The organism is Paractinoplanes tereljensis (assembly GCF_016862435.1).
Taxonomy (GTDB): Bacteria; Actinomycetota; Actinomycetes; order Mycobacteriales; family Micromonosporaceae; genus Actinoplanes; species Actinoplanes tereljensis.
This window is the reverse complement of sequence record NZ_BOMY01000002.1, coordinates 390620-620211: the sequence shown is the minus strand read 5'-3', so window position 1 is coordinate 620211 and position 229592 is coordinate 390620. Positions and strand designations below refer to the sequence as shown.

Annotated in this window: 204 protein-coding genes, 1 pseudogene and 1 riboswitch (1 of these 206 cut by a window edge); of the genes and pseudogenes, 112 read left to right on the top strand and 93 right to left on the bottom strand. The window is 69.9% G+C overall.

Annotation, left to right across the window (positions count from 1 at the left end; genetic code table 11):
- Window positions 1–267: 267 nt before the first annotated feature.
- The 3 genes from Ate02nite_RS04085 to Ate02nite_RS04075 are packed head-to-tail and all read right to left on the bottom strand — an operon-like array spanning window position 268 to window position 3595.
- A complete protein-coding gene (locus tag Ate02nite_RS04085; RefSeq protein ID WP_203798845.1) occupies window positions 268–1770 on the bottom strand; it encodes a precorrin-2 C(20)-methyltransferase in 1503 nt (500 codons plus the stop codon).
- A 5-nt stretch (window positions 1771–1775) separates the two neighbouring features.
- Window positions 1776–2399, bottom strand: a complete 624-nt coding sequence (locus Ate02nite_RS04080) for a precorrin-8X methylmutase (protein WP_203798843.1) — start codon at window positions 2397–2399, stop codon at window positions 1776–1778.
- Window positions 2400–2401: 2 nt separating this feature from the next.
- The gene (locus tag Ate02nite_RS04075) at window positions 2402–3595 is read right to left on the bottom strand and encodes a ferredoxin-like domain-containing protein (RefSeq protein ID WP_275422776.1); all 1194 of its coding nucleotides are present in this window, start codon (window positions 3593–3595) and stop codon (window positions 2402–2404) included.
- 129 nt (window positions 3596–3724) lie between these two features.
- Window positions 3725–3797: riboswitch (cobalamin riboswitch) on the top strand.
- 50 nt (window positions 3798–3847) lie between these two features.
- On the opposite strand from Ate02nite_RS04075, the gene cobN reads away from it, so the two are divergent.
- On the top strand, window positions 3848–7372 hold the full coding sequence (gene cobN / locus Ate02nite_RS04070) for a cobaltochelatase subunit CobN (protein WP_203798839.1): 3525 nt from the start codon (window positions 3848–3850) through the stop codon (window positions 7370–7372).
- A gap of 7 nt (window positions 7373–7379) precedes the next feature.
- Here cobN and cobF read toward each other — a convergent pair whose 3' ends face one another.
- Window positions 7380–8126: a precorrin-6A synthase (deacetylating) gene (gene cobF, locus Ate02nite_RS04065; RefSeq protein ID WP_203798837.1), complete on the bottom strand. Its 747-nt coding sequence runs from the start codon at window positions 8124–8126 to the stop codon at window positions 7380–7382.
- Window positions 8127–8196: 70 nt separating this feature from the next.
- Here cobF and Ate02nite_RS04060 point away from each other — a divergent pair, with 70 nt between their 5' ends.
- The 9 genes from Ate02nite_RS04060 to Ate02nite_RS04020 all read left to right on the top strand — a co-directional run bounded on the left by Ate02nite_RS04060 (window position 8197) and on the right by Ate02nite_RS04020 (window position 18645).
- On the top strand, window positions 8197–8910 hold the full coding sequence (locus Ate02nite_RS04060; protein WP_203798835.1) for a tetratricopeptide repeat protein: 714 nt from the start codon (window positions 8197–8199) through the stop codon (window positions 8908–8910).
- A gap of 103 nt (window positions 8911–9013) precedes the next feature.
- Window positions 9014–10435 (top strand): Hsp70 family protein, encoded by a 1422-nt coding sequence (locus Ate02nite_RS04055; protein ID WP_203798833.1) that lies wholly within the window; start codon window positions 9014–9016, stop codon window positions 10433–10435.
- A gap of 3 nt (window positions 10436–10438) precedes the next feature.
- Window positions 10439–11353, top strand: coding sequence for a TIGR03619 family F420-dependent LLM class oxidoreductase (locus Ate02nite_RS04050; RefSeq protein WP_203798831.1), 915 nt, complete (start codon window positions 10439–10441; stop codon window positions 11351–11353).
- Between the two features lie 583 nt (window positions 11354–11936).
- Window positions 11937–12959, top strand: coding sequence for an ABC transporter permease (locus tag Ate02nite_RS04045; protein WP_203798829.1), 1023 nt, complete (start codon window positions 11937–11939; stop codon window positions 12957–12959).
- 32 nt (window positions 12960–12991) lie between these two features.
- Complete coding sequence (locus Ate02nite_RS04040; protein ID WP_203798827.1) at window positions 12992–14734, top strand: ABC transporter substrate-binding protein; 1743 nt, start codon at window positions 12992–12994, stop codon at window positions 14732–14734.
- Between the two features lie 117 nt (window positions 14735–14851).
- A complete protein-coding gene (locus Ate02nite_RS04035; RefSeq protein WP_203798825.1) occupies window positions 14852–15829 on the top strand; it encodes an ABC transporter permease in 978 nt (325 codons plus the stop codon).
- A gap of 41 nt (window positions 15830–15870) precedes the next feature.
- Window positions 15871–16959: an ABC transporter ATP-binding protein gene (locus tag Ate02nite_RS04030; RefSeq protein ID WP_203798823.1), complete on the top strand. Its 1089-nt coding sequence runs from the start codon at window positions 15871–15873 to the stop codon at window positions 16957–16959.
- Window positions 16960–16971: 12 nt separating this feature from the next.
- Complete coding sequence (locus Ate02nite_RS04025) at window positions 16972–18024, top strand: ABC transporter ATP-binding protein (RefSeq protein ID WP_203798821.1); 1053 nt, start codon at window positions 16972–16974, stop codon at window positions 18022–18024.
- 3 nt (window positions 18025–18027) lie between these two features.
- On the top strand, window positions 18028–18645 hold the full coding sequence (locus Ate02nite_RS04020) for a carbohydrate-binding protein (RefSeq protein ID WP_203798817.1): 618 nt from the start codon (window positions 18028–18030) through the stop codon (window positions 18643–18645).
- On the opposite strand, the gene Ate02nite_RS04015 is transcribed toward Ate02nite_RS04020, so the two are convergent.
- The gene (locus Ate02nite_RS04015; protein WP_203798816.1) at window positions 18614–18955 is read right to left on the bottom strand and encodes an Hsp20/alpha crystallin family protein; all 342 of its coding nucleotides are present in this window, start codon (window positions 18953–18955) and stop codon (window positions 18614–18616) included. The two genes, Ate02nite_RS04020 and Ate02nite_RS04015, sit on opposite strands and share 32 nt — an antisense overlap.
- 158 nt (window positions 18956–19113) lie before the next feature.
- A complete protein-coding gene (locus tag Ate02nite_RS04010; RefSeq protein ID WP_203798815.1) occupies window positions 19114–21057 on the bottom strand; it encodes a S53 family peptidase in 1944 nt (647 codons plus the stop codon).
- A 141-nt stretch (window positions 21058–21198) separates the two neighbouring features.
- Between Ate02nite_RS04010 and dinB the strand changes: the two genes are divergently transcribed.
- Window positions 21199–22383 (top strand): DNA polymerase IV, encoded by a 1185-nt coding sequence (gene dinB / locus Ate02nite_RS04005; protein ID WP_203798813.1) that lies wholly within the window; start codon window positions 21199–21201, stop codon window positions 22381–22383.
- On the opposite strand, the gene Ate02nite_RS04000 is transcribed toward dinB, so the two are convergent.
- Window positions 22380–22802, bottom strand: coding sequence for a YybH family protein (locus Ate02nite_RS04000; RefSeq protein WP_203798810.1), 423 nt, complete (start codon window positions 22800–22802; stop codon window positions 22380–22382). The genes dinB and Ate02nite_RS04000 overlap by 4 nt on opposite strands.
- Window positions 22803–22890: 88 nt before the next feature.
- Between Ate02nite_RS04000 and Ate02nite_RS03995 the strand changes: the two genes are divergently transcribed.
- Together Ate02nite_RS03995 and Ate02nite_RS03990 are read left to right on the top strand one after the other, a co-directional pair.
- On the top strand, window positions 22891–23262 hold the full coding sequence (locus Ate02nite_RS03995; RefSeq protein ID WP_203798809.1) for a YciI family protein: 372 nt from the start codon (window positions 22891–22893) through the stop codon (window positions 23260–23262).
- Entirely contained in the window at window positions 23250–24440 is a 1191-nt protein-coding gene (locus Ate02nite_RS03990) for an RNA polymerase sigma factor (RefSeq protein ID WP_203798807.1), read from the top strand. The genes Ate02nite_RS03995 and Ate02nite_RS03990 overlap by 13 nt, the downstream gene beginning before the upstream one ends.
- 182 nt (window positions 24441–24622) lie before the next feature.
- Here the strand turns inward: Ate02nite_RS03990 and Ate02nite_RS03985 are convergent, their stop codons facing one another.
- A complete protein-coding gene (locus Ate02nite_RS03985; RefSeq protein WP_203798806.1) occupies window positions 24623–25180 on the bottom strand; it encodes a TetR/AcrR family transcriptional regulator in 558 nt (185 codons plus the stop codon).
- 81 nt (window positions 25181–25261) lie between these two features.
- Between Ate02nite_RS03985 and Ate02nite_RS03980 the strand changes: the two genes are divergently transcribed.
- The gene (locus Ate02nite_RS03980; RefSeq protein ID WP_203798805.1) at window positions 25262–26107 is read left to right on the top strand and encodes an oxidoreductase; all 846 of its coding nucleotides are present in this window, start codon (window positions 25262–25264) and stop codon (window positions 26105–26107) included.
- A 111-nt stretch (window positions 26108–26218) separates the two neighbouring features.
- Here the strand turns inward: Ate02nite_RS03980 and Ate02nite_RS03975 are convergent, their stop codons facing one another.
- The 6 genes from Ate02nite_RS03975 to Ate02nite_RS03950 form a co-directional block, all read right to left on the bottom strand.
- Window positions 26219–27226, bottom strand: a complete 1008-nt coding sequence (locus Ate02nite_RS03975) for a LacI family DNA-binding transcriptional regulator (protein WP_203798795.1) — start codon at window positions 27224–27226, stop codon at window positions 26219–26221.
- A 124-nt stretch (window positions 27227–27350) separates the two neighbouring features.
- Entirely contained in the window at window positions 27351–28592 is a 1242-nt protein-coding gene (locus Ate02nite_RS03970) for a DUF1996 domain-containing protein (protein ID WP_203798793.1), read from the bottom strand.
- Complete coding sequence (locus tag Ate02nite_RS03965; RefSeq protein ID WP_203798790.1) at window positions 28589–30298, bottom strand: galactose-binding domain-containing protein; 1710 nt, start codon at window positions 30296–30298, stop codon at window positions 28589–28591. The genes Ate02nite_RS03970 and Ate02nite_RS03965 overlap by 4 nt, the downstream gene beginning before the upstream one ends.
- A 181-nt stretch (window positions 30299–30479) precedes the next feature.
- Window positions 30480–31682, bottom strand: coding sequence for an MFS transporter (locus tag Ate02nite_RS03960; protein WP_203798788.1), 1203 nt, complete (start codon window positions 31680–31682; stop codon window positions 30480–30482).
- A 130-nt stretch (window positions 31683–31812) separates the two neighbouring features.
- Complete coding sequence (locus Ate02nite_RS03955) at window positions 31813–32955, bottom strand: type III PLP-dependent enzyme (protein ID WP_203798786.1); 1143 nt, start codon at window positions 32953–32955, stop codon at window positions 31813–31815.
- Window positions 32952–35696, bottom strand: coding sequence for a putative bifunctional diguanylate cyclase/phosphodiesterase (locus Ate02nite_RS03950; protein WP_203798784.1), 2745 nt, complete (start codon window positions 35694–35696; stop codon window positions 32952–32954). Before Ate02nite_RS03950 ends, Ate02nite_RS03955 begins: the two co-directional genes overlap by 4 nt.
- Before the next feature lie 201 nt (window positions 35697–35897).
- Here Ate02nite_RS03950 and Ate02nite_RS03945 point away from each other — a divergent pair, with 201 nt between their 5' ends.
- Window positions 35898–39083, top strand: coding sequence for a GH92 family glycosyl hydrolase (locus Ate02nite_RS03945; RefSeq protein ID WP_239147099.1), 3186 nt, complete (start codon window positions 35898–35900; stop codon window positions 39081–39083).
- Here the strand turns inward: Ate02nite_RS03945 and Ate02nite_RS03940 are convergent.
- The 3 genes from Ate02nite_RS03940 to Ate02nite_RS03930 all read right to left on the bottom strand — a co-directional run bounded on the left by Ate02nite_RS03940 (window position 39077) and on the right by Ate02nite_RS03930 (window position 44966).
- Window positions 39077–39499 carry a PPOX class F420-dependent oxidoreductase gene (locus Ate02nite_RS03940; RefSeq protein WP_203798782.1) on the bottom strand — a complete coding sequence of 141 codons (423 nt, stop codon included), beginning with the start codon at window positions 39497–39499 and terminating at the stop codon, window positions 39077–39079. The genes Ate02nite_RS03945 and Ate02nite_RS03940 overlap by 7 nt on opposite strands.
- A 42-nt stretch (window positions 39500–39541) precedes the next feature.
- The gene (locus tag Ate02nite_RS03935) at window positions 39542–40744 is read right to left on the bottom strand and encodes a serine hydrolase domain-containing protein (protein WP_203798780.1); all 1203 of its coding nucleotides are present in this window, start codon (window positions 40742–40744) and stop codon (window positions 39542–39544) included.
- Window positions 40745–40847: 103 nt separating this feature from the next.
- A complete protein-coding gene (locus tag Ate02nite_RS03930) occupies window positions 40848–44966 on the bottom strand; it encodes a GH92 family glycosyl hydrolase (protein WP_239147098.1) in 4119 nt (1372 codons plus the stop codon).
- A gap of 264 nt (window positions 44967–45230) precedes the next feature.
- On the opposite strand from Ate02nite_RS03930, the gene Ate02nite_RS03925 reads away from it, so the two are divergent.
- On the top strand, window positions 45231–46169 hold the full coding sequence (locus Ate02nite_RS03925) for an aminoglycoside phosphotransferase/kinase family protein (RefSeq protein ID WP_239147097.1): 939 nt from the start codon (window positions 45231–45233) through the stop codon (window positions 46167–46169).
- Here Ate02nite_RS03925 and Ate02nite_RS49370 read toward each other — a convergent pair.
- Both Ate02nite_RS49370 and Ate02nite_RS48595 read right to left on the bottom strand, forming a co-directional pair.
- Window positions 46149–46277: a hypothetical protein gene (locus tag Ate02nite_RS49370; RefSeq protein WP_275422767.1), complete on the bottom strand. Its 129-nt coding sequence runs from the start codon at window positions 46275–46277 to the stop codon at window positions 46149–46151. The two genes, Ate02nite_RS03925 and Ate02nite_RS49370, sit on opposite strands and share 21 nt — an antisense overlap.
- The gene (locus Ate02nite_RS48595) at window positions 46274–46498 is read right to left on the bottom strand and encodes an AAA family ATPase (protein ID WP_239147096.1); all 225 of its coding nucleotides are present in this window, start codon (window positions 46496–46498) and stop codon (window positions 46274–46276) included. The genes Ate02nite_RS49370 and Ate02nite_RS48595 overlap by 4 nt, the downstream gene beginning before the upstream one ends.
- A gap of 119 nt (window positions 46499–46617) precedes the next feature.
- Between Ate02nite_RS48595 and Ate02nite_RS03915 the strand changes: the two genes are divergently transcribed.
- Window positions 46618–48597, top strand: coding sequence for a M1 family metallopeptidase (locus Ate02nite_RS03915; RefSeq protein WP_203798769.1), 1980 nt, complete (start codon window positions 46618–46620; stop codon window positions 48595–48597).
- Here Ate02nite_RS03915 and Ate02nite_RS03910 read toward each other — a convergent pair.
- The gene (locus Ate02nite_RS03910; RefSeq protein ID WP_203798767.1) at window positions 48594–49553 is read right to left on the bottom strand and encodes a LacI family DNA-binding transcriptional regulator; all 960 of its coding nucleotides are present in this window, start codon (window positions 49551–49553) and stop codon (window positions 48594–48596) included. The genes Ate02nite_RS03915 and Ate02nite_RS03910 overlap by 4 nt on opposite strands.
- Before the next feature lie 152 nt (window positions 49554–49705).
- On the opposite strand from Ate02nite_RS03910, the gene Ate02nite_RS03905 reads away from it, so the two are divergent.
- Complete coding sequence (locus Ate02nite_RS03905) at window positions 49706–50017, top strand: hypothetical protein (RefSeq protein WP_203798765.1); 312 nt, start codon at window positions 49706–49708, stop codon at window positions 50015–50017.
- Window positions 50018–51010: 993 nt separating this feature from the next.
- On the opposite strand, the gene Ate02nite_RS03900 is transcribed toward Ate02nite_RS03905, so the two are convergent.
- Window positions 51011–51964 (bottom strand): alpha/beta fold hydrolase, encoded by a 954-nt coding sequence (locus Ate02nite_RS03900; RefSeq protein WP_239147094.1) that lies wholly within the window; start codon window positions 51962–51964, stop codon window positions 51011–51013.
- A gap of 81 nt (window positions 51965–52045) precedes the next feature.
- On the opposite strand from Ate02nite_RS03900, the gene Ate02nite_RS48590 reads away from it, so the two are divergent.
- A complete protein-coding gene (locus Ate02nite_RS48590; protein WP_239147093.1) occupies window positions 52046–53851 on the top strand; it encodes a PhzF family phenazine biosynthesis protein in 1806 nt (601 codons plus the stop codon).
- On the opposite strand, the gene Ate02nite_RS03885 is transcribed toward Ate02nite_RS48590, so the two are convergent.
- Both Ate02nite_RS03885 and Ate02nite_RS03880 read right to left on the bottom strand, forming a co-directional pair.
- On the bottom strand, window positions 53841–54494 hold the full coding sequence (locus Ate02nite_RS03885; RefSeq protein ID WP_203798762.1) for a response regulator transcription factor: 654 nt from the start codon (window positions 54492–54494) through the stop codon (window positions 53841–53843). The two genes, Ate02nite_RS48590 and Ate02nite_RS03885, sit on opposite strands and share 11 nt — an antisense overlap.
- Window positions 54491–55570 (bottom strand): sensor histidine kinase, encoded by a 1080-nt coding sequence (locus tag Ate02nite_RS03880; RefSeq protein WP_203798760.1) that lies wholly within the window; start codon window positions 55568–55570, stop codon window positions 54491–54493. Before Ate02nite_RS03880 ends, Ate02nite_RS03885 begins: the two co-directional genes overlap by 4 nt.
- A 112-nt stretch (window positions 55571–55682) precedes the next feature.
- On the opposite strand from Ate02nite_RS03880, the gene Ate02nite_RS03875 reads away from it, so the two are divergent.
- Window positions 55683–56210, top strand: coding sequence for a hypothetical protein (locus tag Ate02nite_RS03875; RefSeq protein WP_203798758.1), 528 nt, complete (start codon window positions 55683–55685; stop codon window positions 56208–56210).
- Between the two features lie 54 nt (window positions 56211–56264).
- Here the strand turns inward: Ate02nite_RS03875 and Ate02nite_RS03870 are convergent, their stop codons facing one another.
- Window positions 56265–57221, bottom strand: coding sequence for a DNA polymerase domain-containing protein (locus Ate02nite_RS03870; protein ID WP_203798756.1), 957 nt, complete (start codon window positions 57219–57221; stop codon window positions 56265–56267).
- 38 nt (window positions 57222–57259) lie between these two features.
- Here Ate02nite_RS03870 and Ate02nite_RS03865 point away from each other — a divergent pair, with 38 nt between their 5' ends.
- Together Ate02nite_RS03865 and Ate02nite_RS03860 are read left to right on the top strand one after the other, a co-directional pair.
- Window positions 57260–57922, top strand: a complete 663-nt coding sequence (locus Ate02nite_RS03865) for an HAD family hydrolase (protein ID WP_203798755.1) — start codon at window positions 57260–57262, stop codon at window positions 57920–57922.
- Between the two features lie 10 nt (window positions 57923–57932).
- Entirely contained in the window at window positions 57933–61736 is a 3804-nt protein-coding gene (locus tag Ate02nite_RS03860; protein WP_203798753.1) for a WD40 domain-containing protein, read from the top strand.
- Here the strand turns inward: Ate02nite_RS03860 and Ate02nite_RS03855 are convergent.
- The 5 genes from Ate02nite_RS03855 to Ate02nite_RS03835 form a co-directional block, all read right to left on the bottom strand.
- Window positions 61723–62064, bottom strand: a complete 342-nt coding sequence (locus Ate02nite_RS03855) for a hypothetical protein (RefSeq protein WP_203798751.1) — start codon at window positions 62062–62064, stop codon at window positions 61723–61725. The two genes, Ate02nite_RS03860 and Ate02nite_RS03855, sit on opposite strands and share 14 nt — an antisense overlap.
- Window positions 62065–62141: 77 nt before the next feature.
- Window positions 62142–63026, bottom strand: coding sequence for a carbohydrate ABC transporter permease (locus Ate02nite_RS03850; RefSeq protein ID WP_438871151.1), 885 nt, complete (start codon window positions 63024–63026; stop codon window positions 62142–62144).
- Window positions 63023–63916, bottom strand: coding sequence for a carbohydrate ABC transporter permease (locus Ate02nite_RS03845; RefSeq protein WP_438871150.1), 894 nt, complete (start codon window positions 63914–63916; stop codon window positions 63023–63025). Before Ate02nite_RS03845 ends, Ate02nite_RS03850 begins: the two co-directional genes overlap by 4 nt.
- A gap of 67 nt (window positions 63917–63983) precedes the next feature.
- The gene (locus tag Ate02nite_RS03840) at window positions 63984–65255 is read right to left on the bottom strand and encodes an ABC transporter substrate-binding protein (RefSeq protein ID WP_203798743.1); all 1272 of its coding nucleotides are present in this window, start codon (window positions 65253–65255) and stop codon (window positions 63984–63986) included.
- 121 nt (window positions 65256–65376) lie between these two features.
- On the bottom strand, window positions 65377–66387 hold the full coding sequence (locus tag Ate02nite_RS03835; protein ID WP_203798741.1) for a LacI family DNA-binding transcriptional regulator: 1011 nt from the start codon (window positions 66385–66387) through the stop codon (window positions 65377–65379).
- Between the two features lie 200 nt (window positions 66388–66587).
- On the opposite strand from Ate02nite_RS03835, the gene Ate02nite_RS03830 reads away from it, so the two are divergent.
- Window positions 66588–67583 (top strand): intradiol ring-cleavage dioxygenase, encoded by a 996-nt coding sequence (locus Ate02nite_RS03830; protein WP_203798739.1) that lies wholly within the window; start codon window positions 66588–66590, stop codon window positions 67581–67583.
- Between the two features lie 238 nt (window positions 67584–67821).
- Here Ate02nite_RS03830 and Ate02nite_RS03825 read toward each other — a convergent pair whose 3' ends face one another.
- Window positions 67822–68070: an SCO4226 family nickel-binding protein gene (locus Ate02nite_RS03825; RefSeq protein WP_203798736.1), complete on the bottom strand. Its 249-nt coding sequence runs from the start codon at window positions 68068–68070 to the stop codon at window positions 67822–67824.
- Window positions 68071–68189: 119 nt separating this feature from the next.
- On the opposite strand from Ate02nite_RS03825, the gene Ate02nite_RS03820 reads away from it, so the two are divergent.
- The 6 genes from Ate02nite_RS03820 (at window position 68190) to Ate02nite_RS03795 (ending at window position 74478) form a co-directional block, all read left to right on the top strand.
- Entirely contained in the window at window positions 68190–70970 is a 2781-nt protein-coding gene (locus Ate02nite_RS03820; protein ID WP_203798729.1) for a helix-turn-helix transcriptional regulator, read from the top strand.
- Between the two features lie 108 nt (window positions 70971–71078).
- The gene (locus Ate02nite_RS03815; protein ID WP_203798727.1) at window positions 71079–72146 is read left to right on the top strand and encodes a hypothetical protein; all 1068 of its coding nucleotides are present in this window, start codon (window positions 71079–71081) and stop codon (window positions 72144–72146) included.
- 31 nt (window positions 72147–72177) lie between these two features.
- A complete protein-coding gene (locus Ate02nite_RS03810) occupies window positions 72178–72525 on the top strand; it encodes an MmcQ/YjbR family DNA-binding protein (RefSeq protein WP_203798724.1) in 348 nt (115 codons plus the stop codon).
- Window positions 72526–72644: 119 nt separating this feature from the next.
- Complete coding sequence (locus Ate02nite_RS03805) at window positions 72645–73205, top strand: DUF3558 family protein (protein WP_203798722.1); 561 nt, start codon at window positions 72645–72647, stop codon at window positions 73203–73205.
- Between the two features lie 90 nt (window positions 73206–73295).
- A complete protein-coding gene (locus Ate02nite_RS03800; protein ID WP_203798720.1) occupies window positions 73296–73553 on the top strand; it encodes a hypothetical protein in 258 nt (85 codons plus the stop codon).
- A 199-nt stretch (window positions 73554–73752) separates the two neighbouring features.
- Window positions 73753–74478: a hypothetical protein gene (locus Ate02nite_RS03795; protein ID WP_203798718.1), complete on the top strand. Its 726-nt coding sequence runs from the start codon at window positions 73753–73755 to the stop codon at window positions 74476–74478.
- A 23-nt stretch (window positions 74479–74501) separates the two neighbouring features.
- Here the strand turns inward: Ate02nite_RS03795 and Ate02nite_RS03790 are convergent, their stop codons facing one another.
- The 7 genes and pseudogenes from Ate02nite_RS03790 to Ate02nite_RS03760 form a co-directional block, all read right to left on the bottom strand.
- Window positions 74502–75278, bottom strand: coding sequence for a hypothetical protein (locus tag Ate02nite_RS03790; RefSeq protein ID WP_203798716.1), 777 nt, complete (start codon window positions 75276–75278; stop codon window positions 74502–74504).
- 254 nt (window positions 75279–75532) lie between these two features.
- Window positions 75533–76186, bottom strand: coding sequence for an alpha/beta hydrolase (locus tag Ate02nite_RS03785; RefSeq protein WP_203798714.1), 654 nt, complete (start codon window positions 76184–76186; stop codon window positions 75533–75535).
- A gap of 101 nt (window positions 76187–76287) precedes the next feature.
- Window positions 76288–76935 carry a hypothetical protein gene (locus tag Ate02nite_RS03780; RefSeq protein WP_203798712.1) on the bottom strand — a complete coding sequence of 216 codons (648 nt, stop codon included), beginning with the start codon at window positions 76933–76935 and terminating at the stop codon, window positions 76288–76290.
- Entirely contained in the window at window positions 76936–77871 is a 936-nt protein-coding gene (locus tag Ate02nite_RS48585) for a hypothetical protein (RefSeq protein WP_239147109.1), read from the bottom strand.
- A gap of 680 nt (window positions 77872–78551) precedes the next feature.
- Window positions 78552–78803: pseudogene (locus Ate02nite_RS48580) on the bottom strand (epoxide hydrolase N-terminal domain-containing protein); the annotation flags it as partial.
- Complete coding sequence (locus Ate02nite_RS03765; RefSeq protein ID WP_203798708.1) at window positions 78800–79582, bottom strand: LLM class flavin-dependent oxidoreductase; 783 nt, start codon at window positions 79580–79582, stop codon at window positions 78800–78802. The pseudogene Ate02nite_RS48580 and the gene Ate02nite_RS03765, both read right to left, overlap by 4 nt.
- 9 nt (window positions 79583–79591) lie before the next feature.
- Complete coding sequence (locus Ate02nite_RS03760; RefSeq protein WP_203798706.1) at window positions 79592–80146, bottom strand: TIGR03086 family metal-binding protein; 555 nt, start codon at window positions 80144–80146, stop codon at window positions 79592–79594.
- 53 nt (window positions 80147–80199) lie between these two features.
- On the opposite strand from Ate02nite_RS03760, the gene Ate02nite_RS03755 reads away from it, so the two are divergent.
- Window positions 80200–80613 (top strand): MarR family winged helix-turn-helix transcriptional regulator, encoded by a 414-nt coding sequence (locus Ate02nite_RS03755; protein WP_239147092.1) that lies wholly within the window; start codon window positions 80200–80202, stop codon window positions 80611–80613.
- Here the strand turns inward: Ate02nite_RS03755 and rnhA are convergent.
- Complete coding sequence (gene rnhA / locus Ate02nite_RS03750; RefSeq protein WP_203798699.1) at window positions 80593–81048, bottom strand: ribonuclease HI; 456 nt, start codon at window positions 81046–81048, stop codon at window positions 80593–80595. The two genes, Ate02nite_RS03755 and rnhA, sit on opposite strands and share 21 nt — an antisense overlap.
- A gap of 103 nt (window positions 81049–81151) precedes the next feature.
- Between rnhA and Ate02nite_RS03745 the strand changes: the two genes are divergently transcribed.
- The 6 genes from Ate02nite_RS03745 (at window position 81152) to Ate02nite_RS03720 (ending at window position 86297) form a co-directional block, all read left to right on the top strand.
- Window positions 81152–82066 carry an ABC transporter ATP-binding protein gene (locus tag Ate02nite_RS03745; protein ID WP_203798693.1) on the top strand — a complete coding sequence of 305 codons (915 nt, stop codon included), beginning with the start codon at window positions 81152–81154 and terminating at the stop codon, window positions 82064–82066.
- Window positions 82063–82812, top strand: a complete 750-nt coding sequence (locus tag Ate02nite_RS03740; RefSeq protein WP_239147091.1) for an ABC transporter permease — start codon at window positions 82063–82065, stop codon at window positions 82810–82812. The genes Ate02nite_RS03745 and Ate02nite_RS03740 overlap by 4 nt, the downstream gene beginning before the upstream one ends.
- An 86-nt stretch (window positions 82813–82898) precedes the next feature.
- Window positions 82899–83735 carry an ABC transporter ATP-binding protein gene (locus tag Ate02nite_RS03735; protein ID WP_203798691.1) on the top strand — a complete coding sequence of 279 codons (837 nt, stop codon included), beginning with the start codon at window positions 82899–82901 and terminating at the stop codon, window positions 83733–83735.
- Window positions 83732–84541: an ABC transporter permease gene (locus tag Ate02nite_RS03730; RefSeq protein ID WP_203798690.1), complete on the top strand. Its 810-nt coding sequence runs from the start codon at window positions 83732–83734 to the stop codon at window positions 84539–84541. Before Ate02nite_RS03735 ends, Ate02nite_RS03730 begins: the two co-directional genes overlap by 4 nt.
- Window positions 84538–85680 (top strand): sensor histidine kinase, encoded by a 1143-nt coding sequence (locus tag Ate02nite_RS03725; RefSeq protein ID WP_239147090.1) that lies wholly within the window; start codon window positions 84538–84540, stop codon window positions 85678–85680. Before Ate02nite_RS03730 ends, Ate02nite_RS03725 begins: the two co-directional genes overlap by 4 nt.
- The gene (locus Ate02nite_RS03720; protein WP_203798684.1) at window positions 85677–86297 is read left to right on the top strand and encodes a response regulator; all 621 of its coding nucleotides are present in this window, start codon (window positions 85677–85679) and stop codon (window positions 86295–86297) included. Before Ate02nite_RS03725 ends, Ate02nite_RS03720 begins: the two co-directional genes overlap by 4 nt.
- Before the next feature lie 26 nt (window positions 86298–86323).
- On the opposite strand, the gene Ate02nite_RS03715 is transcribed toward Ate02nite_RS03720, so the two are convergent.
- Together Ate02nite_RS03715 and Ate02nite_RS03710 are read right to left on the bottom strand one after the other, a co-directional pair.
- Entirely contained in the window at window positions 86324–87172 is an 849-nt protein-coding gene (locus tag Ate02nite_RS03715; RefSeq protein WP_203798682.1) for an alpha/beta hydrolase, read from the bottom strand.
- 155 nt (window positions 87173–87327) lie between these two features.
- The gene (locus Ate02nite_RS03710) at window positions 87328–87603 is read right to left on the bottom strand and encodes a hypothetical protein (protein WP_203798680.1); all 276 of its coding nucleotides are present in this window, start codon (window positions 87601–87603) and stop codon (window positions 87328–87330) included.
- A gap of 17 nt (window positions 87604–87620) precedes the next feature.
- Here Ate02nite_RS03710 and Ate02nite_RS03705 point away from each other — a divergent pair, with 17 nt between their 5' ends.
- From Ate02nite_RS03705 to Ate02nite_RS03685, 5 genes are all read left to right on the top strand, one after another.
- On the top strand, window positions 87621–88535 hold the full coding sequence (locus Ate02nite_RS03705; protein WP_203798678.1) for an FAD:protein FMN transferase: 915 nt from the start codon (window positions 87621–87623) through the stop codon (window positions 88533–88535).
- Window positions 88532–89122, top strand: a complete 591-nt coding sequence (locus tag Ate02nite_RS03700) for a ferric reductase-like transmembrane domain-containing protein (RefSeq protein WP_239147089.1) — start codon at window positions 88532–88534, stop codon at window positions 89120–89122. Before Ate02nite_RS03705 ends, Ate02nite_RS03700 begins: the two co-directional genes overlap by 4 nt.
- On the top strand, window positions 89119–90342 hold the full coding sequence (locus Ate02nite_RS03695; protein ID WP_203798667.1) for an NADH-ubiquinone oxidoreductase-F iron-sulfur binding region domain-containing protein: 1224 nt from the start codon (window positions 89119–89121) through the stop codon (window positions 90340–90342). Before Ate02nite_RS03700 ends, Ate02nite_RS03695 begins: the two co-directional genes overlap by 4 nt.
- Complete coding sequence (locus Ate02nite_RS03690; protein ID WP_203798665.1) at window positions 90339–90545, top strand: ferredoxin; 207 nt, start codon at window positions 90339–90341, stop codon at window positions 90543–90545. The genes Ate02nite_RS03695 and Ate02nite_RS03690 overlap by 4 nt, the downstream gene beginning before the upstream one ends.
- A 253-nt stretch (window positions 90546–90798) precedes the next feature.
- Window positions 90799–94278: a Calx-beta domain-containing protein gene (locus Ate02nite_RS03685; RefSeq protein ID WP_203798663.1), complete on the top strand. Its 3480-nt coding sequence runs from the start codon at window positions 90799–90801 to the stop codon at window positions 94276–94278.
- A 63-nt stretch (window positions 94279–94341) separates the two neighbouring features.
- Here the strand turns inward: Ate02nite_RS03685 and Ate02nite_RS03680 are convergent, their stop codons facing one another.
- Genes Ate02nite_RS03680 through Ate02nite_RS03670 form a run of 3 tightly spaced genes read right to left on the bottom strand, consistent with a single transcriptional unit; the run spans window position 94342 to window position 98638 of the window.
- Window positions 94342–96300 carry an ABC transporter ATP-binding protein gene (locus Ate02nite_RS03680; RefSeq protein ID WP_203798661.1) on the bottom strand — a complete coding sequence of 653 codons (1959 nt, stop codon included), beginning with the start codon at window positions 96298–96300 and terminating at the stop codon, window positions 94342–94344.
- Complete coding sequence (locus tag Ate02nite_RS03675) at window positions 96297–98033, bottom strand: ABC transporter ATP-binding protein (protein ID WP_203798659.1); 1737 nt, start codon at window positions 98031–98033, stop codon at window positions 96297–96299. The genes Ate02nite_RS03680 and Ate02nite_RS03675 overlap by 4 nt, the downstream gene beginning before the upstream one ends.
- Window positions 98034–98035: 2 nt before the next feature.
- Window positions 98036–98638 carry a TetR/AcrR family transcriptional regulator gene (locus Ate02nite_RS03670; RefSeq protein WP_203798657.1) on the bottom strand — a complete coding sequence of 201 codons (603 nt, stop codon included), beginning with the start codon at window positions 98636–98638 and terminating at the stop codon, window positions 98036–98038.
- A 95-nt stretch (window positions 98639–98733) separates the two neighbouring features.
- On the opposite strand from Ate02nite_RS03670, the gene Ate02nite_RS03665 reads away from it, so the two are divergent.
- Together Ate02nite_RS03665 and Ate02nite_RS03660 are read left to right on the top strand one after the other, a co-directional pair.
- Complete coding sequence (locus Ate02nite_RS03665; RefSeq protein ID WP_203798655.1) at window positions 98734–100941, top strand: putative bifunctional diguanylate cyclase/phosphodiesterase; 2208 nt, start codon at window positions 98734–98736, stop codon at window positions 100939–100941.
- 62 nt (window positions 100942–101003) lie between these two features.
- A complete protein-coding gene (locus tag Ate02nite_RS03660) occupies window positions 101004–102662 on the top strand; it encodes a sulfatase-like hydrolase/transferase (RefSeq protein WP_203798653.1) in 1659 nt (552 codons plus the stop codon).
- Here Ate02nite_RS03660 and Ate02nite_RS03655 read toward each other — a convergent pair.
- Window positions 102659–103678 (bottom strand): hypothetical protein, encoded by a 1020-nt coding sequence (locus Ate02nite_RS03655; RefSeq protein ID WP_203798651.1) that lies wholly within the window; start codon window positions 103676–103678, stop codon window positions 102659–102661. The two genes, Ate02nite_RS03660 and Ate02nite_RS03655, sit on opposite strands and share 4 nt — an antisense overlap.
- 112 nt (window positions 103679–103790) lie before the next feature.
- Here Ate02nite_RS03655 and Ate02nite_RS03650 point away from each other — a divergent pair, with 112 nt between their 5' ends.
- From Ate02nite_RS03650 to Ate02nite_RS03640, 3 genes are all read left to right on the top strand, one after another.
- On the top strand, window positions 103791–104330 hold the full coding sequence (locus Ate02nite_RS03650; RefSeq protein ID WP_203798649.1) for a GNAT family N-acetyltransferase: 540 nt from the start codon (window positions 103791–103793) through the stop codon (window positions 104328–104330).
- 84 nt (window positions 104331–104414) lie between these two features.
- Window positions 104415–105620: an MFS transporter gene (locus Ate02nite_RS03645; protein WP_203798647.1), complete on the top strand. Its 1206-nt coding sequence runs from the start codon at window positions 104415–104417 to the stop codon at window positions 105618–105620.
- Between the two features lie 9 nt (window positions 105621–105629).
- Window positions 105630–106310, top strand: a complete 681-nt coding sequence (locus Ate02nite_RS03640; RefSeq protein WP_203798645.1) for an adenosylcobinamide amidohydrolase — start codon at window positions 105630–105632, stop codon at window positions 106308–106310.
- A gap of 71 nt (window positions 106311–106381) precedes the next feature.
- On the opposite strand, the gene Ate02nite_RS03635 is transcribed toward Ate02nite_RS03640, so the two are convergent.
- The 3 genes from Ate02nite_RS03635 to Ate02nite_RS03625 all read right to left on the bottom strand — a co-directional run bounded on the left by Ate02nite_RS03635 (window position 106382) and on the right by Ate02nite_RS03625 (window position 108644).
- Complete coding sequence (locus tag Ate02nite_RS03635) at window positions 106382–107056, bottom strand: Ltp family lipoprotein (RefSeq protein ID WP_203798643.1); 675 nt, start codon at window positions 107054–107056, stop codon at window positions 106382–106384.
- Between the two features lie 200 nt (window positions 107057–107256).
- Complete coding sequence (locus tag Ate02nite_RS03630) at window positions 107257–107883, bottom strand: NAD(P)-dependent oxidoreductase (protein WP_203798641.1); 627 nt, start codon at window positions 107881–107883, stop codon at window positions 107257–107259.
- Complete coding sequence (locus Ate02nite_RS03625; protein ID WP_203798639.1) at window positions 107880–108644, bottom strand: inositol monophosphatase family protein; 765 nt, start codon at window positions 108642–108644, stop codon at window positions 107880–107882. Before Ate02nite_RS03625 ends, Ate02nite_RS03630 begins: the two co-directional genes overlap by 4 nt.
- Window positions 108645–108710: 66 nt before the next feature.
- Between Ate02nite_RS03625 and Ate02nite_RS03620 the strand changes: the two genes are divergently transcribed.
- The 6 genes from Ate02nite_RS03620 (at window position 108711) to Ate02nite_RS03595 (ending at window position 115447) form a co-directional block, all read left to right on the top strand.
- Window positions 108711–109619, top strand: a complete 909-nt coding sequence (locus tag Ate02nite_RS03620) for a LysR family transcriptional regulator (RefSeq protein ID WP_203798637.1) — start codon at window positions 108711–108713, stop codon at window positions 109617–109619.
- A gap of 50 nt (window positions 109620–109669) precedes the next feature.
- Complete coding sequence (locus Ate02nite_RS49365; protein WP_203798635.1) at window positions 109670–110668, top strand: hypothetical protein; 999 nt, start codon at window positions 109670–109672, stop codon at window positions 110666–110668.
- A 61-nt stretch (window positions 110669–110729) separates the two neighbouring features.
- A complete protein-coding gene (locus Ate02nite_RS03610) occupies window positions 110730–112004 on the top strand; it encodes a multidrug effflux MFS transporter (protein ID WP_239147088.1) in 1275 nt (424 codons plus the stop codon).
- A gap of 54 nt (window positions 112005–112058) precedes the next feature.
- The gene (locus tag Ate02nite_RS03605; protein ID WP_203798631.1) at window positions 112059–112868 is read left to right on the top strand and encodes a PrsW family intramembrane metalloprotease; all 810 of its coding nucleotides are present in this window, start codon (window positions 112059–112061) and stop codon (window positions 112866–112868) included.
- A 10-nt stretch (window positions 112869–112878) separates the two neighbouring features.
- Window positions 112879–113796, top strand: coding sequence for a phosphotransferase (locus Ate02nite_RS03600; RefSeq protein WP_203798629.1), 918 nt, complete (start codon window positions 112879–112881; stop codon window positions 113794–113796).
- 82 nt (window positions 113797–113878) lie between these two features.
- The gene (locus tag Ate02nite_RS03595) at window positions 113879–115447 is read left to right on the top strand and encodes a methyl-accepting chemotaxis protein (protein WP_203798627.1); all 1569 of its coding nucleotides are present in this window, start codon (window positions 113879–113881) and stop codon (window positions 115445–115447) included.
- Window position 115448: 1 nt separating this feature from the next.
- Here the strand turns inward: Ate02nite_RS03595 and Ate02nite_RS03590 are convergent, their stop codons facing one another.
- Window positions 115449–116432 (bottom strand): methyltransferase domain-containing protein, encoded by a 984-nt coding sequence (locus tag Ate02nite_RS03590; RefSeq protein WP_239147087.1) that lies wholly within the window; start codon window positions 116430–116432, stop codon window positions 115449–115451.
- A 101-nt stretch (window positions 116433–116533) separates the two neighbouring features.
- Here Ate02nite_RS03590 and Ate02nite_RS03585 point away from each other — a divergent pair, with 101 nt between their 5' ends.
- The 7 genes from Ate02nite_RS03585 (at window position 116534) to Ate02nite_RS03555 (ending at window position 121474) form a co-directional block, all read left to right on the top strand.
- Complete coding sequence (locus Ate02nite_RS03585; protein ID WP_203798623.1) at window positions 116534–116929, top strand: TOBE domain-containing protein; 396 nt, start codon at window positions 116534–116536, stop codon at window positions 116927–116929.
- Complete coding sequence (modA, locus tag Ate02nite_RS03580) at window positions 116930–117712, top strand: molybdate ABC transporter substrate-binding protein (RefSeq protein ID WP_203798621.1); 783 nt, start codon at window positions 116930–116932, stop codon at window positions 117710–117712.
- Entirely contained in the window at window positions 117709–118497 is a 789-nt protein-coding gene (locus tag Ate02nite_RS03575; protein ID WP_203798942.1) for an ABC transporter permease, read from the top strand. Before modA ends, Ate02nite_RS03575 begins: the two co-directional genes overlap by 4 nt.
- Window positions 118498–118558: 61 nt before the next feature.
- On the top strand, window positions 118559–119593 hold the full coding sequence (locus Ate02nite_RS03570; protein WP_203798620.1) for an ABC transporter ATP-binding protein: 1035 nt from the start codon (window positions 118559–118561) through the stop codon (window positions 119591–119593).
- Window positions 119594–119610: 17 nt separating this feature from the next.
- Entirely contained in the window at window positions 119611–120186 is a 576-nt protein-coding gene (locus Ate02nite_RS03565) for a DUF1684 domain-containing protein (RefSeq protein WP_203798618.1), read from the top strand.
- Window positions 120187–120324: 138 nt separating this feature from the next.
- Window positions 120325–121092, top strand: coding sequence for a hypothetical protein (locus Ate02nite_RS03560; protein ID WP_203798616.1), 768 nt, complete (start codon window positions 120325–120327; stop codon window positions 121090–121092).
- Between the two features lie 166 nt (window positions 121093–121258).
- Window positions 121259–121474, top strand: a complete 216-nt coding sequence (locus Ate02nite_RS03555; protein ID WP_203798615.1) for a hypothetical protein — start codon at window positions 121259–121261, stop codon at window positions 121472–121474.
- 18 nt (window positions 121475–121492) lie between these two features.
- On the opposite strand, the gene Ate02nite_RS03550 is transcribed toward Ate02nite_RS03555, so the two are convergent.
- The 3 genes from Ate02nite_RS03550 to Ate02nite_RS03540 form a co-directional block, all read right to left on the bottom strand.
- On the bottom strand, window positions 121493–121915 hold the full coding sequence (locus Ate02nite_RS03550; protein WP_203798613.1) for a hypothetical protein: 423 nt from the start codon (window positions 121913–121915) through the stop codon (window positions 121493–121495).
- Between the two features lie 145 nt (window positions 121916–122060).
- Window positions 122061–123674 carry a beta-1,3-glucanase family protein gene (locus tag Ate02nite_RS03545; RefSeq protein ID WP_203798612.1) on the bottom strand — a complete coding sequence of 538 codons (1614 nt, stop codon included), beginning with the start codon at window positions 123672–123674 and terminating at the stop codon, window positions 122061–122063.
- Window positions 123675–123803: 129 nt separating this feature from the next.
- The gene (locus Ate02nite_RS03540) at window positions 123804–125312 is read right to left on the bottom strand and encodes a S1 family peptidase (protein ID WP_239147086.1); all 1509 of its coding nucleotides are present in this window, start codon (window positions 125310–125312) and stop codon (window positions 123804–123806) included.
- A 204-nt stretch (window positions 125313–125516) separates the two neighbouring features.
- Here Ate02nite_RS03540 and Ate02nite_RS03535 point away from each other — a divergent pair, with 204 nt between their 5' ends.
- The 4 genes from Ate02nite_RS03535 to Ate02nite_RS03520 are packed head-to-tail and all read left to right on the top strand — an operon-like array spanning window position 125517 to window position 130574.
- Window positions 125517–126674 (top strand): NAD(+)/NADH kinase, encoded by a 1158-nt coding sequence (locus Ate02nite_RS03535; RefSeq protein ID WP_239147085.1) that lies wholly within the window; start codon window positions 125517–125519, stop codon window positions 126672–126674.
- Window positions 126675–126678: 4 nt separating this feature from the next.
- Window positions 126679–128337 carry an NAD(P)/FAD-dependent oxidoreductase gene (locus tag Ate02nite_RS03530; protein ID WP_203798603.1) on the top strand — a complete coding sequence of 553 codons (1659 nt, stop codon included), beginning with the start codon at window positions 126679–126681 and terminating at the stop codon, window positions 128335–128337.
- Window positions 128337–129797, top strand: a complete 1461-nt coding sequence (locus Ate02nite_RS03525; protein ID WP_203798601.1) for an ATP-binding protein — start codon at window positions 128337–128339, stop codon at window positions 129795–129797. The genes Ate02nite_RS03530 and Ate02nite_RS03525 overlap by 1 nt, the downstream gene beginning before the upstream one ends.
- 45 nt (window positions 129798–129842) lie before the next feature.
- A complete protein-coding gene (locus Ate02nite_RS03520) occupies window positions 129843–130574 on the top strand; it encodes a class I SAM-dependent methyltransferase (protein WP_203798599.1) in 732 nt (243 codons plus the stop codon).
- Here the strand turns inward: Ate02nite_RS03520 and Ate02nite_RS03515 are convergent.
- From Ate02nite_RS03515 to Ate02nite_RS03505, 3 genes are read right to left on the bottom strand one after another with little or no spacing between them, the layout of a single operon-like run.
- On the bottom strand, window positions 130556–130894 hold the full coding sequence (locus Ate02nite_RS03515) for a hypothetical protein (RefSeq protein WP_203798597.1): 339 nt from the start codon (window positions 130892–130894) through the stop codon (window positions 130556–130558). The genes Ate02nite_RS03520 and Ate02nite_RS03515 overlap by 19 nt on opposite strands.
- 22 nt (window positions 130895–130916) lie before the next feature.
- A complete protein-coding gene (locus tag Ate02nite_RS03510) occupies window positions 130917–131771 on the bottom strand; it encodes a class I SAM-dependent methyltransferase (protein ID WP_203798595.1) in 855 nt (284 codons plus the stop codon).
- On the bottom strand, window positions 131768–132643 hold the full coding sequence (locus Ate02nite_RS03505) for an AraC family transcriptional regulator (RefSeq protein WP_203798587.1): 876 nt from the start codon (window positions 132641–132643) through the stop codon (window positions 131768–131770). The genes Ate02nite_RS03510 and Ate02nite_RS03505 overlap by 4 nt, the downstream gene beginning before the upstream one ends.
- A gap of 87 nt (window positions 132644–132730) precedes the next feature.
- Between Ate02nite_RS03505 and Ate02nite_RS03500 the strand changes: the two genes are divergently transcribed.
- Window positions 132731–134956 (top strand): ATP-binding protein, encoded by a 2226-nt coding sequence (locus Ate02nite_RS03500; protein WP_203798585.1) that lies wholly within the window; start codon window positions 132731–132733, stop codon window positions 134954–134956.
- Here the strand turns inward: Ate02nite_RS03500 and Ate02nite_RS03495 are convergent.
- The gene (locus tag Ate02nite_RS03495) at window positions 134922–135620 is read right to left on the bottom strand and encodes an alpha/beta fold hydrolase (protein WP_203798583.1); all 699 of its coding nucleotides are present in this window, start codon (window positions 135618–135620) and stop codon (window positions 134922–134924) included. The genes Ate02nite_RS03500 and Ate02nite_RS03495 overlap by 35 nt on opposite strands.
- 144 nt (window positions 135621–135764) lie before the next feature.
- Between Ate02nite_RS03495 and Ate02nite_RS03490 the strand changes: the two genes are divergently transcribed.
- The 6 genes from Ate02nite_RS03490 to Ate02nite_RS03465 all read left to right on the top strand — a co-directional run bounded on the left by Ate02nite_RS03490 (window position 135765) and on the right by Ate02nite_RS03465 (window position 140847).
- Window positions 135765–136418 carry a hypothetical protein gene (locus Ate02nite_RS03490; protein ID WP_203798581.1) on the top strand — a complete coding sequence of 218 codons (654 nt, stop codon included), beginning with the start codon at window positions 135765–135767 and terminating at the stop codon, window positions 136416–136418.
- A 105-nt stretch (window positions 136419–136523) separates the two neighbouring features.
- On the top strand, window positions 136524–137876 hold the full coding sequence (locus tag Ate02nite_RS03485; protein ID WP_203798579.1) for an MFS transporter: 1353 nt from the start codon (window positions 136524–136526) through the stop codon (window positions 137874–137876).
- 17 nt (window positions 137877–137893) lie between these two features.
- A complete protein-coding gene (locus Ate02nite_RS03480; protein ID WP_203798577.1) occupies window positions 137894–138640 on the top strand; it encodes a hypothetical protein in 747 nt (248 codons plus the stop codon).
- 5 nt (window positions 138641–138645) lie between these two features.
- Complete coding sequence (locus Ate02nite_RS03475; RefSeq protein ID WP_203798575.1) at window positions 138646–139146, top strand: mycothiol transferase; 501 nt, start codon at window positions 138646–138648, stop codon at window positions 139144–139146.
- A gap of 106 nt (window positions 139147–139252) precedes the next feature.
- Window positions 139253–140134 (top strand): NAD(P)H-binding protein, encoded by an 882-nt coding sequence (locus tag Ate02nite_RS03470; RefSeq protein ID WP_203798573.1) that lies wholly within the window; start codon window positions 139253–139255, stop codon window positions 140132–140134.
- Window positions 140131–140847 (top strand): CPBP family intramembrane glutamic endopeptidase, encoded by a 717-nt coding sequence (locus Ate02nite_RS03465; RefSeq protein WP_203798571.1) that lies wholly within the window; start codon window positions 140131–140133, stop codon window positions 140845–140847. Before Ate02nite_RS03470 ends, Ate02nite_RS03465 begins: the two co-directional genes overlap by 4 nt.
- Before the next feature lie 29 nt (window positions 140848–140876).
- Here the strand turns inward: Ate02nite_RS03465 and Ate02nite_RS03460 are convergent, their stop codons facing one another.
- Complete coding sequence (locus Ate02nite_RS03460; RefSeq protein ID WP_203798569.1) at window positions 140877–141245, bottom strand: PGPGW domain-containing protein; 369 nt, start codon at window positions 141243–141245, stop codon at window positions 140877–140879.
- A gap of 20 nt (window positions 141246–141265) precedes the next feature.
- Complete coding sequence (locus tag Ate02nite_RS03455; RefSeq protein ID WP_203798567.1) at window positions 141266–142135, bottom strand: LysR family transcriptional regulator; 870 nt, start codon at window positions 142133–142135, stop codon at window positions 141266–141268.
- Between the two features lie 68 nt (window positions 142136–142203).
- Between Ate02nite_RS03455 and Ate02nite_RS03450 the strand changes: the two genes are divergently transcribed.
- Window positions 142204–142749, top strand: coding sequence for a hypothetical protein (locus Ate02nite_RS03450; RefSeq protein ID WP_203798565.1), 546 nt, complete (start codon window positions 142204–142206; stop codon window positions 142747–142749).
- A 278-nt stretch (window positions 142750–143027) separates the two neighbouring features.
- Here Ate02nite_RS03450 and Ate02nite_RS03445 read toward each other — a convergent pair whose 3' ends face one another.
- The 5 genes from Ate02nite_RS03445 to Ate02nite_RS03425 form a co-directional block, all read right to left on the bottom strand.
- Window positions 143028–143609 carry a Fic/DOC family protein gene (locus tag Ate02nite_RS03445; protein WP_203798563.1) on the bottom strand — a complete coding sequence of 194 codons (582 nt, stop codon included), beginning with the start codon at window positions 143607–143609 and terminating at the stop codon, window positions 143028–143030.
- Window positions 143602–144132, bottom strand: coding sequence for a Panacea domain-containing protein (locus Ate02nite_RS03440; RefSeq protein ID WP_203798561.1), 531 nt, complete (start codon window positions 144130–144132; stop codon window positions 143602–143604). Before Ate02nite_RS03440 ends, Ate02nite_RS03445 begins: the two co-directional genes overlap by 8 nt.
- A 218-nt stretch (window positions 144133–144350) precedes the next feature.
- Complete coding sequence (locus Ate02nite_RS03435) at window positions 144351–146108, bottom strand: S9 family peptidase (protein ID WP_203798559.1); 1758 nt, start codon at window positions 146106–146108, stop codon at window positions 144351–144353.
- Window positions 146109–146118: 10 nt separating this feature from the next.
- On the bottom strand, window positions 146119–147891 hold the full coding sequence (locus Ate02nite_RS03430; RefSeq protein ID WP_203798557.1) for an N-acetylglutaminylglutamine amidotransferase: 1773 nt from the start codon (window positions 147889–147891) through the stop codon (window positions 146119–146121).
- 35 nt (window positions 147892–147926) lie between these two features.
- Window positions 147927–150506: a carboxylate--amine ligase/circularly permuted type 2 ATP-grasp protein gene (locus Ate02nite_RS03425; RefSeq protein WP_203798555.1), complete on the bottom strand. Its 2580-nt coding sequence runs from the start codon at window positions 150504–150506 to the stop codon at window positions 147927–147929.
- A 194-nt stretch (window positions 150507–150700) separates the two neighbouring features.
- Between Ate02nite_RS03425 and Ate02nite_RS03420 the strand changes: the two genes are divergently transcribed.
- Window positions 150701–151774: an NAD-dependent epimerase/dehydratase family protein gene (locus tag Ate02nite_RS03420; protein WP_203798553.1), complete on the top strand. Its 1074-nt coding sequence runs from the start codon at window positions 150701–150703 to the stop codon at window positions 151772–151774.
- 123 nt (window positions 151775–151897) lie between these two features.
- Window positions 151898–153973: a bifunctional SulP family inorganic anion transporter/carbonic anhydrase gene (locus tag Ate02nite_RS03415; protein ID WP_239147084.1), complete on the top strand. Its 2076-nt coding sequence runs from the start codon at window positions 151898–151900 to the stop codon at window positions 153971–153973.
- Here the strand turns inward: Ate02nite_RS03415 and Ate02nite_RS03410 are convergent.
- The 5 genes from Ate02nite_RS03410 to Ate02nite_RS03390 are packed head-to-tail and all read right to left on the bottom strand — an operon-like array spanning window position 153947 to window position 158277.
- Entirely contained in the window at window positions 153947–154765 is an 819-nt protein-coding gene (locus Ate02nite_RS03410; protein ID WP_203798549.1) for an SDR family oxidoreductase, read from the bottom strand. The two genes, Ate02nite_RS03415 and Ate02nite_RS03410, sit on opposite strands and share 27 nt — an antisense overlap.
- A 9-nt stretch (window positions 154766–154774) precedes the next feature.
- Window positions 154775–155767 (bottom strand): amidohydrolase family protein, encoded by a 993-nt coding sequence (locus Ate02nite_RS03405; protein WP_203798547.1) that lies wholly within the window; start codon window positions 155765–155767, stop codon window positions 154775–154777.
- Window positions 155764–156984: a kynureninase gene (gene kynU / locus Ate02nite_RS03400; RefSeq protein WP_239147082.1), complete on the bottom strand. Its 1221-nt coding sequence runs from the start codon at window positions 156982–156984 to the stop codon at window positions 155764–155766. The genes Ate02nite_RS03405 and kynU overlap by 4 nt, the downstream gene beginning before the upstream one ends.
- Complete coding sequence (gene kynA, locus Ate02nite_RS03395; RefSeq protein WP_203798538.1) at window positions 156981–157835, bottom strand: tryptophan 2,3-dioxygenase; 855 nt, start codon at window positions 157833–157835, stop codon at window positions 156981–156983. The genes kynU and kynA overlap by 4 nt, the downstream gene beginning before the upstream one ends.
- Before the next feature lie 22 nt (window positions 157836–157857).
- Window positions 157858–158277, bottom strand: a complete 420-nt coding sequence (locus tag Ate02nite_RS03390) for a YchJ family protein (RefSeq protein ID WP_203798536.1) — start codon at window positions 158275–158277, stop codon at window positions 157858–157860.
- A 126-nt stretch (window positions 158278–158403) separates the two neighbouring features.
- On the opposite strand from Ate02nite_RS03390, the gene Ate02nite_RS03385 reads away from it, so the two are divergent.
- From Ate02nite_RS03385 to Ate02nite_RS03355, 7 genes are all read left to right on the top strand, one after another.
- The gene (locus tag Ate02nite_RS03385) at window positions 158404–159393 is read left to right on the top strand and encodes a LacI family DNA-binding transcriptional regulator (RefSeq protein ID WP_203798534.1); all 990 of its coding nucleotides are present in this window, start codon (window positions 158404–158406) and stop codon (window positions 159391–159393) included.
- A gap of 220 nt (window positions 159394–159613) precedes the next feature.
- Entirely contained in the window at window positions 159614–160996 is a 1383-nt protein-coding gene (locus Ate02nite_RS03380) for an ABC transporter substrate-binding protein (protein ID WP_203798533.1), read from the top strand.
- Window positions 160997–161050: 54 nt separating this feature from the next.
- Complete coding sequence (locus tag Ate02nite_RS03375) at window positions 161051–161995, top strand: carbohydrate ABC transporter permease (protein WP_438871149.1); 945 nt, start codon at window positions 161051–161053, stop codon at window positions 161993–161995.
- 4 nt (window positions 161996–161999) lie between these two features.
- Window positions 162000–162872 (top strand): carbohydrate ABC transporter permease, encoded by an 873-nt coding sequence (locus Ate02nite_RS03370; RefSeq protein WP_203798526.1) that lies wholly within the window; start codon window positions 162000–162002, stop codon window positions 162870–162872.
- Window positions 162873–162944: 72 nt separating this feature from the next.
- On the top strand, window positions 162945–164522 hold the full coding sequence (locus tag Ate02nite_RS03365) for a glycoside hydrolase family 13 protein (protein ID WP_438871148.1): 1578 nt from the start codon (window positions 162945–162947) through the stop codon (window positions 164520–164522).
- Window positions 164523–164566: 44 nt separating this feature from the next.
- Window positions 164567–168124: a galactose-binding domain-containing protein gene (locus Ate02nite_RS03360; protein WP_203798524.1), complete on the top strand. Its 3558-nt coding sequence runs from the start codon at window positions 164567–164569 to the stop codon at window positions 168122–168124.
- A gap of 75 nt (window positions 168125–168199) precedes the next feature.
- Window positions 168200–169060: an alpha/beta fold hydrolase gene (locus Ate02nite_RS03355; RefSeq protein WP_203798523.1), complete on the top strand. Its 861-nt coding sequence runs from the start codon at window positions 168200–168202 to the stop codon at window positions 169058–169060.
- Window positions 169061–169096: 36 nt separating this feature from the next.
- Here the strand turns inward: Ate02nite_RS03355 and Ate02nite_RS03350 are convergent, their stop codons facing one another.
- On the bottom strand, window positions 169097–169483 hold the full coding sequence (locus Ate02nite_RS03350) for an HPF/RaiA family ribosome-associated protein (protein ID WP_203798521.1): 387 nt from the start codon (window positions 169481–169483) through the stop codon (window positions 169097–169099).
- A gap of 123 nt (window positions 169484–169606) precedes the next feature.
- On the opposite strand from Ate02nite_RS03350, the gene Ate02nite_RS03345 reads away from it, so the two are divergent.
- Complete coding sequence (locus tag Ate02nite_RS03345) at window positions 169607–171931, top strand: glycoside hydrolase family 9 protein (RefSeq protein ID WP_203798519.1); 2325 nt, start codon at window positions 169607–169609, stop codon at window positions 171929–171931.
- Between the two features lie 97 nt (window positions 171932–172028).
- Here the strand turns inward: Ate02nite_RS03345 and Ate02nite_RS03340 are convergent, their stop codons facing one another.
- Entirely contained in the window at window positions 172029–173465 is a 1437-nt protein-coding gene (locus tag Ate02nite_RS03340; protein ID WP_203798517.1) for an MFS transporter, read from the bottom strand.
- 63 nt (window positions 173466–173528) lie between these two features.
- Between Ate02nite_RS03340 and Ate02nite_RS03335 the strand changes: the two genes are divergently transcribed.
- On the top strand, window positions 173529–174071 hold the full coding sequence (locus Ate02nite_RS03335) for a TetR/AcrR family transcriptional regulator (RefSeq protein WP_203798515.1): 543 nt from the start codon (window positions 173529–173531) through the stop codon (window positions 174069–174071).
- A 16-nt stretch (window positions 174072–174087) separates the two neighbouring features.
- On the opposite strand, the gene Ate02nite_RS03330 is transcribed toward Ate02nite_RS03335, so the two are convergent.
- Complete coding sequence (locus tag Ate02nite_RS03330) at window positions 174088–175113, bottom strand: Gfo/Idh/MocA family protein (protein ID WP_203798513.1); 1026 nt, start codon at window positions 175111–175113, stop codon at window positions 174088–174090.
- Between the two features lie 108 nt (window positions 175114–175221).
- Between Ate02nite_RS03330 and Ate02nite_RS03325 the strand changes: the two genes are divergently transcribed.
- Together Ate02nite_RS03325 and Ate02nite_RS03320 are read left to right on the top strand one after the other, a co-directional pair.
- Entirely contained in the window at window positions 175222–175704 is a 483-nt protein-coding gene (locus Ate02nite_RS03325) for a hypothetical protein (RefSeq protein ID WP_203798511.1), read from the top strand.
- 65 nt (window positions 175705–175769) lie between these two features.
- Window positions 175770–180863, top strand: a complete 5094-nt coding sequence (locus tag Ate02nite_RS03320; protein ID WP_203798509.1) for a hypothetical protein — start codon at window positions 175770–175772, stop codon at window positions 180861–180863.
- Here Ate02nite_RS03320 and Ate02nite_RS03315 read toward each other — a convergent pair.
- Window positions 180860–182296: a GGDEF domain-containing protein gene (locus Ate02nite_RS03315; RefSeq protein WP_203798506.1), complete on the bottom strand. Its 1437-nt coding sequence runs from the start codon at window positions 182294–182296 to the stop codon at window positions 180860–180862. The two genes, Ate02nite_RS03320 and Ate02nite_RS03315, sit on opposite strands and share 4 nt — an antisense overlap.
- 113 nt (window positions 182297–182409) lie before the next feature.
- Between Ate02nite_RS03315 and Ate02nite_RS03310 the strand changes: the two genes are divergently transcribed.
- Complete coding sequence (locus Ate02nite_RS03310) at window positions 182410–183234, top strand: methyltransferase domain-containing protein (RefSeq protein ID WP_203798504.1); 825 nt, start codon at window positions 182410–182412, stop codon at window positions 183232–183234.
- Here Ate02nite_RS03310 and Ate02nite_RS03305 read toward each other — a convergent pair.
- Window positions 183231–183893 carry a YqeB family protein gene (locus Ate02nite_RS03305; RefSeq protein WP_203798502.1) on the bottom strand — a complete coding sequence of 221 codons (663 nt, stop codon included), beginning with the start codon at window positions 183891–183893 and terminating at the stop codon, window positions 183231–183233. The two genes, Ate02nite_RS03310 and Ate02nite_RS03305, sit on opposite strands and share 4 nt — an antisense overlap.
- Before the next feature lie 107 nt (window positions 183894–184000).
- On the opposite strand from Ate02nite_RS03305, the gene Ate02nite_RS03300 reads away from it, so the two are divergent.
- Both Ate02nite_RS03300 and Ate02nite_RS03295 read left to right on the top strand, forming a co-directional pair.
- Window positions 184001–185158 (top strand): sensor histidine kinase, encoded by a 1158-nt coding sequence (locus tag Ate02nite_RS03300; protein WP_203798500.1) that lies wholly within the window; start codon window positions 184001–184003, stop codon window positions 185156–185158.
- A complete protein-coding gene (locus Ate02nite_RS03295; protein WP_307873268.1) occupies window positions 185146–185805 on the top strand; it encodes a response regulator transcription factor in 660 nt (219 codons plus the stop codon). The genes Ate02nite_RS03300 and Ate02nite_RS03295 overlap by 13 nt, the downstream gene beginning before the upstream one ends.
- Here Ate02nite_RS03295 and Ate02nite_RS03290 read toward each other — a convergent pair.
- Complete coding sequence (locus Ate02nite_RS03290) at window positions 185744–186529, bottom strand: GbsR/MarR family transcriptional regulator (protein ID WP_203798498.1); 786 nt, start codon at window positions 186527–186529, stop codon at window positions 185744–185746. The genes Ate02nite_RS03295 and Ate02nite_RS03290 overlap by 62 nt on opposite strands.
- Window positions 186530–186721: 192 nt before the next feature.
- Here Ate02nite_RS03290 and Ate02nite_RS03285 point away from each other — a divergent pair, with 192 nt between their 5' ends.
- Genes Ate02nite_RS03285 through Ate02nite_RS03275 form a run of 3 tightly spaced genes read left to right on the top strand, consistent with a single transcriptional unit; the run spans window position 186722 to window position 189101 of the window.
- Window positions 186722–187393: a DUF4097 family beta strand repeat-containing protein gene (locus Ate02nite_RS03285; RefSeq protein ID WP_203798496.1), complete on the top strand. Its 672-nt coding sequence runs from the start codon at window positions 186722–186724 to the stop codon at window positions 187391–187393.
- Window positions 187394–187404: 11 nt separating this feature from the next.
- Window positions 187405–188331, top strand: a complete 927-nt coding sequence (locus tag Ate02nite_RS03280; protein ID WP_203798494.1) for an ATP-binding cassette domain-containing protein — start codon at window positions 187405–187407, stop codon at window positions 188329–188331.
- Window positions 188328–189101: an ABC transporter permease gene (locus tag Ate02nite_RS03275; RefSeq protein WP_203798491.1), complete on the top strand. Its 774-nt coding sequence runs from the start codon at window positions 188328–188330 to the stop codon at window positions 189099–189101. Before Ate02nite_RS03280 ends, Ate02nite_RS03275 begins: the two co-directional genes overlap by 4 nt.
- 64 nt (window positions 189102–189165) lie before the next feature.
- Here the strand turns inward: Ate02nite_RS03275 and Ate02nite_RS03270 are convergent, their stop codons facing one another.
- The 4 genes from Ate02nite_RS03270 to Ate02nite_RS03255 form a co-directional block, all read right to left on the bottom strand.
- Window positions 189166–190644 (bottom strand): glycoside hydrolase family 130 protein, encoded by a 1479-nt coding sequence (locus Ate02nite_RS03270; protein WP_203798490.1) that lies wholly within the window; start codon window positions 190642–190644, stop codon window positions 189166–189168.
- A gap of 8 nt (window positions 190645–190652) precedes the next feature.
- On the bottom strand, window positions 190653–191735 hold the full coding sequence (locus Ate02nite_RS03265; protein ID WP_203798489.1) for a glycosyltransferase: 1083 nt from the start codon (window positions 191733–191735) through the stop codon (window positions 190653–190655).
- Window positions 191732–192886 carry a glycosyltransferase gene (locus tag Ate02nite_RS03260; protein WP_203798487.1) on the bottom strand — a complete coding sequence of 385 codons (1155 nt, stop codon included), beginning with the start codon at window positions 192884–192886 and terminating at the stop codon, window positions 191732–191734. The genes Ate02nite_RS03265 and Ate02nite_RS03260 overlap by 4 nt, the downstream gene beginning before the upstream one ends.
- A gap of 215 nt (window positions 192887–193101) precedes the next feature.
- Window positions 193102–194103, bottom strand: coding sequence for a glycosyltransferase family 4 protein (locus Ate02nite_RS03255; protein WP_203798485.1), 1002 nt, complete (start codon window positions 194101–194103; stop codon window positions 193102–193104).
- An 82-nt stretch (window positions 194104–194185) separates the two neighbouring features.
- On the opposite strand from Ate02nite_RS03255, the gene Ate02nite_RS03250 reads away from it, so the two are divergent.
- On the top strand, window positions 194186–195871 hold the full coding sequence (locus Ate02nite_RS03250; RefSeq protein ID WP_203798483.1) for a glycoside hydrolase family 13 protein: 1686 nt from the start codon (window positions 194186–194188) through the stop codon (window positions 195869–195871).
- Here the strand turns inward: Ate02nite_RS03250 and Ate02nite_RS03245 are convergent.
- Window positions 195850–196728, bottom strand: coding sequence for a TetR/AcrR family transcriptional regulator C-terminal domain-containing protein (locus Ate02nite_RS03245; protein WP_203798482.1), 879 nt, complete (start codon window positions 196726–196728; stop codon window positions 195850–195852). The two genes, Ate02nite_RS03250 and Ate02nite_RS03245, sit on opposite strands and share 22 nt — an antisense overlap.
- 115 nt (window positions 196729–196843) lie before the next feature.
- On the opposite strand from Ate02nite_RS03245, the gene Ate02nite_RS03240 reads away from it, so the two are divergent.
- Window positions 196844–198097, top strand: a complete 1254-nt coding sequence (locus tag Ate02nite_RS03240) for an FAD-dependent monooxygenase (protein ID WP_203798480.1) — start codon at window positions 196844–196846, stop codon at window positions 198095–198097.
- On the opposite strand, the gene Ate02nite_RS03235 is transcribed toward Ate02nite_RS03240, so the two are convergent.
- Window positions 198005–199978 carry an N-acetylmuramoyl-L-alanine amidase gene (locus Ate02nite_RS03235; RefSeq protein ID WP_203798478.1) on the bottom strand — a complete coding sequence of 658 codons (1974 nt, stop codon included), beginning with the start codon at window positions 199976–199978 and terminating at the stop codon, window positions 198005–198007. The genes Ate02nite_RS03240 and Ate02nite_RS03235 overlap by 93 nt on opposite strands.
- A 190-nt stretch (window positions 199979–200168) precedes the next feature.
- Here Ate02nite_RS03235 and Ate02nite_RS03230 point away from each other — a divergent pair, with 190 nt between their 5' ends.
- Window positions 200169–202460, top strand: coding sequence for a putative bifunctional diguanylate cyclase/phosphodiesterase (locus Ate02nite_RS03230; RefSeq protein ID WP_239147079.1), 2292 nt, complete (start codon window positions 200169–200171; stop codon window positions 202458–202460).
- On the opposite strand, the gene Ate02nite_RS03225 is transcribed toward Ate02nite_RS03230, so the two are convergent.
- Complete coding sequence (locus Ate02nite_RS03225) at window positions 202426–203082, bottom strand: TetR/AcrR family transcriptional regulator (RefSeq protein WP_203798469.1); 657 nt, start codon at window positions 203080–203082, stop codon at window positions 202426–202428. The two genes, Ate02nite_RS03230 and Ate02nite_RS03225, sit on opposite strands and share 35 nt — an antisense overlap.
- 49 nt (window positions 203083–203131) lie before the next feature.
- Between Ate02nite_RS03225 and Ate02nite_RS03220 the strand changes: the two genes are divergently transcribed.
- Window positions 203132–204709 carry a CocE/NonD family hydrolase gene (locus tag Ate02nite_RS03220; RefSeq protein ID WP_203798467.1) on the top strand — a complete coding sequence of 526 codons (1578 nt, stop codon included), beginning with the start codon at window positions 203132–203134 and terminating at the stop codon, window positions 204707–204709.
- Window positions 204710–204766: 57 nt separating this feature from the next.
- Window positions 204767–204913, top strand: coding sequence for a hypothetical protein (locus tag Ate02nite_RS03215; RefSeq protein WP_203798465.1), 147 nt, complete (start codon window positions 204767–204769; stop codon window positions 204911–204913).
- A 3-nt stretch (window positions 204914–204916) separates the two neighbouring features.
- On the opposite strand, the gene Ate02nite_RS03210 is transcribed toward Ate02nite_RS03215, so the two are convergent.
- A complete protein-coding gene (locus Ate02nite_RS03210) occupies window positions 204917–205822 on the bottom strand; it encodes an NADP-dependent oxidoreductase (protein WP_203798464.1) in 906 nt (301 codons plus the stop codon).
- Between the two features lie 85 nt (window positions 205823–205907).
- Between Ate02nite_RS03210 and Ate02nite_RS03205 the strand changes: the two genes are divergently transcribed.
- Window positions 205908–206360, top strand: coding sequence for a hypothetical protein (locus tag Ate02nite_RS03205; protein ID WP_203798463.1), 453 nt, complete (start codon window positions 205908–205910; stop codon window positions 206358–206360).
- Here the strand turns inward: Ate02nite_RS03205 and Ate02nite_RS03200 are convergent.
- The gene (locus Ate02nite_RS03200; protein ID WP_203798461.1) at window positions 206341–207495 is read right to left on the bottom strand and encodes an erythromycin esterase family protein; all 1155 of its coding nucleotides are present in this window, start codon (window positions 207493–207495) and stop codon (window positions 206341–206343) included. The two genes, Ate02nite_RS03205 and Ate02nite_RS03200, sit on opposite strands and share 20 nt — an antisense overlap.
- A gap of 58 nt (window positions 207496–207553) precedes the next feature.
- Between Ate02nite_RS03200 and Ate02nite_RS03195 the strand changes: the two genes are divergently transcribed.
- The gene (locus tag Ate02nite_RS03195; RefSeq protein ID WP_239147078.1) at window positions 207554–208258 is read left to right on the top strand and encodes a TioE family transcriptional regulator; all 705 of its coding nucleotides are present in this window, start codon (window positions 207554–207556) and stop codon (window positions 208256–208258) included.
- On the opposite strand, the gene Ate02nite_RS03190 is transcribed toward Ate02nite_RS03195, so the two are convergent.
- Window positions 208225–208500, bottom strand: a complete 276-nt coding sequence (locus Ate02nite_RS03190; RefSeq protein WP_203798458.1) for a hypothetical protein — start codon at window positions 208498–208500, stop codon at window positions 208225–208227. The genes Ate02nite_RS03195 and Ate02nite_RS03190 overlap by 34 nt on opposite strands.
- 191 nt (window positions 208501–208691) lie before the next feature.
- On the opposite strand from Ate02nite_RS03190, the gene Ate02nite_RS03185 reads away from it, so the two are divergent.
- The 5 genes from Ate02nite_RS03185 to Ate02nite_RS03165 all read left to right on the top strand — a co-directional run bounded on the left by Ate02nite_RS03185 (window position 208692) and on the right by Ate02nite_RS03165 (window position 212314).
- On the top strand, window positions 208692–209183 hold the full coding sequence (locus Ate02nite_RS03185) for a GNAT family N-acetyltransferase (RefSeq protein ID WP_203798456.1): 492 nt from the start codon (window positions 208692–208694) through the stop codon (window positions 209181–209183).
- A 491-nt stretch (window positions 209184–209674) separates the two neighbouring features.
- Window positions 209675–210097 carry a VOC family protein gene (locus Ate02nite_RS03180; protein ID WP_203798455.1) on the top strand — a complete coding sequence of 141 codons (423 nt, stop codon included), beginning with the start codon at window positions 209675–209677 and terminating at the stop codon, window positions 210095–210097.
- 48 nt (window positions 210098–210145) lie between these two features.
- On the top strand, window positions 210146–210694 hold the full coding sequence (locus Ate02nite_RS03175) for a hypothetical protein (RefSeq protein ID WP_203798453.1): 549 nt from the start codon (window positions 210146–210148) through the stop codon (window positions 210692–210694).
- A 52-nt stretch (window positions 210695–210746) separates the two neighbouring features.
- Entirely contained in the window at window positions 210747–211388 is a 642-nt protein-coding gene (locus Ate02nite_RS03170) for a bifunctional 4-hydroxy-2-oxoglutarate aldolase/2-dehydro-3-deoxy-phosphogluconate aldolase (protein WP_203798451.1), read from the top strand.
- Window positions 211385–212314, top strand: coding sequence for a sugar kinase (locus Ate02nite_RS03165; protein WP_203798449.1), 930 nt, complete (start codon window positions 211385–211387; stop codon window positions 212312–212314). The genes Ate02nite_RS03170 and Ate02nite_RS03165 overlap by 4 nt, the downstream gene beginning before the upstream one ends.
- A gap of 161 nt (window positions 212315–212475) precedes the next feature.
- Here the strand turns inward: Ate02nite_RS03165 and Ate02nite_RS03160 are convergent, their stop codons facing one another.
- On the bottom strand, window positions 212476–212931 hold the full coding sequence (locus Ate02nite_RS03160; RefSeq protein ID WP_239147077.1) for a MarR family winged helix-turn-helix transcriptional regulator: 456 nt from the start codon (window positions 212929–212931) through the stop codon (window positions 212476–212478).
- A gap of 108 nt (window positions 212932–213039) precedes the next feature.
- Between Ate02nite_RS03160 and Ate02nite_RS03155 the strand changes: the two genes are divergently transcribed.
- Complete coding sequence (locus Ate02nite_RS03155) at window positions 213040–214104, top strand: alkene reductase (RefSeq protein ID WP_203798448.1); 1065 nt, start codon at window positions 213040–213042, stop codon at window positions 214102–214104.
- Window positions 214105–214121: 17 nt separating this feature from the next.
- Here the strand turns inward: Ate02nite_RS03155 and Ate02nite_RS03150 are convergent, their stop codons facing one another.
- Complete coding sequence (locus Ate02nite_RS03150) at window positions 214122–215492, bottom strand: alpha/beta fold hydrolase (RefSeq protein ID WP_203798446.1); 1371 nt, start codon at window positions 215490–215492, stop codon at window positions 214122–214124.
- A gap of 233 nt (window positions 215493–215725) precedes the next feature.
- Here Ate02nite_RS03150 and Ate02nite_RS03145 point away from each other — a divergent pair, with 233 nt between their 5' ends.
- On the top strand, window positions 215726–216310 hold the full coding sequence (locus Ate02nite_RS03145) for a cysteine hydrolase family protein (protein WP_203798444.1): 585 nt from the start codon (window positions 215726–215728) through the stop codon (window positions 216308–216310).
- A gap of 7 nt (window positions 216311–216317) precedes the next feature.
- Entirely contained in the window at window positions 216318–217199 is an 882-nt protein-coding gene (locus tag Ate02nite_RS03140; RefSeq protein ID WP_203798442.1) for a GlxA family transcriptional regulator, read from the top strand.
- On the opposite strand, the gene Ate02nite_RS03135 is transcribed toward Ate02nite_RS03140, so the two are convergent.
- On the bottom strand, window positions 217183–217848 hold the full coding sequence (locus Ate02nite_RS03135; RefSeq protein WP_203798440.1) for a TetR/AcrR family transcriptional regulator: 666 nt from the start codon (window positions 217846–217848) through the stop codon (window positions 217183–217185). The genes Ate02nite_RS03140 and Ate02nite_RS03135 overlap by 17 nt on opposite strands.
- Window positions 217849–217927: 79 nt before the next feature.
- Here Ate02nite_RS03135 and Ate02nite_RS03130 point away from each other — a divergent pair, with 79 nt between their 5' ends.
- On the top strand, window positions 217928–218782 hold the full coding sequence (locus tag Ate02nite_RS03130) for an NmrA family NAD(P)-binding protein (RefSeq protein ID WP_203798438.1): 855 nt from the start codon (window positions 217928–217930) through the stop codon (window positions 218780–218782).
- Window positions 218783–218820: 38 nt separating this feature from the next.
- A complete protein-coding gene (locus Ate02nite_RS03125; RefSeq protein WP_203798436.1) occupies window positions 218821–219948 on the top strand; it encodes a 4-hydroxybenzoate 3-monooxygenase in 1128 nt (375 codons plus the stop codon).
- A gap of 1 nt (window position 219949) precedes the next feature.
- Here Ate02nite_RS03125 and Ate02nite_RS03120 read toward each other — a convergent pair whose 3' ends face one another.
- Complete coding sequence (locus Ate02nite_RS03120) at window positions 219950–220540, bottom strand: HAD family hydrolase (RefSeq protein WP_203798434.1); 591 nt, start codon at window positions 220538–220540, stop codon at window positions 219950–219952.
- Window positions 220541–220544: 4 nt separating this feature from the next.
- Window positions 220545–221423 carry a helix-turn-helix transcriptional regulator gene (locus Ate02nite_RS03115; RefSeq protein WP_203798432.1) on the bottom strand — a complete coding sequence of 293 codons (879 nt, stop codon included), beginning with the start codon at window positions 221421–221423 and terminating at the stop codon, window positions 220545–220547.
- Between the two features lie 105 nt (window positions 221424–221528).
- Here Ate02nite_RS03115 and Ate02nite_RS03110 point away from each other — a divergent pair, with 105 nt between their 5' ends.
- Entirely contained in the window at window positions 221529–222428 is a 900-nt protein-coding gene (locus Ate02nite_RS03110; RefSeq protein WP_203798430.1) for an oxidoreductase, read from the top strand.
- Window positions 222429–222440: 12 nt separating this feature from the next.
- On the opposite strand, the gene Ate02nite_RS03105 is transcribed toward Ate02nite_RS03110, so the two are convergent.
- The 3 genes from Ate02nite_RS03105 to Ate02nite_RS03095 form a co-directional block, all read right to left on the bottom strand.
- A complete protein-coding gene (locus tag Ate02nite_RS03105; protein WP_203798428.1) occupies window positions 222441–223616 on the bottom strand; it encodes an XdhC family protein in 1176 nt (391 codons plus the stop codon).
- Window positions 223609–224181, bottom strand: coding sequence for a nucleotidyltransferase family protein (locus Ate02nite_RS03100; RefSeq protein ID WP_203798425.1), 573 nt, complete (start codon window positions 224179–224181; stop codon window positions 223609–223611). Before Ate02nite_RS03100 ends, Ate02nite_RS03105 begins: the two co-directional genes overlap by 8 nt.
- A 134-nt stretch (window positions 224182–224315) precedes the next feature.
- Window positions 224316–224528, bottom strand: coding sequence for a type II toxin-antitoxin system HicB family antitoxin (locus tag Ate02nite_RS03095; protein ID WP_203798423.1), 213 nt, complete (start codon window positions 224526–224528; stop codon window positions 224316–224318).
- Between the two features lie 204 nt (window positions 224529–224732).
- On the opposite strand from Ate02nite_RS03095, the gene Ate02nite_RS03090 reads away from it, so the two are divergent.
- Genes Ate02nite_RS03090 through Ate02nite_RS03080 form a run of 3 tightly spaced genes read left to right on the top strand, consistent with a single transcriptional unit; the run spans window position 224733 to window position 227409 of the window.
- The gene (locus Ate02nite_RS03090) at window positions 224733–225644 is read left to right on the top strand and encodes a hypothetical protein (RefSeq protein WP_203798421.1); all 912 of its coding nucleotides are present in this window, start codon (window positions 224733–224735) and stop codon (window positions 225642–225644) included.
- A 5-nt stretch (window positions 225645–225649) separates the two neighbouring features.
- Complete coding sequence (locus Ate02nite_RS03085) at window positions 225650–226780, top strand: sensor histidine kinase (protein ID WP_203798419.1); 1131 nt, start codon at window positions 225650–225652, stop codon at window positions 226778–226780.
- Window positions 226777–227409, top strand: a complete 633-nt coding sequence (locus Ate02nite_RS03080) for a response regulator (protein WP_203798417.1) — start codon at window positions 226777–226779, stop codon at window positions 227407–227409. Before Ate02nite_RS03085 ends, Ate02nite_RS03080 begins: the two co-directional genes overlap by 4 nt.
- Before the next feature lie 104 nt (window positions 227410–227513).
- Here Ate02nite_RS03080 and Ate02nite_RS03075 read toward each other — a convergent pair whose 3' ends face one another.
- Window positions 227514–227636: a ribosomal protein bL36 gene (locus Ate02nite_RS03075; RefSeq protein ID WP_203798415.1), complete on the bottom strand. Its 123-nt coding sequence runs from the start codon at window positions 227634–227636 to the stop codon at window positions 227514–227516.
- A gap of 126 nt (window positions 227637–227762) precedes the next feature.
- Here Ate02nite_RS03075 and Ate02nite_RS03070 point away from each other — a divergent pair, with 126 nt between their 5' ends.
- A complete protein-coding gene (locus tag Ate02nite_RS03070) occupies window positions 227763–229388 on the top strand; it encodes a S8 family peptidase (RefSeq protein WP_239147076.1) in 1626 nt (541 codons plus the stop codon).
- Between the two features lie 127 nt (window positions 229389–229515).
- Here Ate02nite_RS03070 and Ate02nite_RS03065 read toward each other — a convergent pair whose 3' ends face one another.
- A protein-coding gene (locus Ate02nite_RS03065) for an NADPH-dependent FMN reductase (protein ID WP_203798411.1) crosses the window boundary here: on the bottom strand, window positions 229516–229592 show its final stretch. It continues 415 nt past the right edge of the window; only the last 77 of its 492 coding nucleotides appear in the window; the start codon falls outside the window, past its right edge — the gene reads right to left on this strand; the stop codon is at window positions 229516–229518.

The following is a 229592-nucleotide window of genomic DNA, read 5'->3' as shown; positions in this document are numbered from 1 at the left end:
AATCGGCGCAGTTGCATTAGGGGTGTCATAGTTCGCTGATTGCTTCGTTGGTGCGCCTCGGTCGCAGCCCGGTTGCCGCAACCGAAACGTCGGACTATTTGCCTCGTGCAGCCGTCCTGAGCTGCGGAAACGCGGTTTTTGGTGATCATTTGCCGGGTTGCCAAACGGATGCCGAACGGTATCGACGCCGCTGGAGAATGCATTCTGTGGCGACGAAAAAGGTGGTTTCCTGCCGGATAAACCCGGGCCCGGGTTGCGAGTTGGTAGTTACGCCTCGGGGTAGTGCCGCGGTGTGTAGACGCGGGTCGTTCCATCGGCGCCCGCGACCGCCCGGGTCTGGCTCGAACCGATCAACAACAGGCAGCGCATGTCGACCGTGGCCGGGTCCAGCTCGGCCAGGGTGGTGACCCGCACCGACTCGGTCGGACCGCCCACGTCCCGCCCGATCACCACCACCGTCTCCGGCGAGCGGTGCTCCAGCAGCGCCGCTCGGGCCCGCACCAACTGCGCGGTGCGTGACTTCGAGGCCGGGTTGTAGATCGCGATCACCAGGTCGGCCCGGGCCGCGGCGACCAGCCGCGACTCGACCACCGACCAGGGCTTGAGCCGGTCACTCAGGGACAGCACGCAGAAGTCGTGGCCGAGCGGCGCGCCGACCCGGGCCGCCACCGCCTGGGCCGCGGTCAGCCCCGGCACCACCCGCACCGGAACGTCCTTCCACTGCGGGTCGTCGGCCACCTCGAGCACGGCGGCGGCCATCGCGAACACCCCCGGGTCACCCGCCGAGATCACCGCGACCCGGTGCCCGCGCCGGGCCAGATCGAGCGCGAACGCGGCCCGTTCGGCCTCGACCCGGTTGTCCGAGGCGTGCTTGCGCTGACCCGGCCGGGCGGCGACCCGGTCGAGGTAGGGGCCGTAGCCGATCAGGTCGTCGGCGGCGGCGATCGCGGCCCGTGCCTCCGGGGTGAGCCAGCGCGGGTCGCCCGGCCCCAGCCCGATCACGGTGACCTCGCCGTCCCCGTCGGTGCTTTCCGCCGGTCGGTTGAACCCGGCCGCGGCCGGGCTCGGGAGCAGGGCCAGCGAGAAGTACGGCACGGTCGACGGGTCGACGTCGGCGAGCGGGGCGGTGCGCTCGCCGGTCGTGGTGGCCCGCTCGACGTACCAGGCGTCGGCGAGCCGGCCCGAGCGCTCCAGGGCCTCCCGGACGTTCGGGAAGGTGCGGCCCAGCTTCATCACGGCGGCCGACTCGGTGGACGCCAGGTGCGCGGCCAGCTCCCCGGCCGGCAGCGTGCCCGGCAGGATGGTGAGCACCTCGTCGCGTTCCATCAGCGGCCGGCCGAGCGCGGCCGACGCGGCGCTCACCGAGGTCACCCCCGGGACGACGGTGGTCTCGTAGCGGTCGGCGAGGCGCTTGTGCATGTGCATGTAGGAGCCGTAGAAGAACGGGTCCCCCTCGGCCAGCACCACCACGTCCCGGCCCGCGTCGAGGTGCGCGGCGAGCCGGGCCGCCGACTCGGCGTAGAAGTCGTCGATCGCGCCCTGATACCCGCCCGGATGGTCGGTGGTCTCGGTGGTCACCGGGTAGATCAGCGCTTCCTCGATCTGCCCGTCCCGCAGGTGTGCCGCCGCGATGGCCCGCGCGTTGCTGCGCCCGTGCCGGGCCGCGTGATAGGCCACCACGTCGGCGTTCTCGATCAGCCGGACGGCCTTCACGGTGATCAGTTCCGGGTCGCCGGGGCCGACGCCCACGCCGTAGAGCTTTCCGGCCATGGCTGTCACTCCGTCTCCGATGCCAGGGCGTTGACCGCGGCGGCGGTGATCGCGCTGCCACCCCGGCGCCCGCGCACGACCAGGTGTTCCAGGTCGGAGGCGGCCAGCGCCTCCTTGGACTCGGCCGCGCCGATGAACCCGACCGGAATGCCCAGCACCGCGGCCGGCCGCGGCGCCCCCGCCGCGATCATCTCCAGCAGCCGGAACAGCGCGGTCGGCGCGTTCCCGATCGCCACCACGCTGCCGCCGAGCCGGTCGCCCCAGAGGTCGAGGGCCGCCGCGCTGCGCGTGGTCCCGAGCTTCGCGGCCAGTTCCGGCACGGCCGGGTCGCGCAGCGTGCAGACCACCTCGTTGCCGGCCGGCAGCCGCTTGCGAGTGATCCCGGAGGCGACCATCTCGGCGTCGCACAGGATCGGCGCCCCGTCGAGCAGCGCCTTGCGCGCGGCCCGCGCCACCAGCGGGCTGAACCCGACGTCGGCCGGCAGGTCGACCATCCCGCAGGCGTGGATCATCCGCACCACGACCCGGCTCACCTCCGCCGGGAACGCCGACAGGTCGGCCTCGGCCCGGATGGTCGCGAACGACCGCCGGTAGATCTCGGCCCCGTCCCGCTCATAGTCGAATTTCATGCTCAGCTCCTGCGTGCCGCGACGACGGCCGCCGCCAGATCCGCGGCGTGGGGGTGGGTGACCGGACCGTCGGGGGTGGTGACGGCGTAGCCATGGGGGGTGGCCTCGACGCGGACGTGTGGGCCGGCGGGGGAACCGCAACCGCGCTCGCAGCCGAGCCAGTGCACAGGGAGGCCGTCGACGAAGCGGGTGGTGGCCAGGGCGTCGGCGCGGATGTCGGCGCGGGACTTGGCGCAGCCGGGGAGGCCGGCGCAGGCGGTCACGCCGGTCCAGCGGGAGTCAGGGGCGGCCGGCAGGCCGGCCTCGGTCAGGCGGCGCTGCCAGTCCGACGCCGCCGCCGGCGGCAGATCAGCCACCACGACCCCACGCCAGGGGGTCACGACCAGCTGATCGGCTTCGGCCAAAACCTTCATCTGTACGCCGGTCAGCCGGCCGAGCGGAACGATCGCCCCCACCGCGAACAGCCCGTCGGGTTGCGGCAGCACACCCACCGGCGACGCGGGGTAGTCGGGAACGAGCGCAGGCTCGTCGCGCAGGGTGACGCCCAGCCGTGCGGCCGTCTGCTCGGCGATCGCGCGAGCTCCGCCGGGCAGTTCGGCGAGGCGCCACGCCGGCCTGCCCTGGTGGCGGGCGCGGGCGTCCAGGAACGCGTGCGCGGCGGCCAGCAGCGCCGGGACCACCCGGTCGGCGGGGACGCGGAGGCCCTCGTCGTGGCCGGCGAACAGCACGGCGAAGTGGTCGCCGTCCGGGACCGCGGCGACGTCGGGGACCAGCGGGACGGTGCCGAGGGCGAACAGGAAGCGGCCGGGCAGGGCGGCCAGCGCCGGGTCGGCGCAGAGGGCGGCGTCCAAGTCGTGGATCAGGGTGCGGGTCGGGCGGTCGGCCAGCGGCGGGGCGGCGATGTTGCGTACGGTCTCGTGGGTTGCCGTGGGAAGTAAGCCGGCGGCCGACAGCCGGGCCGCCAGATCCGTCGGGTTTGTCCGGGTCAGCGCGCGCAGCTGGACGTTGGCCCGCGAGGTCAGTTCCAGGCTGCCGTCGCCGGATGCGGCGGCGATCGCGGCCAGCGCGGTCAGCTGGGTGCCGGTCAGCCGGCCGCCGGGAAGCCGGACGCGTGCGAGCGGGCCGTCGGCTGCCTGATGCAGCTTCAGCGCGCCGGGGCAGGCGTCGGTCTCGGACTGGCGGATCGGGTGGGGCACGTGCCGGATCCTACGGAGGACCACCGACATGAACGCATCCTCGGGTCGGCATCGTCACACACCACACCCCGGCTTGACGGCGGTCGGCGCGGCCCGGAAGGCTGGGAGGTCACGAGCGGCGACGCCGCGGAGGAAGCCGGTGAGAGTCCGGCGCGGTCCCGCCACTGTCACCAGGCCTACCAGGCTCGGGAGCCAGGAACTCCGGTCGCCGTGATCCGACTACCCGGGGCGCGGACCCCGAGGGGAGCGCGCGTGTTTCTGCTGCTGTCGACCTCCGACACCGACCTGCTCAGCGCCCGGGCCAGCGCGGCCGACTGGCGCCTGGCCAACCCGGCCCGCACCGGCGTGGCCGACCTGCCCGGCCTGCTCGACGGGGTCGAGCTCGTCGTGGTCCGGATTCTGGGCGGCCGCCGGGCCTGGGAAGAGGGGCTCGACGCGCTGCTGGCCGGGCCGGTCCCGGTGGTCGTGCTGGGCGGCGAGCAGGCGCCGGACGCCGACCTGATGAAGCTCTCCACCGTGCCGGCCGGGGTGGCCGCCGAGGCGCACTCCTACCTCGCGCAGGGCGGGGCGGAAAACCTGGGCGCCGTTTTCCACTTCCTCTCCGACACCGTGCTGCTCACCGGGCACGGCTTCGCCGCGCCGGTGGCCGCGCCGGACTGGGGACCGCTGCCGCGCGAGACGACGGCGACCGGGCCGGTGGTCGCGGTGCTCTACTACCGGGCCCACCACATGGCCGGGAATACCGCGTTCGTCGAATCGCTGTGCCGCCAGATCGAGGCGAAGGGCGCGCGGCCGCTGCCCATCTTCACCGCTTCTTTGCGTACTGCCTCGGAAGAGCTCCTGGCCGAGTTGCGTACGGCCGACGCCCTGATCGTCACCGTGCTCGCGGCCGGCGGCACCAAGCCGGCGACCGTCGGCGCCGGCGGCGACGACGAGGCCTGGGACGTCGGTGTGCTCGCCGGCCTGGACGTGCCGATCCTGCAGGGGCTGTGCCTGACCAGCAGCCGGGCCGCGTGGGAGGCCAGCGACGACGGGCTGTCGCCGCTGGACGCGGCCACCCAGGTGGCGATCCCCGAGTTCGACGGCCGGATCATCACGGTGCCGTTCTCGTTCAAGGAGATCGACCCGGACGGGCTGTCGGTCTACGTGGCCGACGACGAACGCGCGGCGCGGGTGGCCGGCATCGCGGTCGCGCACGCCCGGCTGCGGCACGTGCCGGCGACCGAGCGGAAGATCGTGCTGATGCTGTCGGCCTACCCGACCAAGCACTCCCGGATCGGCAACGCGGTCGGCCTGGACACCCCGGCCTCGACGGTCGCGCTGCTGGCCGCGATGCGTTCCGCCGGGTACAAAATCGGGTCGTTCGGCGACTACGACGGCGACGGGCTGATCCACACGCTGATCGCGGCGGGCGGGCAGGACCCGGACTGGCTGACCGAGGACCAGCTGGCGGCGAACAAGGTGCGGATCTCGTCGGCGCGGTATTCGGCGTTCTTCGCCACGCTTCCCGATGATCTCCAGGCCCGCATGGTGCAGCACTGGGGGCCGCCGCCCGGCGAGCTCTATGTCGACAACGGCGACATCGTGCTGGCCGCGATCCGCGACGAGAACGTCGTGGTCATGGTGCAGCCGCCGCGTGGCTTCGGCGCCAACCCGGTGGCCATCTACCACGACCCCGACCTGCCGCCGAGCCACCACTACCTGGCCGCCTACCGGTGGCTGGCCGATGAGTTCGGGGCGCACGCGGTGGTGCACGTCGGCAAGCACGGCAACCTGGAGTGGCTGCCGGGCAAGAACGTCGGCATGTCGGCCAGCGACGGCACCGACGCGGCCCTCGGCGACCTGCCGCTGATCTACCCGTTCCTGGTCAACGACCCGGGCGAGGGCACCCAGGCCAAGCGCCGGGCGCACGCCACGCTTGTCGACCACCTGATTCCGCCGATGGCGCGGGCCGAGTCGTACGGCGACATCGCCCGCCTCGAGCAGCTGCTCGACGAGCACGCCAACATCGCCGCTCTCGACCCGGCCAAGCTGCCGGCCATCCGGGCCCAGATCTGGACCCTGATCCAGGCCGCCAAGATGGACCACGACCTCGGCCTGGACAACCGGCCCGGCGACGACGACTTCGACGAGTTCATCCTGCACGTCGACGGTTGGCTGTGCGAGGTCAAGGACGTGCAGATCCGCGACGGCCTGCACATCCTCGGGGCCGCGCCAGTCGGCGAGGCCCGGATCAACCTGGTGCTGGCGATGCTGCGGGCCCGGCAGATGTGGGCCGGCAAGGTGGCCGCGCTGCCCGGCCTGCGCGAGGCGCTCGGGCTTGCGGAGGACGCCTCGACGGCGCGCACCGACGAGGTGGAGGCTCTGGCGCGGGCGCTGGTCACGGCGATGGAGGAAGCGGGCTGGCCGACTGATGCCTCCGACATCTCGGACAATCCCGAAGTGCGGCGCGTGCTGGAGTTCGCCGCGACCGAGGTGGTGCCGCGGCTTGCCCGCACGACCGACGAGCTGACCAACGTGCTGCACGCGCTGGACGGCGGTTACGTGCCGGCCGGGCCGAGCGGCTCACCCCTGCGCGGCCTGATCAACGTGCTGCCGACCGGCCGGAACTTCTACTCGGTCGACCCCAAGGCGATCCCCAGCGCGCTCGCCTGGGAGACCGGCCAGGCGATGGCCGACTCGCTGCTGGCCCGCTACCGCGCCGACTACGGCGACTGGCCCCGGTCGGTCGGCCTCTCCGCGTGGGGCACCAGCGCCATGCGCACGGCCGGCGACGACATCGCCGAGATCCTCGCCCTGATCGGCGTACGCCCGATCTGGGACCCGGCCTCCCGCCGGGTCACCGGGCTCGAGCCGATCGGGAAAGCCGAGCTCGGCCGCCCCCGCATCGACGTCACGGTCCGCATCTCCGGCTTCTTCCGGGACGCGTTCCCGCACGTGGTGGCCATGCTCGACGATGCCTTCCGGCTGGTCGCCGAGATCGACGAGCCGGACAACTACGTGCGTGACCACGCGCTGCGCGACCAGGAGTCGCACGGTGACTGGCGGCGGGCCACCATGCGCATCTTCGGTTCCCGGCCGGGCGCCTACGGCGCCGGCATCCTCCCGCTCATCGACAGCCGAAACTGGCGGGACGACAAAGACCTGGCCGAGGTGTACGCGGTGTGGGGCGGCTTCGCGTACGGGCGTGGCCTGGACGGCGTGCCCGCGCGCCCGGACATGGAGAACGCCTACCGCCGGATCGACGTGGCGGCCAAGAACATCGACACCCGCGAACACGACATCGCCGACTCGGACGACTACTTCCAGTACCACGGCGGCATGATCGCCACGGTGCGCGCGCTGACCGGTAAGGCCCCCGCCGCGTACGTCGGCGACTCCACCAACCCGGACGCCACCCGCACCCGCAGCCTGACCGAGGAGACCGCCCGCATCTTCCGGGCCCGCGTGGTCAACCCACGCTGGATCGCCGCGATGCGCCGGCACGGCTACAAGGGCGCCTTCGAGTTGGCCGCCACGGTCGACTACCTGTTCGGCTTCGACGCCACCGCCGGCGTGGTGACCGACTGGATGTACGAACAGCTGGCCGCCAGCTACGTGCTGGACCCGGAGAACCAGAAGTTCATGCAGGACTCGAACCCGTGGGCCCTGCACGGCATCACCGAGCGCCTGCTGGAGGCGGCCGACCGCAAGCTGTGGGAGGCCCCGTCCCCGGAGACGCTGTCGGCCTTGCAGGAGGTCTTCCTGGCCACCGAGGGCGACCTGGAGGACCACTAGATAAGCCCTAGCGCCGCAGCAGGTAGGTATCCATGATCCAGCCGTGCTTCTCGCGGGCCTCGGCGCGGATGCGGAGGATCTCGTCGGCCACCTCGGACACCGGGCCGGAGGCCAGCAGCTCGTCCTCCGTGCCCAGGTAGGCGCCCCAGTAGATGTGGGCGTCCGGGTGGGCGGTGAAGGCCTGCTGGGCGTCGAGCATGACGATCACGTCGTCGACGCCGGCCGGCCAGCCCTCGTCGGCCAGGCGGCGGCCGGTGGTCACCTGGAACGGGCGGCCGACCCGGTTCAGCGGGATCCGGTGCTTGGCGGCCAGGGTGGAGACGCTGCTGACGGCCGGGATCACCTCGTACTCGAAAAGGGTCTGGCCGCGGGCCAGGATCTCCTCGAGGATCGCGGTGGTCGAGTCGTAGAGGGACGGGTCGCCCCAGACCAGGAAGCCGCCGGTCTCGTCGTCCAGCAGGTGCTCGCTGATCAGCGCCTCGGTCACCTCGGAGCGGCGGTGCCGCCAGTCGGCGACGGTGCCCTGGTAGTCCGTTGGCGTGCGGTCCCGGTCGGGGTCGCGGCCCTCGGCGATCCGGCGGCTGGGCCGGCCGTACGCCTTCATCATCCGGCGCCGGAGCTCGATCATGCTCTCCTTCGCCTCGCCCTTGTCGAGCACGAAGAAGACGTCGGTCCGCCCGATCGCCTTGGCCGCCTGCAACGTCAGGTGGTCCGGGTGACCCGCACCGATCCCGATCACGTAGATCTTCCGCACAAGTCAGGCTATCGCGGCACCCAGGGACGCGAACGCGGCGCCGATCGGACTTTTAGTAGCGTCTATGTCCATGGGGAGCGAGCCGACCGCCGGGGCACTGCTCGCCGCGGGCAACGAGGCGATGCTGGAGGCGGCCTTCCGCACCGGTGACTACCTGCCGGCGCGGCAACTGCTGGAGGCGGCGCGGGACCGCGCCCGGCGCGACCGGGACCGGATCGACGAGGCGGCCGCGCTGACCCGGCTCGGCATGCTGCTGCACTTCGCGGCGATCGGCGAGGACCTGAGCCGGGCCGACTGGCCGGCCGAGGAGCGGCTGTTCCAGGAGGCCCTGGCCATCCAGCGGGAGGCCGACGACCCGGCCGGGGCGGCCGAGTCGCTGTTCGGGCTGGGTCTGGTGCATCAGGTGCTGCGCGGCGACTGGGCCACCGCGATGCCGTTCTACGGCGAGGCGCTCGAGCTCGCCGAGCGGTACGCCGACGAGATGGTGCGCTCCGAGGTGCACCGGCACCTCGGGTTCTTCCACGTCTACGTGGCCGGCGATCCGGAGCAGGGGCTGCGGCACCTGCGCATGTCGCAGGTGCTGCGGGAGCGCTACGGCGACCCGCGCCGGATCGCCACCGGCACGCTCGCGCTCGGCGAGGCCGAGCTGGCCGCCGGCAACCGCGCCGAGGCGATGCGGCTGCTGCAGGAGGCGGTCTACCAGGCCCGTACGGTCGGCCTGAGCGCCCAGCGGATCGGCTGGGCCGAGCGGGCGCTGCAGGACGCCGAGGCCAGAGGAACCTGAGCGTTCCCGATGTCCAGCGTTCGTCGGGATTCCGACGGATCGATCATGATCAGTTAAGTGGTCTGTAAGTTAACTGACAGCGAGCTGGTCATAGGGGGCGGCCTTGACCGAGCACAGTGCTTCGTCTACTCCCTACCACCCGGTCATCGGCATCGACCTCGGCACGTCCTCGTGCACGACGTCGGTCTGGGACGGCGCGAAGCTGATCGTCATCCCGGGCCCGGACGGCTCACCCACGATGCCGGCGGTGGTCGGGCAAAATGCGGCCGGCCGGATCGTGGTCGGCCGGCCCTCGATGAGCGACGCGCTGCCGCAGATCGACGGGATCAAGCGCGACCTGGGCACCGACGAGCGGCTCCGGCTGCGCGGCCGGCACTACCGTCCGCCGGAGATCTGCGCCTTCCTGCTGATCGAGCTGAAACGGCAGGCGGAGGCGTTCCTCGGCGGCTCGGTGCACGACGCGGTGATCACCGTTTCCGGCTCGGCCGGCGAGCCGCAGCGCCGCGCGATCCGGGAGGCGGCCGGGCTGGCCCAGCTCAACCTGCGCCGGCTGCTCGACGACCCGGTGGCGGCCGCGATGGCGCTCGGGGCCGACGACCGCGAGTGGACCTACGCGATCTACGACCTGGGTGGAGGCACCTTCGACACGGCGATCGTGCGGGTCGGGCCGGAGGGGGTGGCCGTGCTGGGTGCGGCCGGTGACCCGCAGCTGGGCGGCGACGACTTCGACGAGCACATCGTCGGGTACGTGTTACGTCAGATCCGCGAACGCCACCACGTCGACCTGAGCCGGGACGAGGACGTTCGCCGGCGGATCCGGCGGGAGGCCGAGCTGCGCAAGCGTGAGCTCTCCACCACCGAGACCACGGTCCTCGAGCTGCCGCTGCTCACCGCCACGGTCAGCGCGACCGTGCCGCTGTCCCGGCGAGCCTTCGAGGCGATGATCGAGGCGGACGTGACCAAGACGCTGGGTTACCTGACGGCCGCCCTGGCCGCCGCCGAGTTGGAGCACCGGATCGTCCGGCGGGGCGTCGACCAGGTGCTGCTGGCCGGTGGCTCGACCCGGATCCCGTCGATCCGGGAGCGGCTCACCGATTACTTCGGCCTCGGCCCGGACGGCATCCGGGCCGACATCGACCCGGCCGAGCTGAACGCGCGGGGGGCCGGACTGATCGCCCGGGAGTACGAGCCGGCATTGACCTTCGAGGGCTCCCGTCCCGGCCTGCTCGGCGCCAACCTGCGCCTGCGTGCCGAGATGGCCGACCCGAACCCGGCCGCGGCCCTGGGCGAGCCGGACCCGCCCGATCTGCTGCCCGGCGTGCCGGCCGAGACCCCGGCCGACTTCCGCCCGGTCACCGTGGCCACCCGCGACCTGCTGGCCACCGCCCGGGACGGCGGGCGCGCCTCGTTGCGGGCCGCCTACCTGGCGTTCGTGGGTGCGATCCAGGCGGCGGCGCCGGACCGCCGGTTGACCGAGTTGGGCGAGGCCTTGTCGGCCGCGTACGACAGCGCTCAGTTACCGTGAAGCATGTTGATCAGCCTGGGGTTGCCGGTGTCCGGGGCGTGGGCGACGCCCGTGGCGCTGGGTCGGTTCGGGAAGTTGGCCGAGGAGCTCGGCTATCACGGGCTGTGGTCGTTTCAGCGGCTCCTCGTCGGTGTTGACCAGGAGTTGGCGCCGGTCTACCGCAGCGTGCTCGATCCGATGGTGGCGCTGAGTTACACGGCCGCGCTCACGTCGCGTATCCGGCTGGGCGTCGCGGTGATCAACCTGCCGTACGTGTCGCCGGCCTACCTCGCGAAGCAGGCGGCCACCCTGGACGTGCTCTCCGGCGGCCGGCACGACCTGGGCCTGGGCACCGGATGGTCGGAGCCGGAGTTCGTGGCGACCGGTTCGGATCCGAACCCGCGGGGCCGGCGCACCGAGGAGTACCTGGCCGCGCTGCGGACCCTCTGGAACGACCCGGTGGCCTCCTTCGACGGCGAGTTCTACACCGTTCCGCCGAGCCGGTCGGCGCCCGCGCCGGTGCAGGCGGGCGGGCCGCCGGTGCTGCTGGGTGGCACCGCCGACGCGGCGCTGCGCCGGGCCGGCCGGATCGCGGCCGGCTGGGTGAGCAGCAGCCGGGCCCGGCTCGAGGACGTCGCGCGGGGCGCGCAGGTGGTGCGCCGGGCCGCCGAGGAATCCGGGCGGGACCCCGACGAAGTGCGCATCGTGGTGCGGGGCTGGGTGAAGGCCGGCGAACGGGACGATGCGCTGCCGCTGTCCGGGGACGCCGAGCAGATCCGGGCCGGCGCCGAGTTGTACGCCCAGGCCGGCGTGACCGAGCTGTTCTACGACCTGAACTGGGATCCGGAGCTGGGCGGCCCGGACGCGGACCCGGAGGCGGCCCTGGAGCGGGCCGAAGCGATCATCACCGATCTGGCGCCGACCGACTTCGCAACGTGAGGGATGACGCCCGTCTAAGTCCGGGGAATGGCGTGAAATGGCGTCCGATTCGTAATCAGAATGGCTCGCGAAACCTTTCGGCCGACTCCGTTCGGTAGCCGAGCCCAGCGCAGAACCGTGCCCGGAAGGGCCGTTGGGCCGTCGATCCGGGGACTTTCGGGCCGATCCGCCGCAGATCTTCCGTGTGGGAGCGCTCACCGCCGCAGGATCCCTGGTTGGCACCCTGCCAAGATCGACATGTCGGTGAAACCCTGACGAAACAGCGGCTGTTGCGGGTCGAAGCGTGACTTCGATAACTTTGCGCAACCGTACGATTGCCCTTTGGGTTGTGATATCCGGCAAATTGGACTCGCACGGTCGCCCAAACGAGTGATTTGTCCGATCAAATGGCTGTTCGTGCCCCAGCGGGGCTGCGCTTGGGATGACCTGGATGGTATGGCGCTTTCAGCTGGCTGTTATTCATTCGATGCGTCAACTCATTTCCTGCGGACGTTTTCCGGGCTACCTTCCCAACCGCAGCATCCGAATACCTCTCGCGCACGGCGCATGTGAGGGTGTGTCGTTCGATGGAGGTGATTGAAGCGTGGAACCACTGATCGAAGAGGCCGCGCTGGAGCCGAAGGGCGCGTCGATCGACGCGATGACGGCTCCGACAGGTCAACCGAAGAAGGTCGTAACTCGGCACAAGTCGCCGACCCAGATCGCCCTCGCGCGTTTGCGCAAGGACCGGCTCGCCATGGTCTGCCTGGGCATCTTCGTCTTCTTCATCCTGATCGCGGTGTTCGCCCCGCTTCTCGCGAAGCTCGAGGGCCAGGACACGACGACGCTGCACCAGGACCTGATCGACGAGTACGGTTTTCCGACCATCTCGTTCACCAGTGAGCACTGGTTCGGCATCGAGCCGCGACTCGGCCGCGACCTGTTCGCCCGCTTCGTCTACGGAGCCCGGCCGTCGCTGATCGTGGCCATCACGGTCACCGCGATCACCGGCGTGGTCGGCGTGGTCATGGGCCTGCTGGCCGGCTTCCTCGGCGGCTGGATCGACCGGGTCATCTCCTGGGTCGTCGACTTCGTCCTGAGCCTGCCCTACCTGCTCTTCGCGATCGCGGCCCCGGCCGTGATCCTCAGCGTGATGGGCGACAACCCGACCGAGGCGGACGTCAGCCAGGTCACCAGGTCGCGGTTCCTCGCGCTGATCCTGGTCCTCTCCTTCTTCGGCTGGGCCAGCCTGGCCCGGCTCATCCGCGGCGAGGTGCTGTCGCTGCGGGAGCGCGAGTTCATCGCCGCCGCCAAGGTGCTGGGTGTGCCCACGCACAAGGTGCTGTTCAAGGAACTGCTGCCGAACCTGGTGGCGCCGATCATTATCTCCACCTCGCTGGCACTGCCGACCTACATCGTCGCCGAGGCGGGTCTGACCTTCCTTGGCGTGGGTCTGGTCGAGCCGACCCCGTCGTGGGGGCTCACGATCAGCAACGCCACGACGTATTACCGGGCCGACCCGCTTTACCTGTGGCTGCCCGTGTTGGCGATCAGCATCCTGGTGCTGGCGCTGAGCCTGCTCGGTGACTCGATCCGAGATGCTTTCGATCCCCGCACACGACGGTGACCCCGTCGACGCATTGTTAAGGAAGAGGAGAAATGGCAAGGCGCTTCAAGGTGGCCGTGGCGGCGACTGCCGCCGTGGCGATAGGACTGTCGGGCTGTGGCAGCCCGTCGTCCAAGAACGACACAGGCAAGGGCGACACCGGCAAGATCTCGGCCCAGCAGGCAGCGACCGACCCGAACGCCAAGGGTCCGGCGGCTGAGGTTGCCGGCGCGAAGAAGGGCGGCACGATCACGATCGTCGCCCAGACCACGCCGTCGACGCTGGACCCCACGGACACGTACTACACCGACTCGAACGAGATCGAGAAGCTTACGTTCCGTACCCCCACCCAGTACGACATCCGCGACGGCCAGCCGGTCCTCGTCCCCGACCTGACCGACCTCGGTACGGTCTCGGCGGACAAGCTGACCTGGACGTTCAAGCTGACGGGCACGTTCAAGTACGAGGACGGCACCGACGTCAAGGTCGAGGACCTGGCGTACGCGATCAAGCGGTCCTTCGCTCACGACGTGTACCCGAACGGCCCGGCGTACCAGCTGTCCTACTTCAAGGACGGCGACAAGTACAAGGGCCCGTACACCGACGGTGACACCTACGCCGGCGTGGAGACCCAGGGCACCGACACCCTGATCATCCACCTGGCGAAGCCGTTCGCCGACCTGCCGTTCTACCTGACCTTCCCGGCCTTCACGCCGATCCCGAAGGCCAAGGACACCAAGCAGGACTACAAGAACCACCCGATCTCGACCGGCCCGTACATGTTCGACGAGTACGTTCCGGGCACCTCGCTGACGCTGAAGAAGAACCCGAACTGGGACGCCAACACCGACCCGGTCCGGCACCAGTACGCCGACGCGTGGAACTTCAAGTGGGGCGGCGAGCTCGTCACCCTGCAGCAGAAGGTGCTGAACTCGGCCGGCGAGGACGCCAACTCCCTCGCCTACGACGAGGTCGACGCCTCGCTGATCCCGCAGCTGACCGGCGACAAGGCCAACCAGCTGATCAAGGGTGAGAGCCCCTGCCTCTACGTGTTCAACATCGACACGCGGAAGATCACGGACATCAACATCCGTAAGGCGATCGCCAAGGCGTACCCGTGGGACGCGCTGTCCAAGGCCAACGGCAACAACGACTACACCGCCGAGCCGGCCAGCACCTTCCTTCCCCCGGGCGTTCCGGGTCACACCAAGTACTCCCCGCTGCCGGACCTGACCGGTACCGGTGCTGGTGACCCCGACGGTGCCAAGAAGCTCCTGACCGACGCCGGCAAGGTCGGCTTCGAGCTGAGCTGGTACTACGACAACACCAAGCCGATCCCGCAGCAGATCTCGAACATCCGGGCCGACGCCCTCACCAAGGCCGGCTTCAAGGTCAAGGCGATCGGTGTGGCCACGGCCGACCTGCGCGCCAAGGTCGGCGACTACGACGCTCCGGTCAACACCGGTCAGGGCCCGCGTGGCTGGTGCTCCGACTGGCCGACCGGTTCCTCGTGGCTGCCGGTCATGTTCGAGTCGAAGGCGATCAGCGAGGGTACGTCCTGGGGCTTCCAGCAGGACGCCGCCCTGGACAAGAAGATCGAGGACGTCGCGAACCTGCCGACCGACGAGGCGACCACCAAGTGGGCCGCCCTCGACGAGGAGATCATGGGCAAGTACGTCGCCCTGCCGTGGTACTACACCAAGATGGCCGTGGTGTCCGGCACCAACATCGGTGGCGCCGTCGGCGACGCGACCGTGGGTATGCCGTTCTTCCCGGACCTGTACCTGAAGAGCTGACCTAGGTCAGTTCGGTCGGTGGCCCGGTCGCTCCGGCGGCCGGGCCACCGATCACGCCTACCCGGCGCTCTCCCAGTCACCCATCTCGATCTATCCCTATCTACATGAGGTGCCGCCGTGCTGTTCTACATCCTGCGACGCGTGATCAGTGCGATCTCGGTCGTGATAGTCACGGTGGTGTGCAGTTTCCTGCTGTTCTTCGCCGCGCCGCATGACCCGGCCGGCGTGATCTGCGGCCCGAAGTGCACGCCCGAACGGCTGAAGGACATCACCAACAGCCTCAATCTTGACCAACCCATGGTCGAGCAGATCGGTCTCTACTTCAAAGGCATCGCGGTCGGTCGTGACTACACCGCCGGCGGGGTAACCCGGCACTGCGACGCGCCCTGCCTCGGTTACTCGTACATCCTCGGCGTCCCCGTCACCGATCTGCTGGCGCGCGCCGTCCCCGTCACGCTGTCGATCGTCATCGGCGGCGCGACCATCTACCTGATTTTCGGCGTACTGATCGGCACCATCGCGGCCCGGGTTCGAGGAACGACCCTGGACAAGGCCGCGGTCGGCACGTCGCTGGTGATCGGCTCGGTGCCGTACTTCATCGTCGCCCTGGTCATCGCGCTGTACGCCACGTTCCTGCCGAGATCGCAGTACACCTCGTTCTTCGAGAATCCGATCCAGTGGGCCGGCGGCCTGCTCGCGGCCTGGCTCTGTCTCGGCCTGACCAACTCGGCCCAGTACACCCGGTACTCGCGCGCCTCGATGATCGAGGCTCTCGGGCAGGACTTCACCCGCACCGCCCGGTCGAAGGGCATCTCGGAGCGGCGCGTGGTCTACCGGCACGGCCTGCGGGCCGCGATGACCCCGGTCATCACGATCTTCGGCGTCGACGTCGCCTATCAGCTGGTCAACACGATCTTCACCGAGCGCATCTTCCAGCTGCCCGGCCTCGGCACCCGCATCATCAACGCGTTCAACCAGTACGACCTGCCGGTGCTGATGGGTGGCGTGATCGTCGGCGCCACGGTCCTGGTAGTGATGAACCTGCTGGTAGACATCCTGTACACGGTCCTTGACCCTCGGGTGCGGCTCGGATGACCTCCGACGCGAACACCCCATCTGTCCCGCAAGGCGGCAACATGACCGACCAGACCGTACGGGCACCGCAGACGGTCACCCGTACCCCCCGCGCCCGCGCCGAGGGGGAAGAGGCGTACCTCGAGGTCACCGACCTGCACGTCCAGTTCCCTACGGCGGACGGCAAGGTGCAGGCGGTGCAGGGCCTGAGCTACGCGCTGCCGCTGCGGCGCACGCTGGCGATCGTCGGCGAGTCCGGCTCCGGCAAGAGCGTCTCCAGCATGGCCATCCTCGGCCTGCACGACCGCAAGTCGACCTGGATCTCCGGGTCGATCAAGGTCGGCGGCAAGGAGGTCGTCGGCATGTCCGAGAAGGACCTGATGAGCTACCGCGGCGCCGATGCCGCGATGATCTTCCAGGACCCGCAGTCGTCGCTGCACCCGTTCTTCACGATCGGTGCCCAGATCACCGAGTCCTACCGGGCGCACCACAACGTCTCGAAGCGGGCGGCCAAGGCACGCGCGGTCGACATGCTCGGCCGGGTCGGCATCCCCAACCCGTCGCGGCGCGTGGACCAATATCCGCACGAGTTCTCCGGCGGCATGCGGCAGCGCGCCATGATCGCGATGGCGCTGGTCAACGACCCGAAGCTGCTGATCGCCGACGAGCCGACCACGGCCCTCGACGTGACCGTGCAGGCCCAGATCCTCGACCTCATCGCCGACCTGCAGCGCGACTTCGGCTCGGCGGTCGTCTTCATCACCCACGACCTGGGTGTGGTGGCCGAGATCGCCGACGACATCCTGGTGATGTACGGCGGCAACGCGGTCGAGCACGGCCCGGTCGAGAAGATCCTCGGCAGCCCGCTGCACCCGTACAGCTGGGGCCTGCTGGAAAGCATCCCGGCGGTGTCCGGCACGCCCGGCCCGCTGCACCCGATCCCGGGCTCCCCGCCCAGCCTGCTCGCGATGCCGAGCGGCTGCGCCTTCCACCCGCGCTGCGAATTCCGCGACCGGGTGGGCGGCGACCTGTGCCGGACTCTGAAGCCGGAACTCATCCCGCGGACTGCGGACCAGGGCCGCACCTCCCGGTGCCACCTGAAGGAACCCGACAAGGTGTTCGAGACCGAAGTCCTGCCCCGGCTGCCGTAAGAGGATCTGACGATGACCACCACCGACAAGTCCGGCATCAAACGCGTCGCGGGTGCTCCGCTGCTGGAGCTCAACGACGTGAAGATGCACTTCCGGACGAAGGGCGAAGGCCTCCTGGCCCGTGGCACCAAGTGGGTGCAGGCCGTCGACGGAGTGAGCCTGACCGTGCAGCCCGGCGAGACGCTGGGCCTGGTCGGCGAGTCCGGCTGTGGCAAGTCCACGACGGCCCGGCTGATCACCCGGCTGCTCGAGCCGACGGCCGGCGAGATCAAGTACGAGGGCGTCGACATCGCGCACATGTCCGAGCGCAAGCTCCGGCCGTACCGGCGCGAGATCCAGCTGATCTTCCAGGACCCGTACTCGTCGCTCAACCCGCGGCACACCGTCGGCACGATCGTCGGCACCGCGCTGCGTACGCACGGCATGGTGCCCAAGGGCGGCGAGCTGAAGCGGGTGCAGGAACTGCTCGAGGTCGTCGGCCTCAACCCGGAGCACTACAACCGCTACCCGCACGAGTTCTCCGGCGGTCAGCGGCAGCGCATCGGCATCGCCCGCGCGCTGGCCGCCCGGCCGAAGATCATCGTGGCCGACGAGCCGGTGTCGGCGCTCGACGTGTCCATCCAGGCCCAGGTGATGAACCTGCTGGAGAACCTCCGCAAGGAGTTGGGCATCGCGTTCGTCTTCATCGCCCACGACCTGGGCGTGGTCCGGCACTTCTGTGACCGGGTCGCGGTGATGTACCTGGGCCGGATGGTCGAGGAGGGCCCGCGGGACGCGCTCTACGAGACGCCTCAGCACCCGTACACCCAGGCCCTGCTCTCCGCCGTGCCGGACATCGGCGTGGTCCGGGGGGTTCCGCCGAAGCACCGGATCCGCCTGGTCGGCGACGTGCCCAGCCCGGTCGACCCGCCGTCCGGCTGCCGGTTCCGCACCCGCTGCTGGAAGGCGGAGGAGATCTGTGCCACCTCCGACCCGGCGCTGGAGCGCAAGCCGGTCGGGGACACCGTGGTGGCCTGTCACTTCGCCGAGCCGCCGGTCGAATCGATCGTCGCCGAAGCGGTCTAAGCGATGGTGACGCCGTCCCCGTCGGTCTACCGCACCCGAGCCCACCGCACCCGGCAGCGCGCACTGTTCGCGCTGGGTGCGGTGGGATTGTTGCTGGTCGGGTACGGGATCGGGCGCTGGCAGGACACGCCGTCCGCGGCAGCTCCGGCGGCTGTTGCGTCGTCCGAACAGCCGTCGTCGGCCGCCGCCGCACCCACCACCTCGGCGCCGCCGACCCCGACCGTCTACCAGACGCTGCAGGCCGAGGCGGCCAGCGGCAATCAGGGCATCCAGTCGCAGGACACCGAGGACGAGGGCGGCGGGCAGAACGTCGGCTGGATCGCGGCCGGTGACTACCTGCGCTTCGACAACATCGTGTTCGGCGAGGTGCCGGCGACGAAGCTGGACGTCCGGGTGGCCAGCGACGCGGACAGCGGCCGGATGGACGTGCGGCTGGACTCACCCACCGGGGACCCGGTCGGCACGCTGCGGGTCACCAAGACCGGTGGGTGGCAGAACTGGCGGACCGACGAGGTGACGCTGACCACGCCGATCACCGGCGCCCACACGGTCTACTTCACGTTCGACCGGGAGGACGACGGCGAGTTCCTCAACGTGAACTGGCTGCTGTTCCAGCACTGACCGCGGCCTTTTCCCGGACCGGGATGCGCAGGGTCAGCACGCCGTCCTCGTAGCGGCAGTCGACCCGGTCACAGTCCAGCGCGTCGGCCACCAGCACCTGGCAGTGGTCGGGGGCGGTGAGCCCCTCGGCGCGCCGGGCCCGGACGGTCAGGGTCTGGTCGTCGGCGCTGATGTCGATGCCGGCCGGGTCGACGCCCGGCAGGTCGATGTCGATGTGAAAAGTATCGTCGATCCGGTAGGCGTCGAAACGGGCGCCTGAGCTACGGCCGGCGGTGTCGAGGACGCGCACGTTCGCGGCACGAAGCAACATGGGTGGTTCCTCCAGCGGGATGCAAACTTGAGCCTTGTGAGCTCACGTCTACTCGATCGAGAATCTCGCTGTGGAATTCCCTCATATAAGTGTGGGGCGGGCAACGTGGCCCGCCCCACATCGATTTCCGACGTGTTAATTGACTACTTGAACGCTGCTTACTTAAAGAAGCCAGGCCCGGGGACACCGACGCCGGTTTCGGCGTCGTAACCGCGGGTGCTGTGGATGGTCGTCGTCTGCACGTCGACCGTCTGCAGCAGGAACTGCTTGCCGTCGGCGGCGTCCTCGCCGTTCACGAAGTTCGTCCGGACCTGCAGGACCGGCGTGCGCGGCGCGGTGATGTCGGTGATCGCCGCGGTACCGGCCTTGCGGTAGTAGGCCGGGTTGGCGAAGCCGACCGGGTGGTGCGCCTTCTGGCTCTGCACCGCCTGGAGACCGGCCAGCAGCGGCGACGCCAGGCTGGTGCCACCGATGCGGTACTCGTCGTAGTACGTGCCGTCGGTGAACTCCTGGGTCTGGCCGACGATGAAGCCGGTGTTCGGGTCACCCGGCATCGAGATGTCCGGGACGGTCCGCATCCGGGTCGCACCGAAGTACTTCGAGATCGAGTCCGGCACGACGCCGCGCTGGTAGAACGGCTGGTCGAACAGGATGCTCGTGCCGCCGCCACCACCGGACGAGTACGCCGGGGTGCCCCAGGTCTTGCCGTCCGTGGAGAGCGGCGAGTACGCGGTCTGCCAGCCGTGCTCCCACACCCGGTTGCCGTGCTTGTCGATGCCGACGCTGGTGCCGCCGACGCCCGTCACGTACGGCAGGTCGGCCGGGAAGTCGACCGTCTTCGCCTCGGGCACGGTGCCGCCCTGGGTCTCGTCGCCGGCGTCACCGCTGGAGAAGTCCACGGTGATGCCGGTCAGCGCGGCCTCCAGTGAGAACTGCTGGTAGAAGTCGATGAACTCCTGACCGAGGTCCTCGACCTTGTCGGTGCCGGTGCCCCACGAGTTGGTGACGATGTCGGCCACGTGGTTGTCGATCGTGGCGGCCCACGCCTCGTCGAGGCCGGTCGAGCAGTCGGCCCCGCCCACGTAGACGATCTTGGCGCCCGGGGCCAGCGAGTGCACGGCCTCGATGTCCAGGGTCTCCTCGCCGTACCAGCCGGCGCCGCCGCACTCGTCGACCAGGTCGTAGCCGTCCGGGCCGGGAGTGATCTGGGAGAACTGCTGCCGGCCGAACGCGGGCAGGCCGTGCTTGCGGTTGTAGGTCTTGAGGTCGGCCGCGATCGTCGGCGAGGCGAACGCGTCGGTGACCGCCACGGTCACGCCACGCCCGTCGATGCCGCGCTTGATCAGGTCACGCACGCCGTACGCCGATTGGTATTGCTTCGGCTGGTAACCGCAGACGACGTAGGGCTGCTTCTTGCCGTTGGCGGCCGGCTGGGCCGACGCGGTCTTCTCGCCGTAGTAGGACGAGCAGGGCGTGCCCGCCCGGAAGCCAGTGTCCGGGCCCGGCAGGGTGTCACCCGGGGTCTTGAGCGCCTGGCCCTGGTCGAGGCCGAGCACGCCGGAGACGACGCCGAGCACCGCCGACGGAGTGTTCTCCGGCAGGGACAGTTCGGTGCTGTTCGCGTGCACGGTCTTGCCCTGGTACGAGTAGTTCTTCACCGTCGTACCGAAACTGTTGTTGATCTGTGCGGTGGTGCCGGACGCCTCGACGTACATCCCGCCGAGGGTGTCCCGCAGGGCGAAGCCCTGCCCCTTGAGCCAGGTGCGAACCGAGTCGACATCGGACTGGGCGGGCGCGTACTGAGCCTTGAAGTCGGCCGTCGTCAGCCACTTGCCGTAGCTGGCGCTCGCCGGGTCGGAGATCTTGGCCAAGGTGGCTTCGGCGGCCGCGTTGTCGCGCAGCTTGAGCAGGATGCCGAAGGAGATGGACTCAGCGGCGGCCGGTGCGCTGCCGGTGGCCTTGGCCCGGGCCAGCCAGCGCGGCTGGCTGCCACTGAGGGCGTGCCGTCCGGGGCGGGATGCGGCGGTGGCCGGGCCCGCTCCGAGGACAGAGGCGGCGGCGGTGCCGAGTGCGACAACCATCGCCAGCGTTCTTGACTTCACTGTGCCTCCAAATGGATGAACCTCCCCACATAACGCCGGTCGATGTTCGCCGGTCAATAGTCACGCGAATAAATTCCTGTTGCATAGATAGATATCTTCCCAGCTCAGAGGGCCTTTGCTCGATCGAACATATGTTCTAAGATGCTCTGCGTGAGCATCCTCCACGCCGACCTCGACGCGTTCTACGCGTCGGTCGAGCAGCGCGACGACCCGGGGCTGCGCGGGCGCCCGGTGCTGGTCGGCATGGGCGTGGTGCTCGCCGCGAGCTACGAGGCCAAAGCCTGCGGCGTCCGCACCCCGATGGGCCTGACCCAGGCCCGGGCGCTTTGCCCGCGCGCCGTCGTGGTCCCGCCGCGCATGCGGGCGTACAGCGCGGCCAGCAAAGCCGTGTTCGAGGTCTTCCGCGACACCACCCCGCTCGTCGAAGGCATCTCGATCGACGAGGCCTTCCTCGACGTCACCGGCCTGCGCAAGATCCGGGGTTCGCCGCGGGAGATCGCCGCCCGTCTCCGGGCCGAGGTGCGGGAGCGGGTCGGCCTGCCGATCACGGTCGGCATCGCCGGCACCAAGTTCCTGGCCAAGGTGGCCAGCGCGGTCGGCAAGCCGGACGGTCTGCTCGAGGTGCCGGCCGGCGCCGAGCTCGACTTCCTGCACCCGCTCCCGGTCGAGCGCCTCTGGGGAGTCGGCCCGGTCACCTCGGCCAAGCTGCGCGAACACCGCATCAACACGGTCGGCCACGTGGCCCGGATCGGCGAGGCCGCCCTGGTCACCATGCTCGGCGCGCACGCCGGCCGGCACCTGCACGCGCTGGCCCACAACCACGACCCGCGCCGGGTCCGGGTCGGCCACCGGCGTGGCTCGATCGGTTCGCAGTGCGCGCTGGGCCGCCGCCCCCGCCCGTTCGCCGAGATCGACGCCACCCTGGCCGCCCTGGTCGACCGGGTGACCCGCCGCATGCGCGGCGCCAACCGGGCCGGCCGCACGGTGACGCTGCGCCTGCGCTTCGACGACTTCGGCCGCGCCACCCGCTCCCGCAGCCTGCTCAAGGCCACCATGCAGACCCGAGCGGTGCTGGACACCGCGCGTTCGCTGCTGTCCGAGGCCCGCCCGCTGATCGAGACCCGGGGCCTGACCCTGGTCGGCGTGGCGGTGAGCAACCTGGACACCGACGGCGCCATCCAGCCGTCCCTGTTCGACGAGCTGTCCGACGACGGCCTGGACGTCGCGATGGACGCGGTCCGGGACCGCTTCGGCTCCAACCTGCTGACCCGGGCCGCCACCCTGGGCCGCGACCTCAACCCGTCGGTCCCGATCCTGCCGGATTAGGGCGTGAGCCCGATCGAGGCGCGGAACGAGCCGTCCATCTCGAAGGGGACCGACTCGTGTTCGTGAGTCACCAGCCAGCGGCCGTCGATGCGGCGCAGGCCCAGCGTCACCCGGAACCACAGGGTGAAGCTCTCGGTCGCGCCGCGGGGCACTGCGGTCAGGCAGTCGAGGCTGGTGGCGAACGCCACGTCGCCGTCGGTGGTGATCTCCAGGCGGGTCACCTCGCGGCTCGGCGGTGCCTCGAAGGTGGCGAACCAGGCCGCCAGCGGGGCCGGGTCGCGGCCGTCGCCGGGCTGCTGCAGCGGCGGTGCGAGGGTGTATTCGACGTAACTGGGCGCGTAGTACGACAGGATGGCCTGGATATCGCCTTTCCGCAGCAGCGCGGCCTTGGTCTCGATGACTTCCCGGATCTCGTCCATGACGGGTCCTACCCTTCTCTCTTTCCCGGGATGTCGAAGCCGGGCCGGGCAGTTTCGACATCCGGGGAAAGAGAGAAGGAGAGAAGCCATGAAATACCTGATCCTGATTCAGTCGAACCCGCAGTCGCTCGCGGTCTGGGAGACGCTTTCCGAGCAGCAGCGCGAGGACTTCGGGCGCGGTCACCTGCGGCTCACCCAGGAGATGTCCGAGGCGGGGGTGCATGTGGCCAGCGAGGGGCTGGGCGATCCGGCGCTGGCCACCCAGGTCTCGGTGCGGGACGGGAAGACGATCACCTCCGACGGGCCGTACGCCGAGGTCAAGGAACACCTGGCCGGCTTCTACCTGATCGACGTCGCGGACCTGGACGAGGCGGTCGCCTGGGCCGCGAAGGCGCCGGACGCCGCCTACACCCGGGTCGAGGTGCGGCCGGTCCTCGATATGAGCACATGGGAGCTGTGACCGGGCTGCCGGACCTGTTGCGGGAGTGCGCGCCGCAGGTCCTGGCGGCCGTGGTGCGGCGCTACGGCGACTTCGAGGCCTGCGAGGACGCGGTGCAGGAGGCGCTGATCGCGGCCGCCCGGCAGTGGCCGGCGGACGGCGTCCCGGAGCAACCCCGGAACTGGCTGATCACCGTGGCCGGCCGGCGACGGGTGGAGCTGCTGCGCAACGAGACCGCCCGGCGCAACCGCGAGGAGGCGGTCCGGCACGAGCCCGCGCCGCCGGTGCGGGGCGACGACGAGCTGGCGTTGCTGCTGCTCTGCTGCCATCCCGCGCTGAGCCTGCCGGCCCAGATCACGCTCACCCTGCGGGCGGTCGGCGGACTCACCACCGCGGAGATCGCCCGGGCGCTGTTGTTGCCGGAGAGCACTGTCGGGCAGCGGATCAGCCGGGCCAAGCAGCGGATCCGGGACACCGGCACCCGGTTCGACCTGCCCGCGACCGGCGACCGGCTGACCGCGGTCCGGCACGTGCTCTACCTGATCTTCAACGAGGGCTACACGGCCAGCTCCGGCGACGCGCTGAACCGGGTGGAGCTGACCCGGGAGGCGATCCGGCTCACCCGGCAGCTGCACCGGCGCCTGCCGGACGACGGCGAGGTGGCCGGCCTGCTCGCCCTGATGCTGCTCACCGACGCGCGCCGGCCGGCCCGCACCGGGCCGGACGGCACCCTGATCCCGCTGGCCGAGCAGGACCGGAGCCGCTGGGACGCGGCCGCGATCGCCGAAGGCGTCGCGATCATCACCGACACCCTGGCCCGGGCGCCGATCGGGCCGCTTCAGCTGCAGGCCGCGATCGCGGCGATCCACGACGAGGCGACGCGGGCCGAGGACACCGATTGGCCGCAAATCCAGGCCCTGTACGGGATGCTGCACGCTCTCGACCCGAGCCCGATGGTCACGCTGAACCGGATCGTGGCGGGCGCCATGGTCGAGGGCCCGGAGGCCGGGCTCGCCGCCCTGGAGGAAATCGCCGACGATCCGGTGCTGGCCCGGCACCACCGGACCGTAGCGGTGCGAGCTCATCTGCTGGAGCTGGCCGGCGACCGAGCCGGGGCGCGCGAGCATTACCGCCGGGCCGCGCGGCTCACGCTGAGCCGCCCCGAGCAGCGCTACCTGGAGTCGAAAGCAGCCGAGTGACCGCCGCTAGGCCACGTCCGGTCCAGGAATCTCTGATCGGGCAGGCGGTCGGTGCGCGCGTCGAAATAGTTGAGGGTGGAGAGGGCGAACCAGTTCTCCCCGGAGAGCAGCACCGGGAGCACCGGTTTGCCGCGGTCCTGGGCGCGGGCCCGGATCGGTCACGGAGTGCTCTTGGACCGGGGTCAGGTGACCAGGCGGCCGACGGCCTCGACGACCGCGCGGCGGCGGGACTGGCGGTCGGAGGTGGCCGCCGCCTCGGCGAATTCCGGGTTCATCGTGCCCCAGGCGCTGGCCATGGCTTGGACCAGCGTCAGCAGTTCGACGGGGGAGAAGTCGGTGGTCAGCGCGGCGGTGGCCAGTGCGTCCAGGCGGGTGCGGTTGGCCTCGACCACTGCGGCCAGGGCGTGGCCGGCTGGGCGCTCCAAGCGGTACCACGTGGTCAGGCGCTGGGCGTCGGGGTGGTCGGTGAAGTAGTCGAACATGCGGCCGGCGTAACCGGGGAGGTCGGTGGCGTCGAAGTGGACCGTGTCGAGGATCTGCCGGATGGTTTCGGTGAAGACGGCGTCGAACAGGGCGTCCTTGTTGCCGTAGTAGGCGTAGATGCGCTCCTTGGCGCTGGCCGCCTCGGCGGCCACCCGGTCCATCCGGGCGCCGGCTATGCCGTGGGCGGCGAACTCGGCGGTGGCGGCGGTCAGGATGCGGCGGCGGGATGCTTCGGCGTCGCGAACTCGGGGAGGCATGTGATCAGCCTAACCAACCAACTGGTTGGTTTCCAACCTATGCTGGAGCGGTAACCAACCAACTAGTAGGTAGGTAGAGGGATGGCTCGCACCTGGTTCATCACCGGCAGCTCCCGTGGCTTCGGCCGGGAGCTGGCCGTTGCGGCACTTGCGGCCGGCGACAACGTCGTGGCCACCGCCCGTCGGGTTTCTCACGTTGACGACCTGGTCGCGGCGTATGGGGATCGGGTCCTCGCGCTGCCGCTCGACGTCACCGATTCGCGCGCCGCGGAGGTGGCCGTGGGGCAGGCGGTGGATCGCTTCGGGGCGATCGACGTGGTTGCCAACAACGCCGGATACGGCAATTCCGGCTCGATCGAGGACACCCCGCTCGATGACTTCCGCGCTCAGGTGGAGGCCAACCTCTACGGGGTGGTCAACGTGACCCGGGCTGCGCTGCCGGTGTTCCGCGGCCGGCGCCGCGGTCACTTCCTGCAGTTCTCCTCTATCGGCGGCCGCGTTGGAGGCACCCCGGGGATGGCTGCCTATCAGGCCGCGAAGTTTGCCGTCGAAGGCTTCTCCGAGGTGCTCAACGCCGAGGTCAAGCCGCTGGGCATCAAGGTCACCATCGTCGAGCCCGGGCCGTTCCGCACCGACTGGGGTGGCGCCTCGATGAGCTTCCACCCGGTGAGCCCGGACTATGAGGAGACGGTCGGCAAGACGAACGCGTTCCGCCGGGAGACCGCCGGCACCTGGCCGGGCGACCCGGCTCGGGCCGCCCGCATCCTGGTCGACCTGGTCGGCCACCCCAACCCGCCGCTGCGCCTGCTGCTCGGCGCGACCGCCGTCGACCTGGCCGAACGCTCCTCGGCCGAGCGCGCCGCCGAGGCAGCTGAGTGGTCCGGGATCAGCCGCGCCGCCGATTTCCCGGCGGAAACCGCGGGGTGACGGGGGTAAGCGCAACCACGACGTTGGGGCCGGAGGTGCCCAACGGCCGGGACCAATCGCCTGGCTCGCCTGCGTGCCAGTGGACTCTTCGTAGGCCGTATTTATATGGGTTTAGGCGGAGTCTCGAATGACCAGCGACGGCTGGAAAGTTACCGACCGGGGCAGGCGGCCGGGGGTGGCTATGTGGGCCATCAGGACCTCGGCCATCTCGGCGGCCATCTCCTCCACCGGCTGGCGGACCGTGGTCAGCAAAGGGCGGCAGTCCAGGGCGGCGCTGCTGTCGTCGAAGCCGACCACCGCGATGTCGTCGGGGACTCGGCGGCCCAGGTCCTGGAAGAGGCGCAGGGCGCCCTCGGCCATCAGGTCGTTCGCCACGAACAGGCCGTCTATGTCGGGGAAATCGGTCAGGAGCCGGCGGGCCGCCGCCTCGCCGCCGGCCCGGGTGAAGTCGCCCTCGACCGAGGGCACGGTCGGGAAACCCCGGCCGGCCAGGAACGAGCGGAAGCCGTCCAGACGGTCCAGGCCGGACGGGATGTCGAGCGGGCCGCTGATTGTTGCCAGCGCGCGGCAACCGCGGTTGAGCAGGTGTTCGGCGGCCAGGCGGGCGCCCAGGCGCTGGTCGACGTCGACGTAGCTGACCGCTATCGGGGACGTCGGGCGGGCCGAGACCACCGCGGGAATACCCAGGTCGTGCACCTGCCGGGGGAGGGTGTCCTGCTCGTGGCTGCTGATCAGCAGGACGCCGTCCACGTGGCCCTGGCGCAGGTAGCGGACCACCTGGTGGTGGTCGGTCGAATCGGTGGGGATCACCACCAGGTGGATGTCGTGCGGGCGCAGGGCGCTTGTCGCACCGGCGGTGATCCGGCCGAAGTACGGGTCGGTGAAGATGCGGTTCAGGAAGCTGTGGTTGTCGGGGCGGTCCGGCTCGCTGATCACCAGGGCCACCGAGTTGGATCGGCGAGTGACCAGGCTGCGGGCGGCGACGTTGGGGACGTAGCCGGTGTCGGCGATCGCGCGCTGGACCATCTCGCGGATCTTGGAGTCGACGCTGGGGGCGCCGTTGATCACGCGGGAGACCGTGGCCCGGGAGACGCCGGCTGCCTCGGCCACCTGGTCCATCGTCGGATGCTGGCCACCGCGAGCCGGCCGGGGATTCATGCGGTCTGTTATAGCAGCAGCGCCGTTGAGAGCGCTCTCAGGCGACCGGCGGGTGCCGCCGGAGCCGGCGGCACCCGCCTTCATCTCAGGGCCTTCCGTCCGCGCCGCACTTGACGATGATGCGGATGCAGTCGTTGACCCGGCGGGCCATCTCGTCGACCGGCCAGGCGTTGAAGAAGTCGCCGTGCATCGTGTAACCGGCGCCGGAGGCCAGGCGGAAGTTCGCCGGGCTGCCGTTCACCGGGTATCGCATGACCTGGCGCAGCTTCGGCACGACCACCGGGTGGCTGGCCGGGCAGGCGTTGCCGACCGGGTACGCCATGTGGCTCTTGTGGTCGGTCGAGTCCAGGTTCACCCCGTCCCAGCAGTGCGGGAAGTCCAGGTAGGACTCCAGCATCGAGCCGGCCGGGCAGGTGACGAAGTCGGACGACGGGTTCACCTGGCCCGCACCCAGACACGACCAGCGCGCGATCGTGTTGTCGGCCGGGCCGGTGGCCTTCGCGTTGCCGGCCACGATCCGCAGGCCGAGCGGGAACGGCTGGGTCTGCGCGATCAGCGCGTCACTGACCCCCTCGCCCAGGTAGTAGAAGACGCCGGTGGTCGGCTCGACCGGGACGTTGTTGTTGTAGAAGGTGGGGATCCAGTACGCCGACTTGTCGATCGACGGGTTGCAGTTGCTGTTCGCGTTGAGCAGGTCGGTGACCGTGGTGCTGGCCTTGGTGGTCTCGCTGCCGAAGAAGCTGTGCATGTGCGAGGCGCCGGGCAGGTTGGGGAAGATGATCGGGTCGTCCGGTAGTCGGTGGCTCGCCGGGCAATCGGCCAGGAACTCGGCCACCCGGACGGCTCCTGGGGGAATCGTGGTCCCGCCGGTCCCAAATACTTGGAACTCGTTCAGCGATACACCCCACTGGGTGGCGCGGGCGGTGCTTTCCAACCGGACATATCGCCCCGAGCCGCTGACGGTGAGTGTCTGCCTGCCGCCGGCGCCGGTCGTGGTGCTGTAGACCGTCGTCCAACTGCTTCCGTTGGCCGAGGTTTTCAAGGAGAAGCTCCGGGCGTACGCCGATTCCCAGTCGATGAGCACCGAGGTGATGGTGGCGCTCGCGCCCAGGTCGACCTGCAGCCATTGCGGGTCGCTGAACGCGCTCGACCAGCGTGTCCCGAAATTTCCGTCCACGGCGTTGGATGCCGGGAATGCGGCGCTCTCGGTCGAGCTTGCCGTGGCGGTCTTTCCCTGGGAGATCAGGCCGTCAGCGGCGTTCGCGCTGCTTGGCAATGCGATCAACCCGGCCAGCAAGATTGCCGCGGCGAACAGGGCCCGCCTCACTGGTACACCCGCACGTAGTCGACAAGCATCTGCGACGGGAACGGAGTGGTCGCGTCGACCGCGCCCGGCCAGTCACCGCCGACCGCCAGGTTGAGGATCAGGTAGAACGGGTGGTCGAAGATCCACGCGCCCCGGGTGTTCTCCACCGTCTCCTTCTCGGCGTAGAAGACCTGGGTGTTGTCCAGGAAGTACTTGATGCCCTTCGAGTCCCACTCGGCCGCCCAGGTGTGGAAGTCGTTGGACAGGTCAGCACCGCCGGCCGCCTTGTACGACCCGCCGTAGCCACCGCCGCCGTTGTACATCGGGGCGTGCAGGGTGGAGTAACTGGTGAAGGTGTCCTTGCCGAGGACCTCCATGATGTCGACCTCGCCGTTGTACGGCCACGGGCGCCCGGTCAGGAAGTCCGCACCCATCATCCAGAACGCCGGCCAGAAGCCCTGCCCCTTCGGCACCTTGACCCGGGCTTCGACCCGGCCGTACTGGAAGGTGAACTTGCCGCCGGTGTTCATCCGGTGCGAGGTGTAGTCGCGGCCGCCGACGGTCTCCTTGCGGGCCGTCATCACCAGGTGGCCCTGGCCGTCCAGGGCGGCGTTGTCGCCGTTGGAGTAGTACTGCTGCTCGCCGTTCTGACCGGTGCCCGGGTCCAGCGTCCACTTCGACTGGTCGACCCGGGTGCCCGAGGTGCCGTTGAACTCGTCGGAGAAGACCAGGCGGGTGGCCGGGAAGGTGGGGTCGGCGGGCTTGGCGGGCGGGGTGGCCGGTGCGCCGCCGGTGCCGTAGATGCTGAACTCCCACAGCGAGTAGCCGTAGGCGCTGCTGCGGGCGGTGCCGTACATCCGGACGTAGCGGCCGGTGCCGGTCGCGTTGATGACGTCCTTGAGGCCGTTACCGGTGGTGGTGCTGTAGATCGAGGTCCAGTTCACGTTGTCCGGCGAGACCTGGATCTGGTAAGCCGTGCCGTACGCCGGGTCCCACTGCAGGACGACCTGGCTGATCTGCGCGGTCGCACCGAGGTCGACCGAGATCCAGCCGGGGTCGACCCAGCCGTTGGTGGAACTGGTCGCCCAGCGGCTGGCCGGGTCGTTGTCGAACGCCTTGTCGGGGCTGCAGGGGTTGCAGTTGACGTCGTTCTGCCAGGTGGAGGCCAGCGCCGGCTTGTTGTAGGAGAGCAGCTGAGCGGTGCCGGATGTCGGAGGCGTCGTAGTTCCACCCGCGAAAACTTGGAACTCCCAGAAGGAGTAGCCATAGGCTTCCAGCGCCCGCGCTGTCAGATTTATCCGGACGTAGCGGGCGGTTCCGCTGACCGTGATGCTCTGCTGGCCGCCGGGGCCGGTCGTGGTGGCATAGGCCTGGGTAAACGAGGAGCCGTCCGAGGAGAACTGGATGGTGAAGCCCTTGGCGTACGCCGCCTCCCAGTTGATCGCGATCCGGCTGACCGCGGTCGGCGTGCCCAGATCGACCTGCCACCACTGGGCCGCGCCGTACGCGCTGGCCCACCGGGTGCCGGTGTTGCCGTCCACCGCCTCGGACGCCAGATAGGCGCCGGCGATCTGAGTGGACGATGCCGTGGCCGGCTTGCCCTGCGACACGACGACCTCGGCGGCGTCGGCGCGAGTCATGGTGACCACGAAGTAGGTGGCGAGCAGGCCGAGAACGGCCAGCGCCAGAGCGAAGGGTCGTCTACGGACCAGGATTGGGGATGTCATGGGGTTGACTCCTGGGTCGGGGATTGTGTCGGAGCGGTTTCGCACCGGGGAAAGTGCTGTGAAAGCGCTCTTTTGATTGACACTGTGAACCGCTGCTCCAACCCCTGTCAATGCCTGGTAGCGGCCTCGGGAAGCGCTTCCCAGGTCGCCGCCGGTTCCGGAACCGGCGGCGACCCGGTGGTCAAGAAGCAGGTTGACGGGCCGAGTGTCGGGCCGCTAGCGCGAAAAGAGCCACCGCCGGCAGCAGGAACAGGCCGGCCATCGAGATGCCGGCGCCGATCGAGCGGCGCTGACCGACCACACCGGCCGGTGGGCCGCCGACGATCTGGCCGAGCGCGTCGGCCTGCGCCTGGATGGAGAAGACCGTCGCCCGGGAGTCCGACAAGGTCGCCGAGACCAGCCAGACCGTCATGATCGGGGTGGCGGTGTCCCGCAGCAGCCGGACCACCAGATAGAGCCCGACCGCGAGCCACCACTGCCCGGCCAGCCCGAAGCCGATCATGCCGACCGCGGTGGCCGCCTGCACGGCCGTCATCAGCTCGCCGATCCGGCGCGGATGTCCGGCGTGGAGATGGCGTCCGAGCAGACCGGTCAGACCGATCGATCCCAGTGCCGCGATCATGGCCAACCCGCCGAAGACGAGCTGGTCGGAGACGGCCGTACCGATGAACGGCAGCAGGAACGGCTGGCTCAGCCGATCGAAACCCTCGCTGCTCAGGCCGGCGAAGAACGTGCCGGCCACGATGCCGGCCAGCAGCGTGCTGCGCCTCACCGCGCGGCCGCCGGCCGCAACCTGGCGGCCCATCGACCGCCATGACCCGCGGGTCTCGGTGGGCGACCAGCCGTCCTCTTTCATGAAGACCACGAGGAGTACGCCGAGCAGCAGCGTGAGCACCCCACCAGCCACGATCGGCACGGCCAGCCCGGCGAAGGCGAGCAGCGTGGCGGCGACGATGCCGAGCAGCGACCCGGCCTGACCGAGCTGCCCGCCGCGCACGAACGCCCGGGTGACCGACGCCGGGTCGATCTCGTCGGCGGCCCACGCCTCCTCAGCACCGTCGACGCAGACCGCGCCGATGGTCCAGACGACGTTGGCGACCAGGATCGCGCCGAACGACGGGAACAGACCCCAGACCAGCAGGCCGGCGCCCATCAGCAGATAACCGATGATCACCGAGAGGCGTCGGCTGTAGAGATCGGCGATGACGCCGGTGGGCACCTGGGCGAGGAAGGCCACCGTCTCCATGACGGTGCCGACCAGCACGAGCTGCAGCGGCGACAAGCCGACGACGGTGGCCTGATAGATCAGATTGAGGGTGAAGGCGGTCGTGCCGGCAAACGAGCCGAGACCGCAGATGAGCAGGTAGAGACGATATGACGACATGCGGAAGCATCCCGGGGCCGAAGTGGTCCCGGTGCCATGGGCGCGCCTAGTAGAGGGTCATCAGCCCGGCGGAATGCGCACGACACCGGAAGCGGCAGCGATGTCGCATGGGGTTGTCATGCCGAGGATCCTAGCCGCCGACGAAGACCGGCGTGGGGGGTGCGAAGCCGTTGAAATTCGACGCGTACGCCAGGGTGTAGGCGCCGGCCGAGCCGAAGTACAGCACGTCGCCGACGGTCAGGCCGGCCGGCAGCGGGATGGCATAGCCGACCACGTCGGTGGCGTGGCCGCTCGGCCCGGCGATGGTGAACGGAAGCGTCGGCTGCGCGTCGTGGTCGGGCAGCGAGCTCGACATCGGGTAGTCCCAGCCGCCCGGCGACTGCAGCGATTCCATCAGCCCGTGGTAGGCGCCGACCTCGAGGTAGAGCCAGTGCTCCTCCCCGCGCAGTTCCCGCCCGATCACCTTGGCCGCCAGCACCGAGGCCTCGGCCACCAGGAACCGGCCCGGCTCGGCGGTGACCAGCGCCGGGCGATAGGGCAGCAGCGCGATCTCCTCGGCGACCACCTGGCCGAGCTGCTCGATCGACGGATCACCGGCTACGTAGTGGGCCGGGAAACCGCCGCCGAGGTCGAGCATCTCCAGTTCGATGCCCTCGTCGCGGAGCCGGTCCATCAACTCGCCGGCCTGCCGGATCGCCGACCGCCAGGCCCCGGTGCTCTGGCACTGGGAGCCGACGTGGAAGGTCACCCCGTACGGCTGCAGGCCCATCCGGCGGGCGAGCAGCATCAGGTCGTACGCCTCGTCGTTGTCTGTCCCGAAGGTATTTCCGGCCGGGAAGACACTTGTGGTGTCGTCGACCCGGAGTCGCACGTAGACGGCCGAGTCGGGGGCGTTCTCGGCGATCTTGGCCAGCTCGCCCGGCGAGTCGAAGCCGAACCGCCGCACCCCGGCCTTCCAGGCCGCCGCGATCATGCCGGGTGCCTTGATCGGGTGGCTGTAGAGCACGTCGGCCGGGTCGACCCCGTGCACCTGCAGCATCCGCAGCTCGGCGATCGAGGAGATCTCGAATGCCGACCCGGCCGCGGCCAGGGTCCGCAGGATCTCCGGCGACGAGTTGCACTTCATCGCGTAGTGGACGCGCACGCCCGGCATCGCGCACAGGAACTGCACGTAGCGGCCGGCCACCACGGTGAGGTCGGTGACCAGGTAGGGGGTGGGCACGTCGATCAGTTGCAGGGCGATCGGGGCGGCCGACGCGAGGGCGGTGGTCATGCGGCTCCTTTGACGGTGGCGGAGAGGAAGAGTTCGCCGGCCTCGGAGGCCGGGACCGGGCGGGAGAAGTAGTAGCCCTGGGCGAAGTGGCAGCCCATCTCGCGGAGGGCGGCCAGCTGGCCGAACTCCTCGATGCCCTCGGCCACGGTGGCCATGCCGAGGCTCTTGCCGAGCTGCACGATGGTGTCGGCCAGCGCGGTGTCGTCGGTGAGGGCGCCGAGCCGCTCCACGAACGACCGGTCGATCTTGAGGGTGTCGACCGGGAAGCGGCGCAGGTAGGCCAGCGACGAGTAACCGGTGCCGAAGTCGTCGATGGCCAGCGTGACGCCGAGCGCCTTGAGCCGCAGCAGCTGCTCCAGGTTGTCGTCGGTGTCGGTCATCAGCACGCTCTCGGTCATCTCGAGGCACAACTGATCGGCCGGCATGCCGGTCTCGGCCAGGATCGAGGCGACCACCTCGACCAGGTCGGCCCGGTCGAACTGACGCACCGAGACGTTGACCGCCATCTTGACCTTGCGGCCGCCGGACTGCGCGGACCACTCGACCGCCTGCCGGCAGGCCTCGCTCAGCACCCAGCGGCCCAGCGGCACGATCAGGCCGGTCGCTTCGGCGATCGGGATGAACTCGGTCGGCGGGATCATGCCGCGGGTCGGGTGCTCCCAGCGGGCGAGGGCCTCGAAGCCGATCACCTCGCTGGTCGCCAGGTCGACCGTGGGCTGGTAGTGCAGGTGCAGCTGACCGCGGTCGAGGGCGGCCCGCAGGTCGGCCTCGAGCTCCAGCCGGGCCACCAGGCCGGCCAGCATCTCCGGGTCGTACGCGGCGAAGCACGCCCCGCCGGCCGACTTGGCCTTGTACATGGCCAGGTCGGCGTTGCGCATGAGCTGCTCGGCGCCGTCGCCCTCCGGTTCGCCCAGCACGCTCGCCGCGGCCAGGCCGATGCTGGCCTGCACGTGGATGTCCCGGCTCTCGCTGCGGAACGGCTGCTCGAGGACCTCGACGATCCGCCGAGCGACCTGTTCGGCGTCGTCTGAACTTAAAACCGCCTGGATCAGCACCGCGAACTCGTCGCCGCCGAACCGGGCGACCACGTCGTCCTCGCGGACCGAGGCGCGCAGCCGGTCGGCCACCTGCACCAGCAACTGGTCGCCGGCCAGGTGCCCGAGGCTGTCGTTGACCTCCTTGAACCCGTCCAGGTCGAGGAAGAGCACGGTCACGTCGTCGTCCGGGCCGCGGCGGCGCAGCGCCTCGGAGACCCGCTCCCGGAACAGCGCCCGGTTGGCGAGCTGGGTGAGCGCGTCGTGGTACGCCTCGTGGACGAGCTGGTCCTGCAGTTCCTTGCGTTCGCTGATGTCCCGGGTGTTGAGCACGAGACCGGCGACGCTCGGGTCGGAGAGCAGGTTGGTGATGGTGACCTCGGCCTGCCGGATCCGGCCGTCGCGGTGCCGCACCGGCAGTTCCAGCATGGTCGTCGCGTACGGCCGGCCGGCCACCTGGCGCAGCGCCTGGGCGAGCCGGATGCCGGACTCCGGGTCGATCATCTTGGTGAGCCGCTTGCCGGTGAACATCCGGGCCGGGAAGCCGAAGACCCGCTGCACCGACTCGCTCTGGTAGAGCACGTCGGCCTCCGGGCTGACCACGGTGACCACGTCCGAGCTGTGCTGCACGAGCGCGTGGAACCGCTGCTCGCTGGCGAACAGCTCGGCGGTCCGGCCGGCGACCCGGGCTTCCAGGTTGCGGGTGAGGTTGCGGTTCTCCCGCAGGGTGAGCAGCTGGCGGCCGACGATCAGCAGGATCAGGGCCGAGCGGGTGTACGCCACGAACAGGTCGCTGTGCCCGACCTTGGCGTACCAGAAGACCGTGGTGAGCAGGGCCGCGAGCACCGCGATGTAGGGCAGCAGCAGGCCGACCGGCTGGTTGCGCTCGGCCTCGGACACCTCGGCGGGCTCGACCGGCAGCGGCTTCATGGCCGCCACCAGGATCAGCGCGAAGCCGGCGAACCACCCGATGTCGGAGACCGAGCCGGGCCGGTACTCGCCGATCAGGTTGAGGTAGGCGTAGCAGATGTCGGACATCGCGAACGCGACGATCCCGGAGCCGACAAGCATCAGCGTGCTGAACGGTCGCCGCCCGCGGTGCTGGGCCAGCATGTACAGCACGATCGTGATGATCATGACGTCGCCGAGCGGGTTGACCAGGCTGAAGTACAGCGACTCGGGGGTGTCCCGGCCGTCGTCGAACCGGGGGGCGACCACGAAGATCCAGGCGATCAGGATCAGCGAGGCGGCCACCATCAGGCCGTCCAGGACGCTGCGCATCCGGTTGGCCAGGGCCTGCGCGGGGCTGGGCAGGGTGAGCAGACCGGCCGAGGTAAGCACGACCATGCCGATGAAGCCGATCGACGACATCGAGGTGAACTGCGGCGGCTCGTCCCCGTGCCGGTCCAGCAGGATCCAGGCGGCCTGGCCGAGCCCCCAGCTGAGCGTGCCCAACCCGATCAGCACCCAGCCGGCCCGGGCCCGGCCGGAGTACCAGGCGGCGCAGACCAGGCTGGCGATCGCGGCCGAGATGGCGGCGTAGCAGAGCCCGAAGCCGGAGACCGCCTCGGACACCTGCGGCCCGCCCATTCCGGTGCTGAGCACCACGGCGAAGACGACGACGGCCGCACCCACGACCAGGCACAGTCGTGACCACAGCAGGCCGTGTGCGACCGGGGCCTTGAGCCGCGGTTCGGTGGCACCCATCAGACGTGTCTCCGGTCCGGTGGTGGCCGTCCCGAGATGGACGGCTGTACCGGGAGATCGGGACCGGGCGCGGCGGCATGAGGGTTTTCCTGGGCAGAGCCTGTGGCGCCGGGTGCAAATCGGGTGCAGACGCATTGACTGTTGTCACTTGCTTGCGACAACGTTGTCAACGGCAGATCACGCTCGTCACGGGAGGTTTCCATGACCGCTATCGCCTCGGCCGTCGCGCTGCTCGCCGCTCTACTGGTGGCGCCGGCCCCGATCGAACAACCGGTAGACCTGGTGAACCCCCTCGTAGGCACCGAGAACTTCGGCAACACCTTTCCCGGCGCGAGTGCGCCCTTCGGCATGGTGCAGGTCAGCCCGGACACCGGTGGCCAGGGCGGCTACGACTACAAGCAGAGCAGCATCTACGGCTTCAGCCAGACGCACCTCTCCGGCGTCGGCTGTGGGGTGGCCGGCGAACTGCCGATGATGCCGACCACCGGGGCGATCACCAGCGTGGACCCGGCCGCCTACCGCTCGGCCTACTCGCACGTCGACGAGGAGGCCACGCCCGGCTACTACCGGGTCGGCCTTTCTCGTTACGGCGTCGACGCAGAACTGACCGCGACCGCGCGCACCGGCTGGCAGCGCTACACGTTCCCGGCCGGAAGCGCCGCGAACGTCCTGTTCAACACCGGTAAGGCCAACCAGTCGGTATTCGACTCGGAGATCCACGTGGTGGGGGACCGGACCGTCGAGGGCCGGGTGCACGCCGGCAACTTCTGCGCCGGCAAGGACGACCACACCGTCTACTTCACCGCCTCCTTCGACCGGCCGTTCGCCTCGTTCGGCACGTGGCGCGGGTCGGCGATCACGGCCGGCTCCCGGGATGCCGCCGGCAGTGGCGGCAACGGCGCGTTCGTGTCGTTTCCGTCGGATTCGGAAAGCGTGGTGGTCAAGGTCGGGCTGTCCTACACCGGCCTGGCCGGGGCGCGGGCCAACCTCGCCGCCGAGACCGGCGACGGCTACGACTTCGACCAGGTTCGTGCGTCGCTGCGGGCTTCGTGGGTGGATGCGCTGGCCAAAATCAACATCGGCGGGGGTACGGCGGACCGGCGCATCGCCTTCTACACCGCGCTCTACCACTCGCTGCTGCACCCGAACCTGGCCGGCGACGTGGACGGGTCCTACGTCGGCTTCGACCGGGCTGTGCACCGGGCCGACGGCTACACGCCGTACCAGAACTTCTCCCTCTGGGACACCTACCGCCCGCAGAACCAGCTGCTCGAACTGCTCACCCCGGGCGTCGCTCGGGACGTCGCGTTGTCGGTGCTGGCGATCGGGCGGGACGGCGGCTGGCTGCCGCGCTGGGCCCTGGCCAACAGCGAAACCAACATCATGACCGGTGACCCGGTCACCCCGTTCCTGGTCGAGGCCTGGTCGAAAGGCCTGCTTCAAGGCCATGAGCAGGAGGCGTACGGGCTACTGCGCGCCAACGCACTCAGCGAGCCGCCGTCGTCGTCGCCCTACAACGGGCGTACCGGGATCAGGTACTACGCGGATCGTGGGTACATCCCGTCGGGCCTGAAGGTCGGCACCGACTGCGTGGCCAAGGGCGGCGACAACGACTGCCAGCACCCGGCCTCGGCGACCCTCGAATACGCGGCGGCCGACGCTTCCCTGGCCCTGATGGCCGCCGGGCTCGGTTTTGCATCGGACGCTCAGGTCTTCGCCGGGCGCGGCCAGTGGTACCGCAACCTGTGGGACTCCTCGATCGGCCAGTTCCGGCCGCGCACGGTGGACGGCACCTGGCTCACCCCGTACGACCCGGTGGCCGCGGCCGAGCAGTTCCACGAGGGCGGCGCCTACCAGTACCAGTGGCTGGTGCCGCAGGACCCGGCCGGGCTGGTCGGGCTGATGGGTGGGCGGCGCGACACCGAGCAGCGGCTCGACGACTTCTTCGCCTATCCCCACCTGCTCACCGACCCGGCCGGCACCGCCCGCACCGACTGGATCGCCAGCCCCTATGAGTACTACTCGAAACACACCTACAACCCGAACAACGAACCGGATTTGCTCGCGCCGTACCTCTATCACTGGGCCGGCGCGCCCGCCAAGACCGCGACGGTGGTGCGGGCGGCGATGACCCTGTTCACCACCGGCCCCGACGGGATGACCGGCAACGACGACCTCGGCACGATGAGCGCCTGGTACGTGTTCTCCTCGCTCGGCCTGTACCCGACCATGAGCGGCGCCAACTTCCTGGCCGTGTCCAGCCCGCAGTTCCCGTCCGCGGTGGTCGACGTGGCCGGGCACCCGCTGACCATCACCGCGCCCGGGGCCTCGGACACCCGCCGCTACATCCAGCGGGTCGCGGTCGGCGGGCGGGCGCTGGCCAAGAACTGGATCCCCTGGTCGGCGATCGGGTCGGGCGGCACGATCGCGCACACCCTCGGCGACAGCCCGTCCCGCTGGGGCACGGCGGCCGCCGACCAGCCGCCCTCGGTCAACCAGGCACCGGCCGACAACCGCACCCACCTCGACGCCGCGATCCGGCCGTCGTCGGCCGCCCTGGCTCCCGGTGGCAGCGTCACGCTGACCGTGGACCTGGTCGGCCAGGCTCCCGGTGTGCTGCGCCCGCGGATCGAGGCCACGGTGCCCGACGGGTGGGGTGTGACAGTACGGCAGCCTCGGCCAATCACGTCACGCCATCATCCGGTTTCCGCCACCGCGGCGGTAACGGTCACGGCCCCGCAGGGGGCGGCGCTCGCCTCGTACCCTCTGATGGTGAGCGTGACCGGCGCCCAGCCGGTGGAAACGACGGCGAGCTTGGTCGTCAGTACGCCGTTGACCTGTGCCTTTGCCTCGGGTTGCGCTGTTGATCTTGGCCCGGCCCTGACCCGCGACGGCACCGCGACGGTGAGCGCGCCCGGCGAGGGCAATTTCGACGGCGGCGGCTGGAGTTTCGACGCTGATCTTCTGCCGGCGGCCGGCCCGGTGACCTGGGCCGGCGTCACGTACAACGCGCCGTCGCCGGCCGGCACCGCGCCGAACTTCGTGCCGTTCGCCGGCCAGCCCCTGCTGCTGCCCGGCGGTTTCGGCGGCGCGCACCTCGTCGTGACCAGCCACAACGGCCCGGTCAGCGGCGGCCTTACGGTCGGTTACACCGACGGAAGCTACGCGTCGGTGCCGCTCACCGTGGCCGACTGGTGTGCCGGCCCGGCGGCCGGCACCACGACGCTGCTGGCCATGGACCACCGGATCAAGGCCGGCCAGGGCGTCGACGGCCCGCCGGTCAGCCTGTTCGGCGTGACCGTCCCCGCGGCCGAGGGAAAGCAGGTGCGTTCACTGACGCTGCCCGCTTTGTCAGGCCTTTATCTGTACGCACTCAGCCTTTACTGAGTCCAGCCGTAGAGGTGCTCGACGTGGATGCGGACGACCAGCCGGCCGTCCGCCACCATGGCCCGCCGATAGTCGTCCCAGTCCGGGTGCTCCTTGCCGGCGATCGCCCGGTAGATCTCGATCAGCTCCTCGACGGTCGCGTCGTCCTCGGCCCAGGAGACCGCACTGAGCTCCGCCGTCCCCTCACCGACCGCGTAACCCCAGCCACCGGCCGCGGTGACCTTGATGCTGACCCGCGGATCCCGGCGCAGGTTGTGCACCTTGGCCAGCGCGGTCCGGGTAGAGAACCGAATGACCCGGTCGTCCCCAGCGGTGTAGCTGACATCGGACAGCTGAGGCCGCCCGTCCTTCTTGATGGTCGCCACCGTGCCAAGATTCCCGCCGGCAATGACGCCCCACAGTTGCTCTTCGGACATACCCCCGAATCTACTGTGTTGCCACCGTCGAGGGCGGGTGGATCAGCCGCCCTCGCTCTCGCCGGGGGCTACTCCGGTGATTGCCTGCACCTCCTGGCCGAGCATCTCCACCAGTGGGAAGTTGTCGTGGTTGCTGAGGATTACGCCGGTCCAGCCGGTGTCCGGATAGATGCTCCAGTTGGCGCCTACGCCGGGGTTGCCGCCGGCTCGCTGGTAGGCCGACTGGCCGCCGACTATGTCGAGTGATAGGCCGTACGCGGCGAAGGACGTCGGTCCGTGCGGGATCTTGGGGGCCAGGAACACGTCGGACCAAGGGCGGTCCAGGAGCGTGCCGTCGGTCAGGGCCTGGGTGAACCGGACCAGATCCGGGGCGGTGGCGAAACCGCCGTCGCCGGGGGCGTCGATGAAGGCGCGGCCTGGGTTCTTGCCCAGGATATACGGGTACGGGCTGCCCTGATCCAGGTGGCGGACGGCGTCCACCCGGCTGCCGTCGGCCACCGTCATGTACGGGTGGGCGAGATGCCGGTCGGTGAGCCACTGCGGCCTTGTGTAGAACGCCGACCCGGTCATCCCGGCGCGCCGGAAGATGTTCTCCTCGACGTAGTCCCAGTACGTCCCGCCGGTGAGGGCCTCCACCAGCAACGCCGGAATGGTGGTCTCGGCCTCCTGGTGGGTGGGGCTGGGGACGCCGGGGATGCCGACCAGGGTCGCCTGCCGGGCCCGCTGCTGGTAGTAACCGCGCACCTCGTCCCGGCTCCGGAAGACGCGCTGCACGTCCTCGGCCGGGGTGTCCGTCCCGGAGAGGCCGGAGAGCAGGTGGTGGATGGTCACCCGCTCGGCGATCGCCGGGTCGAAGCCGGTCAGGTATTTACCCACCGGGTCGGACAGCTGCAGCCGGCCCTGCTGCGCCAGCTGCAGGATGGCCACCGCGTGGAACGGTTTGCCGGCCGAGCTGAGGGCGAACGCGGTGCTCTCCCGGTTGGGGATTCCACGCTCCCGGTCGGCCAGGCCGTAACTGCGGGACAGCACCGTCCGGCCCCGATGGGCGAGCAGCACCACCCCGGAGAACTTGCCTTCGGCGGCCAACTGAGCCACGTACCGGTCGTAGGGCCCGCCCGGCCGGGTGCCCGGTGGAATACCGGCGGCGTGGGCGGGCCCGGCGCCAAGGAGGGGCGCGCCGGCCGCGGCCAGCCCGCCCCATCCGATCAGACGCCGACGGTTGATCTTCCCGATCGATGCGTTCATGCCGTTACTCAAGCCGCCCGGCCGTTGCCATGGCGTATGCGGTTTCCGATATGCCGGCGATATACGCAGGCTGGCCGGGCACAGGGCCCGGCCAGCCTGCTGACTAGAGCTTGCTGCACTGGCCGAGGCGGATGCCCGTCCCGGCGTTGGGCAGGCCGTTGTTCACCGGCGGGGGCTGATTGGCCGTACACGTCAGGGAGCCGTTGATGTTGTTGGCCGCGACCACCGTCGAGCCGTGGCCGGACGTCAGGGTGACGAAACCGCGGATGGTGTTGTGTTCCAGGGCTGTCGGGCCGGAGTTCGTGGCCGTGATCGCGCCGGTCACCGTGGAGTTGAGCAGGGACAGGGTGCCGGCGCCGGTGGCGGTCACCGCCGCCTTCAGGGTGGCGCCGGTGGCGTAGAGCGACGCGCCCTTGACCACCGTGACCAGGCCGGTCACCGTGGCGCCGGGGGCCAGGCAGGTGACGCCCGACTTCACCGTCAGGGCGCCGCTCACCTGGTCGGCGATCGTGGTGGTGCAGGCCGGTGCGGGGTTACCGAGCAACTCCACCTCGGCCAGCGAGCCGGTCAGGTCCAGCGCGTAGTACTTGTAGCGGCCCGGGTTGGCGATTTTGAACGGCCTGGTCTGCAGTCGCCAGTCGAAGGTCTGCGCAGTGCGGCTGTCGATGGTGGCCCAGGTGGTGCCGTCGTAGGAGCCGCGCAGGGTCCACGATGCCGGGTCGGTGCCGGTGGTGTCGGCCGAGGTCAGGGTGTAATAGGTGGCTTCCTCGCCGGCGCTGCCGAAGGTGTAGGTGAACGAGCCGGGCACCGCCGCCCGGGTCGCCGAGGTGTCGTCGACCAGGACCGGAAGGGACGCGGTGCCCTTACCGGGGCCGGTCAGGTCGCGCAGCGGCGACGCCACCGAGGAACCGGTGGTCAGCGACGGCGGCGGGGAGTCGGCACCCCACGACGACGGCTTCGAGCCCATGTCGAAGTCGAGGGTCGCTCCGTCGGCCAGCAACGAGTGCGGCAACGACGTACTCGCATAGGTCTTGCCGTTGATTTTCAAACCCTGGACGTAGACGTTCTTCGCCGAATTGGCCGGGGCATTGATGACGATCTTCTTGCCGTTCTCCAGGTTGACCGTGGCCTTGGTGAAGAGCGGGGAACCGATCGCGTACGCCGGGCTGCCCATCTGCAACGGGTAGAAGCCGAGCGCCGAGAACACCTGCCACCCCGACATCTCGCCGTTGTCCTCGTCGCCGGGGTAACCCTGGCCGATCTCGCTGCCCAGATAGAGCCGGGACAATGCCTCCCGGACCAGCGCCTGCGTTTTCGACGGCTGACCGGCGAAGTTGTACATGTACGGAATGTGGTGCGAGGGCTGGTTGCTGAAGCCCCACTGGCCCATTCGCACGTCGCGGGCCTCGAGCATCTCGTGGATCGTGCCGCCGTAGGAGCCGGGGAAACCGGCCGTCTCCGGGGTCGCGAAGAATTGGTCCAGCTTGTCGGCCAGCCCCTGTTTGCCGCCATAAAGATTGGCCAGGCCCTGCCCGTCCTGCGGCACGTGGAACGCCATGTTCCAGCCATCGGTCTCGGTGTAGTCGTACCCCCAGACCCGCGGGTCGTAGGTGTCGGCGGTGTTCCGGAATCGGCCGCTGGAATCTCTACCCTGGAAGAATCCGACGCTCGGGTCGAACATGTTGACGTAGTTCAGCGCCCGGTTCCGGAAGTACTCGGCCTCCTCGGTCTTGCCGAGCGCCGCCGCCATGTTCGCGATGCCGAAGTCGTTGATGTAACCGTCCATCGCCCACGACATCGCCTCGCCGGTGGCGTCCGACGGCGTGTACCCCTTGAAGATCGAGGTGGCGAGCGCCTTCCGCCCGACGTTCTGGTTGGGCGGGGTGACCGTCGCGTTCTTCAGCGCCGCCTGATAGGCCGCCTCAACATCAAAACCTTTGACCCCCTTGAGGTACGCGTCGGCAAAGGCAACGTCCGAACTGGTCCCGACCATCAGGTTGGCGTACCCGGGGGACGACCAGCGCGAGATCCATCCGCCGTCCTTGTACTGCTGCACGAACCCGTTGACCATCTCGCCGGCGTCACTCGGGGTGAGCAGCGAATAGGCCGGCCACGTAGTGCGATAGGTGTCCCAGAACCCGTTGTTGACGTACACCTTCCCGTCCTTGACCGGCGCTCCGGTCTCGGTCGGGGTGCTGGCCGGCGAGCTGACCGCCGACTGGACGGTGTGCTTGAAGACCGGCTCCGCATTCGTTCCGGTGTTCTCGTAGGCCGAGTTCGGGTAGAGGAACAGCCGGTACAGGTTGGAGTACAGCGTCGTGAGCTGGTCCTCCGAGGCGCCCTCGACCTCGATCGTCTTCATCTTGGCGTCCCACTGCTTCAGCGCGGCATCCCGCACCGATTCGAGCGTCGCGTCCGGCGCGATCTCCAGGTCGAGGTTGTGCTTGGCCTGGGCCACGCTGATCAGTGAGGTGGCGATCCGCAGGTTGGCGGTGCGCGCGCCGAACTTCAGGTAGCCGGTCGACGGCCGGTTTCCGCTGGTCAGCATGCCGCTGGCGGTGATCGGAGCGTCCACCGTGGCGTAGACGAACAGGCGGGTCCAGCCGGCCGAGAGGCTGCCGCTGTTGACGTCGGACCAGCCGGAGAAGGACTGGTTGGCGGCGTCGATGGTGAGGCCGGAGTTGCCGTTGACGTTGTCCAGGATCAGGTTGGCGTTGTCGCCGGGGAAGGTGAACCGGAACAGTGCCGCGTGGTCGGTCGGTGCGAGCTCGGTCTTGAGCCCGTTGTCGAAGGTCACGCCGTAGTAGTAGGGCTTGGCGATCTCGTTGTCGTGGCTGAAGCTGAGCGCGCGGTTTGTCCGGTTGGCGTCGGTCGCCAGCGACGGCATGACCTGGAACGTCTGCCGGTCGCCCATCCACGGCGACGGCTCGTGGCTGGCCGAGAACGCCTGGATCGTCGGCCGGTTCGCCGCGTTGTTCTGCCGCGACCACTGGTAGAGCCAGCTCGTCGAGCCGGCGTCGGTCACCGGCGTCCAGAAGTTGAAGCCGTGCGGAACCGCGGTGGCCGGGAAGTTGTTGCCCCGCGAGAAGTCGCCGGACGACTGGGTGCCGCGCCGCGTGTCGGCGTACTCCGCCAGGTGCGTCTTGGGCGTCGCGACCGCGACGTCGCCGATCGAGATGTCGTCGAACCAGGCCCGGAAGGTCGTCGGCCCGCTCGGCTTGTCGTACCCGACCAGGATCCGGTCGATGGTCTTGCCGGCCGCGACCGCGCCGATCCGTGCGGTCCGTTGATTCCACTGCGCGGTGTAGAGGGTCTTGGACGCACCCTGCGTAGCCGGGCTGAGCACTACGCCGTGTTGATCGGTCGCCTTCAGATCGGACAGGTAACTACCGTCGGTGAAGGCCAGATCCACCGCGGTCCAGGTGGCCGGATTGCTGAGGTCGGTCCGGTTGAACTCGGGAAAGACGAGATACGACAGTTCGGTGTCCGCGCTCACGCTCAGATCAACATCAAAGACTTTGCTGTACGCGTACCCGCGCCCGTCCGTGGTGTGCCGTCCCGCCAGCTGGAACGCCTGGAGTCCGGTGTAACCGGCGTTGGCCTTCGCGGTCGGCGCGCTGGCCGGCCCGTTGCCGACCCGGCTCTGCGGCGGCCCCTGAGCCGGCGGTGTGGTGTTGGCGTCGGCCAGTTCCAGATCGGCGAGCTGGGTGAGGTTGCCGGACGGGTGCCCGGTGATGGTGAGCCGGTAGATGGGGTAGGACGCAGGCGTCGCCACGTCGTAAGTGTTCGTGGTGAACCGGTCGGCGAACGACTCACCCGATCGGGTGTCGACCGTGGTCCAGGTTGACCCGTCGGCCGAGCCCTGCAGCGTCCAGTCCCGCGGATCCCGCTCCGGCGCGTCGTTGGCGCTGGTCAGCGCGTACTTCACGACCGCCGCCGGGGCATCCAGGGTGTACTGCGCCCAGCTCGGCGAGGTGTCCACCAGCCACTTGGTGGCCGGGTCGCCGTCGTTGAGGTTGTTGCCGTTCTCGTTCGCGTTGGGCTGCGCGTTCACCGCGATCGCGCTGACGTGCGCGCGCAGGCTGCCCGGCATGCCGGCGTTGAGGGCGCCGTCCACGCCGTCGGCGCGCTCGACCGTGTCGGTCCAGGCCGGTTGCGGATCGCCGGTTTCGAACGACGACGCGAACGCCGGCGCCGCCGCGTGGGCGGGACTGCCGATCATGATCGCTCCCATTAGGCTGCTTGCGGTCACTGTCGCCACTATCCAGTGTGGTCGTCGCATCCGGGCTCCTCAGGTCGTCCGCGTAACCTCCGCGACACATCGTTACTGGTAGATCTATCAATGGGCAAGAGTCTTTCAAACAGATTCGCGCACCGGCTGACATCGATGTCATGTCCCGCCTTGCACGGGTTGCACGCTTGGCATATGGTTCGGGACGGACGGATCGGGCTTTCCCCGGCCATGTTGGATTGTGTGCGTTTATCGATGCTGCCTGAGTGGCTTTCCGGGTGGTGCCGGGAGCATCTCGGTGCCGCGCCGGCCGCGGTGCTGCACTCGTCCGTGCACATGTCCGAGGTGTTCGGCCTGCGCCTGATCGACGGCCGCGACGTCGCCGTCAAGGCCCGCCCCGACCAGAACGGCCGCGAGGCCACCTGCGTCGAGGTGCAGCGTTTCCTCGCCGCCAACGGCTACCCGTGCGCGGCCCCACTCACCGGCGTCACCATCCGTGACGGCTGGGCCGTGCACGCGGAGGAGTGGCGCCCCGGCGGCACCATGCTGCGCGACACCGACGAGAGCACCGCCCGGCTGTTCGCCGCCCCGCTCGCCCGGATGGTCGCCCTGGCCGCCGACATCGAGGTGGGCGGCGTCGCGCCGGGCGCCGTCGAGCCGCCGCTGCCCAACCCCGAGTGGACCAGGTGGGACCACCAGGACGAGCCCGGCCCGTGGCCGCGCATCGCCTACCTGGAGGGCCACGACCACGTCGAGGTGCCGGTCTTCGTCACCGAGGCGGCCCGCCGCATCCGCGAGCGGCTGTCCACGGTCTACCTGCCCCGGGTGCTCGGCCACGCCGACTGGGAGAGCCAAAACCTGCGCTGGCACGACGGCCGCCCCTGGGCCGTGCACGATTGGGACAGCCTGGCCTGGCTGCCCGAGGCTGCCATCGCCGGCGCCGGCAGCGGCGCCTTCGCCAGCGCCGAATCACCCACGCTGGCGCCGGTGGCCAGCTCGGCGGCCTTCCTGGAGGCCTACGCCGAAGCCCGCGGCCGCCCCTTCGACGACCAGGAGATCGAGGTCGCGTGGGCGGCCAGCCTGTGGCTGGCCCTGCACAACGCCCGCTCCGAGGCCCTGCACGGCAGCCGCCCGGTGGCCCTGACCGCAGTGGCCCAGCAGGCCGAGGAACGGTTACGCCTGGCCGGCGCTTGACAGCCAGCGCTCCACCTCGGCCGGCGTGCGCAACAGCACGACCTCCGGGAAGTCCGGGTCGGCCTGCCAGGCTCGCATCCGGCGCTGCTTGCGCTTGAACGACTTCACGTGCCAGACCAGCAGCGGTACGCCGAATCGATCACCCAGCCGTCGCCCGCACAGACCGCTCGCACCCGGTCCCGCTGCACCTCATCGCTGACCGGCACCCAGCCCGGCTCCCAGGTGAGATCGTCGATCGAGTGGTAGGGCAGGCCGAGCCGTTCCCCGAGCCGGCGGGCCAGAGTGGACTTCCCCGACCCGGTCACCCCGTAGACCAGAATTCGCCGCATCTCGTCACCATACGGCCGGTCCGCTGCAGGTCACGGCCATGTGGCCACCAGCCTCGACAAACTTCCAGGCATTACTTTGTCGGGTACGCGGCCGGCCGGCTGCCTAGCGTCGTCCATCGATGAAACACCTACTTGTGAGTTCCGTCCTCACGGTCGCGATGGCCGGTGCCCCCGGTGTCGGCGACCCGTATTTCCCGCTGGACGGCAACGGAGGCTACGACGTCCGCCACTACGACCTGGCCGTCGGCTACGACCCGGCGTCCGGGGCGCTCACCGGGCACGCCACCGTCGAGGCGGTGGCCACCCAGGACCTGTCCGCGTTCGACCTCGACCTGACCGGTCTCACGGTGAGCCGGGTGACCGTCGACGGTGCTGCGGCCGGGTGGCGCCGCGACGGCGGCGAGCTGGTCATCACCCCGGCCGCCGGGCCGGCCCGCAAGGCCGCGTTCACCGTGGTCGTCGACTACTCCGGCGTGCCGGCCGCGATCGACGACCCGGAGATCGGCACGTCGGGCTTCGTCCGCACCGACGACGGGTTCGTCATCGCGGGGGAGCCGCACGGCGCGGCCACCTGGTTCCCGGTCAACGACCATCCGAGCGACAAGGCGACCTACGCGTTCCACGTCACCGTGCCGAACGGCCTGACCGCGATCGCCAACGGCACTCTCACCCGCAAAACGGCCGCCGCCGGCGGCCGGACCACCTGGCACTACGCCGAGACCGCACCGATGGCGTCCTATCTGGCCACGATCAGCGCCGGGAAGTACGACGTCCGCTCGTACACGGTGAACGGCGTGCGCTACACCGACGCCGTCGACCCGCAGCTGAACGCACCGGAGTACCGGCCGCGCACCGGCTCCCGGCTGCTGTACTCGCAGGGCGGAGTCCCGGCCTACCGGCGGCTCAGCCACGTCGTCGACGTGCCGGCCGAAGGCGGTTCGCTGAGCTTCTGGGGCAACCTCAACACGGCCGACGCCGCGTACCTGTTCGTCGAGGCGCACACCGTCGGCGCCGACGACTGGACCACGCTGCCCGATCGGGACGGCTTCATGCGCGACTGGGCCGGGTCGATGTGCGACGGCGCGCTGCCGTTCCTGGCCCACTACATGACCCGGGAGGCCGACGGCACCTGCAGCTCGACCGGCACCACCGGGGCCTGGCACGGCAACAGCTCGTTCAACTACGGCCCCGGCGACGAGAACGAGTTCGCGTTCGACCTGGCCGCCTTCGCCGGAAAGCAGATCGAGCTGTCGATCACCTACGCGGCCAAGCCGCCCGGCCCCGGCGAGGACACCACCGAGCGCCTCGGCGTGTTCCTCGACGACGTGACCGTCTCGACCGGCCAGGGCACGACGTCGTTCGAGGACGACGGCGACACGATGGACGGCTGGACCGTCGCCGACGACAGCGGCTGGAAGTCGATCCCCGTCGACCAGGTGCCCGGCGCCGGTTACGTGATCACCCGCGTGCTGTCCCGGCAGCCGGCCATCATGACGTTCCTGACCCGCAACTTCGGGCCGTATCCCTTCACCGAGGCCGGTGCCGTCGTCGACAAGGCGCCGATCGGCTTCGCCCTCGAGACGCAGACCCGCCCCACCTATTCGCCGGACTTCTTCGGGTACGAGGAACAGGCGGTCAGCGTGGTCGTGCACGAGATGGCGCACCAGTGGTTCGGCGACGCGGTCAGCCTCGAACGGTGGCGCGACATCTGGCTGAACGAGGGCTTCGCCACCTACGCCCAGTGGCTCTGGCAGGAGCAGAACGGCGGCTCCTCGGCCCAGCACAACTTCGACGGCAACTACGCCGATCTGGACGCCGACTCGGAGTTCTGGGCCAAGCCGCTCGACGACCCCGGCGCCGACAGCGTCACCGAGTTCCCGGTCTACCTGCGCGGCGCGATGGCCCTGCAGGTGCTGCGCAACCGGGTCGGCGACCGCACGTTCTTCCGCATCCTGCGCACCTGGACGGCAAGCCACAACGGCGGCAACGCCACCAGCGCCGACTTCCAGGCCACCGCCGAACACGTCGCCGGCCGCCAGCTGGACGACATCTTCCAGGCCTGGGTCTTCACCTCCGGCAAGCCGACCCTGGTGGACTAGCTGGAACCGCGGACGGTGAGGGTGGTGGGCAACCGGCCGGGTGCCGGCAGTCCCGGATCGAACAGGTGGTGCAGGGCCGAGGCCGCCTCGTCCTCGACCGGCATGTAGACCGACGACAGGTCGGCCGCCTCGGCCAGGGCGCTGCCGTCGAAGCCGACCACGGCGACGTCGTGCGGCACCCGCCGTCCCGCCTCCCGCAACGCTTGCAGCACGCCCATCGCGGTGACGTCGCAGGCCGCGAACACGGCATCCAGCCCTGGGTCGCGGGCCAGCAGTTCCTTGGTAGCGGTGTAGGCCCGGGCCCGGGTGAAGTCCCCGTCGACGGACACCACGGCCCGGGCCGCACCGCCCATCACCCGCAGGAACCCGGCCTTGCGTTCCTGCGCACACGGCGTAGGTGGTCCGAAGACCGCGCCGATCCGCTGGCGCCCGGTGGTCACCAGATGAAGCGCGGCCTGATAGCCACCACCGTCGTTGTCGGGCGCGACGAACGCGACCCCGGGAGCCGACCGCCCCAGCGAGACCGCCCGCCCGCGCCGCGCGTAGGCCGCGCCGGCGTCCCCGGAAATGTTGATCAGCAGCCGCCCGAACGGCGGATCGGCGTCGCTCACCGGCGGCGAGTCAACCCGGCGAACCTCCAGCGAGATGTCCCGGTCCCCGACCGCCCGCAGCGCACCGGTAACCACCCGCGCATAGAACGGCTTGACACTGAGCGCGTCCGGATCAGGGTCAACAATCAGAATCTCGACGCGTTCGCGCCGGTTGGCGCTGATCCGCCCGGTGGCCAGCGCACGAGCGACCGCGTGCGGCTCAAAGCCAAGCTCAGCCGCAACGGCCCGCACCCGCTCCCGCACGGCCTCCGAGGAGCCATAGGCCCCGTTGATAGCCCGAGAAGCGGTAGCCCGCGACACCCCAGCCACCCGCGCAACGTCAGCAAGAGTCGGCCGTTGAGTCATACCCCCGACGATATCGCCGATCGACGACCGTGACCGCCCGGCCCAGCGGCGGGCTGCCGCCTGGCCGACCCGGGCTGCACCGGGTCCGACCGGCGGGCCAACCTCGGCGGCAAGATCGACACCATGATCACCCGACCGGCGTCGTGCTCTTCGTGGCCGCTGTCCTGGTGCTGGCCGCGGCGATGAAACGTGCGCCGGGCTGGTCGTGGCCGTTCCGCGGCGTCGGCGTGTTCGCCTACGTCAACGCCCCCGCGAGCCTGACCGGGCTGTTCGAGCGCCTGCTAGCCGCCTTCGGCGCGGCCGCGATCGCCGCCCTGGCCTTAGGCATTTGCCCGCCGACCGTCGACGTGATCAGGTACGCGTTGCGTAAAGAGACCCGTCAACCCGTCGGTGGTTTCCCATCCAGTATCCGAGTGCGCCGCGTCTCGTACTCCCGGCCGGAGATGACGCCCAGCCCGGGGTAGTAGCCGTGGTCGTCGCAACCGAATCCGATCGCGAAACTGACGACCGCTTCCTCGAGCCCGACCCAGGTGACGAGGACATGCTGTGGCATAGGTTCGGAGATCACGCCGGGGTGTCCGCGCCAGAGACGATCGCAATGCGGTTCGGCATATCCGATGCCGACCATCGTGACATCGGGCCCGCTCTCCGTGGGACCGAGGTGCTCCACGAAGAGCCCAGCCGCCAGCCGGGAAATGCCCAGGACGTCAGGCTCAGCCATCACCAGAGGCTACTTGACGTGATTTGCAGGCGACGCCCACCGCGCGGACAGCGGATGCGGATGGTGTCTCGGCGCCACCGGCGGAGGTCTCATGCCGATTTGAGCTCGTCTTCTGTTATGACGCGTACGACACACCGCCGTGCCTTGCCTCAGAACCAGGTCCAAGGTCGGACGAGACGCCGTATACGCCACAACCAGCGTGCTCGCCGCGGGTGCAAGTAGTACTTGATGTCCTCGAGAGCATCCTCCGCGGTTCCCCGGACGTGGGGCAGCGACCGCGCCTTGCGTAGCGCAGCGACAACTCGATCTTCGTCCAACCGACCATAGACCCGTGCTAGATGCCCAAGGCAGGTAGCAGCGAGGCTCTGAACCTGCCGGTCCGCGTGATCAAGCAGTCCTAGATAGAGATCTTGCGCCTCCTGCCAGTCGCCGTGACCATACAGAGCGCACCCCACCATGGCGTTCAGCGCACCGCTGACATCTTGGTTACCAAGAGCAACCTCGACATCGGCTGGCGTCGCCGGCGGTGGGTTATAGAATGTGCGGTGCTCGTGACTCATCGACGGTAGCTTTCATGATCACGCCCGTCGCCGCCATCCGCCGGTCGGCACAAGATGGCGGAGAGCGGATCAAGCCAACCTCACGCTGCGTCACTTCTCTCCAACGGTCGCCGCGCGGTCGGCGGCATGTAGCTGGTGCTACGTCCGCTGCGGCAGTGGAGGAGTTGGACATCGGCTTAACCGCGGCAATGCTGGGCGGCATCCAGCTGGGCCAGCCACTTCAGAATCGCCTCGGTCGTTTCCGCCGGCCTCTCCTGCTGGATCCAATGACCGCAGTCCAGACTGACCACTTCCACATTCGGCACAAATTCCGGCAGTCTTTCCGCCCTCGCGACCGTGTCGCGGTCGCCGTAGATCATGAGGGTGGGCTGTCGGATGATCGGGTCCACGTCTGCCAGCAGGCGCCAGTTGCGGTCCAGGTTTCGGTACCAGTTGATTCCGCCCGTGAAACCGGTTGATTCGAAGGCGGAGACGAAGACGGCCAGTTCGCTGTCAGTCATGACGGGCTCGCCGAGTGGGGTCTCCGCTCTGGCGAGGTTGATCAACGCGTTGCCCGGCTGCGGCTTGGCGAGGGGCACGTTCTTCCGGTACAGGTTCCGAAGGAATGGAAACGTATTCTCCGCGAACACCGCGTCCGCGACGCCCGGCTGCCGGTTGAAGTGGACGAAGTAGAAGTCGGCGCCGAGCACGGCCTCCATGAACTCGATCCAGGGCATCTCTCCGCGCTCCTGGTAGGGCACGCTCAGCGCCACCACGCCGTTGACCCGGTTCGGGTGCAGCAGGGCCAGGCCCCAGACGACGAAGGCACCCCAGTCATGTCCGACGAAGGTGGCATCCTCGTAGCCGTAGTGATCGAGCAGTGCGACAAGGTCACCCGACAGGTGTGCGATGTCGTAGTCCGTCACTGCGGCGGGACGGGACGAGTTGCCGTAGCCCCGCTGGTTCGGGACGATGACGTGGTAGCCCGCTGCGACCAGGGCCGGCACCTGATAGCGCCAGGAAAAGGCGTGCTCCGGCCAGCCGTGACAGAGCACGATGGGGTTCCCCGCGTTCTGCCGGCCGGCCTCGAAGACTTCGAGTTGCACACCGTTGACCGAAATGCGGGTGGGCTCGGGAAAATCTGTTGTCATGCCGGCATCATGCCGACCGATACCGGTCATCCCCTGACCGGTTTTGCGGGAAGTGTTGTCCGGGTGCGAGCCGACCGGTTGATGGCCCTTCTCCTACTGCTGCAACATCGCGAGCAGGTGACCGCCGCGGAGGTTGCCCGGGAACTGGAGATCTCCGAGCGCACCGCCCGCCGCGACCTCGACGCCCTGGGCATGGCCGGCGTGCCGGTGTACTCCGTGCAAGGCCGAGGCGGCGGCTGGCGCCTCGTGGGCGGCGCCCGCACCGACCTGTCCGGGTTGACCGCGAGTGAGGCCCGCGCCCTGTTCCTGGTCGCCGGACCGGCCTCGGCTGTCACGCCGGCCGTGAAGGCGGCGCTACGCAAGCTCGTCCATGCCCTGCCGGAGCCGTTCCGGGCGCAGGCCGAGGCGGCGGCGTCGTCGCTCGTCATGGACCCGCAACGATGGGGGTCGAGCCGCATCGAGCCCCGACCGCCTCGCTTACTCAGTGAGCTGCAGGACGCGGTGATCCGCGGCGTACAGGTCCGGCTCGGCTATGTCGACCGCGAACGCAGCGAAACCGAGCGAACGGTCCACCCGCTGGGCATCGTCGCCAAAGGCCCGTCGTGGTACCTCGTCGCCAACACCGAGGCCGGCCGGCGGACCTTCCGGATCGACCGGGTGTCGTCCGTCGACCCGACCGGCGATCCGGTGCACCGGCCCGATGACTTCGACCTTGCCGAGAGCTGGCGCGCGATCGCCGACGAGGTCGAACGCAAGCGAACACCCCACGAGGCCCGGGCGATGTGCGCGCCCCACGGGATGGGCGTGCTCCGGATGGCATTCGGCGATCGGCTCGAGGTGGGAGGTTCCACGACCGACGGCCGCATCGAGGTGGTGATCTGCGGCAACGACGAATACATACTCGCCGGCGAGCTTGCCGGGCTTGTCGAATACCTCCAGGTGACCGGCCCTCCGGGTGTGCGAGAGCACCTGGCCTCGATCGGCAATGTGCTCGTCGAGCGATACGGCTCAGAAGAACGCGTCGGTCTCCAGGGACACGCCACCCGGTCAGGTCCGGCTGCCGGCCGAACCGTGAGGCCAGCTCGGCGCCGCTCGCTCTACGATCGTCGGGTGCGAGCGGTCGCCGCGTTTTCCGTTGTCGATGCCTGCCGGCGCGACGGCTCCGGCGGCAGCCCCACGGTCGTGCTGGATGACGGGCCGTTCTCCGACGACGAGCGGCGGGCGACGCCGGTCCGGATCGGTGTCTCGCACGCGGCCTTCGTGTCGCCGTCCGGTGCCGTGCGTTTCTTCACGTCCGAGGGCGAACTCCCGGCTTGCGGACACGGAACCGTGGCGGTTCTCGCGGTGCGGGCCCAGCGAACCGGCCGCGCCGACCATGTCCTGCAGATCTCCGGCCACACCATTCGCGGCCGGGCGGTCCGGGTCGGCGATGGCTGCTTCGATGCCGCGTTCGAGCCCGGGCCGATCACTCTCTCGCCGGCCACCTCGGACCTATCCGAAATATGCGCATCGCTCGGCGTGCCAGCGGGACCACCGATGTTTGTCGCCACCCTCGGTCGTCCGCGCCTGCTGGTCCCGGTCGCTGATCGGCGGATCCTGGCCGCCCTCCGCCCCGACCTCGACCGGTTGCGGGCCGCCACCCTGGCGGCCGGTCTGCTCGGCTGTTACGTCCACACGCTTCCGGACGACGGCGGCCGCTGCGCGGCTCGGATGTTCGCGCCGGCCATCGGCGTTCCCGAGGACATCGCCAACGCCAACAGCACCGCCTGCCTGGCCGCCCACCTCGCTCGGCCGATCAGCGTCGACATGGGCGACTCCCTCGGCCACCCGGCCACCATCACGGCCCGCCCCGGCCTAGTCGGCGGCATCGCGGCGATCAGGAGCTGACCAGGCCGTCCTCGAAGGCGATGATCACCAGCTGGACCCGGTCGCGGACGCCCAGCTTAGTGATCGCGCGGGTGATGTGGGTCTTCGCGGTCAGCGGGCTGATCACCAGTTCGCGGGCGATCTCGTCGTTGGACAGGCCGGTCGCGACCAGGCGCACCACCTCGCGCTCGCGGTCGGTCAGCACCGTCAGCCGGTTGCCGCCGGTTGTGGCCGCCGGCACCGGGCGGTGAGCGAACTGGCTCACCACCCGGCGGGTCACACTCGGCGACAGCAGGGCGTCGCCGCCCGCGACCACCCGCACCGCCTGGCGCAGGCCGTCGGGGCTGATCTCCTTGGTCAGGAAGCCGCTGGCCCCGGCGGCCAGGGCGGCGAAGACGTACTCGTCGGTCTCGAAGGTGGTCAGGATGATCACTCGGGTGTCCATCTCGGACAGGATCTGGCGGGTTGCGGCGATGCCGTCCAGGCCGGGCATCCGGATGTCCATCAGGATCACGTCGGGGCGCAGCTGCCGGGCGGTGCGGACCACCTCGTCGCCGGTCGACGCCTCGCCGACGACCACGAGGTCCTTGTCCCGGCGCAGCAGGCTGCGGAAACCGGCGCGGACCAGGTGCTGGTCGTCGGCGAGGAGGACCGAGATGGTCACAGAAGGCCCCCGAACGGGATCGTCGCCCGTACGGTGAAACCGCCCTTGGTCGGACCGGCCGTGAGCGCGCCGCCCAGCGCGGCCACCCGCTCCCGCATGCCGGAAATGCCGTGGCCGTCGGCCGGCGCCTCGGCGCCCTGGCCGTTGTCCTGCACGTCGACCACCACGCTGGCCGGCGCGTAGCGCAGCGTCACCGCAACCCGTGACGCTCCGGAATGCCGCACGATGTTGGTCAGTGACTCCTGCACCACCCGGAAGACCGCGGTGGCGACCGGCGCCGGCACGTCGGTCCGGTCGCCGAACTCGTTGAGCGACACCTCGAGCCCGGCCGACCGCACCTGCTCGACCAGCCGGTCCAGGCCACCGAGGTCGGACAGCGGGTCGCGCAGCACGCCGACCAGCGACTTCAGGTCGGTCATCGCCCGGCCGCGGACCTCCTGCGCCAGCCGCAGCGACTCCTTGGCCTCGGTCGGGTCGGCGTCGAACGCGTCCAGCGCCACGTTCAGGTGCACGCCCACCACGGCCAGCGTGTGCGAGACGACATCGTGCAGGTCACGGGCGATTTCCACACGCTCCTCGGCCCGCCGCCGGCGGGATTCCAGCTCGCGCTCGTGCTCGTCCTGTTCGAGCCGGCGGGCCACCTCGGACCGCCAGCGCAGGGTGTTGCGGTAGGCGGTCGCGGCGGCCAGCACCGCCGCCACCCACAGAACCTCGCCGCCGACGTGACCGAGTGCCCAGTCGACCCCCCGGTCGGTATCGACGAAAGTGTCCCAGGTGAATCCGTACAGCAGCCCGCACGTGGCCGTGATGATCGCGGCCCGCAGCCTTCCGCTCAGCGCGAGGGCCGCCAGGGCGGCCGTGGCCGGCCAGACCCAGCCCGACGTGACAAGTGACGCGGTGCGGAACGCGATCACGGAGAGCATCGACAGGATCAGCACGGTGAGTGGCCACCGGCGCAGGAACAGGGTGCCGATCGCGAGCCAGCAGGCCAGCGTGGCGGTCATGACGGTTTGCGCGTTGCCGCCGGTGATCGCAAGCCCGGCCGGCACCCCGATCAGGGTAAGGAGGAAGTTCATGCCCGGCACGCTATTTTCGGCGGCCGCCCGCACGCGTCGTCCCCAAGATGTCACCTCGGTATACACCAATCGGTGTATCGGCCGCCGTCACTCATCCCGATAAGGTAACCGGGTGACTGCCGCGGAACTACTCGCCGCGTCCGGCCGATTCCCCATCGCCGCCGGACTCTCCGACCAGGAACTCTCCGCCATCGAGCACGAGTTCGGCTTCACCTTCGCCCCCGATCATCGCGATTTCCTGGCCGCCGGCCTGCCGTCCGGCCGCGGCTGGCCGGATTGGCGCAGCCCCGACCGCTCCGCGCTGCGCGAACGCCTGGCCGCACCGGTGGAGGGTGTCCTCTTCGACGTCGTCGAGAACAGTTTCTGGTACGAGGGATGGGGCTTTCGGCCCGGCGATCCGGGCGCCGCGCTGGCCGCCGCGAAGACCTTTCTGCTGACCGCGCCGCGATTGATCCCGCTCTATTCGCATCGCTACCTGCCGGCCGTCATGCCGACCCATCCGGTGCTGTCGGTCTACCAGACCGACGTCGTCCACTACGGCAACGACCTGCCCGACTGGCTCAACCGCGAATTCAACCTGGGAAAACCCGCGGACCATCCGGTCCGCGCGACGGCGACATTCTGGCGGGACCTTTTATAGGTACGCGTGACGGCTCCCAACCCCATTTACGCCGTCCCCGGAAGCTCGGCTCCGTCAGTCCGCCTCGCGACGCGCCTTGGCCCGCCTTTTCCCCTCATGCATGGCCTGCACGCGAGCCACCGGAATGGTGTGTCCTTCCGAGACCAGGCCGGGGTCCAGGGTTTGCGGCGCCGGCATGGCTTCGGCCCACCGGTCGTGCTCGCCGAGCAGCTCCGGCACCGTACGGATGGTGAAGTCTTCGGGTTTGACGTTGTCGGCCTCGTCCCAGGCGATCGGGAAGGAGACCCGCACTCCCGGCCGAATCCGCGGGCTGTAGGCCGCGGCGACGGTAGCGCCGCCGGACCGGGTCGCGTCCAGGAAGACCTTCCCGTGCCGGTCGTCCCGGATGAAGGCCGTGGTCGCCAGCTCCGGGTCGAGGCGTTCGGCCCGGGCCGCGACCGCCCGGGTGGCCGCGGCCACCTCGTCGGCCGGCGCCTTCCCGTCGAGCGGCACGAACACGTGCACGCCCTTGGACCCGCTGGTCTTCAACGCCCCCGCCAAGCCGATGTCGGCCAGCACCTGCCGCACAAGCTTCGCGGCGGCCACCGCCGCCCCGAATCCACCCCCATCGGGTGGGTCAAGATCCATGATCAGGTGGGTCGGGTGGTGATCACCGGCCAGCATCAACCCCGGGTGATATTCGATGGCCCGCTGGTTGCCGAACCACAGCAGCGTCCGCCGGTCGTTGCACAGCCCGTAGGTCACCTTCCGATGCGAGGCCTCCGCCCACACCTCGGTGCGCGGCACCCACTCCGGCGTGTATTTCGGCAGGTTCTTCTGCATGAACTGGTCCTGCCCGCGAAGCAGCCGAATCACCGACAGCGGCCGGTCCGCGAGCACCGCGATGAACCGCTCGCCGACCGCGTCGAGGTAGTCGACGAGGTCACGCTTGGTAGCGCCGGCCCCCTCGAACAGCTCCTGGTCGAGGTTGGTCAGCTTGACCCCGTCGCGTTCCTCACCCGTGTCCGCCACCCCGCCATCCTCTCGCGTCCGGGTCGTATTGTCGGCCCATGTCGCTGCCCCAAGACGTGGAATCGGTCGTTTTCGACTGCGACGGCCTGCTGGTAGACACCGAAACCTGCTGGACCAGAGCCGAGACGAAGATCTTCGCCGAGCACGGCCACGCCTTCGGCCTGGAACAGAAGAAACTCCTGATCGGAAAGACCCTGGAGGACGGCGCGGCCGCGATGGCGGCTTACTTCGGCCGCCCCGACGAGGTGGGGGCGGTGGCCAAGCGCCTGCATAGCTTGGTGGCTGAGGAGCTGGCGGCCGGCGCGGACGCCCTGCCCGGCGCCCGCGACTTGGTGGTGAAGCTGCACGACCGGGTCCCGCTAGCGGTGGCAAGTAACAGCCCACGCTCGTTCGTCGATGCCGCCCTGCTGTCCGCCGGCCTGAACGACCTGTTCGACCACATCTACTCGGCCGACGATGTCGAGAATCCGAAGCCGGCTCCCGACCTCTACCTCGTCGCCTGTGCCGGGCTGGGGGCCGACCCGGCGCGAAGCGTTGCCTTCGAGGACTCACGAACGGGTGTTTGTTCGGCGCGGGCGGCCGGCATGTTCGTGGTCGGAGTGCCGTCGCTGCCCGGCGTGGATCTTGAGACCGACGCGGTTTATACCTCGTTGGCGGATCTCGCGTTGATCGGGTGGGCCGCCGAGGTGGTTGGTCCTTGACGGAGTGCCCATGAACGGCGGCGGATCGGGCCCTTCCGCCCACGACCTGATCTTCATCAGCTACAGCCACAAGGATCGTCCCTGGCTGGACCGGCTGATGGTGTTGTTGACGCCGTTGACGCGCAAGCGGGGTATCGAGATCTGGGCGGACCCGTACCTCCCGATCGGCGCCGATTGGCGGCGTGACCTGACCGATGTCATTGACCGGACCGCGCTGGCCGTGCTGCTGGTCAGCGGAGACTTCCTCGCATCACGGTTCATCATCGAGGAGGAACTGCCACAGCTCGCTGCCGGTGGTGCCCGGCTGGCCCCGGTCCTGGTGCGGGATTGCCTGTGGGAGCTCGAACCACGGCTCGAGCGACTCCAGTGGGCGCACGATCCGGGGCAGGATGGCCCGCTCGACGCCGGCGTCGGCACGCCCGGCGAGCGGGACGCCCGACTCGTCCGGATCTGCCGTCGGCTGGTCGGTCTGCTGGATCCCGCGTCCGGAGCGGCGGGCAACAATCTTGTTCCGGAGCCGGAGATAGTCGTGTTCCCACCGGTCGTGGAGTCCTTGGTCGGCACGCTCCGCCTCGGCTCGATCAGTGGGGTTCCGCCGCTTCCACCGGGCTACCAGCACCGGACCGAGCTGGAGCGGCTGCGCACGGTGATTCTGCGATCCGCCAGCGCGGTTGTCGGCGTCACCGGGAATGCCGCCGCCCTGGGTCTCTACGGCCAGGGTGGCATCGGGAAATCCGTCCTCGCCGCGGCCCTGGCCCGCGACGAACAGGTCCGGACCTACTTCCCGGACGGCGTCTACTGGGTGACACTCGGTGAGCGGTCCGACCCGACCGCCGCCCAAGCCGAGCTCCTGGCCCGGCTAGGCCGACCGGCCGGCGATGTCCGTGCGGCCGAGGACGGCTTGCGCCTGCTGAGCGAGGCCCTGGCCGACCAACAGGTGCTGCTGGTCGTCGACGACGTGTGGAGCGAGGACGCGGCCGCCGCGTTCCGAGTGACCGGGCCACGGGGCCGCATCCTGTTCACGAGCCGGGACGACGGCGTGCTGGCCGCCGTGCAGGCCGACGTCACGCAGCTCGGGCTCCTGCCGGAAGGAGCGGCACGACAGCTCCTCGCGGCGATCAGTGGCACTCCGATAGGCGAGCTGCCGGACGATGTCAATCAGGTGGTGGTCGCGACCGGACGGGTGGCGCTGGCGCTGGCGCTGGCCGCCGCGGCCGTACGCGGTGGGATGAGCTGGACTCAGGTCGCCGCCGGCCTCAAGATCGGCACGGATACCTTCCTCGACCATCCATACGCCAACACCTTCAAAGCCATGCAGGTGGCCACGGCCGCACTATCGCCGCTTCTGCGGGACGCCTACGTCAGCTTGGCGGTTTATCCGCCGGACACCGGGATACCGGTCGAGGTGATTGCCCGCTTCTGGAGTCATCGGCGGGGCGTGACCGCGGAGACCGCGCGGAGTGAGCTGGCCGTGCTGGCTGACGCCGAGTTGCTGCGGGTGGTGGACGAGCACGTCACTTTCCACGATCTGCAGCACGACTATCTCGTACTGCAGACCGACGACCTGCGAGCTCTGCACGCCGATCTGCTTGCCACCTACCGGCTGCTGCTGCCCGCTGGGGGCGAGGACGGGTGGTGGGGGCTGCCGCTGGCCGAGCCGTACATCTGGGATCATCTTGTTGATCATCTGCGGCTGGCCGAGGACGTGGCCGGGGTCCGTGCGACCGCGACGGACATCGCCTATCTGGCTCGTCGCATCGCCCTCGGCGGCCCGCACGCGGCAGAGGCAGATCTGACCGTCGCCGCCGAGACATTGCCCGACAATCCGCGAATCGGCTGGTTGAAGGATTGGTTGGCCCGGCACGGCCACCTCTTCGTCGGCTTGGCCGACGCCGGTGACGTGGCCGCGGCGATGCGGTGCTGGCTGGCGGGCGGCGACATGTCCGGGCAGCAGCGGCTGGACCCGTTGCTGCCCCCGGTCTTCCTACGGCCTCGATGGGGTCTGCGTCCGATACCGACCGCCTCGTTGCGGACTCTCACCGGCCACGCCGGCGCGGTGGCGACGGTCGCCTTCAGCCCGGACGGACAGCTCCTGGCCGGGGCTGGTCACGACGGAACGGTGCGGTTGTCCGAAGCAGCCAGTGGCCGGCAGTGGGCCGTCCTGACCGGGCACGCGGGCGGCGTGCAAGCGGTAGCGTTCAGCCCGGACGGACGGTTCCTCGCCAGCGCCGGGTCGGACCGTACGGTCCGAATGTGGGAGCTCGACAACCTCCGGCAACGTCTCGTGCTCAGCGAGCACCTGGGCCCGGTCCGGGCGGTTGCGTTCAGTCCCGACGGTGAGCAACTCGCCAGCGCTGACCAGGACGGCGACGTCCGGCTGTGGAATCTGGACGGGAAACTCCTCCGGGTCATCGCTACTGGGCACACCGAAGGGGTACGAGCGATCGCGTTCAGCCCGACCGGACGAGTGCTGGCCACCGCGGGCGGATGGACGGTGCGGTTGTGGGAGACCGACACCGGCCGGCAGCGGCTCTCGCGGGCCGGTCACGCGGGCGGCGTTCGGAGCGTCGTTTTCAGCCAGGACGGCCGGTTTCTGGCCAGCGCCGGCCGGGACGGCACGGTGCGCCTCTGGGAACTCGACAGCGGCCGCCGGCGCCCACCACTGGCCGGGCACGCCGGCACGGTGGAGGCGGTGGCGTTCAGCCCGGGCGGGGAACTGCTCGCCAGCGCCGGCCAGGACCGGACGATCCGCCTGTGGGAGTTGCCCGAGGCTAAGAGGTGTGCCGAGTTGCGAGGGCACACCGGCGTGATCCGTTCGCTGGCCTTCAGCCCGGGTGGGACACTGCTGGCCAGCGGCAGTTCGGACGAGACCTTGCGCCTCTGGCAGCCGGACACCGAGCGGCGGCACGCAAGCCCAGTCCGGCAGTTTGGCCAGGCACTGGCGGTCTCGCTCAGCCCGGACGGGCGGTTGCTGGCCGGCGCGTACAACGACGGAACGGTCCGGTTCCGAACATCCCGCGATGGCCAGAGCCGGGACATTTTCTCCGACTTCTCGCCATGGAACCCGACCGAGACCGGTCCGATCTTCGCCGCTTCGTTCAGCCCGGACGGGAAGCTGCTGGCCAGCGGTGGCGGGGATGAGAACGTCCGGATCTGGGACGTCGAACGGCGCCGGCGTCGGGCCTTGTTCAGCGCTCATGCTGGCGCGGTGCGGGCGGTGTCGTTCAGCCCGGACGGCCGCGTGCTCGCCAGTGCCGGCCACGACGGCGTGGTGCGGTTGTGGGAGGTGGAGACCGGCCGACTAGAGCACGCGCAGACGTTCGGTGCCGGGGTGATCCTGGCGGTGGCATTCAGCCCGGACGGGCAGTTGCTGGCCGGTGCGGGCCAGGACGGAACGGTGCGGCTGTGGCGGCCGGGCGACAGCTGGCAGCCAGACCGGCTCAGCGGGCACACCCATCCGGTGCAGACGGTGAAGTTCAGTCCCGTCGAACCGATGCTGGCCAGTGCCGGACATGACGGGACTGTTCGGCTGTGGGACACCGGCAGTTGCCGTGAGGTGGCAGTGCTGGCCGGAAATGCGGACGTGGTCAACGCGGTGGCATTCAGCCCGAACGGGCGAATGCTCATCAGCGCCGGCAACGACGGCACCGTCCGGGTGTGGGACACCCGTCGTGCCGAGTTGGTCCGCCAACTGCCGCTGGGTGACCCGATCTATTCGCTGAGCTGGAAACGCTCGTTCATTGGCGCCGCGTCCGCCGGGTCACTAATGATGCTGCAGGTCACGTCGGTGGCCCGGCCGGTCAGAGGCGAGTGATTGCGGCCGCCGGCAGGGCCATCAGCAGGGTCAGCACTACGTAGGCGCCGCCCAGGCCGAAACGGTGGTTCTTCGTGGCCGTCACCGCGGCCGCGAACGGGCCCAGCAGCGTCGTGAAAGCGGCCAGGTCGAAGACGTCGTCGCCACGGTCTCGGCCGGTCAGGCCGAACAGCACCAGCAAGGGGACGGCGACCAGCCAGCTCAGGGTGATCGCGGTCAGTTTCAGGTGCAGGTGGGTGCGCCGGGCCGGTTCCGCGGGGTCCTTCTGCAGGGCGAACGCCATGCGCTCCGCATAGCCGGCGGTGGCCGGCTGGTCCTCGGTGGTCACGCTAAAAGCCTATTGGTTTGCGGGGGTTCGTGCGTCATCCGTAACGGACAATTCACTCGCCCCCGCCTTGTCGCAAATCAGCTCTTGACCGAGCCCGCCATCAGGCCACCGATGAACCAGCGGCCCAGCAGGACGTAGACGATCAGGGTGGGCAGCGATGTGATCAAGGCGCCCGCCATCGACGCAGCGTAGTCGGGGGACTGGGCGCCCGCCAGGGCGTTCAGGGCGATCGTGATCGGGCCGTTGCGTGTGTTGGCCAGGAAGATCGCGAACAGGTAGTCGTTCCAGGCCGAGGTGAACTGCCAGATCACGGTGACCACGAAGCCGGGGATGGAGATCGGCAGGATGATTCGGGCGAACGTGCGCAACAGGCCCGCGCCGTCGACCCGGGCCGCCTCCACCAATTCCTCGGGAACGGTGGTCGCGTAGTAGTTGCGGAAGATCAGCGTGCAGATCGGGATGCCGTAGACGCAGTGCACGAAGACCAGCGTGGGGATGCCGGGTGCGATGCCGATCGTGGTCACGATCTCGCGCAGCGGGATCATCACCGCCTGGTACGGGATGAACATGCCGAACAGGATCATCGTGAAGACGACGTCGGCGCCGGGGAAGCGCCAGCGGGACAGCACGAAACCGTTCGCCGCGCCGATCAGCGAGCTGATCACCGCCACCGGGATGGCCAGCTCGAAGGTGCGGATGAAGGACGGCCGCAGCGCGGTCCAGGCCTTGCCCCAGGACGCCGTGGTCCAGTGCGTCGGCAGGTTCCACTGGCTGGTCACGCCGATGTCCGAGCCGGCCTTGAAGCTGGTCACGATCAGCACGTACAGCGGCATCAGCACGACGATCAGGAAGAAGATCGCCAGGGCGTACTTGATGATCGACCCGGGGCCGAAGGAGCGCCGGGGACGAACGCGCGGGGCCAGTGACTCCACCGCGGCGGGAGGTGCGGACACCGTGGTCATCGGCTCTTCTCCACCCGGTTCGTGTAGATCAGGTACGGGACGATGACGACCGCGACCAGCAGGAGCAGCACGATCGAGATGGCCGCGGCCTTGGCGTAATCGCTGGTCAGCAGCGTCTGCCAGACGTAGACGGCGGGCACCTCGGTGAGCCACTGCGGGCCGGAGATGCTCATGATCAGGTCGAACATCTTCATCGACATATGGCCGAGGATGATCAGCGCGCTGAGCGCGACCGGCGTCAGCTGCGGGAAAATCACATTCCGATACAGCCGGTACGTGCTTGCACCGTCCATGGCCGCGGCCTCACGCAGCTCCTGCGGAATGCCCCGGAACCCGGCGAGGAACAGCGCCATCACGTACCCGGAAAGTTGCCAGACGGCCGGCATGGCCATCGAGGCCATGCCCCAATTGGGGTTGGTCCACCAGGTGCTCTGCAGAAAGTCCAGATGCAGGCCGCCGAATACGGCGTTGAGCCCGCCCGCGTCGTCGCCCTTGAGCGGGTTCATCAGCCAGCGCCATACGACGCCGGAGGCGATGAAGCTGACCGCCATCGGGAACAGATAGACCGTACGGAAAAAGCCTTCGCCCTTGATCCCGCGTTCCAGCAGGAACGCCCACAGCAGGCCGAAGAACATCGCGCCGACCAGGAACACCACGGTGAAGATGAGCAGGTTCTTCAGCGAGTGGGTGAACCGGTCCTGGATGTCGTTGGTGAAGAGGTTCTTGTAGTTCTCGAGCCCGACGAAGCCTTTCGAGCCCAGGGCATTGTGCTCGTCGGAGAGGGAGACCTTCGTGGTCCAGGCGATCAGCCCGTAAACGAAGACGGCGAGCAATATGAGCGAGGGGGAGAGCAGTAACAGACCCGGTCCCCAGTGCCGAAGGCGGCGCATCAGGGCTCCTTACCGAAAACGGAAAACGGGCGGGACGGCAATCGCCGTCCCGCCCACGAAGACAGACCTACTTCTTGACGAACTGCGCGGCGGCCGCGGCGAGAGCCTTCTGCAGGCCGGCCACGTCCTGATTGGTGGAGAACGCGCCGAGGGCCGAGTTGGCCGCCCCCTGCCAGCCCTGCGAGCAGGCCGAGCCGTGCGCACACGACGGAACCTGGGTCGCGGACTTCCAGTCGGCCATGGCGGCCTGCTGGTACTTCGGGTAGTCGGCGGGGCTGGCGTCCGTACGCGCCGGAATTGAGCCCTTCTTGGTGTTGAAGGCCTTCTGGCCGTCGGCCGAGCCGACGGTCTTCAGCCAGCACTTGGTGCCCTCGACGTTCTTGGCGCCCTTGGGCAGCACGAACGAGTCGGCCAGCCACTGGAACGTGGTGCCGTTGCCGGGGAAGGTGAACCAGGCGTAGTCGGCGAACTTCTTGGCGTCCAGGTCGGCCGCCTCCCAGTCACCCATCAGCTGGTACGCGGCCTTGCCGTCCATGACCAGCTTCTCCGCGTCGGTCCAGTCCAGAGCGTCGCGGTCCTTGTTGGTGTAGGTCAGCAGCGTCTTGAAGTCGTTGATCGCCTTGGTGACGTCGGCGCCGTCCCACGGGGTCGTGCCCTTCCACAGACCGGTGAACTTCTCCGCGCCCAGGTCGGTGATCAGCACCGACTCGAACAGCATGAGCTGGGTCCAGTCCTTGCCGATGGCCAGCGGCGCGGCGATGCCCTTGGCCTTGACCTTGTCCAGGTCGGCGATGAAGCCGGCCAGGTCGGTCGGGTCGCTGGTGATGCCGGCGTCGGCGACGACCTTCTTGTTGCTCCACACCACGTTGGCGCGGTGGATGTTGGCCGGCACCGAGTAGATCTTGCCGTCCACCGTGAGGTTCTGGATCAGGCCCGCCGGGAACGCGGTCTTGAGGCCCCAGGTGTCGTAGTCGGCGCTGATGTCCTGCACCTGACCGGCCAGGATGTAGTCCTGCAGCTCGGCCCCGGCGTGCGCCTGGAACGTGTCCGGCGGGTCGTTCTGCTGCAGGCGGGAGGCGAGCACCTGCTTGGCGTTGGCGCCGGCGCCACCGGCGACCGCGCCGTTCACGAATTCCTGACCGGCGCAGGAGGTGCCGAACTGGGCGACGAGTCCGTCGAGTCCGGCCTTCTCACCGCCGTCGGCCCACCACGTGAAGACTTCCACCTTCTTGGAGCCGGAGCCCCCGTCGCCGCCGTCGTCGCTCGACCCGCAGGCCGAGGCGGTCAGCAGCGCAGCGACACCGATGACGGCGACTGCGGCCCGTCGAGTGAAGCGCATCTTTATCTCCCATCGAGATATTGACATCGTTGTCAAGTACGTCGGGGAGTACCGTGCCGCCTGAACCGCACACGTGTCAACGAAAGTTTCCGTGTCGTTACGTGCGGACCTTTGTGGATCGTCAGCCGGTTCGCTCGCCGCTACCGCGGGCGATCAGGGATGTAGATATGACGATGGTTCGGGCCGGGCCAGTATGGCCGCTGATCCGCTCGTAGGCGAGCCGCGCCGCCTCCCGGCCGATCGCGCCCATGTCGTGCGCGACGACGGTCGTGCCGAGAACATCGGCCAAATCAAAATCATCAAAACCCACCAAAGCCGGCGGCCGTACGACGTCCCGAAGCGCCCGCAGAGCGCCGGTGGTCAGCCGGTTGTTCGTCGTGAAGATCGCGGTCGGCGGAGTCTCCAACAACAGAAGATCCCGGACCGTACGCTCCGCGTGCCGCACGTCGTGCACCTCGGTGCGCAGGTACGGCTCCCAGAGCGTGTTACCGAACGATGTCATCGCGCTCACGAACCCGTCGATGCGGCTCCGTTGTGGAGCCATCCGGGCCAGGTCGGCGACCATCGCGATCCGCCGGTGCCCACCCGCCAGCAGGTGTTCGCCGGCCGACCGCGCGCCGCCCGCGTTGTCGATAAGCACCGCGTCGGCGGCCAGCCCGTCCGGGGGCCGGTCCAGGAAGACGAACGGGACGCCGCGGTTGCCCTCGATCGCCAGGTACTCGTGGTCGTCGCCGCTCGGGATCACCAGCAGCGCCCGCACCCGCCGCTCCAGGAACGCGTCCACCAGGCTGCGCTCCAGCTCGGCGTCCTCGTCGTTGTTCGCGGTGATCAGCAGCAGGCCGTGCTGGCGCAGCTCGCGCTCGATGCCGCTGGCCACCGCCGAGTAGAAGGGGTTGGCCAGGTCGCCGCTGACCAGACCGACCAGCGCACTGGTGGCGCCGCGGCGCAGTTCGCGGGCGATGCCGTTGAGGCGGTAACCGAGCGAGTCGGCCGCGTCCTGCACCCGGCGGCCGGTGGACGGGGCGACGTTGGGCTCACGGTTGAGCGCACGGGACGCGGTCTTGAGGCTGACCCCCGCAAGCGCGGCCACCTCGGTAAGCGTCGGCCGGCGGACGGTCGATTCGGAGGGCATGTCGCTCCGAGGGCTCGGCGGCGGGAACGGAGCAAGTATGACATCGATGCCACCCGGGACCTCACGTCGAGTGGCCACGCGATTTCACGGGGTGCGACATCGATGATCCTTCATCCTTATCCGGCACACAGCGTCACGACAGTCCCGGCTCAGCGCCCGTTGGTTCGCTGCTTCCTACCCAACCTTGGAGGCGAGCTGGCATGCCGGACCCCGACCTCGACAACGCCGCGTATGTGCGAGAGGTGCACGACAAAGGACTTCGATTCGACCTGAACACCATGAGCCGCCGCCGGATGCTGGCCGTCCTCGGCGGCGCCGGAGCGGTGGCGGTCACCGTTCTCTCCGGTGCTCCGGCCCTGGCCGACACCCTCGAGGAGGTGGAGTCGGAGACCGCCGGCCCCTACCCCGCGGACGGCTCCAACGGGCCGGACGTGCGGACCCTCGACGGCATCGTGCGAAAGGACATCCGCTCCTCGTTCGACACCGCGACCGGCACGGCTGAGGGCATCCCGCTCGACTTCTCGCTGACCGTGCTGGACCTGGACGGCGCGCCGATCGTCGGCGCGGCCATCTACGCGTGGCACTGTGACCGGGACGGCAACTACTCGCTGTACTCGACCGGGATCACCGATCAGAACTACCTGCGTGGCATCCAGGTGACCGACTCCACCGGCACGGTCACCTTCACCAGTATCTTCCCGGCCTGCTACTCGGGTCGCTGGCCACACATCCACTTCGAGGTGTACGGGTCGCTGGCCAACGCCACCAGCGGCGACGGGCCGATCGTGAAGACCTCACAGATCGCCATCCCGGAGGACGTCGCCGACCTGGTCTACGCGACCGACGGCTACAGCCAGAGCGTCACCAACCTCAGCCAGGTCACCCTGGCCGGCGACAACGTCTTCGGCGACGACTCGGCGGCCCGCGAGCTGGCCACCGTCACCGGGACCGTGACCGACGGCTTCACGGCCACGCTCACCGTCGCGGTCGACCCGTCCGGCACGGAGGAGAGCGGCGGCGGCACCCCACCGTCCGGCTCGCCCCCCTCCGGTGCGCCGACCGCGTCCCCCACGGCGACCGCCACCGCCACGGCGTCCGCCACCACGTCGGCCACGGTGTCCCCCTCGACCACCGCGCGGCCGTCATCCCAGAAAAAGAAGAAACACAAGAAGTGGTGGAATCCCTTCTCCTGGTGACGGTTCCCCCCATTCGTCCGCCCGAGCCGGCCTGACACACATCCCGCACTCGGGTGGGCCCGCGGCCGTATCCCGCCACCGGTACCCGTGCCCCCGGCGGCGGGATACGGCCTTTTGGTTTCGCCACTCACGCAGAATGAAGGGCCAGGGCCGGCGAAGCTGGGCCCCGGCCCGGCCTCGGCGTGAGCGACGGTCTGCACCACCCACCCAGGCACGACATCCTGCTCTTGAATTTGATTTAGACCTCGGTGGTCAATTCGTAGATTTCGGCCGTCGGGTGGCCGGCGCGTTCGTGGATGCGCAGGACGGCCTCCTTGCTCGGGCCGGTGCTGAGGCAGAAGACCTTGCCGGATTCCGGGTCGAGCCAGGCGCGCTCGAAATGCACACCCTCTTCCGCCTCGATTTTGAGGTCGGCGTCGTGGGCGTCGGCGAGCTGTTCCGGGGTGACGCCGACGAATCCGCTGTGTACGTCCATGAACTTGGCCATCGCGTGTTGCTCCCTGCGGTTGCGGTGTTGCTGACATGGGAAGACTGCCGGGCCGGGGGCAGTCGGACATCGGTCATTGCACCTAGGGAGAGCAGCCTCGGTGACCTAAAGTCGCGGACGTGGACAGCGCGCTCAGCAGTCCGATTCTCGTCGGGCGGGATGATCTGGTGGCGCTCGCCTCGCGACGGCTGGCCGCGGCCGAGCAGGGGAGCGGAGAACTTCTGTTTCTGGCCGGGGAAGCCGGCATCGGAAAGACCCGGCTGCTTTCCGAGATCGTCCGGCGGGCCGGCGGTTTCACCGTGGTGGGCGCCGGAGCGTCGCCGGGCGATGCCGAGGTGGCCGGGGCGGTGCTGGCCGATCTGGGCGCGGAGATGCGGCGAAATCCGGCCACCGCGACGGCCGGAGCGGGCGTTTCCCGGCGGCTGCGCGAATTCGTCGACGGCGATGCCGATCGGCAGCGGCGACTACTGGTGGCCGACCTGACCGCATTGATCGCGGCCGCGGTTTCCGGTCCGCTGCTGGTCACCGTCGAGGATCTGCACTGGGCCGACGATCTGACCCTGGACGTGCTGGCCCGATTGGGACGCCGGGCCACCGAACTCCCGCTGTTGCTGGTCGGAACCTATCGCAGCGACGAGCTCTATCCGCGGGTTCCGATGCGGGCCTGGCGCACCCGGCTGCTGACCCAGCGACACGCGGAGGAGGTGCGGCTGACCCGGCTGAGTCTGGCCGACACCGCCGCCATGACGGCCGCCATCGCGGGCGGGTCGCTGCCCGGCTCGGTGACCGGCGACGTATTTGTCCGCAGCGATGGCATTCCGCTGCACGTCGAGGAATTCCTGGCGTCCCGGGAAAGCCTGCCGGACACCCTCGCCGACGCCGTTCTGGCCCGGGCGTTCGCGTTGTCTGAACCATCCCGGCGGCTGGCCGAGGTCGCCTCGGTGCTGGGCCGCTCGTTCGACCTCGATCTGCTGACCGCCCTTACCGGCGACGGTCCGGCCGTCGTCGACGACGGTTTGCGGGAACTCAGCGAGCGGTTCTTCGTGCAGGCCCATCCGGACCGGTCGACATTCGATTTCCGGCACGCGCTGATCCGCGACGCGCTCTACGCCGATCTGTCCCCGCACCGCCGGCGGGAACTGCACGCGCGGGCCGCGGCGGCCGCGGTGGAAGCGGGATTCCCGGCCGCGTTCGTGAGCGATCAGTACGAACGGGCCGCCCTCGCTGGACCGGCTTTCGAATTCGCGAGCTCGGCCGCCTCGGCCGCCGTGGAGATGTCGGCCCATCGGGAAGCGGTCGAACTTTATCGGCGGGCGCAGCGCACGGCTCCGGTCGCGCTGCCGGTGGAATCGCGCGCCGCGCTGCTGACCGCCCTGGCCGGGGAATTGGCGGCAGTGGATGACAACGTGGCGGCCGCCGCCTGCTTCGAGGAGGCCTATCGGCTGCGGCTGAAACTCGACGATCGGCTGGCCGCCGCGATGCTCGTACCCGACTGGGTGGCGGTCCGGCATCAACTCGGCGCGGACCTCGACGAACGGGCCGCCGCGCTGCGCGGGGCCCTGCCACTTATCGCTTTCCGCACCGATTCCCTCGCCCAGGAAGCCCGGGCCAACATTCACGCCGCGCTGGCCGCCGCCTACATGCTGGACCGGCGGCTGGGCGAAGCCATCGAGGACGGGGAATTCGCTCGGTCCATCGCGGTCGAGGACTGCGATCGGGCGATGCGCTGCAATCTCGACGCGACGCTGGGGGCGGTGTTCCTGTTCGCCGGGCGGCTTTCCGAGGGCCGCGAACTCCTGGAAGGGTCCATCGCACGAGCACAGGGATGGCGATTCGAGGGCCAGACCGCCCGCGGTTACCGGATGCTCGGATCCAGCATGTCGGTGCTCGTCGAATACGAGACGGCGCGGAAATGGCTGCCGGAGGGAATCGCGTACGCCGAACGGGTCGAGCAGATCAACGACCGGAACTATCTGACCGCCCACCTCGGACACGTCATGTGGGCCACCGGCGACTGGGTCGGCGCGGAATCGGCCGCCCGGCAGGCCCTCGCCGACGGCGGCGGGATCACCACCCGGATCACCGCGCTGCACGTGCTCGGCTACGTCGCGATGGGCCGCGGCGCCCCGGCCACCGCGGTCGACCACCTCGGCGAGGCGGCCTCGCTCGGATCCGGCATGCGGGAACTGCAGCGGGTGTCGCCGGCCTGGTGGGGCCTGGCCGAGGTGGCGCTGCTCGGCGGCGACTTCGGCACCGCGGTGCAGCGCTGCGAGGAGGGGTTCGAGGCGTCGGCCCGGGTCCGCGACGCCGCCTACCTGTTCCCGTACGTCGTCACCGGCGTGCGGGCCCACCTGGCACTTTCCGGCCCGACCGCCGCCCGGGAATGGTTCGGCCGGGCCGCCGAACTGCTCAACGAACGAGACATTCCCGGCACTCGGGGCGCGATCCCGCACGCCCGCGGCCTCATCCACCTGTATGAGGGCCAGACCGGCAAGGCCCGGGCCGAACTGGCCGAGGCGGCCGAGTTCTGGGCCGGCCGATCTCGCTTCTGGGAGGGCGCGGCCGCGCTGGTGGATCAGGCGCGGTGCGCTGCGCGCAGCCGCCGGGCCGGCGACGCGGCCGAATTCATGGCAACAGCCCGAGACGCGTACGGGCGGGTAGGCGCACCGATCCCCGGCTACCTGTCGGCACCGGCCCCCAGCCGGTCGGCCGTGCCGTCGCTCTCGGCCCGGGAGCTCGAGGTCGCCCGGCTGGTGGCGGCCGGGATGACCAACCGGGAGATCGCCGAGAAACTGGTGATCGCGCCCAAGACGGCGGCCGCCCACGTGGAACACATCCGCACCAAGCTCGGCGTGTCCCGGCGCGCACAAATAGCCGCCTGGGTGGCCACACTCGGGTGAACCGCCACTCTTGGGTAACCACCTCGCCTGATCCCAAGGCTTACTTCCAACGGGGTACGTCAAACGGGCCATAGCTGGTGATCGATCAACCTGGCGACAATCGTTACCATGACCGCCCCCGGCAACTCATCCCTGCTTCTGATCCTGCTGGCCGTCTTCGTGGCCTGCTGCGGCTACGCCGCCGGCCGGTTGCACCAGCGGCACCAGACGGAGGACGACCGCGAGGAGGCCTACCGCGACGGGTACGAGACCGCGACCCGAAGCGTGTTCAGCATGGCCGCCCGGATGATCGCACCCCGCCGCGCGACCCGGGCGTCGGCGCGGGTAGCGGCGGTGGTGGACGGGTCCGCTGCCACCGGGCTGCCGGCAGCGCCCAGCGGACCCGCCCCGACTGCGCTGTCCGGTCCGGGGCCGGCCGATACCGGGCCGCCGGACGTGCCGGAGGTCGAGCTGGTGGCCGCTGATTCCAGTTCGGTCCATCCGATGCCGGCGCCGTCAATTCCGGCGTCCCGGCCGCCGATGGCTTCGGAGACGGACGCGGCGTCGTCGCTCGGCTTCCCGGTTCCGCCGGCCCCGTCGCCCCGGGTGATTGCCGAGCCCGCCGCCATCGGCGGGGTGGTCTACCGGCCGTTCCCCGATCCGCGGGCGCCGCTCGACGCCGAGCTGCCACCGAACGACGACGCCCACCGCCGCATCCCGGCCCCGTTCGGTCCGAGCCGGATGCCCCGGTCGGCGCCGGTCCCGGCGGAAGGGCCGGGTTCTCGACATTCCGCGGAGACCCCCGCAAGCGGTACGCCGGTCCCGGCGGACTCCGTGTCGCCCGCCGACAGCGGTGTGCACGACCGCCGGGCAGGCCGGTCCCGGCGTGCGACCGAACCCGGTGCGTCCTCGTCGGACGCCCCGCTGCCGTTCCTGGGTATGCCCGGGCCCGGGAGCGGAATGCCGGACGTCGTGGTCGGCGTCCCCGGTCTGCACAGCGCGTCCGGTGCCGAGGTCGCGTCGGCCGAGACCTCGTCGGAGTCCACCGGCCGGCACGGTGTGCCGGACGAACTCGTGCAGGCCGCGACCTATCGGCTGCCGGCGGACCGGATCTTCCGGGCCAAGGTCCCGGACGCGGTCGCGCCGCCGGAGGACCCCGCCAACCGGGTGGCCGTGCCCAAGCCGCGGCAGTCCTGAAAGTGTCGTACCCCCGGCGTACGTTCGCGGCATGGTCAGCGTCGACGACGTGCGCCGGGTGTGCCGTGATCTCCCGCGCAGCTCAGAGCATCTGATTCACGATCGGGTCAAGTTCCGGGTCGGCGCGATCGTCTACGTGGCCTTCTCCCGCGACGAGACGATCATGGGGTTCGGCTTCCCCAAGGAGGAGCGGTCCGCGCTGGTGGCGGCCGAGCCGCAGCTGTTCCATCTGCCGCGCGAGTCCGACCTGCGATTCAACTGGGTGCAGGCGTGGCTGTCCGAGCTGGACGAGGAGCGGATGACCGAGCTGGTCCTGGACGCCTGGCGGATGGTTGTGCCCAAAAAGGTCTGGTCGGCCTACCTCCCGAGGCTGAGTTAGAGATTCCGAACGAGGGAAGTTCTCCCGCCATCGTGTCAACTAGACCGTTTGGATATTGGCGCGGGCCCGGCAACCAGCGAACCTGATCAAACGAAGTTCCGGGCACCCCAGGGGAGAAGATGAAGCGCCTCAGCGCACTCGCCGTTGTCTCGTTCACTGCCGTCGCCGCACTGAGCGGCTGCGGCATTCTCGACCAGAAGACCAACGGCAACTCGGCCTCGGCCGCCGACGCTCCCACCGGCCAGGCCACCACCGGCGCAGCCCCCACACCTACCGCCGACGCGGTGAGCGGCGTCGGCTCGGCCAAGGACGCCGGCGACCTGCCCGACCCGTGCACGCTGCTGAGCAAGGCCGAGGTGGTAAGCCTGACCGGCCGCGAGATCACCCAGATCGACGAGGACGGCGCCAAGCCGTCGGATACGACCCGCTTCTGCCAGTGGCAGCAGGACAGCGGCCAGCTGGCCCTCTTCATCGCCCGAACCACCGAGGAAGAGTTCAAAACCACCATCGCCGACGCCAAGCCGGTGGACGGCGTGGGCGAAGACGCCTTCGAACTGGCCGGCCACCTGTACGTCCTGTACGGCACCGTCCAGGTGGACGTCTACTCCCGAGGTGCCTCCGACGCCCAGAACCTGACCGACTCCAAAGAGGTGGCCGACAAGGTAATCCCCCGAATCTGACCAACCAGGCGCGAAGCCCCCCGCGCCAGGATGCGTCACGATCCCGACATTGGACGGCGGCGATCGTTCCGCAGCCATGACTATCGTTGGATGACGCGAACAACGGCCAAGTGGGTCGGCTACGTATCGGCACCCCTAGCGGCGATCTGCTGGTGTGTCTTCGCCACCACTCTCTCCGACACCATGTGGACGTTCACCGGCGACCTGACCGACACCGACGCCGGGACAACCGTCGGGTGGTGGCTGGGCGCTGCGGTGATCCTGACCGTGCTGGCCGCCGCGAGTCTGATCGTGGCTTCGCTGGTCCGTGCGATGGAGGAACTCACCGGCTACGGGCCAACGCGGTGAGGTCCGCGGAGGGTGCGCTCCGTGCCGGTGCTTACGCGGAATAGCTGGCCCGTTTGGGTCCGGCTGGGCGCGGGGCGTTGCGCCTGAAGCGACGACCGTCCGTCAGGTCGGGCTGGGACGCCAGTGCGTCTGCGGTGTCCCGCGCGAAGACTGGCACTGGCAGTCGCAGGTTCTCGGAACGCGTGGATGGACATGGCTCATGGATGGTGATCAGAGTCAAGCAATCGTCAGGTGGTTCGGCGATCTCAACGAGCCGGCGAAACGGGAGTTCTTCGACGGCCGGCACGCCGCCGGATGTCCCGATGGGCTGGACTCCGAGACCTACGTGGACTGGGCGCGCGACGCAGCGTCCACCGCGAAGATGGCCCAGGACTTTGCCGATGGCGGTGAGGACCGCAATCGGGCGGAGTTCTGGGACGCCGTGTGCCGGCTGCTGATGCGCAAGGCTGGGCGTCCGGTTGACGGGGTGCCCGACCCGCTAACGGAGTTGCGCTACCAGGGATACCTCGAAGCGGTTGCGGACGATCGTAGCGGCGTTGAGCAGACAGCACTTCGGGCTCGGTCCGAGGCGGAGTTCGAGGCGTGGCTCGAGGTCCAGCTGTTGCACGTCCCGATGCCGAGTACACAGAAGCCAGCGATCCGCGGTTTCCGTGAGGGCGACCGCGTCATCCTGCGCCGACCTTTCGCCGGAGAAAGCCGCCACTACCAGCAATCTGCCACCGGGACGGCGGTCATCACCAACACGAGTCCGGCACAGATACGCCTGGGCCGGTCGGCGGGCCTCATAGACGTGCTCATGGACGATGGAGGATTGATCGGCATCGACACGTCCGATCTCGCCAAAGTCGATCGGCGGGCGAGTGTCGTGTACGCCCCGGACGGCCAAAGCGTGGGCCTTCAGCAATTCGGTCAGCTCAGACCCTGACCTCGTGGGCGGGCCCGAGATCCTCACCAGGTGCTGCCGCGCCACTTCAGGTGTACGACGGCCATGTCTTCGCCGTAATACCGGTCTGATTCCCCGTCGGTGATCGAGCCGCAGCGCAAGCAGCCGGACACCGACCAGAACGGTCTCGACTGGCGGTCCTCGCTCACGGGACCCCACCTGAATCGAGCTTCCGCCCAGGCGGGATGATCACATTCGCTCCCGCCGCCGGTCGGCTGCCCAGCACCCGCGCCCGCCGGAAGCAGCACGGTCACCGGCATGACGATCAGGTCGTTGCCAGGCAGCCGCACCACCACCCGTCCGTCGTGGGCCAGGCGGGTCAGCGTGTCGTCGCTCAGCTCCAGGACCTTCCCGGTGGTCCCCTTCCGATATGCCTTGCCATCGATGGTGATATCGCGGTCCAGCGCGACGGCGTCGTCTCGGAAGTACCACCGGGGCCGGTCCGGCAGCGGAGGCGCGATTCGCTGGTCCTCCGGAGTCTTTGCATCGAGCCAGGCGATGACGGCGTTCCAGTAGTCCGGCGCGTTTAACCAGTCCTCCGAGACGGTGGATCTGTCGGGCGCCGCGAGCGCGTACTTCCGTCGCTCCATCGCAGCCGGCAGTTTGGACACGAAGTACTCCCGGGCGACCTGGCGGGCCGCCTCGCCCTCGGCCGGGATCGGGCCCACGCGGTCGATCACCTCGGCGGTGAGCCTTCCGTTCGATGGCCGGAGCGCGTTGAAACCGACGGCCCAGGACTCAACTTGGGTCTTCTCCTGCTGAGTCAGTTCATGATCGGTCATGGTTCAACTGCCTCTCGGATCGTCGCGCCGGGACAACGGACCTGCGGGAACAACCGATCAGGGCCGAACCAAAGCCACAGATCACATTAGAGAGATGACGCTAACGTGCCGGCTGTCGGACGCCATCGACCAGTCGCATCACGACCTATGCGTCTCGGTCCCTCTGGAACGCCCATCGGGTCTACGTTCATCGATGATCGACGGAGGTCGGCCCAATACGGCCCGCATCCGAAGCCCCGAGGGGCAGCCGCCGATCAGGACCCGAGGCCGCGCGCCCCACCCAGGAAGGTCATGATCTGAGTGACCAGATCTGGCCGCTCGTTGACCGCTGCGAGCACGTTGTGGCCGACGTCGCCGAGGACGTCCAGCCGCAGCGATTGCGACTGGTTCCGGAAGGCACGCAGCAGTTCCTCGGTCACGCCCCAAGGGACGGTCTGGTCCATCGATCCCACGATCATGGCGACTTGCCCCGAAAATGTGGCGGCGGCTGCGAAGGCGGGAGAATCATGCCAGCTTTCATTGCGCCGCAGCACCGTTGAGAACTCGAGACCGAACGAAAGATCTTCAGCCTCCCGCGCGTAGCAGGCCGGCGCCAGTAGACCGAGTCCCTTCACACGGCTTCCGAGGCTACCGGCGATCCGGATCGCGGTATGCCCTCCCATACTGAAGGCGAACAGTAACAAAGGAATGGGCGGTGGGCAGTACTTCTCGATTATCATCTCCGCCTGTTCCTGGCGGCTCCGCAGTGATGATTCAACGATTCTTCCGTCACTTTTTCCATGCCCCAGGAAATCTAGCCCGACGGCATGGCCGCCCAAGCGCGCGAACGCCTCGGCCAGTGCCATGAACCGTTCGCCACCCCAAGGCCCGGCGCCGTGCAGGAAGACGGCCCCGAAGGTGCTTTCCACCTCCCTGGGGCGAATGCTCCACGTGTGTAGCCGAGCGCCCGGGTATTCGACAAATTCGGACGTCCGCGTCAAGTTTAGGTACATTCTTGCGACCAAGCGCCTTATCCGGCGCTCAATGTATCGACAAACGTCCCGACGAGGGTAAGGATCTCGCTTCTGGTGAATTTGGTGGCACGCACACGGACTTCTGGCTCTCGAGTGATGGACCTGAAGACGTCCGATTTGCGACGCCGCAACGGGCTCTGCGTCACCAAGGTGGCGGTGATGCGATCGGTGGCCGGCGAGAGCCGGTGGAGGGTCAAGCAGTCCAGCTCGTAGCTTTCGCTACCGCACAGGACGGACGGTGGTTCCTCGGTCAGAAAGCCAGGGCCTCGTGGAATGCTTTGGATTGCGGTTCCGGTCTGCGGGATGCGGACTTCGTGGCGGGAGTAAAGCACCGAATTTTCGGACTCCTCACTCGCCTTGAAGGTACGGTGTGTGATCTCGCCGAGCAGAATCTTCGAGGAGAATGTCCAGGGATGATTGTGGACGTCGGAATCCTCGGTGGCATCCGTCCGGCCCAGCGGATCCGAACCTCGTGGCCACCATAAATGCAACCTCGTGGTGGGTTCGTCGAGTGTGCTGTAGTCGAATGAGATCTTGTCGAACCCGTTCGGGTGACGGTAGGACATGGTGAGCGCGCGGTCGAGCGCTCCATCCTCATCACGCAACAGACTTGCTAAACGCGTGCGTACTCGCTCGATCTCCACCTACGTCAGTTCTCCCCTCAGAGTAGGGCAGCATTTCTGCACGAGCTTGCAGAAATCGGGGTCCGCAAGGGCCGGGAACGCTAGGCCCGCCTCCTGCGCAATGGCCTCGTAGCGGTCCGGGCGGAAGGCCTTGGGTCCGCCGAATTTACGGACCAAATTCGCCGCCGCCTGTACGTTGATTTCGATGGCCTCGGGTTCGTTTCGGTCGTATTCTTGAAAGTACGCGAGGACCGAGCGATAATGCTTGCTGTCTGACATGATGGTGATCACCGGCGCCAGGGCGTCATCCTGGGTGACAAACAGAAAGTCGGTACATATATCGACTCGAAAGGGTGTCGACCCCGGCCTGAGAAATACCCTTATTCGCATCCGGTCGTACATTGCGCAGTATGCGATCGAGGCCAATATGGTCGCGCATATCTCGGCCTGCACTCGAGCGACGTCCCAGCGCTGCTCGCGTCTGGTGAGGTGGCTGCGCCGCCGAACGGCATGTATTGCACACAGGTCTTCCGCGCGAGGATCTAGCAGCGCCAGACGTACGTCGTGAATCTGCATTCCCTCGCGTGCACGTTTGGCGAACGCCAGAAACACATTATCCCGTACCCACCGGCCGACCTGACCCTCGGCGTACCAGAATCCGGAAGTCTCGGCGGCGTGCGCATGCTTCAGGCGGGAGGTCTGGGGGTCGAGGGCGCGAATCTGGTCGAGCTCTTGCTCGTCCTTGACGAAGAAGTGATAAAACGCGAGACCCAGCCCAGAAGTGACGACCAGGGCCACCAGATTGGCCAAATTGTCTTGAGCGACCGCTCGAAAGGCGTCGCCCTTCGACTTTCCCGGGGTAATGAAGTACTGAATGAACAACAGAACGACCGTGAATACCGCGGCGCCGAGAAGAAGCAACCGACGGAGCTTCGCATTCTGCAGACTGCGGAACAAGTCTCACCTCCGGCAAGCGGTACGTGGAGGGTACCTGCCTGAAGGCTGTCGGGGAGAAGGTGATCTTTCTTGCCACGGTGGGCTGGGTTAGGGCCAATGGTGGGCGGCGTTGCGGATTTCCTGGGTGAAACAGGGTGGGCTGTTCGAAGGCGGCGAAATGACCTCCTCGCGCGGGCTCGCCCCAGTAGCGGATGTTGGGGAAGCGGCGTTCTGCCCAGCGGCGGGACGGATGTGGGATTTCGCGCGGGAAGACTGAGCAGGCCGTGGGGACGTCGATCACGTCGGTGGAGCCGGTGCGGAAGACGGCCTGGACCTCGGTGAAGCTTTCCCAGTAGAGGCGGGCCGCGGACGCCCCGGTGGCCGGCAACCAGTAGAGCATCAGGTTGTCCAGCAACTGGTCGTTGGTCAGAACTGTGGACAGGTCGCCTGAGTGGTCGGTCCAGGCCTGGAACTTTTCGATGATCCAGGTGCACAGGGCGGCGGGGGAATCCACCAGGGCGTAACCGATGGTCTGTGGGCGGGTGGACTGTTCCAGGGAGTAACCGTCGCCAGACGCGGAGGACCACGTGGAAGGCGGGCTCGCCCGGCGGCGGGTCGGTCAGCGGGGTCACCACCTCGGCGAACTCGACCACCGAGCCGGGCCAGCCGTGGGTCATCAGCAGCGGGGTCGCGTCGGGGCGCGGGGAGCGCGCGTGCACGAAGTGGATCGCCACGTCGTCGATCACCGTGCGGAACTGGGGGTGGCGGTTCAGGCGCTTCAGGGCCGCGTCGAAGTCGTAGACCTCGGACCAGTACGTGCACAGCTCGCGGGCGAAACCCAGCGGCGTGCCCTGGGTCCAACCGGGTGCGGTCTCGGCCGTGGGCCAGCGGGTGCGGCGCAGACGGGTGCGCAGGTCGGTGGGGTCGAAGGTGACCGTGAATGGCGTGATCATGCGGTTGGCGGGCCGGCCGCGATGCGGTCGCGGATCTCGTGCTTGGTCTCGGCCTGCCAGCGGGTCTCCAGCCACCAGGTGCAGCCGGCCTCGGCCCACGGGATCACCAGGTCGGCGCCGCCGGACATCGGGGTCTCGCCCTCGGCCAGGATGTCGGCCGTGCTGCCGTGCTCGGTCAGCCAGGCGCGCATCTCGCGGGTCGCGTCGTGGGTCGGGGAATGGCCGGGGATCACGCCGTCGCAGCGCAGCACCCGCCGCATCGACTTGAGCCGGGGCCAGACCGCCACCACCCAGATCGGGATGCGTTCCTGCACCGGTTTGACCGCCTCGGCGAGGTCGTCGCCGGGGGCCGTGTAGACGTAGTGCGAGCCGGTGAACGTGCGGGCCCCGGACCACAGCGCCCGGATCAGGTCGATGCCCTCGTCCATCATCGCGGCGCGTTCGCGCAGGTCGGTGGGCTCGCCGGTGGCCGGCAGGCCGGCGTCGACCGCGCCGACGCCGACGCCGAGGATGGCCCGGCCGTCGGACAGCTGGTCAACGGTGGCGACCTGGCTCGCCAGTTTCCACGGGCGGCGCCACGGCAGCGGCGTCAGCATGGTGCCGAGCCGGACCCGACTGGTGCGGGCGGCCATCGCGGCCAGCAGGGACCAGGCGTCGACGCCGTAGGCCGCCTCCCAGACGAAGACCCCGTCCCACCCGGAGCGCTCGGCCAGCACCGCCTGCTCCAGTTGCTCGCGAGCGTTGCCACCGGGAAGGACCACACCGAACTTGAGTGCCATGCCTCGTTCTTAACAGGACCCTCCGACGTTTTTGGGCCACGAGGGATTCCGGCCGAGAAGTAGCAGGATCTCGTCCAGGGGCGTCGCGTCCGATGGCACCGGCAGAGCGGGAGCGAAGGCGGGCGAGCCGTCGGGCACGGCCCGGGCGATCGGCAGGGTCAGGGCCAGGACGTCGGCCGGCGGAAGGTACGGGACTCCGAGCGCCGCCGCCACGTCCCAGCCGTGCACCACGTAGTCGACCAGGTGGAACCCGATGGCCTGGCGGCCGGGGAAGGTCATCGACGGGTGGATGTCGGCCAGCAGGAAGGGTCGATCGAGCATCCCGGGCGTGGCGAAGGCGGCGGTCACGAGTGCGGCGGCCTCGGCGTACGACCGGACTGGAGGAACCGGACCGCCCAGCGCGGCCGCCGCGAAGATTTGATGTTGTTCGGTCATGTGCGCGATGAGCGCACCCAGATCCCACTCCGCGCAGGGCGTGGGCAGCGTGTCGGAGGAAACCTGAGCGACCAGTTCGACGGTGGCGGCTACGGCGGCCGCGTCGGCCGCGATCAAGTCAATATGCATGCGCTTATCATCAGCGTGCGCTTACGATTTGGCAAGGGGAGGAAGATCTGGGTGTGGACAGCGAGCGGCCCGATCTGGGCGCGATGGTGATGCGGCTGGGCCGCCGCCTGATCGCCATGGAGGAACCCATCCTCGAGCGCCATGGCGTGTCGATGTGGGCCTACGTCGTGCTGACCGCGCTGAGCGGGAGCGAGGGCCCGACCCGCACCCAGGCCGCGCTCGCGCAGAGCATCGGCGCCGACAAGACCCGGCTCATCCCGATCCTCGACGACCTGCAGAAACGTGGCCTCATCGAGCGCGAACCCGACCCGGCCGACCGCCGGGCCCGGCTGCTCGCGCTGACCGAAGAAGGCAAAGAAAAGCAGCGAGCGATACAAAAAGAGATCCGCACGGCCGAAAACGATCTTCTCGCCGGAAATAAGGAGAAAGATGCCTTCGTCCGGGCGCTACGAGACCTGAGCCGCTAACGCTTCCTGCAGGCCGCGGGCGGCCAGGCGGTCGGCGCGCTCGTTCTCGGGGTGGCCGGCGTGGCCCTTCACCCAGTGCCACTGCACGTCGTGCCGGCTGACCGCGGCGTCCAGGCGCTGCCACAGGTCGACGTTCTTGACCGGCTGCCGGGCCGAGGTCTGCCAGCCGTTGACCTTCCACTTGGTGACCCACTTGGTGATGCCGTCGCGGACGTAGATGCTGTCGGTGTAGAGCAGGACCGTCATCGGCGCGCGGTTCAGCGACTCCAGGGCGCTGATCGGGGCCAGCAACTCCATCCGGTTGTTGGTCGTCGACTCGGCCGTACCGCCGCAGAGATCCTTCTCCCGGGTGCCGTAACGCAGGACGGCGCCCCAGCCGCCGGGGCCGGGATTGGGGGCGCACGCCCCGTCGGTGTAGATCTCCACCACGGTCATGCGAGCACCCTACCGATGGCGGGCCGGGGGTGAGGTCGGCCATGCGGAGGCCGGGCGTCGGCGACCGGCACGTAAAGTGGCCGGGGCGGAAGGGGTTGAACCGGTGAGTGACGGCGCAGTCGAGGTACGGGATGTCGTCGTGCGCTATGGCGCCACGACCGCCGTCGACGGGGTGTCACTGACGGTTCCGCGCGGCCGGGTCCTGGCCCTGCTGGGGCACAACGGCGCCGGCAAGACGAGCCTGCTCCAGGTGTGTGAGGGCTTCCGCCCGGCGGACGGCGGCGAGTGCCGGGTGCTGGGCCTCGACCCGATCCGGGACCACGACGAGTTGATGCCGCGGCTGGGCATCATGCTGCAGTCCGGCGGCGTCTATCCGTGGGCCACGGCCGGCGAGATCCTCCGGCTGTTCGCGTCCTTCTCCGCGAATCCCTTGAATCCCGACATGCTGATCGACCGGCTCGGGCTGCGGAAGTTCGAGCGCACCCGGTTCCGGCGCCTCAGCGGCGGCGAGCAGCAGCGGCTCTCCCTCGCGATCGCCCTGGTCGGCCGCCCCGAGCTGGTCTTCCTGGACGAGCCGACGGCCGGCATGGACACCGAGGCCCGGCACACCACCTGGCAGCTGATCAACGAGTTGCGCACCGACGGCGTGAGCGTCCTGCTCACCACGCATCTTCTGGACGAGGCGGAACGGCTCGCCGACGACGTGGTGATCATGCGGGCCGGCCGCGTCGCGGCCACCGGAACCCCGGCGGAACTCACGGCCGCGGCGGGCATCGACCTTTTAGAGGTACGCGCGGACAGCGGCCTGAAATCCGAGAGCGTCAACTACAAGGTCGTCGAAACCAGCCCGGGGGAGTATTCGGTGACCGGTGCCCTCGACGCCGCCGCGATCGCCGAGGTGCTTACCTGGTTCGCGGCGAGCGGCGCCCAGGTCACCGCGGTCAACAGCCGGCGGCGCACCCTCGAGGACGTCTACCTGGCGCTGATCAAGGACAACAAGGCAGGAGCGGTCCGATGAGCGGCGGCACCTTCGCGCCGGCACCGGCCCGCGCGCCGATGCGAGCGATCCTGCGCAGCCAGATCCGGATGGAACTGGTGCTGACCGCCCGCCGCGGCGAGGCCGTGGTGCTGGCCATGGGCGTGCCCCTGCTGGTGCTGCTGGGCGCCGGGCTGACCGACGTCACCACCGTGCCGGGCGACGACCGGCTGGCCTTCGTGGTTCCGGGCGTGCTCGCCCTGACCGTGATGTCGACCGCGTTCACCGGCCAGGCGATCACCACCGGCTACGAGCGCAGTTACGGCGTCCTCAAGCGACTCGGCGCCTCCCCGCTCACCCGGCCGGGCCTGCTGATCTCGAAGACGGCCGCGGTGCTCGGCCTGATCGTGGTGCAGCTGCTGGCGCTGGCCGCGGTCGGCGTCGCGGTCGGCTGGCGCCCGGAGGCCGGCCAGCTGCTGCCGGCGATCGGGGTGACCGTGCTGGCCACGGCCGCCTACAGCGGGCTGGCCCTGCTGCTGGCCAGCGTGCTGAAACCGGAGACGACCACCGGCGCCGCGACGCTGATCTACGTGCTGATGCTGGCGGCCGGCGGCATCATGTTCACCGCGCCCGACATCGCGGTGGTGCTGCCGCTGGCCGCGCACGCCGAGGCCCTGCGCGCGACGCTCTCGCACGGCACATCGGTGCCGGTCGAGGACTGGCTCAGCCTCGGCGCGTGGGCCGTGGTCTGCGTGAGCGCCGCCGTGAAGAAGATGCGCTGGGAGTAATGGCGAGTGTCCACCGATCGGTGGACACGAGATGACGGTCTACCGGTCCTGTTGGTCAACCATGATCAACACGCACGATTACCGGCATGGACGTCATTGAAGTCAGGGGACTTCGCAAGACCTACCGCGGGCACGACGCGGTTCGTGGCATCGACCTGAGCGTTCCACGCGGCGAGGTGTTCGCGCTGCTCGGCCCGAACGGCGCCGGCAAGACCACGACCGTGGAGATCCTCGAGGGCCACCGCAAGCGCAGCGGCGGCGAGGCCCGGGTGCTCGGCGAGGACCCGGGCACGGCCGGCCGGGACTGGCGGGCCCGGATCGGGGTCGTCCTGCAGGACGCCGACGACGCCGCCGATCTGACCGTGACCGAGATGGTCCGGCACATGGCCGGCTTCTACCCCGACCCGCGCCCGGTGGCCGAGGTGATCGACCTGGTCGGCCTTACCGAAAAGAGCAAGGCCCGCATCCGTACGCTCTCCGGCGGTCAGCGCCGCCGGGTCGACGTGGCGCTCGGCATCGTCGGCCGTCCCGAGCTGCTCTTCCTCGACGAGCCCACCACCGGTTTCGACCCGGCCGCCCGCCGCCAGTTCTGGGACCTGATCCGGGCGCTGGCCACCGAGGGCACCACCATCCTGCTGACCACGCACTACCTGGAGGAGGCGGAGGCGCTCGCCGACCGGCTCGCGGTGCTGTCCGGCGGCGTGATCGTGGCCGAGGGCACGCCCGCCACGCTGGGTGGCCGGGGCGCGGCGGGAGCGAAGGTGAGCTGGCGACACGAGGGCGTGCAGCACACCGAGCAGGTGGCCGACCCGACCGAGCTGATCCGCAAGCTGGTCGCCGAGGACGCCGACCTGACCACGCTGACCGTCACCCGCCCGACCCTCGAGGACACCTACCTCACCCTGATCGGAGATCACCGATGACCGCCGCCGTGCTGCCCGGCACCGCCCACAACGGCCTGGCCCGCGGACGGGTCGAGCTCCTCCAGTTCATCCGTGACCGCACCGCGGTGATCTTCACGTTCGCCTTCCCGGCGATGCTCCTGCTGCTGTTCGGCACGATCTTCGGGGACAGCTACGAGGACACCGGGGTCAGCGTCAGCCAGGTCTACACGGCCAGCATGATCGCCTACGGCATCCTGAGCACCGGGTTCATCACCATGGGGTCCGGGCTCGCGATGGACCGTGAGGACGGCACGCTGAAGCGGCTGCACGGCACGCCGATCACCGCCACGGCGTACCTGCTGGGGAAGTTGATTCTGGTCCTGGTTCTGAGCGTCGCCGAGGTGACCCTGCTGATCCTGGTCGGCGTGCTGGTTTACGACATGCCACTGCCGGACGCGTCGCACTGGGTGGTGTTCGGCTGGCTGTTCCTGCTCTCGGTGATCGCCTGCACGCTCTGCGGCATCGCGGTCAGCGCGCTGGTCAAGCGCGCCCGCACGGCCGGCGCGATCCTGAACGTGCCGCTGGTGGCGCTGCAGTTCATCTCCGGCGTCTTCATCCACCCGATCACCCAGCTGCCGTCCTGGCTGATCACGGTGGCCTCGCTGTTCCCGGTGAAGTGGATGAGCCAGGGCTTCCGGTACGTCTTCCTGCCGGACGAGATGAAGGTCTACGAGGCGGCCGGGCAGTGGGAACTGGGTCGCATCGCCTTGGTGCTCGGCGCGTGGTGTGTGATCGGATTGGCACTGTGCCTGGTGACGTTCCGCTGGACCGAAAAAGACCGGTGACAACCGGTGAGGCGCACACCCGCTACGCGCGGTGGTGGGATGTGTACTTCGGCATCGTCGCGGTGGCGATTGCCACCGCGATCCTGCTGAGCGACGGCCATCCTCGGTGGCGCCGGCTGGTCGCGGTCGGCGCCATCGCCGCGATGATGGCGCTGCAGGGGCTGGCGGGTCGGCGGATGGCCCGGACGGGCACCGTGGGCCACGCCGCGCTCGCCGTCGTCATCGGACAAATTGTACTTTTTGCTACGGCGGTGGTGGCGGTCCCGTTCGCCACCTGGCTGCTCTTCGCGGTGATCCCGCTGATTTTCCAGCTGGTCGAGATGGGTCCGGCCATCGTCCTGGTCATCGTCGTCAACCTGGTCACGCCGGTGGTCGACCTCGTTCGGAATCCCTCGGCCGTTCTCGCCGACCTGATCGTGGCGATCATCTCGGCGGCGACCGGCGTCTGGCTCGGCTTCTGGATCATCCGGGTCATCGAGCAGAACGTCGAGCGCGGCCAGCTGATCGCGGAGCTGGAGGACAGCCGGGCCGAGAACGCCCGGCTGTCCCACGAGGCCGGGGTGGCGGCCGAGCGGGCCCGCCTGGCCGGGGAGATTCACGACACGCTCGCCCAGGGCTTTACCAGCATCATCACGCTGCTTCAGGCCGCCGACCCGGAGCTGCGCGACGAGCGCTTGGCGCTCGCCGTTCGCACGGCGAAGGAAAACCTGGCCGAGTCGCGGGCCCTGCTGGCCGCGCTGGCGCCGGCCGCGTTGTCCGAGGGCTCACTGCTTGATTCGGTACGCCGGCAAGCAACCCGATTCACCGAGGAGACCGGCATTTCGGCGACCGTCCGGGTCACCGGCGAGGAGCGCGCGCTGCCCACGGCGGTGGAGGTGGTGCTGCTCCGGGCGGCTCAGGAGGCGCTGACCAACGTCCGCCGGCACGCCGCCGCGCGCGAGGTCGCGGTGCTGCTCGCCTATGCTCCCTCGTCGGTGCGGCTGGTCGTGCGCGACGATGGGCGCGGCTTCGACCCGGCCGCCGCCGTCGGCTTCGGCCTGAACGGCATGCGGGCCCGAGCCGACCAGGTGCACGGCACCCTGTCCGTCCACAGTGACCCCGATTCGGGCACGACGATCGAGCTGGAGGTGCCCGCATGACGATCCGGATCCTGCTGGTGGACGACCACCCGGTCGTGCGGATGGGGCTGCGCGGCATGCTCGACGCCGAGCCGGATCTCACCGTCGTGGGGGAGGCCGGGTCGGGGGACGCGGGGGTCGAGCTCGCCGCCGCCGAGCGGCCCGACATCGTGCTGATGGACCTGCGAATGCCGGGCGGGGACGGGGTTTCGGCCACCGAGCGGATCCTGGCCACCGTGCCCGGCGTGCGGGTGATGGTGCTGACCACCTACGAGTCCGACCGCGACATCCTGCGCGCGATCGAGGCCGGGGCCAGCGGTTATCTGCTCAAGGACGCGTCACCGAAGGAACTGGCCGACGCGGTGCGCGCGGCGGCCCGGGGCGAGACCGTGCTCGCGCCGAGCGTGGCGTCCACTCTGGTGCGTCAGGTGCGTCAACCGGCCCCGCCCGCCCTGTCGGCGCGCGAGGCCGAGGTGCTGCGGCTGGTCGCGCAGGGAAGCACCAACGCCGACATCGGCCGGCAGCTGTTCATCTCCGAGGCGACCGTGAAGACCCACCTGCTGCGTGTCTTCAACAAGCTGGACGTGGCCGACCGCACCGCCGCGGTGACCACGGCGATGCGGCACGGCCTCCTCTGAGCCTTACCGCTCGGCGAAGCTGAGACTTACCGCTCGGCGAAGCGCTGCACGAACGCCAGCGACGTGTTGGCGACCTCGAGCCAGCCGCTGTCGATGGTCAGCGAGTGACCACGGCCGGGGATCTCGGCGTACTCGGTCACGCCGCTGTTCTTCTGCTGGATCTTGTAATTGGCCTCGGTGATCGCGGTCGGCACCGTGTGGTCCTTCTCGCCGCCGATGACCAGCAGCGGCCCGCGGTAGGCGTTGTCGTGGTCGACCTTGACCTCGGACCACGGGTTGAAGTTGGCCACCGCGGCCTGGAACAGCGGCTTGGCCGGGGCCGGGACGGCAAACTCCTCGTACAGCTGGTGGGCCTCGTCCTCGTCGACCGCGTTGGCGAACGCGTACCGGAACTGGTCGTAGGTCAGCGGGATCGCCTTGTTGATGTTGGCCGGGTTGCCCAGCGCCACCGAGGCCGAGCGCAGCGCCGAGATCGGCAGCGGCAGCACGCCCTGGAACGGCGCCGCGTCGATCGCCACCGTCACGTTGGACAGGCCCCGGCCGGCCAGGATCTGCGCGAGCAGGCCGCCGAACGAGTGGCCGACGATCGCGGGCTGCTTGTCGAGCTTGCCGATGATCTCGGCGTAGTGGTCGGCGACCTGGCCGACGGTCTTGCCGGCGAACACCTCGGGGTGCGCGTTGGCCTCCTCGACCGTCTCCGGGTCGTCCGGCCAGCCGGGGGTGATCGGGGCGTAGCCGGCCGCCTTGAACACCTCGGCCCAGCGGTCCCAGCTGCTCGGCAGCAGCCACAGGCCGTGGATGAAGACGACCGGGGTGAGCCCGGACGCGTTGACTTCGGCGATCTCGTCGAGGGTGTGCTGCGGAATGACGGACATTTCGTTCCCCCAGGTGCGTTCTTGGCTTCGATGTCCAACCTAGGGAGTAGGGGACCGGGCCGATACCGTAGTTCGACTTAACCTTCGTCTCACAGCAAGTGCGAAGGATGCACACAGGCCAGGGCGAGACCCGTCGCGCACTCTTTGTTGAGTCATCAACGAAGGGGGAGCACGCAGATGAAGCGGGAAACCGGACTGCGGCGAACGTCGTTGCTCACCGGCGCCTTGATCGCGGCCAGCCTGGCGGGAACCGTCGGTATCGGGGTAGCCGCGTACGCCGCCGACGACTCATCAACTACGACCTCTACCACGACGTCGACCGACTCCAGCAGCTCATCGTCGAGCAGTAGCAGCAGCAGTACTACCACCGACGAATCGCCCACGCTCTCCGGCAGCAGCGACAGCAGCAGCAGCGGAAGCAGTGGCGCCACCTCTGGAGGGTCGTGACATGCCGCTCGTGGAGACACTGCCGATCGGCGCGGACACCGCGCAGTGGTCCGTCTGGGGCACGGTCGCCCGGATCGTGGTCACCGACCCGGCCCGGGTCGCCGAGGCGGCCGAGCTGGTCAAGGCGGAACTCGCCGCCGTGGACCTGGCCTGCAGCCGCTTCCGGGACGACTCGGAACTGCGCTGGGCCTGCCGCTCCGGCGGCACCTCGGTCACCGTCAGCCCACTGCTCGCCCACCTGGTCGCGGCCGCTCTCGACGCCGCCCGGCAGACCGGCGGTGCGGTCGACCCGACCGTCGGCGCCGCGCTGTGCGGACTCGGCTACGACCGGGACTTCGCGCTGCTGACCGGCCGGGAGGTGGCGCCCGCGGTGCGGGTCTTCGCCACCCCGGACTGGCGGGCCGTGAAGCTGTCGGTGCGGGAACTGACCGTCCCCGACGGGGTGCTGCTCGACCTGGGTGCCACCGCGAAGGCGGTGGCGGCCGACCGGGCCGCCGCCGAGGTCGCCGCGAAGCTCGGCGTGGGCGTGCTGGTGGCGCTCGGCGGCGACATCGCCACCGCCGGGATGGCGCCGGCCGGCGGCTGGGAGGTCCTGGTGCAGGACCGGCCCGGCGACCCGGCCGACACGATCCGGATGCCGGCCGGGGCGGCCCTGGCCACCTCGAGCACGGCCGGCCGCACCTGGGGCCGGCCCGGCGAACAGCTGCACCACATCGTCGACCCGGCCACCGGCCGACCCGCGGTGCCGGTGTGGCGCACGGTGTCGGTGGCGGCCTACAGCTGCCTGCGGGCCAACACGCTCAGCACGGCCGCGATCGTCCGCGGCCACGCCGCCCCCGACCTGCTCGGCAAGGCGCCGAGCCGGCTGGTCACGCCCTCGTTGGACGTGCTGCGGCTGGGCGGTTGGCCCTCATGAGCGACGCGCTCTGGTACTTCGCCCGCGGCAGCGGGGTCATCTCGCTGGTGCTGCTCACCGTCGTGGTGGCGCTCGGCATCGGCTCCCGCTCCGGCAAGCCGGCGTTCGGCCTGCCCCGGTTCGCGGTCAGCCTGCTGCACCGCAACGCGGCCCTGCTGTCCGTGGTGTTCGTTGCCGGCCACGTGATCAGCCTGCTCTTCGACCCGTACGCGCAACTGCGCCTGTTCGACGTGGTGCTGCCGTTCGTCGGCAACTACCGCCCGGTCTGGCAGGGCTTCGGCACGCTGGCCTTCGACCTGCTCGTCGCGATCGTGGTCACCAGCCTGCTGCGCCACCGGCTGGGTGCGCGCACCTGGCGGGTTGTGCACTGGCTCGCGTACCTGTGCTGGCCGGTAGCTCTCATGCACGGGCTCGGCACCGGCAGTGACAACGGCACCTGGTGGCTCTGGACCATCTCGATCGCCTGTGCCGTCGCGGTCGTGGCGGCCATCGGCTGGCGGCTTTCGACCGGTTTCAGCAGGTTCCCGGCCCGAGCCGAACGCCAGGTCGCGCCGCGACTGCGGAAAGAGTTGGAGGAGGTCCGATGACCAGCGTGGCGGAAGCGGCGGTCGGCCGGGTGGAACGGCGACTGCTCGACGGCGAACTCGGGCTCGACGCCCACCTGGCCCGGCACGGGCGGCTGCCGCTCCTGGACGGCAGCCAGATCATCGGGATGGCCCGCGACTCCGGCCTCACCGGGCGGGGCGGCGCCGGCTTCCCGGTGTGGCGCAAGCTCAGCGCGGTCGCCGAGGCCGGCGACGGGTCGGCCGTGGTGGTGGCCAACGGGGCGGAGGGTGAGCCGGCCAGTGGAAAGGATCGCGCTCTCCTCGCGTACCAGCCGAATTTGGTTCTTGATGGCCTGCAGCTGGTCGCGGCCGCGACCAAGGCCCGGGCCGCCCATCTCTACGCGCCGAAGGCGGCGTTGGCGCCGCTGCGCGCCCTGCTGGAGGCGCGTCGCGTGGCCGGCCTCGACCGGATGTCGGTGACCCTGCAGGCGGCGCCCGACGCGTTCGTCTCCGGCGAGGAGTCGGCGGTGGTGTCCGCGCTCAACGGGCGCGGCGCGGTGCCCGCCGACAAGCGGATCCGGGTCATCCAGGCCGGGGTGGGCGGTTCGCCGACCCTGGTGCAGAACGTGGAGACCCTGGCCCACCTGGCGTTGATCGCCCGGTACGGCGCCGGCTGGTTCCTGTCGGCCGGCACCGCCGACGAACCCGGCACCTTCCTGGCCACCATCAGCGGCGCGGTCCGGCGGCCCGGCGTGGTCGAGGCCGGCTACGGCGTGCCGCTGGGCGAGCTGATCGCGGCGGTCGGCGGGGCCACGATGCGCCTGCAGGCGGTGCTGATCGGCGGATATCACGGCGGCTGGGTGCCGGCCGATCCGGCGCTGCCGGTGAGCCGGCAGGCCCTCGAACCGTACGGGGCATCGCCCGGCGCGGGCGTGCTCGTGGCGCTGCCGGCCGGGGCCTGCGGGCTGGGGGAGACCGCCCGGATCGCCGGCTATCTCGCCGACCAGGTGGCCGGGCAGTGCGGCCCGTGCATCAACGGCCTGCCCCGGATGGCGGCCACGCTGGCCGACCTGGCCGCCCGGCGCCCCCGGGCCGGGCTGGCGGCCGAGGCGGAACGACTGGCCCGGCTGGTCTCCGGCCGGGGTGCCTGCCACCACCCGGACGGCACGGCCCGGCTGGTGCTCAGCGCGATGCGGATGTTCCAGGCGGATGTCGCGGCGCACCTGAACGGGCGCTGCCTGGCGACGGAGGGATACCGATGAAACTGCACGTCGACTGGACGGCCTGCGACGGCCGCGGCGTCTGCACCGAACTGCTGGAGGAGATGCTGGTCGAGGACGACTGGGGCTTCCCGGTCGCCCGCGACGGGCAGCGCTCACCGGCCGTGCCGCCGCCGCTGGAGGGAGCAGCCAAACAGGCCGTCGACCGATGCCCGATGCTGGCCCTGAAGCTCATCGCTCGCTAGCCCGTACCGAACGCCCGCAGCCCACCCGGTTGCGGGCGTTTTTGTATGCCCGGAAATTGGTTGATCTGGATAGCTCAATTGCCGTATACGCGGCCGGACGGGCCGCCATACTGATCATGTGTGGCCTGTTTTCGCAGGTCAGACCATTCTTCCTGCCTGTCCGGCGCTGGGCGCCGCGGTGGTGGTGTGAAGGTTCTTCGCCAGAAAAAAGGCGTTCCGCCAAAAAGAGTCCGTTATGCCGGTTAGATTACGGATGGCGCCGCCTCACGAGGATCTTAGATCGCGTGTTTGCGCTGCTGAGGGCCGGTTTTACCGGTGCCCCGACCGCCCCCAAGGTGCGGTACCGACAGGCAACCCTCGTCGGCTGACGAGGACGCGAAGCCAGGGGCCTCCCCGCTGGAGAGGCTGCCCAGCCGCCGAAGGAGACAGGAAGAGAATGCGTCATCGACCAATCCAAACGGCGCCGCCCGAGCGTGTGCCGTTCACGTTCTGGGGACGACACCGGATCCGGACGGTTCTGGCGGCGGCCACAGCCTCTGCGGTTGCCTTTGTCCCGGCGATGCTCGCGCCGTCGCCCGCCTACGCTGTCAACACGTCCAGCGTTGCCGACATCTCCGTCGCGGACGCCGCCAACTGGGAAGGCGGGAAGGTCACCTTCACGGTGACGTACACCGGTGCGGGTCCCGGGGACTTCACCTTCTCGGCCGCGGATCTCAGCGTCGGTCCTGGTCATGCGGTGGGCAACACCACGCCGGTGAACGGTGTGGATGACTACGACAGTGACCCCAGCCGCACCTCGATCACCTTCCCTGGCACCCTCGCGGGCGGCAACAACACCACCACGGTGAGCTTCGCCACGGAGAACGACGGCGACGGCGTCGACGAGGACTTCCAGTTCGTCGTGACTGACACGGTCAGCAATACGGTGAACGCCACGGGCACCATCTGGTCGGTGGGTTCATACCCCAACCTGACCATCGAAGGCCCCTCCAGCGCGCTGCTGGAAACCGCGATTATGTCGGCCGGTGGAACCACTCAGCGGACGGCTCGGATCACCGCGACGATCGACACCGCGATGTCACACGATGTCACCATCCCGCTGAGCACCGCGATGGACACCAACCAGGCCGCCGACGACCAGGCGATCTCCAGCGGCGGTGCGTTCCGGGACTTCACGGCGTTGCCGGCCAATGCCACGATCGTCATTCCGGCTTACAGCTACACCGGCTACCTTGACGTCGAGCTGTTCGACGACGCTCTCGACGAGCCGGACACCCAGTACTTCTGGGTTCAGGCGGGTACACCGCTGGGGGCCCAGGCGGCCACCGGCAGCCCGGTCGAGGTCGCCATCACCGATGACGACTCGCCTCCGTCGATCAGCATCGGAGACGCTCCGGCCGTGACCGAGGGTGGGACTCTCAAGTTCCCGCTTACGCTGTCCGCGCCGTCGGAGAAGCAGGTAACTGCGCACTACACCTCCGCGGACGGGACCAAGCTCGCGGATTCCAATGGCGCCACTCTCGCCGACTCCGACTACACGCAGGTGTCGGCCGGTTCGGTAAACCTTCCCAAGTACACCAAGACTGGCGTGGCCACCATCGTTTCGCTTACTGACGGCGACTTCGAGGGCCCGGAAAACGTGCGGGCGACTCTGGGCACCCCGGACGAAGCCACGCTGGGCACGCCGGCCACCGGTACCGGAATCATCAACGACGCCGACGGGCAGACCTCGGGCCCGACCGTCACGCTGACGCCGCTCACCTTCAAGGAGCTCGACTCGGGCGAAATGGTGCGGCAGATCCACGCATCGCTGCCCACCGGTCCGTTCCCGACAGCCATCCAGATTACCTACAAGTTCAAGGATGGAACGGCCAAGTCCGGGATCGACTACAAGGGCACCGACGGAAGCTTCACCATTCCGGCGGGCACGACGAGCTGGACCCAGGACATTCCGGTCACCATCTACGGTGACAAGATCCTGGAAGGCAACGAGAACTTCAAGATCACTCTGGCCAGCCCGAACGGCACCATCCACAACCCGAGCGACCAGACCGTCACGATCGACGAGTCTGGCGAGTCGGACTCGATTCCGACCTTCACCACGTCGGACGTCTCGGTGACCGAGGGCAACAGCGGAACCACTTACGCGAAGGTGCCGATCGCTCTGAGCGGGCCGTCCAAGACGGACACCGTGTTCAGCTTGAGCTTCGCCGACGGAAGCGCCGTTGAGTCCGGCACCCAGGCGGGGGCCAACGACTACGACATTCCGGCCGACGCGACCGTCACGATCAAGGCCGGCGACACGGCCGGCTGGGTGAACGTCCCGATCAACGGCGACCTGGTCTACGAGCGCGACCAGGTGTTCAGCTTGACTCTGGCTACGGCCAGCACCGACGTCGACACCCAGAACACCCCGGACGTGCTGCACACCTCGCGCATCACGATCGGCAACGACGACGCCATGCCGACGCTGACCTTCAACAGCGGCTCCGTGGCCGAGGGGCAGTCGCTCCCGGTCACCGGTTCGATCGTCGGAGTCTCGGAGTACCCGTACACCCTCGGTTTCACCGTGGGAGCGGGCAACCCGGCGGCCACGAATGGTACGGACTTCACGCCGCCCACCGGGTTCGCCACCGCCGCGGTCAGTGTGCCGCGTGGCAGCACCGGAAAGCTGACAGACCTCAACGGGGCGTACACCTACTCGTTCTCGGCTCTTCAGGACACGATCGACGAGCCGACCGAGGCGTTCACCGTCACGGCGAACGAGACCACCGGTGCGCTGACCGGCTTCACGCCGGCCACCGGAACCTTCAAGATCACCGATGACCCGCTGGACCTTCCGCCGGCGGCCTCGATCGGTGATGTGACGGTCAACGAGAAGGACAAAACGGCCAAGATTCCGGTCGACCTGACCTTCACCGGTGAAGCGACCTCGACCGTCCAGACCGTTACGATTCCGTACTACACGGAGGACGGCACGGCCAAGGCTGGTAAGGACTACAAGCTGAGCAAGGGCACGATCGAGGTGCCGCCGGGCACCATGAAGTCGTGGATCGAAGTCCCGCTGATCGATGACCACTCGGTGGAGCCGGACGAGACCTTCGCCGTCCACCTCGGCAACCCGGGCCCGCTCGGCGCGTCGGTAGTCAACGGTGACGCGACCGTCACGATCAAGTCGGACGACAAGACCGACGGCAGCCTGGCGCTGAACGTGGCGGGCACCGTTTCCGGTGGCATCAACACGCCGATCTGGGGCAAGGCTGCTCCGGGTGCCATGGTGGAGCTCTGGGGTGCTCCCATCTCGACCAAGAACGTTGAGCTGTGGAAGCTTGCCACCGTCAAGGCGGGGGCGGACGGCACCTACAAGTTCGTTCGCACGCTGAGCCAGGGTTACCGCTTCAAGGTTTCCTCGGACGGCGACGAGTCGATGGAGAAGCGGGTCAACGTCACCCAGGCTCCGGTCTTCGTGGCCAGCTCGCCCAGTAAGGGCTGGGTCAGCTTCGCTGTCCAGGGCACCCCGCGCGGCGTCGGCCAGGTTGTCATCGTGCAGCGCTGGGTCGGTGGCAAGTGGGTCAACACCTGGACCGGCACGACCGGCAGCAACAACCAGTGGAAGGCTACGGCCAAGGTGGCCTCCGGCTCTTCGCACACGGTTCGGGCCTTCGTGCAGGGCTTCACGCCCAACGGGATCTGGGGCGGCTACTCCGCCACCAAGAAGATCACCATCAAGTAACTAGCAACATCTGACCAGACGAAGACGGGGGCGGCCATCCGGCCGCCCCCGTCGCCTTTTGCGTTAGTCGACTTCCGCCACCGCCTGGGCGAACTGGGCCGAGTACAACCGGGCGTACGCCCCGTCGGCCTCGATCAGCTCGTCGTGGGTGCCCATCTCGACGATGCTGCCGTGCTCCATCACCAGGATCACGTCGGCGTCGCGGATGGTGGACAGCCGGTGCGCGATGACGAAGCTGGTGCGTCCGGTGCGCAGGCTGTTCATCGCCCGCTGGATCAGCACCTCGGTGCGGGTGTCGACCGAGCTGGTCGCCTCGTCGAGGATCAGGATGCTCGGCTCGGCCAGGAACGCCCGGGCGATGGTGATCAGCTGCTTCTGCCCGGCGCTGACGTTCGAGCCCTCCTCGTCGATCACCGTGTCGTAGCCGTCCGGCAGCATCTTGACGAACGCGTCGACGTGCGCGGCCTCGGCGGCCTGCTTGACCGACTCCAGGTCGAAACTGTCGGCGCCGTACGCGATGTTCTCGGCGATGGTCCCGCCGAACAGCCAGGTGTCCTGCAGCACCATGCCCATGTGTTCGCGCAGTTCCTCGCGCGGCATCGCGGCGATGTCCACCCCGTCCAGGGTGATCCGGCCCGAGTCCACGTCGTAGAACCGCATCAGCAGGTTGACCAGGGTGGTCTTGCCGGCGCCGGTGGGTCCGACGATGGCCACCGTCTGGCCGGGCTCGGCCACCAGCGACAGGTCGTCGATGAGCGGCTTGTCCGGCAGGTAGCGGAACGACACGTCCTCGAACGCGATCCGGCCCTGCACCCGCGCAAGGCCCGCGGACGGCGGCTCGGGGGACTGCTCGGCCGAGTCGAGCAGCTGGAACACCCGCTCGGCCGACGCGACGCCGGACTGCACCATGTTGGCCATCGACGCCACCTGGGTGAGCGGCTGGCTGAACTGGCGCGAGTACTGGATGAACGCCTGCACGTCGCCCAGCGACAGCGCGCCACTGGCCACCCGCAGGCCGCCGACCACGGCGACCAGCACGTAGTTGAGGTTGCCCAGGAACATCATGGCCGGCTGGATCATGCCGGAGATGAACTGCGCCCGGAAGCTCGACGCGAACAGCTTGTCGTTGTGCTCGTCGAAGGTCTGCTGCGCCTCGTCCTGCCGGCCGAAGACCTTGACCAGCGAGTGGCCGGTGAACATCTCCTCGATGTGGCCGTTGAGCTTGCCGGTGGTCTTCCATTGGGCGACGAAGTTGGGCTGGGCCCGCTTGCCGATCTGGGTGGTCACCAGGAACGACAGCGGCACAGTGATCAGCGCGATCAGGGCCAACAGCCAGGAGATCCAGAACATGAAGGCGAGTACGCCGATGATCATCAGCAGCGAGTTGAGCAGCTGGGCGAAGGTCTGCTGCAGGGTCTGCGCGATGTTGTCGGTGTCGTTGGTGGCCCGGCTGAGCACCTCGCCGCGCGGCTGCTTGTCGAAGTAGGACAGTGGCAGCCGGGACAGCTTGGCCTCGACGTCGCGCCGCAGCCGGGACACGCCGTTCTGCACCACGGTCGCGATCAGCCGGCCCTGCAGCACGCCGAGCATCCACCCGACCACGTAGACCACGACGACCCAGGCCAGCAGGTGGGCGAGCTTGGTGAAGTCGATGCCCTGCCCGGGGGTGAAGTCGACCGCGGAGAGCAGGTTGGCCTGGGTGTCGTTGCCGGCCGCGCGCATTGCGGCGATGGCCTCGGCCTTGGTCGTTCCGGGCTGGAACAGCTTGCCGATCACGCCGGAGAAGATGATGTCGGTGGCCTTGCCGAGCAGTTTCGGCCCCCACACGGTCAGCCCGACGCTGGCGATGCCGAAGATCAGCGCGGCGCCGACCAGCAGGCGCTGCGGTTTGAGCAGCCCGAGCAGCCGCAGCGTGGAGCCGCGAAAGTCATCAAGCTTTTCGGTGGACTTGCCACCGGCCATCATCATCCGGGCGGCCGGCGGTCCGCCTACCGGCGGCCCAGGCTGATTCGGGGCGGTCATGCGGCGGCCTCCTGCTCAGTAAGTTGAGAAAGAACAATTTCCCGGTACGTCGGATTGGTGTCCATGAGTTCGGTGTGGGTGCCGGTCCCGACGACCTTGCCGTCGTCGAGGACGATGATGCGGTCGGCGTCGCGGATGGTGCTGACCCGCTGGGCGACGATCACCACGGTGGCGTCGGCGATGTAGGCGGTCAGCGCGGCCCGCAGCGCCGCGTCGGTGGCGTAGTCGAGCGCCGAGAACGAGTCGTCGAACAGGTAGATCTCCGGCCGGTGCACCAGCACCCGGGCGATCGCGAGCCGCTGCCGCTGCCCGCCGGAGACGTTGGTGCCGCCCTGCGCGATCGGCGCGTCCAGCCCGCCCTCCATCTTCTCCACGAACCCGCGAGCCTGGGCGACCTCGAGGGCCTCCCAGAGCTGCTCGTCGGTGGCGTCCGGGTTGCCGTAGCGCAGGTTGCTCGCGACCGTGCCACTGAACAGGTACGGCTTCTGCGGCACCAGGCCCACCGTGGTGGACAGCAGGGTCGGGGCGAGCTGCCGCACGTCGACCCCGTCGACGAGCACCTCGCCGTCGCTCACGTCGAACAGCCGTGGGATCAGGTTGAGCAGCGTCGTCTTGCCGCTACCGGTGCTGCCGATGACCGCGGTGACCTCCCGCGGCCGGGCGGTGAGGTTGACGTCGTGCAGCACCGACGCCTCGGCCCCGGGGTAGTGGTAGTCGACGTCGCGCAGTTCCAGGTAGCCGTGCCGGCTCAGCGTCGTCACCGGGCTGGCCGGCGGCTCGACGGTCGACTCGGTGCCGAGGATCTCCTCGATCCGCTCGGCGCAGACCTCGGCCCGCGGGATCATGACCATCATGAAGGTCGCCATCATGATCGACATGAGGATCTGCATGAGGTAGCTGAGGAACGCGGTCAGCGCGCCGACCTGCATGTGGCCGGAGTCGATCCGGTGACCGCCGAACCAGAGGACGGCGATGCTGGAAATGTTCACGATCAGCATCACGGACGGGAACATCGTCGCCATGATCTTGCCGGCCCGCATCGACACGTCGGTGAGCTCGGCGTTGGCGCCGGCGAACCGCTCCTGCTCCCGGTCGTCACGGACGAAGGCGCGGATCACCCGGATGCCGGTGATCTGCTCGCGCATCACCTGGTTCACCTTGTCGATGCGCACCTGCATCGAGCGGAACAGCGGCCGCATCCGGCTGATGATCAGCGCGACCACCGCGATCAGGACCGGCACGATGACCAGCAGCAGTGACGACAGCGGCACGTCCTGGTGCAGGGCGAGCAGCACGCCGCCGACGCACATGATCGGTGCCGACACCATCAGCGTGAAGGTGAGCAGCACCAGCATCTGGACCTGCTGCACGTCGTTGGTGGTGCGGGTGATCAGCGACGGGGCGCCGAACTGGCCGACCTCGCGGGCCGAGAAGCTCTGCACCTGCCGGAAGATCGAGGACCGCAGGTCGCGGCCGACCACCATGGCGGTCTTGGCCCCGAAGTACACCGCCACGATCTGGGTGGCGATCTGCGCGACGGTGATCGCCAGCATGAAGCCGCCGATCTTCATCACGTAACCGGTGTCGCCCTTGATGACGCCGTTGTCGATGATGTCGGCGTTCAACGTGGGCAGGTAGAGCGTCGCCAGCGTCTGGAGCAGCTGGAAGAACACGACCAGTCCGATGGTCCCCCGATAGGGCCGGAGATGGACGCGTAGGAGTTGGATGAGCACGTCTACTGAGCCCCCCGCTTGAGAAAACCGTCTAGTAGGAGCGAGGCCAGATCGGCCCCGCGGAAGGTGTCCGGGTCGCCGAACGGCCCGTACGTATTGGCACCGCAGAAGAGCAGCAGCATCGTGGCCACCGCCTCGGGCGAATGGCGCAGCCGCGCCGCGTCCGGCGCGATGACCTCGACCAGCGCGTCCTTGAGCCGTTCCCGGCTGGACGCCATCCGCTTGCCGGTCTCCGGGTCGTCCGGCCCGGCCAGAATCAGCTTGCGCGCGGCGCTCATCAGCGCGGCGTTCTCCGCCATCCGGGCATGAATCAACTCGGCCGCCTCGGCCATCCGCTCGCGCAGCGGCAGCGCCCGGTCGATCAGTGCCAGCCCGTCCAGCGTCACCTGCGGGTCCAGCGCCTTGATCACCGAGCACACGACAAGCGAGTTCTTGCTTTCGAAGACGCCGAAGATGGTGCCCTCGGCGACGCCCGCGGCCGCGGCGATCTGCCGGGTGCTGACCTCGAGACCGTGCTCGTGCAGGAGCGGGATGGTCGCTGCGATCAGGGCCGCGCGGCGTTCCTCCGGCGCCAGGGCCGGAACTCTTCTACGCCTGTTCTCCACGTGACCGAACTCTACTGAGCGAGCACTCACTCAGCCACTGACATTTGTCATGGGTGTTCCCTCAGGTCGTCGGGGTGGAGGCCGATGGAGCGCTCGTGCGGCGAACCCCGATGGATGATCACACCGCGGACTACTGGGCCCGTCAGATCCGGATCGGCGCCGTTATCGCGGCCGTCGTCACCGCGATCGGCGCCATGCGCATCGCGATGAGCTGGTCGGGGGCGAGCCGATGGTGGCTCATCCCGGTTCTGCTGGCCGTCGCGGCTCAGGCGGTCCTGATCCGCCTGCCCTGGAACCGGCTGGTGCGCCGGGACGGATTCCGCCGGCAGTTGCTGCTGTGGTGGTTCGCCGAGTTGCCGGTGCTGCTGCTGTTCGGCTTCGCTGACCCGGGTGGCGCCTTCCTCTATCTGCCGGCCGCCGTCCTGCTGCTGATGTCGGCCGCCGCTCTCTGGGCACCCCGGACCGTGGTGCTGTTCGGCGCGGCCTCGGGTCTCGGCTACCTGGTCCTACTGCCGGTCAAGGCGCACACCGGGGTCGCCCTGACCTTCGTCGTGGTCGCGATGTACGGCTGTGTCACCGCCCTGACCGCGATCAACTCGCAGAGCCGGCGCCGCCTCGACGGCCGCCGCCGGCTCGCCGAGCAGCGCGCCGAGACCCTGCTCGAAGCCTCCGCTGACACCGTCCTCGCGGTCGGCCGGGACAGCACCGTCAAATACGTGAGCGCGTCGATTGAGCAGCTGCTCGGACTCCGCGCGGACGATTTGCGAGGATCCCAGCTCACCCGGGTCATGCACGCCGATCGCCTGGGCGAGCTGAACGACTTCATGAACCGGATGCTGGCCCTGCCGATCGGGCAGAGCCTGCGGGTGGAGAGCCGGCTGCACAACACGGCCGGCGAGTGGGTCTACGTCGACGTGATGGGCACCAACTGGATCAACAGCCCCGAGCTGCAGGCCATCGTGGTCAGCCTGCGCGACATCAGCGCCCGCCGCGAGCTGGAGATGCAGCTGCACCGGCAGGCGTTCACCGACTCGCTGACCGGCATGCCGAACCGGGCCAAGTTCCGGCAGACGCTCGAGGAGGCGGTCGAGTCCGGCGGTCCCGAGCCGGTCACCGTGCTGCTGCTCGACCTGGACGACTTCAAGCTGGTCAACGACAACCTCGGGCACAGCGCCGGCGACGAGCTGCTGAGCACCATCGCCGAGCGGCTGCGCTCGGTGGTCCGGCCGGCCGACATGCTGGCCCGGCTGGGTGGCGACGAGTTCGCCATCCTGCTGCGCGACCTCGACCCGACCGACGCCTCCGGCCTGGCCGAGCGGCTGCTGGCCATCGCCCGCGAGCCGATCCGGCTGGCCAGCCGGGACATCAGCTGCTCGCTGAGCATCGGGCTGGCCGTCTCCACCGGCGGCGAGATCGGCGCCGAGCAGCTGCTCGGCAACGCCGACCTGGCCATGTACGCGGCCAAACGGGCCGGCCGGAACGGCTACGCGATCTTCGACCCGACGATGACCCTCTCGGTGCTGGAGGAGGCGCAGCAGCGGGCCGACATCGAGCACGCGCTGGAGCACGACGAGTTCCGGGTGCTCTACCAGCCGGTCGTGGACATGACCACCCAGCAGCTGATCGCCGTCGAGGCGCTGGTGCGTTGGCAGCACCCCCGCGATGGACTGCTCGGCCCGTACCACTTCATCGCCAGCGCCGAGGCGAACGGCCTGATCGTTCCGCTCGGCCGGTGGGTCCTGCGGCAGGCCTGCGCGCAGCTGGCCCGGTGGCGGGCGGAATCGCCGGCCGCGGCCGGCCTGCATGTGAACGTCAACCTCTCGGCCCGCCAGTTCCAGTACGCCGGACTGGTCGAGGACGTGGCGGAAGCCCTGGCCGACGCCGGTCTCGACGCCGCCTCGCTGACCCTGGAGATCACCGAGTCGATGCTGATGGCCGACATCGAGACGGCCAAGGAGACCCTGTACGCACTGCGCGGCCTCGGCGTCCGGCTGGCCATCGACGACTTCGGCACCGGGTACTCGTCGCTGAGCTACCTCAAGCAGCTCCCGGTCGACGTCATCAAGATCGACAAGACGTTCGTCGACGAGGTGCACATCGACGAGGACGACGTGGCCCTGGTGGACGCGGTGGCCGGCCTCGGCCAGGCGCTGAAGATGAAGACCGTCGCCGAGGGCATCGAGACCGATGCGCAGTGGGACACGCTGCGCAAGATCGGTATCGACCACGGCCAGGGCTACCTGTTCGGCCGGCCGGCCGAGCAGGAACGGATCCTGGAGATGCTTGCGGTCACCGTGGCTTGAACCGAGCCCCGGCCGCTGCCGTTTACTAGTAGCAGGTAGTAATCGGCGGTAAGGAACCCGAGTTGTCCCAGAACAAGCACCATCTGCGCCGTGTCGGCGGCGCCGTGGTCACTGCACTCGCCGCTCTCCTGGTCTTTCTCGAGCTCGTCATGCCCGACCAGATCACGCGGCTCCCACCCGGTAATTTTTGGCTGAACGCCCTGGTCCGCATCCCTATCGAGGCGATCGTCGTGATCGCCGTGCTGCTCGTCCTGCCGGAGCGCGCCCGCCGCGCCGGCGCCACCCTGGTCGGTCTCACGCTCGGTCTGCTCACCGTCGTGAAGATCATCGACATGGGCTTCTTCGCGGTGCTGGCCCGGGAGTTCGACCCGGTTCTCGACTGGGTGCTGTTCACCGACGGCTACCACTTCCTCCAGGACTCGATGGGCAAGCTCGGTGCGTTCGGGGTGGCCGCTGCGGCCGTCCTGCTCGCCCTCGCCCTGCTCACCTTCACCACGCTGGCGGTGCGGCGGCTCTCCCGGCTGCTCGCCGCGCACGCCCGACCCACCCGGCACGCCACCTTCGCCTTCGCGAGCGCCTGGATCGTGCTGGCCGTACTCGGCGTGCAGATCGTCGGCGGCATCCCGGTGGCCTCGCAGGCGGCCGCCGACCTGGCCCGCGACACCGCACTCAAGGTGCCGCAGGACATCGCCGACCGGAAGGCCTTCGAGCAGGAGGTCAAGGTCGACGCTTTCCGCAACCTGCCGGACGACCAGCTGCTCACCGCGCTGCGCGGCAAGGACGTGATCGTCAGCTTCGTGGAGAGCTACGGCCGGGACGCGGTCGAGGACCCCGAGTTCAACTCGGCGGTGCTGGCCCGGCTCAAGGCCGACGACGCCAAGCTGACCGCCAAGGGGTTCGCGTCCCGGACCGGCTTCCTGACCTCGTCGACCTCGGGCGGCGGCAGCTGGCTGGCCCACTCGACGTTCCTGTCCGGCCTGTGGATCGACAACCAGCAGCGGTACCGCAGCCTGGTCAACACCGACCGGCTGACCCTGACCCGGGCGTTCAAGCGGGCCGGCTTCCGCACCGTCGGGGTCGAGCCCGGCGTCACGTTCGCGTGGCCGGAGGGCCAGTTCTACGGCTACGACCAGGTGTACGACTCGCACACGCTGGACTATCACGGGCCGATGCTGAGCTGGTCGACGATGCCCGACCAGTTCGTGATGAAGCAGTTCCAGCAGCTCGAGTACGCGAAGAAGGACCGCGGCCCGCTGCTCGCCGAGATCACCCTGACCTCCAGCCACACGCCGTGGGCGCCGATGCCGACGATGCTGCCGTGGGAACAAATCGGGGACGGGTCGGTCTACGGACCGATGATCGCCGCGGCCGACAGTGCCGGCACGGTCTGGAAGAACAACCACAGAATCCGGCAGGCGTACGCGTCGTCCATCGCCTACTCGATCGACTCCCTGACCTCTTACGTCGAGCAGTACGGTGACGACAACCTGGTGATGGTGTTCCTCGGCGACCACCAGCCGGCCTCGATCGTGGTGGGACAGAACGCCAGCAAGGACGTACCCATCTCGATCGTGGCCAAAGATCCGAAGGTCTTGGATCGCATCGCGAGTTGGGGTTGGACGACCGGGCTCACACCGGCGCCGACGGCGCCGGTGTGGCCCATGAACGAGTTCCGCGACCGCTTCCTGACGGCCTTCAGCCCGCTAGGGTCGCCGCACTAATCCACCGTGCGCGGCAGCGTCGCGGCCGCCTGCTTGAGGGCGGCCGCGGCGTTGTTGTACGGGTTGTAGGTGTACGTCCGGGACAGCGTCCCCGGCACCGTGAAGTACTCGGCCGACAGCTTCGCCGGATCCGTCGCGATCTCCCCGCGAGCCGGCACGTCGTTGCCGTCGTCCCAGCCCCACGGCGCGTTCGCCGAGTTGGTGCCGCAGGAGTAGGTGCCCACCCCGCAGTCGCCCGAGGTGTCGCCCTTGAACGTGCCGAGCGCCGCGAACAGGTTGGCGTTGGTGCGCTGCGCCCACATGCCGCCGTCGGCGAAGATGTCGATCAGCTGGTACTGCACGTCCCGGTCGTCGGCGCTGCTCGGCGACTCCGAGGCGGTCAGCGACGGGTAGTAGACGAGGCCGTCGCCGACGATGTCGTACTGCGGCCACGCCTTGAAGCCGTGCCCCTTCGCCTCCTGCGCGGTCACCGGGTGCTGGAAGGAGTCGTGGGTGGACGCCTTGAGCTGCAGCGTCCCGTCGATCGTCTCCTTGCCGTTGGTCCAGGTGCTGCCGGCCGGGGTGTACGAGAAGAAGTCGCTGTGCGCCACGGAGACGGCCGCGCGCAGTACGCCGTACTCGGAACCGTCTTTTTCGATGATCTCGGTGAGACCCTCGCCGTCGTTCTCGTGCTCGGTCTCGAAGAACGGGTGATCGACCCAGTCCCGCGGGTGGTAGAAGAAGTAGGTGATGAACCAGTGGCTGCTGGTCTCGGTCACCGCGTAATACGCGGCCGCCGCGGTGCTCTGCCCGGCGTGGTCCCAGTTGTCGGTCCCGACCAGGTTGTTGTCGTAGTCGTACCGGGTGATGAAGTCCGACTTGCCGGCCAGCGCGTGGCTGCCGGTGACGTCCACGTCCTGGTAGTGGATCGGCGCCCACCGCAGCGCCACCTCGGCCCGCGACGGCGCCGCGTGCGCGGGCGCCGCCACCAGCGCTGTCGCCAGCCCCGCTACCGCCGCCATAACCCTGATGCTCATGCCTGCTCCCACGTTTCGGCTCGATCGATCCAGGTAAATCTATGAATAACCTTCTTGTCAGTGGGTAGCGTTTCGGCGAAATATGCCTGGACAGCAGACGTAGGCTTCCCGCGTGTACAGCGTCGATCTCGGGGGCGGCGCCATGCTGCGACCGCTCGAGCCCTGGCAGGCAGAAGAGTTCCTGGCCCACATGGACCGCGCCCGCGACACGGTCGACCCGTGGATCCCGTGGGCGTCGATCAGCACCGACCTGGAGTCGGCCCGCGCCACCCTGCAGCGCTACGCCGACAAACAGGCTGCCGACAAGGGCCGCATCTACGGCATCTGGCTGGACGGCACCCTGGTCGGCGGCACCATGTTCGTCACCTTCGACGTCGACAGCGGCATCGCCGAGGTGGGTTGCTGGCTCGAGCCGGCCGGCACCGGCCGCGGCCTGATCACCGCCGCCGTCCGGCTGCTGATCGACTGGGCCTTCCGGGTGCGCGGCCTGCACCGCATCGAGTGGCACTGCCGCCCTGACAACAAGGCCAGCTCGAACGTCGCCCGCCGGGCCGGGCTCAAGTTGGAAGCGACGCTGCGCGAGAGCTACCCGTGGAAGGGCGTCCGGCACGACACCGAGATCTGGGCGGTGCTGGCCCCGGAGTGGTCGTAGTAGGCTGCCCGCATGTCTCAGACACCGCCGTAGGGTTTTCGCCTTTCTCGCGTCCCTACCGGTCTGGACATTCCTGGAGCTTCCATGCCCACCCCCGCCGAGGCGGGGAGTTACCGTGCCGTCCTACGCCTGCCATTCGCGCTGCGCATCTTCGCGCCCGCGCTGGCCGGCCGACTGGCGTACGGTCTCCTCCCGCTGGCCACCCTGTTCACCGTCAGCCAGACCACCGGCTCGTACGCAGCCGCCGGCCTGGCCGTAGCCCTCTTCGGCCTGACCTCGGTCACCCTGCCGCTCAAGGCCCGCCTCGCCGACCGCCACCCCATGTTGCTGCCGCTGCTGGCCCTGGCCTGCGCGGTCTTCCTGGCCGCCGCCGCACTCCTGCCGTGGCCGGTGCCTTTCGTCGCGGTCGCCGGCCTGGCGGCCCCACCGCTGGGCCCGGCCATGCGCTCAGCGTGGCGCTCACTCACCGAGGGCACCACCCTCAAGGAGCGGGCGTACGCCCTGGACGCCATCGCCGAGGAGACCCTGTACCTGCTGGGCCCGCTCCTGACCGGCTTGCTGATCGCGATAGCTCCCGCCCGCTGGGCGTTGCTGCTGACCGCCTTCCTCCTCGCAGCCGGCACCATCGGCATGACCGCGGCAACCGCCGCCCGAGGTAGGCCCGCTCCCGCCGGGTCCGACGCCCGCCAGGTCTTCGACCTCGGGCCGCTGCGGTCGTTCCGGCTGTGGCGGGTTCTCGCTGTCCTGGTGGTGGCCGGGGCCGGGATCAGCGTCGCCTTCACCGCGATGGCGGTGGCCGCCCAGCAGGCCGGGCACCCCGGCGCGGCCGGCCCGCTGGAGGCCGGCGTGGGCGCCGGTAGCGTGGTCGGCGGCCTGCTCTGGTCTCGTCGCCGCCACACCCGGCCCCGGGCCTTGCATTTCGGCGGCCTGCTGGGACTGTTCGGGGCGGGCCTGCTGGCCGCCGCGGCCGCCCCCGGCCTGCTGACACTGGGCGTGGTGATGGCCCTGGCCGGCGTGGCGGTCTCCCCGCTCTACGTGGCCGCCTACCTGGCCGCCGACGACCTGACCCCACCCGAACACCGCACCGAGGCCAGCACCTGGGTAAACGTGGCCGCCAACGCCGGCAGCGCGGCCGGCGCGGCGGCCGCAGGCCTGCTGACCGACCTGGCCGGCCCGGCCACGGCGTTCCTGGCCGCCGGAACTCTCCTGGCCGCAACCGCGTTGGCCGCTCTCCTATCCGGCAGCAGAGCCACCCGAAACCACCCCAGCCGCGCAGCCCTCCGGGATTAAGGTCGTTCGGTGTTCCCCGAGCCCACGCTGACCCGCCGCCGCGAGGGCGGCCACGACATCCCGCTGCTGGTCTGGCACCTGCCGGACCCGGCGCTGGCGATCTCGTCGGCCACCCTCGGCGGCGGCGTGGGGGAGTGCCACTGGTTGATCAACGCCACCGTCCCGATGTCCTACGACCGGGACGACCCGGCCATCCACCTGTCCGAGATCGCGGCCGGCCTCCACCTGGCCGGCCGCGGGGTGGGCTTGATGACCGGCGTGGATGTCGCCGACGTGGTCGCCGAGACCGACGCCGGCGTGCGGCTCTGGGCGACGGTAGGCCTGGGCGCACCGATCCAGGCCTACGCGCCCGCCGAAGGCCGAAGCGCCGTAGACGCGCCACCCGTCGGCACCATCAACGTCGTCGCCTGGGTTCCGCAGCGACTCAGCGAGGGAGCCCTGGTCAACGCGATAGCCACCATCACCGAGGCAAAGACCCAGGCCATCCGCGATCTGGGCCTGCCCGCCACCGGCACCGCGACCGACGCGATCTGCGTCCTCTGCCCACCCACCGGCCCCGAAGCCCCCTACGGCGGCCCGCGTTCCCGCTGGGGCGAGCCCTTGGCGAGGACGGCTTACCGGGCTGTTTGCCGAGGCGGCGAAGTCAATCTGGCCGGAACTCAGTCCTGGAGCGAGCGCAACGGCCTGTGACACCGTTCAGTCCACCGGCGGTCGTGCCGGCGATCGCCGCCGCCCGCGGCGTCGGCCTCGGCTTTCCGGAGCTACAGCCCGACCTTCTTGACGCCGTAATTGGCCTGCGTGGCAGTGAAGCCTTCGAACTTGAGCTGCCCGATCAGTCCGGAGCGAGAGAACGAACTGGTCTCCAGGTAGTCAGCTGCCTTCTTGGCGGCCTGTTCGTTCCAGTTGGCTTTCTGTGCGTCCACGCCGAACGTGGCCTGCTTGGTGGAGAAGCCTTCGAACTTGAGCTGTTTTATCAGCCCCGAGCGGGAGAAAGCGGAGTACGACAGGTAGTCGGCTGCCTTGTCGACGGCATTCTGCTGGGAGACGGTCAGCTCTTTGGTGGGCTTGGCGGTAGGCTCCGCGACGGCCTCGGTAGTGGCTTCGACGATGGGCTCGGTGGTCGGCTGACCGGCGGAGCCGAGGCTGCCTTTGTAGTCGCCGCACACGGCGGTGTCCCAGAGCGCCGGGTCGTAGGCGCGAGCGCCGGCGGTCATGTCGATGCACACCTGGAGCTTGTCGATCGCTTCCTGGTTTTTCGCGTTCCCCGCCGTGGTGGCGGCCGCAACGGGTGCGGCGGGCGTCTCGTCGCCCCCGCCGGCGGCGACCCCGATGATGACCAAGCCGGCGAGGACGCCGCCGCCGATCAGGCCGGCTTTCTTGCCCCGGCTCATTGTCTTCTTCGGGGAGGGGACCGGGCTGTACTCGGGAATAGACATGAATGTCTCCCCTCGCGTGTGGACTTGGATCAGCGGTGGCGCTTTTCCAACCCACCATTCGAATGAGGCCGCCATCAGGCTAAATCTCATCGGCAGCAGGTCAATCCATCGGACGTGCAACGGCAACACCTTCATGACCGATTCGTAAATGCCAATGACGCTGCCCGTGGGCCGAAAGGACGACTCCGATGGAGTGATGATCAAGAACGCTCCAGAGGGACGGCGATCGCGCCCGGGTGGGTGGGGGTCTCGGCCTCGTCGAGCATGGCGGCGGCCACCGTTGCTCGGCTTACCCGGGACGGGAAGAGACGCGCGGGGGCTTCGGCCAGGCCGACGGTTCGGCGGGTCGGGCTCAGTGGGGCGTTTGACAGTGGGCCGGCGTGGAAGACCGTGCCGCCGGCGGCCAGCACGGTCGCGTCCGCGTTGACCTTGTCGGACAGCTGGGCGCCGAGCATCTTCAGCAGGGTGCGGGTCAGTGGGCCGGCCGCCTGGGCGGACGGGCCGGTACCGAAGGCGCCCAGCCACACGATGCGGTCCGGGTGGGCGTCGGCCACGGCCTGGGCGCCCGCCGTCAGCGCGCCGGGCTGGTCGCCGCCGGCGATGCCCAGGCCGGAGAGTACGACCGCGCGGCCGGCCAGGGCCGCGGCTATCCCGGCCGGGTCGCGCACGTCGGCCGCCACCCGGGTCAGACGCGGCGAGTCGGGAAGGGCGATGCGGTCCGGGTTGCGAGCGATCGCGATGACCCGGTGTCCCCGTTCCAGCGCCTGCCGGGTCAACTCCAGGCCGGTCGCTCCGGAGGCCGCCAGCACGGTGAGTTCCATGGTCATCGGAGCACCTCGATGGCGGCGGCGTGCACGCCGGGCGCGGCGGCCAGGTAACCGTCGCTGGTCAGCTGCCACGGTTTGCCGTCCAGGTCGGTGACGGTGCCGCCGGCCTCCTGCACGAGCAGCACCGGCGCGATGTGTGAGCGCAGGTTGTCGAACTGCCAGTGCACGTCCATCCGGCCGGCGGCCACCTGGGCCAGCTGATGCCCGACCGGAACCGAGGCCTGGACGTACAGCGCGTGCCGCATCATCGCCGCGATGGCGGCGCCCACCCGCTCGGCACCGGCCGCGTCGCGGCTCGGTTTGGCCTGGCCGGTGCCGGTCAGCGCCATACTCAGGTCGGTCTTGGCCGAGACCTGCAGGCGTACGCCGTTGACAAAAGCCCCGCCGCCCGCCGTCGCGGTGAACGTCTCGCCCGCCACCGGCGCGTACAGCACGGCCAGGGTCGGGCGGCCGGCCCGGACCAGGCTCACGCCGACGTTCCAGTCGGGCATGCTCTGCACCGCGTTCATGTTGCCGCCCACCGGGTCGACGACCCACCAGTCGCCGTCCGGCATCGGGCCGGAGCCGTGCTCGTCCGAGGTCCACTGCGAACCGGGCAGGGCGCCGAGGAGCGCCGGCCGCAGGACCTCGGTGACGGCGTCGTCGTTGGCGCGCAGGGCCGCGAACAGCTGGGCCGCGTTGGTCGGCGTCTGGGCCGGGCGCACCACGCGGGTGGCGGCCGCATGGACCGCCGCGGTTGCTTCCACCAGGAGTTTTTGCATGCCTTGACTCTCGGCCGACGGCTCGGTTAAGTCCAGTGCAACCTTTGGAAGCTACGATTTACCACCATGCAACTGGATCTGAATCTGCTCACCGTGCTTGACGCACTCCTGGAGGAGGGCAGTGTCGCGGGGGCGGCTCAGCGACTGCGGCTGTCCTCGCCCGCGGTGAGCCGCAATCTCGGCCGCCTCCGCCGGCTGACCGGCGACGACATCCTGGTGCGCACCGGCCGGACGATGACCCCGACGCCGTACGCGACGGCAGTCCGCGAGCAGGTCGGTGAGCTGCTGCGACAGACCCGGGAGGTGCTGGCGCCGAGCCGGGAGCTCGACCTGGCCGGGCTCGACCGCGTCTTCACCCTCCAGTGCCACGACGCCCTGGCCACCGCACTCGCGCCGGCTCTGCTGGCCAGTTCGGCCGGGACGGCGCCGGGCGTACGCCTGCGGTTTCTGCCCGAGGCCGCGGTCGACACCGACGAACTGCGGCACGGCCGCGTCGATCTGGAGATCGGCGCGGACGTGCCGGCCCTGCCGGAGATCCGGCATGAGACCGTCGGCCACGACCGCTTCGTCGTGGTCCTGCGCCGCGATCATCCGTACGCCGGACGACTCGACCTGCCGGCCTACGCCGCCAAGCCGCACGTCCTGATCTCCCGCCGCGGCCGGCTCACCGATCCGGTCGACACCATCCTCGAGTCGCACGGCCTGCGCCGCCGGGTCGTGGCGGCCGTCGGCACGACCGCCACCGCCGCACACCTGATCGCCGGCGGTCCGACGGTGGCGACCGTCCCGGAGCTCACCTGGCGTCCCCTGATCGAGGCGTTCGGGCTGGTCACCGCGCCGCTGCCGATCCCGCTGCCGGACCCGCCGATCAACTGCGCCTGGCACCAGCGCTACGACACCGACCCGGCCCACGCCTGGCTGCGCGACCAGGTCCGCGCCGCCTTCACCGCGGTCCTCGCCGGGCGTCAAGAATAGTCAGGATTCGATACAGTCGCGGTCCAGCTTTTCGAACGGGGACCGTAGTCATGGAAGAACAGGGCCCACCGGCACCTGGCCGGCCGCCCACCGACGGCACTCAACCGCCGCCCGCCCCACCGGACCCGCAGTGGCACCGGCCGCCGGTCGGCCAACCGCAGTGGCAACAGCCCCAGTGGCTGCAGCCGGTCCCGTGGCAGTCGCCGCCCGCCTGGCAGCAACCGCCGGCCGGGTGGCAGCCGCCGCCCGGATATCCGCCGGTGAACTGGGAGCCGCAGCCCACCGGCGACCAGCTGCCGCCGTTCACCGCGCCGCCCGCCAAGCTCAAGCCGTGGGCGATCGTGCTGATCATCGTGGTCGGGATGCTGCTCTCCACCGCCGGCTACGTCGTCTACATGTGGCGGGTGGTCGACTCGACCGCGAAGCAGGTGGCAGCACTCGACGACGATCGCTGGAACGCCCCGCCGACCCGGCCGACCGAGGTAGCGCCCACCCCGCAGACGAGCGAGCCCAGCGCGCCGAGCGAGCCGGCCGGGCCCCGGGCCAGCACCTACCCGGTGCGGGACGACAAGGACCTGGCCCGGGTGTGTGACGGGTGGTATTACCCGCAGTCACCCAAGTTCGCCGGCAAAGCGCCGCACCAGATCTCGGTGGGGGTCGTCGACAGCGTCGCCCTGCCCAGCCGGCGCATCCTGTCGTCGGTCAGCGTGCCCGACCTGACGGAGTCGATCTGGCAGGCCTGGATCCCGCGCGACCCGGCCAAGTCGCAGCTGGTCGGCTGCGTCGACCTGGTGAAGACCGGGGGCACCGCCAAGAGCTGCAAGTTCGACGACCCCAAGCCGGAGACGGTCGTCATGAAGAAGGCGACCTACCGGGTGCGGCTGTTCGAGGCGGCCACCGGCAAGCAGCTGCTGGACAAGGCGTCGGTGAACGGCGAGGACGAGGACTGCCCGAGCGTGGTGTTCCTGATGGGCAACGAGTCACTGCTGAGCCAGGTGGGCGACCGGCAGCTGTACGAGTTCTACCGCCCGTACGTCATGAAGAAGTAAAGCCCATGTGAGGAGGATGACGGGCGGAATCTTGTGGGGCCGGAACTACTTGTCACCGGTTGTGGCAAAGACCGAGACCCTCACCAGCCCGCCCGCCATCGACCTCTCCCCGGGGGAACTGATTCCCACCGGGCGTCGCTTCCGGATCGTGCTCGTCCTCGGCTTCCTCACCGCGCTCGGGCCGCTGACGATCGACATGTACCTTCCGTCGCTCCCGACGATCACCACCGACCTGTCCGCCAGCGCCGCGTCGGTGCAGCTCACCCTGACCGGCACGCTTGTCGGCCTGGCGTTCGGGCAGTTGATCGTGGGACCGCTGTCCGACCGGCTCGGCCGCCGGATGCCACTGCTGGCCGGCATCGCCGTACACATCCTGGCCTCGATCTTGTGTGTGATCGCGCCCAACCTGGCCGTTCTCGGAACCCTGCGGGTCCTGCAGGGCCTGGGGGCCGCGGCCGCGGCCGTCATCGCGATGGCAATCGTCCGCGACCTGTTCAACGGCCTGGCCGCGGCCCGCCTGTTCTCCCGGCTGATGCTTGTCGTCGGGGTGGCGCCGATCCTGGCGCCGACCATCGGCGGCCTGGTGCTGGAGTGGACGTCCTGGCGTGGGGTGTTCGTGGTGCTGACCGTGGCCGGCGTGGCCATCATGGCGGCGACCGCCCTGGTCCTGCCGGAGACGCTGCCGCCGGCCGCGCGCCGCAGCGGGCAGGTGCTGCGCGACTACGGTCGGCTGTTCACCGACCGGGTCTACGTCGGGCTGATCCTGGTGGCCGGCTTCGCGTTCTCGGCGCTGTTCGCCTACGTCAGCGGCTCGTCGTTCGTGTTCCAGGAGGAGTACGGCCTGAGCGAGCAGCAGTTCGCGTACGTCTTCGCGGGCGGCGCGATCGGCCTGATCGGTGCCACCCAGTTCAACGTGCGGCTGCTGCGCCGCTGGTCGCCGCAGCAGATCCTGGGCGGTTCGCTGATCGGCGGCGTGGTCGGCGGTCTGGTGCTGCTGGTCCTCGCGATCGCCGACCTCGGCGGCCTGGTCGGCCTGCTGGTCCCGCTGTGGTTCGTGCTGGCGATGGTCGGCCTGGCCATGCCGAACGCACCGGCCATCGCGCTGTCCCGGCACGGCGAGGCGGCCGGCACCGCGGCGGCCCTGCTCGGCGCGGTCCAGTTCGGGATCGGCGCGCTGGCCGCCCCGCTGGTCGGCGTGTTCGGCGGCGACGCGACGTCGATGGCGATCGTGGTGTTCGGCGGGATGGCCGCGGCCACGATCACGCTGTACGCCGTGGTCCGCCCGCGCGACCTCCCGGTCGAGCAGTTCGACACCCCGATCGTCGTCGCCCACTGAGTGTCACGGCAATCACCGATTGACTGAAAGGCCGCTGGGAAAAAGACTTTGACCATGCGCGATCGAACTCGCCGGTGGGCGTGGCTCGGTGTTCTGATCACCGGGCTGATTCTGTACATCGTGGTGCTGCGGACCCTGGTCCACACCCAGAACCCCAACTTCGTCCCGTCGCTGATCCTGCTCGGCGCGACGGTCGTGCCGCTGTCCTTCCTGACCTTCGCCCAGGCTCGCACCGGCCGCTGGCAGGTTCCCTCGTCGACGCTGGTCATCGCCGGTTTCTTCGGTGGCGTGATCGGCATCGTGGTGGCCGGCACCCTGGAGTACAACACGCTGCGCGGGCTCGGCGTGCTGCCGATGGTGCTGGTCGCGCTCATCGAGGAGTCGGCCAAGCTGATCGTGCCGGTGGTCCTGCTCTTCTGGATCCTGTCCCGGCACGGCCGCCGACTGCCGTCGGACGGCCTGATCATCGGCGTCGCTTCCGGCATGGGATTCGCCGCGCTCGAGACCATGGGGTACGCGTTCACGGCGCTCCTGTCCTCGAACGGCAACATCGGCGCGGTCGAGGAGACGCTGTTCATCCGGGGCCTCACCTCGCCGGCCGGGCACACCGCCTGGACCGGGCTGACCGCGGGCGCGCTGTGGGCGTTGATCTCAGGCCCGAGCGGCAAGCGGCTGGTGCAGTTCCTGCTCACCTTCGCCGGTGCGGTGGCACTGCACACCTGCTGGGACACGTTCACCAGCCTGTGGGCGTACATCATCCTGGGCGCGATCAGCATCGGCTGGCTGTTCATCGAGCTGGCCCGCTACCGCACTTTCAGCGAACACACCCTCGGCGGGCGCTTCGGGCAGGCCGTAACCGTCTAGATTCAACGGAATGCGCAGCCCCACGCAGCTCGATCTGTCCGAGAAGGACATCGCGGCGATCGTCTCGCAAGGCCTCGGCGCCGGCCTGACCGGCGCCGAGGAGCTCAGCGGTGGCACCTTCGCCGCGGTCTGGAAGGCCGGTCTCGACGACGGCCGCCAGGTGGTGGTCAAGGTGGGCCCGCCCGCGACGGCTCGCATGCTCCGGTACGAAGCGGGGATGATCCCGGCCGAGGCGGAGTACTTCGCGCTGGTCGCCGCGCACACCCCGGGCGTGCCGGTGCCGGCCGTGCTGGCCGGCACCACCGACTGGATCATCACCTCGCTGCTGCCCGGAACCCCGCTGACCAGCCACGACTCGGCCCGGGCCCGCACCGAGTGCGGCGCCGCGGTGCGCCGGGTGCACACCATCACCGGCGATCACTTCGGTTACACCGGCGACCGGGCGTCCGGCGCCGACTGGCCCACCGCGTTCGCGGCGATGATCGACGACCTGCGGGCCGACGCCGCCGACTGGGGTGTTCCGCTGCCGCCGTTGGACGGGCTGGTCGCCCGCCACCACGACGTGCTGGCCGCGGTGACCCGGCCGGCGCTGCTGCACTTCGACCTGTGGGACGGCAACGTGCTGGTCGGGCCGGACGGCGCGCTGACCGGCCTGGTCGACGGCGAGCGTTACCTCTACGGCGACCCGCTGCTGGACCTCGTCTCGCCGGCCCTGCGGCAGCGCATCGAGGAGGTCCCGGACCACCCGTTCCTGGCCGGTTACCGGCCCGAGCCGTTCGACGAGTCGGCCCGGGTCCGGTTGACGCTCTACCGCATCCACCTCTACACGCTGATGATCGCCGAGGGCCCGAGCCGGGGCATCCAGATCAGCGACGGCCGGCACGACTACCTGACCGGCCTGCTCGAACGGGAATTGACAGACCTTTAGCGGATGTGGCCGAAACCTCAAGGTACCCGCGGCGCGACCGAACTGTGCGGCGATCAACATCGTCGACAGCAAGGGGTCGCTCGTGAAAGCGTTCGCCGATCTACGGGTCAGCACCAAGATTCTGGCGAGCGTCGGCGTCGCCGCCACCGCCGCGGTGGCCATCGGGATCACCGGCATCGTGCAGCTCAACGTGCTCAGCGAGAAGAGCCAGATGCTGTACCAGGACGACGTCCAGCCGCTGACCAACCTGTCGAACATTCAGCGCAACTTCAACGCGCTGCGCGCCCGCTACCTCGAGTACGGCGGCGCGACCGTTGCGGTCCGCAAGACCCTGGACACCGAGATCGCCGAGAAGAAGACGCTCCTCGACTCGCAGATCGCCAGTTACAAGCCGACCGACGCGGCGTCCTTCACGAAGTTCACCACCAACTACGCCACCATCCTGCAGGACGCCGAGCAGAAGCTCCTCCCGCTCGCGACGGTGAGCGTCACCAGCTTCTACACCGAGTACCGCACCGACATCAAGCCGGTCGTGAACGACGCGGCCGACGCCATCGAGGCCGAGAACTCCGCGGTGCTCGCCGAGGCCAAGTCTCGCGCCGACGAGAGCGCGACCGCCGCCGCGAACGCCCGCACCATGGTCATCGCGGTCCTCGTCGTCGGCCTGCTGCTCGCCCTCGGCCTGGGCATCTACGTGGCCCGGCTGATCGTGCGCCCGCTGGAGCGGGTCAAGCGCTCGCTCACCGCGCTCGCCGACGGCGACCTGACCGTCGAGGCCGACGTCAAGCACCACGACGAGGTCGGCGAGATGGCCCGGCTGCTGAACCAGGCCCTCGGCCAGACCCGCGAGGTCATCGCCTCGGTCGGTGCGGCGTCGCAGAGCCTGGCCGCGGCGGCCGAGGAGACCTCGACGATCGCGAACCAGATCAGCAAAAACGCGGACGACGCCTCGGCCCAGGCGCAGGTCGTGTCGACCGCGTCCGAGGAGGTCTCGCAGAGCGTCAGCACCGTCGCGGCCGGCTCGGAGGAGATGGGCGCGGCCATCGCCGAGATCACCCAGAGCGCGACCGCGGCCGCCCGGGTAGCCGGCGAGGCCGTCACCGTGGCCGAGTCGACCAACCAGACGATCGCCACCCTCGGCGAGTCGAGCCGGGAGATCGGCGACGTGATCAAGGTGATCACCGCCATCGCCGAGCAGACCAACCTGCTCGCGCTGAACGCCACCATCGAGGCCGCCCGGGCCGGCGAGATGGGCAAGGGCTTCGCCGTCGTCGCCAGCGAGGTCAAGGACCTGGCTCAGGAGACGGCCCGGGCCACCGAGGACATCTCCCGGCGGGTCGAGGCGATCCAGTCGGACAGCGGCCAGGCGGTCAACGCCATCCAGCAGATCGCCGAGGTCATCGGCCGGATCAACGACTACACCACGACGATCGCCTCGGCCGTCGAGGAGCAGAGCGCCACCACCGCCGAGATGAACCGCAACGTCGCCGAGGCGGCCGGCGCCACCATCCAGATCAACTCCGGCATCGAGACGGTGGCCTCGAACGCCCGCCTCACCGCCGAGTCGGTCGTCGACGCCCAGCGGTCCGCCGCCGAGCTCTCCCGGATGTCCCAGGAACTGCACGTCGCGGTTTCCCGCTTCACCTACTGATTCAGATCACCCGCTCGGCGAGGGCCAGGAAATAGTCGTCCTGGTCGTCGTAGCGAGTGAGCCGCCAGCCGGACTTGGCCATCAGTGGCTCGAGGTTCTCCCGGTTCAGCGGCTCGTCGGGACGCACGCTCCGGCCGTGTCGCGCAGCCAGCGCGGCACGGCCGGATGGGTGAAAGATCATCAGTTTGCCGCCCGGCCGGGTCACCCGGGCCAGCTCGGTCAGGCCGACGCTCGGGTCGGGCAGGTGCTGCACCAGGCCGGCGGCGAAGACCACGCCGGCCACCGCGTCCGGGAACGGCAGCCGGCGCGCGTCACCGATCAGCAGGTCGGCGCAGCCGCCCCGGCCGGCCACGCGGGCCGCCTGCAGCATCGCCGGGGTCAGGTCGAGACCGACCACCCGCCCCTGGGGGCCGACCGCGGCGGCCAGGGCCGGTAATGCCCGGCCGGTGCCGCAACCCACGTCGAGGGCCAGGTCTCCGGGGCGAGGCGCGGCCGTTTCGACCGCCATGGCGTACGCCGGGAGATCGTCGCCGAATTTGGCGTCCCAACCGGCCGCCCGGGCCCCGAAGAACGCCCGGCTCTCGGTCAGATACCACCTCTCCGGGTCGGCCAGCCGCGGATGCACGTGCCGGATGACCGGCCACTGCGGATCGTGGTGGTCGATCACCACCTGGGCCCGCCGCTCACCCTCGCCGTTGCCCAGTTGCTTTCCGCGCGGGCCGCTGCGCAGGTAGACGAAGATGCGGTCGGCGGCCGGCTCGAGCACGTTGAGCGCCGAGTCGAAGCGGCCGCCGGCCGGTCCGCTCAGCCCGAGGACGGCGTCGACCGTCCACGCGCGGGCCGAAGCCGGGAAGGCTTCGGCGAGCCGGGCCGCGAAGCTGGCGGCGGCGCCGTGATCGCCGCCGTCGACGATCACGGTGAGTGGCGCTCGCGGGGCGAGCACCTCGGCGAGAAATGCGGTGACCTCGTGGATCCGTTCCGGCACGCCGTCCAGCATGCCGCCGGGGGTGTGACCCGTGCAACGGTTCCGCATCTGCGGCCTGTTCGTGCTTACTTGCCTGGCTTTTGCGGCCCTAAAGTTGGCGCGTGACGACCTACCGCATCGGCGAAGCGGCCGAACTGCTCGGCGTCAGCGTCGACACCCTGCGGCGCTGGGTCGATGCGGGCCGGTTACCGGCCGGCCGCGACGACCACGGGCACCGCGAGATCGGCGGCGCCGACCTGGCCGGTTTCGCCCGCTCGCTGGCCGACGAGCCCGATCCGGGCTCCCGCCGGTCGTCGGCGCGCAACCGGTTGCGCGGCATCGTCACCGCGATCACCCGCGACGCGGTGATGGCGCAGGTCGACATCCAGGCCGGCCCGTTCCGCGTGGTCTCGCTGATGAGCCGGGAGGCGCTCGACGAGATGGCGCTCGAGGTCGGTTCGACGGCGGTCGCCGTGATCAAGTCGACCACGGTGGTCGTAGAACGAGGGGACATCTAAATGAAGAGAATCCTGACCGGCGTGGCGCTGGCCGCCGCCCTTCTTCTTTCCGGCTGCGGCGGCGATGACTCCTCCACGCCCACGTCCGCCGGCTCGGCTTCCGGCGTTTCCGGAAACCTCACCGTCCTCGCGGCCGCGTCGCTGACCGAGTCGTTCAACCAGATCGGCAAAGACTTCGAAACGGCAAACCCCGGAGTCAAGGTCACCTTCTCGTACGCGGGTAGCTCCGCGCTGGCCCAGCAGATCACGTCGGGCGCCCCCGCCGACGTCTTCGCGGCCGCCAGTCCCGCCACCATGAAAACCGTCACCGATGCCGGCGACGCCAACGGTGAAGCCACCGTCTTCGTGAAGAATCAGCTCGTGATCGCGGTGGCGAAGGGCAACCCCAAGGGCATCAAGGGCCTGTCCGACCTGACCAACCCCTCGCTGAAGGTCGCGCTCTGCGCCGAGCAGGTGCCGTGCGGCGCGGCCGCCAAGAAGGCCCTGGCCGCCGCCAATGTGAAGGTCACCCCGGTCACCCTGGAACAGGACGTCAAGGCGGCCCTGTCCAAGGTCAAGCTGGGTGAGGTCGACGCGGCCCTGGTCTACCGCACCGACGCCAAGGCGGCCGCGGCCGACGTCGAGGGCATCGAGTTCCCCGAGTCGTCCGGCGCGATCAACGACTACCCGATCGTCGCCCTCAAGAGCGCTCCCAACCCGTCTGCCGCCGCCGCGTTCGTGGCCTACGTGCAGAGCGGCCCCGCGCTGGACGTCCTCGTCGACGCAGGGTTCCAGAAGCCATAAAGAAGCAACGCCTCAAGGTGCCGCCGGCCCTGGCGATCCCCGCGATCGCCGGGCTGGTGTTCCTCGTCCTCCCGCTGTTCGGGCTGCTCTGGCGAGCGCCCTGGTCGACGCTGCCCGAGCGGCTGGCCGAACCCGGCATCCTGGCCGCGCTGCGTCTGTCCCTGCTGACCGCCACCCTGGCCACCGCGGTGAGCCTGGTCCTCGGCGTACCCCTCGCCTGGGTGTTGGCCCGCACCGAATTCCCTGGCCGCCGGTTCGTGCGGGCTTTGGTCACCGTGCCGCTGGTGCTGCCGCCGGTGGTCGGCGGCGTCGCGTTGTTGCTGGTCTTCGGCCGGCGCGGCCTGCTCGGCGGCTGGCTCGACTCGACGTTCGGGGTGAGCCTGCCGTTCACCACCGCCGGGGTGGTGGTGGCCGAGGCGTTCGTGGCCATGCCGTTCCTGGTGATCAGCGTCGAGGGCGCGCTGCGCGGCGCCGACTCCCGCTACGAGGAGGCCGCGGCCACCCTCGGCGCCGGCCGCTGGACGGCGTTCCGCCGGGTCACCCTGCCGCTGATCGCGCCGGGTGTCGCGGCCGGTGGGGTGCTGTGCTGGGCGCGGGCGCTGGGCGAGTTCGGCGCGACGATCACCTTCGCCGGCAACTTCCCCGGCCGCACCCAGACCATGCCGCTGGCCGTCTACCTGGCCCTGGAACAGGACGTGGACGCCGCCATCGTCCTGAGCCTCCTGCTTTTGGTGGTCTCGGTGGTCATCCTGGCCGCGCTGCGGGACAAGTGGGTCGCGGCATGACCGAGCGAAGCGAGCGTCATGATCGCGCTTCTGGTCTTTCGCTTTTCCCCGGGGAGGCGGCATGACACTCGATGCCCACCTGGTCGTCACGCGGCCCGGCTTCACGCTCGACCTCGCGCTGACCGCCGAGGCCGGCGAGGTCGTCGCGCTGCTCGGGCCCAACGGGGCCGGCAAGACCACCGCGCTGCGGGCGCTCGCCGGGCTCACCGCGCTCGACGACGGGCACGTCACCCTCGACGGGGTGCGGCTCGACGGCGAACCGCCCGAGCACCGCCGGATCGGCGTGGTCTTCCAGGACTACCTGCTGTTTCCGCATCTCACGGCGCTGGACAACGTGGCCTTCGGCCCTCGATGCCGGCGCGTGCCGCGCCGGGAGGCCCGGGAGACCGCCCGGGAGTGGCTGATGCGGGTGGGTCTGGCCGAGCACGTACGCAAGAAGCCGCGCCAACTCTCCGGCGGCCAAGCCCAGCGGGTGGCCCTGGCCCGCGCCCTGGCCGCCGAACCGAAACTGCTGCTCCTGGACGAGCCGCTGGCTGCCCTGGACGCCCGCACCCGGCTCGACACCCGGGCCGCCCTGCGCGGGCACCTCGCGTCGTTCCCCGGCGCGACCGTGCTGGTCACCCACGACCCGCTGGACGCACTCATGCTCGCCGACCGCCTGGTCATCGTCGAGGACGGCCGGATCGTGCAGTCCGGCGACGCCGCCGAGATCACCGCCCGGCCGCGCACCGACTACGTGGCCCGCCTGGTCGGCCTCAACCTCTACCGCGGCCGCGCGGACGGCACCACAGTCCGGCTGCCGGACGGTTTTTCGCTTGTCACCGCCGTACCGCAGGAGGGTGGGGTGTTTGTCGCCTTTCCGCCGTCGGCGGTGTCGTTGTTCGCGGCCCGCCCCGAAGGCAGCCCGCGCAACACCTGGCCGGCCACGGTGACCTCGGTGTCCCGGCACGGCGACGCGTTGCGCATCGAGTTGACCGGCCCGATCCAGCTGGCGGCGGACGTCACACCGGCGGCGGCCGTCCAGCTGTCGCTGGAGCCCGGACGTGAGGTGTGGGCCACGGTGAAGGCCACAGAGGCGACCGCCTACCCCGCCTGACGGATAGCGTGGGTTGGATGGAGGCACTAGAGCTGTCCGATTACCGCGCCCGGAACTCCCGCATCTACCTGGAGGCGGCCGACCTCAAGGATTTCCGGGCCCGCCGCGACGATCTCTTCGCAACCCACCCGCAGTCCCCGATCCCACCCGGCACGTTCACCGGCTTGCGCTACTACCCACCCAACGACGACGCCATCGTCGAGGTGGACGTGGTCCCGGCCGACGGCGAGATCGACATCGACACCGGCGGCCCCGACGGCGTAGTGCATTACCGGCGGGCCGGCATCCTGCCCACGCCGTACGGCGAGCTGTCGCTGTGGTGGATCGCGGCCTACGGCGGCGGCCTGTTCCTCCCGGTCCGCGACGCGACCTGCGGAAAGACGACATACGGCGGAGGCCGCTACCTGACCGACACGGTCAAGGGCACCCACGGCCGCGGGGTGGAGCCGTTGGGCGGCACCCGAGTCCGCCTGGACTTCAACTACCTCTACAACCCCTCATGCGCGTACGACGACGAGTGGCTCTGCCCCCTGGCCCCACCAGAAAACCGAGTGACAGCAGCCATCGAAGCCGGCGAACTGACCTACCACTGACTACCCGCAGGCCGGCCGCGATCTTGAAGATTTCCGGTTAGCAGCGAACCGGAAGTCGCCAAGGTCGCGGGGCCGACGCTTACTTCGCTGGATAATTTCGGGCGGCGTCCTCAAGATCGATGGCGGCCGGTCGATGCGGTGGCCGTGCCTCGGAAACGCGTGCTGCGCTGCGCGGCTGTCGCGGCCGTCACCGCGGTCATCGTTGCCCTGGTGGTTCGGGCCGGACGGCGCCCACGCGCCCAGGTGCCGGAAGTCGAGGCACCGAAGCCGAGCCCCGAGCCGCAGCCGGCGGCGTCCAGGTTCCGGCCGCCGCGGCGCTGGGTGGCCACGCTCGCCGTGGCCCTCCTCGCGGCAGTGGGCGGTATCGCCGCGATCATTGCCACCCGGCCCAACGGCGCCGCGTGCCTGTCGAAGCCGGGAATGATGCCGGACACCGCGGGGGAATATGTCAGCGGAATGCCGCGGCCGCTCACGATCGAAGATCTGCCCGCGCCCGGGACCGTCATCAAGCTCGGCGACGCCATGGAGATCCCGGAGTCCGACGAGATGCAACACGATCTCTCGGTTCGCGGCGCCAAGGGCCTGGAGACCACATCGAAGCTCCGGGCCACGGACGGACGGCGGCTCGTGTCGGTGCTGGTGCGGGAGCGCAACACCGGGCAGATGACCATCATCCCGCAGGGTGACGACCAAGCCTGGCTGTGCGATGCGGACGGTACCTGGTACCAGCACGACGCCGCGCTTACCGCGCTGCTGGCGGAGGCCGGGTCGGACCGGCTCGAACCGGGCCGCCAGGTCGATCAGCGGGTGGTGTTCCAGCTTCGCGCGGGCGCCCGGCCGAGCCGGGTCCGCATCGTCCAGCATGCTTACCGGTGGACCAAGACCGCCGACTGGAAGCTCGGCTGAGCTTCCAGTCACCGGACCGTCAGGCCGGTCAGCGGGCCTGCGGCTGCGGCGCCGATCGCGCTGCCGGCGTTGGCGGCCAGGCTCGACGAGGCCGAGACCCCCACCCACCCAGGCGCGATAGCCGTCCCTCTGGGGCGGTCTTGATCATCACGTGCATACTCGGCGCGTGCGGCGACGAACAATCATTGTTTTTACGGAGTGCGTCGCGGCGTGCCTGATCATTGCGGCGACCGTTTTACGGATTTTCGCGGCTTACGGGATCGGCGTCGGTATTGGCCACGAGAACGCCCTTTGGTGGTTTGCGGGCGCAATGACGCTGATCTGGTATGCCGCCCGCATCGCCGTTTGGCGTCTCGACCGGCGCGCAAGCCGGCCCGAGTAGCCGGTGCGGCCATTCGGGTCAGCTTCCGGTTACCGGCTTGCAGTCTTCGGCATTGGTGCCGGTGGCCAGTTCGGTGCCGTCGGCGGAGACCACGCTTACCGCGCTGACGCCGTGGGTCGAGGCCTCGTTGGCGGCGTTCTGGCAGAGGCTGGCGGCCTGGTCGCCCTCGTCGGCGCCCAGCGAGGTGGCCACGACTGCCTTGTCGCAGGTCGGTACCTCGACCGAGGTCACCGCGCCCATGCCGGTCAGCGACGCTTTGATCTCGGCCTGCGCGGCCCCGCAGTCCTGGGCGGGCGCGGCCGCCGTGCCGGTCGTCGCGGTCGCGGCGCTGGTCGTCGCGGTGCTGTCGGAGGAGTCCGATGTGCCACACCCACCGGCGAAGCCGAGCAGAGCGGTGAGACCGACCGCAGCAACGACCTGGCTGAAAGAATTCACTCGCATAACCCGCACAATGGCAGCCCAACGCGACCATGGCAATAGCCGTTCTCGCGTTAAGGGTTTCTTTGGAACGGCCCGATAATATGAATGATAAAAGGCGCTGGGCCGGCGGATTTCCGTCGGCCCAGCGCCTTTTGGGTGAAGAGGGTTAGAACGGGGTCATCGTGATGGTGGCCAGGCGGGGGTCGCCGTCGTGGACGAGCGACTCCTGGTTCTGGACGTCGTCGAAGGCGAAGGCGTAGGCCTTTCCGTCGAGCATGTTTTCGTGGACTGCCTTGGCGTACACGTCGGCGGGGTTGTTCTTGTAGAAGTCGGACGCCGTGCCGCTGGGCTGGGTGTCCAGGGTGCCCAGCGTGCCCCGGGTCAGGGCGGCGCACAGCGTGCGGGCGATCGGGCCCACCACCTGGTCGTTCGGGGCGCCCAGGGCGCCGTCGCAACCCCACACGTTGGCGGTGGAGGGCTTGGTGAACGACGCGACCGTCTTGCCGGTGGTGTCGGTGAAGTTCAGGACGTTGCCGCTGGTGCGGCCCAGGAACTTGTTGTTCGGCTGGTCGCCGAACGGCACCACCGTCAGGGTCTTGCCGGCGTACGCGTTCCAGGCGGTGTTGATGTACGAGTCCAGGTAGGTCGGGCTCATCAGGCCGGCGTCGGCCGCCTTGCCGGGGGCCAGCACCCGCAGGACCGTGCCGTCGGAGCGAGTGACCACGCTCTTCGCGAAGTCGGCGTTGGCCTTGATGGTGTTGATGACGTTCTGCCGGCCGCCGGACTTCAGCTCGCCGGTCTTCAGCGTGGTGCCGGCGCCGTTGGTGATGCTGACGATGTGCGGTACGGCGAACATGTCGACCTGGGAGCTGTTCAGGAACAGGCCACCGGCGTCGAGGGTGAACTCGCTCCAGTCGAACAGGATGTCGTGGTTCGGGTCGCCGCCGGCCCACGGCGCGGGCTGGACCAGGCCGTCGGTGGTGAGGCGGAAGTCGAGTTTCTGGCCGAACGACATGTACAGCCGGCCGGACAGGCCCTTCGGCATCTTGATCGTGGTGCTGCCGCCGTTGGCCGGCCCGGGGATGGACACATCCGGTGCCGGGACGGGGGTGGAGGCGCCGCCGGTCCAGGCGGTGAAGGTGCCGGCCGCGTTCACGTAGCCGAGCTTGCCGGTGGCCAGGTTGACGCCGAGCAGGTAGAGGAAGACGTTCTCGCTGCGGCCGGTCTTGTTGGTCACGGTGACCGGCAGCAGGTTCGAGGCGGGCGGAACGTCCGCTTTGGGGGCCGAAGTGGTGGGCGCGACGGTGGTGGGCGCAACCGTCGTGGGCTTGACCGTCGGCGTGGTGGTGGCGGCCGTGGTGGTGGGAACAGCGGTGGTCGGCGAGACGACCCCGTTGCAGGAGATGCCGTTGATTTTGCAGTTGGTGGGCTGGCCGCCGGAGCCGACGAACCCGAAGGTCACCTTGGCTCCGACGGCCAGCGTCCCGTTCCACCCCTGGTTGGCAAAGGTGACGTGTTGCCCGGACAGCGTCATCTGCGTGTCCCAGAAGCTGCCGACCTTCGCCCCCGATGGCAGATCGAACTCCACCTTCCAGGCCGTCATGCCCGCCGCCCCGGTGTTGCTGACGGTCACCTCGTCCTGCCAGCCACTGCCCCAGTCGGACACCGTGCGGAGAGATGCGGTCGGTGCCGCTGCCGAGGCCGGCAGAGCGATCCAGGTCGTCCCCGCGGCCGCCACCGCGAGGACTGTGGTGAGGAGGAGAGTTCGTTTGCGGCGCATCGTCGGGCTACTCCAATGGATCGGCTTGGGGGACTTCGCAATCTTGAAAAGTCGCCCGCCGATGCGCCGCATGTGAACGGATCTTTTACGGTTCCTTTAAGGTGCTTCTGCCCGTTTGTCGGGGGCGGCTTACCCGCGGTGCCACTTCTGGTTGGCGGTGCCCGCGCAGTCCCACAGCTGCAGGCCGGCGCCGTCGTTGCCGTTCCAGTCCTTGATGTCGATGCACTTGTTGGCCTGCGGATTCACCAGGTCACCGGCGGCCGACAGGACGAACTGCTGGGCCGCGTTGCCGCTGCAGCCGACGATCTGGATGACCGCGCCGTTGGCCGTCGAACCCCACGCCACGTCCATGCACTTGCCGTTCGAGGTCTGCAGCGTCCCGTTCACGAACGTCCACTTCTGTGCGCCCGTCCCGTTGCAACCCCAGGTCTGCAGGGCGACCCCGTCGGAGAAGTTCGAGTTCGGCACGTCGACGCACTTGCCGTTCCAGTCGCTGATCAGCGAGTTGGTGCTGCCGCCACCGCTGGTGGTCAGTGACAGTCCGTAGGCGCCGAGGATCTCGTTCACCGGCTGGAACCACATCGTGCCGCCGGAGGTGCAGTTGCCGCTGCCGCCGGAGGTCACGCCCTGTGCCTGGTTGCCGGAGATCCATGACCCACCGGAGTCGCCCGGTTCGGCGCACGCGTTGCTGCGGGACAGCCCGGAGACCGAGCCCTGGGCGTACACGATCGTCTCGTTGCGGCCCAGCAGGGTGCCGCAGCGCCAGCCGGTGGTGCGGCCCGAGCGGCAGATCGAGCTGCCGATCGCGGCGTCCGCCGAGCCGGCCACCACCACGTTGCCGCCGGAGTAGTTGTTCACCCACGGTTGCGACGTCCAGTTGCCGTTGGTGCGGATCCACGAGTAGTCGTTGCCCGGGAACGACGAGCCGGCGAACGTGCCCTGGCTGACGTTGTTGTAACCGAGCGTGGGGCTGCCGGTGCCGCCGCAGTGCCCGGCGCTCACGAAGCCGCCGGCCACCGCGAACCCGACCGAGCACAGCGTGTTGCCGTTGATCACGTACTGGTCGCCGCCCCGAATGTCGTACATCGTCCGCGGCTGCTCATTTTCCGCGAGCACGGTGACCTCGCCGGCCCCGGCGGCCTGCGCGAACTTCCGGGCCGCGCCTTCGGCGCCCGGCTTCGCCAGGACGACGACCCGATTGGCAGGCACGTCGACATACCAGCCACGGACGTTTGCTTGGGCTGCGCGCGACGCATGAAGGTCCAATTTCGTACGGGCGGCCGCAAGATCAGCAGACCCACGCCGTACGCGAACCGGGTTTGCTCCTTCCGCCCGTACCGAAGCCTCGGCAGCTGCGGAAGTGACGGCGACCGTGAGTTTCGACGCTCCGTCGGGAATCCAGGCGCCGGCGAAGGCGGAGCCGAGCCTGGCGGTCAACCGCTTCTCCACCACCGGGGCCGCCGCCTCGGTGCGCAGCCGGGCCGCGATCTGGCTGTCGTCGAGCTTGAGGTCGCGGCGCATGGCGGCGACCATGCCGGGCGCGATGTCGAATTTCGGGGGAGCGGCGGACGCCGGTTGTGGGGTCAGAGTGGCCACGGTGATCGCCGCGGCGACGATCGCCAGTATTCTTCGGGCCATGGGGGAGTCCTTCCACGCAGGGGAAATGTGAGGAAGGAGAGCGCTCTCTTGATCGGAGTCTGTCTATGTGTGACAACGCTGTCAAGAAACCTTACGGAAACTTGCCCTATTGAACGCGAGTGTGCTGGATCGCCTGCCCTCGCCGCCGATAGGTGACGCGTGCAAGGCTGGTTCTTTCCGGAGGATGGGGTACGGGGAATGGGCATGATCAAGGTCGTCGGGCTGGTACTGCATCCCCGGCGCGACTGCGGCTCGGCGATCGACGCCATCGTCGAATGGGCCACCCGCCGCGAGGTCACCGTTCTCGGCCTGCACGACGAGATCAACCGGATCGACTGCGAGGCCGTCGCGGTCAGCCCCGAGGAGATGGTCGAACGGGCCGGACTGCTGGTCAGCCTGGGTGGCGACGGCACCATGCTGCGCACCATGCGGCTGGTCGAGGGGCGCAAGACGCCGGTGCTCGGGGTCAACGTCGGGCGGCTCGGGTTCCTCGCCGAGGTCGACCTGCCGGACCTGCCGGCCGCACTGTCCGCCATTGACGAGCATAAATTCACGATCGAGTCGCGTACGGCGGTGCGCACTGTTCTGCCTGACGGCAGAGCGGTGTCCGCGTTCAACGACATCGCGATGGTGCGGGTGCCGGGCGACGGTCTGGCCGCGGTCGGCATCTCGGTCGAGGGTAAAAACTTCGTGAACTACGCGGCCGACGCCGTGATCGTGGCGACACCTACCGGCTCGACGGCCTATTCGTTCTCGGCCGGCGGCCCGATCGTCTCGCCCAACGTCGAAGGCCTGATCGTCAGCGCCTCGGCCGCGCACTCGTCGTTCAACCGCTCACTGATGCTGGCCCTGTCCGAGCGCCTCGAGCTCAACGTGCTGCCCACCAGCGGGCGGCTCGCCATCGAGGTCGACGGCATCATCGAGGGGTACGCGCAGCCCGACCACAAGCTCGAGATCGTGCCGATCCCGGCCGCCGCCCAGGTCGTCCGGCTCGGCGGCACCTCGTTCTACGAGCGGGCCCGCCGCAAGCTGCGGGTCGAGGGCAGCGCCCAGGTCGGCGTGCCCGACGCGGCCGCCGACGCCACCGTGGTCGACAGCTTCGAGCGGCGGCGCTACGAGATCCTGCTCGGCGGCGAGGTCGCCGGGGTTCTGCACTACCGGCGGCACGGCGAGAAGATCGAGCTGATGCACACCGAGATCGAACAGTCGTTCTCCGGTCAGGGCCTGGCGTCCCGCCTCGCCTCGGCCGCCCTGGAGGACGCCCGCGTCCGCGCCACCCCGGTGGTGGCCTCCTGTCCCTTCGTCACCGGCTACCTGGACCGCCACCCGGAGTACTCCGACCTGCTATCAGATGGGGTTTGACAGCATGGGCCATCCCGCCATCCTGACCGTTGACGACGACCCGTCGGTGTCCCGGGCGATCGCCCGCGACCTGCGCCGCAAGTACGGCGAGCAGTACCGCATCGTGCGCGCCTCCTCGGCCGCCGAGGCCCTGGACGCGCTCAAGGAACTGAAACTGCGCGGCGGCCGGGTCGCCGTGATGCTGGCCGACTACCGGATGCCGCAGATGAACGGCATCGAGTTCCTGGAGCAGGGCATGGACCTGTTCCCGAACGCCCGCCGCGCGCTGCTGACGGCGTACGCCGACACCGACGCGGCGATCCAGGCGATCAACCTGGTCGACGTCGACCACTACCTGCTCAAGCCGTGGGACCCGCCGGAGGAGAAGCTCTACCCGGTGCTCGACGCGCTGCTCGACGCCTGGCAGGCCACCGGCGACCGGGAGATCGAGGACATCCGGGTGGTCGGGCACCGGTGGTCCGAGCCGTCGTACCAGATCCGCGACTTCCTGGCCCGCAACCTGGTGCCGTACCGCTGGCTGGCGGCCGATGAGCCGGAGGGCCGCCGCCTGCTCGAGGCGGCCGACGCCGGGCCGGAATCCATCCCGCTGGTGGTGACCGCCGACGGCCGGGCCCTGTCCCGGCCGACCACCGCCGAGGTCGCCGAGGCGGCCGGCCTGCCCACCACCCCCGGCCGCGACTTCTACGACCTGGTCATCGTGGGCGGCGGCCCGGCCGGGCTGGGCGCAGCCGTCTACGGCGCCTCGGAAGGCCTCAAGACCCTGCTGGTGGAGCGCGAGGCGATGGGCGGCCAGGCCGGTCAGAGCTCCCGCATCGAGAACTATCTGGGCTTCCCGGACGGCATCTCCGGGGTGCAGCTCACCGACCGGGCCCGCCGGCAGGCCACCAAGTTCGAGGCCGAGGTGCTCAACACCCGCGAGGTCACCGGGCTGCGGCTGGACGGCTCGGCCCGCACGCTGACCTTCGCCGACGGCGGCGAGATCTCCGCGCACGCGATCGTGCTGGCCACCGGCGTCGCCTACCGGCCGCTGCCGGCCGACGGCATCGCCCGGCTCACCGGCTCCGGGGTCTACTACGGCTCCGCCTCCACCGAGGGGCCGGCCTGCGCCGGCGCCGACGTCTACATCGTCGGCGGGGCGAATTCGGCCGGTCAGGCCGCGCTCTTCTTCGCCCGGTACGCCAAGAAGGTCACCCTGCTGGTCCGGGGCGACTCGCTCGAGGCGTCGATGTCGTACTACCTGATCCAGCAGCTCGCCAACACTCCGAACATCGAGGTGCGGACCAACTGCGAGGTGCTCGGCGCGCACGGCGACGGCCACCTGCAGGCCATCACCATCTGCGAGAACAAGGGCACGCTGGAGACCACGGTCGAGTGCGGCGCGCTGTTCATCTTCATCGGCGCCGAACCGCGCACCGACTGGCTCGGCACCACCGTGGCCCGCGACGAGAAGGGCTTCGTCTACACCGGCCCGGATCTCATCGCGAATGGGTCCCGTCCGAAGGGATGGGATCGGGACCGCGATCCGTTCTACCTGGAGTGCAGTGTTCCCGGCATCTTTGCCGCCGGCGACGTCCGGGCCAACTCGGTGAAACGGGTGGCCTCGGCGGTCGGCGAGGGCGCGATGGCCGTCACGCTGGTCCATCGTTACCTGGAGGCACAGTAATGACTGACGTAGTCAAGTTGGTCCCCTGCGAGCCCGGCCTGTTGACCCCCACCGAGCTGCGCACCCTGTTCCTGTTCGAGAAGCTGACCGAAGAGCAGCTCGAATGGATCGCCGCCCACGGCTGCACCATGCACATGCCGGCCGGCGGCGTGGTCTGCCGCGAGGGCGACCCGGCCGACCAGTTCTACGTGCTGCTCAGCGGCACGATCGCGCTGACCCGCAAGGTCGGCCAGGACGAGGTGCAGACGGTCCGCACCGAGCAGCGCGGCGTGTACATGGGTGCCACCCAGTCCTACCTGCGCGACGACGGCGTGCTCCGGACCAACCAGGCGACGATGCGGGCGCTGGACGACGCCGACTTCTTCGTGATGTCGGCCGAAGACTTCGGCTTCATGATGCGCGAGTGGTTCCCGATGGCGATCCACCTGCTCGAAGGCCTGGTCATGGGCATGCGCAGCTCGGCCGCAGCGATCAGCGAGCGGCAGCGCCTGCAGGCCCTCGGCGCTCTGTCGGCCGGCCTCATGCACGAGCTGAACAACCCGGCCGCGGCCGCCTCCCGGGCCACCGCCGTGCTCCGCCAGCGGGTCGCCGGCATGCGGCACAAGCTCGGCAAGCTCGCCTCCGGCAAGGTGCCCGCCGACCGGCTCGACGCGCTCGTCGAACTGCAGGAGGAGGTCATCGAGAAAGCCTCCAAGGCGCCCACGCTGACCGCCATGCAGGCCTCCGACCGCGAGGACGAGCTCGGCGAGTGGATGGACGAGCACCTGGTCACCGGCGGCTGGGACATCGCTCCGGTCTTCGCTCAGGCCGGCCTCGACATCGACTGCCTCGGCGACATCGAGGCCAAGGTCGGCTCGCCCGAACTGCTCGACCAGGCCATCCACTGGATCGGTTACGCGCTCGAGACCGAGCAGCTGATGACCGACATCGAGGACGCCACCGGCCGGGTGTCGTCGCTGGTCAACGCGGCCAAGCAGTACTCACAGATGGACCGGGCCGCGCACCAGTGGATCGACGTGCACGGCGGCCTCAAGTCGACCCTGGTCATGCTCACCCACAAGATCGGCGACGGCATCACCGTGGTCAAGGACTTCGACCGCTCGCTGCCGCAGATCCCGGCCCATCCCGCCGAGCTCAACCAGGTCTGGACCAACCTGATCGACAACGCGGTGCAGGCCATGAACGGCGTCGGCACGCTGACCATCAAGACCTACCAGGAGGACGACCACGTGGTCGTCTCGATCGGCGACACCGGCCCGGGCGTGCCCGAGGACCTGAAGAAGCGGGTCTTCGAGCCGTTCTTCACCACCAAGCCGGTCGGCCAGGGCACCGGCCTGGGCCTGGACATCTCCTACCGGATCGTGGTCAACGGCCACGGCGGCGACATCGTGCTGAAGTCCCAGCCCGGCGACACCCGCTTCCTGGTCCGCCTGCCGCTGACCGAGCCGTCGTCGGCCTGAGAAAGTCGGATGCTCATGGCGCCGCCGGCTCGTAGGGTCGGCGGCATGCTGTGGGATGCCGAAACCGCCGCCGAGTACGACACACCCGGCGAGGGCATGTTCTCGCCCGAGGTGCTCGACCCGACCATCGACCGGCTCGCTGCCCTGGCCGGCGCGGGCGCCGCGCTGGAGTTCGCGGTCGGTACCGGGCGGGTCGCGCTGCCGCTTTCTGCGCGCGGCGTGCCGGTCACCGGGCTCGAGCTGTCCGAGCCGATGATCGACCGGCTGCACACCAAGGACCCGGCTTTCCCGGTCGTGGTCGGCGACATGGCCACCACCCCGGTGCCGGGCGAGTTCACGCTGGTCTACCTGGTCTTCAACACCATCTCCAACCTGCTCACCCAGGCCGAGCAGGTGGAGTGCTTCCGCAACGCGGCCCGCCACCTGACGCCGGGCGGCCGGTTCGTGATCGAGCTGTGGGTGCCCGAGCTGCGCGCGCTGCCGCCGGGCCGCACCGCCACGGTCGGCGTCAACGAGCCCGGTTACATCCTGCTGGACACCTACGACGTGCTCAACCAGCACGTGGTGTCGCACCACTTCCGCTTCGACGACACCCGGCAGGCAAGGTTGGGCCGCTCACCGCACCGCTACATCTGGCCGTCCGAGCTGGACCTGATGGCCCAGCTGGCCGGCTTCACCCTGGAGTCCCGCCACGCCGACTGGTCCGGCACCCCCTTCACCGCCGACTCCCCGTCCCACGTCTCGACCTACCGCCTGCCTCAGGCGTCCAGTTCGTAGAGGTGTTCTTCGGTGTCGTCGAAGTCGCGCAGGTCGGTCAGTACCTGGCGTAGCTGGAGGCAGCCGTCCTTCACCGCCTGTTCCGTCTGCAGCGCGCTGCGGGCCCGGATGACCGACGACGTCACCATGCCGGGCTGGCCGGCCTCGAACTGCACCCCCTGCGCCAGCTGCACAACCGTCCAGCCCGCGACGGGGAACTGGAACAGGTCGTAAAGGCGTACCAGATCCTGCTCCTCGGGCCGCAGGGCCAGATGGAAGAAGACCAGGAACCGGATGCCGGCGGCGGACGCCTCCTGGTTGCGACGCACAGTCAACTTCATGGATGGCCACGCTACGCCAAGGTCAGTGATCGGCCAGGGCGATGCGGCCGTTGCGCAGGGAGATCGACTGCTTGGGGCGTACGCCCAGGGCGGTTGCGGTCACCAGCAGGTCGTGGTCGCGGCGGACCGCGAAGCCGTTCGACGCCAGCAGGTGGGCCATGGCCGACGGGCGCCACGCCGAGCGCCACGGCTCGGCCGCCCACGGGTTGAAGCGGCGGGCGGCGGCGCCGACCACCTTGCGGGTGACGCCGGCGAGCAGGGACGGAGCCTGGTAGTTGACGATCAGGCGGCTGCCGGGCGCCGAGCGGGCGGTGATCGAGGCGACCGTGGTGGCGACGTCGGCGCGGGTCAGGTAGGGCACGACGCCCTCCCAGATCCAGGTGGTCGGCTCGTCGTCGCGCTGGCCGGCCGCCGCCAGGGCGTCGGTGAGCCGGTCTTTCGCGAAGTCGACCGGCACGAACCGGGGCGGCTCACCGTCCAGGGCCGCGGCGCGGTCCCGTTTCTCCTGCTGGGAGGCGGGATGGTCGACCTCGAAGATGCGGGTGCCGGTCAGGTCGAGTCGCCAGGCGCGACCGTCCAGGCCCGCGCCGAGGATCACCAGCTGCGGGGTCGGCGAGTTGCGGACGGCGTCGTCGATGGCGACCGTGCGGGGCACGACGATCTCACTGCCGGCCCGGATCATCTCGTACTGCAGGCGGGCGGGCATCTCTTTGGGGGGCTGCTCATCGCGTACGCGTAAGACCTGCTCCTGTTCCTCCTCGCGCAGGAGAAGGAGGGCGGTCGGATCCGCGAAGCGGTCCGGCGCGACCCGGCCGTCGGCCACCGCCCGGCTCTGGCAGACCAGGACGGCCGTGCGGCTCGCGCCAAGCTCGGTCACGCCGTGAGTGTCCCCGATGACCGCAATCGGCGCCAGTCGCGCGGCGGTGTTCCGAAGGCCGCGCTGAACGCCCGGCTGAAGGTGGACGCCGAGCGGAAGCCGGCCCGTTCGGCGATCGTCTCGATCGGCAGCTGCCGATTTTCCAGCAGGTCGCGGGCCCGGGTCAGGCGGGTCTCGCGGATCGTGTCGGCGACCGTGGTGTCCTCGGCCTCGAACGCCTTCTGCAGGGTGCGCAGCGGGACGCCCAGGTGTTCGGCCACGGTGACCGGGGTCAGGGTGCCGCTGCGCAGGTACAGCTGGATGTGCCGGCGGGCGCGGAACACCAGGCCGGCGGTGCCGTCGCCGGTCCGGCCGCGGCCGGTCACGTCGCCGGCGAAGCCGCGGGCCAGGTCGACGATCGACTGGGCCAGCGCCGCCCGGGACGCCTCGCCGAGCTGGTTGCCGGTCATCAGCTGGTCGGCCATCAGGGCCAGCAGCCGGGGCGGGCCGTCGGTGAGCGGATAGGTGCGGGCCCCGAGCGTGTCGATCTCGGCCGAGGTCAGCGGCAGGTCGGTGCGGCGGATCCGGATCGACAGCGTGCGGAAGTCGGGGGTCATCCGGATCCGGGTGAGCCGGGGCACGTGCTGGACGGTCAAATGCCCGGCCGGTCCGGCCGTTTCGGCGCGGCCGTGGCCGGTCACCACCGCGCCGCCCGCGATGAACGACCAGGCCAGTACGTCGCCCGGGTCCTGGTAGCGGGACTGCGGGTCGTCGCGGGAGTTCGGTGCCTTGAGGTGATCCAGCCGGACGGGGCCGGTGGTGGTCGTGCCCAGGACGGTGCCGATGGTGGGCGCGAAGCCGCGCGCGGTCCGGGTGAAGTCCGGCAAATACATCACTGACCCCCTCGGCGCCCATGCTCGGTGTGACGATGTCGGTCTTCATTGCAGCAGCGTGCGGTGGTCGGATACCACGAAGAAGAGATGAAGAATGACGACGCCTTCGGGGCGATGCTGCGACGGGTACGCCTGGCCGCCGACCTGACCCTGGAACAGCTCGCCGCCGCATCGGGGCTCAGCGACCGGGCAATCAGCGACATGGAACGCGGCGTGAGCCGCGGACCCCGGGTACGCACGATCGAGCTGCTGGCGGACGGGCTGAACCTGTCGCCGGAGGATCGGGCCGCGCTTCAGGAGGCCGCGCGGGCCGGTCGGGCCGGTGTGCAGGCCGGGGCGGCCGGGCTGCCGATGCCGCGCCGGATGGCCGACTTCACCGGGCGGGCCGCCGAACTGGCCCGCATCGCCGGCTGGGCGGACACCGCACGTGCCGGCGCCCCGGCGCCGGTGATCGTGATCAGCGGTGAGCCCGGCGTCGGCAAGACGTCCCTCGCCATCCGGGCCGCCGAGGCGTGGGCACCGGACGCGCGGCTCTTCGTCGACCTGCGCGGTCTGGACGCCCGGCCGGTCACCCCGGCCACCGTGCTCGGCCGGCTGATCCGGGCGGCCGACCCGTCGGTCAAGGCGGTGCCCCGCGACCTCGACGAGGCGGCCGGACTCTGGCAGGGGCTGATCCGCGGGCGGCGGTGCGTGCTCATCCTGGACAACGCCTCCGGGGAGGGGCAGGTGCGCCGGGTGCTGCCGGCGGCCGGGCCGGCCGTGGTGCTGGTGACCAGCCGGCGCACGCTCGGCGGGCTGGAGGGCGCCCGGTGGACGCGGCTCGACCGGCTGCCCGAAACCGACGCCGTGGCGCTGCTCGCCGCGATCATCGACGACCCGCGGGCGTCGGGCGACGATCTTTACCGCATCGCCCGGCTCTGCGCACGGGTGCCGCTCGCCCTTCGGATCGCCGGGAACCGCCTGGTCAGCCGGCCGGGCTGGACCACCGCGGACCTGATCGCCCGGCTCGGCTCCGAGGACCGGAGGCTTGACGCACTGGCCGCCGGCGACCTGCGGATCGAGGCCGCGTTCACGCTGTCGTACCGGCAGCTGTCGGACGTCGGGCAGCGGATGTTCCGGCGGCTGGCGCTGGTGCCGGGGCCGTCGACCGGGCCGGAGCTGGCGGCGGCACTCGCCGGCGAGTCGCTTCCGGTGACCGAGGACGCGCTCGACGAACTGGTCGACCTGAGCCTGGTGCAGCAGCGCACCGACGGCCGGCTGCAACTGCACGACCTGCTGCGGCTGTACGCGCAGACCCGGCTGGACCCGGCCGAGAGCGAGGCGGCCACCGAACGGCGCGACACGTGGTTGCTCACCCGCACCGTGCAGGCCGGGCAGTACTTCGAGCCGTCCGGCGTACCGGAGGGCTTCGCGTCGGCCGACGAGGCGCAGGCCTGGCTGACCGCGGAGGTCGACAACTGGCTGCCGGTGCTGTTGGAGACGGCCGACGACCGGCGGGTCGTCGAGGTGGCCGAGTCGCTGCACTGGTTCGGTGACGCCTGGCCGCGATGGCCGCAGTGGGTCGACGTCTACACCGCGTCGAGCGCGGCCGCGGAACGGCTCGGCGACCGATCACTGCAGGCGACCCACCTCGGGTACCTCGCCTGGGCCTTCATCATTCCGGTGCACGATCCGGAGCGGGCCCTGGAGCCGGCGCGACAAGCCATCGCCGCCGCCGACTCGGCCGGTGATGTACGCCAGGGCGGCTGGGCCCGGTACTACCTCAGCTGGGCACTGCACAGTCTCGGCCGGTTCGCCGAGGCGCTGCCGGTCGGCCGGGCCGGCGCCGACCGCCTCCGCGCGGCCGGCGACCGCGAAGGACTGCCGAACGTGCTGATCGCGCTCGGCTTCCTGCTCGAGGACACCGGCGACGCGGACGGCGCGCGGGCGAGCTATCAGGAGGCGGTCGAGGCGATCACCGATCCGGCGACGGCCCCGCCGCGGCACATCGCCGGATACATTGAGATGTCCGCCCGCAACTCGCTTGTCGACCTCGACACCGCGGCCGGGCGGTGGGCCGACGCCCGGCATCAGCTCGACCGCACCGAACTTCTGCTGGCCGAGTTCGGCGGCTTCCTCGCCACCCGGGCGGCCGAGACGTACAGCCGGCGCGCGCTGGTTGCGGCCCATCAGGGCGAGCACGCCGAGGCGCGCGCCGAGCTCGACCGGGTGGCGGCCGTCCTGGCGGAAGCCGGTCAGGCCGAGCCCACGCCGTCGGCGAAGAAGCGGATCGCCGAGGTCAACCGGCTACTGACTGGACAGCCTTCTCGATGACGTCGGCAACGTCCTTCGGGTGGGTCTGCATGACCAGGTGCGGGCCGTCGATCTCGACCACCTCGCGGACGCCGGCCCGCTGGTAGCCGAAGCGCTCTACGTCCGGGTTGATGGTGTGGTCGGCCGACGAGACGATGCCCCAGGACGGCTTGGTCTTCCAGGCGGCGACCGGGGCCGGCTCGCCGAACGCCTGCGCGGTGAGCGGGCGCTGCGACACGGCCAGCACCTCGGCGACCGCGGTGTCCACGCCGGCCGCGAAGACGGCCGGGAAGGCGTCGATCTTCACCGAGACGTCGGTGCCGCCCGGGTACGGGGTGTAGACCAGGTTCGCGGCCAGGTCCGAGTCGGGGAAGCCGCCCTGCAGCTGGCCCAGCGACTCGCCCTCGTCGAGCGCGTAACCGGAGACGAAGACCAGGCCGGCGACGTTGTCGGCGGTGCCGGCGACGGTGATCACCGCGCCGCCGTACGAGTGGCCGGCGAGCACGACCGGGCCGGTGATGTTCTCGACGAAGGCCTTCACCGAGGCGCCGTCTTCGAGGAGGCTGCGGTTGTAGACCGGCGGGACGAGGACGGTGTGGCCGCGGTCGAGCAGTTCGCGGGTGACCGGGGCCCAGGAGGCCGCGTCGGCGAACGCGCCGTGGACCAGAACGATGGTTGCTGACATGCCTTGATGGTGTCGCCGCCGGCAGCGCGGAACGTGGTCGTGCGCGCCCGGTCATGTGAGCCTGCGCGAATCGCGAAGTAGGCGCACAGCGACCGCACAGCGTTTGCATGGCGCTTCTTAAAAACGCCGACCTACCGTCAAAACATGTTGATTCTGGTGCTTTTCGTGATGCTGGGGGTGGGGGCGGCGGTTGCCCTCGCCGGCGGGCGCCGCGGCGCCACGATCCGGGACGACCAGGCGGCGGGGGACGCGCGCGCCGAGGCCCAACGGTGGTACGAGCGGCTTGGCGGCCAGCTGGTGAACCTGCCCAACGACAATGCGCTCGCCCGGCAGGCGCTGGCCGACGCGGCCGAGCGGCATCAGGCCGCCGGTGCGCAGCTGGCCCAGGCCGGTACGGTCGTGCAGTTCCAACTCGCCCGGGAGACCGCGCTGGAGGGGCTCGCCTACGTGCGGGCCGCCCGTACCGCGCTCGGCCTCGATCCCGGACCGGAGCTGCCGCCGATGGCAGCGGCCCGGGGCACCGGAATGATCATGGAAGAGCGCGAGATGAACGGCTACCGGGTCGGGCCGCGGTCCAGCGCCGCGACGCCCTACTACTACCCGGGCGGCTACGTCGAGGGCCGGCCGGTGCCGGCCGGTTGGTACTCGACGCCCTGGTGGAAGACGGCCCTCGCGGCCGGGGCCGGCACGGTCGGCGGGATGCTGATCTTCGAGAGCCTGTTCGGCGGCCACCACGGCCAGGGCGGGCCCGGGATGTTCGGCGGAGGCCCTGGTGGCGGCGGGTTTGACCTGTTCTGAGTGACAAGGGGCACGTGTGGGCTTGGCCGCGATTCGTTGTAGCGGCCAAGCCCGAAGAGAAGGCTTATCTCCGTACGCGTAGGTAGCGCACGAGAGAGGCGGCACATGTCCATGCGACCCGGGTGGAGAGCATGGGCGGTATGGTCCGCCGGGCTCGCCGCCTACATCATGGCTGTGCTGCACCGCACCTCTCTCGGCGTCGCCGGGCTCGATGCGCAGGACCGGTTCGGGGTCGGGGCCGGGGCGCTCGCCTCGTTCGCGGTGCTTCAACTTCTGGTCTACGCGGCCCTGCAGGTGCCGGTCGGGCTGCTGCTCGACCGGTTCGGCTCGTTGCGGCTCGTGGTCAGCGGCGGGCTGATCATGGCGGCCGGGCAGGCCCTGATGGCCACCACCCACGGGGTCGAGGGGGCCGTCCTGGCCCGGGTCCTGGTCGGTGCGGGCGACGCGATGACGTTCATCAGCGTCCTGCGGCTCGTGCCGCGCTGGTTCCCGACCCGGCGGGTGCCCGTTCTCACCCAGTTGACCGGTCTGGTCGGGCAGGCCGGGCAGGTGCTGTCCGCCGTACCCCTGGCTGCGTTGCTGGCCGGTCCGGGCTGGACCACCGCGTTTCTCGGCGCCGCCGGCGCCGGTCTGTTCGTCGCGATCGCCGCGTTCGCGGCCCTGCGCGACACCCCCGAGCGCAAGGTCAGCAGCGGCGCACCGATCACCATGCGCCAGCTCGGCACCGACCTGGCCGGCGCGTGGCGGCACCCCGGCACCCGACTCGGGTTGTGGAGTCACTTCACCACCCAGTTCACCGGCACCGTCTTCGCGCTGATGTGGGGCTTCCCGTTCCTGATCGCCGGCGAGGGCCTGCGCCGGGAGACCGCGAGTACGCTGCTGACCCTGTTCGTGCTGGTCGGCATGGCCGCCGGGCCGGTCATCGGGATGCTGGTGCAGCGCTACCCGCTGCGTCGCTCCTATCTGGTGCTCGGGATCGTCGGCGCGAACGCGCTGGCCTGGGGAGCCGTACTGCTGTGGCCCGGGCAGGCGCCGATGCCGCTGCTAGTGTTGCTCGTGCTGGCGCTCGGCCTGGGCGGTCCCGGCTCGATGATCGGCTTCGATTACGCCCGCACGTTCAACCCGCCGGACCGGCTCGGCACCGCGACCGGAGTGGTCAACGTGGGCGGCTTCGTCGCCTCGCTGGTGTCGATCGAACTGATCGGGCTGATCCTGGACGCCCGCACCGGCGGGCGCTCGGACTATGACATCGGCGACTTCCGGGTGGCGATGTCCGCGCAATATCTCATCTTCGTCATCGGCTTGATCGGCATCCTGCGTAACCGCAGGCTGGCCCGGCGACACCTGGCCGCCGAAGGGGTCGTGGTGCGCCCGTTGCGGGTGGTGCTGGCCGAGCGGCGGGGTTTAGCAAAGAGCCGTGCGGTAAAGGCAGAGACCTTATCGAGAGGAACCCAATAAAGAGGGCAGAGGAGGACATGGCCGAGCACGCACCGGACCGCATGTGGTCCGGCATCGACATCCCGAAGACCATTGCCGGAGTACTGGCTGCGGTATCGGCGGCCGTCATCGGATCGTTCCTGGGCGTGGCTGGCACGCTCGTGGGCGCCGCGGTGGCGAGCCTGATCGGCTCGGTGGGCACCGAGATCTACCACCGTTCCATCGATCGCGGGCGTAAGAAGATCCAGGGAACGTTCCTGGCGCCGGCCGCGGTGGGCACGCCGCCCGTGGAGGCGGCGGCCGAGGACAAACCGTCGGAGCCACCGGCACCCAGCAGCATCCGCTGGAAGCGGGTGGCGATGGTGGCCGGGGCGCTGTTCGTCCTGGCCATGGGCACGCTGACGGCGGCCGAGTTGGTGTCCGGCAAGTCCATCGCGGACGCGACCGGCGGCAGCAGCGGTCGTTCTACGACCGTGGGCAGCGTGTTCTCCGGCAAGAGCGACAAGTCCGATAAAACGCCGGCGACCACCGAGTCGACGGCACCGACCTCGCCGACCGATCAGCCCACCGACCAGGCCACCACCGAACCGACCCAGCAGGCCACCACTGAGCCGACGACCGATGCCCCGGCCACGGACGCCCCCGCAACTGAGGCGCCGACCGGAACCACGGGGGACAGCGGCACCACCGGGGACAAATCGGGCGCCGACAGTGGCAGTGTCGACGGCGGCGGCACCGGCGGCGGCGCGGATACTCAGAACCCGACGACCGACGGGACGGAGTAAGCAGCATGGACGCCAAGGACATCCTGGCCGACGCTTTCGGGCGTCTCCCCGAGCTGGTGCACGCCGCCGTGCACGACCTCACCCCCGAGCAGCTCACCTGGGCGCCGGCCCCCGGCGCCAACTCGATCGGCTGGCTGGTCTGGCACCTGACCCGGGTGCAGGACGACCACGTGGCCGAGGTGATCGGCACCGACCAGGTCTATCGGGCGCCCGGCTGGCCCGAGCGTTTCGGCCGGCCCGCCGGTTCGTCGGACACCGGCTACGGCCACACGGCGGCCCAGATCACCGGGATCATCCCGGAGAGCTGGCAGGCGCTGGACGAGTACTACCGGGCGGTGCACGAGCGCACCCTGGACTTCATCGCCGGCCTGACGGCCGACGACCTGGACCGGGTGGTCGACAAGGCCTGGGACCCACCGGTCACCCTGGGCGTCCGGCTGGTCAGCGTCTACGACGACGACGCCCAGCACGCTGCCCAGGCGGCCTACGTCCGCGGCCTGCTCTGAGCGCATTTTCCCGAGGCGGGTACGCGGTAAGCCGCGTACCCGCCTCGTCTCTTGCCTGATTGCTCACGAGTCCGAGATGTCCGCGGCGGTGGGGTAGTAGGAGACCGTGACCAAGACGGTTCTGGTAAGTGGCGCTTCCGGCTTCATCGGCTCTCACGTAGCCGCACGCCTGGCCGAGGACGGTTACCGGGTGCGGGCGATGACCCGGCACCCTCGGGACTACCACGGCGCGGGCGAGCCGGTTGAGGCCGACGTCTCCGATCCTGGCAGCCTGACGGCGGCGTTCGCCGGGGCCGACGTGGCCTATTACCTGATCCACTCGCTGGGGTCGGACGACTTCGAGCAACGCGACGCCGACGCCGCCCGCAGCTTCACCGAGGCGGCGGCCGCGGCTCAGGTGGAACGGATCATCTACCTCGGCGGGCTCGGCGCCGGCGACGGCAAGCTCTCGGCGCATCTGCGCTCCCGCCGTGAGGTCGAGAAGATCCTCAAGTCCGGCCCGGTGCCGGTGACCGTGCTGCGCGCCGCGGTGGTCATCGGCCGCGGCGGCATCTCCTGGGAGATCACCCGGCAACTCGCCGGCCGGCTGCCGGCCATGGTGACACCGCGCTGGGTACGCACCCGCACTCAGCCGATCGCGCTGCGGGACGCGGTCCGCTATCTGGTCGGCGTGCTGGAGCCGGTCGAGGCGCGCGGCCGCACCTATGAGATCGGCGGGCCGGAGGTTCTGCGGTACGTCGATATGCTGCAGCGCGCGGCCAGGATCCAGGGCGGCCGGCTGCCCAACCTCACCGTGCCGCTGCTGACCCCGCGGTTGTCGTCGGCCTGGCTGAAGTTCGTCACCGACGTCGACCTGGCGACCGCCCGCAACCTGGTCGACTCGATGGCCACCGAGGTCGTCGTGCGCGACGACGCCATCACCCGGCTGGTGCCCGGCGAGCCGATCGGCTACGACGAGGCGGTGCGGATCGCGTTGGCCGACCGATGACCCCGGCTTGGCTGGGACGCGCCCGCCGCGCCCTCGGGCCGTCCCTGATCGACCAGGTGGAACGCGACCACCACCAGACCGACCGGGATTTCCGCAAGCGCCGCGTCGTCGTCGGGATCACCCTGGTGGCCGGCGCGGTCCTGCTCGGGCTCTCCCTGTCGGTGCGGCCGGGCGACGACCTCTTCTACCTGCTGACCGGGCTGGTCGCGGCCACCTGGGTCGGCGGAGCGCTGCTGTCCGGGCCACTTCACCTGGGCCGGATTCCGTTCCGTGGCCGGCTGCGGCGCCCCCTGGTCACGCCGATCGTCACCGGGCTCGTGCTGGGTGGCGTCTTCGTGGCCGGCTCACTTGTCGTCCGGGAGGTGCCGGCGCTGCGGGAGCTGGTCAACAGCGTCCTGGCCCACGCCCGGTACGGCGCGCTGCTGCCGATCGTGGCGGTCACCCTGCTCAACGGCGTGGCCGAGGAGGTCTTCTTCCGCGGCGCACTGTTCGCGGCGATCGGCCGGCGGCACGCCGTACTCATCTCGACCGTGATCTATGCCGCCGCGACCGTCGCCACCGGCAACCTGATGCTGGTCTTCGCCGCGTTCCTGCTCGGCCTGGTCCTGGCCCTGCAACGGCGCGCCTCCGGCGGCATCCTGGCCCCGATCCTGACCCACGTCACCTGGTCGACGACGATGCTGTTCGCCCTACCGGCCCTGATTCACCAGTAGGAGCCTGGAGGCGTTTCCCCGCACCAGCGCTAGTTGACGAGTGCCAGCCAAACCGCGGCAAAGACCACTGCCAGCAGAGTGAGTGGAAGGCCAATCTTGAGCAGAGCCGGTTGCCTTTTGACCCGATCGCGAAGTAGCGCGACACGCCACTCGGTCCAGACCCGGGCGCGCATCGCCCAGTCGAACTCCAGGGCGAGTAGACCTAATCCGGCCACCAGCAGGGGCAAGCCGAACTCGGGGGCCCACAGCAGGAGCACGCCTGCCAGCGAGAGCAGAAACCCACCGGCGCCGACGAGCACTCGCAGGACTGGAGGACGACGCCGGTGACGCTCACGTTGAGCGGTGACGCGCAGTTCAACCGCGTCCTTGACCGAGTCTCGGTCCAATGCGTCCGACATTCTAAGTATCTCCGAATTGGTTAGTTTTGTGCACCGTGCGGGAGCCGGTCGAGCAGGGTGGCCACCCTGGGGTCGGCGAGGGCCGAGGGCTGGTGGACCACTTGATAGGTGACTGACGGCAGGTCGGTCACCGGACGGGCGATCAGGCCGGGTGGGGCGGGTACGCAGCCGTTCACTATCGCCAGGCCTACGCCGAGCGTCACGAAATGGGTGATCAGGGGCCAGCCTTCGGCCTCCACCGCGACCGTCCACTCTGCGTCGGCGGAGCGCAGGGCTCGTTCCAGCAGGACCCGGTGCGGGCGGTGCTGGGGCGGGACGACCAGGCGTTCGCCGGTCAGGTCCGGCAGGGTCACCGATTCGTGCTGGGCCAGGTGATGGTCCTCCGGCATCAGCAGGACCTGGGGGAAGGTGGCCAGCTCGGTGGTGGTCAGGTCGTCGGGGAGGACGTCCAGTACGCCTACGCCCAGGTGGGCCTGGCCGGTTCGGACGGCGTACAGCATCTCGCGGTGGTTGCAGTTGATCAGGCGCAGCCTGGTTGGCTCTTCGGCCAGGGCCGCTCGGATCGTGTCGCCCAGCAGGTAGAGGTAGGCGCCCTGGCCGGCGGCCAGCACCACCGGGCGCTGCGGGGCGGTGCCGGTGAACTCGGCCAGGAACTGGGTCAGCCGGTCGTCGTGGGTGCGGGCGAAGCGGGCCACCGCCTCGCCGTCGGGGGTGAGCGCCAGGCGGCGGCCCTCGCGGTAGTAGAGGGGGCGACCCAGGGTCTGCGCCAGCTTGCGGACCTTCACGTGCAGGGCGGGCTGGGAGATGTGCAGCTCGGCGGCCGCGTGGGTGAAGTTGAGGTGGGTGGCGAACACGGCGAACGAGGCCAGCGCGTCGGCCGAGACATCCATAACCCGGGACTATAGCTGCGGGGACAACGCTAGTTCCGGTATAGACCGCCTGGCCGCAGGCTGAGGTCATGAATACACAGAGCATGCGGCTCGGCGTCGACATCGGCCGGGTCATCATCGGTGGCAGTGCGCCGGGTGGCGGCGACACCCAGTTCTTCAGCGGCGACCCGGCGAAGATGCTGGCCACGCCGGCCGTTCCCGGGGCGTTCGAGGCGCTGGCGCGGCTGGTGCCGCGGTTCGAGCAGGTGTGGCTGGTCTCCAAGTGCGGCGAGCGGGTCCAGCGACATACCCGGCAATGGCTCGACCATCACGACTTCTTCGGCCGGACCGGGATACCCCGCGACAACGTGCGGTTCTGTCGCGCCCGGCCGGACAAGGCCATCCACTGTGCCGAGCTGGGGATCACCCACTTCGTGGACGACAAGCTCGACGTGCACGCGGCGCTGCGCGGGATCGTGGAGCACCGCTACCTCTTCGGGCCACAGCGGACACCGCCACCCGCCTGGGTGCGGCACACGCTCACGTGGGGTGAAGCCGAGGAGTTGCTCCGCCGAGAAACGACGCCAGGCGGGACGCCTCGGCCAGCAGTGGGGCCGGGTCGGCGGGCGGGATGAACGGTTCGATGTGCAGGGTGCCGTCGCGCAGGCGCCAGGTGCCCTGCAGACGCCGTCGAGCAGGTAGGTGCCCGTGGTGGCGCCGTTTCCCGGGGGCAGCGGAACCCGCCTCGGCGACGGGATGAAACGAGTGCGGTCCTTGTGCGACAGCAACAGGTTGTGCATGCCGCCGAGGTGCTCGATCGCCATCAGGGGCTTGACGTCCGCCCGCTCCAGCAGGAACTGCCGAGCGAGAGTGGCCCGGTTGAGTTGCCGCGCGGTAAGTGACTTTGTGCCGGTCAATTGATACGCCGTACCACCGGGGTCAGGACCCGCTTCAACATCGTGGTGTCAGTGGTATTGAGGTGAATTCGGCATGCCTCGATGTTTTCGGCCTTGCTGAGTTCCGACCAGTCGAGTTGGAAACCGGCCGCAGCGCTCAGCTGCCGCAGGAAGGCGCGGAGCGTGCGGCCGTTCCCCTCGCGGAAGGGGTGCCTCGTATTCAGTTCTCCATAGAAGTGGGCGAGGCTGGAGAGGAAGGCCTCTCGATGGAGGCCGACCAGATAGCCCTCGGTGGCGAGTTCGGCCAGAACCGAACCGACCTCGTCATCCACAAAGCGCCAGTGGCAGAAGTAGGCACCAGGTTTGCTGATGTCGACGGTCCGAGTGCGGCCGGCCCACGAGTAAACGTCCTGGAACAAGAAGCGATGGAAATCTTGCAAATGGCTGAGGCTGAAGTCGCCGGGTATGGACGCGCGTGCGGCCTGGACGTCGCGGATCGAGACGATGCGAAACTCGGCCTCAGCCAGCGCGTTTGCGTCAGCGAGGCCGAGTTTGTTGATCAGGCAATCGGAGTCTGGTTGCGTGTATGGATCATCCACCGGTTATCCGTGCTATTTCCTCGGCCACGAGATCGTCGGCGGAGACCAGGCCGGATGCCACGTCACGCAGGCGATCCTGCCAATCGTCATCGAACTCGACGCCCTCCAGCGCGGCGTTGGCCGTGGCGAGAGCAACGGCAGTCTCGGGGTCTGCCAGTTGGCGTGCGTAATAGGTCCGCATGATCTCGGCGCTCAGTTGAGTTGACGATGGTTCAGACTCGGGAAGGGCTCCGCGGGCGACGCGCCAGGGCAATTCGCTGTGGGTCATGCGGGAGAGCTCGATGGCGGAGAACTTGCCATATTCGGCTGAGACCCAGTCGACGGTCTCGCGCTGTGCGGGTGTCAGCTGCGTGGAGTTCCCGGCGGGCCAGGCCGAGACGGTGTACTGCTTGCGGTGCTGGCGATAAAGCGCTGGAACCACAGGGCCTTGCCGCCATGCTTCGATGGCGTCGTCAAAGAGCGGCACACCGTGTCGGGCTAGATGCCAACCCTGGCAGTAGTACACGAGTTTCTCGAGCTTCATCGCTGTGATGCTGCCGACGCGCTCTATCACTGCTGCGGCAACGTCATGCACGGAACCCAATTGGCACCCCCTCTCACGCTTGTCGCGAGGCTAGCGGCACCGGCCCAAGTGCGCAGGGAGCCGACTGGGCGTGTCGCTTGACCTCGAATTCTACAGGTGCGGCCCCATGGGTGCATAGAACAAATGTTCGAACACGCAGCCTGTGGTGCGTTGTGCGATCACCGCAGGTGCTTGCTGAGCCAGCTGAGGGTTTCGTGCAGGTAGGTGGCTCGGGACGTGCTGTGCAGGAGCTGGTGGCCCTCGTTGGGGAACAGCAGGTAGCGGTGTGGGATGCCGCGCTCGGCCAGGGCGGCCACCACCTGCTCGGCTTCGATCACCGGCACGTTGGAGTCGTTCTCGCCGTGCACCACCATCAGCGGGGCGCGCAGCCGGTCGATGCGGGTCATGGGGGAGAGGTCGGCCAGCAGGGCGGCGTCCGCGGCCGGATCGCCGTACTTGGAGATGGCTGCCGCCGCGATCCATGGCTCAGTGTGCTGATAAAACGTGGAAAAGTTTGACATGCCGCAGACGTCGATGCCGACCGCGAACAGGTCGGGGAAGCGGGTCAGCGCGGCCAGGGTCAGGAAGCCGCCGTACGACCGGCCCATGATGCCGATCCGCGACTCGTCCGAAACCCCCGAAGCAACCAGGTGCCGCACGCACGACCGCACGTCCTCGATGCCGGCGTAGCGCAGCACCCCGTTGTCGGCGTTGACGAAGCTCTTGCCGAAGCCCGACGAACCCCGCACGTTCGGCGCGAAGACCGCGATACCGAGGTCGACAAGCGACTGGAACAGCGGCGAGTGGCCCGGCCGCTCCTGGGCCTCGGGGCCGCCGTGGAACCACAGCACCGTGGGGTGCGGGCCGTCGCCGGCCGGCCGGAACAGCCACCCGCTGAGCTCGAGTCCGTCGTGCGCTTCGAAGACCTCCAGCGTCGGCTGCACCGATCCGGGCGCGGGCTGGGCGGCCGAAACCGCGTGCACCTCGTCGCCGGAGTGCACCCAGACGCCGTGCGGCCGGCCCGGCCCCTCGGCGGTGAAGACCAGCCCGGACCCGTCGAAGCTCCAGGACAGCTCGGAGACCACCGCGCCGGGCAGCGGTTCCACCCGGCGCCGGGTGCCGTCGCGCAGGTCGATGATCTCGACCTCGGACTCGCCGCCGCGCACGTTCCACAGCACCGCAGCGGCGGACGCGTCGGCGGTCAGCGTGAACGCCTCCACCTCGGCGCGGGCGGCGGCCGCGACGACCGTCACGCCGCCGTCGGGGGTGACCCGGATCAGGGCCGGGAACTCGCCGGCCTCGGAGCGGGCGTAGATGGTGCCGTCGGCCGCGAAGATTGCCTGCTCGCCCAGCGCCACCATGGTGTCGGCGCCGGTGGTCAGGTCGCGGGTGACGATCTGGCGGTCGCCGCGCGGGCCGATCCGCAGCAGGGCGTGCGTCGCCGACACGTCCAGCAACGCGGTCAGCGAACCCTTGGCGACGACCGAGCGGGTGTTGTGCACCGGGTCGATCAGCAGGCCGGTGTTCAGGTTCTCGGTGACCGCCAGCAGTGACCGGCCGGGCAGCCAGCGCACGTTGTCGGCGTCGTCGGTGCCGAAGCCGGCCACCTGGTGCAGTTCCGAGCCGTCCGGCCGCACCAGCCACAGCTCGTGCCGGGGTCCGCCGCCGGGGGCGAGCTGGCAGGCCAGCCAGCCGCCTCCGGTGGACCAGTGCACGGCGGTCACCGGCTCGGGCCCGGTGTCGACTCCGAACGCGAGTTCGGCGCCGACCGGCTGCACCCAGACCTGGGGGCGGCCGCCGCGGTCGGAGATGTAGGCGCAGTGCTCGCCGTCCGGCGAGAGCGCCGGTGACCAGCTGCCACCGGCCTCGGGCGGTAGGGGTTTCGTCCAGCTCACCGGAAGTACGGTGACGTCGATCCGGCCGAGCTGTCCGGTCACTAAATCCCCCTCAGATGCCTTTGTCCTGCAACCACATCTCCAACAGAGCCAGCTGCCATAGCTGGTTGGCGCCGAGCGTCGTGCGCGGCGTGTTCGGATCGGCGAGCAGCCGTTCCACGTACTCCGGGCGGAAGAGACCCCGGTCCCGCGCGGCCTGCGCGTGCAGCGCGTCGCGGACCTTGTCGAGCATCGGTCCTTCGAGGTGCCGGATGCCGGGAACCGGGAAATATCCCTTGGTCCGGTCGATCACCTCGTCGGGCACGACCCCGCGGGCCGCCTCCTTCAGTACCCCCTTGCCACCATGAGCCAGCTTGAGTTCGGGCGGGCAGGCCGCGGCCAACTCCACCAGCTCGTGATCCAGGAAAGGTACGCGAGCTTCCAGCCCCCACGCCATGGTCATGTTGTCGACCCGTTTGACCGGGTCGTCGACGAGCATCACGTTGGAGTCGAGACGCAGCGCTGCGTCAACCGCGGTCTCGGCGCCGGGCCGGCCGAAGCTCGCCGCCACGAACTCGCGACTGACGTCGTCGTCAATCAGCCAGTCGGGGCTGAGCTGCTGCGCAAGCTCGGCGTGCGGGCGGTCGAAGAACTCCTGGGCGTACGCGTCGACCGCCTCGGAATATGGCACGTGGGCGAGCGGCGGGTACCAGCTGTAGCCGGCGAGGATCTCGTCCGCTCCCTGACCCGACTGTACAACTTTCACCGACTTTGACACGTCTTCGCTCAAAAGGTTGAAGGCGATGCAGTCGTGCGAAACCATCGGCTCGCTCATCGCGGCCACCGTCCGGTCGACGGCCGGCAGGAAGCGGTCCCGGCCGATCCGGATCTGGTGGTGCACGGTGTCGAACTGCTTGGCCACGATGTCGGAGTAGGCGAACTCGTCGCCGCTCTCCCCACCGGCCGCCTCGAACCCGATGCTGAACGTGGTGAGGCCGCGCTGACCCTGCTCGGCCAGCAGCGCCACGATGTAACTGGAGTCGATGCCGCCGGACAGCAGCACGCCGACCGGCACGTCGGCGACCATCCGCCGCTCCACGGCGAGCGCGAGCTTCTCGTGGATGAGCGCGGGCCACTCGTCGGCGGCCACGTCGGTGCGCCGGGTGTGCGACGCCTCCCAGTAGACCTCGTCGGTCCAGGAGCCGTCCCGGCTGATCATCCGGACGGTGGCGGGCGGCAGCTTGCGGACCCCGGCGACGATCGTCCGCGGCGCCGGCACGACCGAGTGGAACGTCATGTAGTGCTGCAGCGCGACCTTGTCGATCGACTTGTCGACGTCCCCGGCCGCGAGCAGCGCCGGCAGCGTGGAGGCAAAACGCAGCCCTTTTTTAAAATCTGCAAGGTACATCGGCTTGATGCCGAGCCGGTCCCGGGCCAGCATGACTTCGCCGGTCTCATGATTCAAAATCGCAAAGGCAAACATGCCCAGGAAGCGGCGTACGCAGGACGAGCCCCACCGGTGGTACGCCTTGATGATCACCTCGGTGTCGGAGGTGGAGAAGAACCGGTAGCCGTACCCCTGAAGTTCGGTCCGCAGCTGTTGGTAGTTGTAGATGCAGCCGTTGAAGACCAGGGTGAGCCCGAGCTCGTCATCGGTCATCGGCTGCCCGCCGGCCTCGGAGAGGTCGATGATCTTCAGGCGGCGGTGGCCGAACGCGACCGGTCCGCGGCGGAAGAGTCCCTCGCCGTCCGGGCCGCGCGACTCGAGGCACGGCAGCATCCGCCGGATCGCCCCCTCGTCCGCGGCGTTTCCGTCGTACCGAATTTCACCGGCGATCCCGCACATCGGTGCCAATCTCCTCCCAGTCGATTTCCAGCCTGTTACGCCCCGAGCAGCCAGGTGTCCTTCGAACCACCCCCACGGGAGGAGTTGACGATCATGCTGCCGGCCGGGGCGACCCGGGTCAGCGCGGCCGGGGCCACCACCGACGCGGTGCCGCTGAAGACGAAGGCGCGCAGGTCCACGTGCCGGGCCGCGAGCTGGTGACCGTCGAAGACCGGGCTGGTGGACAGGCCGACGACCTCCTGCGCGACCCAGCGGTGCGGCGCGGTCACGATCTGCCGGCGCACCGCGGCGAGCTCCTCGGACGAGGCGTGCGGGCCGATCACGATCCGGTCGCCGCCGTACCCGTCGACCGGCTTGCAGACCAGTTCGTCGAGCCGGCCGAGGACCTCCTCGCGCTGGTCCCGGATCCCGCACAGGTAGGTCGGCACGTCCGCGAGCAGCGGCTTCTCACCCAGGTAGTACTCGATCAGCTTGGGCACGTACGCGTACACGGCCTTGTCGTCGCCGATGCCGTTGCCCAGCGCGTTGGCCAGCGTGACGGTGTCCGCGTGCAGCGCGGCGATCAGGCTCGGGCCGAGCGGCATGCCGTCCGCGCCCGGCGAGTGCACCAGGCTGTCCTCACCCATCCGCAGGTAGATCACGTCGACCGGGTACCGCTTGCCGTTGCGCAGCCGGAAGACCCGGGTGCCCTCGACGAACAGCTCGGTGCTGCGCACCACCGGCACGCCCATCTCCTCGGCCAGCATCCGGTGCTCGAACCAGGCCGAGTCGTCCGGCCCCTGGCTGAGCACCACGATCGCCGGGTTGTCGCCGGCCGCCGGCCGGGCCGCGTCGCGCAGCGCCGTCAACAGCAGCTGCGGTGTGCCCTCGACCGAGAGCAGGTCCGCCGGGAAGGGCAGTTCGGGCAGCACGCTCTCGGTGAGCCGGCGGTTCTGCATGGCGTACGCGATGCCGGACGGCACCCGCAGGTTGTCCTCCAGCACGCACCAGTCGCCGTCCACGTCCCGCACCAGGTCGACCCCGGCCACCTGGGCGCGCACGCCCTCGTGGGCGACCAGAGCGCCGCTGGGCCGCAGCTCCGGCGAGCCGTCGATCACCCATTCCGGCACGATGCCGTCGTGGACCACGGCGCGCTCGCCGTACACGTCGGTGACGAACCGGTCGAGTGCGCGGACCCGCTGCACCAGCCCCGCGCTCAGCTTGGTCCAGTCGTCGGCCGGCACGATCCGCGGCACCAGGTCGAACGGGAACAGCCTGGTCGCGGCCTCGCCGGCCACGCTGAACGTGATGCCCCGGGCGCGCTGCTCGTCGTCCCGGGCGTCCTCGCGGCGGCGCAGGCCGGCCGAGCCAAGAGCACTCAAAACATTGAAGATCCCGGTGTACGGCGTGGCGACGTCCCCGCCCGGGAACGCCTCGTCGCCGATCGTCGCGTACGGAACGAGGCCGGCCGGCACCGACTGGCCCTCCGGACCGATGCCGGTGGCGCCGCCCCGAGTGTCCGCGACCACCAGGTCGACCACGTCGGAGATGCGGCCGCGCCGGGCCATCGCGCGGCGCTGGCGGGCGGCCGAGCTGCCCCGGCTGAGCGCCCGCACCGACAGGTCGAAGACCTGCTCCCAGTCGCCCAGTTCCTCCAGCTGCGGGCGCAGCTCGCCGACCAGGCGCTCGACGGCGGCCGCGGCCGGAACCGGGGACGGCGAGCGGGGCAGGTCGAGCAGGTCGCCCTCGAGGCCGGAGCGGGCGGCCCGCCACATCGCGGCCCGCTGCAGCGGCGGGCGGCTGGGCGGCAGCGGACGCCCGGCCCGGTGCTCGTCGCGGGCCCGCAGCACCAGGCCCCGGAACAGCCCGGCCAGCAGCACCACGGTGTCGGCGTCGGGGGAGGAGTCGGTGACCCGCAGCTCCACGGTCGGCAGGTGGGCCGACGGGCGTACGTCGAAATAGACCATCTTGGGGTCGGTGATGGTGCCCGACGCGATCAGGTCCTCGACCAGGGCGTCGTGCTCGGCGGCCGAGTGCAGCACGCCCGGGTCGCCGGCGGTCGGCCAGCGCATCCACACCAGCGACCGGGTGCTCGCGTAACCGGAGTCCTCACCCATCCAGTACGGCGAGCTGGCCGAGATGGCAAGCAGCACCGGCAGCACCGGGGCGACCCGCTGGGCCACCGCCACCGCCTCGTCCCGGTCGGGGACGCCGACGTGCACCTGGGCGCCGCAGATCAGCTGTTCCCGGGCGAGCAGCTGGTAGTCGTCGAGCATCCGCCGGTAACGCGACGTGGGGGTCACGGGGAGTGACTCCAGGTCGACAAGCGGGACCGTGCCGGTGGCGGCCAGCCCCAGCCCGAGGGACTCGGCGACCGCGATCGCGGCCCGCCGCCGTTCGACGATGCCGTCCCGCAGGTCGTCAAGCGTCGAGGCCACCGGGGTGTTCGTCTCCACCACCGACCGGTGCAGCTCGGCCGAGAAGTGCTCGGGGTCGAGCCGGGCCAGCACCTCGGGAGCGCGCGGCACGAGCTCGCGGGTGGCCAGGTCGACGACGTGCAGCTCTTCCTCGACGCCGAGCGTCAGGTCCTGGGCCGCGGCGGCATTGTCCGTCGCGACCGGGAGAGACTCCGTCATGTAGACCGCCTATGTCCGAGTTGATGACTGTCCCTGTCCCGGGAGCCTCGCCATCGGATGTGCCGAATAGGTGACGTGCCCATTTCACGCTCGAACAAAGCATGACGTTGGCGACACAGCGCCCGGCAGCCCGCGCCAGTGCGCACACCCTGTAACCTCGGGCCGTTCCGATTCAGCCCTTCACGGAGGTCTTGATGAGCAGCAGTGTGGTCGTGGTCACCGGCTCGGCGGGGCTCATCGGCTCCGAGTCGGTCCGGCACTTCGCCGGTCTCGGCATGGACGTGGTCGGCGTCGACAACGACATGCGCGGCTACTTCTTCGGCAAGGACGGTTCCACCAAGTGGAACCTGGACCGCCTGAAAAAAGAGGTCGGTGAACGGTACACCCACCACGACATCGACATTCGCGATCGGGACGGCCTGGCCAAGCTCTTCGCCGGGCTCGGTAAGAACGTCGGGCTGGTCATCCACTGCGCCGCGCAGCCCTCGCACGACTGGGCCGCCCGCGAGCCGTTCACCGACTTCGACGTGAACGCGGTCGGCACGCTCAACATGCTCGAGGCGGTCCGCCAGCACGTGCCGGCGGCGCCGTTCATCTTCACCTCGACCAACAAGGTGTACGGCGATCTGCCCAACTCGCTGCCGCTGATCGAGCAGGAGACCCGGTACGAGCTGCCCGAGGACCACAAGTGGTACGACGGCATCGACGAGACCATGTCGATCGACCAGTCGATGCACTCGGTGTTCGGCGCCAGCAAGGTCGCCGCCGACGTGATGGTGCAGGAGTACGGCCGCTACTTCGACATGCCCACCGCGGTCTTCCGCGGCGGCACGCTCACCGGCCCCGGCCACTCGGCGGCCGAGCTGCACGGCTTCCTGGCGTACGTCATGCGGTGCGTCATGGAGCAGCGGCAGTACCACATCTACGGCTACAAGGGTAAGCAGGTTCGCGACGCCATCCACTCCAGCGACCTGGTGTCGGCGTTCGAGGCGTTCCACCGGGCGCCCCGAGTCGCCGAGGTCTACAACATGGGTGGCGGTCGCTACTCGAACTGCTCGGTTATCGAGGCGTTCCAGCTGGCCAGCGAGATCACCGGGATCGAGGCCCGCACCGACTACGTCGAGCAGGCCCGGGCCGGCGACCACCAGTGGTGGATCAGCGGCCTGGCCCGTTTCCAGCAGCACTACCCCGACTGGAAGCTGACCTACGACGTGCCGGCCATCCTGCGCGAGATGTACGAGGCCAACCAGGAGCTGTGGAAGGCCTGACACGCGTTTCACTCTGCTGCCGCCGGCTGTGTAGCCGGCGGCAGTTTGCTGTGCCTTACCTGAAGAACTACGCGCCGTAACGGCCAGTTAACTCTTCTTCGCTATTTTTCGGATATGTCCGTCATGAGGCTTATCCGACATGACCTTCCCGCGTCGATCGTGGTGTTCCTCATCGCGATCCCGCTCTCCCTTGGTATCGCGGCCGCATCGGGGGCCCCGCTTCTCGCGGGCCTGATAGCCGCTGTCGTCGGCGGCCTCGTCGCGGGCGCGCTCGGCGGGGCCCCACTGCAGGTCAGCGGCCCGGCCGCGGGTCTCACCGTGATCGTGGCCGGGACCATCGCCGCGTACGGCATGGCCGGCACCGCTGCGATCGTCGCCGTCGCCGGCCTGGTCCAGATCGTGCTCGGCGCCTCCCGCCTGGGCCGCGCCGCCCTGGCCCTGTCCCCGGCCGTGGTGCACGGCATGCTCGCCGGCATCGGCCTGGTCATCGCGCTCAGCCAGGTGCACGTGCTGCTCGGCGGCAACGCCCAGAGCTCGGCCTGGCGCAACCTGCGTGATCTGCCCGCCCAGATCGCCGGTCACCACGGCATCTCGATGGCGCTGGGCCTGGCCACCATCGCCGTACTCGTGCTGTGGCCGCACCTCAAACGGCTAGCGATGATCCCCGCCGCGCTTGTCGCGGTGGTCGCGGTCACCGCGGTGGCCGCGATGATCGGCGCCGACGTCGAGCGGGTCGACCTGCCCGACGCGCCGCTGTCCGCGCTGACCGGGCCGGTCTGGCCGGACGCCCCGCTCTGGGAGATCGGCCTCGCGGTGGCCACCATCGCCATGGTCGCCAGCGTCGAATCGCTGCTCTCCGCGGTCGCCGTCGACCGGATGCACGACGGCCCGCGCGCCGACCTCAACCGTGAACTGGTGGCCCAGGGCTGCGCCAACACGGTCTCCGGCCTGCTCGGCGGCCTGCCGGTCACCGGCGTCATCGTGCGCAGCTCGGCCAACGTGGCGGCCGGCGCCCGCACCCGCGCGTCGGCGATCCTGCACGGCGTCTGGATCGCCGCGGTGGTGCTGCTCTGCGCCGGGCTGCTCGAGGCCATTCCGCTCGCCGTACTCGCCGCGGTGCTGGTCGTGGTCGGGTTGCGGCTGATCAGCCTGGCCCAGATCCGCACCTACGCCCGGCACCGGGAACTGCCCACCTACCTGGTCACCGCGGGCGGGGTGGTGGCCACCGACCTGCTCACCGGGGTCGCGGCCGGGATGGTCTGCGCGATCCTGCTGATGCTGTGGCGGCTGGCCCGCTGCGAGATCCGCACCGACGGTTCGCGGGTCACGATCAGCGGCAGCCTGGCGTTCATCGGGTCCGGCCGGGTCGCCCGGGCACTGGCCGCGCTGCCGGCCGGCCAGCACGTCACGGTCGAACTACACCTCGACTACCTCGATCACGGCGCCTTCCAGGTGATCGAGGACTGGCGGGAGGCGTACGAGAAGAGCGGCGGAACCGTCGATGTGCGCGAGACCCACGACGGTTGGTTCGGTCGCGCGAAGCGCGGGCGCCTCGGCGCCGGGAAGAGCACCCCGCGACGGTTCGGTTCCTGGTCGCAGTGGCAGAACCTGGACCGGCAGCGGCGCAACGCGATGGCGGCCGGCATCCACGAGTTCGAACGCAGCGTCGCCCCGCTCGTCCAGCCGCACCTGGCCGGCCTGGCCCGCGACGGCCAGCAGCCCGAACAGCTCTTCATCGCCTGCGCCGACTCCCGGCTGGTGCCCAACGTGATCACCACGAGCGGCCCCGGCGACCTGTTCTGCGTGCGCAACATCGGCAACGTCGTGCCACCGCACGGCGGCGCCGACTCCTCGGTGGGCGCCGCCATCGAGTACGCCGTCGGGGTGCTCGGCGTCCGCACCATCACCGTCTGCGGGCACTCCGGCTGCGGCGCGGTGCGCGCGATGATGGCCGGCGGCAACTCCGGCGACCTGGGCCGCTGGCTGACCGGCTCGGCCAACGACTTAACCGGCGACACCGACGAGACCCGGTGTGTCACCGAGAACGTGAACCGCCAGCTGGCCAACCTGCGCAGTTACCCGACGGTGCGGGCGGCCGAGGAGGCCGGCCGGCTCACCCTCACCGGCCTCTACTTCGACCTGGCCGAGGCGAAGATGTACGCGGTGGAGAGCTCAGGCCTGCAGAAGGTCGCGCAGTGAGGTGGCCGGGTGCCCGGTCAGCGCCCGCACGTCGTCCGAGACCCGGGCCAGCTCGCCGGCCGCGATTGCGGTGTAGGTGCTGACCCAGGCGTCGACCTGCCAGTCCGGCGCCGAGTACTGCTTTCGCGAGGCGTACGCCTCCTCGAGGGTTTCGTGGTGAAAGGTGACCGGCTTGCCGGTCACCTCCGCGACCGTCGCGGCCACCTCGGCCAGGCTGAGTGCCTCCGGTCCGGTCATCTCGTACGTCTTCCCGGCGTGCGGCGCCGGCTCCCGCAGCACCGCGACCAGGGCATCCGCGATGTCATCCTGAGCGACGACGGCCGCGCGCCCGTCCCCGGCCGGCCCGCGAATCACGCCGTCGTCCCCGACCAGGAACGGCAGGAAGTCGGCGTAGAGGTTGTCCCGCAGGAAGGTGAAGGCGAGCCCGCTGTCGCGAATGTGCTGCTCGGTGTGCCAGTGGTCGCGGGCCAGCGTGAACGTAGCGTCCGGCGAGGCCCCCGCAAACGACGTGTAGACCAGGTGCTCGACCCCGGCCGCCGCGGCCGCGTCAACAAAGCTGCGATGCTGCGCCACCCGCCCCAGCGTCTCCGCCGCCGACACCATCAACACGGTGTCGACCCCTTCGAGGGCTTTCCGGACCGCGTCGCCGTCGGCATAGTCGGCCACCGCCACGTCGGCGCCCTCCGGCGCCCGCGAGGCATCCCGCACCAGCAGTCGCGGCGTTCCGCCGACAAGCCGAGCCACCCGTCCACCAAGCCGCCCGGTAGCTCCCGAAATCCCGATCTTCCCCATGCGTCCTTTCTACGCCCCCGTGCGGGGCTGGATCGAGTCATCCAGGACTCGGGCGGTGGCCAGGGTTTCGGCGAAGCGGGTGGGGTCCAGGTCCAGGCCGCCGGGGATCCACGTCACGTCGGGGCCGGTCATTGACTGCAGGATGTCGTTCGGGGTCAGGCCGGCTGACTGCAGGGCTCGGATCTCTCGTGGGTTCACGCCGGGGATCAGTGGGCCGTTGCCGAGGTCGGTGCCGTAGCGGACCTGCCCGCCGTACTCCAGGAAGCGCCGCAGGTTGGCTACGGCCGTGGCCAATTCCGGGGTTGGCACTCCCCAGCCGTGGATGTCCAGGGTGCTGATCCATTGCATGCGTTCGGCGCACGCGCGGATCAGGCCTCGGTCCAGCGGCTCGGTCCACGGGGTGTGGGCCAGCAGGTCGGCGCCGGCCTCGTAAGCCACCGCGACCGTGCCGGGGCCTTCGGCGTGGACCACCAGCGGCAGGCCGCGGTCGTGGGCCGCGTCGGCGATCGCGGTCATCGTGAACAGGCGCAGTTGCGGGCCGCCGGCGTGGGCCGTCGCCTTGATCAGGGTGGCACCGGCCCGTGCGGCCTGGTCGACCGCCTCGGTTGCGGCGGCGGCCGAGTCGATCTCGCGCCAGCTGCCCTTCGCCGCCCAGGCCCGGTCGCTCGGATAGCCGCCGGGAGCGATCAAAAACGGACCCGCGTAGCGGAGTCGGGGGAGTCTCGGCTGGCCGGACAGCTCGGCCAGCCGCGCGGGCACGCCGCCGAGATCCCAGACGCCGGCGATGCCGCCGGCCCGGACCGTGGCCAGGTCGACCAGCGCGGCGTGCACGTGCGCGTCGACCAGGCCGGGCAGCAGGGTGCCGGGCAGCGTGCGGACCGGCTCCGACTCGGGCACCTCGACCACCGGGGTGGCCGAGCCGGCGTCGCCGAGGCGCAGCGCCACGCCGGTGCGCAGCCGGCCGTCCCACCACAGGGAGGCGGCCTGGACGTACGAGGTCACTTCGCGAGCAGGTCGCGCAGCGTGGACAGGCCGCGGTAGACCTCGCCGAAGCTGGTGCTCAGCGGGGCCGGGCCGATCCGCAGGCCGTCGGGGCGGCGGTAGTCGGGGATGACCCCTTCCGCCCACAGCGGGTCGAGCAGGGCCTCGAAGCCGTCGCGGCGCAGCGTGACGTGGCCGCCGCGGCGGCCCGGGTCGCGCGGGCTGACCACCTCGACGCCGAACGGGGTCAGCCACTCGTCGGCCAGGTCCAGGGCGTAGGCGGTGAGCAGCAACGACTTGGCGCGCACCGCCTCGATGCCGGCGGCGGCAAGCATGTCCAGGTTGGCGTGCAGCGGGACCATGGCGAGGATGGCGGGGGTGCCGCTGAGCAGGGCACGGCTACCCGGCGCAGGCTCGTAGCCGGGGCCCATCTCGAACGAGGCCCGGTGGCCCATCCAACCCTGGATCGGCTGGCGCAGGGTGTCCTGCAAACCCTCCCGGAGGTACGCGAACGCGGGCGCCCCGGGGCCGCCGTTCAGGTACTTGTACGTGCAGCCGACGGCCAGGTCAACGCCCCAATTGTCCAGCTCGATCGGCACCGAGCCGACCGAGTGGCACAGGTCCCACATGGTCAGCGCGCCGGCCGCGTGGGCGATCCGGTTGATCTCGGCGACGTCGGCCAACCAGCCGGACCGATAGGCGACGTGGCTGAACAGGACCAGTGCGGTGCGCTCGTCGACCACCTCGGCGACCTGGCCGGGGTGGATGCCGGTGACCGGGTCGGTCTCGATCCAGACCAGTTCGAGATCGCGTTCGGCGGCGATGCCTTCCAGGACGTACCGGTCGGTGGGGAAATTGTCGGTGTCGAGAACGACCCGGTTCCGGCGGCCGTCGACGGAGACGGCCGCGCGGGCCAGCTTGTAGATCAGGACCGTGGTCGAGTCCCCGATCACCACCTGGCCGGCCGCAGCGCCCAGGGCAACTGATCCAAGACGGTCACCGAGCTGGATCGGCCACTCCATCCAGCTGTCCGTCCAGCCGCGGATGAGCCGGCCCGCCCACTGCTCCCGGATGAACCTCTCCATCAGGGCGGCAGTGGCGATCAGCGGGCGGCCCAGCGAGTTTCCGTCCAGGTAGGACACCACGTCGAAGTCGTCGGGGGCCAGGAACTGCTCCCGGTAACCGGCGAGCGGGTCGGCCGAATCGAGCGCGGCGGCGCGGGCGATCAGGTCGATCAACGGGGAGCTCCGATCTCGGTGCGGACGGCGTACAGCTCGGGGAAGAATGTCAGGTCGAGGGCGGCCTTGAGGAAGGCGACCCCGCTGGAGCCGCCGGTGCCGCGCTTGAAGCCGATCGTCCGCTCCACCGTCTTGAGGTGCCGGAAGCGCCAGAGCTGGAAGTTCTCCTCCAGGTCGACGAGTTCCTCGCAGGCCTCGTAAGCGCCCCAGTGCTTCTCCGGGTCGTTGTAGATCTCCACGAAGACCGCCACCAGGTCCTCGTTGAATTTGTACGGCAGCGTCACGTCCCGCTGGAGCAGCTCGACCGGCACGGCGTACGCATGCCGGGAGAGATAGCGCAGGAACTCGTCGTAGACGCTCGGTGCTTCCAGCGCTTCCAGCAGCAGGGCACGGGCCGACGGGTCGTCGTCGAAGATCGACAGCATCCGGCGGTCCTTGTTGCCGAGCATGAACTCGACCGCCCGGTACTGGTACGACTGGAAGCCGCTCGACGTGCCGAGGAAGCTGCGGAACTCGGCGTACTCGCTCGGGGTCAGGGTGGCCAGCACCGACCACTGCTCGGTCAGCGTGCGCTGGATGTGTTTGACCCGGGCCAGGCCCTTAAGCGCCGGGCGCAGGTCGTCGGCGGCGAGCCACCGCTGCACCGCGCGCAGCTCGTGCAGCACCAGCTTGAGCCACAGCTCGGAGGTCTGGTGCTGCAGGATGAACAGCAGCTCGTCGTGGTGCTCGGGGGTGCTCACCGGGTGTTGAGCGTCGAGGATCTCGTCCAGGTGCAGGTACGCCCCGTACGACAGGTTGACCTTGAAGTCGCGGACTATGCCGTCTTCCAGGGGTCGTTGTTCGCTAGCCACCCTTGCAGCAGATCACACCAGGTCAGATGTTGGCGAGTGAGCCGTTGGTAAGGATCGGCCCCCAGTACACCCACTGACCGTCATGGCGTACGAAACGGCTGCGCTCGACCATGTCACCGCGCTTGCCGTGGTCTTTGTAGTGGGCCCGGAACTCGACCACGCCCTCGGCGTCGAACATGCCGCCGCCGACCGTCTCCAGGATGTCGAGCCCCATCCACTTCAGGTGCGAGTCGGGCTCGACTCGGGCCGGCCGGGTGTCCGGGTGCCAGGAACTCAACACGTAAGCGTCGTCGTCGAGCGCGAACGCCGAATAGCGCGAGCGCATCAGCGCCTCGGCGGTTGCGGGGGAGTGCCCCTGGTGGGCGGGTTCGCAGCATTCGTCGTACGCCAAGCCGAGGCGCCCGCAAGGGCAGGCGGTGGCCACCTTCGTTCGTCGTGCCATGCGTCAATTCTCGCAGCAGCTCACGCCGCCGGCCACGAAACCCTGCTGCAAGTGCAGCCGAAGCTGATCCGGTTCAGTTGCAAGCATGGGTTCTGATTTTGCAAAGATCTGACGTAGTATTCCGCCGTGACCAAACGTCTGGCCGAGGTGGCAAAGAAGGCGGGAGTCAGCGAGGCGACCGTCAGCCGGGTGCTCAACGGACGCAGCGGCGTCTCCGAGGCCACCCGCGCGTCGGTGCTGACCGCGCTCGATGTCCTGGGCTACGAGCGGCCCACCAAACTGCGGGGTGAGCGCGGCCGGCTGGTCGGTCTCGTCCTGCCCGAGTTGCAGAACCCGATCTTCCCGGCGCTGGCCGAGGTGGTGACCGCGTCGCTCGCCCAGCGCGGCTTCACGCCGCTGCTCGCGGCCCGCACGATCGGCGGTGTGCCCGAGCGCGACTACATCGAGATGCTGCTCGACCACCAGGTCTCCGGGGTCGTCTTCGCCGGTGGTTCCTACGCGCTGGCCGACGCCGAGCACAGCCACTACCGCGCGCTGACCGACCGCCGGATGCCGGTCGTCATGGTCAACGCCGGCGTCGATGACCTGGGCTTTCCGCACATCTCGACCGACGACGCGGTGGCCGTCGAGCAGGCCTACGGGCATCTGCGATCCCTTGGCCACCAGCGGATCGGCATGGTGATGGGCCCCGAGGACCACGTGCCGTCCCGCCGCAAACTGGCCGCGCTGGAGAAGATCGCCGGCGACGACTGGCTGGTCGAACGCACCAACTTCTCGATGGAGAGCGCCCGGCTGGCCGCCGGCCGGCTGATCGAGCGCGGCGTCACCGGCATGATCTGCGCGAGCGACGTGCTGGCGCTCGGGTCGATCCGGGCCGCCCGGCGTCTCGGCCGGGACGTGCCGGCCGATGTGTCGATTGTGGGCTTCGATGACTCAGCGTTGATGACGTGCACCGACCCGCCACTGACCACGGTGCGGCAGCCGATCGAGATGATGGGCCAGGCGGCCGTCGATCTGCTGGTCAATCAGATCGAGGGCAGCGGGGTGCAGCCGGACGAGCTGTTGTTCGAGCCGGAGCTCGTGGTGCGTGGGTCGACCGGGCCAGCACCGAGCTGACCAGGTAATTCTCCTAACAAAGGGCGGGCCTTCGGGCCCGCCCTTCTACTTTTGCGCTGCGGTCGCGTTTTTTCTCATGTCAGTCGCCTTCTTGCGTAACACGGTTCGTCTTTGTATCGTCACCTCCACGAAACATGACGGCGAGACCCAGGTCACACCGATTGCCGTCAGTGACGAATGCGCAGCTCACCGAGGCCAGACATAAGAAGGGTTGGACAGCATGTCCGTACCGCAGTACCGGAAGGTTGCGGCGATCGCGCTCGTGGCCGGCCTGGGATTCAGCCTTACCGCCTGCTCCACCAAGGGCGATGACGACTCCGGGAAGTCCGCCGCCGGCAAGACCGTGATCACGGTCGACTGCCAGCCCGACGGCTCGCAGAAAGACCTCTTGAAGAACTGGAACGACGACGTCGCGGCGTTCGAGAAGGAAAACCCCGACATCACGATCAAGAGCGTCAGCGTCGGCCAGCAGTGCAACAACCCGCCGGACTTCACCGCCCGCCTCACCGGCGGCACCCAGACCGACGTCTTCTACGGTTACATGACCGACCTGCAGCAGGTGCTGGACTCCGGCCAGGCGCTGGACATCACCCAGTACGCGACCAAGGACAACATCCCCAGCTGGGACAGCGTCGACCCGGCGCTCAAGGCGGTCTTCACCGACGGCGGCAAGATCTACGCCGTCCCGACCAAGAACTACTCGATGGGTCTGCTCTACAACAAGACCCTCTTCACCAAGGCCGGTCTGGACGTCAACAACCCGCCCAAGACCTGGGCCGATGTCCGTACGGCGGCCAAGAAGATCGCCGCCCTCGGCGGCGGGGTCTCCGGCTACTCGGAGTACAGCGCCGGCAACACCGGTGGCTGGCACTTCACCGCCGAGCTCTACTCGCAGGGCGGTCAGATCCTGTCGGCCGACAACAAGAAGGCCGACTTCAACAACGCCCAGGGCAAGCAGGTCCTGCAGAACCTCAAGGACATGCGGTACGGCGACAACAGCATGGGCACCCGGCAGCTGCTGCAGTGGGCCGACCTGCTGACCAACGCCGCCGGTGGCAAGGTCGGCATGTTCGTCGGCGCGCCCGACGCGACCACCGCGATCGTCCAGCAGTTCCAGGGCAAGTACCAGGACTGGGCGATGGCCCCGCTGCCCGGCCAGGACGGCGCGGCCAAGGGCACGCTGGGCGGCGGCGAGGGTTACTTCTTCCGCAAGGACCTCACCCCGGAGCAGGTCAAGGCCGGTCTCAAGTGGATCGCCTTCGAGAAGCTGACGCCGGGCAAGGGCCAGTTCGACTACGCCCGGGCCAAGACCCAGAACCAGCCGGTCGGCCTGCCCCAGCCGCTGCTCTTCGCGAACGGCACCGAGGCGCAGAAGCAGGAGCTCGACGCCCGCAAGGCCAACCAGAACGTGCCGAGCGAGAACTTCGGTCTCTTCGAGGCCACCCCGGTGCCGATCAAGGGTGAGCCGGTCAACGCGCAGGCCATCTACGCGGTGCTCGACAGCGCGATGTCCGGGGTGCTGACCAACCCCAACGCCAACATCGACGAGCTGCTCAAGACCGCCGAGACGAAGACCAACCAGCTGCTGGCTTCGAACGGCTGACACGTGCGGGGGCCGAAAGGCCCCCGCACCCCTTCTCTACTGCAGGAGCTTTCGTTGGCGACGATGACCAGCGTCCCGGAAACCAAACGGACACCCCGGGTGTACGCGGTGAAGGTGCAGACCCGCCGGGGGCGCAAACTTCGGGACAACCTCACCGGTTACGCGTTCCTGATCGGGGCGATCTTCTGCTTCGCCCTGTTCTCCTGGTTCCCGATGATCCGCGGCATCGTGATGAGCTTCCAGCACACCAAGCGCGGCGTGACCAGCTGGGTGGGCTTCGACAACTACACCCGGATCGTGCAGGACCCGAGCTTCTGGACCGCCTGGAAGAACACCTTCTATTTCACGGTCCTGGCCCTGATCCTCGGTTACCTCGTCCCGTTCGTGGTGGCGATCCTGCTCAACGAGCTGCGGCACGGCAAGGGCTACCTGCGGATCCTGGTCTACCTGCCGGTGATGCTGCCGCCGGCCTCGGCGCTGTTCCTGTTCAAGTACTACGCGTACGACCCGAGCGACGCCGGCCTGTTCAACGCCATCCTCAAGTTCCTGCACCTGCCCACGTCGGAGTGGATGCAGTCGCCGACCATGACGATGCCGGCCATGGTGCTCGCCTCGACCTGGATGAACATGGGCGGCGCGGTACTGATCTATCTGGCCTCGTTGCAGAACATCCCGGGCGAGCTGTACGAGGCGGCCGAGCTGGACGGCGCCGGGATCTTCCGGCGGATCTGGAACGTGACGATCCCGCAGACCCGGCTCATCCTCGCGCTGCTGGCGATGCTGCAGATCGTCGCCACCATGCAGGTCTTCATCGAGCCCCTGATCCTGGCCAACGGCGCCGGCACCCAGGACTCGGCGACCTCGGTGGCCTACCTGATCTACCAGCACGGCTTCTTCCAGAACGACCTCAACGGCGCCGCGGCACTCGGCGTGATCATGCTGCTGGTGCTGGCCGCCTTCTCCGCCGTGTACGTGCGACTGACCACGAAACAGGACTGAGACGATGTCGCGAACCCTCATCTCCCAGGCGCAACTGCGGCGCGGCCGCGGCCGGTTCCTCTACTGGACGATCCTCACCGCCGTCATCGTCGTCTTCACCCTGGTCTTCATCGGCCCGCTGTACTGGATGGTCACCGGCGCGTTGAAGAGCGGCCAGGAGATCGCGCAGACCCCGCCGACGATCTGGCCGAAGGACCCGCAGACCCAGAACTACACCGACGCGTGGAACAACCTGAACCTCGCCAAGCTGATGTTCAACACGTTCTACTACGCGGCCGGCGCGGTGGTCTTCCAGCTCATCTTCGACACCGCCGCGGCGTACGCCCTGTCCAAGCTGCGGCCGATGTTCGGCAACGTGATCCTCGGCGCGATGCTGGCGACCCTGATGATCCCGGCGATGGTGCTGATCGTCCCGCAGTACGTGACCGCGATCGACCTGCCGCTCGTGCACGTCAGCCTGATCGACTCGCCGTGGGCGCTGTGGCTGCCGCTGGTCGCCAACGCGTTCAACATCTTCCTGCTCAAGCGGTTCTTCGACTCGATCCCCGAGGACCTGATCGCGGCCGCCCAGGTGGACGGCGCCTCGCCGCTGCGCACGCTCTGGTCGATCATCCTGCCGATGTCCCGGCCGATTCTCGGCGTGGTGTCGATCTTCGCGGTCACCTACGTCTGGAAAGACTTCCTCTGGCCGAAGCTGGTCATGCCGTCACCGGAGACGCGCACGCTCAGCGTCGGCATCTACGCCTTCTCCGGCGGCACCCCGATGAACGTGGTCGTCGCCGCTTCGGTCATCGCCGCCATTCCCACGGTGATCATTTTCTTGATCTTCCAGCGGAACATCATGGCCGGTTTGACCACGGGCAGCCTCAAGGGCTGAAACCCTAAATATCACTAGAAATTGGGTCCGGGCTTACCGGGCCGACTCACCCATGCGAGAAAGCAGGTGCTCGTGTCCACAACCGAGTGGTGGCGTAGCGCGGTCATTTACCAGGTGTACCCGCGGAGCTTCGCCGACACCGACGGCGACGGCATCGGGGACGTCCAGGGCATCCGCGCGCACCTGGGGCACCTGCGTGACCTGGGCGTCGACGCGATCTGGATGAGTCCGTGGTACCCCTCGCCGATGGCCGACGCCGGTTACGACGTGGCCGACTTCCGCGACATCGACCCGGCCTTCGGCACGCTCGCCCAGGCCGAGGCCCTGATCGAGGAGGCGCACGCGGTCGGCATTCGCATGATCGTCGACATCGTCCCGAACCACATCTCCAGCGAGCACCCGTGGTTCAAGGCGGCCCTGGCCTCACCCGACGCACCGGAACGGGACTATTTCTGGTTCCGGCCGGGGCGTGGCGAGAACGGCGACGAAATGCCGACGAACTGGAGGGGGGAGTTCGGCGGCACCACCTGGACCCGTACACCCGATGGGTCTTGGTATTTGCATCTCTTCACACCCGAACAGCCGGATCTGAATTGGGACCACCCGGACGTGCGGGCCGAGTTCGAGAGCATTCTTCGATTCTGGTTCGACCGCGGCGTCGACGGCATCCGGATCGACTCGGCGGCTCTGCTCTTCAAGGACCCGTTGTTGCCGGAGGTGGTCGACGGCGCGAAACACCCGTTCCACGACCTCGACGAGGTGCACGACGTCTATCGTGCCTGGCGGCGGGTGGCCGACGAATATCCCGACCGCGCCCTGATCGGCGAGGTCTGGATGCCCGAGGTCGAACGATTCACCAATTACCTGCGCCCGGACGAATTGCACGCGGCGTTCAATTTCGATTTCCTCGGCTGCGCCTGGGACCCGCGACTGATGCGCGAATGCGTCGACCGCACCCTCGACGCGCACCTCGCCATCGGCGCCCCGGCCACCTGGGTGCTGTCCAACCACGACGTCACCCGGCACGTCACCCGCTACGGCCGGGCCGACACCACGTTCAGCTTCGACAACAACCTCGACGGCACCCCCGTCGACCTCTCGCTCGGCACCCGGCGGGCCCGTGCGGCCGCGCTGCTGTCCCTATCGCTGCCCGGCGGCACCTACATCTACCAGGGCGATGAGCTCGGTCTCTGGGAGAACGAGAGCATCCCTTTCTCCAGTTTTCAAGATCCGATGTGGGCGCGGCGCGGGCACAGCCGGGACGGCTGCCGGGTGCCGCTGCCGTGGAGCGGCGACGAACCGCCGTTCGGCTTCAGCACCGCCGAGCCCTGGCTGCCCCAACTACCCGAATGGAAGGACCTGACCGTCGAGGCGCAGACCGGCGACCCCACCTCGATGCTCGAGCTCTACCGCGAGGCCATCGCCCTGCGCCGCACCGAGGACGGGCTGCACCGGCCCGCCATGTCCTGGCTGGACCTCGGCCCCGAGGTCCTGGCCTACACCCGAGGCGACCGGTTCGCCTGCGTCGTCAACATGTCCGGCTCCCCGATCCCCCTGCCGGACCACGAGACCTCCCTGCTCGCCAGTGGCCCACTCGACGGTGACCGCCTCCCCCAGGACACCGCCGTGTGGCTGCGTTTGACGGCCTGACAGGGAGCCGGGGGCTTTTCACGGAAGAAAGGCTCGCTCCCGCTATGCCTCGATTCAAAAGACTCCTTGCCGCGTCCGCCGCGGCGGGAGTCGTAGCCGCCATCTTCTCCGTCCCCACCGCAGCCTCCGCCGCCGGCCCGAACCTGGCGGCCGGCAAGACCTTCAGCGCCAGCAGTTACGCCGATGTCTACGGCGCCGGTAACGCCGGCGACGGCAACGCCAACACATACTGGGAGAGCAGCAACAACGCCTTCCCGCAGTGGCTGCAGGTTGACCTGGGCTCCGCCGTCCAGGTCAACCAGGCGGTGCTGAAGCTGCCGCCGGCCACCGCCTGGGCCACCCGCACCGAGACCCTGACCGTCCAGGGCAGCACCGACGGCTCGTCGTTCTCCTCGCTGAAGGCATCGGCCGGCTACACCTTCAACCCCGCCTCCGGAAACACCGTGACCATCGACTTCACCGCCGCGGCCGCGCGCTTCGTCCGGCTGTCGTTCACCGGCAACACCGGGTGGCCCGCCGGGCAACTGTCCGAGCTGGAGGTCTACGGCCCGGTCACCGGCGGCGACACCCAGGCGCCGAGCGCGCCCGGCGGACTCGCCTACACCCAGCCCGCGTCCGGGCAGATCAGGCTGGCCTGGTCGGCGTCCACCGACAACGTCGGGGTGACCGGCTACGACGTGTACGCCAACGGGGTGCTGCGCACCAGCCTCGGCGCGGGAGTGCTCACCTACACCGACAGTCAGCCGGACAGCGCGACCGTCGCCTACTACGTGCAGGCCAAGGACGCGGCCGGCAACGTGTCGGCCGCGAGTAACACGGTCACCCGCAACGGCACTTCTACCGGTGGGACCAACCTCGCACTCAACGCGCCGATCGAGGCGTCCTCGACCATCTTCACGTTCGTGGCCACCAACGCCAACGACGGGAACACGGCCACCTACTGGGAGGGCAGCGCGTACCCGGCTCTGCTCACCGCGAAGCTGGGCGCGAACGCCACCCTGCAGCAGGTCGTGGTCAAGCTCAACCCGGACAGCTCGTGGGGCACCCGGCAGCAGACGTTCTCGATCCTCGGCCGGGAGCAGAGTTCCTCGGCCTTCACCACGCTGGTCGGCTCGGCCACCTACACCTTCAACCCGGCCTCCGGTAACACCGTGACCATTCCGGTCAGCGGGACCGCGGCCGACGTCCGGCTGTCCTTCACCGCCAACACCGGCGCGCCGAGCGGCCAGGTCGCCGAGTTCCAGGTGATCGGCGTCGCGGCACCCAACCCGGACCTGACCATCACCGGCCTGTCGTTCGCGCCGGCCGCGCCGGTCGAGACCGACGCGGTGACCCTGTCGGCCGTCGTCCGCAACGGCGGTGCGGCCGCCGCGGCCGCCACCAACGTCAACTTCTACCTGGGTACGACGAAGGTCGGCACCGCCACCGTGGCCGCACTCGCGGCCGGGGCATCGGCGACCGTCTCGGCCAACATCGGTGCCCGGGACGCCGGCTCCTACCCGCTGTCCGCCAAGGTGGACGAGTCGAACGCGGTGATCGAGACCAACGAGGCGAACAACGCGTTCACCTCTGCGTCGAACCTGGTGGTGACCCCGGTCAGCAGCTCCGACCTGGTCGCCTCGGTCGTCTCCTGGTCGCCCGGCAACCCGGCGGCCGGCAACACGGTCACCTTCTCGGCCACGATCAAGAACCAGGGCTCGGCGGCCTCGGCCTCCGGCGCGCACGGCATCACCCTGACGATCCTCAACGGCTCGACCGTGGTGAAGACGCTGACCGGCTCCTACACCGGAACCCTGGCCGCCGGCGCCTCCTCGCCGGCCCTCGACCTCGGCACCTGGACCGCCGTGAACGGCAAGTACACGGTCCGCACGGTGATCGCGGTCGACGCCAACGAACTGGCCGTCAAGCAGGCCAACAACACCGCCGAGAAGCCGTTCTTCGTCGGTCGCGGCGCCAACATGCCGTACGACATGTACGAGGCCGAGGACGGCACGACCGGCGGCGGCGCGGCCGTGGTCGGTCCCAACCGGACGGTCGGCGACCTGGCCGGCGAGGCGTCCGGCCGCAAGGCCGTGACCCTCAACCAGACCGGGGCGTACGTGCAGTGGACGTCCCGCGCGGCCACCAACACGATCGTTGCCCGGTTCTCCATCCCGGACGGCACCACCAGCTCGATCAACGTGTACGTGAACGGCAGCCTCAACAAGACCCTGCCGCTCTCCTCGAAGTACGCCTGGCTGTACGGCGACGAGACCGCACCGCAGAACTCCGGCTCCAACCCGCGGCACATCTACGACGAGGCGAACATCCTGCTGACCGGCTCGTTCCCGGCTGGTAGCACTATCAAATTGCAGAAGGACGGCGCCAACTCGGGCACCATCGCGATCGACTTCATCAACCTGGAGCAGGTCGCGGCGCTGGCCAACCCGGACGCCTCCAAGTACGTGGTGCCGGCCGGCTTCGACCAGCAGTCGGTGCAGAACGCCCTGGACACCGCGCGGCAGGACACCACCAAGCTCGGTGTCTACCTGCCCGCCGGTGACTACCAGACCTCCAGCAAGCTGCAGGTCTACGGCCGGCCGATCGTGGTGACCGGCGCGGGTCCCTGGTACACCCGGTTCTACACGCCCGCTACTCAGTCGGAGACCGACGCCGGCTTCCGGGCCGACTCGGGCGCGAACGGCTCGACGTTCAAGAACTTCGCGTTCTTCGGCAACTACACGACCCGGATCGACGGGCCGGGCAAGGTGTTCGACTTCGCGAACGTCTCCGGCATCACCATCGACAACATCTGGGCCGAGCACGTGGTGTGCCTCTACTGGGGCGCGAACACCGACAACATGGTCATCAAGAACACCCGGATCCGGGACACGTTCGCCGACGGCATCAACATGACCAACGGCAGCACCGGCAACCTGGTCGACAACAACGAGGCCCGGGCCACCGGCGACGACAGCTTCGCGCTGTTCTCGGCGATCGACGCGGGCGGCTCCGACGAGATCAACAACACCTTCCAGAACCTCACGTCGATCCTGACGTGGCGGGCGGCGGGCGTCGCGGTCTACGGCGGGTACGCCAACACGTTCAAGAACATCTACATCGCGGACACCCTGGTCTACTCGGGCATCACGATCAGCTCGCTGGACTTCGGTTACCCGATGAACGGTTTCGGGGCCGACCCGCCGACGGTGTTCGACAACATCTCGATCGTCCGGGCCGGCGGCCACTTCTGGGGCGCGCAGACCTTTCCGGCGATCTGGGTGTTCAGCGCGTCGAAGGTGTTCCAGGGCATCCGGGTGAGCAACGTCGACATCGTCGACCCGACCTACTCCGGAATCATGTTCCAGACCAACTACACGTCGCCCACCTCGCCGCAGTACCCGGTCAAGGACACTACCTTCACCAACATCACGATCAGTGGTGCGCAGAAGAGCGGTGACGCGTACGACGCCAAGTCCGGTTTCGGCATCTGGGCCAACCCGCTGCCCGAGTCGGGTCAGGGCCCGGCGGTCGGCACGGCGACCTTCACCAACCTGCAGTTCAGCAACAACTACCGGGACATCGAGAACACCACGAGCACGTTCACCATCGTGCGCAACTAGTACCCCGCTCCCATCCCCAGAAGGAGGGGCCCGCACCGCGTCCGGTGCGGGCCCCTCCGCTCGTAAAATGTCCCCATGGAGAGCGTGAAGCTGCCGGACGGGCGAGTGCTGGAATATCTGGTCGAGGGCCCCGCGGACGGACTGCCGCTGGTGCTTCATCACGGCACCCCGGGCGGCGCGGTCTCCCGCGAGTCGCTCTTCCCGCCTGGCGTCCGGGTCGTGATGATCAGCCGCCCCGGCTATGCGACCTCGACCCCGCTGCCCGGCCGAAGAGTCGCCGACGCGGCCGCCGACACCGCCGCCGTGCTCGACGCGATCGGCATCGCCGAGTTCGTGACGGTCGGCTGGTCGGGCGGTGGTCCGCACGCCCTGGCCTGCGCCGCGCTGCTGCCGGACCGCTGTCTCGCCGCGGCCACCATCGCCGGCGTGGCGCCCTACGGCGTCGAGGGCCTCGACTGGTTCGAGGGCATGGGCGCGGAGAACATCGAGGAGTTCGGCAAGGCGCTGGCCGGCCCGGCCGAGCTGGAGGCGTCCCTGGCCGAGGCCGAGGGCTCGTTCGCCCAGGTGCAGCCGGACGAGGTCATCGCCGCGTTCGGCGACCTGGTCTCCGAGGTGGACAAACGGGCGCTGGCCGACGGCTTCGCCGAGTACCTGGCCCGGTCGCTGCGGCACGCCCTGTCCGGCGGGACGGCCGGCTGGCGCGACGACGACCTGGCCTTCTGCAAACCCTGGGGCTTCGACGTGGCCGGCATCGAACCGCCGGTCTCGCTCTGGCAGGGCGACCAGGACCGGATGGTGCCGTACGGGCACGGTCGCTGGCTGGCCGCCCACCTGCCGCAGCCCGAGGTGCACCTGGTCCCGGGCGAGGGCCACATCTCGCTGGTAAACAACATGAACCAGATCGTCGAGACGCTCCGCCGGCAGGCGGCGGTCTGAGCCCGGCCCCGCCGCGCGGGCGGGGCCGGAATCTCGTCAGGCCTCGGGCTCGAGCTCCGGCTCGGGCTGGGGGACTTCGCGCAGGTGGCGGTTGTGGCGCGGCTCCTGCTTCGACTTCGAGTCGTTCAGTTTGCGGCGCAGGTCGTCGCGGCAGTCCATGACGGCCGCGTGCAGCTCCTCCAGCGACGAGGTGGTGACGATCTTGTCGCGACCGCCGATCCAGCACTCGAGGGTGACCTTCTGACCGCGGGCCTCGCGGTCCTTCACCGAGATCTCCAGTTCCGTCGCGTCGGCGTGGAACGAGGCCAGCCGGGCGTCCAGGGTGGCGAACAGCTCGGTCAGCCAGATGCGGTCGCCCTGGCTGAAGCCGGCGCCGACCCGCAGGCAATCCTCGACGGTCGCCGGGTTGCTGACGGCACTCATGAGACCTCCTCGTGGTGGACAAGTGGGACAAGGCGCCCTGTGCCCGGAGATCGGTCTTCACAAACGCGTAATGAAATTGTTCAATGTCTGGGAGCGCTCCCAACGCCACCGAAGGGGCTCCCCATGCGCCGTACCCTCCTCGCCCTGGTCTTGATCTTGGCCGGGCTCTTCGCCTTTGCCGGCCGGCCGGCCGAAGCCGCCGGCGCCTACAACTACGGCGAAGCCCTGCAGAAGTCGATGTTCTTCTACCAGGCCCAGATCGCCGGCAAGAAGCCCGCGTTCAGCCAGGTGTCCTGGCGCGGCGACGCGGCCCTCAAGGACGGCTCCGACGTCGGGCTCGACCTCACCGGCGGCTGGTTCGACGCCGGGGACCACGTCAAGTTCGGGTTCCCGATGGCCTTCACGACCACGATGCTCGCCTGGGGTGCGGTCGAGTACCGCGATGCCTACGCTTCGTCCGGCCAGCTCACGAGCTTCCTGAACAACCTCCGGGTGCCGAACGACTACTTCATCAAGGCGCATCCGTCCGCCAACGTGCTCTACGGGCAGGTCGGCAAGGGCGACGACGACCACAAATGGTGGGGCCCGGCCGAGGTGATGCCGATGGCCCGGCCGGCCTACAAGATCGACGCCACCTGCGGTGGATCCGACCTGGCCGGGGAGACAGCTGCGGCGATGGCCGCCAGCTCCATCGTTTTCCGGCCCACCGACGCGGCGTACGCCGACAAGCTGCTCGCCCACGCGAAGACGCTCTACACGTTCGCCGACACCGTGCGGAAGGCGTACAGCGACTGCATCACCGACGCCGCCTCGTACTACAAGTCGTGGAGCGGTTACCAGGACGAGCTGGTCTGGGGCGCGATCTGGCTGTACCGCGCGACCGGCGACGCTACGTATCTGGCCAAGGCCGAGAGCCTGTACGACGCGCTCGGCACCGAGCCGCAGACCACCACGCACTCCTACAAGTGGACGATCGCCTGGGACAACAAGCAATTCGGGGCGTACGTCCTGCTGGCCAACCTGACCGGCAAGCAGAAGTACATCGACGACGCCAACCGGTGGCTCGACTGGTGGACGGTCGGGGTCAACGGCGAGAAGGTGCGTTACTCACCCGGCGGGGAGGCGGTGCTCGACAGCTGGGGCTCGCTGCGCTACTCGGCCAACACGGCTTTCGTGGCGCTGGTCTACAGCGACAAGACCGGCGACGCCACCCGCAAGACGCGCTATCACGATTTCGCGGTGCGGCAGATCAACTACGCCCTCGGCGACAACCCGCGGCAGTCCAGCTATCTGATCGGCTTCGGCGCCAACGCGCCGAAGAACCCCCATCACCGTACGGCCCATGGCTCCTGGTGGGACAACATGACGGTGCCCACCGAGACCCGGCACGTGCTGTACGGCGCCCTGGTCGGCGGGCCGTCCACCAACGACGACGCCTACACCGACTCGCGCAGCGACTACGTGATGAACGAGGTGGCCACCGACTACAACGCCGGCTTCACCTCGGCGGTGGCCCGGCTCTACAACGAGTACGGCGGCGCGCCTCTCGCCGGGTTCCCGCAGGCCGAGACCCCGGACATGGACGAGATCACGGTCGAGACCACGGTCATGCAGGCCGAGACCCGCAGCACCGGGCTCAAGGTGATGATCTACAACAAGTCGGCGTACCCGGCGCGGGCGCTGACCAGCGCGACCTACCGGTACTACTTCCGCCGCGAGGGCACCGTCGCGCCGGTGGTGACCCCGGGTTACACCCAGGGCTGCCCGTCGCCGTCGACGGCGACGCAGGTGTCCGGCGATCTCTGGTACGTCGAGGTGAACTGCGCCGGCTACACCATCGCGCCGGCCGGCCAGTCCCAGCACCGGATGGAGGTGCAGTTCAAGGTCGGCGTGGCCGAGGGCGGCACCTGGGACCCGGCGAACGATCCGTCCTACGTGACCGGAACCGCGACCAACAAGAACGTGCCGCTGTACGAGGCGGGCAAGCTGATCTGGGGCCAGGAGCCGAGCGGGACGACGCCGACCACCTCACCGACGCCCTCCCCGACCACCTCGTCGCCGTCACCGTCGCCCTCCGTCACGACCAGCCCGACCACGTCCCCGACGCCAACGCCTACCCCGACCGCCTCGGCCGGCTGCCGGGTCACCTACAGCGTCAACGACTGGGGGAGCGGCTTCACCGGGACGGTCACCGTCGCCAACACCGGCACTAGCGCGTGGACCGCGTGGAACCTGGGCTTCGCGTTCGCCGGCAACCAGAAGATCAGCCAGGGCTGGTCGGCCACCTGGACCCAGAGCGGCACCCAGGTAACCGCGACCAGCCTGTCCTACAACGGCGCGGTCCCGGCCGGTGGCTCCACCAGCGCCGGCTTCAACGGCACCTACACCGGCAGCAACCCGGCCCCGTCAGCGTTCACCGTCAACGGCCTGACCTGCACGCGGGGATAGCCGAACTTAGGTTTGTCAGGACAAGGGCGGATGGGTAAACACCCACCCGCCCTTTGTCCGGACAAACTCTGTTCCAGCCGCTCTTGTTCTTACAAACTCATACCTCGACCGGTGACAGCTCCGGCAGCACCTCGGCCGGGCGCTCCGGCGCCACCGCGCGCTTCGCGGTCGGGACCAGCAGGGCGACCGCGATCGCGGCCACCGCGATGCCGCCCAGGATCAGGAACGACTCGGTGAAGCCGGACTCGGCCGGCAGGCCGGCCACGCCGGGGTGGCTGGTGACGATCGAGCTCACGATCGCGGTGCCGATGCTCGCGCCGATGGTGCGGATGTTGGTGTTCATGCCGGACGCGACGCCGGTCTGGTGCATCGGCACGCTCTGCACGATCAGGCTGATCATCGACGAGTAGATCAGGCCCAGGCCGATGCCGAACACGCCGCCGGCCACCGCCACCGCGGCCTTGTCGGAGTGCGCCAGCGCCAGCGAGAAGCAGGAGACCGCGGCCAGCACCGCGCCGATCACCAGCTGCGCCTTGCTGGGCAGCCAGCGGGTCAGCGGGCCGCTCAGCGAGCCGAACACCGCCATGGTCACCAGCATCGGCAGCATCAGTAGGCCGGCGCCGGTCACGGTCGCTCCGAACCCGTACCCGGAAGCCTTCGGAACCTGCATGAGCTGCGGCAGGAAGGCGAAGACCCCGAACATCGCGGCCCCGAAGAGCAGCGCCACCAGGTTGGTGGTCCAGACCGCCGGCAGGCGCATCATCCGCATGTCGATGAGCGGGTTGGCCGAGCGGAGCTCGGCGACGAACCACGCCGCCAGCAGGACCGCGGCGGCGACCAGCAGGCCGATGGTGCGGGCCGAACCCCAACCCCAGGCGGTGCCCTTGCTGAGCGGGAGGAGAAGAGCGACAAGCCAGGCCGAGAGGAGTACGGCGGACAACCAGTTGACCTTGCCGGGGGTGCGCACCGGCGACGCCGGGACCACCCGCCAGGCCACCACCCCGACCACCGTGACCACGGCCATCGGGATCCAGAACAGCCAGCGCCAGTCCAGGGCGCCGACGATCGGGCCGGCCAGCACGATGCCGAGCCCGCTGCCGGTGGCGATGACCGCGGCCATCACGCCGACCGCCGAGGTGACCCGCTGGGGCGGGAACTCGTCGCGGATGATCCCGAACGACACCGGGAAGACGGCACCGCCGAGACCCTGCAGGACCCGGGCGACGATGAGGACGCCGATGTTCGGCGCCAGCGCGGCCACCAGGCAGCCGACCGCGATCGCGGCCAGCGCCATCAGGAGGGCGCGGTCCTTGCCGATCATGTCGGCGATGCGGCCGACCAGTGGGGTCGCCACCGAGGCCGCGAGCAGCCAGGCGGTCAGCACCCAGGTGACCGTTCCGGTGCTCGTGTGCAGGTCCTGCTGGATCGTCGGCAGCACCGGCGTGACCAGCGACTGCATCAGTGAGAAGGCGGCTGCCGCAGCGGCGAGCACCGTGAAGGTGGCGCGCGGCGAGGCCTGATAAAGTCGAGGCATGCCTCCAGATTAGTGGAGGGGGGCCTCCGTTTCGCAAGGCCCCAGCATGTGGGGAGGGTCACCATGGTTACCGTGCGTCGTCCGCAGCGGGCGGATGCTCGGCGTAACTTCGACGCGCTGCTCGCCGCCGCCCGCGACGCCTTCGCCGAGAACGGCACCGACGCGTCGCTGGAGGACATCGCCCGGCGGGCCGGCGTCGGCATCGGCACGCTGTACCGCAACTTCCCGACCCGGCGCGACCTGTTCGAGGCGGTCTACGTCGAGGAGGTCGACCAGCTGAGCGCGGCCGCGACGGCGGTCGCCTCGCTTCCGCCGTGGGACGCGCTCACCGCGTGGCTCCACCGCTTCGTGGCGTACGCGGTGACCAAGCGCGCCATCATCGAGGCGCTGAACCGCGAGTCGGAAATGTTCGCCACCTGCCGCCGCACCATGTACGACGCGGGCGAGCCGCTGCTGGAGCGGGCTCAGAAGGCGGGCGCGGTGCGGACCGACGTCAGCTTCGACGACCTGCTGCGCCTGGTCTCCGGCCTGACCTCGGCCGCGTTCGTCGACGACGCCCAGCGCGACCGGGTGATCGCCCTGGCCCTGGACGGCCTGCGCGCCTAGCGCCGGCCAGGCCGGTTCAGAGCTGGACCGCCGTGCCGGTGCGGGCGCTCTGGCGAGCCGCGTCCAGCACCGTCATCGCACGCAGCGTGTCGGCCGGGTCGACCGGCACCGGGCCGTCCCCGCGCACCGCGCGGGCGAACGCCGGGTAGAAGGTGTCCCACCGGCCGCGCTCGCTGGCCACCGGCGCGCTGGTCTCGCCGTGGTAGACCCGGCCCCAGCGGTGCTCGTGCTCCACACCCCAGCGGTCACCCAGGCCGGCCGGTGACTTGCCCGCCTTGAGCAGTGCCTCCTGGCCGTCCATGCCGTTGTCGATGACGTAGGCGCCGGTCGAGCCGGACACCCGGAACCGCGGGCCCGGCGCCGCCTGCCGCCAGCTGCCCCACAGGTGCGACTCGACCCCGTTCACGTGGTGCAGCGCCGCGAAGAAGTCGTCGTCGAGCTCGCCGTTGCCGCGCATCTCCGCGTACACCCGGATGGCCGGACCATGCAGGACGAGCGCCTGGTCCACCAGGTGCGAGCCGAAGTCGAGCAGGGTGCCGCCGCCGGCGGCGCCGATCTTGCGGTCCGGGTCCCAGCGCTCGAAGCGCGACTCGAACCGCCGGACCGTGCCCAGCCCGCCCTCGGCGATCAGCTTGCGCAGGGTCAGGAAGTCGGAGTCCCAGCGCCGGTTCTGGTAGGCACTGAGCAACACGCCCTTGGCCGCAGCGGCGTCGACGACGGTCTGCGCGGACGCGACGTCGAGCGCGAAGGGCTTGTCGACCACCACGGCCAGCCCCTGGGCGATCGCCTCGAGCGCCAGCTCGGCGTGGGTGGCGGCCGGGGTCGAGATCGCCACCGCCTCGGCACCCGCGGCGGCGATTGCGGCGATGGTGTCGAACGCGCGGGCCTTCGGCAGTTGCGCGGCCACCTCGGCGCGCCGCTCCGGCGACTTGGTGACCACGCCGACGAATTCGACGTTGGCCGCCGACGCCAGGAGCGGGGCATGGAAGATCCGCCCACCGCTGCCGAACCCGACAAGCCCGAACCGCACCGCGTCGCTCATTCCGAAAGCCTGCCACACGATCGCCGGCCACGCTGATCAAGGGCGGGGCCGGGCAGATTACCTCCGCCGTGGCTGGCGGCACCCGGCTATGGTCACTATGGAGGTCCGATGCTGACTGAGACACTGATCGCCCTGGGGGCCGCCGGCGGCACCGCGCTGGTCGAAGCCGCTGCGACCGACATCTGGAACACGGCCAAGGATCGCGTCGCGCGCTTGTTCGGAAGAGACACGAAGCAGGTGACGGTCCTCGAAGCACGCCTGGAGGACACCCGCGCGCAGTTGGTCGCGGCCCCGGCCGATCAGCTCGAGCAGCTCCGCGAGCGGCAGACCCAGGTGTGGACGACCCGGCTCCAGGACCTCCTGGAAGAGCAGCCGGAAGCCGCCCCGGCCCTCCAGGAACTGCTTGATGAGCTGGCGAGACACCCGGCGATGGCGGGCACCGCGACCGCCGTCGGCACGCGCAGTGTCGCGGTGGGCGGCAATGTCGACATCCGGGCCACGCAGGGCAGCGCCGCCGCGTTGACGATGGGTAACGTGACGCTCGGTGTCCCCCCGGCGGACCCCTCCAAGCCGGGGCGGCAAGGCGACTGACCGCACCCGGCGCGCCGTCCGCCGCGTCGCCCTCTCCCACCAGCTTCGCCGCCGACAACAACTCGGTGGCCGCGCAGAGCATCCAGGAGCTGCACTACCACGCCTATGCCGGGCCGCCGGCCGCGTCCTGGCCGCGCTCCGGCATCGTGTCGCACGCCGACGAGGTGGCCGCCCTGGACGGCCTGCGCCGCAACCTGCGCGACGACTGCCTGCCCTTCGTGCCGCCGCCGGACGACGCGATCACCCACCCCGATCGCCTCATCGAGCGGCTCGGCCTCGAACGCCTCGGGACGACCGCCGACCAGCGCGGCATCCTGCTGGTCGGGGCGGCCGGCACCGGCAAGACCCGCACCTGTTTCGAGGTCGGCGCCCTGGCCGTCGCGGCCGGGTGGACGGTGCTGCACGTCAAGGCCGGTGAACCGCTGGTCACCAACGCCGACCTGACCAACGCGCTGCACGCGCTGGGCTCCGAGCGCACCCTGCTGATCCTGGACTACCTGAACGACTGCACCGGCCTCGACCCGGTCGGGCTCTACCAGCAGGTGCTGCCGGACGCCCGCCGGGACGGGATGCACGTCGCCCTGCTCGCGTCGGTGCGCCCGGGGTGGTACCTGAATACCGAGGTCCCGATCAATCGCCTGTTCGAGGTCGCCGGTCTGGACCCGGACGAGACCCGAATGGTTCAGATCCGCGACCAGATCGTCCGATCGCTGGCGCCCACCGCGATGACCACGGTGGACCCGCAGAGCCTGCTTCAGCTCTGTGGCACCCGGCCGATCATCGCGATGCTGGTGGCGATCGAGGCCGAGATCCGGGCGAAAGCCGGGACCCTGCAGCGGGTGCTGGCCGGCATCCGGCCCGGCGACCTGGTGGACTGGCTCAACCGGCGGCTGGCCGAGGACGAGTTGCTGGCGCCGCGCGGTGGTGGCCCGCAATTGGACGTACGCCTGCGGGCCTGTGTGGCCATGGCCGTCGGCGGGCCGCAGCCCCGGGACAACCTGATCGCCTGCGGCAACGCCGTGTCCGACACCGGCGACGGCGACGCCGAGCACCTCTTCGAGATCATGAGCCGGATGGGCTGGCTGGTCGCCGAGTCCGGCGAGTACGCCTCGGTGCACGACTCGGTCACCGACCAGCTTGTCGACCGAGCCTTCCACCGCCCGGGAAGCGGGCTGGTGCGGGCCGCGGCCGCCGACGACATCCTCGGCGCCTGCCTGACCCGGGGCCGCACGATCGGGCGGTACGCGACGAACCTCGGCCGGGTGATGCGCGACCTGGCCCTGGAAAATCGGGCCGTGCCGCTGCAGGCGTGCTGCGGCCACTGGCTGGAGCACCACGCGGACGCGGTCGGCGCGCTGCTGGCCCGGGAACAGGACGAGGGCGCGTACGCGCTCGGCGCCGTGATGGACAACCCGTCCTGGTCGCCGGTCGCGGTGAGCCACTGGGATCGCATCGTCGCACCCTGGCTGGCCGAGCACGCCCGCTCGCTGCCCGCCCGGCACCTGCTCTACAAGGGCCTGCGGGCGAACGTCTCCACCGACCGGTTCATCGACGAGTCGATGATCTGGCTGGCGATCCACCACAACCGGCTGGAGGCGACCTTCATCCTGCGGCCGCTGCTGGACCGCGCCGCCGACGAGCGCACCGACGCGGTGATCCGGTACGCGTTCGCCTGGGTCCAGCGGCACGGCGGTACGCCGACGGCCCAGTTCGTCCTGCCGTCGCTGCTGCTGAACGCGTCGCTCACCCCGGCACAGGTCGCCACTGCGGCCGGCCACGCGCTCAACTGGCTGGAGCAGCAGGGCACCACCTCGGAATCCCGCTTCGTCCTGCGTGCCGTGCTGGGCCGGGACCTGCCGGCCGACGAGGCCGCGGCCGGCGTCGCCGCCGCCTTCACCTGGCTGCTGGATTACGGCATCACGCCCGAGGCCGGGTTCGTGCTGCCCGAGCTGCTGGGCCGCGATCTGCCCGCCGACGACGCCGCGGTGGCGGTGGCGGCCGCCTTCGTCTGGCTGCACGAGTTCGGGGCGGTCGCCGAGGCGCAGTTCGTGCTGCACGCCGTGCTCGGCCGGGCGCTCTCGGCCGAGCAGGCCACGGTCGCGCTGGCCGCCACCTTCACCTGGCTGCGGGACTTCAGCACGCTCGCCGAGGCCCAGTTCGTGCTGCCCGAGCTGCTGGGCCGCGACCTGTCCGCCGAGCAGGCCGCCGTCGCGGTCACCGCCACGCTCGCCTGGCTGCAGAAACACGGCACCACCCTGGACGCCCGCTTCGTGCTGCGCGCGGTCCTGAGCCGGGACCTGCCGCCGGAGCAGGCCGCCGTGGTGGTCGCGGCCGCGCTCGGCTGGCTCCGGGAGTACGGCACCACCCCGACCGCCGACTTCGTGCTGCGGGCCGTGCTCGGCCGGGACGAGGCACCCGAGGCGGTCGCCCTGGCCTTCACCTGGCTGGGCCGGCACGGCGGCACGCCGGAGGCCGGCTTCGTGCTGCCCGAGCTGCTCGGCCGCCACCTGCCGGCCGAGCAGGCCGCGGTGGTGGTCACCGTTGCCCTCGACTGGCTCCAGGAGTACGGCACCACGCCCACCGCCGACTACGTCCTGCGCGCGGTGCTGGGCCGGGACCTGCCGGCCGAGCAGGCCGCGGTGGTGGTCACCGCCGCTCTCGGCTGGCTCCAGGAGTACGGCACCACCCCGACCGCCGACTTCGTGCTGCGCGCCCTGCTCGGCCGGGACGGGGCACCCGAGGTGGTGGCCGCCGCCTTCGCCTGGCTGGCCGAGCACGGCCGCACGCCGGAGGCCGGGTTCGTGCTGCCCGAGCTGCTCGGTTGCGACCTGCCCGGCGACCAGGTCGTCGACGCGGTCGCCGCCGCCCTGGCCTGGCTCGAGGCGCACGGCACCATCCCCGAGGCCGGGTTCGTGCTCCGCGCGGTGCTGGGCCGCGACCTGCCCGCCGACCAGGCGGTCGCTCCCGCGCTGGCCTGGCTGCAGCGGCACGGCGCCATCCCCGAGGCGCAGTTCGTGCTGCGCGCGGTGCTGGGCCGCGCCCTGCCACCCGAGCAGGCCGCCGTGGCCGTCTTCGCCGCTCTCGCCTGGCTGCAGCGGCACGGCGCCACCCCGACCGCCGATTTCGTGCTGCGGGCCGTGCTCGGCCGCGACGACCTGCCGCCCGAGCCGGCGGCCGCGGCGATCGCCGCCGCGTTCACCTGGCTCCGCAATTACGCCACCGTTCCCGGGGCCGGCTTCCTGCTGCCCGAGCTGCTGGCCCGGCCGCTGCCACCCGAGCAGGCCGCCGCCGCGATCACCGCCGCCTTTCACTGGCTGGACGAGTACGGCCGCACCGCCGAGGCCGGTTTCCTGCTGCCCGCGCTGGTGGGTGGCGACCTGCCGGCCGAGCAGGTGGCGCACGCGGTCGAGGTGGCCTTCGGCTGGCTGCCGGAGTACGGCACCGCCCCGAACGCGCGCTTCGTCCTGCACGCGCTCCTGCGCCGGGAGCTGCCGGCCGACCGGTCCGCCGAGGTCGTCGCCGGCACCCTGACCTGGCTGGGGGTGCACGGTCTTACCCCGACCGCGTCGTTCGTGCTGCAATCGCTGCTGCGCCGCGACCTTCCGCCGGAGCAGGCCGCCGCCGCGATCGCGGCCGCCTTCGGTTGGCTGGGCGAGCACAGCGCGATCACCGAGGCCCAGTTCGTGCTGCGCGCGGTGCTGGGCCGGGCCGACCTGCGCGCCGATCAGGCCGCCATCGCGGTCACCGGCGCCGTCGACTGGCTACGGCAGCACGGCGGCACCTCGGAGGCCCGTTTCGTGCTGCCCGAGCTGCTCGGCCGGGCCGACCTGACCGACGCCCAGGCCACCGAGGCGGTCGCCGCCACCCTGGCCTGGCTGCAGCGGCACGGCAGCACGCCGGAGGCCCGCTTCGTGCTGCGGGCCGTGCTCGGCCGCGACGACGTGTCGGAGGCGGTCGCCGTCACCTTCACCTGGCTGCGCGAGCACGGCAGCACGCCGGAGACCGGGTTCGTGCTGCCCGAGCTGCTCGGCCGCGACAACCTGAGCCCCGGCCAGGCCGCCGGGGCGGTCGCCGCCACCCTGGCCTGGCTCGGGCGGTACGGCCGCACCGCCGAGGCGCGTTTCGTGTTGCGTGCCCTGCTCGGCCGGGAACTGCCGCCGGACCAGGCCGCCGACGCGGTCGCCGCCGGCTTCGGCTGGCTGGCCGAGCACGGCACCATCGCCGAGGCGGGGTTCGTGCTCCAGCCGCTGGCCCTGCGTGACCTGCCCGCCGAGCAGGCTGCCGCCGTGGTCGCGACCGGCCTCGGCTGGTTGCGGGAACACGGCGGCGCCCCGAACGCCCGCTTCCTGCTGCAATCGCTCCTGCGCCGGGCCCTCTCCGACGAGCAGGCCGCCGAGGTCGTCGCGGCCGCCGTGGCCTGGCTCGACCGGCACGGCGACACCCCCACCGCGTCGTTCGTGCTCCAGCCGTTCCTGCGCCGCAAGCTGTCCGGCGACCAGGCCACCGCGGCGGTCGCCGCCACCCTCACCTGGCTGCGGGCGAACGGCACCACCGCCGAGGCCCGCTTCGTGCTGCGCGCCCTGCTGGGTCGCGCGGATCTGCCCGCCGAGCAGGCCGCCGAGGCGGTCGCGGCCGGGTTCGTCTGGCTCGGCGACTTCGGCGGCATCCCCGAGGTCGGCTTCGTGCTGCAGCCGCTCCTGCAGCGTGAGCTGACGCCGGACCAGGCCGCCATCGCGGTCGAGGCGGCACTGGCCTGGCTGCGGGCGTACGGCGGCGCGCCGAACGCGCGGTTCATGCTGCAGTCGCTCTTCCGCCGGGAGGTGTCGGACGCCCAGGCCGGCGAACTGGTCGCGGTCGCGTTCGCCTGGCTGCGCCGGCACGGCGACACCCAGACCGCGTCGTACGTCCTGCAGGTCCTCCTGGAGCGCGACCTGCCCGCCGAGCAGAACGACGTCGCCGTCTCCGCCGCGATGGCCTGGCTGAAGCCGTACGGCCGCACCCGGACCGCGTCGTTCGTGCTGCAGCCGCTGCTGCGCCGTGACCTGCCGGCCGACCAGGCCGCCGAGGTGGTCGCGGTGGCGAACGCCTGGCTGGCCGAACACGGCAACACCGCGAGCGCCCGCTACCTGCGCCGCTGCCTGACCGAACGCACGGCTTAGGCCGCCACCGCGCGGTTCTTGCCGGCCGCCTTGGCGGCGTACATGGCGACGTCGGCGCGGTGGGTCAGCTCGGCCACCGTGATGCCGGGCGCGGCCATCGCGACGCCCACGCTGGCCCCGACCGTCACGGTGGTCGCCGTCAGCACCATCGGCACGGCCAGGTCGGCGCAGAGCCGGCCGGCGATCTCGTCCGCCTCGGCGGGCCCGGACAGGTCGGTGAGCAGCACCGCGAACTCGTCACCGCCGTACCGGGCGGCCAGTCCGCGACCCCGCGCGACGGCCGTCAGCCGGGCCGCCACCTCGACCAGCAGCTCGTCCCCGGCGGAGTGGCCGTGGCCGTCGTTGACCTGCTTGAAGTCGTCCAGGTCGACGTTCAGCAGGGCGACCGTGCCGCCGGGGTCGCAGTTGAGCGCGTCGGCGATGGCCCGCATGAACTTCGCCCGGGTCGGCAACGCGGTCAGCTCGTCGTGGTGGGCCCGGTGTTCCAGTTCGGCGTGCGTGTGGCAGCCGTTCTCGGCCAGCACGACCTGGTGCGACAGGTTGCGGAAGGCGTCCAGCACGTCGGAGGCGACCGGCCGCCGGCTGCCGACCGCGATGTAGACCTCGGCGGTGTCCGGGTCGGCACCCAGCGAGTCGATGTGCCACTCGCCGAAGCCGGGCATCAGCTCGGCGAAGGTGGCCGGGTCGGCGATCACCTCGATGCCGAGGCGGCGGCCGCGGAGGCCGTCCGGCGCACCGGCGGCCGTGCTCACCACGAGCCCGCCGAGATGCCGGCGCAGCACCAGCATGGTGACGTCGGGAGTGAGGGCGACCAGGGCACCGGCGGTGCGCCGGCCCACCTCGCGGACCTGCTCGACGTCGGTGACCCCGAGCATCGCGAGCCCGGCCCGGGCCAGCAGCGACTCCCGGGCGGCGGTGCGTTCCTGGCGGCGCAACGACTGGTAGATGCCCCGGGTCAGCACCGCCATCAGCAGGATCTGCGGCAGGATGCCGAGCACGGTGGGGGAGTTCCAGGTCATCACCCGGTCGCCGGAGAGCGGGGAGATCGCCAGCGCCGCCGGGACGGCGATCAGCGCGCCCAGGACCCGCACCAGCCAGAGTTTGGTCGAACCGTACAGCGACAGGACGACCGTCGCCGCGAGGGCGATGGCGGTGCCGGCCACCGGATCCTTCAGGCCCGAGGCACCGACGGCGACCAGGACCGGGACCGGGATCGTGCTCCACCAGGTGGCCCGGCCGCGCCGATAGGCGGCGAGCAGCAGCAGGAGGATCAGGACGATGCTGGCGCCGGAGAGCCGGACGTACTCCGGGGAGCGCAGCCCGTTACCGAGCTGGCCCAGCTGGGTGAGCAGCGCGAGCCCGGCGACGACGAGCGCCACCAGCCGGATTCGCTTGAGGCTCCCGTCCGCCAGCCACGACCGCCATTTCCACACCGAGCATTCTTCGGTCGAACTGTGCCGAACCTGAGTGGCATGTAGTGATCCTTCCTGTCGGATGAGTGACCGCTGCCCGCGAAAAGGCTTGCGGGTGCGCAAGCATTTGCCTCATGAAGCCCGCGCAGATGGAACGCACCCCCTTCGCCGACCTGGACAGCCAGCCCAGGGAGATGACGGCGATGCTCCTCGCCGCGCTCGACGCGATGGGCCGCCATCCGGAGATCAGGCGGGTGCGCCGCACCGCGATGGAGGCGCTGCGACCGCAGCCGGGCGGCCGGCTGCTCGACGCGGGCTCCGGCGCCGGGGACGTGTCCCGGTGGCTCGCCGCGCAGGTGGGCACCGGCGGCGAGGTGATCGCGCTGGATTACTCGGCGGCCACCATCGCGGCCGCGTTGCAGCGGCACGACGGCAGCAACGTGCGTTACATGACCGGCGACGTCTCCGCGATGCGGCTGCCCAGCGACAGCTTCGACGGGGTCTGGTGCGAGCGGGTGCTGCAGCACGTCGACGACGCCGACGCGGCCATCGCCGAGCTGATCCGGGTGACCCGGCCCGGCGGCCGGATCTGCCTGATCGACACCGACTGGGAGTCGCTGGCCTTCGACGGCGTGCCGGCCCGGCTGGCCGCGACGATCGTGGCCGACATGCACGGCCGGCTCACCCCGAGGCAGCACGACATGGGTCGCACCCTGCGGCGCCGGCTGGTCGACGCGCACCTCACCGACGTCACCGCCACCCCGGTGACCTGCCTGTTCGGCGACCCTGACTCGGCCGGGGTGGTGCTGCCCATGGTCAACCCGATGGTGCCGGTCGAGGCCTGGACCACCCCGCCGGGTGTCCGCGACAACTGGTTCTCGCACGTCGACGCGGCCGGCTCCCGCGGCGACTTCCTGGCCGTCCTGACCATCTGGGTTGTCGCCGGCACGGTGTCCTAACCGTCGGCCTGCCGCCAGTACTGCCGTTTGTGGTCGTCGCGGATGACGTAGCCGAGGTGGCCGAGCTCGGTGCGCAGCTCCCGCTGGTCGCTCTCGTCGCCGGATTTGACGGCCGCCTGCCGGGCGGCGAACAGGGCGTGCGCGGTGGCCGGGATCTCCGGCAGGCCGGGCACCCAGCGGCGATAGGACGAGAGGTAGGGGTCCTGGTCGGCCCAGGCGATGCCGCGCTCGGTGAACGCGGCGCGCAGCCGCCGGGCGGACAGGTGGCACGGCTCGCGGGCCAGTTCGCGACCGGTGCGGCCGAGCAGGACGAGTTGCTCCCGGTCGGGGAAGGCGACGGCGACCTCGCCGCGCGGCACGCTGCACGCCGAACCGGGACGGGACAGCACGACCTCGGCCGGGCCGATCCGGACGGTGAGCGACTCGCGGTCGACGAACACGGCCAGCACCAGGCCGAGCAACACGCCGATGGCCACCGCCACCGTCGCCGCCGCGGTCGTGGGCAGCTCGCGGATCAGGGCGAACGGGCCGGGCAGCGGAAGCCACCCGGCCACTCGCACGATCAGCAGGAGCAGCCCGCCGCCGGTCAGCGGAAGGCCGAGCCACCCGAGGGCCCGGGCCCACCAGGGTGTCGGCACGATCGTCGTCTGTTCGAACACGGTCCGAGTTTTCGCCGGCGGCGAGCCGTCGCGATACCGACTCAAGGCGATGCTCGATAGACCAAAGTCGACTGCCCGTCGCGCCCGCCCGCCGGTAGCGTCGAAGCATGTTGCCGCGACTGCCGCTCAGATCCTGGCTGCTGGAGATCGGTCTGGCCCTGCTCGCCATGCTGCTCGGGCTGTTGTTCGTCGCCAACTCGGCGTCGGAGAGCGACGGCGCCCCGATCGCCCTCGAGGCGGCCGCGGCGGTGGTGTCCTTCGCCGGCCTGGTGCTGTTCCGCCGTCGGCACCCGGTGGCGCTGACCCTGTTCCTCCTCCCGATCGGCATCCTGCTCGGCATGCCGATGGGCGCCACCCCGGTCGCGTTGTTCGCGGTGGCCCTGCACCGCCCGGCCCGGTTCGCGATCGCGCTGGCCGCCCTGCACGCCACCGCCACCGCCGTGATCTACGGGCTGGTGCTGGGCCCGACCCAGGAATACTACGAATCCGTCGCCTTCCTGGTGTTGATGCACGTCAGCCTGGTCGCGGTGGCCATGGTGATCCGGGCGCAGCGGCAACTGGTCGCCTCCTGGGCCGAGCGGGTCCGGCAGGCCGAGGAGGGGCAGCGGCTGCGGATCGAGCAGGCCCGGCACGCCGAGCGCGAGCAGATCGCCCGCGAGATGCACGACGTGCTCGCCCACCGCATCTCGCTGCTGGCGGTGCACGCCGGGGCGCTGTCGGTGCGCCGCGACGCCGACGACGACGAGCGGCAGGCGGCCGGCGTGATCCGGCAGTGCGCGCACGACGCCCTGGAAGACCTCCGCACCGTGCTCGGCACGCTGCGCGCCCCGGCGCTCGACCGCCCGCTGCCGACGCTCGGCGACGTGCCGGCGCTGGTGGAGCGATCCCGCGAGGCCGGTGCCGAGGTCAGCCTGTCGCTGACCGGCGGGAATGACGACTCCGGCGAGGTGCCCGACCAGACCGGGCGGCACGCCTACCGGATCGTTCAGGAGGCGCTGACCAACGCGCTCAAGCACGCGCCGGGCGCCGCGGTCCGGGTCGACGTCGACGTGATCCACCTGAAAGGTCTGTCGGTGCGGGTGGTCAACGACCTCGGCTGGCACCACGCGGGCCCGCCGCGCAAGGCGGTGGGGACGATTCCCGGGGCCGGCGCGGGCCTGGTCGGGATGCGGGAGCGGGTGCAGCTGGCCGGCGGCGATCTGGAGCACGGGCCGACCCCCACCGGCGAGTTCGACGTGAAGGCCTGGCTGCCGTGGCAGACCTGAAGGCCGTGCGGGTGCTCATCGTGGACGACGACGCGATGGTCCGGCAGGGGCTGGCGATGATGCTCGGGGCCTTCGACGAGATCGAGGTGGTCGGGGCGATCTCGGACGGCACCGAGGTGGCCGCCGCGGTCAACACCTTCCGGCCCGAGGTCGTGCTGATGGACATCCGGATGCCGGGGATGGACGGGCTCACCGCCACCGCCGACCTGCGCCGTCGGCGGGACGCGCCCGAGGTGCTGGTGCTGACCACTTTCGACACCGATGAGCACGTGCGGCGGGCCATGCAGGTCGGGGCATGCGGGTTCCTGCTCAAGCACGAGCCACCGGCCGACATCGCCCGGGCGATCTGCCGGGCCGCAGCCGGCGAGCCGATGTTCACCTCGACGGTGCTGCGGCAGGTGATGGGGCTGGCCGCGGCCGGCGTGGAAGACCCGGCCCGAGACCGCGCGCGGGCGGCCCTGACCCAACTGACGCCCAGCGAGCGCGGCGTCGCCGAGCTGATCGCCGACGGCCGCACCAACCAGGAGATCGGCGGCGAGCTGCTGATGAGCACGCCGACGGTGAAGGCCTACCTGACCCGCATTTTCACGAAACTCGACCTGTCGAACCGGGTCCAGCTGGCGGTTCTGGTGCTGCGCTCTCGATAGGGGCGGCGCTTTCGATCGGGGAGGCGTGCAGCAGCTCGCGGGCCTGCTCGGCGGCGCGGGCGATGCTCTCGCTGACGAAGTCGAGGAAGCGGGCGATGTTCTCCAGGCGGGCGGCGGCCGGGGTGTCGGGGCCGAGGACGCCCACGCCCTGCCGGGCGATTTCGATGATCGCGGCAGTCGACTGGGCACTGGCGATCATCGCTTGGTACCAGATGTCGTCGTCGACCACGTAGAGGTCGCGGCGGCGCTCGTCGCGCTCGCGGCGGATCAGGCCCTGGCTCTCCAGGAACGCGACCGCCTTCGAGATCGACGCCGGGCTCACCTGCAGGCGCTGGACCAGCTCGGCCGCGGTGAGGCTGCCGGTGTCGGTGGTGTAGAGGCAGGCCTGCACCCGGGCCATCATCCGGGGCGTGCCCGCCGCCATGATGACCGTCGTGAACACCTCCTCGTAGGCCCGCACCGCCTCGGCGTCGCGTCCGTCGGGCTGCACCGACGCCGACGGCCCCCGGCCCGCCGACTGCTTCCGCCGGTGGGTGCGGCGTTCGGTGGCGTGGTGGGCCAGCTCGGCGCGGTAGGCGGTGGGGCCGCCGTTGCGCATCACCTCGCGCGTGACCGTCGAGGTGGGCCGGTCGATGCGCCGGGCGATCTCCGCGTAGGGGAGCCCGTCGGCCAGCCCCAGCGCGATCTGCTGGCGTTCCGGCTGGGTGAGTCTGCCTCCCGGCATCAGGTCCTCCACAGTGCTCCTCGAAGGACCTCAGCATAGCGTTCACTTCCAGGCCATTGCAACAGCGGCAAGGGCGGTCGTTGCATTGTAAGTATCCAGGTGCAACGATATATAGCATCTGAGCTGCAAGGATAAGTTTTGCTTGCAACAACTATCTTGAGTGAATCGTGAACGCAACGTAGCGTTTCCGGTATGAGAAACGACTTCGCAACCCCCGCTCCGATCGCCGCCATCCTCGACATCCCGGCCGGACGCATCCGGTTCATCGCCGCCGACCGGCCCGACACCGTGGTCGAGGTTCTGCCCGCCGACGCCACCAAGGCCCGCGACCTGAAGGTCGCCGAAGAGACCCGGGTCGAGTACGCCGACGGCGTCCTCCGGATCGAGGCGGTCGCCAAGAACCAGCTCTTCGGCCCGTCCGGCGCCATCGAGGTGACGGTCCAGCTGCCCACCGGCTCCCGGGTCGAGGCCAAGGCGGCCAGCGCCGAGTTCCGGGTGGCCGGCCGGCTCGGCGACCTCGCCTACGAGAGCGCGCACGGCCCCATCAAGATCGACGAGGCCGCGAGCATCCGCCTCACCACCGTCGCCGGCGACGTCGAGGTCGGCCGGCTCACCGGCCCCGCCGAGATCCGCACCAGCAAGGGCGACATCCGGATCGCCGAGGCGGTTCGCGGCACGGTCGTGCTGCGCACCGAGGCCGGCGAGATCTCGGTCGGTGCCGCCGCCGGTTCCTCGGCGTCGCTGGACGCCGGCACCACGCTCGGCCGGATCCACAACGAGCTGACGAACACCGAGGGCGCCGCCGCCCAGCTCGCCATCCACGCGACCACCACGGTCGGCGACATCGCCGCCCGCAGCAACTAAGGAGGCCCGACATGACCAACCTGGCCATCGCGGCGAACGGGCTGCGTAAGTCCTACGGCGACAAGGTCGTGCTCGACGGCATCGACCTGGCCGTCACCGAGGGAACGATCTTCGCCCTCCTCGGCCCGAACGGGGCCGGCAAGACCACCACCGTCCAGATCCTGTCCACCCTGATCGCGCCGGACGGCGGCACGGTCACCGTCGCCGGCCACGACCTGGCCGCCCGCCCCGACGACGTGCGCGGCGCGATCGGGGTGACCGGCCAGTACTCGGCGGTCGACAAGCTGCTCACCGGCGAGGAGAACCTGCTCCTGATGGCCGACCTCAAGCACCTGTCCCGGGCCGAGGGCAGGCGCAAGGCCGCCGAACTGCTCGAACGCTTCGATCTGGTCGAGGCGGCCGGTAAGCCGGCCTCGACCTACTCCGGCGGCATGCAACGCCGGCTCGACCTGGCGATGACCCTGGTCGGCGACCCCCGGCTGATCTTCCTGGACGAGCCGACCACCGGCCTCGACCCGCGCAGCCGCCGGGAGATGTGGCGGATCGTCCGGGAGCTGGTGGCGGGCGGCGTCACCATCTTCCTCACCACGCAGTACCTGGAGGAGGCCGATCAGCTCGCCGACCGGATCGTTCTGCTCGACCACGGCCGGCTGATCGCCGAGGGCACCGCCGAGGAACTCAAGCGGCGCATCCCGGGCGGCCACATCGAGCTCACCTTCACCGACCCGCACCTGCTCGACGAGGCCAAATCCCTGCTGCCGGCGGCGGTCGCCGATCCGGAGGCGCTCACCCTGCAGGTGCCGAGCGACGGCGGCGTCAAGTCGATCCGCGAGCTACTGGCGCGACTGGACCAGAACGACATCGACATCGACTCGATGAGCGTGCACACCCCTGACCTGGATGACGTTTTCCTGACTCTGACGGAGGCAAACCGATGACCACCCTCGCCCTCGCCACCCGCGACTCGTCCACCATGGTCAGGCGTCAGCTCAAGCGCCTGATCCGATATCCGGCGATGACCGTGCAGCTGATCATCACGCCGGTCATCATCCTGCTGCTGTTCGTCTTCGTGCTGGGCGGCGCGCTCGGCGCGGGCATCGGGGGCGGACGGGCCGGTTACGTCAACTACATCGTCCCCGGCATCCTGCTCATGACGGCGGCCACGGCCGCGACCGGCACCGCCGTCATGGTGGCCACCGACATGACCGAGGGGATCATCGCCCGCTTCCGGACGATGCGGATCTCCCGCGCCTCGGTCCTCACCGGTCATGTCGCCGGCAGCGTCATCCAGCAGCTGCTGAGCATGGCCGCGCTGGTCCTGATCGCCCTGGCGATCGGCTTCCGGCCGAACGCCAACCCGATCGAATGGCTGGCCGCCATCGGCCTGCTCACCCTGTTCGCGCTGGCCATCAGCTGGCTGTCGGTCGCCCTCGGACTGAAGTCGCCGACCCCCGAGGCGGCCGGCAACGCCCCGATGCCGCTGCTCCTGCTGCCGTTCCTGGGCAGCGGCTTCGTCCCCACCGACTCGATGCCCACGGTGCTGCGCTGGTTCGCCGAATACCAGCCCTTCACCCCGATCATGGAAACCATCCGGGGCCTCCTGCTCGGCACCCCGATCGGCAACAGCGCCGTCATCGCGATCGCCTGGTGCGCCGGGATCGCGCTGGTCTCCTACCTCTGGGCCAAGAGCATTTTCAACAAGGCCTGATGGGTACGCCGAACAGGGCCGCTCGACCTACGGGTCGGGCGGCCCTGTCCGTGCGTTACCAAGTTCAGTACCCGGTGGGCACCATCCGGCTCAGCAGCTGGTCGAGGGCGACGCTGGCGAAACCCACCCGCACGTCACTGGCCCCGTACGGCAGCCACAGCCGGCCGTCCTGAATCAGGCCGCCGCAGGAGTAGAGAACGTTCGGCACATAGCCCTCGCGCTCCACGTCGTCCGGGTCGAGCAGGCCGTCCGGCAGGTCGGCGACCACCCGCTCGGGGTTCTCCAAGTCCAGCAGCATGGCACCGAGCGAGTAACGGCGCATCGGGCCCACGCCGTGGGTCAGCACCAGCCAGCCCTGTTCGGTCTCCAGCGGGGAACCGCAGTTGCCCACCTGGATCAGGTCCCAGCCCCGGTGCGGCACCAGCAGCGGAACGGCCTGCTGCCACCGGTGCTGCTCGTCGCGGACGCTCAGCCCCAGGGTCTCGCCGTCGGACCGGCACAGCGCCAGCTTCCGCCCGCCGACGTAGCGCGGGAACAGGGCCATGCCCTTGTTCTGCGCGGCCGGCCCGTGCAGCGGGGACACGTCGAAGTGCCGCAGGTCGCGGGTGAAGATGACCCGGCCGGAGATCTGCCGGCCGTCGTAGGCGGTGTAGGTGGCTTGATATGCCGTACGGCCGTCCGGGTCGAGGGTCTGGACGAACCGGGCGTCCTCCATGCCGTTGCTCTCGGCCCGGGTGGTCGGCCACATGATCCGCTGGTGCAGCGGCGACGCGCACGGGAACGACACCGCGTAGTCCTCGGCGACGATGTGCCGGATCCGGTCGACGGTGTCCTGGGTGGTGGGCCGGGACAGCAGTTCGGCCGGCACGTGCCCGATGACGTCCTCGAACTCCTCGTCGGTGTAACGCTCGGGCAGGGTGGCCACCACGTACGCCGCGGCCTCGTTGTCGATGCCCTCGTCGATCAGCGCCGCCGACAGCTGGAAGCGGTAGTGCTGCGCGCCGACACGCTGGCCGATCACCAGCGGGCCGTCCCGGTCCTCCAGGCGGATCTGCTCCCCGGGACCGATCACCGCCGAGCAGAACCCGACCGAGGAGATGTGCCCCTCGCCGATCTGGCGCAGGCTGATCGCCACCCGGAACTCGCCCGGATCCAGACCCTCCTGGTCGGGATGGGCCACCATCGACGGGTTGCACAGCGCCGCCGCCTCGACCGAGTACTCATGGCTGAAGTACGCCCCGATCAGGGTGCGGGCGGTCGGGGACAGTTCGATCTCCGGCGGCACCCGGTGCTGCACCAGTTCGTAGTTGTGCTGGAAGGTCGACAGCAGGTCGTGGTGCCGGCCGGCGAACCGGGTCAGCACGTCGTCGAGCAGGCGGCTGGTCTCGGCCTCGTCGAGTTGCAGGATCCGCTCGATCAGGCTGGAGGCCCGGTTGTGCACGGTCTGCTCGTCCTCGCCGGGCACGAACAGCTTGATCACCACGCGCCGGGCATCCGGCTGCATGACGATCTCGTGGCGGGTGACATATGTCTGTGTGTTCATCGTTGCGGTCACGCTAGGCCGCCTGAGGGTCGGGTCGCACTTCGGGTCGCCAGCGTGCGGGCGTGCTGCAGCGTGGACACAAGCGCGAGGGTGGATTCGGCTCCTTGGTTCAGATTAGGACCATCTGCCGTTAATCCGTCATAACATCCGCCGGTTAGGGGGTCATACATGACGGTCTGCACGTCGTTATCGCCGATAAACCAAGCGATAGCCCGGAATAGGGGCTCCTCCCACCGATCGTCCCCGGTGACCGCTAATGCGGCCGCGCAAGCGTCGGCCACCGCGGCCGCCTCGATCGGTTGCTGGTCGAAACGATGCTTGGGCACGTCGGCCCGCCAGCCGCCGACCGGCACCACCGACAGGTGCCCGGCGTTGTCCTGCTCCCGGCACAGCCAGGCCAGCATCTTCAGACCGGTACGCAGCAGGGGCTCGTCGCCGAGCAGGTCGCCGGCCGCGATCACCACCTCGGCCATCGTCGGGTTGGCGTAGGTGAGCTCGTCGGACGGCCACACCCAGCCCGGGTCCGGGCCGGGCACCCCGACGGCGGCGGCCGCGTCGGCCAGCAGCGCGGACGCCAGGCTGTCCCGTGGATCGGCGCGCACCATCTCGGCGGCGCCAAGTCCGGCGTACGCCATCGCCCGGGGCCAGGTGGAGCGTTGCCGCGCTCCCGAGCGGAACGCGACGCCGGCCTCGCGCCGGATCCAGGGCACCGTGGAGCGCGCCGCCGCCGTGCCCAGACCCCACAGCGCGCGTCCCCAGCAGTCGCCGAGGCCGGGTTCGTCGGTCCAGTGCCGGTCGTAGCTCATCCGGTTGCGGAAGGCGCCGTCCGGCCCCTGCGCGTGGGTGAGAAAGGCCAGGTAGCGCTCGGCGAGACCGACGATCTGCGCGGTCGGCCGGGGCTCCCGGCTGGCCACCAGCAGCCCGCGGCCGACGTCGTCGACGCAGTAGCCGTGCTCGCGCCGCACGATGGCGTTGCGCGCGTGCTCGAGCAGCCCGGTGTCGTCGGACAGGCGGGCGAGATGGTTCCAGTTCGGCGCGGGCGCGTCGGTGAGCTGAATAGGTGGCGGGACCAGCCGCAAGCCGGCCGTCATGCGGGCACGGCCGAAGCCGCGACCGGGGCGCGATCGGCGAGCAGGCGGCCGGCCAGGTTCTGGTAGCGGGCGGCCACGGCCGGCCAGCGCAGCGTCGGCCCACCGCCGAGGCCGGTGAGCCGGCCGGGCAGACCAGGCTCGGCGAGCACGTGCCGGATGGCGGCGGCCATCGCCTCCGGATCCTGATGGGGTACCAGCAGCCCGGGCCCGTCGACCAGCAGCTCGACCGCGTGCGGGAACTCGGTCGCCACCACCGGCACCCCGGCCGCGACCGCCTCGATAAGCACCCCCGAGGTGACCTGCTCGGTCGAGTCGTAGGGCAGCACCACCACGTCGGCCGAGCAGATCAGCCGGGACAGGTCGGCCTGGTCGAGGTAGACGTCGAGCCAGCGGACGGCATCGGTGACGCCGAGCGCGGCGGCCAGGGCCTTGAGCGAGTCGCGGTACGCGTCCCCGAAGTGCTCGAGGACCTTCGGATGGGTGCGGCCGGCCACGGTGTAGACCGGCGCCGGATCGGTGTCGCCGAGCAGCGCGAGCGACCGCAGCGCCCACTCGATGCCCTTGCCGGGGCCGAGCAACCCCCAGGTGAGCAGTTGCGGCCGGTCATGATCTTCTCGGTGGGCCAGGGTGTCGTGGCTGCCGGCGCCGTGCGGGATCACCGCGATCTTGCGAGGGTCGAGGTCGTAGCCGGCGACGAGCCGCTGCCGGGCGGTGTCGGTCATGGTGACCAGGGCGTCGGCGGTGGCGGCGAGGCGTTCGAGGACCTGTCGCTGGAGCGGGTCGGGGTGGCTGAGCACGGTGTGCAGCACCACGATCGACGGGACCTTCAGGGCGCGCAGCAGCGGCAGCACCTCGGCGCCGGCGTCACCGGGGTAGATCCCGTACTCGTGCTGGATGACCGCCACGTCGAAGCGGTTGAGCGCGTTGGCCGCCGCCGCCCACCCACTGGGGTTGTCGGTGTGCCAGGTGTGCACGACGCGCGGGGCGCTCCGGTCGAGCTCGATTCCGCCGCTGACGTTGTCGCTGGCGAGAAGTCGCACGACCCCGGCCGTACCGCTCGTATTGAGCTGGGTCGCGAGTGCGGCATTGAATGTCGCCAAACCGCATTGTGTGGGCGGGTACGTACTCAAAAAACCATAGGTGGCGGGCATGACAGGCCTTTCTGGTTCCGCGGCTGCCTCCCCGCAGCACGACTCACCGCACGTGCGCAGGCACTATTGCAGTGCTTCGGGGACGAGGCTTATTCGCGACCTACCCGGACCCGGAAATCAGCGGGACAGGTGCAAACGGTCTCCACCGTCGCGAATAAGCCTCGCTGCTCCGCTTAACGTGCAATTCACATTGCGACGTTAACAAGTGCGGTGATTCACCTGACGATTTTCCGGTAAATCCCCAGGTAGTCCTCAACCATGCGGTCGGCCGAGAACCGTTCCCGGGCCCGCGCGGCGCAGCCGGGCCGGTCGATCTCGGAAACCGAAAGGACGGCGGCGACCGCTTCGTCCACGTCCGCGACCAGGCGTCCGGTCACGCCCTCGTCGACCACTTCCGGCATCGAGCCTTTCCGGTATGCGATGACCGGCGTCCCGCAGGCCATCGATTCCACCACCGAGAGCCCGAACGGTTCGGCGAACCGGATCGGGTGCAGCAGTGCCGCCCCGGATCCGAGAATTCGCCCTCGATCATCCGGTCCGACCGAGCCGAGATAGACGACCCGGTCGCCGTCGATGTGCGGTTCGACGTCCCGGGCGAAGAACTCGGCGTCCTGCACGATTCCGCAGATGATCAGTCGGCGCCCGGCCCGCCGGGCGATCTCGATGGCCAGATCGGTTCCCTTGTCCGGATGGATTCGCCCGAACGCGAGGAGATCGGTCGAGGAGGAGGCGGACAACGGCAGCGCGGAAAGGTCGATCCCGTGGTGCACGGTCGCGAAGTAGGTGAGGTCGGGGGACCGGTCGGCATCCGAGATCGAGACGTAGTGCGACCGGGCCTGCCGGTAGGCGGGCAGGATGTTCGACCCGGAGAAGCCGTGGATGGTGGTGAGCAGCGGTGCCGCGCAGTGCTGGGAGAACGCCAGCGGCAGCCAGTCGAGATGGTTGTGCACCAGGTCGAACTCGCCCGAGCGGGCGAGCGCGTGGGACACGTGCAGCGCCTCCCAGACCCGGCCGTCGAAATCCGGCGATTCGGAGTACCCGGTGGGGATCACCCCGTCGAGGGTGGCCTTGGTGACCGAGTCGAGGGTGGCGAAGAGGGTGACGTCGATGCCGCGCGCGGCCAGCCCCTCGGCGAGCAGGCCGGTGATCAGTTCCCAGGGGCCGTAGTGCAGTGGCGGTGTACGCCAGGCGATCGGCCCCAGCAGCGCGACCTTCATGACAAATACCCCTTTTCGGGAGTTAGTACCGGGTAAGTATGCCGACCCGGTGAAGGTGGCGTTCTCGTGTTAGAGAAGACGCATGACGGATCTCTGGTGGAAAAGTGCGGTCGTTTACCAGATCTACCCGCGTAGCTTCGCGGACGCCGACGGCGACGGCATGGGCGATCTGCGCGGCATCATCGACCACCTCGACCACCTGGCCGAGCTGGGCGTCGACGTCATCTGGCTGTCTCCGATCCACAAGTCGCCGCAGGACGACAACGGTTACGACATCAGCGACTACCAGGACATCGACCCGCTCTTCGGCGACCTGGCCACGTTCGACGAGCTGATGACCGGGGTCCACGAGCGCGGGATGAAGCTCATCATGGACCTGGTGGTGAACCACAGCTCGGACGAGCACCAGTGGTTCGTGGAAAGCCGGTCGAGTAAGGACAACCCGAAACGCGACTGGTACTGGTGGCGGCCCGGCCGGGACGGCATGGAGGCGGGCACGCCCGGCGCCGAGCCGACCAACTGGGGTTCCGCGTTCGGCGGCCCGGCCTGGGAGTACGACAAGGAGACCGGCGAGTACTACATGCACCTGTTCTCGCCCAAGCAGCCCGACCTCAACTGGGAGAACCCCGAGGTCCGCGGCGCGGTCTACGAGATGATGCGCTGGTGGCTGGACCGGGGCGTGGACGGCTTCCGGATGGACGTCATCAACATGATCTCCAAGGTGCTCCCGCTGGCCGACGGCCGGCTGACCGCCGGGCAGGCGTACGCGGACGGATCGGCCGGCTACATCAACGGCCCGCGCAACCACGAGTTCCTGCACGAGATGTACGAGCAGGTCTTCGCCGGCCGCACCGGCCTGCTGACCGTCGGTGAGATGCCGGGCGTCACGGTGGACGAGGCGATCCGCTTCACCGACCAGGACCGCCAGGAGGTCGACATGGTCTTCCAGTTCGACCACGTCTGGGCGGACCGGGGCGGCGACCCGTGGCGGGTCTTCCCGCTCCAGCTCACCGTCCTGAAGGGCATCTTCGGCCGGTGGCAGGCCGGTCTGGCCGAGGAGGGCTGGAACAGCCTCTACTGGAACAACCACGACCAGCCGCGGGTGGTCTCCCGGTACGGCGACGACAGCCCCGAGTTCCGCGCCGCCTCGGCCAAGATGCTCGGCACGGTGCTGCACCTGCACCGCGGCACGCCGTACGTCTACCAGGGCGAAGAGCTCGGCATGACGAACTATCCGTTCCAGAGCATCACCGATTTCCGGGACATCGAGGCGCTCGGCCAGTTCCGGCAGGCGACCGAGATCGAGGGCCGGGAAGCCGGCGACGTGCTGACCGTGCTGCGGGCCCGCGGCCGGGACAACGCGCGCACCCCGATGCAGTGGGACGACTCGCCGAACGGCGGCTTCAGCACCACCACGCCGTGGCTCGCGGTCAACCCGAATTACCCGCAGATCAACGCGAAGGCCGAGCGGGCGAACCCGGACTCGGTCTTCCACTACTACCGCCAGCTGATCAAACTGCGGCACGACGAACCGGCCGTGGTCGACGGCGACTTCACCATGCTGCTGCCGAACGACGAGCGGCTCTACGCCTTCACCAGAAAAGGCGAAAGCGCGGAACTGCTGGTGATCGGCAACTTCACCGGCGAGACGGTGGAGGCCGAGATCGACGGCTGGGCCGGCGCCGAACTGGTGCTGTCCAATCTGCCGGTCAACGGCCTGACGATGGCGCCCTGGCAGGCGGTCGTCTACCGGCGGCCGGCCACGTAGGACGACAGGCCGTCGAGCAGGCGGGCCAGCCCGAACTCGAAGAGCATGTCCAGGTCGAAGTCGAACTCCTCCGAGGTCAGCTCGCGGAAGTGCGGCATCGAGTCGAGCAGCGAGGTGAGCCGGTCGGCCTGCGTCTCGATCCATTCGTCGTTGGTGATGCCGGTGTCCCGGATCGCCTGCGCCTCCGGTTCGAGACCACTGGCGATGCCCCGGACGAACGTGAAGATCAGGACCTGGATGTACATCCGATCGGCCAGCGGCAGCCCGGTGCCGTCGAAGGCGGCCAGCACCCACTCGCTGAGTCGCATCGCGTTCGGCGCCATCTGCGGCCGGGTGATCGACATCGTCGGCGCCAGCCAGGGATGACGCTGGAACACCGCCCACTCCAGCCGGGCGCACAGCTCGATGCAGGCCCGCCACCCGGAGGGGCGGCGGGCCGGTAGCGGCACCTCACCGAGCACCGAGTCGATCATGGCCAGGATCAGTTCTTCCCGGCTGGGAACGTGCCGGTAGAGCGACATCGTGGACACGTCGAGAGCGGTCGCGATGCGGCGCATGGACAGCTCGGGCATCCCGTCCCGGTCGGCGATCTCGATGGCCGCGGCCACGATCCGCGGGGCGCTCAGCTCGTGGTCGTGGCGCGGCGCCGGGCCGGCCACCACCGTGCCCACGCCGGGGCGGGCGATGGTCAGCCCCTCCTCCTGCAGGGCGGCGTGCGCCTTGGTGGCGGTGGCGATCGCGACGCCCCACTCCCGCACCAGGGCCCGCGCCGACGGCACCCGGTCGCCGGGCCGCAGCTCGCCGCGCTCGATCCGGCCGCGAATGTCCTGCACGATTCGCCGATATGGGGCGTCCAAGCTAGTACACCTACCTCTCCCGCCAGTGCCGTACTAGGACACGTTTGCAAGCTCAAAAACGCCACCCTAGCCTCGCTAGTACATCGATATACAGAGTACGCAGGAGGCGGGGGACATGCGGGTTTTGATTTCGGGCGCGGGGATCGCCGGGCCGGCGCTGGCGTTCTGGTTGCACCGGGCCGGCGCCGACGTGACGGTGGTGGAGCGGGCTCCGGAGCCACGTCCGGGCGGGCACGCGGTGGACGTGCGCGGCGTGGCGCGTGGCGTGATCGAGAAGATGGGCGCGCGCGAGGCGATCCGAACCAAGCAGATCGACGACCGCGGCTTCGCCCTGGTCGATGCCAGGGGCCGCCGGATGGCCGCGCTGCCGGCCGACATGTTCGGCGGCGAGGGCATCGTCGCCGAGATCGAGATCGCTCGCGGCGACCTGGCCCGCATCCTCTATGACGCGACCGCGAACACGGTCACCTACCGTTTCGGTGATCGGATCGTGGACATCGGCGAGGAAGTGACCTTCGCCGGCGGGAGAAAAGACCGGTTCGACGTCGTGGTCGGCGCCGACGGCGTCCGCTCGGGCGTCCGCAAGATCGCGTTCGGCCCGCACGCCGACTATGTCCGGCCACTCGGCGGCTACGCCTCGTACTTCACCGTTCAAGACCCCGGTGACCTGGACAACTGGAGCGCGATGTTCAACGCCCCGGGCGGCCGGGCGGTCCTGGTCCGCCCCGAGGCCGGCGGCACCGCGAAGGCCAGCCTCAGCTTCCGCACGAAGGAGGTCTACGACCGGCTGACCCGGGACGAGCAGATCCGGCTGCTGACCGAGCGGTTCACCGGCGTCGGCTGGCGGGTGCCGACCCTGCTGGCGCAGCTGCCGGCGGCAAAGGACCTGTACTTCGACGAGGTCAGCCAGGTGCGCGTCGACAAGTGGGCGCGCGGCCGGGTGGTGCTGGTCGGCGACGCCGGTTACTGCGGCTCCCCGCTGGGCGGCATGGGCACCAGCATGAGCCTGGTCGGCGCCTACGTCCTGGCCGGCGAGATGTCCGGGAGCAAGAGCCCCGAGCAGGCCTTCGCCGCCTATCAGGAACAGATGGCCGACTATGTCGCGGAGGGCACCCAGCTGCCGCCCGGCGGGATCGCCATGTCCGCCCCGAACGGCCGGTTGGCGATCCGCGCACGGGCGCTGTCGATGTCGATGATGAACCACTGGCCGATGAAGCAGATGCTGGCCAAGCAGTTCGGCAAGGCCGAGGCGATCACCCTGCGCGACTATCCGGGGCTAGCGCAGGACGACGAGCCCGTCCAGCACGACTCCCGGGCGCTCGACCTCCACCCGTACCGTGTGCGAACCGCTGGTGGGCCAGGAGCGTGACCAGACCGCCTGCCGGTAGACGGTCTGCGGCGACCGCAGGTCGACGACGCCCTGGTCGGCGTCGTCGACGAAGATCCGGATCTGGCCCGATTGGGCCGCCCGGCTGACCGCGATGGCGGCCGAGCTGCCGGTGAAGGTCCAGGTGGCGGCGGATCCGGCGGCGATGCCGCCGAGGGCGACCCCGCCGAGATAGCCGGGGTTGCTCAGCGTGCGCCACGTTCCGCTGCGCTGGGCCGCGGTCTCCGAGACGACCACGGGCGTACGGGTGACCGAGCCGTCCACGGTGTTGCCGGCCCGGTCCGCTGCCCGCAGCGCGAAGGTGACCGGGCGGCCGGGCGCGAGTGCACCGTTCCGGCTGTGCACGGCGGTGCCGAGGTTCATCGTCGAGGGTTGGGTCATGGCGACGGCCGCGACCCCGTTCACGTCGTCGGCGGTCCACTGCAACTGGACCGGCACGGTTCCGTTCAACGAGCCGGTCCGCAGCGCGAGGGTCGGGCCGGAGGCGAAGACCGGGGCGACGGCGTCCGAGATGACGTTGGCGCCGACCATGGTGGCCCGGCCGGACAGGTGCAGCGCCCGGATCGTCACCACGTGCCCGCCGGGACTTACCCGCAGGGTAGTGGTGCGGTGCGTGCCCGGGGTGGCGACGGCGAGTTCGCCGTCCACGTACACCTCGAAGCGGGCGATCAGCGCACTCGGCGTGGTCACGTTCCAGAGCGGGCGGATCAGGCCCTTGGTGTAGAGCGTGGTGGCGTAGTTCGAGGCGCCGGGCATCCGCAGGTAGCGCAGGCCGGCCGGGCCCGCCCCGGCGATCGCCCGGATCGCCGGCAGTTGCCGGTACAGCGTGGTGCCGGGACATTCGGTGAGCCCGGCGTCACGGTGGCCGGCGATCCGCCACAGCACCGCCTTGGCGCCGGCGGCATAGCGCGGGCCGCCGCCGGAGGTGAGGACGACCTTGCCGTTCGGCGGGTTGCCGGCGGCGCCCAGCTTGTAGGCGGCGACGGTGGCGATCGCGGTGCGCACCGTGGCGGTGACGCCGACCCCGCTGAAGGTGCCGATCACGGCGATCGAGCTGGCGTTGGAGTTGAAGCCCATGGTGTGCGCGCCGAGCACCGACCGGCCCACGCCGCCGCCCCGGCCCTCGAAGATCCGGCCGCACTTGTCGACCAGGAAGTTGTAACCGATGTCGTCCCAGCCCCGGGTGCGTACCTGGTAGGCCTGGATGCCGCGGACGATCGCGGCCGAGTCGGCGCAGCTGTAACCGTTGCCGGTGGCCGTGTGGTGCACGAAGAAGACCTGGACCGGCCCGGTGTAGGAGGGTGCGACCCGCACGATGGACTCGTTGGCGCCCCAGCCGGCCCGGGTGACCATGCGGGGGACCGGCCGGGCCGGCATCGGCACCGCCGACCGGGCCGAGGTGGCCGATTCCGCGCGCCGGGACATGACCGCCGGGGGCCGGGCCGGGGCCGCCTTCGGGTTGATCAGGTCGACCCGCAGGCCGGCCGGCAGCGGCCGGCGGGCACCGGCGACGTGCGCCTCGACCGCGTCGGAGGCGCCCACCCAGAGCGGGTCGCTCGTGCCGCGCCGGTCACCGGCCGCGGTGCCGTCGGCCTCGACCGCCTGCCACGGCGTCCACCGCCCGGTGCCGAGCGCCCGGGTGCGCACCCGGATCGTGCCGTCGACGGACGCCCCGGGATCGGCCCAGCTGATGCCGAGCAGGCTGAACGGCCGGGTGGCGTGCGCGGTGGCGGCCTCGGCGAACGGAACGGTCTGCACGGCCGGGTCGGCGGCCGAGGCCGGCGGGACCGGACCGGCCGCGACGGTGGCGGCGGCGGTGGCGAAGACAAGGACGGCGCGGAACTTCGTCCGATACCGGTGCACGTGAACCCCCGTGGTACTGGTTGATCGGCCAACAGCCACGTTGCCGCCTGGCGTCGCTTCCGTCCCGGAAATCAACAACTATTTCGGGTTATTTTGCGGCGCAAAAGTGGGCAAAACGGCCAAACGACTGACAGCAGGGACTTGCGTCACATCGGTTAAGAACCTCAACTGACTGCCGATGGGACGGGGCGTGAGCAGCCCTGACTTCGTCGCTGAGCAGCGTCCGCCGCTGCGTGCGCGATTCGCGTGGCTGCACGTCGTGGCCGGCCTGACCCTGGTGACGGTCTACTGCCTCGGGCCGGTGTGGGTGCAGACCCCGGCCTCGGTTCTCGCGATGGCCGGCGGCATGACGTCGCTGTACCTCGGACCGAACCACAACCTGAAGGCGGCCGACCGCCTCCCGTGGAAGATGGTCCGCATCGCGGGCTGGCTGTTCATCGTCGCCACCGTGATCCGGGCCCTGGTGCCGAGCACGATGAACACGCCGCCCACGGCCATCGCGCTCATCCCGAACTCGTTCATCGTCCCGGCGTACCTCTGCCTGGGTTATGCCTTTCTGGTGATGCTGCGCCGGCGGCGGGCCGCCGACGATGACCCGGCCCGGATCGACGCGATCCTGGTCGGCCTGGCCGCCGCGTTCGTGACCTGGACGTTCGTGATCTCCCCGGCGGTCTACGACTCGAACCTGTCCGGCTATCAGGTGCTCGACGCGCTGTTCCCGATCTTCGACGTGGTCATGCTGATCCTGGTCGCGCAGCTCATGCTGGCCGGCGGGGTGCAGCAGGTCGCGCTCTGGCTGATGATCGTCGCGGCCGCCTGCATGTTCGTCGGCGACCTGCTGTTCAGCCTGCGCGACGCCCAGCTCATCGACATCTCGCCGATGGCCAGCAACGCGGCGTTCCTGCTGATGTTCGTGCTGATCCCGGCGGCGGCGCTGCACCCGTCCACCCGGACCCTGGTGCAGCCGCAGAAGGTCGTCGTGCGCGACCTGAGCAAGCTGCGGATGACCGTGATCGGCCTGGTCGTGGTGGTTCCCACGATCATCACCTCGCTGATGCCGGTCGGCGCCGTGGTCAACGACCTGATCCGGGCCGGGCTGTGCGCGCTGATCGTGCTCAGCGTGCTGGGCCGGGTGGTGCGCTCGAACAACTCCCGGGTCAAGGCCGAGAAGGTCACCCGGCGGCGGGCCACCCACGACGCGCTCACCGACCTGCCCAACCGGGAGCTGCTCTCCGAGACGGTGTCCCGCTGGGCCGACCGGGCCGCCAGCGACCACCTCGAGATCAGCCTGCTCTTCATCGACCTCGACCGGTTCAAGATGGTCAACGACCACTGGGGCCACGAGGTCGGCGACGAGCTGCTGTGCGCGGTCGCCGGCCGGCTCGGCGAGCAGGTCCGGGCCGAGGACGTGGTGGCCCGGATCGGCGGCGACGAGTTCGTGATCGCCCTGGCCAGCCCGTCGCACCTGCGGCTGGCCGAGTCGCTGGCCGACCGGCTGCTGGAGGAGTTCGGCAAGCCGTTCGAGCTGTCGGTCGGCGACGTGGTCGTCTCGGCGTCGATCGGGGTGGCCAAGTCGACCGGTGGGGCGCACGCGCTCGAGTTGATCCGGGATGCCGACACCGCGATGTACAAGGCCAAGGGCTCGGGGCGCAACGCGTACGCGCTGTTCGACACGTCGCTGCGCGATCAGGTGCGGGACCGGGTCAAGCTGGAGCAGGCCCTGCGCGGTGCGCTGGAACGCGGCGAGCTGGCCGTGTACTTCCAGCCGATCGTCGACGTCGCCGGCGACGAGCTGGACGGGTTCGAGTCGCTGATGCGCTGGACCTCACCCGAGCTGGGTTTCGTCTCGCCGGACGAGTTCATCCCGATCGCCGAGGAGACCGGCATGATCGAGGAGATGGGCGCCTGGTCGCTGCGCGAGTCGGTGCGGCAGCTGCAGGAGTGGCTCGTGCTGCGCGGCCCGCACGCCCGCCCGATCCACGTGTCGGTCAACGTGGCGGTTCGCCAGCTCCGCGACGGTGCGCTGGTCAAGCTGGTCGACGACGTGCTCCGGGAGACCGGTCTGCCGCCCGAGGCGCTGTGGCTTGAGATCACCGAGTCCGGCGTCATGGAGGACATCGAGGCCGCGCTGCTCACCCTGAACGCGCTGCACTCGCTGGGCGTGACGCTCTGCATCGACGACTTCGGCACCGGTTACTCGTCGCTCAGTTACCTGCACCGGCTCCCGGTCGGCGTCGTCAAGATCGACCGCTCGTTCATCATGGACGTCGGCGAGGCCGGCACCAACGAGCCGATCGTGCGCGCGGTCCTCGCGATGACCCACGCGATGGGCCACCGGGTGGTCGCCGAAGGCGTCGAGACCGAGCTGCAGCGCGACTGGCTCCGGGCGCAGGGCTGTGACCTGGTGCAGGGCTGGTTCTACGGCAAGGCCGAGCGCCCGGAGAACCTCATGAACTGGATCGATCGCTCGGTTTCGGCCTGATCGCCTGCTCGACCAGGCCGGTGATGGCCCAGCCGGCGATCCGCTCGAAGGACGGCTCGGTGCCCCGCGCCCCGGAGCTCAGCGCAGTCGCCAGATGCGGGAAGTCGCCGCTTGCCACGGCTTCGGTGATCAGCGCGACCTGTTCCGAGGTCGGGGTGGCGGCGGCGATTTCGTTCGTCACGTAGGACGCCACGAAGCCGGTGACCAGGGCGATCAGCTCCATCTTGGTGGGACCGTCCAGGCCGGTCGGCTCCAGCGCGGCCAGGCTCTGCTCCAGGTAACCGAGCATGTTGCGGCCGGTCAGGCGGCGATTGGGCAGGGCCGCGGGTAGCCACGGGTGGGCGAGCATCAGGGCCCGCTGCGCCGCGGCGAGCGCCATCAGATCCGTACGCCAGTCTCCGGTGATATTGATCTTGGGGGTTTCCTCCCCGACCTTGTCGACCATCAGGTCCAGCAGGCGGTCCTTGTCGGGCACGTAGGTGTAGAGCGACATCGCGCCGGCGCCGATCTCGGTGGCGATCCGGCGGATGGTGACCGCGGCCAGCCCCTCGGCGTCGGCGAGCCGGATCGCCGCGTCCACGACCTGCTCACGGGTGTGCGCGGGTGGGCGTCCGCGAGCCATGATTCCTCCTGCTACTATTTTCAGTACAGCGTACGAGAAAGGGAGCGTCATGCAGAGACTGCCACTCTTCACCCGGATGCTGCGGCGGCGGACCCGAAAGGGATCGCCCGCACGCTACGACGTCACCTGGCAGCCGGGCGTCCCGGTGCCCGCCGCCGACGGCGTCACCCTGATGACCGACCACTACGCCCCGGTGACCGGCGAGCCGTGCCCGACCGTGCTGGTCCGCGCCCCCTACGTGCGCGTCGGCTTCCCGTTCAACTACCTCTACGGCGCGCTCTTCGCCGAGCAGGGCTTCCACGTGCTGCTGCAGAGCAGCCGCGGCACCGGCGGCTCGGGCGGCGACTTCCATCCCTGGAAGGGCGAGGGCGAGGACGGCCGGGCCACCGTCGCCTGGCTGCGTGAGCAGGACTGGTTCACCGGCGAGCTCTACACCGCCGGGGCGAGCTACATGGCGTACACGCAGTGGGCGCTGGCCACCGACCCGCCGCCGGAGTGGCGCGGAGCGGTCATGCAGGTCGGGCACTCCGACGGGCACGACTTCTTCTGGCGTGGTGGGGCGTTCGGCCTCGAGCGCGCGCTGGTCGGCGGGACCGGCCTGTTCAATCAGGCGCTGACCACCTGGTCCTACGCGCGGGTGATCCTGCGGTTGCAGCGCCGCCTCGGCCGGGTGGTCCGCGGAGTCCCGATTCTCGACGTCTATCCGCAGGTCTACGGGGGCCGGCGGCCGGCGTTCGAGGAGTGGCTCGCGCATCCGGAGAAGGAGTACTGGCAGGACAGCGATCTCACCCCGGTCGCCGACAAGCTGACCGTGCCGGTGAGCCTCAGCACCGGCTGGTGGGACCTCTCGCCGGAGCAGGTGATCGAGCACTACCAGCGGCTGCGCGCGGCCGGCAACGATCCCGACCTGCTGATCGGGCCGTGGACGCACACGTCGGCCCTCTCCGATGGCTGGCCCGACCTGTTCGAGCAGGCCATGCGGCGGTTGCGCGGCGAGCCGTCGCCGTACCGGATCCGGATCTTCGTGGGTGGGGCGAACGAATGGCGTGACCTGCCGTCCTGGCCGCCGCCGGAAATGCAGGAACAGCGGTGGTTCCTGGGCGAGGGCACGTTACAGCTCGCTGAGGGGACCGGCGTCAGTTCCTTCCGGTACGACCCGTCCGACCCGACCCCGGCTGTCGGCGGCCCGTTGCAGTCCCGGACCCAGGGTCAACGGGACAACGCCGACCTGGAGAAACGGTCCGACGTGGTGCTGTTCACCGGCACGCCGTTGGAGGAAGCTGTCGAGATCGTCGGCGCGGTGCGAGCCGAGTTCGACGCCGCCACCACGGCCGTCAGCGGCGATCTGTTCGCCCGGCTCTGCGACGTCGATCCCACCGGCAAGTCGATAAACATCTGCGACGGGCTGACCCGTTTCACCGGTGACGGCCGGGTCACCGTCGAGATGGGACCGGCCGGTCACCGGTTCAAGCCCGGCCACCGCATCCGGCTGCAGGTCAGCGGCGGCGCCCACCCGCGCTACCTGCGCAATTACGGCACCGGCGAACCGCCCGGCCCGGCCACTCGGATGGTTCCCACCGACACCACGGTCCGGCACACCTCGTCCCTTGTGCTGCCGGTGGTTTAGCGCTCTCGACCGGTGGGGTAATGCGTCGCCGCTACCCCACCAAATCGAGGAGAAACAATGTCCGTTCAGGGACTGCTCTATGTGATCGCCGTCATCCTGCTGGTTCTCGCGGCGCTGCCGATCGGCACCCGGGGCATCAGCCTGGCCCTGCTCGGCGCGGCTTTCGCCCTGCTGGCCTATTCCTGGGACACCATCACCGCCTAGTCGTTACGGCTCGACGATGAGGACCACCTTGCCGCGGCCGTGCCGGGACTCGACCGCCCGGTGCGCCGCGACGACGTCGGACAGCGGGTAGGCGCGTACCGGCATGGTCAGCAGCCCGCGTCCGGCCAGCGCGATCACCTCGGCCAGTCGCTGCGGGTCGCGACCGGCCCGCACCACGCGGGTGCCCAGCTCGGCCGCGGCCTTGTCGTCCACAATGGTGCCGATCCGGTCCGGCGCGATGCCGATTTCTACGGACTGGGCGATCGCCTGGCCGCCGGCGGCGTCGAGCGCGACGGTCGGCGTACGCCCGGTTGCCCGTACGGCCGCAACTAGATCGTCGCCGTAAGCGACCGGAATCGCGCCCAGCTGCCGCAGATAATCGTGATTGGCCGGCGAAGCCGTGCCGATCACCGTGGCCCCGCGAATTCCCGCGAGTTGCACCGCGAGGGTTCCCACGCTGCCGGCCGCCGCATGCACCAGCAACACGTCGTCGCTATCGACCGACAATTCGGCGAGCGCTCCGCTCGCCGTCTGGGCCGCGGCGACAAACGCCGCGGCGGTCGGGAAATCCAGGCGATCCGGTTTCCGCACCGCATTCGGTACGGGCACGCAGAGCAGTTCCGCATTTCCGTTGAACATTGTCGAACCGAGTACGGCGTCGCCCACCTGCAGACCGTCGACGCCGTCGCCCAGCCGATCGACCACCCCCGAGTACTCCTGGCCGAGCTGCTGCGGGAAATTGACCGGCGCCCAGGTCATCACCCCTTGTCGATATCCCACGTCGAACGGCTGGACGCCGGCCGCCCGCACCCGGATGCGCACCTCGCCCGGGCCCGGCTCCGGATCGGGCAGATCGGTGACGCGCAGAACCTCGGGCGGACCGAAGGTATCGAAGACAACGGCTCTCATGGCCTCACTCTGCAAGCTGAACCGAGGTTGAGGTCAAGACCGTCCGGCCGTATTCTTTCCGCTCATCGATCTTGGGGGAGTAAAAGTGCAGCCGCAGCAGCAGGGCATCGCGCTGACGACCAAATACCACCCGCTCGCCTTCATGCTCGGGCTGTTCAAGCCGGTCATCGAGATCAACGGGCAGCGGGCCGGCAACGCGTGGGGCCGTCAGGTCATTCCGCTGCAGCCCGGCCAGTACCACCTGCACGTGCACGTGCCCTACCTGTGGCCGCTCGGCCCGGCCGACCTGCCGGTCAACGTCTACCCCGGGCAGACGGTGGAGCTGGAGTACCGGGCTCCGATGATCGCCTTCATCAAGGGCGCGCTGGGTGCGCCGCCGCAGAAGTGGCCCGGCCTGGTCGCCACGATCATCCTGTTCGCCATCGTCGCCGTCCTCTTCCTGTGCATCTGCGGCGGCGTCATCGTGGGCATCCTGTCCGACTCCGGCAGCAGCTCCTCGTCGTACACCATCCAGGCGGTCACGAACCTCCTGCGTTGACCTCCCGCACGAACACGATGCCGTCGGGCAGGTGGACCGGGTCCAGCGGGGCATAACCGAACCAGGGGGAGACCCGGGCGGTTCGCGGGACCGGGTCCAGCCGGCGGGGGTCGACGAGATACCGCTCCTCCGGCTGGTCGTACAGCAGGCCCTCCAGGGTGTCCGGGGGTGGGGCGTCCACCCCGTGGTCGCGGAAGGTGCCGAGGGCCGAGGCCAGGACGGCGTACGCCGGGCCCAGCCGGCCGGCCACGATCGCGCCGGCGCTCCACCACTCGTACGGCTGGTCGCCGAGCCGCATCGAGCTCCGGTTCCGCTGCAGGTGGCTGTTGTGCGCGTGGACCAGCACCGGGCCCCGCTCGGCGACGGCCAGCAGGTTGGCCGCCATCATCAGACTTCGCTGACCCAGCAGCCGCGGGATCCGGCCGGGCGAGGTGCCGGCCATCCAGTAGTGGTAGCGGAGGAGCCCGGCGGCGGTACGCCCACACAGACTGGCCCGCTCGTCGGCCAGCTGCGGCGCGTGCGCGTCGAGCAGCGCCACCAGGTCGTCGGCGAGCAGCCGCAGCTCACCGGCCTCGGGCGTCCGCCCCACCGACTGGGACGGGTCCATCATCGCGGCCGGGTTGGGCCACCGGCCGTCGTCACCGAGCAGGCGGTCGAGGGTCTCCGCGGTGCAGGGAAGCAGGTCGGGGTCGAGGCGGGCGGCGAGATAGCCGTGCAACGCGGTGATGGCCTGTCGGGGGCTAGCCGCCCCGGTGATCTCCAGCGGCCCGTCGATCCCGGCGAACCGGACCTGCTCGGCCGTGGGCCGGCCGTCGTTGTGGGCGCGCATCCAGCGCACCAGCTCGCGGTTGCCCGCGAAGACACCCCACTCGTGGCTGAAGCCGCGCGCCATGACCTCGTCGAGCGTGCCCTCCCCGGCCGTGACGTAGTCGTCCACGACCAGCCCCATCAGGCAGTCGCTCTCGATCGCGATCGTCCGGTAACCCTCCTGCTCGACAAGTTGCCGGAACAGGTCGTTGCGCGCCTCGAGCAACTGGTCGGCGCCGTGGGTGGGCTCGCCCAGGGCGAGCACTCGCGGCCGGTCCGGGAACAGCCGCAGAACGGTCGCGGCCTCAATCTTCTCGCCAGCAAACATAGGTTAAACGCTATCGTTGAACCGTCGGTTGAGACTTTCGCGCGAGATGAGCAGGGGCTTGGGTAAAAACCTTCAACTCCGGCCGATCGACCTCGCGCGCCGGCACGGCCTGTCCACCCAGGCGATCCGCAACTACGAGGCGGCCGGCATCCTCCCGACCGCGGCTCGCACCGAGTCCGGCTACCGCACCTACACGCCGCGGCACGAGCTGGCCCTGCGCGCGTTCCTCGCGCTGGCCGCCGGCCACGGCCACCAGACGGCCACCGCGATCATGCAGGCGGTCCACCGGGACGCGGACCCTTTCCCATTGATCGACGAGAGCCACGCCCAGCTGCTCGACGACCGGCGCACCCTGTCCGCCGTCGAGGACGCGCTCCGCGAGCTCGAACCGGTGCCGGCCGAACGCGGCCACACGTTCGTCGGTCCACTGTCGAGACGACTCGGCATCCGCCCCGCCACGCTGCGCAAATGGGAACGCGCCGGGGTGGTCCAGCCACCCCGCGACCCACACACCGGTTACCGGGTCTACCGCGCGGCCGACGTCCGCGACGCCCTCCTGGCCCACCAACTGCGCCGCGGCGGTTACCCGCTGGCCCGGATCGCCCCGCTGATCGACCACCTGCGCACGGCCGGCGGCCTGGAGCCGGTGGAGCCGATGCTGCGCGACTGGCGCGCCCGCCTGACGGCCCGGAGCCGAGCCATGCTCACCGGCGCCGCGGCCCTGGACGCCTACCTGTTCTCACCCAGCGTCATGACGCCCTGACCTTCGAGCAACCGCTCACTCTGGATCTGGTCCACCACGTCCGCCGACATCTGCCGCCCCCAGCCGTCACAGGCGTGCTCGCGCAGGACGGTCTGCGGGTCCACCTGGAGGCGATCGGCGATCTGCGCGATCCGGTCCTGCATCTCCTGCTCCACGGCCTGCCGATCGATCACGATGCCGTGCTGGTACAGGCTCGCCGTGAACTCGTCCACCAACCGGACGAGCGTTGTTCCTTTTGGCACCGATGTTCTCCTCGGATTGTCGCTGGTGACGACAGTGTGAGCGTTGATGATCTCGAGCTCGTGGTGGCGCGACCGTCAAGATCGGTGGTTTCCGCCGTGCGGGGTCAGCCGTCCGACTAACTCACCGCTGCCTGAATGGTCACGGCATGCCTTTCACCTTCCCCCTCGAACCGCCTGGGTAAGGTCGAGCGATGCCCGAGCTGAGACGCCTGCGAGCCGATCACGCCCCGGCCGTCCTGGCCTTCGAGTTGGCGAACCGCGCCTACTTCGCCGCCGCGATCACCGACCGCGGCGACGACTACTTCGCCCAGTTCACCGACCGCCACCAGGCCCTGCTGGCCGAGCAGGAGGCCGGCGTCTGCGCCTTCTACCTGCTGGTGGCCGAGGACGGCGCGGTGCTGGGCCGCTTCAACCTGTTCGACCTGGCCGACCACTGCGCGGTACTCGGCTACCGGGTAGCCCAGCAGGCAGCCGGCCGAGGCGTGGCCACCGCCGCCGTCCAGGAGCTGTGCCGCCTGGCCGGAGTCCGGCACGACCTGCACACGCTGCGCGCAGCCGCCGCCACCGACAACCCGGCGTCCCAGCGCGTGCTGACCAAGGCCGGCTTCCGCCCGACCGGCCCAGCCGCCCCCGCCGACCTGGCCGGCAAGTCAGGCACCTGGTACCAACGCGACCTGACCTAGATACCTTCAGGATCAGAGTCCAGAGAATCAAACTTTGCCGGTACGGGCGACACCGTAGACAACCGCAACTACCCCCGACCGCCGCCACCGCGCGACCAGCGTGCAACTCCGGCAGGTGCCGCGCCGCTCGCGCAACCGAACACCCACCCCCGGCGCTTTGCTCTGCGCACCATGCCCGGTTCTGCTTACCTCCGGTAAGCGCCGGAATTCAGGCCAGTTCCAGGTCGAGGGCCGGGGCGATCTTGCGGAGTTCCTGTTCGCTCCGAGCGGTAGGTCTTCAACGTCGGTGAGCCGCAGTGGGCGGGGAGACCCGGACGCGGAACTGGCCAGCGCGGGATGAGCAAAAGCCCGTAGAAGGTCCAGTCGCCTGGAGCGGCCTATCTGGCGCCTACCCGAGGAGGAGGTTGAGGTCTTGGGTCGGGACCGAGTCCGCTCACCATGGCGACACGTACCGCTGCGTCGTTTGCTTGCGCTGGTCTACCGTTCTGAGGATGTTCTGGCAACTGACCATCGATGCGAACGATCCGGCTCGGCTGGCTGCATTCTGGGGGCAGGTGCTGGGGTATCAGGCGGCGCCGCCGGCTTCGGATACCACCTGGTGGGCGCACTATCGCGGGCGGCTGGGCGGCGAGGAGTCGTTCGACGATCGGATCTTTGATCCGGCGGGGCTCAAGCCGCCGCTCTGGTTCCAGGAGGTTCCCGAGGAGAAGGCCGGGAAGAACCGGCTTCACCTGGACCTCTATCCGACCGAGCGGGACGACTCGCTGCCGTTCGAGCGGCGGGTCGAGATCGTCGAGGCCAAGGTCGCCGAGCTGGTCGGGCTGGGCGCCGGCGTTCGCCAACGGGAACGTGGCGACTCGTACTACTTCGTGGTCATGCGTGACCCGGAGGGCAATGAGTTCTGCGTGTCCTGATCAGTGACCTCAGGTGCTCTCCGGGCCCGGTCTCGCTACGGTTAGCGCGTGTCTGAGATCCCGTGGTGGGGGCTGCCCCTCGTCGCCGTCGTGTTTGCCCTGGCTGGGGCCGCTACGGCGCTGCTCGTGACGGCTCGTAACGAACATGTGCGCAGTCAGCGCAAGCGCACCCGGCGGTGGTACGAGGAGCGCAAGGACGCGTACGTCGCCCTGCTCGCCGTTTTCGAGCGCAACACCTACCGCCTCCGGTCCGCCTACGACTCCGGGGACAAGCCCGCCTCCGGCCTGGCCTACGTCGACGAGGCCGCGCCGGCCCTGATGCGGGTGCGGCTGCTGGCCTCCGGGCCGGTCCGCAGCGCCGCCCTCGCCGTCCACGTTCTGTTGCAGAAGCTGCACGGAGAGATGAACCCGGCATCGGTGTCCGGCGTTCAGCCGCAGACCCACTTCCGTGAGCTGCTCACCCAGGTTCCCCTGGTCATCCAGCAGTTCGAGGAGGCCGTGCGGGTCGAATTGCGCATCGATGTCGAGGCTCCGGCCGGGTCGGAACTGTCCAATGGCGAGGTTCGGGGTCGCGCCCGGCAACTGCTGCGACGCTGAGCACTGTCCTGGACACTGGCTGACCTGGTCTATATCGGGCAGGATCTAAGTCGTGACCAATGAGAAGCTCGACGAGGTGACTGCCGCGGTCGTGCGCAGCGGGATCGTGGCGATCCTGCGCGCGCCGACCTCCGATGGGTTCGCCGCCGTGGCCGAGGTGCTGGTTGACTCCGGCATCACCGCCCTCGAGGTCACGCTGACCTCCAAGGGTGCGATCGAGGCCCTGGCCGGCCTGCGCCGTCAGCTGCCGGCCTCAGTGGCGGTCGGTGCGGGCACGGTGCTGACCAGTGACGACGTGAAAGCCGCGGTCGACGCGGGCGCCGAGTTCCTGGTGGCGCCCAACCTCGACGTCGAGCTGGTGCAGTCGTCGCCGGTCCCGTTCTATCCGGGCACGGCCACGCCGACCGAGATGTTCGCGGCCTGGCAGGCCGGCGCCCGGTTGGTAAAGGTTTTCCCGGCGTCCAACCTGGGCCCCGACTTCCTGCGCAACGTGCGCGGGCCGCTGCCGCAGATCAACGTGATGCCCACCGGTGGCATCAAGATCGAGGACATCGCCGACTGGCTGTTCGCCGGGGCCAAGGCGGTCGGGCTGGGCGGTCCGCTGATCGGCGACGCCGCCACCGGCGGCAGTCTGCCCGCCCTCGCCGCTCGGGCTCGGCACGCGGTCAGTGCGGTCGCCTTCGCCCGGTCATGACCGGCGGCCTGTTCACCTTCGGTGAAACGATGGGCCTGGTCGCGGCGGACACCATCGGCCCCCTGGCGTACGCGAAGGGCTTCTCGTTCGGCATCGGCGGAGCCGAGAGCAACGTCGCGGTCGGGGTGGCCCGGCTCGGCGGCGAGTCCTGCTGGCTCGGCCGGGTCGGCCCGGACGCGACCGGCACCCTGATCAAGGGGCGCCTCGAGGCGGCCGGCGTGCGCACGATCGCGCTGGCCGACGAGGCGTTCACCGGCCTGATGGTGCGGCACCGCCGGTCCGGCCAGTTCGCCCACGTCGACTACCACCGGTCCGGCAGTGCCGGTTCCCGGCTCACCCCGGCCGACATCCCGGCGCACGAACTGCGCGAAGCCGGCATCGTGCACGTCACCGGCATCACCCCGGCACTCAGCGAGACCTGCCGGTCCGCGGTGTTCCAGGCGGTCGAGACGGCGATCACGGCGGGCGTGCCGGTGTCGATCGACATCAACTACCGGGCCAAGCTCTGGTCCCGGTTCGACGCCGCCCCGGTGCTGCGCGACCTGGTCGCGCTGGCCGACATCGTCTTCGCCAGCCCCGACGAGGCGGCCCTGTTCGTCGACGCCGACGACCTGCTCGGCGGCCTGGCCAAACTCGGCCCGGCCGAGGTGATCCTCAAGGACGGCGGGCACGGCTGCGTGGCGCAGATCAACGGCGAGCGGCACACCGTCCCGGCCCTGCCGGTGACCGTGGTCGACCCGGTGGGTGCGGGTGACGCCTTCGTGGCGGGTTACCTGGCCGACCGGCTGGCCGGCGCCACCCCCGGGCAGTGCCTGACCACGGCGATCGCCACCGGCGCGTTCGCGGTCACCGTTCCGGGCGACTGCGAGGGTGCTCCCGACCGTGCCGAGCTGATCGCCCTGACCGGCGGCGACCTCCGGCGCTAGCGCCTGTTTCGTAGCTGGTGCGGGGCTGCGGCGTGGCCCAGATTCCGCCTGGCGGCGTCCCGCGAGAGCCTGGTTACAACACCGGTAGCCAGGCCCTCGCGGGCCACCACCAGACGAAATCTGGACCTCGCCTCGCTCCCACCCCAACTACGAAACAGGCGCTAGCAGGCGTTCGGCGAGCAGCCGCCGCCGGCCATTCCGGGCACCTGCCCGGCGGTGATGGTGGTGGCCAGGCGGCGCAACTGGTCCTGGTCGTCCGGGCTGAGGCCGTCGGCGATGTCGGGCAGGCGGGTGGCCACGTCGGCGTACAGCGCGTCGGCGATCTTCTTCCCGGCGGGCGTGACGCCGAGCGTGATCACCCGTCGGTCGTGACCGGGGGTCTCGCGCTGCACGAGGCCGCGGCGTTCGGTGCGGTCGACAAGCTGGCTCAGGGCATTTTTGGCCACGCCCATCTTGCCGGCCAGGTCGGCCATCCGCAGGGGCTCGTTCTTGACCATGCACAGCAGCTGAGCCTGCGCCGGGGTCAGGTCGTGGTCGACGCAGATCTGCGCATAGCGCCGCTGAATCACCAGGGAGAGCCAGACCAGCATGTCCCCGAAGCCCTGATCCTGCGTCACGACCGCGTCTCCTTCATCACAGCGCTGCCGGGCCAGTCTAGCTTGCGACGGTTCACGCCATGAACTACTTTTCGTTCACGGCATGAACTACCGCGAAGGGCAAAATCAATGGCAACCGCATTTGACCCGTACGACCTGAGCGGCACCAAGCTCGCCAACCGCATCGCGATGGCCCCGATGACCCGGAGCCGCGCCTTCGGTCCCGGTGCGAGCCCGACCGACCTGATGGCCGAGTACTACGCGCAGCGGGCCGGCGCCGGCTTGATCATCACCGAGGGCGTCCAGCCGTCGGTGGTCGGGCAGGGCTACACCAGCACCCCGGGCCTGCACTCGGACGAGCAGGTCGCGGCGTGGCGCAAGGTCACCGACGCGGTGCACGCGCAGGGCGGCAAGATCTTCGCCCAGATCATGCACAGCGGCCGGATCGGGCACCCGAGCCTGCTGCCGGACGGCCTGATCCCGGTCGCGCCGTCCCCGGTGCGGCACGACGGCCAGGTCTTCACCAACGAGGGCCCGCAGGACATGGTCACCCCGAAGGAGCTGACCGAGGCCGAGATCGCCGAGACGATCGCCGACTTCGCGAGCGCCGCCCGCAACGCCATCGCGGCCGGCTTCGACGGGGTGGAGCTGCACGGCGCGAACGGCTACCTCATCCAGCAGTTCCTGTCGTCCAACGCCAACCAGCGCACCGACGGCTGGGGCGGCACGGTCGAGGGCCGGGTCCGCTTCGGGGCCGAGGTCGCGGCGGCGGTCGTCGAGGCCATCGGCGGCAACCGGGTCGGCTTCCGCATCTCGCCGAACGGTGGCGCCAACGGCCTCGTCGAGCACGACGTCGACGAGCTCTACCCGGCCCTGCTGACCGCGCTGGCCCCGCTCGGGCTGGCCTACCTGCACCTGGTGGAGAGCCCCGACCGGGACCTGACCCGCCGGCTGCGGGCGCAGTGGCCGGGCACCCTGCTGCTCAACCCGTTCACCGCGCCCGAGCCGACCGGGCCCGCGGCGCTGTCCCTGATCGAGGACGGCACCGCCGACGTCCTCACCTTCGGCGCGCTGTTCCTGGCCAACCCGGACCTGCCGGCCCGGCTCGCGGCCGGCGGCCCGTTCAACACCGCCGACTTCAGCACCGCCTTCGGCGGCGACCACCGCGGCTACACCGACTACCCGGCCCTCTAGGCGTTTCCAAAAACGGCCTAGCTGCCGGCGGCGCAGCTGGTGCCGCGCGGGGGCACGGTCCGGGAGATGAGGTACGCGTCGGCCAGGTTTCGCATGCACTGGCTGATCGAGTACGACCCGTGGCCGTCACCCTCGTACGTCACCAGCACGCCGTGCCGGCCCAGCTGGCGTTCCACATTGCGCGCCCAGTTCCAGCCGGTGGCCGAGTCGTGCCGGGAATTGAGCAGCAGCAGCGGGGTCGCGGTGCGCACGTGCAACTCGTGCTGCGGGTAGGTGACGTCTTCCCAGCCCAGGCACGCGGTCAGGGCCATCACCTGGGCCGGGAAGTGGGTGTCGGGGGCGACCCGGGCGGCCTGGCGCAGCAGGCTCGCGTACTCGCGGTAGTCGCGCGCCGGCAGCGACCAGTCGGCGCAGAACGCCGGCAGCACCACCGGCAGGCTGCCGAGCCGCACGCCGGGACGGCCGCCGTCGACCGCCTCGAGGTAATCGGCGAGCAGGTCGTAGTCGACGTCCTTGGTGCGCTTGTAGGTGATCGCGACCAGGTCGAACGGGGTGAAGTCGGGCCGCCCGGCGACCGCCGAGTCGTACAGGTGGTTCCAGATCGCGGGCACATCCCGGCCGTGCAGGGCGCACGACGCAGTGCGGTCACACCAGGACACGAACGCATCGAAGGCATCCTCGGACGCCCACGCCTGCGCGGTCAGGAACTCGGCGGTGCTGCGGCTGCTGTGGTCGTCGACGCTCTCCAGCACGATGGCCCGCACCCGCTGCGGATAGCGTTCCGCGTAGGCCTCGCCGAGCAGCGTGCCGTAGGAACTGCCCTGGAAAGTCAGCTGTCGTTCGCCGAGGGCGGCTCGCAGCGCGTCCAGGTCGCGGACGTTGCTGGTCATGCCGGCGTGGTTCCACAGGTCGCCGGTCCGCCGTTCGCACTCGGCCCACAGCTCGCGGTTGTAGGCGAGGGTGGCGTCGAAGTCGGCCTGGCTGGTCAGCACCGGGTTGGGCACGGCGGCGACCTGGGCCGGGTCGCAGCTGACCGGCTGGCTGCCGGTGGAGCCGCGCGGGTCGAAGCTGACGATGTCGAACCGGGCCAGCAGGTTGGCACTGAACCGGTGGTAACCGTTTGTCACCCGGTCGACGCCGGGATCCCACGGCCCGCCCGGCCCGAAGACCAGCGTGCCGACCTTGTGCTCCTGGTCGGGGGCCGCCCGCTTACCGACCGCGATCTTGATCTTCGCGCCGCCCGGGTGCGCCCAGTCCACCGGAACGGTGAGGTAGCCGCACTGGGCGTCCATGGCCTTCCCGCAGGTGAACCAGTCGAGGGCGGCCGCCGGTGGGGGCGCGGGCACCGGCAGCGCGGCGGCCAGCAGCAGGGAGAGCAGTGAATTCATGACGTCGAGCCTGGTCGATGCGGGCTCAGTGGTTAATCGGGTAACGCCCGGATCGAACCCGGAGAATCGGGCCCGCCCGGAATCCGGGCAAAGTGGGTGACCAACGACGGCGCCCGCGCTGAGTGGCACGGGACCGGCCATGCCCGTATTTAGAAAATGCGTGACCGGATCGTTCCGCTGATGGGCCGGATGGTGTCTGTCCTGCCGCCGGGCCGGCGGCGAAGGATGGGGTTATGACAAACGCTCTGATCGTGATCGACATTCAGGAGTCCTTCCGGGCGCGGCCGCTGTGGAAGGCGCTCGACAATCCGGCGCTGATCGGCAATGTTCAGCGGCTGGTCGACGCCGCGCGGGCCAACGGCGAATTGGTGGTGTGGGTGCTGCACTCGGAGCCGGGAAGCGGTGGATTGTTCGATCCGGCGAATGGCCATGTGCGGATCGTGGACGATCTGAAGCCGGCCGACGGCGAGCCGATCATCACCAAGACCTCGCACAACGCGTTCTCCACCACGAACCTCGGGCAGACGCTGACCGCGGCCGGGGTGCGTTCGGTGACAGTTACCGGGCTGAACACCGAGCAGTGTGTGGAGACCACCGCCCGGGTCGCCTCCGATTTCGGCTACGAGGTGACGTTCGTCATCGACGCCACCGGAACGTTCCCGATCGCGCACTGGGACGCCCCGGCCGACCGATCCGTGGAGGAGTTGCTGGCCGATCCGCGTACGCTTTCGGCGGCGGACATCAAGGCCCGCACCGCATACGTCCTGGCCGGCCGGTTCGCCACGGTCCGCAGCACGGACGACTATCTGGGGGTGTGACCGGATCGTGAGCCGGGTGGTGTTCGTGCTGACCCCGCAGGTCCATCTGCTCGATCTGGCCGGGCCGGCGCAGGTGTTCGGCACCGCCGACGGCTACTCGATGGCCTATGTCGCGGAGGCCACGCCAGTGCCGACCTGGCAGGGCGTGTCCCTGCACGCCGAGGTCGAGTGGCCGCGGGTGACCCCCGACGATCTGCTGGTGGTTCCGGGCTGGCGCAGCGGTTACGGAGCGTTCGCGGCCGAGACCCTGCAACGGCTGGCGGATCATCACGCGGCGGGTGGCACGGTGGCCAGCGTCTGCGCCGGGGCCGACGCCCTGGGCCGGGCCGGCCTGCTCGACGGCCGCCGCTGCACCACTCACCACGACCTGCAGGACTCCCTGGCCCGATCGTTTCCGCAGGCCACCGTCGTGCGCGACGTGCTGTACGTCAGTGACGACCGGGTGGTGACCTCGGCCGGCATCGCCAGCGGCATCGACCTGGCCCTGCACCTGGTGGCGCTGCGGCACGGCCCGGCCACCGCGGCCCGGGTGGCCCGCGAGATGGTGGTCTACGCCCGGCGCAACGGCGACGAGCAGCAGGCCAGCGCGATGCTGCGGCACCGCGCCCACCTGTCCGATGTGGTGCACCGGGTGCAGGACCGGATCGACGCCGAGTTCGCGGCGCCGCTGCCGCTGACCGACCTGGCGACCGAGGCGGGCGTCAGCGAACGCACCCTGACCAGGCTGTTCACCGCCGCGACCGGCCGCACCCCGCTGCGCTACCAGCAGGTGCTGCGGGTGGAACGGGCCGAATACCTGATCGGCCACGGCACCACGGTCGAGGCCGCCGCCCGGGCGGTCGGCTTCACGGATGCCCGCATGCTTCGCCGGCTCAGGGCGCGTCCTTGATCGCCCGGGCCAGCCACTCCGCCATCAGGGCCCGCTCGGCGTCGCTGAGGGCCGGCAGCTGATCGATGATCGCGGCGAACGCGACCGCGACGGTGCGCGCCTCGTTCGACGGCACGGCCGGCCCGTCGGTGAGGACCGCGGCCGTGATCGCGTCGAACATCGCGTCGCCTAGACCTGGGTCGTTGCCGGTCAGCATGGCCAGCACCGCGCCCCGGCCGGCCGCCTGGATCATCTCGACCGCCCGCTCCTCGCTCACCCGCAGCATGCCGGCCGCGGCCAGCCGGTGCACCCGGCGGCGCAGGATCTGGTCGCCGGCCGCCACCGCCGGTGAGCCGCGCCGGTGCGGGTCGCTGAGCAGCTGGAACAGGTCGGGGTTGGCCAGCCCGAAGGCGAGGTGCCCGCGCCAGCCGTCCCGGAGGTCGGTCAGCGGGTCGCGCTCGGCGTCGATCGCCTTCTCGCCGACGTAGGCCGCCATCGCGTGCTCGGCCAGGGCGTCGAGCAGGCCGTCCTTGTCGCCGAAGAGCCGGTAGATGGTCGGCGGCTGCACTCCCGCCGCCTGCGAGACCGCCCGGGTGGTGACCCCGCGGGCCCCTTCCTCGCGCAGCAACCGGCTCCCGGCCTCGATGATCGCGGCCCGCACCTCATCCATGTAACGACGATAACAGCTCTTGCGTAACGCCGGAAAATCAGTGCTAACGTTTCGTTGTTATCAACGTTAAGGAGAAGTCATGATCGTTGTTACCGGCGCCACCGGCAAGCTCGGCTCGCAGGTCCTCGACCTGCTCCTGACCCGGTTCCCGGCCGCCGAACTGGGGGTCAGCGTCCGCGATCCGGGCGCGGCGGCGCACCTGGCGGCCCGGGGTGTGCGGGTCCGCCGGGGCGACTTCACCGACCCGGCGTCGCTCGCCTCCGCCTTCGAGGGCGCCGACCAGGTCCTGATCATCTCGGCCTCGATCCGCGGCACCGAGGCGGCCGTGGCCGCGAACAAGGTCGCCATCGACACGGCCCGCGCGGCCGGCGCCCGGCGCATCATCTACACCGGTCACCAGGCCGCCGCGCACGACTCGCAGTTCGCCCCGATGCTGGTGCACGCGGCGACCGAGGACTATCTGGCCGCCGCGGGCGTGCCGTTCACCGTCCTGCGCAACGGCTTCTACGTCACCACGCTCGGCTTCTACCTGCCCCGGGCGGTCGAGACCGGGGTGCTCGCGCTGCCGGCCGACGGCCCGGTGTCCTGGACCGGCCACGCCGACCTGGCCGCCGTCGCCGTCGCCGCGCTGACCTCGACCGACCTGCTCGACGGCGTGACCCCGCCGCTCACCGGCCCGGCCGCGGTCGACCTCGCCGAGGTGGCGGCCCTGCTGAGCGAGGTCACCGGCCGCCCGATCGCCCGGGTGGTCGTCGACGACGAGGAGTTCCGGGCGGTCGCGGGCGAGTTCGCCGACTTCACCCTCGGCATGTTCCGGGCGGCCCGCCGGGGCGAGTTCGCGGTGACCGACCCGACCCTGGAGAAGGCCATCGGCCACCCCGCCACCGAGGTGCGCGACTACTTGGCGGCTTTCCCGTATCCAGCAGTCAATTAACGGTTGGTGACGGCGCTCGCCCGGCTCAGAGTGGGCGCATGACCGAAACGACCAAGGTAGTGATCATCGGAGCCGGGGTTGCCGGGCTCACGCTCGGCAACCTGCTGCTTCGCCACGGCATCGGCTGCGTGATCTTGGAGAGGCGCAGCCGGGAGTACGTCGAACGGCGGCAACGCGCCGGCACGATCGACAGTCGCGGGGTGCGCCTGTTCCGCGAGTGGGGCCTCGACGAGGTGCTGGCCGGCGAACCCATCGCCGAGGTCGAGGGCGGCTTCTGGATCGACGGGGAAGAGCTGCCGATCGAGTTCGACGGCGACGACAACAGCGACAGCGTCTTCTGCCCCCAGCAGGTCCTGGTCCACAACCTCACCGAGGTCTTCCTCCGCGACGGGGGAGACCTCCGCTACGAGGTCGCGGACATCTCGGTGGACCCGGAAAACGGCGTGGTGCGCTATCGCGACACCACGATCATCGGCGAATACCTCGCCGGCTGCGACGGGGACCGGGGCGTCAGCCGCGCGTCCATCCCGGCGGGGGTCCTGACCCGATACTCCCACGAGTACGGGTATGCCTGGCTGAGCGTCCTGGCCGAGGTGCCGGCGCACTCCTCCGGCATGGCGATCCACTCCCGGGGTCTGGCCGGGCTGATCCCGCGCGGCCCGGGGAACAGCCGCATCTATCTCCAGTGCCCGCTCGACGACACCGTCGAGGAGTGGACGGACGAGCGGATCTGGAGCGAGCTCGAAGCCCGGTTCGGCAAGCCGCTGACCGCCGGCCGCATCCTCGAGAAGCAACTCGTGCCGCTGCGCAGCGTGGTCTACGAGCCGATGAGCTACGGCCGGCTCTACCTGCTCGGCGACGCGGCGCACATCGTGCCGCCGATGAGCGCCAAGGGCATCAACCTCGCCCTCAACGACGCCGAGGTGTTCGCCCACGCCCTGATTCACGACCCGAGCGAGCTCGCCAATTACTCGGAGACCTGTCTGCGGCACATCTGGAACTACCAGGCCTTCGCGGCCTGGATCACCGACGTCATGCACAACGCCGGCGACTCCTCCTACGAGGGTGAGTTCCGCAAGCAGATCGCCCGGGCCGAGCTGGCCCGCCAGTTCAGCTCACCAGCGGCCAGCCGCCTGTTCGGCGAACTCACCGCCGGAGTCAACTAGCTCAGCGCAGCCACGGCGGCGGCACCCGGACGGCGGCCATGCCGGCCGCGGTCGCCGCCTGGATGCCCAGGTCGGTGTCCTCGAAGACCAGGCACTCGGCCGGCGGGACATCCAGCAGGAGGGCGGCCAGAAGGTACGCCTCCGGGTCCGGCTTGGGCTTGGTGTAATCGCCCGCGCAGACCAGCACCGGGAACCGGTCGAGCAGGTCGAGCGCCGCCAGCGACGCGGTCACCGACTCGCGGGTGCTGCCCGAGACCACCGCGAACGGCACCCGGGCGTACGCGTCCTCGATGTGCGCCAGCACCCCCGGCACCGCCCGCATGTCGCCGAGGCTCTCCTGGAAGAGGGCCTCGCGACGGGCGGCCACCGCGGCCACCGGCATCGCCAGGCCCTGCCGGGCGTTCAGATCCTCGATGATCTCGACGACCGTCCGCCCGCCCCACGCATAGAACAGGTCCTCGGGGAACTCGCCGCCCCACTCGGACAGCGCCGTCGTCCAGGCGCGGTAGTGCGCCGGCATCGAGTCGGTGATGGTGCCGTCGCAGTCGAACAGGTAGGCCTGGAAATCGCCGTCCGGAAGGGGTAGTCGCACCCGGCTATTGTCCCGGGGCGGCCGGTCCGCACCGGGCCCGGGTGGCTCGCAGCGATGCCAGTAGATGCAGCCGGTCCGCGTTCGGGCTGCCCGGCTCGGCCGTCCAGACCAGCATCATCGGGCCGGGATTGCCGGGCAGCGGATAGCTGTCCCAGTCGAGAACCAGGTCGCCGACCTCGGGAATCCGGAAGGTCTTGGTGCCGCGCACCGACTCGCGCACGTCGTGCCGGGCCCACAGCCGGCGGAACTCGGCGCTGCGGATGCTCAGCTCGCCGACGATGGCGGTGGCCCGCGGATGGGTGGGGTCGGTGGCGACGGCGGCGCGCATCATCCCGATGTAGTCGAGGGCCTGCTGCTCCCAGTCCGGGCAGCTGCGGTCGTTGGTCAGGGTGTCGTCGAACATCAGCAGAAGCATGTTGAGCCGCTCCGGCGGGTATCCGTCCGGGTCGCCGAGCAGCGCCTCGGCCATCGGGTTCCAGTCGAGCAGGTCGAGGTGCCGGCCGAGCACGACCGCCGGCGTCGCCAGCACCCGCAGCAGCCGCCGGGTGCTGTCCGGCACTCGTTCCGGCTCACGGTCGGCAGGGATCGGCACCGGCCGGCGAGCGGCCTGGGCCAGAGTGAACAGATGCCGGCGTTCCTCGTCGTCGAGGGCGAGCGCGGCGGCCAGCGCGTCCAGCACGCTGTCCGACGGGCGAACCTCCCGGCCCTGCTCCATCCGCTGGTAGTAGTCGGTGCTCAGGCCGGCCAGCAGGGCCAGCTCCTCGCGCCGCAGCCCGGTGACCTTGCGGCGGCCGCCCGGCTCCAGGCCGACGTCGGCCGGCCGCAGCCGGCTGCGCCGGGCGCGGAGAAAATCACCGAGCTCACGAGCGTACGGATGGGTCATGCCCCCCAGTGTGCCGCCGCGGCGGAGTCGCAAGGTAGGTCTGGCAGTACTACGGAAACCGGCCGGGCGGCTTCTAACGTCTTCGGCAACCGAATGGAGCAGCCGATGACCGGATGGAACGCTGACCGCATCCCTGACCAGCGCGGCAGGATCGCCGTCGTGACCGGCGCGAACTCGGGCCTCGGCCGGGTCACCGCCACCGAACTGGCCCACCACGGCGCCCACGTCGTGCTGGCCGTCCGCAACACCACCGCCGGCGCCGAGGCCGCCCGGGAGATCGGCGGCGACGTCGAGGTGCGCGAGCTGGACCTGGCCTCGCTCGCCTCGGTGCGGGCGTTCGCGGCGAAGCTGGCCGCCGACCACCCGGCGATCGACCTGCTGGTCAACAACGCCGGCCTGGTGCTGCTCGGCCCGCGCCGGACCACCGCCGACGGCTTCGAGATCCAGCTCGGCACCAACATGCTCGGCCATTTCGCGCTGACCGGCCTGCTGCTGGGCAACCTGACCGCGGACGCCCGGGTGATCAGCCTCAGCTCAATCACCCACAAAAACGCACACCTGGACTTCGACGACCTGATGTTCGAGCGCGACTACCGCGCCAGCCCGGCATACGGCCGATCCAAGCTCGCCACCACGATCTTCGGCTTCGAACTGGACCGCCGCCTGCGCGCCGCCGGTTCCCCGATCGTCAGCGCGCTGGCCCACCCCGGCCTGACCCGCACCAACCTGACCCCGCGCGCCTGGGAACACCGCGGCCGCCTGGGCCGGGTCATCGCCCGGGCCGGCCTGCTGGCCACCCAGCCAACCGAGCAGGGCACACTGCCGCAGCTGTACGCGGCGACCGCCCCCGGCGTGCACGGCGGCCAGTTCTTCGGCCCAGCGGGCCTGTGGGAGACCCGAGGCCGCGTTACGGAGGCCCGAGCCAGCCGTGACGCCACCGACCCGGCAATCGCAAAACGCCTGTGGTCGGTAGCCGAGGACCTGACCGGCGTCAGCTACCTCTGATCCTCGCTGCTGTCATTCCCGGTGGGCGGCCTCTACGGTGTCACGCTCACCGACGAGAACACCTGCGTGGATCGGGCCGTCGGTCTCGCTCAGCCGTAATCCGCTGCCGCCGTGCCGCAGAGCCACGATCTCGGCGGCGATGCTCACGGCGGTCTCCTCCGGGGTGCGCCCGCCCAGATCGAGGCCGAGCGGCGAGGAAAGCCCTTCAAGATCCACTTCCGCGACGCCGGCGGCCCGCAGCCGGGCGAGGCGGTCGCGGTGGGTCCGACGCGAGCCCATCACCCCGATGTACGCGACCCCGAGCCGAACCGCCACCTCGAGCACCGGCACGTCGAACTTCGGGTCGTGGGTGAGCACACACAGCACCGTCCGCCCGTCGATCCGTCCCGCCGCGGCCTCCCGGGCCAGGTAGCGATGCGGCCAGTCGACCACGACGGCGTCGGCCCCCGGAAACCGCGCAGCGGTGGCAAAGACCGGCCGCGCATCGCACACCGTGACGTGATACCCGAGGAACGCCCCGATCCGCGCGGTGGCCGCGGCATGGTCGGTAGCCCCGAACACAATCATCCGAGCCGCCGGCCGGAACGCCGCCGCGAACATTTCAACCCCACCGATCCGGCGGAGGCCCGAGATGGCGCCGACCTCGCCGATCCGCTGCAGGCTCGGAATATCGCTGGCGGAGGCGTTGACCTTGCCGATCCGCTGAAGGCCCGAGATGTTGGCGACGGCGGCGTCGAGCGACGGGTCGCCGAGCGTTCCCACCGGCCCGTCGTCGGTCAGCAGAAGGTGCCGGGCGTCGTCGAGCCTGGTCACCAGCGTCGCCGGCCGTCCGGCCAGCACGGCCGAGGCGAGCACGGGCAGCTCCGGGAACGACACCGGGCAGACCCGCTCGACCAGCACCGAGATGGTGCCGCCGCAGGTCAGCCCAACCCCGAACGCCTCGTCGTCGCTGACCCCGAACCGCGCGGTCCGCGGCACCCCCGACGCCGCGACGGACACGCACAGGTCGTGCACGGCCGCCTCCACGCACCCGCCCGACACGCTGCCGACGACCGAACCGTCCGGCCCGACCGCCATCATCGCCCCGGCCGCCCGAGGCGCACTCGACCAGGTGGCGGTCACGGTGGCGAGCCCCGCCGCGGCCCCGGCGTGCCACCACGGCAGCAGCGCGGGCAGCACGTCACGCATAGGGATTGAGCTCCGGCACATCCAGGTCCAGGTCACCGGCCACGTCCCCGACTTCGACGACCCGCACCTGCTCGGCGTGCGCCCGCAGATAGTCCCGGGCACCCCGGTCGCCCTCGGCCACGGCGATCACGCCATCCCAGTGGTCGCGCCCGAGCAGCACCGGATGCCCGCGCCGCCCCTCATAGCCACCCATCACGAGGGCGTCGGCCGCCGCGTGGGCGCTCACCCGGCGTACCGCCGAAGGGGTGACCTCAGGCATGTCGACCAGAAGGACCACCACCGCGCCGGCCGGCGTGCCGGCCAGCGCGCGCAGCCCCGCACGCAGCGAGGATCCAAGCCCACTGGCCCACTCGGGGTTGGTAACGACCTGGTCATACCCGCCGGTGAACGGCAGGGCTTCCGGCGCCGAGGCGCCTAAAACCACCACGCTGAGTGAGACACCAGCCGAGCGGAGCGTGTCGGCGCCGCGCTCCACCAGCAGGCTCCCGGCGTACGGAACAAGGGCCTTGGCCCTCCCGTAACGGCGACCGGCCCCGGCCGCCAGCACCAGCCCCGCCGTCTCCACCCCGCGAGCCTAACGTCGCCCAAGCGTCATAGCGGTTGCCGCTACGTTTCCGCTCAAACCACGCAGCAGAGCCGCCCGGCGCAGCCGGAAAGTGCGCGAACGACCCGTGCCGGAGACCGAGGAGAGCGTAGACGTCAGGCAGGCAGGGTGACTGAAAGCTGTCGAGGGGCGCCGCACTCCTCGATCAGGCCGATGAAGGCCTCGCGCAGATCGTCCAACGCGGCTTCCTCGGTGTCGCCCTCGCCGTGTGCACCCGCGCCCGGGCGCAGCTGGGCGTGAGCGCACCACACGCCATCCTCGTCGCGCTCGACGACGACCGGCACGGTAACGGTGCGGAGTTCGGCCATGGAGTCGCTCCCAGGTCTGGGGCTGCCGGGGTACGCACGTCAGCCGGGCCGGCGTTGGATCGTCTCATGACTATAGTCATGAGACAGCCGTGCGCCCGTAGGGGGAGCGTCTCCTCCCTCGGTAGGAGGCCGGGTCGGACCTGTGGGCGCGAGTGCGGCTCGGGGGCGGGCGAAACCGGGGCCGCGCGGTCGCAGGCTGCGGTTATGACGATTACAGCGGCAACTGCGCGGCCGCGATGGCACCGGCCGCTGATTGTTCTGACCGGGGTGGCGGCGGGGCTGGCCGTCGTCACCGCGGTTGGGATCTTGTTCGATTCGCGGGTGCTTACCGGGATGCCGATCTGGGCCAAGCCGTTCAAGTTCGCGGTCTCGTTCGCCGTCTATGGCTTCACGCTCGCCTGGATGCTGTCGGTGCTTCCGCGCCGGAGCCGGGTTGCCGAATGGGCGGGGGCGGTGATCGTCGGGGTCGGGGTGGTCGAGCTGGGGATCATCGTGCTGCAGGCGGCTCGGGGCACCACCAGCCACTACAACGAGACGACTCCCCTGAACGCGGGGCTGTGGTCGGCCATGAGTATGTCGATCATGGTGTTGTTTCTGGCCCACCTGGTGATCGGGGTGGCGGTGCTGCGGCAACGCGGGCCGGACCGGGTCGTCGCGGCCGGGATTCGGCTGGGGCTGTTCGGGTCGCTGCTGGGCATGGTGGCGGCCGGGCCGATGGTGTTCGGGCCGCACTACGGCGCGCACGCCGTCGGGGTGCCGGACGGCGGGCCGGGACTGCCGCTCACCGGCTGGAGCACCACCGGCGGGGACCTGCGGATCGGCCACTTCGTCGGGTTGCACGCGCTGCAGGCCCTGCCGCTGCTGGCGTTCCTGCTCAACCGGTACGCCACCCGGCTCGGCGTGCGGACGCGAGTGCGACTCCTGGTGATCGCGGGCAGTGCTTACGGCGTACTCGTCGGGCTGTTGACCTGGCAGGCACTCCGGGCGCAACCGCTGCTGCAACCGGATGGCCGGACCCTGGTCGCGGTGGCCGCGCTCGCGGTCGCGACCGCGACCGCCGCGGCGCTGGTGTTGACCCGCGACAAGAACGACCCGCGACAAGAACGCCTAGGCTGACCGGCATGGGGTGGGCGCAGCGCCTTTTCGATCGGCGGGACTCCTGGTTCCGCCTGGTTCTGCTCGACCTCAGCGGCCTGAGCTACCTGGTGTTCTACGACGAGGGCCGGCATCCGACCACCACCCAGTGGGTGCTCGCGGTGCTGGCCTTCGTGGTCGGGCCGGTGCTGAGCCGGTGGCCGATGCTCGCCTTCCTGCTGCAGACCGGGCTTCTCGGGGTCGCGCTCGTGGTGCTCGGCGACCCGACGATCAACCAGGTGGCGGCGAGCTGGGCGCTCGGCGAGGTGGCCCTGTGGGCCCGGAAACCGCGGCTGATCTGGCTGGCCACCGGCCTGCTGCTCGCCGTCTACCTGGTGTTCGCGACGCCGGGCAAGGTCGAGCTGTTCGGCATCCTGTCGCTGCCGATCGGCCTGCCGCTGCTGCTCGGCCTGGTCCTGCGCACCACCCGGGAGCTGGGCGAGCAGGCCCAGCGGCGGGCCGAGGCGGAGAGCCGGGCGGCGCGCGCCGACGAGCGCGGCGTGATCGCCCGGGAGCTGCACGACGTGGTGGCCCACCACGTGGCGTCGATGGTGCTGCGGGTCGGGGTGGCCCGGCACGTGCTGCCCGGCCTCGACCCGCGGGTGGCCGAGGTGCTCGACGACGTGCACGGCACCGGGACGGCCGCGCTCAACGACCTGCGCAAGCTGGTCGAGGTGCTGCGCGGGTCGGGGGAGCGGGGCGACGCCGCGCTGACCGCGATCGAACCGGGTGCGCTGCCGGCCGCGCTGGGCGCGGCCGTCGAGACCGCCCGGATGACCGGGATCACCGTCGAGGCGGACATCGACGAGGCCGTCGGCAAGCTCGATGCGGTACGCGGGATGGCCGTGCTCCGCCTCACCCAGGAGGCACTGACCAACGTGGCCAAACACGCCGGACCCGCGGCTCGGGCGCGACTGCTCGTCTCCGTCGCCGACGACGAGGTCAGCTGGGAAGTGTCGGACGACGGCGGTGGTGTTTACAAAAACCCCGAAATGAGTGGGGGACACGGCCTCATCGGTATGCGGGAGCGGGCCGAAGTTCTCGGCGGCGTGCTCACCGCCGGTCCGGACGGCGGCGGCTGGCGGGTGCGCACCGTGCTGCCCGGAGCGGCCGCGTGATCCGGGTCCTGCTCGTCGACGACCAGCAGCTCATCCGGGCCGGGTTGCGGATGCTCTGCGACGCCGAACCCGACCTCGAGGTGGTCGGCGAGGCCGGCGACGGCCGGGAGGCGGTGACCCTGGCGGCCCGGCTCACCCCGGACGTGGTGGTGATGGACCTGCGCATGCCGGGCGTCGACGGGATCAGCGCGACAAGCCGCATCCTGGCCGCCCGGCCGGCCACCCGGGTCCTGGTGCTGACCACGTTCGGCGACGACGACCATCTTTACCCCGCGTTGACCGCCGGGGCCTGCGGCTTCCTGCTCAAGGACGCGCCGCCGGTCGAGTTGCTCGACGGGATCCGGCGGGCCGCGGCCGGGGACAGCCCGTTCAGCCAGGACGTGCTGCGCCGGCTGGTGCGGCGGGCGGTGGACAGCCGGCCGGCGCCACGGCCGATCAGCGGCCTCACCGAACGGGAACGCGACGTGCTCGCGCTGGTCGGCGCGGGATTGTCCAATGCGGAGATCGGCGCGCGGCTGCACATCGGCGTGACCACGGTGAAAACGCATGTGACGGCGTTGATGGCGAAGACCGGCGCGCCCAATCGGGTGCGCCTGGCACTGGTCGCCCATTCCCCAGAAAACGGGTAAGCGAAAGGCCGGAGATCCGTGGCGGCGGTTCTCCGGCCTTTCGCTCTATGAAAGTTATCGCGTCATCGCGAGTTTTGCCCGGCCATCTCTCCGGCGTGTGGCGGTCAGCCCTGTCGGCCGTTCCAGCGCGGGTTCTTCCGGTTGAGCACGACCAGGCGGCCGCGGCGGCGGGTCAGCACCGAACCGGGCTTGCTCTTCAGCGACCTGAGCGAGTTACGGACCTTCATGTCGGAACCTCTCTCCACGCCGGGCGTTTCACCGGCGCGATGTTCAGAACGCCGGTTGCCACCTGGTTATTTCTCGCCACAGCGGTCAGCTCATGACCTGTTCCGGCCGATCGGCCTGCCATGCGAATGAGAGTTCTCGGTACCTTCCTGACCGCCGCCGCCATCGCGGCGGCCGGCACCGCCGTTCCCGCTCAGGCCGCTGAGGGGAACGTTATCGGCGCCGGTGCGCCGGGGACGATCCCCGGCCGGTACATCGTCACGATGAAGGCACCCGGGGGGCTCTCGGCGCAGAGTGCGGGGTCACGCAAGGCGTATTCGGCCCGGATGTCGGCGAAGCAGGCCCGGCAGCTCGCGGCCCGCTCGGACGTCGCGCTGGTCGAGCAGGACCGGATCGTGCACGCCGAGACGACCACCTACAAGAACCCGGTCTGGGGACTCGACCGGATCGACCAGAAGTCGGCCACCCTCTCCAAGACGTACACGCCCAGTGACGACGGCAGCTCGGTGCACGCGTACGTGATCGACACCGGTATCCGGATCACCCACAACGAGTTCGGCGGCCGGGCCTCCTACGGCTTCAACTTCGTCAACTACACCACCACCGCGTCCGACTGCGAGGGGCACGGCACGCACGTGGCCGGCACCATCGGCGGCCGGACCTACGGGGTTGCCAAGAGCGTGCAGCTGGTTGCGGTCAAGGTGCTGGACTGCGACGGCGAGGGTGAGCTCTCCGACGTCATCGCCGGCATCAACTGGGTGACCGCCAACGCCAAGAAGCCGGCCGTGGCCAACCTGAGCCTCGGCGGCTCGAACAGCCCGTCGCTGAACGCCGCCCTGCAAAAGCTGATCAACTCGGGTGTCACGGTCGCCGTGGCGGCCGGCAATGAGAACGTCAACGCGGCCAAGGAGAGCCCGGCCAACCTGGCCGCGGCGATCACCGTGGGCGCCACCGACGCCAAGGACAAGCGCGCCTCGTTCTCCAACTTCGGCACCGTGCTCGACATGTTCGCGCCGGGCGTCAACGTCCGGTCCGCCTTCGCCAGCAGCGATACCGCGACCGCCTCGGCCAGCGGCACCTCGATGGCGTCGCCGCACGTGGCCGGCGCGGCCGCGCTGGTGCTCGACGCGTACCCGACCTGGACCGCCGCGCAGGTGCGCAACTACCTGGTGGCGCAGGCCACCACCGGCAAGATCAGCGGGCTGAAGGGTTCGCCGAACCGGCTGCTGTTCGTGCCCGCCCCGCCCGCCGCCGTGGTGATCAAGACCTCGGGCCTGACCATGACGGCCGGTACGGCGTTCGCCTCGCAGCTCGCCCTGGCCTCCAGCCGTCGCGGCTCGTGGAGTCTCGCCGAGGGCACCCTGCCCACCGGCGTGACGCTGTCTGCGGCCGGCGTGGTCTCCGGCACCCCGACCGGGCCCGGCACCGACACGATCAAGGTCCGGTTCACCGATTACGTGCCCACCGCTGTCACCAGGAGCATCGCGGTCACCGTGAACGCCACCAGCCCCGTCATCAAGACGGCAGTCCTGCCGGACGGCGCCCAGGGTGCGTACTACTACCAGCAGCTGGCCGCGGACCGGACCGGCACCTGGGCGCTGAGCAGCGGTGACCTGCCGGACGGGCTGTCGCTGAACACCAACGGCCTGATCACCGGGGTGGCCACCACGTCGGGCTCGTCGACCTTCACGGTCGAGTTCACCGATGGCTGGGGCAAGACGGCCCGCTCGGAGCTGACCATCGACATCGCCTGAGACGTAAACCGGCTCCGCTCGTCGACTCGGGGGCACTGAAGTCGGCGAGCGGAGCCGGGGCGTTGCGGCGGTCGCACCCGCCGTTAGGCCTGGTGAAACCGTAAACGGATGATTTGTCAGAGCGCTGTTACGAGGCTGTGCGGTTGCTGTAGGCCTCGGCGTACCGATCGGCGATGGCCTTGGTCTCGGGCAGGTCGGATTCGA

Bases quoted from the DNA above. Each gene is read 5' to 3' on its own strand.
- Ate02nite_RS03115 (WP_203798432.1), bottom strand. From the start codon at position 221,423: ATGACCCATCCGTACGCTCGTGAGCTCGGTGATTTTCTCCGCGCCCGG.
- Ate02nite_RS03740 (WP_239147091.1), top strand. From the start codon at position 82,063: ATGAGCGGCGGCACCTTCGCGCCGGCACCGGCCCGCGCGCCGATGCGA.
- Ate02nite_RS03380 (WP_203798533.1), top strand. From the start codon at position 159,614: ATGTCCGTACCGCAGTACCGGAAGGTTGCGGCGATCGCGCTCGTGGCC.
- Ate02nite_RS03130 (WP_203798438.1), top strand. From the start codon at position 217,928: ATGATCGTTGTTACCGGCGCCACCGGCAAGCTCGGCTCGCAGGTCCTC.
- Ate02nite_RS03390 (WP_203798536.1), bottom strand. From the start codon at position 158,277: ATGGCACGACGAACGAAGGTGGCCACCGCCTGCCCTTGCGGGCGCCTC.
- Ate02nite_RS03185 (WP_203798456.1), top strand. From the start codon at position 208,692: ATGCCCGAGCTGAGACGCCTGCGAGCCGATCACGCCCCGGCCGTCCTG.
- Ate02nite_RS03495 (WP_203798583.1), bottom strand. From the start codon at position 135,620: ATGTCAGCAACCATCGTTCTGGTCCACGGCGCGTTCGCCGACGCGGCC.
- Ate02nite_RS03930 (WP_239147098.1), bottom strand. From the start codon at position 44,966: ATGATCGGCAGTCCCGCCCACGCGGCGGCGCCGGCGTTCGCGTCGTCG.
- Ate02nite_RS03910 (WP_203798767.1), bottom strand. From the start codon at position 49,553: ATGACTCAACGGCCGACTCTTGCTGACGTTGCGCGGGTGGCTGGGGTG.
- Ate02nite_RS03805 (WP_203798722.1), top strand. From the start codon at position 72,645: ATGAAGCGCCTCAGCGCACTCGCCGTTGTCTCGTTCACTGCCGTCGCC.
- Ate02nite_RS03415 (WP_239147084.1), top strand. From the start codon at position 151,898: ATGAGGCTTATCCGACATGACCTTCCCGCGTCGATCGTGGTGTTCCTC.
- Ate02nite_RS03280 (WP_203798494.1), top strand. From the start codon at position 187,405: ATGACCAACCTGGCCATCGCGGCGAACGGGCTGCGTAAGTCCTACGGC.
- Ate02nite_RS03455 (WP_203798567.1), bottom strand. From the start codon at position 142,135: ATGGATGTCTCGGCCGACGCGCTGGCCTCGTTCGCCGTGTTCGCCACC.
- Ate02nite_RS04030 (WP_203798823.1), top strand. From the start codon at position 15,871: ATGACCGACCAGACCGTACGGGCACCGCAGACGGTCACCCGTACCCCC.
- rnhA (WP_203798699.1), bottom strand. From the start codon at position 81,048: ATGACCGTGGTGGAGATCTACACCGACGGGGCGTGCGCCCCCAATCCC.
- Ate02nite_RS03655 (WP_203798651.1), bottom strand. From the start codon at position 103,678: ATGAGCATCAGGGTTATGGCGGCGGTAGCGGGGCTGGCGACAGCGCTG.
- Ate02nite_RS03215 (WP_203798465.1), top strand. From the start codon at position 204,767: ATGTCCGTTCAGGGACTGCTCTATGTGATCGCCGTCATCCTGCTGGTT.
- Ate02nite_RS03810 (WP_203798724.1), top strand. From the start codon at position 72,178: ATGGTCAGCGTCGACGACGTGCGCCGGGTGTGCCGTGATCTCCCGCGC.
- Ate02nite_RS03690 (WP_203798665.1), top strand. From the start codon at position 90,339: ATGAAACTGCACGTCGACTGGACGGCCTGCGACGGCCGCGGCGTCTGC.
- Ate02nite_RS03795 (WP_203798718.1), top strand. From the start codon at position 73,753: ATGGATGGTGATCAGAGTCAAGCAATCGTCAGGTGGTTCGGCGATCTC.
- Ate02nite_RS03935 (WP_203798780.1), bottom strand. From the start codon at position 40,744: ATGAACGCATCGATCGGGAAGATCAACCGTCGGCGTCTGATCGGATGG.
- dinB (WP_203798813.1), top strand. From the start codon at position 21,199: ATGCTCTGCGTGAGCATCCTCCACGCCGACCTCGACGCGTTCTACGCG.
- Ate02nite_RS03270 (WP_203798490.1), bottom strand. From the start codon at position 190,644: ATGAACACACAGACATATGTCACCCGCCACGAGATCGTCATGCAGCCG.
- Ate02nite_RS03070 (WP_239147076.1), top strand. From the start codon at position 227,763: ATGAGAGTTCTCGGTACCTTCCTGACCGCCGCCGCCATCGCGGCGGCC.
- Ate02nite_RS04015 (WP_203798816.1), bottom strand. From the start codon at position 18,955: ATGTTGCTTCGTGCCGCGAACGTGCGCGTCCTCGACACCGCCGGCCGT.
- Ate02nite_RS03545 (WP_203798612.1), bottom strand. From the start codon at position 123,674: ATGCGCCGCAAACGAACTCTCCTCCTCACCACAGTCCTCGCGGTGGCG.
- Ate02nite_RS49365 (WP_203798635.1), top strand. From the start codon at position 109,670: ATGGAAGAACAGGGCCCACCGGCACCTGGCCGGCCGCCCACCGACGGC.
- Ate02nite_RS04000 (WP_203798810.1), bottom strand. From the start codon at position 22,802: ATGGACGAGATCCGGGAAGTCATCGAGACCAAGGCCGCGCTGCTGCGG.
- Ate02nite_RS03990 (WP_203798807.1), top strand. From the start codon at position 23,250: ATGGGAGCTGTGACCGGGCTGCCGGACCTGTTGCGGGAGTGCGCGCCG.
- Ate02nite_RS03645 (WP_203798647.1), top strand. From the start codon at position 104,415: ATGCCCACCCCCGCCGAGGCGGGGAGTTACCGTGCCGTCCTACGCCTG.
- Ate02nite_RS04020 (WP_203798817.1), top strand. From the start codon at position 18,028: ATGGTGACGCCGTCCCCGTCGGTCTACCGCACCCGAGCCCACCGCACC.
- Ate02nite_RS04025 (WP_203798821.1), top strand. From the start codon at position 16,972: ATGACCACCACCGACAAGTCCGGCATCAAACGCGTCGCGGGTGCTCCG.
- Ate02nite_RS03240 (WP_203798480.1), top strand. From the start codon at position 196,844: ATGCGGGTTTTGATTTCGGGCGCGGGGATCGCCGGGCCGGCGCTGGCG.
- Ate02nite_RS03965 (WP_203798790.1), bottom strand. From the start codon at position 30,298: ATGACATCCCCAATCCTGGTCCGTAGACGACCCTTCGCTCTGGCGCTG.
- Ate02nite_RS03165 (WP_203798449.1), top strand. From the start codon at position 211,385: ATGACCGGCGGCCTGTTCACCTTCGGTGAAACGATGGGCCTGGTCGCG.
- Ate02nite_RS03565 (WP_203798618.1), top strand. From the start codon at position 119,611: ATGGAGGCACTAGAGCTGTCCGATTACCGCGCCCGGAACTCCCGCATC.
- Ate02nite_RS03225 (WP_203798469.1), bottom strand. From the start codon at position 203,082: ATGGCTCGCGGACGCCCACCCGCGCACACCCGTGAGCAGGTCGTGGAC.
- Ate02nite_RS03480 (WP_203798577.1), top strand. From the start codon at position 137,894: ATGGCCGAGCACGCACCGGACCGCATGTGGTCCGGCATCGACATCCCG.
- Ate02nite_RS03200 (WP_203798461.1), bottom strand. From the start codon at position 207,495: ATGTTTGCTGGCGAGAAGATTGAGGCCGCGACCGTTCTGCGGCTGTTC.
- Ate02nite_RS03210 (WP_203798464.1), bottom strand. From the start codon at position 205,822: ATGAGAGCCGTTGTCTTCGATACCTTCGGTCCGCCCGAGGTTCTGCGC.
- Ate02nite_RS03635 (WP_203798643.1), bottom strand. From the start codon at position 107,056: ATGTCTATTCCCGAGTACAGCCCGGTCCCCTCCCCGAAGAAGACAATG.
- Ate02nite_RS03360 (WP_203798524.1), top strand. From the start codon at position 164,567: ATGCCTCGATTCAAAAGACTCCTTGCCGCGTCCGCCGCGGCGGGAGTC.
- Ate02nite_RS03450 (WP_203798565.1), top strand. From the start codon at position 142,204: ATGAATACACAGAGCATGCGGCTCGGCGTCGACATCGGCCGGGTCATC.
- Ate02nite_RS03145 (WP_203798444.1), top strand. From the start codon at position 215,726: ATGACAAACGCTCTGATCGTGATCGACATTCAGGAGTCCTTCCGGGCG.
- Ate02nite_RS03680 (WP_203798661.1), bottom strand. From the start codon at position 96,300: ATGACCGCCCCGAATCAGCCTGGGCCGCCGGTAGGCGGACCGCCGGCC.
- Ate02nite_RS03220 (WP_203798467.1), top strand. From the start codon at position 203,132: ATGCAGAGACTGCCACTCTTCACCCGGATGCTGCGGCGGCGGACCCGA.
- Ate02nite_RS03535 (WP_239147085.1), top strand. From the start codon at position 125,517: ATGATCAAGGTCGTCGGGCTGGTACTGCATCCCCGGCGCGACTGCGGC.
- Ate02nite_RS03950 (WP_203798784.1), bottom strand. From the start codon at position 35,696: ATGGGTGCCACCGAACCGCGGCTCAAGGCCCCGGTCGCACACGGCCTG.
- Ate02nite_RS03505 (WP_203798587.1), bottom strand. From the start codon at position 132,643: ATGTATTTGCCGGACTTCACCCGGACCGCGCGCGGCTTCGCGCCCACC.
- Ate02nite_RS03825 (WP_203798736.1), bottom strand. From the start codon at position 68,070: ATGGCCAAGTTCATGGACGTACACAGCGGATTCGTCGGCGTCACCCCG.
- Ate02nite_RS04080 (WP_203798843.1), bottom strand. From the start codon at position 2,399: ATGAAATTCGACTATGAGCGGGACGGGGCCGAGATCTACCGGCGGTCG.
- Ate02nite_RS03135 (WP_203798440.1), bottom strand. From the start codon at position 217,848: ATGGATGAGGTGCGGGCCGCGATCATCGAGGCCGGGAGCCGGTTGCTG.
- Ate02nite_RS48590 (WP_239147093.1), top strand. From the start codon at position 52,046: ATGGCCCTTCTCCTACTGCTGCAACATCGCGAGCAGGTGACCGCCGCG.
- Ate02nite_RS03940 (WP_203798782.1), bottom strand. From the start codon at position 39,499: ATGTCCGAAGAGCAACTGTGGGGCGTCATTGCCGGCGGGAATCTTGGC.
- Ate02nite_RS03715 (WP_203798682.1), bottom strand. From the start codon at position 87,172: ATGTCCGTCATTCCGCAGCACACCCTCGACGAGATCGCCGAAGTCAAC.
- Ate02nite_RS03865 (WP_203798755.1), top strand. From the start codon at position 57,260: ATGTCGCTGCCCCAAGACGTGGAATCGGTCGTTTTCGACTGCGACGGC.
- Ate02nite_RS03110 (WP_203798430.1), top strand. From the start codon at position 221,529: ATGACCGGATGGAACGCTGACCGCATCCCTGACCAGCGCGGCAGGATC.
- Ate02nite_RS03735 (WP_203798691.1), top strand. From the start codon at position 82,899: ATGGACGTCATTGAAGTCAGGGGACTTCGCAAGACCTACCGCGGGCAC.
- Ate02nite_RS03485 (WP_203798579.1), top strand. From the start codon at position 136,524: ATGTCCATGCGACCCGGGTGGAGAGCATGGGCGGTATGGTCCGCCGGG.
- modA (WP_203798621.1), top strand. From the start codon at position 116,930: ATGAAGAGAATCCTGACCGGCGTGGCGCTGGCCGCCGCCCTTCTTCTT.
- Ate02nite_RS03250 (WP_203798483.1), top strand. From the start codon at position 194,186: ATGACGGATCTCTGGTGGAAAAGTGCGGTCGTTTACCAGATCTACCCG.
- Ate02nite_RS03325 (WP_203798511.1), top strand. From the start codon at position 175,222: ATGCTGACTGAGACACTGATCGCCCTGGGGGCCGCCGGCGGCACCGCG.
- Ate02nite_RS03265 (WP_203798489.1), bottom strand. From the start codon at position 191,735: ATGACGGCCGGCTTGCGGCTGGTCCCGCCACCTATTCAGCTCACCGAC.
- Ate02nite_RS03880 (WP_203798760.1), bottom strand. From the start codon at position 55,570: ATGAACTTCCTCCTTACCCTGATCGGGGTGCCGGCCGGGCTTGCGATC.
- Ate02nite_RS03790 (WP_203798716.1), bottom strand. From the start codon at position 75,278: ATGACCGATCATGAACTGACTCAGCAGGAGAAGACCCAAGTTGAGTCC.
- Ate02nite_RS03430 (WP_203798557.1), bottom strand. From the start codon at position 147,891: ATGTGCGGGATCGCCGGTGAAATTCGGTACGACGGAAACGCCGCGGAC.
- Ate02nite_RS03530 (WP_203798603.1), top strand. From the start codon at position 126,679: ATGGGCCATCCCGCCATCCTGACCGTTGACGACGACCCGTCGGTGTCC.
- Ate02nite_RS03765 (WP_203798708.1), bottom strand. From the start codon at position 79,582: ATGGCACTCAAGTTCGGTGTGGTCCTTCCCGGTGGCAACGCTCGCGAG.
- Ate02nite_RS03835 (WP_203798741.1), bottom strand. From the start codon at position 66,387: ATGCCCTCCGAATCGACCGTCCGCCGGCCGACGCTTACCGAGGTGGCC.
- Ate02nite_RS03085 (WP_203798419.1), top strand. From the start codon at position 225,650: ATGGGGTGGGCGCAGCGCCTTTTCGATCGGCGGGACTCCTGGTTCCGC.
- Ate02nite_RS03340 (WP_203798517.1), bottom strand. From the start codon at position 173,465: ATGCCTCGACTTTATCAGGCCTCGCCGCGCGCCACCTTCACGGTGCTC.
- Ate02nite_RS03600 (WP_203798629.1), top strand. From the start codon at position 112,879: ATGCGCAGCCCCACGCAGCTCGATCTGTCCGAGAAGGACATCGCGGCG.
- Ate02nite_RS03255 (WP_203798485.1), bottom strand. From the start codon at position 194,103: ATGAAGGTCGCGCTGCTGGGGCCGATCGCCTGGCGTACACCGCCACTG.
- Ate02nite_RS03275 (WP_203798491.1), top strand. From the start codon at position 188,328: ATGACCACCCTCGCCCTCGCCACCCGCGACTCGTCCACCATGGTCAGG.
- Ate02nite_RS03945 (WP_239147099.1), top strand. From the start codon at position 35,898: ATGACCGCTATCGCCTCGGCCGTCGCGCTGCTCGCCGCTCTACTGGTG.
- Ate02nite_RS03500 (WP_203798585.1), top strand. From the start codon at position 132,731: ATGAAGAATGACGACGCCTTCGGGGCGATGCTGCGACGGGTACGCCTG.
- Ate02nite_RS03105 (WP_203798428.1), bottom strand. From the start codon at position 223,616: ATGCGTGACGTGCTGCCCGCGCTGCTGCCGTGGTGGCACGCCGGGGCC.
- Ate02nite_RS03345 (WP_203798519.1), top strand. From the start codon at position 169,607: ATGCGCCGTACCCTCCTCGCCCTGGTCTTGATCTTGGCCGGGCTCTTC.
- Ate02nite_RS04060 (WP_203798835.1), top strand. From the start codon at position 8,197: ATGGGGAGCGAGCCGACCGCCGGGGCACTGCTCGCCGCGGGCAACGAG.
- Ate02nite_RS03550 (WP_203798613.1), bottom strand. From the start codon at position 121,915: ATGCGAGTGAATTCTTTCAGCCAGGTCGTTGCTGCGGTCGGTCTCACC.
- Ate02nite_RS03290 (WP_203798498.1), bottom strand. From the start codon at position 186,529: ATGCCGGGAGGCAGACTCACCCAGCCGGAACGCCAGCAGATCGCGCTG.
- Ate02nite_RS03540 (WP_239147086.1), bottom strand. From the start codon at position 125,312: ATGGCCCGAAGAATACTGGCGATCGTCGCCGCGGCGATCACCGTGGCC.
- Ate02nite_RS03830 (WP_203798739.1), top strand. From the start codon at position 66,588: ATGCCGGACCCCGACCTCGACAACGCCGCGTATGTGCGAGAGGTGCAC.
- Ate02nite_RS03180 (WP_203798455.1), top strand. From the start codon at position 209,675: ATGTTCTGGCAACTGACCATCGATGCGAACGATCCGGCTCGGCTGGCT.
- Ate02nite_RS03410 (WP_203798549.1), bottom strand. From the start codon at position 154,765: ATGGGGAAGATCGGGATTTCGGGAGCTACCGGGCGGCTTGGTGGACGG.
- Ate02nite_RS04050 (WP_203798831.1), top strand. From the start codon at position 10,439: ATGTTGATCAGCCTGGGGTTGCCGGTGTCCGGGGCGTGGGCGACGCCC.
- Ate02nite_RS03700 (WP_239147089.1), top strand. From the start codon at position 88,532: ATGAGCGACGCGCTCTGGTACTTCGCCCGCGGCAGCGGGGTCATCTCG.
- Ate02nite_RS03490 (WP_203798581.1), top strand. From the start codon at position 135,765: ATGTTGATTCTGGTGCTTTTCGTGATGCTGGGGGTGGGGGCGGCGGTT.
- Ate02nite_RS03815 (WP_203798727.1), top strand. From the start codon at position 71,079: ATGACCGCCCCCGGCAACTCATCCCTGCTTCTGATCCTGCTGGCCGTC.
- Ate02nite_RS03355 (WP_203798523.1), top strand. From the start codon at position 168,200: ATGGAGAGCGTGAAGCTGCCGGACGGGCGAGTGCTGGAATATCTGGTC.
- Ate02nite_RS03370 (WP_203798526.1), top strand. From the start codon at position 162,000: ATGTCGCGAACCCTCATCTCCCAGGCGCAACTGCGGCGCGGCCGCGGC.
- Ate02nite_RS03525 (WP_203798601.1), top strand. From the start codon at position 128,337: ATGACTGACGTAGTCAAGTTGGTCCCCTGCGAGCCCGGCCTGTTGACC.
- Ate02nite_RS03285 (WP_203798496.1), top strand. From the start codon at position 186,722: ATGAGAAACGACTTCGCAACCCCCGCTCCGATCGCCGCCATCCTCGAC.
- Ate02nite_RS03955 (WP_203798786.1), bottom strand. From the start codon at position 32,955: ATGACCACCGCCCTCGCGTCGGCCGCCCCGATCGCCCTGCAACTGATC.
- Ate02nite_RS03095 (WP_203798423.1), bottom strand. From the start codon at position 224,528: ATGGCCGAACTCCGCACCGTTACCGTGCCGGTCGTCGTCGAGCGCGAC.
- Ate02nite_RS03625 (WP_203798639.1), bottom strand. From the start codon at position 108,644: ATGCAAAAACTCCTGGTGGAAGCAACCGCGGCGGTCCATGCGGCCGCC.
- Ate02nite_RS03720 (WP_203798684.1), top strand. From the start codon at position 85,677: ATGACGATCCGGATCCTGCTGGTGGACGACCACCCGGTCGTGCGGATG.
- Ate02nite_RS03475 (WP_203798575.1), top strand. From the start codon at position 138,646: ATGGACGCCAAGGACATCCTGGCCGACGCTTTCGGGCGTCTCCCCGAG.
- Ate02nite_RS04040 (WP_203798827.1), top strand. From the start codon at position 12,992: ATGGCAAGGCGCTTCAAGGTGGCCGTGGCGGCGACTGCCGCCGTGGCG.
- Ate02nite_RS03155 (WP_203798448.1), top strand. From the start codon at position 213,040: ATGGCAACCGCATTTGACCCGTACGACCTGAGCGGCACCAAGCTCGCC.
- Ate02nite_RS03975 (WP_203798795.1), bottom strand. From the start codon at position 27,226: ATGGACCAGGTGGCCGAGGCAGCCGGCGTCTCCCGGGCCACGGTCTCC.
- Ate02nite_RS03915 (WP_203798769.1), top strand. From the start codon at position 46,618: ATGAAACACCTACTTGTGAGTTCCGTCCTCACGGTCGCGATGGCCGGT.
- Ate02nite_RS03850 (WP_438871151.1), bottom strand. From the start codon at position 63,026: ATGACCACGGTGTCCGCACCTCCCGCCGCGGTGGAGTCACTGGCCCCG.
- Ate02nite_RS03350 (WP_203798521.1), bottom strand. From the start codon at position 169,483: ATGAGTGCCGTCAGCAACCCGGCGACCGTCGAGGATTGCCTGCGGGTC.
- Ate02nite_RS03460 (WP_203798569.1), bottom strand. From the start codon at position 141,245: ATGTCGGACGCATTGGACCGAGACTCGGTCAAGGACGCGGTTGAACTG.
- Ate02nite_RS03515 (WP_203798597.1), bottom strand. From the start codon at position 130,894: ATGAAGTTGACTGTGCGTCGCAACCAGGAGGCGTCCGCCGCCGGCATC.
- Ate02nite_RS03335 (WP_203798515.1), top strand. From the start codon at position 173,529: ATGGTTACCGTGCGTCGTCCGCAGCGGGCGGATGCTCGGCGTAACTTC.
- Ate02nite_RS03705 (WP_203798678.1), top strand. From the start codon at position 87,621: ATGCCGCTCGTGGAGACACTGCCGATCGGCGCGGACACCGCGCAGTGG.
- Ate02nite_RS03695 (WP_203798667.1), top strand. From the start codon at position 89,119: ATGACCAGCGTGGCGGAAGCGGCGGTCGGCCGGGTGGAACGGCGACTG.
- Ate02nite_RS03150 (WP_203798446.1), bottom strand. From the start codon at position 215,492: ATGAATTCACTGCTCTCCCTGCTGCTGGCCGCCGCGCTGCCGGTGCCC.
- Ate02nite_RS03420 (WP_203798553.1), top strand. From the start codon at position 150,701: ATGAGCAGCAGTGTGGTCGTGGTCACCGGCTCGGCGGGGCTCATCGGC.
- Ate02nite_RS48595 (WP_239147096.1), bottom strand. From the start codon at position 46,498: ATGCGGCGAATTCTGGTCTACGGGGTGACCGGGTCGGGGAAGTCCACT.
- Ate02nite_RS03075 (WP_203798415.1), bottom strand. From the start codon at position 227,636: ATGAAGGTCCGTAACTCGCTCAGGTCGCTGAAGAGCAAGCCCGGTTCG.
- Ate02nite_RS03520 (WP_203798599.1), top strand. From the start codon at position 129,843: ATGCTGTGGGATGCCGAAACCGCCGCCGAGTACGACACACCCGGCGAG.
- Ate02nite_RS03840 (WP_203798743.1), bottom strand. From the start codon at position 65,255: ATGCGCTTCACTCGACGGGCCGCAGTCGCCGTCATCGGTGTCGCTGCG.
- Ate02nite_RS03300 (WP_203798500.1), top strand. From the start codon at position 184,001: ATGTTGCCGCGACTGCCGCTCAGATCCTGGCTGCTGGAGATCGGTCTG.
- Ate02nite_RS03570 (WP_203798620.1), top strand. From the start codon at position 118,559: ATGACACTCGATGCCCACCTGGTCGTCACGCGGCCCGGCTTCACGCTC.
- Ate02nite_RS03125 (WP_203798436.1), top strand. From the start codon at position 218,821: ATGACCGAAACGACCAAGGTAGTGATCATCGGAGCCGGGGTTGCCGGG.
- Ate02nite_RS03960 (WP_203798788.1), bottom strand. From the start codon at position 31,682: ATGTCGTCATATCGTCTCTACCTGCTCATCTGCGGTCTCGGCTCGTTT.
- Ate02nite_RS04085 (WP_203798845.1), bottom strand. From the start codon at position 1,770: ATGGCCGGAAAGCTCTACGGCGTGGGCGTCGGCCCCGGCGACCCGGAA.
- Ate02nite_RS03630 (WP_203798641.1), bottom strand. From the start codon at position 107,883: ATGACCATGGAACTCACCGTGCTGGCGGCCTCCGGAGCGACCGGCCTG.
- Ate02nite_RS03860 (WP_203798753.1), top strand. From the start codon at position 57,933: ATGAACGGCGGCGGATCGGGCCCTTCCGCCCACGACCTGATCTTCATC.
- Ate02nite_RS03440 (WP_203798561.1), bottom strand. From the start codon at position 144,132: ATGAAGCTCGAGAAACTCGTGTACTACTGCCAGGGTTGGCATCTAGCC.
- Ate02nite_RS03090 (WP_203798421.1), top strand. From the start codon at position 224,733: ATGACGATTACAGCGGCAACTGCGCGGCCGCGATGGCACCGGCCGCTG.
- Ate02nite_RS03425 (WP_203798555.1), bottom strand. From the start codon at position 150,506: ATGACGGAGTCTCTCCCGGTCGCGACGGACAATGCCGCCGCGGCCCAG.
- Ate02nite_RS03995 (WP_203798809.1), top strand. From the start codon at position 22,891: ATGAAATACCTGATCCTGATTCAGTCGAACCCGCAGTCGCTCGCGGTC.
- Ate02nite_RS03260 (WP_203798487.1), bottom strand. From the start codon at position 192,886: ATGCCCGCCACCTATGGTTTTTTGAGTACGTACCCGCCCACACAATGC.
- Ate02nite_RS03685 (WP_203798663.1), top strand. From the start codon at position 90,799: ATGGCGCCGCCTCACGAGGATCTTAGATCGCGTGTTTGCGCTGCTGAG.
- Ate02nite_RS03465 (WP_203798571.1), top strand. From the start codon at position 140,131: ATGACCCCGGCTTGGCTGGGACGCGCCCGCCGCGCCCTCGGGCCGTCC.
- Ate02nite_RS03925 (WP_239147097.1), top strand. From the start codon at position 45,231: ATGCTGCCTGAGTGGCTTTCCGGGTGGTGCCGGGAGCATCTCGGTGCC.
- Ate02nite_RS03985 (WP_203798806.1), bottom strand. From the start codon at position 25,180: ATGCCTCCCCGAGTTCGCGACGCCGAAGCATCCCGCCGCCGCATCCTG.
- Ate02nite_RS03620 (WP_203798637.1), top strand. From the start codon at position 108,711: ATGCAACTGGATCTGAATCTGCTCACCGTGCTTGACGCACTCCTGGAG.
- Ate02nite_RS03730 (WP_203798690.1), top strand. From the start codon at position 83,732: ATGACCGCCGCCGTGCTGCCCGGCACCGCCCACAACGGCCTGGCCCGC.
- Ate02nite_RS03980 (WP_203798805.1), top strand. From the start codon at position 25,262: ATGGCTCGCACCTGGTTCATCACCGGCAGCTCCCGTGGCTTCGGCCGG.
- Ate02nite_RS03760 (WP_203798706.1), bottom strand. From the start codon at position 80,146: ATGCATATTGACTTGATCGCGGCCGACGCGGCCGCCGTAGCCGCCACC.
- Ate02nite_RS03310 (WP_203798504.1), top strand. From the start codon at position 182,410: ATGAAGCCCGCGCAGATGGAACGCACCCCCTTCGCCGACCTGGACAGC.
- Ate02nite_RS03605 (WP_203798631.1), top strand. From the start codon at position 112,059: ATGCGCGATCGAACTCGCCGGTGGGCGTGGCTCGGTGTTCTGATCACC.
- Ate02nite_RS03900 (WP_239147094.1), bottom strand. From the start codon at position 51,964: ATGACAACAGATTTTCCCGAGCCCACCCGCATTTCGGTCAACGGTGTG.
- Ate02nite_RS03800 (WP_203798720.1), top strand. From the start codon at position 73,296: ATGACGCGAACAACGGCCAAGTGGGTCGGCTACGTATCGGCACCCCTA.
- Ate02nite_RS03330 (WP_203798513.1), bottom strand. From the start codon at position 175,113: ATGAGCGACGCGGTGCGGTTCGGGCTTGTCGGGTTCGGCAGCGGTGGG.
- Ate02nite_RS03845 (WP_438871150.1), bottom strand. From the start codon at position 63,916: ATGCGCCGCCTTCGGCACTGGGGACCGGGTCTGTTACTGCTCTCCCCC.